At 57.4% G+C, this 202,842-nt stretch carries 216 protein-coding genes and 11 pseudogenes; 119 read left to right on the top strand and 108 right to left on the bottom strand.

Annotation, left to right across the window (positions count from 1 at the left end):
* Positions 1-82: 82 nt before the first annotated feature.
* The 3 genes from NDO75_RS25305 to NDO75_RS25295 form a co-directional block, all read right to left on the bottom strand.
* On the bottom strand, positions 83-388 hold the full coding sequence (locus NDO75_RS25305) for a hypothetical protein (RefSeq protein ID WP_310909351.1): 306 nt from the start codon (positions 386-388) through the stop codon (positions 83-85).
* Positions 389-390: 2 nt separating this feature from the next.
* Positions 391-1,335: a hypothetical protein gene (locus NDO75_RS25300; RefSeq protein WP_310909350.1), complete on the bottom strand. Its 945-nt coding sequence runs from the start codon at positions 1,333-1,335 to the stop codon at positions 391-393.
* A gap of 998 nt (positions 1,336-2,333) precedes the next feature.
* The gene (locus NDO75_RS25295; protein WP_310909349.1) at positions 2,334-3,215 is read right to left on the bottom strand and encodes a hypothetical protein; all 882 of its coding nucleotides are present in this window, start codon (positions 3,213-3,215) and stop codon (positions 2,334-2,336) included.
* A 146-nt stretch (positions 3,216-3,361) separates the two neighbouring features.
* Between NDO75_RS25295 and NDO75_RS25290 the strand changes: the two genes are divergently transcribed.
* Positions 3,362-4,048: an SOS response-associated peptidase gene (locus NDO75_RS25290; protein WP_310909348.1), complete on the top strand. Its 687-nt coding sequence runs from the start codon at positions 3,362-3,364 to the stop codon at positions 4,046-4,048.
* Between the two features lie 18 nt (positions 4,049-4,066).
* On the opposite strand, the gene NDO75_RS25285 is transcribed toward NDO75_RS25290, so the two are convergent.
* The 4 genes from NDO75_RS25285 to NDO75_RS25270 form a co-directional block, all read right to left on the bottom strand.
* Positions 4,067-5,095: an orc1/cdc6 family replication initiation protein gene (locus NDO75_RS25285; protein WP_310909347.1), complete on the bottom strand. Its 1,029-nt coding sequence runs from the start codon at positions 5,093-5,095 to the stop codon at positions 4,067-4,069.
* A gap of 159 nt (positions 5,096-5,254) precedes the next feature.
* Positions 5,255-5,614, bottom strand: a complete 360-nt coding sequence (locus tag NDO75_RS25280; RefSeq protein ID WP_310909346.1) for a hypothetical protein — start codon at positions 5,612-5,614, stop codon at positions 5,255-5,257.
* Positions 5,615-5,659: 45 nt separating this feature from the next.
* Positions 5,660-6,115 (bottom strand): hypothetical protein, encoded by a 456-nt coding sequence (locus tag NDO75_RS25275; RefSeq protein WP_310909345.1) that lies wholly within the window; start codon positions 6,113-6,115, stop codon positions 5,660-5,662.
* Between the two features lie 139 nt (positions 6,116-6,254).
* On the bottom strand, positions 6,255-7,157 hold the full coding sequence (locus tag NDO75_RS25270; protein WP_310909344.1) for a hypothetical protein: 903 nt from the start codon (positions 7,155-7,157) through the stop codon (positions 6,255-6,257).
* Positions 7,158-7,366: 209 nt separating this feature from the next.
* Here NDO75_RS25270 and NDO75_RS25265 point away from each other — a divergent pair, with 209 nt between their 5' ends.
* The 6 genes from NDO75_RS25265 (at position 7,367) to NDO75_RS25240 (ending at position 19,143) form a co-directional block, all read left to right on the top strand.
* Positions 7,367-7,594 (top strand): hypothetical protein, encoded by a 228-nt coding sequence (locus tag NDO75_RS25265; RefSeq protein ID WP_014053325.1) that lies wholly within the window; start codon positions 7,367-7,369, stop codon positions 7,592-7,594.
* The gene (locus NDO75_RS25260) at positions 7,587-10,886 is read left to right on the top strand and encodes a DUF499 domain-containing protein (protein WP_310909343.1); all 3,300 of its coding nucleotides are present in this window, start codon (positions 7,587-7,589) and stop codon (positions 10,884-10,886) included. Before NDO75_RS25265 ends, NDO75_RS25260 begins: the two co-directional genes overlap by 8 nt.
* On the top strand, positions 10,886-11,527 hold the full coding sequence (locus NDO75_RS25255) for a hypothetical protein (protein ID WP_004594464.1): 642 nt from the start codon (positions 10,886-10,888) through the stop codon (positions 11,525-11,527). The genes NDO75_RS25260 and NDO75_RS25255 overlap by 1 nt, the downstream gene beginning before the upstream one ends.
* A gap of 7 nt (positions 11,528-11,534) precedes the next feature.
* Positions 11,535-14,426: a DUF1156 domain-containing protein gene (locus NDO75_RS25250; protein WP_310909342.1), complete on the top strand. Its 2,892-nt coding sequence runs from the start codon at positions 11,535-11,537 to the stop codon at positions 14,424-14,426.
* 17 nt (positions 14,427-14,443) lie between these two features.
* Positions 14,444-18,394 carry a helicase-related protein gene (locus tag NDO75_RS25245; RefSeq protein ID WP_310909341.1) on the top strand — a complete coding sequence of 1,317 codons (3,951 nt, stop codon included), beginning with the start codon at positions 14,444-14,446 and terminating at the stop codon, positions 18,392-18,394.
* Between the two features lie 185 nt (positions 18,395-18,579).
* Entirely contained in the window at positions 18,580-19,143 is a 564-nt protein-coding gene (locus NDO75_RS25240; RefSeq protein ID WP_310909340.1) for a hypothetical protein, read from the top strand.
* A 17-nt stretch (positions 19,144-19,160) separates the two neighbouring features.
* Here NDO75_RS25240 and NDO75_RS25235 read toward each other — a convergent pair whose 3' ends face one another.
* Together NDO75_RS25235 and NDO75_RS25230 are read right to left on the bottom strand one after the other, a co-directional pair.
* Positions 19,161-20,579, bottom strand: coding sequence for a hypothetical protein (locus tag NDO75_RS25235; RefSeq protein ID WP_310909339.1), 1,419 nt, complete (start codon positions 20,577-20,579; stop codon positions 19,161-19,163).
* Complete coding sequence (locus NDO75_RS25230) at positions 20,576-22,000, bottom strand: hypothetical protein (RefSeq protein WP_310909338.1); 1,425 nt, start codon at positions 21,998-22,000, stop codon at positions 20,576-20,578. Before NDO75_RS25230 ends, NDO75_RS25235 begins: the two co-directional genes overlap by 4 nt.
* A 112-nt stretch (positions 22,001-22,112) precedes the next feature.
* On the opposite strand from NDO75_RS25230, the gene NDO75_RS25225 reads away from it, so the two are divergent.
* From NDO75_RS25225 to NDO75_RS25205, 5 genes are all read left to right on the top strand, one after another.
* Positions 22,113-22,961: a hypothetical protein gene (locus NDO75_RS25225; protein WP_310909337.1), complete on the top strand. Its 849-nt coding sequence runs from the start codon at positions 22,113-22,115 to the stop codon at positions 22,959-22,961.
* 161 nt (positions 22,962-23,122) lie between these two features.
* Positions 23,123-23,755 carry a hypothetical protein gene (locus tag NDO75_RS25220; RefSeq protein WP_310909336.1) on the top strand — a complete coding sequence of 211 codons (633 nt, stop codon included), beginning with the start codon at positions 23,123-23,125 and terminating at the stop codon, positions 23,753-23,755.
* A 91-nt stretch (positions 23,756-23,846) separates the two neighbouring features.
* Positions 23,847-24,413, top strand: coding sequence for a hypothetical protein (locus tag NDO75_RS25215; protein WP_310909335.1), 567 nt, complete (start codon positions 23,847-23,849; stop codon positions 24,411-24,413).
* 57 nt (positions 24,414-24,470) lie between these two features.
* Entirely contained in the window at positions 24,471-24,905 is a 435-nt protein-coding gene (locus tag NDO75_RS25210; protein WP_310909334.1) for a TRAM domain-containing protein, read from the top strand.
* Positions 24,906-25,062: 157 nt separating this feature from the next.
* On the top strand, positions 25,063-25,335 hold the full coding sequence (locus NDO75_RS25205) for a hypothetical protein (protein WP_310909333.1): 273 nt from the start codon (positions 25,063-25,065) through the stop codon (positions 25,333-25,335).
* A gap of 85 nt (positions 25,336-25,420) precedes the next feature.
* Here NDO75_RS25205 and NDO75_RS25200 read toward each other — a convergent pair whose 3' ends face one another.
* Complete coding sequence (locus tag NDO75_RS25200) at positions 25,421-26,116, bottom strand: nucleotidyltransferase family protein (protein ID WP_310909332.1); 696 nt, start codon at positions 26,114-26,116, stop codon at positions 25,421-25,423.
* Complete coding sequence (locus tag NDO75_RS25195; RefSeq protein WP_310909331.1) at positions 26,113-26,787, bottom strand: helix-turn-helix domain-containing protein; 675 nt, start codon at positions 26,785-26,787, stop codon at positions 26,113-26,115. Before NDO75_RS25195 ends, NDO75_RS25200 begins: the two co-directional genes overlap by 4 nt.
* A 492-nt stretch (positions 26,788-27,279) precedes the next feature.
* On the opposite strand from NDO75_RS25195, the gene NDO75_RS25190 reads away from it, so the two are divergent.
* Both NDO75_RS25190 and NDO75_RS25185 read left to right on the top strand, forming a co-directional pair.
* Positions 27,280-28,152, top strand: coding sequence for a ParA family protein (locus tag NDO75_RS25190; protein ID WP_004594451.1), 873 nt, complete (start codon positions 27,280-27,282; stop codon positions 28,150-28,152).
* Positions 28,145-28,630: a hypothetical protein gene (locus tag NDO75_RS25185; RefSeq protein ID WP_310909330.1), complete on the top strand. Its 486-nt coding sequence runs from the start codon at positions 28,145-28,147 to the stop codon at positions 28,628-28,630. The genes NDO75_RS25190 and NDO75_RS25185 overlap by 8 nt, the downstream gene beginning before the upstream one ends.
* Positions 28,631-28,915: 285 nt before the next feature.
* On the opposite strand, the gene NDO75_RS25180 is transcribed toward NDO75_RS25185, so the two are convergent.
* A complete protein-coding gene (locus NDO75_RS25180; protein ID WP_058365045.1) occupies positions 28,916-29,347 on the bottom strand; it encodes a hypothetical protein in 432 nt (143 codons plus the stop codon).
* 132 nt (positions 29,348-29,479) lie between these two features.
* Here NDO75_RS25180 and NDO75_RS25175 point away from each other — a divergent pair, with 132 nt between their 5' ends.
* Together NDO75_RS25175 and NDO75_RS25170 are read left to right on the top strand one after the other, a co-directional pair.
* Positions 29,480-30,055: a hypothetical protein gene (locus tag NDO75_RS25175; protein ID WP_058365044.1), complete on the top strand. Its 576-nt coding sequence runs from the start codon at positions 29,480-29,482 to the stop codon at positions 30,053-30,055.
* A gap of 46 nt (positions 30,056-30,101) precedes the next feature.
* Positions 30,102-30,542 carry a TRAM domain-containing protein gene (locus NDO75_RS25170; protein ID WP_058365043.1) on the top strand — a complete coding sequence of 147 codons (441 nt, stop codon included), beginning with the start codon at positions 30,102-30,104 and terminating at the stop codon, positions 30,540-30,542.
* Between the two features lie 88 nt (positions 30,543-30,630).
* Here NDO75_RS25170 and NDO75_RS25165 read toward each other — a convergent pair whose 3' ends face one another.
* From NDO75_RS25165 to NDO75_RS25150, 4 genes are all read right to left on the bottom strand, one after another.
* On the bottom strand, positions 30,631-30,843 hold the full coding sequence (locus NDO75_RS25165; protein ID WP_235853656.1) for a stress response translation initiation inhibitor YciH: 213 nt from the start codon (positions 30,841-30,843) through the stop codon (positions 30,631-30,633).
* 199 nt (positions 30,844-31,042) lie between these two features.
* Positions 31,043-31,696: a hypothetical protein gene (locus tag NDO75_RS25160; protein WP_089769851.1), complete on the bottom strand. Its 654-nt coding sequence runs from the start codon at positions 31,694-31,696 to the stop codon at positions 31,043-31,045.
* A 12-nt stretch (positions 31,697-31,708) separates the two neighbouring features.
* Positions 31,709-33,628 carry a cation-translocating P-type ATPase gene (locus NDO75_RS25155; protein ID WP_123115057.1) on the bottom strand — a complete coding sequence of 640 codons (1,920 nt, stop codon included), beginning with the start codon at positions 33,626-33,628 and terminating at the stop codon, positions 31,709-31,711.
* Positions 33,629-33,632: 4 nt separating this feature from the next.
* Positions 33,633-33,848, bottom strand: a complete 216-nt coding sequence (locus NDO75_RS25150) for a heavy-metal-associated domain-containing protein (protein ID WP_006667201.1) — start codon at positions 33,846-33,848, stop codon at positions 33,633-33,635.
* Positions 33,849-34,045: 197 nt separating this feature from the next.
* On the opposite strand from NDO75_RS25150, the gene NDO75_RS25145 reads away from it, so the two are divergent.
* Positions 34,046-34,570, top strand: coding sequence for a helix-turn-helix domain-containing protein (locus tag NDO75_RS25145; protein ID WP_123115056.1), 525 nt, complete (start codon positions 34,046-34,048; stop codon positions 34,568-34,570).
* Between the two features lie 210 nt (positions 34,571-34,780).
* On the opposite strand, the gene NDO75_RS25140 is transcribed toward NDO75_RS25145, so the two are convergent.
* The 4 genes from NDO75_RS25140 to NDO75_RS25125 all read right to left on the bottom strand — a co-directional run bounded on the left by NDO75_RS25140 (position 34,781) and on the right by NDO75_RS25125 (position 36,064).
* Positions 34,781-35,074, bottom strand: coding sequence for a hypothetical protein (locus NDO75_RS25140; RefSeq protein ID WP_058365174.1), 294 nt, complete (start codon positions 35,072-35,074; stop codon positions 34,781-34,783).
* Positions 35,075-35,083: 9 nt separating this feature from the next.
* On the bottom strand, positions 35,084-35,452 hold the full coding sequence (locus tag NDO75_RS25135; RefSeq protein ID WP_058365173.1) for an SHOCT domain-containing protein: 369 nt from the start codon (positions 35,450-35,452) through the stop codon (positions 35,084-35,086).
* A gap of 126 nt (positions 35,453-35,578) precedes the next feature.
* Positions 35,579-35,800, bottom strand: coding sequence for a hypothetical protein (locus NDO75_RS25130; RefSeq protein ID WP_058365172.1), 222 nt, complete (start codon positions 35,798-35,800; stop codon positions 35,579-35,581).
* A gap of 99 nt (positions 35,801-35,899) precedes the next feature.
* On the bottom strand, positions 35,900-36,064 hold the full coding sequence (locus tag NDO75_RS25125) for a hypothetical protein (RefSeq protein ID WP_170964505.1): 165 nt from the start codon (positions 36,062-36,064) through the stop codon (positions 35,900-35,902).
* A 238-nt stretch (positions 36,065-36,302) separates the two neighbouring features.
* Between NDO75_RS25125 and NDO75_RS25120 the strand changes: the two genes are divergently transcribed.
* The 3 genes from NDO75_RS25120 to NDO75_RS25110 are packed head-to-tail and all read left to right on the top strand — an operon-like array spanning position 36,303 to position 38,507.
* Complete coding sequence (locus NDO75_RS25120; protein ID WP_233514217.1) at positions 36,303-37,028, top strand: ABC transporter ATP-binding protein; 726 nt, start codon at positions 36,303-36,305, stop codon at positions 37,026-37,028.
* Positions 37,021-37,758, top strand: coding sequence for an ABC transporter permease (locus tag NDO75_RS25115; protein ID WP_115819539.1), 738 nt, complete (start codon positions 37,021-37,023; stop codon positions 37,756-37,758). Before NDO75_RS25120 ends, NDO75_RS25115 begins: the two co-directional genes overlap by 8 nt.
* The gene (locus NDO75_RS25110; RefSeq protein ID WP_310902078.1) at positions 37,755-38,507 is read left to right on the top strand and encodes an ABC transporter permease; all 753 of its coding nucleotides are present in this window, start codon (positions 37,755-37,757) and stop codon (positions 38,505-38,507) included. Before NDO75_RS25115 ends, NDO75_RS25110 begins: the two co-directional genes overlap by 4 nt.
* 78 nt (positions 38,508-38,585) lie before the next feature.
* Here NDO75_RS25110 and NDO75_RS25105 read toward each other — a convergent pair whose 3' ends face one another.
* The 6 genes from NDO75_RS25105 to NDO75_RS25080 form a co-directional block, all read right to left on the bottom strand.
* Positions 38,586-39,338, bottom strand: coding sequence for a plastocyanin/azurin family copper-binding protein (locus NDO75_RS25105; protein ID WP_310902079.1), 753 nt, complete (start codon positions 39,336-39,338; stop codon positions 38,586-38,588).
* A 19-nt stretch (positions 39,339-39,357) separates the two neighbouring features.
* Entirely contained in the window at positions 39,358-39,666 is a 309-nt protein-coding gene (locus tag NDO75_RS25100) for a thioredoxin family protein (RefSeq protein ID WP_310902080.1), read from the bottom strand.
* A gap of 123 nt (positions 39,667-39,789) precedes the next feature.
* The gene (locus NDO75_RS25095) at positions 39,790-40,143 is read right to left on the bottom strand and encodes an SHOCT domain-containing protein (RefSeq protein ID WP_004594615.1); all 354 of its coding nucleotides are present in this window, start codon (positions 40,141-40,143) and stop codon (positions 39,790-39,792) included.
* A gap of 3 nt (positions 40,144-40,146) precedes the next feature.
* On the bottom strand, positions 40,147-40,563 hold the full coding sequence (locus NDO75_RS25090; protein ID WP_310897849.1) for a DUF302 domain-containing protein: 417 nt from the start codon (positions 40,561-40,563) through the stop codon (positions 40,147-40,149).
* Between the two features lie 95 nt (positions 40,564-40,658).
* Positions 40,659-41,012, bottom strand: coding sequence for an SHOCT domain-containing protein (locus NDO75_RS25085; RefSeq protein ID WP_310897848.1), 354 nt, complete (start codon positions 41,010-41,012; stop codon positions 40,659-40,661).
* Between the two features lie 57 nt (positions 41,013-41,069).
* On the bottom strand, positions 41,070-41,366 hold the full coding sequence (locus NDO75_RS25080) for a hypothetical protein (RefSeq protein WP_310897847.1): 297 nt from the start codon (positions 41,364-41,366) through the stop codon (positions 41,070-41,072).
* A 325-nt stretch (positions 41,367-41,691) separates the two neighbouring features.
* Between NDO75_RS25080 and NDO75_RS25075 the strand changes: the two genes are divergently transcribed.
* Complete coding sequence (locus NDO75_RS25075; RefSeq protein WP_310897846.1) at positions 41,692-42,435, top strand: DUF4396 domain-containing protein; 744 nt, start codon at positions 41,692-41,694, stop codon at positions 42,433-42,435.
* A 75-nt stretch (positions 42,436-42,510) separates the two neighbouring features.
* On the opposite strand, the gene NDO75_RS25070 is transcribed toward NDO75_RS25075, so the two are convergent.
* Positions 42,511-43,116 carry a MarR family transcriptional regulator gene (locus tag NDO75_RS25070; protein ID WP_345784927.1) on the bottom strand — a complete coding sequence of 202 codons (606 nt, stop codon included), beginning with the start codon at positions 43,114-43,116 and terminating at the stop codon, positions 42,511-42,513.
* A 334-nt stretch (positions 43,117-43,450) separates the two neighbouring features.
* Here NDO75_RS25070 and NDO75_RS25065 point away from each other — a divergent pair, with 334 nt between their 5' ends.
* Positions 43,451-43,951, top strand: a complete 501-nt coding sequence (locus NDO75_RS25065) for a CBS domain-containing protein (RefSeq protein ID WP_310897844.1) — start codon at positions 43,451-43,453, stop codon at positions 43,949-43,951.
* Positions 43,952-43,986: 35 nt separating this feature from the next.
* On the opposite strand, the gene NDO75_RS25060 is transcribed toward NDO75_RS25065, so the two are convergent.
* Positions 43,987-45,381, bottom strand: a complete 1,395-nt coding sequence (locus NDO75_RS25060) for a permease (RefSeq protein WP_310897843.1) — start codon at positions 45,379-45,381, stop codon at positions 43,987-43,989.
* A 322-nt stretch (positions 45,382-45,703) separates the two neighbouring features.
* Between NDO75_RS25060 and NDO75_RS25055 the strand changes: the two genes are divergently transcribed.
* The 4 genes from NDO75_RS25055 to NDO75_RS25040 all read left to right on the top strand — a co-directional run bounded on the left by NDO75_RS25055 (position 45,704) and on the right by NDO75_RS25040 (position 50,894).
* Entirely contained in the window at positions 45,704-46,003 is a 300-nt protein-coding gene (locus NDO75_RS25055; protein WP_310897842.1) for a hypothetical protein, read from the top strand.
* Positions 46,004-46,019: 16 nt separating this feature from the next.
* Positions 46,020-46,925: a universal stress protein gene (locus tag NDO75_RS25050; RefSeq protein ID WP_310909328.1), complete on the top strand. Its 906-nt coding sequence runs from the start codon at positions 46,020-46,022 to the stop codon at positions 46,923-46,925.
* A gap of 62 nt (positions 46,926-46,987) precedes the next feature.
* Positions 46,988-49,768: an aconitate hydratase AcnA gene (gene acnA / locus NDO75_RS25045; protein ID WP_310909327.1), complete on the top strand. Its 2,781-nt coding sequence runs from the start codon at positions 46,988-46,990 to the stop codon at positions 49,766-49,768.
* A gap of 382 nt (positions 49,769-50,150) precedes the next feature.
* Positions 50,151-50,894: a PAC2 family protein gene (locus NDO75_RS25040; protein ID WP_310902083.1), complete on the top strand. Its 744-nt coding sequence runs from the start codon at positions 50,151-50,153 to the stop codon at positions 50,892-50,894.
* Positions 50,895-51,385: 491 nt separating this feature from the next.
* Here the strand turns inward: NDO75_RS25040 and NDO75_RS25035 are convergent, their stop codons facing one another.
* The gene (locus tag NDO75_RS25035; RefSeq protein WP_310902084.1) at positions 51,386-52,651 is read right to left on the bottom strand and encodes a hypothetical protein; all 1,266 of its coding nucleotides are present in this window, start codon (positions 52,649-52,651) and stop codon (positions 51,386-51,388) included.
* Between the two features lie 164 nt (positions 52,652-52,815).
* Here NDO75_RS25035 and NDO75_RS25030 point away from each other — a divergent pair, with 164 nt between their 5' ends.
* The 3 genes from NDO75_RS25030 (at position 52,816) to NDO75_RS25020 (ending at position 55,406) form a co-directional block, all read left to right on the top strand.
* The gene (locus NDO75_RS25030) at positions 52,816-54,069 is read left to right on the top strand and encodes an NAD(P)/FAD-dependent oxidoreductase (RefSeq protein WP_310902003.1); all 1,254 of its coding nucleotides are present in this window, start codon (positions 52,816-52,818) and stop codon (positions 54,067-54,069) included.
* Between the two features lie 95 nt (positions 54,070-54,164).
* On the top strand, positions 54,165-54,719 hold the full coding sequence (locus NDO75_RS25025; protein WP_310902004.1) for a DoxX family protein: 555 nt from the start codon (positions 54,165-54,167) through the stop codon (positions 54,717-54,719).
* A gap of 6 nt (positions 54,720-54,725) precedes the next feature.
* Positions 54,726-55,406, top strand: a complete 681-nt coding sequence (locus NDO75_RS25020; protein WP_220619855.1) for an isoprenylcysteine carboxylmethyltransferase family protein — start codon at positions 54,726-54,728, stop codon at positions 55,404-55,406.
* A gap of 170 nt (positions 55,407-55,576) precedes the next feature.
* Here NDO75_RS25020 and NDO75_RS25015 read toward each other — a convergent pair whose 3' ends face one another.
* Complete coding sequence (locus tag NDO75_RS25015; protein ID WP_310909326.1) at positions 55,577-56,911, bottom strand: permease; 1,335 nt, start codon at positions 56,909-56,911, stop codon at positions 55,577-55,579.
* Between the two features lie 477 nt (positions 56,912-57,388).
* On the opposite strand from NDO75_RS25015, the gene NDO75_RS25010 reads away from it, so the two are divergent.
* From NDO75_RS25010 to NDO75_RS25000, 3 genes are all read left to right on the top strand, one after another.
* Positions 57,389-57,688, top strand: a complete 300-nt coding sequence (locus NDO75_RS25010; protein ID WP_310909325.1) for a hypothetical protein — start codon at positions 57,389-57,391, stop codon at positions 57,686-57,688.
* A 92-nt stretch (positions 57,689-57,780) separates the two neighbouring features.
* Positions 57,781-59,079 (top strand): APC family permease, encoded by a 1,299-nt coding sequence (locus NDO75_RS25005; protein WP_310909324.1) that lies wholly within the window; start codon positions 57,781-57,783, stop codon positions 59,077-59,079.
* A 57-nt stretch (positions 59,080-59,136) separates the two neighbouring features.
* Positions 59,137-59,649, top strand: coding sequence for a metal-dependent hydrolase (locus NDO75_RS25000; RefSeq protein WP_310909323.1), 513 nt, complete (start codon positions 59,137-59,139; stop codon positions 59,647-59,649).
* 23 nt (positions 59,650-59,672) lie between these two features.
* Here the strand turns inward: NDO75_RS25000 and NDO75_RS24995 are convergent, their stop codons facing one another.
* The 10 genes and pseudogenes from NDO75_RS24995 to NDO75_RS24950 form a co-directional block, all read right to left on the bottom strand.
* Positions 59,673-59,981, bottom strand: a complete 309-nt coding sequence (locus NDO75_RS24995) for a plastocyanin/azurin family copper-binding protein (protein WP_310909322.1) — start codon at positions 59,979-59,981, stop codon at positions 59,673-59,675.
* Positions 59,982-60,094: 113 nt separating this feature from the next.
* Complete coding sequence (locus NDO75_RS24990) at positions 60,095-60,793, bottom strand: DUF1405 domain-containing protein (protein ID WP_310909321.1); 699 nt, start codon at positions 60,791-60,793, stop codon at positions 60,095-60,097.
* Positions 60,794-61,469: 676 nt separating this feature from the next.
* Entirely contained in the window at positions 61,470-61,964 is a 495-nt protein-coding gene (locus NDO75_RS24985; protein WP_310909320.1) for a halocyanin domain-containing protein, read from the bottom strand.
* 147 nt (positions 61,965-62,111) lie between these two features.
* Positions 62,112-62,570 (bottom strand): annotated as a pseudogene (locus NDO75_RS24980) (transposase); the annotation flags it as partial.
* Positions 62,568-62,900 (bottom strand): annotated as a pseudogene (locus NDO75_RS24975) (ISH3 family transposase); the annotation flags it as partial. The pseudogenes NDO75_RS24975 and NDO75_RS24980, both read right to left, overlap by 3 nt.
* A 46-nt stretch (positions 62,901-62,946) precedes the next feature.
* A pseudogene (locus NDO75_RS24970) lies at positions 62,947-63,203 on the bottom strand (TATA-box-binding protein); the annotation flags it as partial.
* 84 nt (positions 63,204-63,287) lie between these two features.
* On the bottom strand, positions 63,288-63,926 hold the full coding sequence (locus tag NDO75_RS24965) for a plastocyanin/azurin family copper-binding protein (RefSeq protein ID WP_310909319.1): 639 nt from the start codon (positions 63,924-63,926) through the stop codon (positions 63,288-63,290).
* Positions 63,923-64,909: a TFIIB-type zinc ribbon-containing protein gene (locus NDO75_RS24960; RefSeq protein ID WP_310909318.1), complete on the bottom strand. Its 987-nt coding sequence runs from the start codon at positions 64,907-64,909 to the stop codon at positions 63,923-63,925. Before NDO75_RS24960 ends, NDO75_RS24965 begins: the two co-directional genes overlap by 4 nt.
* A gap of 53 nt (positions 64,910-64,962) precedes the next feature.
* Positions 64,963-65,160 (bottom strand): heavy metal-associated domain-containing protein, encoded by a 198-nt coding sequence (locus NDO75_RS24955; protein WP_142980870.1) that lies wholly within the window; start codon positions 65,158-65,160, stop codon positions 64,963-64,965.
* 165 nt (positions 65,161-65,325) lie between these two features.
* Positions 65,326-65,652 carry a DUF63 family protein gene (locus NDO75_RS24950; protein WP_142980865.1) on the bottom strand — a complete coding sequence of 109 codons (327 nt, stop codon included), beginning with the start codon at positions 65,650-65,652 and terminating at the stop codon, positions 65,326-65,328.
* A 79-nt stretch (positions 65,653-65,731) separates the two neighbouring features.
* On the opposite strand from NDO75_RS24950, the gene NDO75_RS24945 reads away from it, so the two are divergent.
* On the top strand, positions 65,732-66,727 hold the full coding sequence (locus tag NDO75_RS24945; RefSeq protein ID WP_142980866.1) for a universal stress protein: 996 nt from the start codon (positions 65,732-65,734) through the stop codon (positions 66,725-66,727).
* Here the strand turns inward: NDO75_RS24945 and NDO75_RS24940 are convergent.
* The 4 genes from NDO75_RS24940 to NDO75_RS24925 all read right to left on the bottom strand — a co-directional run bounded on the left by NDO75_RS24940 (position 66,716) and on the right by NDO75_RS24925 (position 72,450).
* Positions 66,716-67,891, bottom strand: a complete 1,176-nt coding sequence (locus NDO75_RS24940; protein ID WP_310909317.1) for an NAD(P)-binding protein — start codon at positions 67,889-67,891, stop codon at positions 66,716-66,718. The genes NDO75_RS24945 and NDO75_RS24940 overlap by 12 nt on opposite strands.
* A gap of 28 nt (positions 67,892-67,919) precedes the next feature.
* A complete protein-coding gene (locus tag NDO75_RS24935; RefSeq protein ID WP_142980868.1) occupies positions 67,920-68,921 on the bottom strand; it encodes a DUF63 family protein in 1,002 nt (333 codons plus the stop codon).
* Between the two features lie 238 nt (positions 68,922-69,159).
* Positions 69,160-71,766: a heavy metal translocating P-type ATPase gene (locus NDO75_RS24930; protein WP_310909316.1), complete on the bottom strand. Its 2,607-nt coding sequence runs from the start codon at positions 71,764-71,766 to the stop codon at positions 69,160-69,162.
* 93 nt (positions 71,767-71,859) lie between these two features.
* The gene (locus NDO75_RS24925) at positions 71,860-72,450 is read right to left on the bottom strand and encodes an AsnC family transcriptional regulator (RefSeq protein ID WP_310909315.1); all 591 of its coding nucleotides are present in this window, start codon (positions 72,448-72,450) and stop codon (positions 71,860-71,862) included.
* 132 nt (positions 72,451-72,582) lie between these two features.
* Here NDO75_RS24925 and NDO75_RS24920 point away from each other — a divergent pair, with 132 nt between their 5' ends.
* The 4 genes from NDO75_RS24920 (at position 72,583) to NDO75_RS24905 (ending at position 76,999) form a co-directional block, all read left to right on the top strand.
* On the top strand, positions 72,583-72,780 hold the full coding sequence (locus NDO75_RS24920; RefSeq protein ID WP_058365418.1) for a heavy metal-associated domain-containing protein: 198 nt from the start codon (positions 72,583-72,585) through the stop codon (positions 72,778-72,780).
* A 531-nt stretch (positions 72,781-73,311) separates the two neighbouring features.
* Positions 73,312-75,276, top strand: coding sequence for a copper-translocating P-type ATPase (locus NDO75_RS24915; RefSeq protein WP_310909357.1), 1,965 nt, complete (start codon positions 73,312-73,314; stop codon positions 75,274-75,276).
* A 5-nt stretch (positions 75,277-75,281) separates the two neighbouring features.
* Entirely contained in the window at positions 75,282-75,902 is a 621-nt protein-coding gene (locus tag NDO75_RS24910) for an isoprenylcysteine carboxylmethyltransferase family protein (RefSeq protein WP_310909314.1), read from the top strand.
* Positions 75,899-76,999 (top strand): succinylglutamate desuccinylase/aspartoacylase family protein, encoded by a 1,101-nt coding sequence (locus NDO75_RS24905; protein ID WP_115819510.1) that lies wholly within the window; start codon positions 75,899-75,901, stop codon positions 76,997-76,999. Before NDO75_RS24910 ends, NDO75_RS24905 begins: the two co-directional genes overlap by 4 nt.
* Before the next feature lie 259 nt (positions 77,000-77,258).
* On the opposite strand, the gene NDO75_RS24900 is transcribed toward NDO75_RS24905, so the two are convergent.
* The 4 genes from NDO75_RS24900 to NDO75_RS24885 form a co-directional block, all read right to left on the bottom strand.
* Positions 77,259-77,894: an adenylate kinase gene (locus NDO75_RS24900; RefSeq protein ID WP_115819509.1), complete on the bottom strand. Its 636-nt coding sequence runs from the start codon at positions 77,892-77,894 to the stop codon at positions 77,259-77,261.
* Between the two features lie 59 nt (positions 77,895-77,953).
* Positions 77,954-78,454, bottom strand: coding sequence for a CBS domain-containing protein (locus tag NDO75_RS24895; protein ID WP_115819508.1), 501 nt, complete (start codon positions 78,452-78,454; stop codon positions 77,954-77,956).
* Positions 78,455-78,633: 179 nt separating this feature from the next.
* Positions 78,634-79,362: an SDR family oxidoreductase gene (locus tag NDO75_RS24890; RefSeq protein WP_115819507.1), complete on the bottom strand. Its 729-nt coding sequence runs from the start codon at positions 79,360-79,362 to the stop codon at positions 78,634-78,636.
* Between the two features lie 72 nt (positions 79,363-79,434).
* Positions 79,435-80,907, bottom strand: coding sequence for an AarF/ABC1/UbiB kinase family protein (locus tag NDO75_RS24885; RefSeq protein WP_310909313.1), 1,473 nt, complete (start codon positions 80,905-80,907; stop codon positions 79,435-79,437).
* Between the two features lie 210 nt (positions 80,908-81,117).
* Here NDO75_RS24885 and NDO75_RS24880 point away from each other — a divergent pair.
* The 4 genes and pseudogenes from NDO75_RS24880 to NDO75_RS24865 all read left to right on the top strand — a co-directional run.
* Positions 81,118-81,846, top strand: a pseudogene (locus NDO75_RS24880) (ISH3 family transposase); the annotation flags it as partial.
* Between the two features lie 49 nt (positions 81,847-81,895).
* Positions 81,896-82,990 carry an IS630 family transposase gene (locus NDO75_RS24875; protein WP_115819505.1) on the top strand — a complete coding sequence of 365 codons (1,095 nt, stop codon included), beginning with the start codon at positions 81,896-81,898 and terminating at the stop codon, positions 82,988-82,990.
* 11 nt (positions 82,991-83,001) lie between these two features.
* Positions 83,002-83,430: pseudogene (locus NDO75_RS24870) on the top strand (ISH3 family transposase); the annotation flags it as partial.
* Between the two features lie 432 nt (positions 83,431-83,862).
* Positions 83,863-84,183, top strand: a complete 321-nt coding sequence (locus tag NDO75_RS24865) for a YHS domain-containing protein (RefSeq protein ID WP_115819503.1) — start codon at positions 83,863-83,865, stop codon at positions 84,181-84,183.
* A gap of 4 nt (positions 84,184-84,187) precedes the next feature.
* Here the strand turns inward: NDO75_RS24865 and NDO75_RS24860 are convergent, their stop codons facing one another.
* Positions 84,188-85,120 carry an alpha/beta hydrolase gene (locus tag NDO75_RS24860; RefSeq protein WP_115819502.1) on the bottom strand — a complete coding sequence of 311 codons (933 nt, stop codon included), beginning with the start codon at positions 85,118-85,120 and terminating at the stop codon, positions 84,188-84,190.
* A 102-nt stretch (positions 85,121-85,222) separates the two neighbouring features.
* Here NDO75_RS24860 and NDO75_RS24855 point away from each other — a divergent pair.
* Positions 85,223-85,411, top strand: a pseudogene (locus NDO75_RS24855) (YHS domain-containing protein); the annotation flags it as partial.
* Positions 85,412-85,564: 153 nt separating this feature from the next.
* Complete coding sequence (locus NDO75_RS24850; RefSeq protein ID WP_115819501.1) at positions 85,565-86,014, top strand: universal stress protein; 450 nt, start codon at positions 85,565-85,567, stop codon at positions 86,012-86,014.
* 14 nt (positions 86,015-86,028) lie between these two features.
* On the opposite strand, the gene NDO75_RS24845 is transcribed toward NDO75_RS24850, so the two are convergent.
* Positions 86,029-86,424 (bottom strand): SHOCT domain-containing protein, encoded by a 396-nt coding sequence (locus NDO75_RS24845; protein ID WP_115819500.1) that lies wholly within the window; start codon positions 86,422-86,424, stop codon positions 86,029-86,031.
* Between the two features lie 28 nt (positions 86,425-86,452).
* On the bottom strand, positions 86,453-87,013 hold the full coding sequence (locus NDO75_RS24840; protein ID WP_115819499.1) for a DoxX family membrane protein: 561 nt from the start codon (positions 87,011-87,013) through the stop codon (positions 86,453-86,455).
* Positions 87,014-87,127: 114 nt separating this feature from the next.
* Between NDO75_RS24840 and NDO75_RS24835 the strand changes: the two genes are divergently transcribed.
* The 10 genes and pseudogenes from NDO75_RS24835 (at position 87,128) to phaC (ending at position 95,664) form a co-directional block, all read left to right on the top strand.
* Positions 87,128-87,478 (top strand): winged helix-turn-helix domain-containing protein, encoded by a 351-nt coding sequence (locus NDO75_RS24835; RefSeq protein ID WP_006183485.1) that lies wholly within the window; start codon positions 87,128-87,130, stop codon positions 87,476-87,478.
* Positions 87,479-87,481: 3 nt separating this feature from the next.
* Positions 87,482-87,757, top strand: coding sequence for a hypothetical protein (locus NDO75_RS24830; protein ID WP_115819498.1), 276 nt, complete (start codon positions 87,482-87,484; stop codon positions 87,755-87,757).
* A 31-nt stretch (positions 87,758-87,788) separates the two neighbouring features.
* Positions 87,789-88,142: pseudogene (locus NDO75_RS24825) on the top strand (HAD-IC family P-type ATPase); the annotation flags it as partial.
* Between the two features lie 107 nt (positions 88,143-88,249).
* Entirely contained in the window at positions 88,250-89,836 is a 1,587-nt protein-coding gene (locus NDO75_RS24820) for a transposase (protein WP_095638025.1), read from the top strand.
* Between the two features lie 501 nt (positions 89,837-90,337).
* Positions 90,338-90,919 (top strand): hypothetical protein, encoded by a 582-nt coding sequence (locus tag NDO75_RS24815; RefSeq protein WP_310909312.1) that lies wholly within the window; start codon positions 90,338-90,340, stop codon positions 90,917-90,919.
* Between the two features lie 322 nt (positions 90,920-91,241).
* Positions 91,242-91,715: a nucleotidyltransferase domain-containing protein gene (locus NDO75_RS24810; RefSeq protein WP_310909311.1), complete on the top strand. Its 474-nt coding sequence runs from the start codon at positions 91,242-91,244 to the stop codon at positions 91,713-91,715.
* Entirely contained in the window at positions 91,708-92,217 is a 510-nt protein-coding gene (locus tag NDO75_RS24805) for a DNA-binding protein (protein WP_310909310.1), read from the top strand. The genes NDO75_RS24810 and NDO75_RS24805 overlap by 8 nt, the downstream gene beginning before the upstream one ends.
* A gap of 27 nt (positions 92,218-92,244) precedes the next feature.
* Positions 92,245-93,495, top strand: a complete 1,251-nt coding sequence (locus NDO75_RS24800) for a phage integrase SAM-like domain-containing protein (RefSeq protein ID WP_310909309.1) — start codon at positions 92,245-92,247, stop codon at positions 93,493-93,495.
* Between the two features lie 141 nt (positions 93,496-93,636).
* Positions 93,637-94,275, top strand: a complete 639-nt coding sequence (locus NDO75_RS24795) for a MaoC/PaaZ C-terminal domain-containing protein (RefSeq protein WP_092893744.1) — start codon at positions 93,637-93,639, stop codon at positions 94,273-94,275.
* Positions 94,276-94,299: 24 nt separating this feature from the next.
* Positions 94,300-95,664: a class III poly(R)-hydroxyalkanoic acid synthase subunit PhaC gene (phaC, locus tag NDO75_RS24790; protein ID WP_345784925.1), complete on the top strand. Its 1,365-nt coding sequence runs from the start codon at positions 94,300-94,302 to the stop codon at positions 95,662-95,664.
* A gap of 27 nt (positions 95,665-95,691) precedes the next feature.
* Here phaC and NDO75_RS24785 read toward each other — a convergent pair whose 3' ends face one another.
* The 5 genes from NDO75_RS24785 to NDO75_RS24765 form a co-directional block, all read right to left on the bottom strand.
* Entirely contained in the window at positions 95,692-96,282 is a 591-nt protein-coding gene (locus tag NDO75_RS24785) for a hypothetical protein (RefSeq protein WP_310909308.1), read from the bottom strand.
* A gap of 9 nt (positions 96,283-96,291) precedes the next feature.
* Positions 96,292-96,660: an SHOCT domain-containing protein gene (locus NDO75_RS24780; protein WP_310909307.1), complete on the bottom strand. Its 369-nt coding sequence runs from the start codon at positions 96,658-96,660 to the stop codon at positions 96,292-96,294.
* Between the two features lie 126 nt (positions 96,661-96,786).
* Positions 96,787-97,008 carry a hypothetical protein gene (locus NDO75_RS24775; protein ID WP_310909306.1) on the bottom strand — a complete coding sequence of 74 codons (222 nt, stop codon included), beginning with the start codon at positions 97,006-97,008 and terminating at the stop codon, positions 96,787-96,789.
* A gap of 99 nt (positions 97,009-97,107) precedes the next feature.
* Entirely contained in the window at positions 97,108-97,272 is a 165-nt protein-coding gene (locus NDO75_RS24770) for a hypothetical protein (RefSeq protein WP_310909305.1), read from the bottom strand.
* Positions 97,273-97,846: 574 nt separating this feature from the next.
* A complete protein-coding gene (locus NDO75_RS24765) occupies positions 97,847-98,341 on the bottom strand; it encodes a CBS domain-containing protein (protein ID WP_310909304.1) in 495 nt (164 codons plus the stop codon).
* Positions 98,342-98,580: 239 nt separating this feature from the next.
* Between NDO75_RS24765 and NDO75_RS24760 the strand changes: the two genes are divergently transcribed.
* Entirely contained in the window at positions 98,581-99,954 is a 1,374-nt protein-coding gene (locus NDO75_RS24760) for a vitamin K epoxide reductase family protein (RefSeq protein ID WP_310909303.1), read from the top strand.
* Between the two features lie 76 nt (positions 99,955-100,030).
* Complete coding sequence (locus NDO75_RS24755) at positions 100,031-100,960, top strand: complex I NDUFA9 subunit family protein (protein ID WP_310909302.1); 930 nt, start codon at positions 100,031-100,033, stop codon at positions 100,958-100,960.
* 22 nt (positions 100,961-100,982) lie between these two features.
* Here NDO75_RS24755 and NDO75_RS24750 read toward each other — a convergent pair whose 3' ends face one another.
* The 6 genes from NDO75_RS24750 to NDO75_RS24725 form a co-directional block, all read right to left on the bottom strand.
* Positions 100,983-101,729: a plastocyanin/azurin family copper-binding protein gene (locus NDO75_RS24750; protein ID WP_310909301.1), complete on the bottom strand. Its 747-nt coding sequence runs from the start codon at positions 101,727-101,729 to the stop codon at positions 100,983-100,985.
* Positions 101,730-101,754: 25 nt separating this feature from the next.
* Positions 101,755-102,063 (bottom strand): thioredoxin family protein, encoded by a 309-nt coding sequence (locus NDO75_RS24745; RefSeq protein WP_310909300.1) that lies wholly within the window; start codon positions 102,061-102,063, stop codon positions 101,755-101,757.
* 176 nt (positions 102,064-102,239) lie between these two features.
* Entirely contained in the window at positions 102,240-102,593 is a 354-nt protein-coding gene (locus NDO75_RS24740) for an SHOCT domain-containing protein (RefSeq protein WP_255198967.1), read from the bottom strand.
* A 2-nt stretch (positions 102,594-102,595) separates the two neighbouring features.
* On the bottom strand, positions 102,596-103,015 hold the full coding sequence (locus NDO75_RS24735; RefSeq protein ID WP_310909299.1) for a DUF302 domain-containing protein: 420 nt from the start codon (positions 103,013-103,015) through the stop codon (positions 102,596-102,598).
* 531 nt (positions 103,016-103,546) lie between these two features.
* Complete coding sequence (locus NDO75_RS24730; RefSeq protein WP_310909298.1) at positions 103,547-103,873, bottom strand: SHOCT domain-containing protein; 327 nt, start codon at positions 103,871-103,873, stop codon at positions 103,547-103,549.
* Between the two features lie 61 nt (positions 103,874-103,934).
* Positions 103,935-104,231: a hypothetical protein gene (locus NDO75_RS24725; protein ID WP_310909297.1), complete on the bottom strand. Its 297-nt coding sequence runs from the start codon at positions 104,229-104,231 to the stop codon at positions 103,935-103,937.
* Between the two features lie 328 nt (positions 104,232-104,559).
* On the opposite strand from NDO75_RS24725, the gene NDO75_RS24720 reads away from it, so the two are divergent.
* A complete protein-coding gene (locus NDO75_RS24720; protein ID WP_310909296.1) occupies positions 104,560-104,820 on the top strand; it encodes a hypothetical protein in 261 nt (86 codons plus the stop codon).
* A gap of 126 nt (positions 104,821-104,946) precedes the next feature.
* Here the strand turns inward: NDO75_RS24720 and NDO75_RS24715 are convergent, their stop codons facing one another.
* The 4 genes from NDO75_RS24715 to NDO75_RS24700 form a co-directional block, all read right to left on the bottom strand.
* Positions 104,947-105,609 carry a hypothetical protein gene (locus NDO75_RS24715; protein ID WP_310909295.1) on the bottom strand — a complete coding sequence of 221 codons (663 nt, stop codon included), beginning with the start codon at positions 105,607-105,609 and terminating at the stop codon, positions 104,947-104,949.
* A gap of 123 nt (positions 105,610-105,732) precedes the next feature.
* Entirely contained in the window at positions 105,733-105,894 is a 162-nt protein-coding gene (locus tag NDO75_RS24710) for a hypothetical protein (protein ID WP_310909294.1), read from the bottom strand.
* A gap of 53 nt (positions 105,895-105,947) precedes the next feature.
* Complete coding sequence (locus NDO75_RS24705) at positions 105,948-106,550, bottom strand: MarR family transcriptional regulator (RefSeq protein WP_310909293.1); 603 nt, start codon at positions 106,548-106,550, stop codon at positions 105,948-105,950.
* Positions 106,551-106,679: 129 nt separating this feature from the next.
* Positions 106,680-108,083 (bottom strand): permease, encoded by a 1,404-nt coding sequence (locus NDO75_RS24700; RefSeq protein WP_310909292.1) that lies wholly within the window; start codon positions 108,081-108,083, stop codon positions 106,680-106,682.
* 321 nt (positions 108,084-108,404) lie between these two features.
* On the opposite strand from NDO75_RS24700, the gene NDO75_RS24695 reads away from it, so the two are divergent.
* From NDO75_RS24695 to NDO75_RS24685, 3 genes are read left to right on the top strand one after another with little or no spacing between them, the layout of a single operon-like run.
* Positions 108,405-108,704: a hypothetical protein gene (locus NDO75_RS24695; RefSeq protein WP_310909291.1), complete on the top strand. Its 300-nt coding sequence runs from the start codon at positions 108,405-108,407 to the stop codon at positions 108,702-108,704.
* A 16-nt stretch (positions 108,705-108,720) separates the two neighbouring features.
* Complete coding sequence (locus NDO75_RS24690; protein ID WP_310909290.1) at positions 108,721-109,254, top strand: SRPBCC family protein; 534 nt, start codon at positions 108,721-108,723, stop codon at positions 109,252-109,254.
* Between the two features lie 24 nt (positions 109,255-109,278).
* Positions 109,279-110,178: a universal stress protein gene (locus tag NDO75_RS24685; protein WP_310909289.1), complete on the top strand. Its 900-nt coding sequence runs from the start codon at positions 109,279-109,281 to the stop codon at positions 110,176-110,178.
* A 12-nt stretch (positions 110,179-110,190) separates the two neighbouring features.
* Here NDO75_RS24685 and NDO75_RS24680 read toward each other — a convergent pair whose 3' ends face one another.
* From NDO75_RS24680 to NDO75_RS24670, 3 genes are read right to left on the bottom strand one after another with little or no spacing between them, the layout of a single operon-like run.
* On the bottom strand, positions 110,191-110,466 hold the full coding sequence (locus NDO75_RS24680; RefSeq protein WP_310909288.1) for a hypothetical protein: 276 nt from the start codon (positions 110,464-110,466) through the stop codon (positions 110,191-110,193).
* A gap of 4 nt (positions 110,467-110,470) precedes the next feature.
* Positions 110,471-110,758: a hypothetical protein gene (locus tag NDO75_RS24675; RefSeq protein ID WP_310909287.1), complete on the bottom strand. Its 288-nt coding sequence runs from the start codon at positions 110,756-110,758 to the stop codon at positions 110,471-110,473.
* A gap of 2 nt (positions 110,759-110,760) precedes the next feature.
* The gene (locus tag NDO75_RS24670) at positions 110,761-111,111 is read right to left on the bottom strand and encodes a helix-turn-helix domain-containing protein (RefSeq protein WP_310909286.1); all 351 of its coding nucleotides are present in this window, start codon (positions 111,109-111,111) and stop codon (positions 110,761-110,763) included.
* Between the two features lie 116 nt (positions 111,112-111,227).
* Between NDO75_RS24670 and NDO75_RS24665 the strand changes: the two genes are divergently transcribed.
* The gene (locus NDO75_RS24665; protein WP_310909285.1) at positions 111,228-111,860 is read left to right on the top strand and encodes a plastocyanin/azurin family copper-binding protein; all 633 of its coding nucleotides are present in this window, start codon (positions 111,228-111,230) and stop codon (positions 111,858-111,860) included.
* A gap of 35 nt (positions 111,861-111,895) precedes the next feature.
* On the opposite strand, the gene NDO75_RS24660 is transcribed toward NDO75_RS24665, so the two are convergent.
* Complete coding sequence (locus NDO75_RS24660) at positions 111,896-112,327, bottom strand: hypothetical protein (RefSeq protein WP_310909284.1); 432 nt, start codon at positions 112,325-112,327, stop codon at positions 111,896-111,898.
* A 247-nt stretch (positions 112,328-112,574) separates the two neighbouring features.
* On the opposite strand from NDO75_RS24660, the gene NDO75_RS24655 reads away from it, so the two are divergent.
* From NDO75_RS24655 to NDO75_RS24640, 4 genes are all read left to right on the top strand, one after another.
* A complete protein-coding gene (locus tag NDO75_RS24655; protein WP_310909283.1) occupies positions 112,575-113,309 on the top strand; it encodes a hypothetical protein in 735 nt (244 codons plus the stop codon).
* A gap of 101 nt (positions 113,310-113,410) precedes the next feature.
* Positions 113,411-116,188 (top strand): aconitate hydratase AcnA, encoded by a 2,778-nt coding sequence (gene acnA, locus NDO75_RS24650; protein ID WP_310909282.1) that lies wholly within the window; start codon positions 113,411-113,413, stop codon positions 116,186-116,188.
* A gap of 160 nt (positions 116,189-116,348) precedes the next feature.
* Positions 116,349-116,903, top strand: a complete 555-nt coding sequence (locus NDO75_RS24645) for a DoxX family protein (RefSeq protein ID WP_310909281.1) — start codon at positions 116,349-116,351, stop codon at positions 116,901-116,903.
* A gap of 569 nt (positions 116,904-117,472) precedes the next feature.
* Positions 117,473-118,537: a hypothetical protein gene (locus NDO75_RS24640; RefSeq protein ID WP_310909280.1), complete on the top strand. Its 1,065-nt coding sequence runs from the start codon at positions 117,473-117,475 to the stop codon at positions 118,535-118,537.
* A gap of 1,073 nt (positions 118,538-119,610) precedes the next feature.
* Here NDO75_RS24640 and NDO75_RS24635 read toward each other — a convergent pair.
* From NDO75_RS24635 to NDO75_RS24625, 3 genes are all read right to left on the bottom strand, one after another.
* The gene (locus NDO75_RS24635) at positions 119,611-120,339 is read right to left on the bottom strand and encodes an SDR family NAD(P)-dependent oxidoreductase (RefSeq protein ID WP_310909355.1); all 729 of its coding nucleotides are present in this window, start codon (positions 120,337-120,339) and stop codon (positions 119,611-119,613) included.
* An 87-nt stretch (positions 120,340-120,426) separates the two neighbouring features.
* Positions 120,427-122,298, bottom strand: coding sequence for a glycoside hydrolase family 15 protein (locus tag NDO75_RS24630; protein ID WP_310909279.1), 1,872 nt, complete (start codon positions 122,296-122,298; stop codon positions 120,427-120,429).
* A gap of 110 nt (positions 122,299-122,408) precedes the next feature.
* The gene (locus NDO75_RS24625) at positions 122,409-122,903 is read right to left on the bottom strand and encodes a CBS domain-containing protein (RefSeq protein WP_310909278.1); all 495 of its coding nucleotides are present in this window, start codon (positions 122,901-122,903) and stop codon (positions 122,409-122,411) included.
* Positions 122,904-123,078: 175 nt separating this feature from the next.
* Here NDO75_RS24625 and NDO75_RS24620 point away from each other — a divergent pair, with 175 nt between their 5' ends.
* Positions 123,079-123,633, top strand: coding sequence for a DoxX family protein (locus tag NDO75_RS24620; protein WP_310909277.1), 555 nt, complete (start codon positions 123,079-123,081; stop codon positions 123,631-123,633).
* A gap of 33 nt (positions 123,634-123,666) precedes the next feature.
* Positions 123,667-124,365, top strand: a complete 699-nt coding sequence (locus NDO75_RS24615; protein WP_310909276.1) for an isoprenylcysteine carboxylmethyltransferase family protein — start codon at positions 123,667-123,669, stop codon at positions 124,363-124,365.
* Between the two features lie 771 nt (positions 124,366-125,136).
* Here NDO75_RS24615 and NDO75_RS24610 read toward each other — a convergent pair.
* The 5 genes from NDO75_RS24610 to NDO75_RS24590 form a co-directional block, all read right to left on the bottom strand.
* Positions 125,137-126,312: an NAD(P)/FAD-dependent oxidoreductase gene (locus NDO75_RS24610; RefSeq protein ID WP_310909275.1), complete on the bottom strand. Its 1,176-nt coding sequence runs from the start codon at positions 126,310-126,312 to the stop codon at positions 125,137-125,139.
* 204 nt (positions 126,313-126,516) lie between these two features.
* Entirely contained in the window at positions 126,517-127,518 is a 1,002-nt protein-coding gene (locus NDO75_RS24605) for a DUF63 family protein (protein ID WP_310909274.1), read from the bottom strand.
* A complete protein-coding gene (locus tag NDO75_RS24600; protein ID WP_310909273.1) occupies positions 127,515-127,715 on the bottom strand; it encodes a hypothetical protein in 201 nt (66 codons plus the stop codon). Before NDO75_RS24600 ends, NDO75_RS24605 begins: the two co-directional genes overlap by 4 nt.
* Before the next feature lie 46 nt (positions 127,716-127,761).
* Positions 127,762-130,368, bottom strand: a complete 2,607-nt coding sequence (locus NDO75_RS24595) for a heavy metal translocating P-type ATPase (protein ID WP_310909272.1) — start codon at positions 130,366-130,368, stop codon at positions 127,762-127,764.
* An 87-nt stretch (positions 130,369-130,455) separates the two neighbouring features.
* Entirely contained in the window at positions 130,456-131,037 is a 582-nt protein-coding gene (locus tag NDO75_RS24590; protein ID WP_310909354.1) for an AsnC family transcriptional regulator, read from the bottom strand.
* 128 nt (positions 131,038-131,165) lie between these two features.
* Here NDO75_RS24590 and NDO75_RS24585 point away from each other — a divergent pair, with 128 nt between their 5' ends.
* Positions 131,166-131,363, top strand: a complete 198-nt coding sequence (locus NDO75_RS24585; RefSeq protein WP_310909271.1) for a heavy metal-associated domain-containing protein — start codon at positions 131,166-131,168, stop codon at positions 131,361-131,363.
* 246 nt (positions 131,364-131,609) lie between these two features.
* Here the strand turns inward: NDO75_RS24585 and NDO75_RS24580 are convergent, their stop codons facing one another.
* A complete protein-coding gene (locus NDO75_RS24580; protein WP_310909270.1) occupies positions 131,610-131,987 on the bottom strand; it encodes a hypothetical protein in 378 nt (125 codons plus the stop codon).
* A 582-nt stretch (positions 131,988-132,569) separates the two neighbouring features.
* Here NDO75_RS24580 and NDO75_RS24575 point away from each other — a divergent pair.
* Positions 132,570-134,114, top strand: coding sequence for an FAD-dependent oxidoreductase (locus NDO75_RS24575; protein WP_310909269.1), 1,545 nt, complete (start codon positions 132,570-132,572; stop codon positions 134,112-134,114).
* Between the two features lie 36 nt (positions 134,115-134,150).
* On the top strand, positions 134,151-134,456 hold the full coding sequence (locus NDO75_RS24570) for a hypothetical protein (protein WP_310909268.1): 306 nt from the start codon (positions 134,151-134,153) through the stop codon (positions 134,454-134,456).
* Between the two features lie 530 nt (positions 134,457-134,986).
* Here the strand turns inward: NDO75_RS24570 and NDO75_RS24565 are convergent.
* The 5 genes from NDO75_RS24565 to NDO75_RS24545 all read right to left on the bottom strand — a co-directional run bounded on the left by NDO75_RS24565 (position 134,987) and on the right by NDO75_RS24545 (position 139,370).
* Positions 134,987-135,496, bottom strand: a complete 510-nt coding sequence (locus tag NDO75_RS24565) for a hypothetical protein (RefSeq protein ID WP_310909267.1) — start codon at positions 135,494-135,496, stop codon at positions 134,987-134,989.
* Positions 135,493-136,728, bottom strand: coding sequence for a cell wall-binding repeat-containing protein (locus NDO75_RS24560; protein WP_310909266.1), 1,236 nt, complete (start codon positions 136,726-136,728; stop codon positions 135,493-135,495). The genes NDO75_RS24565 and NDO75_RS24560 overlap by 4 nt, the downstream gene beginning before the upstream one ends.
* Positions 136,725-138,512, bottom strand: a complete 1,788-nt coding sequence (locus NDO75_RS24555) for a DUF4396 domain-containing protein (RefSeq protein ID WP_310909265.1) — start codon at positions 138,510-138,512, stop codon at positions 136,725-136,727. Before NDO75_RS24555 ends, NDO75_RS24560 begins: the two co-directional genes overlap by 4 nt.
* Positions 138,513-138,606: 94 nt before the next feature.
* Positions 138,607-138,927 (bottom strand): SPW repeat protein, encoded by a 321-nt coding sequence (locus NDO75_RS24550; RefSeq protein WP_310909264.1) that lies wholly within the window; start codon positions 138,925-138,927, stop codon positions 138,607-138,609.
* A gap of 95 nt (positions 138,928-139,022) precedes the next feature.
* On the bottom strand, positions 139,023-139,370 hold the full coding sequence (locus tag NDO75_RS24545) for a four-helix bundle copper-binding protein (RefSeq protein ID WP_310909263.1): 348 nt from the start codon (positions 139,368-139,370) through the stop codon (positions 139,023-139,025).
* Between the two features lie 293 nt (positions 139,371-139,663).
* Here NDO75_RS24545 and NDO75_RS24540 point away from each other — a divergent pair, with 293 nt between their 5' ends.
* On the top strand, positions 139,664-139,966 hold the full coding sequence (locus NDO75_RS24540) for a hypothetical protein (protein ID WP_310909262.1): 303 nt from the start codon (positions 139,664-139,666) through the stop codon (positions 139,964-139,966).
* On the top strand, positions 139,967-140,569 hold the full coding sequence (locus NDO75_RS24535) for an ArsR family transcriptional regulator (protein WP_310909261.1): 603 nt from the start codon (positions 139,967-139,969) through the stop codon (positions 140,567-140,569).
* A gap of 25 nt (positions 140,570-140,594) precedes the next feature.
* On the opposite strand, the gene NDO75_RS24530 is transcribed toward NDO75_RS24535, so the two are convergent.
* The 5 genes from NDO75_RS24530 to NDO75_RS24510 form a co-directional block, all read right to left on the bottom strand.
* On the bottom strand, positions 140,595-142,610 hold the full coding sequence (locus NDO75_RS24530) for a copper-translocating P-type ATPase (RefSeq protein ID WP_345784926.1): 2,016 nt from the start codon (positions 142,608-142,610) through the stop codon (positions 140,595-140,597).
* Between the two features lie 306 nt (positions 142,611-142,916).
* On the bottom strand, positions 142,917-143,918 hold the full coding sequence (locus NDO75_RS24525) for a potassium channel family protein (RefSeq protein WP_310909259.1): 1,002 nt from the start codon (positions 143,916-143,918) through the stop codon (positions 142,917-142,919).
* A gap of 176 nt (positions 143,919-144,094) precedes the next feature.
* On the bottom strand, positions 144,095-144,403 hold the full coding sequence (locus tag NDO75_RS24520) for a hypothetical protein (RefSeq protein ID WP_310909258.1): 309 nt from the start codon (positions 144,401-144,403) through the stop codon (positions 144,095-144,097).
* Between the two features lie 63 nt (positions 144,404-144,466).
* Positions 144,467-144,892, bottom strand: coding sequence for a hypothetical protein (locus tag NDO75_RS24515; protein WP_310909257.1), 426 nt, complete (start codon positions 144,890-144,892; stop codon positions 144,467-144,469).
* 442 nt (positions 144,893-145,334) lie between these two features.
* On the bottom strand, positions 145,335-146,315 hold the full coding sequence (locus NDO75_RS24510; protein WP_310909256.1) for an ATPase domain-containing protein: 981 nt from the start codon (positions 146,313-146,315) through the stop codon (positions 145,335-145,337).
* Between the two features lie 289 nt (positions 146,316-146,604).
* On the opposite strand from NDO75_RS24510, the gene NDO75_RS24505 reads away from it, so the two are divergent.
* The 3 genes from NDO75_RS24505 to NDO75_RS24495 are packed head-to-tail and all read left to right on the top strand — an operon-like array spanning position 146,605 to position 148,528.
* The gene (locus tag NDO75_RS24505) at positions 146,605-147,192 is read left to right on the top strand and encodes an isoprenylcysteine carboxylmethyltransferase family protein (protein ID WP_310909255.1); all 588 of its coding nucleotides are present in this window, start codon (positions 146,605-146,607) and stop codon (positions 147,190-147,192) included.
* The gene (locus NDO75_RS24500) at positions 147,189-148,331 is read left to right on the top strand and encodes a succinylglutamate desuccinylase/aspartoacylase family protein (protein WP_310909254.1); all 1,143 of its coding nucleotides are present in this window, start codon (positions 147,189-147,191) and stop codon (positions 148,329-148,331) included. Before NDO75_RS24505 ends, NDO75_RS24500 begins: the two co-directional genes overlap by 4 nt.
* Positions 148,328-148,528, top strand: coding sequence for a hypothetical protein (locus NDO75_RS24495; protein WP_310909253.1), 201 nt, complete (start codon positions 148,328-148,330; stop codon positions 148,526-148,528). Before NDO75_RS24500 ends, NDO75_RS24495 begins: the two co-directional genes overlap by 4 nt.
* Positions 148,529-148,722: 194 nt before the next feature.
* Here the strand turns inward: NDO75_RS24495 and NDO75_RS24490 are convergent, their stop codons facing one another.
* Both NDO75_RS24490 and NDO75_RS24485 read right to left on the bottom strand, forming a co-directional pair.
* On the bottom strand, positions 148,723-148,998 hold the full coding sequence (locus NDO75_RS24490; RefSeq protein WP_211087819.1) for a hypothetical protein: 276 nt from the start codon (positions 148,996-148,998) through the stop codon (positions 148,723-148,725).
* A gap of 3 nt (positions 148,999-149,001) precedes the next feature.
* Positions 149,002-149,352 carry a winged helix-turn-helix domain-containing protein gene (locus tag NDO75_RS24485; RefSeq protein ID WP_310909252.1) on the bottom strand — a complete coding sequence of 117 codons (351 nt, stop codon included), beginning with the start codon at positions 149,350-149,352 and terminating at the stop codon, positions 149,002-149,004.
* A 111-nt stretch (positions 149,353-149,463) separates the two neighbouring features.
* Between NDO75_RS24485 and NDO75_RS24480 the strand changes: the two genes are divergently transcribed.
* The 3 genes from NDO75_RS24480 (at position 149,464) to NDO75_RS24470 (ending at position 151,639) form a co-directional block, all read left to right on the top strand.
* Positions 149,464-150,030 carry a DoxX family protein gene (locus NDO75_RS24480; protein ID WP_310909251.1) on the top strand — a complete coding sequence of 189 codons (567 nt, stop codon included), beginning with the start codon at positions 149,464-149,466 and terminating at the stop codon, positions 150,028-150,030.
* Positions 150,031-150,060: 30 nt separating this feature from the next.
* Complete coding sequence (locus tag NDO75_RS24475; protein ID WP_310909250.1) at positions 150,061-150,450, top strand: SHOCT domain-containing protein; 390 nt, start codon at positions 150,061-150,063, stop codon at positions 150,448-150,450.
* 214 nt (positions 150,451-150,664) lie between these two features.
* On the top strand, positions 150,665-151,639 hold the full coding sequence (locus tag NDO75_RS24470; RefSeq protein ID WP_310909249.1) for a sulfite exporter TauE/SafE family protein: 975 nt from the start codon (positions 150,665-150,667) through the stop codon (positions 151,637-151,639).
* 70 nt (positions 151,640-151,709) lie between these two features.
* Here NDO75_RS24470 and NDO75_RS24465 read toward each other — a convergent pair whose 3' ends face one another.
* Positions 151,710-153,125, bottom strand: a complete 1,416-nt coding sequence (locus NDO75_RS24465; protein ID WP_310909248.1) for an AarF/ABC1/UbiB kinase family protein — start codon at positions 153,123-153,125, stop codon at positions 151,710-151,712.
* A 256-nt stretch (positions 153,126-153,381) separates the two neighbouring features.
* On the opposite strand from NDO75_RS24465, the gene NDO75_RS24460 reads away from it, so the two are divergent.
* The 3 genes and pseudogenes from NDO75_RS24460 (at position 153,382) to NDO75_RS24455 (ending at position 153,952) form a co-directional block, all read left to right on the top strand.
* Entirely contained in the window at positions 153,382-153,525 is a 144-nt protein-coding gene (locus tag NDO75_RS24460) for a YHS domain-containing protein (protein ID WP_310909247.1), read from the top strand.
* Positions 153,526-153,565: 40 nt separating this feature from the next.
* Positions 153,566-153,714, top strand: a pseudogene (locus NDO75_RS27830) (site-specific integrase); the annotation flags it as partial.
* A gap of 19 nt (positions 153,715-153,733) precedes the next feature.
* The gene (locus NDO75_RS24455; protein WP_345784924.1) at positions 153,734-153,952 is read left to right on the top strand and encodes a KTSC domain-containing protein; all 219 of its coding nucleotides are present in this window, start codon (positions 153,734-153,736) and stop codon (positions 153,950-153,952) included.
* A gap of 183 nt (positions 153,953-154,135) precedes the next feature.
* On the opposite strand, the gene NDO75_RS24450 is transcribed toward NDO75_RS24455, so the two are convergent.
* Together NDO75_RS24450 and NDO75_RS24445 are read right to left on the bottom strand one after the other, a co-directional pair.
* Positions 154,136-155,023: a hypothetical protein gene (locus NDO75_RS24450; protein WP_310909245.1), complete on the bottom strand. Its 888-nt coding sequence runs from the start codon at positions 155,021-155,023 to the stop codon at positions 154,136-154,138.
* Between the two features lie 68 nt (positions 155,024-155,091).
* Positions 155,092-155,388 carry a helix-turn-helix transcriptional regulator gene (locus NDO75_RS24445; protein ID WP_310909244.1) on the bottom strand — a complete coding sequence of 99 codons (297 nt, stop codon included), beginning with the start codon at positions 155,386-155,388 and terminating at the stop codon, positions 155,092-155,094.
* A 136-nt stretch (positions 155,389-155,524) separates the two neighbouring features.
* On the opposite strand from NDO75_RS24445, the gene NDO75_RS24440 reads away from it, so the two are divergent.
* Positions 155,525-155,692: a DNA-binding protein gene (locus NDO75_RS24440; protein WP_004048632.1), complete on the top strand. Its 168-nt coding sequence runs from the start codon at positions 155,525-155,527 to the stop codon at positions 155,690-155,692.
* Between the two features lie 208 nt (positions 155,693-155,900).
* Here NDO75_RS24440 and NDO75_RS24435 read toward each other — a convergent pair whose 3' ends face one another.
* Entirely contained in the window at positions 155,901-156,167 is a 267-nt protein-coding gene (locus NDO75_RS24435; RefSeq protein ID WP_229126501.1) for a hypothetical protein, read from the bottom strand.
* Between the two features lie 221 nt (positions 156,168-156,388).
* On the opposite strand from NDO75_RS24435, the gene NDO75_RS24430 reads away from it, so the two are divergent.
* The 17 genes and pseudogenes from NDO75_RS24430 (at position 156,389) to NDO75_RS24350 (ending at position 173,865) form a co-directional block, all read left to right on the top strand.
* A complete protein-coding gene (locus tag NDO75_RS24430; protein ID WP_310909243.1) occupies positions 156,389-156,808 on the top strand; it encodes a hypothetical protein in 420 nt (139 codons plus the stop codon).
* Between the two features lie 72 nt (positions 156,809-156,880).
* Positions 156,881-158,575 (top strand): hypothetical protein, encoded by a 1,695-nt coding sequence (locus NDO75_RS24425; RefSeq protein ID WP_345784923.1) that lies wholly within the window; start codon positions 156,881-156,883, stop codon positions 158,573-158,575.
* Entirely contained in the window at positions 158,572-159,411 is an 840-nt protein-coding gene (locus NDO75_RS24420) for a hypothetical protein (RefSeq protein WP_310909242.1), read from the top strand. The genes NDO75_RS24425 and NDO75_RS24420 overlap by 4 nt, the downstream gene beginning before the upstream one ends.
* A 2-nt stretch (positions 159,412-159,413) precedes the next feature.
* Positions 159,414-160,526 carry a hypothetical protein gene (locus NDO75_RS24415; RefSeq protein WP_310909241.1) on the top strand — a complete coding sequence of 371 codons (1,113 nt, stop codon included), beginning with the start codon at positions 159,414-159,416 and terminating at the stop codon, positions 160,524-160,526.
* The gene (locus NDO75_RS24410) at positions 160,526-161,647 is read left to right on the top strand and encodes a hypothetical protein (RefSeq protein ID WP_310909240.1); all 1,122 of its coding nucleotides are present in this window, start codon (positions 160,526-160,528) and stop codon (positions 161,645-161,647) included. Before NDO75_RS24415 ends, NDO75_RS24410 begins: the two co-directional genes overlap by 1 nt.
* Positions 161,640-163,847, top strand: coding sequence for a transferase (locus tag NDO75_RS24405; protein WP_345784922.1), 2,208 nt, complete (start codon positions 161,640-161,642; stop codon positions 163,845-163,847). Before NDO75_RS24410 ends, NDO75_RS24405 begins: the two co-directional genes overlap by 8 nt.
* The gene (locus tag NDO75_RS24400) at positions 163,840-167,685 is read left to right on the top strand and encodes an ATP-binding protein (protein WP_310909238.1); all 3,846 of its coding nucleotides are present in this window, start codon (positions 163,840-163,842) and stop codon (positions 167,683-167,685) included. Before NDO75_RS24405 ends, NDO75_RS24400 begins: the two co-directional genes overlap by 8 nt.
* On the top strand, positions 167,682-168,566 hold the full coding sequence (locus NDO75_RS24395) for a DNA primase (RefSeq protein ID WP_310909237.1): 885 nt from the start codon (positions 167,682-167,684) through the stop codon (positions 168,564-168,566). Before NDO75_RS24400 ends, NDO75_RS24395 begins: the two co-directional genes overlap by 4 nt.
* The gene (locus NDO75_RS24390) at positions 168,563-170,074 is read left to right on the top strand and encodes a primase-associated protein (RefSeq protein WP_310909236.1); all 1,512 of its coding nucleotides are present in this window, start codon (positions 168,563-168,565) and stop codon (positions 170,072-170,074) included. The genes NDO75_RS24395 and NDO75_RS24390 overlap by 4 nt, the downstream gene beginning before the upstream one ends.
* A gap of 614 nt (positions 170,075-170,688) precedes the next feature.
* Positions 170,689-171,129 (top strand): hypothetical protein, encoded by a 441-nt coding sequence (locus NDO75_RS24385; protein ID WP_345784921.1) that lies wholly within the window; start codon positions 170,689-170,691, stop codon positions 171,127-171,129.
* 158 nt (positions 171,130-171,287) lie between these two features.
* A pseudogene (locus NDO75_RS24380) lies at positions 171,288-171,560 on the top strand (sugar-specific transcriptional regulator TrmB); the annotation flags it as partial.
* 23 nt (positions 171,561-171,583) lie between these two features.
* Complete coding sequence (locus NDO75_RS24375; protein WP_310909358.1) at positions 171,584-171,775, top strand: hypothetical protein; 192 nt, start codon at positions 171,584-171,586, stop codon at positions 171,773-171,775.
* Between the two features lie 225 nt (positions 171,776-172,000).
* Positions 172,001-172,291: a hypothetical protein gene (locus tag NDO75_RS24370; RefSeq protein WP_310909233.1), complete on the top strand. Its 291-nt coding sequence runs from the start codon at positions 172,001-172,003 to the stop codon at positions 172,289-172,291.
* Complete coding sequence (locus NDO75_RS24365; RefSeq protein ID WP_310909232.1) at positions 172,291-172,617, top strand: hypothetical protein; 327 nt, start codon at positions 172,291-172,293, stop codon at positions 172,615-172,617. The genes NDO75_RS24370 and NDO75_RS24365 overlap by 1 nt, the downstream gene beginning before the upstream one ends.
* 71 nt (positions 172,618-172,688) lie before the next feature.
* A complete protein-coding gene (locus NDO75_RS24360) occupies positions 172,689-172,991 on the top strand; it encodes a hypothetical protein (protein WP_310909231.1) in 303 nt (100 codons plus the stop codon).
* Positions 172,992-173,504, top strand: a complete 513-nt coding sequence (locus tag NDO75_RS24355) for a hypothetical protein (RefSeq protein ID WP_310909230.1) — start codon at positions 172,992-172,994, stop codon at positions 173,502-173,504.
* Between the two features lie 31 nt (positions 173,505-173,535).
* A complete protein-coding gene (locus NDO75_RS24350) occupies positions 173,536-173,865 on the top strand; it encodes a hypothetical protein (protein ID WP_310909229.1) in 330 nt (109 codons plus the stop codon).
* A gap of 144 nt (positions 173,866-174,009) precedes the next feature.
* On the opposite strand, the gene prf1 is transcribed toward NDO75_RS24350, so the two are convergent.
* Entirely contained in the window at positions 174,010-175,086 is a 1,077-nt protein-coding gene (gene prf1, locus NDO75_RS24345; protein WP_310909228.1) for a peptide chain release factor aRF-1, read from the bottom strand.
* Between the two features lie 857 nt (positions 175,087-175,943).
* On the opposite strand from prf1, the gene NDO75_RS24340 reads away from it, so the two are divergent.
* Positions 175,944-176,840: a DNA-binding protein gene (locus NDO75_RS24340; RefSeq protein WP_310909227.1), complete on the top strand. Its 897-nt coding sequence runs from the start codon at positions 175,944-175,946 to the stop codon at positions 176,838-176,840.
* A 139-nt stretch (positions 176,841-176,979) separates the two neighbouring features.
* Here the strand turns inward: NDO75_RS24340 and NDO75_RS24335 are convergent, their stop codons facing one another.
* From NDO75_RS24335 to NDO75_RS24325, 3 genes are all read right to left on the bottom strand, one after another.
* Positions 176,980-177,162 carry a hypothetical protein gene (locus NDO75_RS24335; protein WP_310909226.1) on the bottom strand — a complete coding sequence of 61 codons (183 nt, stop codon included), beginning with the start codon at positions 177,160-177,162 and terminating at the stop codon, positions 176,980-176,982.
* Between the two features lie 220 nt (positions 177,163-177,382).
* Positions 177,383-178,045 carry a hypothetical protein gene (locus NDO75_RS24330; RefSeq protein WP_310909225.1) on the bottom strand — a complete coding sequence of 221 codons (663 nt, stop codon included), beginning with the start codon at positions 178,043-178,045 and terminating at the stop codon, positions 177,383-177,385.
* 49 nt (positions 178,046-178,094) lie between these two features.
* Entirely contained in the window at positions 178,095-178,859 is a 765-nt protein-coding gene (locus tag NDO75_RS24325; protein WP_310909224.1) for a hypothetical protein, read from the bottom strand.
* 178 nt (positions 178,860-179,037) lie between these two features.
* Here NDO75_RS24325 and NDO75_RS24320 point away from each other — a divergent pair, with 178 nt between their 5' ends.
* Positions 179,038-179,964 (top strand): transcription initiation factor IIB family protein, encoded by a 927-nt coding sequence (locus tag NDO75_RS24320; protein WP_310909223.1) that lies wholly within the window; start codon positions 179,038-179,040, stop codon positions 179,962-179,964.
* Here the strand turns inward: NDO75_RS24320 and NDO75_RS27825 are convergent.
* Positions 179,961-180,449: a hypothetical protein gene (locus tag NDO75_RS27825; RefSeq protein WP_345784920.1), complete on the bottom strand. Its 489-nt coding sequence runs from the start codon at positions 180,447-180,449 to the stop codon at positions 179,961-179,963. The genes NDO75_RS24320 and NDO75_RS27825 overlap by 4 nt on opposite strands.
* Positions 180,450-180,466: 17 nt before the next feature.
* A complete protein-coding gene (locus NDO75_RS24310) occupies positions 180,467-181,018 on the bottom strand; it encodes a hypothetical protein (protein ID WP_310909221.1) in 552 nt (183 codons plus the stop codon).
* 136 nt (positions 181,019-181,154) lie between these two features.
* Between NDO75_RS24310 and NDO75_RS24305 the strand changes: the two genes are divergently transcribed.
* On the top strand, positions 181,155-182,036 hold the full coding sequence (locus NDO75_RS24305; protein ID WP_310909220.1) for a hypothetical protein: 882 nt from the start codon (positions 181,155-181,157) through the stop codon (positions 182,034-182,036).
* Positions 182,037-182,160: 124 nt separating this feature from the next.
* On the opposite strand, the gene NDO75_RS24300 is transcribed toward NDO75_RS24305, so the two are convergent.
* Complete coding sequence (locus NDO75_RS24300; RefSeq protein WP_310909219.1) at positions 182,161-182,826, bottom strand: HD domain-containing protein; 666 nt, start codon at positions 182,824-182,826, stop codon at positions 182,161-182,163.
* 147 nt (positions 182,827-182,973) lie between these two features.
* Here NDO75_RS24300 and NDO75_RS24295 point away from each other — a divergent pair, with 147 nt between their 5' ends.
* The 8 genes and pseudogenes from NDO75_RS24295 to NDO75_RS24260 all read left to right on the top strand — a co-directional run bounded on the left by NDO75_RS24295 (position 182,974) and on the right by NDO75_RS24260 (position 187,665).
* On the top strand, positions 182,974-183,162 hold the full coding sequence (locus NDO75_RS24295) for a hypothetical protein (protein WP_310909352.1): 189 nt from the start codon (positions 182,974-182,976) through the stop codon (positions 183,160-183,162).
* Positions 183,163-183,253: 91 nt separating this feature from the next.
* Complete coding sequence (locus tag NDO75_RS24290; protein WP_310909218.1) at positions 183,254-183,634, top strand: hypothetical protein; 381 nt, start codon at positions 183,254-183,256, stop codon at positions 183,632-183,634.
* 67 nt (positions 183,635-183,701) lie between these two features.
* Entirely contained in the window at positions 183,702-184,364 is a 663-nt protein-coding gene (locus tag NDO75_RS24285) for a DUF6735 family protein (protein ID WP_310909217.1), read from the top strand.
* A gap of 138 nt (positions 184,365-184,502) precedes the next feature.
* Positions 184,503-185,720, top strand: a complete 1,218-nt coding sequence (locus tag NDO75_RS24280) for a hypothetical protein (protein ID WP_310909216.1) — start codon at positions 184,503-184,505, stop codon at positions 185,718-185,720.
* Positions 185,721-185,815: 95 nt separating this feature from the next.
* The gene (locus NDO75_RS24275) at positions 185,816-186,232 is read left to right on the top strand and encodes a hypothetical protein (protein ID WP_310909215.1); all 417 of its coding nucleotides are present in this window, start codon (positions 185,816-185,818) and stop codon (positions 186,230-186,232) included.
* A 103-nt stretch (positions 186,233-186,335) separates the two neighbouring features.
* Complete coding sequence (locus NDO75_RS24270; RefSeq protein WP_310909214.1) at positions 186,336-186,827, top strand: hypothetical protein; 492 nt, start codon at positions 186,336-186,338, stop codon at positions 186,825-186,827.
* Between the two features lie 3 nt (positions 186,828-186,830).
* Positions 186,831-187,196: pseudogene (locus NDO75_RS24265) on the top strand (hypothetical protein).
* Positions 187,197-187,269: 73 nt separating this feature from the next.
* Positions 187,270-187,665 carry a hypothetical protein gene (locus tag NDO75_RS24260; protein ID WP_310909213.1) on the top strand — a complete coding sequence of 132 codons (396 nt, stop codon included), beginning with the start codon at positions 187,270-187,272 and terminating at the stop codon, positions 187,663-187,665.
* Positions 187,666-187,668: 3 nt separating this feature from the next.
* Here NDO75_RS24260 and NDO75_RS24255 read toward each other — a convergent pair whose 3' ends face one another.
* From NDO75_RS24255 to NDO75_RS24245, 3 genes and pseudogenes are all read right to left on the bottom strand, one after another.
* Positions 187,669-188,907 carry a hypothetical protein gene (locus NDO75_RS24255; RefSeq protein ID WP_310909212.1) on the bottom strand — a complete coding sequence of 413 codons (1,239 nt, stop codon included), beginning with the start codon at positions 188,905-188,907 and terminating at the stop codon, positions 187,669-187,671.
* Positions 188,870-190,054, bottom strand: a complete 1,185-nt coding sequence (locus tag NDO75_RS24250; protein WP_310909211.1) for an AAA family ATPase — start codon at positions 190,052-190,054, stop codon at positions 188,870-188,872. Before NDO75_RS24250 ends, NDO75_RS24255 begins: the two co-directional genes overlap by 38 nt.
* Positions 190,055-190,142: 88 nt before the next feature.
* Positions 190,143-191,506, bottom strand: a pseudogene (locus NDO75_RS24245) (restriction endonuclease).
* Between the two features lie 123 nt (positions 191,507-191,629).
* On the opposite strand from NDO75_RS24245, the gene NDO75_RS24240 reads away from it, so the two are divergent.
* The 8 genes from NDO75_RS24240 to NDO75_RS24205 all read left to right on the top strand — a co-directional run bounded on the left by NDO75_RS24240 (position 191,630) and on the right by NDO75_RS24205 (position 197,590).
* Complete coding sequence (locus NDO75_RS24240; RefSeq protein WP_310909210.1) at positions 191,630-192,034, top strand: DUF6166 domain-containing protein; 405 nt, start codon at positions 191,630-191,632, stop codon at positions 192,032-192,034.
* A gap of 19 nt (positions 192,035-192,053) precedes the next feature.
* A complete protein-coding gene (locus NDO75_RS24235) occupies positions 192,054-192,332 on the top strand; it encodes a hypothetical protein (RefSeq protein WP_310909209.1) in 279 nt (92 codons plus the stop codon).
* A 40-nt stretch (positions 192,333-192,372) separates the two neighbouring features.
* On the top strand, positions 192,373-193,044 hold the full coding sequence (locus tag NDO75_RS24230) for an RNA polymerase subunit sigma-70 (protein ID WP_310909208.1): 672 nt from the start codon (positions 192,373-192,375) through the stop codon (positions 193,042-193,044).
* Between the two features lie 71 nt (positions 193,045-193,115).
* Complete coding sequence (locus NDO75_RS24225; RefSeq protein WP_224338311.1) at positions 193,116-193,337, top strand: hypothetical protein; 222 nt, start codon at positions 193,116-193,118, stop codon at positions 193,335-193,337.
* Positions 193,338-193,490: 153 nt separating this feature from the next.
* Entirely contained in the window at positions 193,491-194,906 is a 1,416-nt protein-coding gene (locus NDO75_RS24220) for an ATP-binding protein (protein WP_310909207.1), read from the top strand.
* Positions 194,907-194,988: 82 nt separating this feature from the next.
* The gene (locus tag NDO75_RS24215) at positions 194,989-195,408 is read left to right on the top strand and encodes a hypothetical protein (protein WP_310909206.1); all 420 of its coding nucleotides are present in this window, start codon (positions 194,989-194,991) and stop codon (positions 195,406-195,408) included.
* Between the two features lie 177 nt (positions 195,409-195,585).
* Positions 195,586-196,581: a DUF6610 family protein gene (locus NDO75_RS24210; protein ID WP_310909205.1), complete on the top strand. Its 996-nt coding sequence runs from the start codon at positions 195,586-195,588 to the stop codon at positions 196,579-196,581.
* 82 nt (positions 196,582-196,663) lie between these two features.
* A complete protein-coding gene (locus tag NDO75_RS24205) occupies positions 196,664-197,590 on the top strand; it encodes an ArdC-like ssDNA-binding domain-containing protein (RefSeq protein ID WP_310909204.1) in 927 nt (308 codons plus the stop codon).
* A 12-nt stretch (positions 197,591-197,602) separates the two neighbouring features.
* On the opposite strand, the gene NDO75_RS24200 is transcribed toward NDO75_RS24205, so the two are convergent.
* Positions 197,603-197,980, bottom strand: coding sequence for a hypothetical protein (locus tag NDO75_RS24200; RefSeq protein WP_310909203.1), 378 nt, complete (start codon positions 197,978-197,980; stop codon positions 197,603-197,605).
* Between the two features lie 375 nt (positions 197,981-198,355).
* Between NDO75_RS24200 and NDO75_RS27820 the strand changes: the two genes are divergently transcribed.
* Both NDO75_RS27820 and NDO75_RS24190 read left to right on the top strand, forming a co-directional pair.
* Positions 198,356-198,703, top strand: coding sequence for a hypothetical protein (locus tag NDO75_RS27820; RefSeq protein WP_345784919.1), 348 nt, complete (start codon positions 198,356-198,358; stop codon positions 198,701-198,703).
* Between the two features lie 51 nt (positions 198,704-198,754).
* Positions 198,755-199,078 (top strand): hypothetical protein, encoded by a 324-nt coding sequence (locus tag NDO75_RS24190; protein ID WP_310909202.1) that lies wholly within the window; start codon positions 198,755-198,757, stop codon positions 199,076-199,078.
* Positions 199,079-199,641: 563 nt separating this feature from the next.
* On the opposite strand, the gene NDO75_RS24185 is transcribed toward NDO75_RS24190, so the two are convergent.
* Together NDO75_RS24185 and NDO75_RS24180 are read right to left on the bottom strand one after the other, a co-directional pair.
* Positions 199,642-200,910 (bottom strand): orc1/cdc6 family replication initiation protein, encoded by a 1,269-nt coding sequence (locus tag NDO75_RS24185; protein ID WP_310909201.1) that lies wholly within the window; start codon positions 200,908-200,910, stop codon positions 199,642-199,644.
* 175 nt (positions 200,911-201,085) lie between these two features.
* Positions 201,086-202,842: type B DNA-directed DNA polymerase (locus NDO75_RS24180; protein ID WP_310909200.1), on the bottom strand; the 1,757-nt coding region annotated here is incomplete at its 5' end.

Raw genomic sequence — 202,842 nt, 5'->3', positions numbered from 1 at the left:
TCGGTTGCGACGGCGCCGTCGGCGGTTGCCTCCCACTCCAGGACGCGGCCGTCGTCCAGAAAGTCGATACTGAACGGCATCGTCACGGGTTCGCGTCCGGTGGAGCGCCCTCCTGGTCATCGCCTGTCGCGACCGCGGCTTCTAGTTTCTCGAGGCGTTCCTCGTGGTCGTCGAGGCGGCCCTCCTGTTCGAGATCGATGCTGAACAGCGCCGGTAATAGCGGGTTCTGGTGGTTCAACAGCCCACTCGCGTCGGCGTGCTCGCGGGCGTACTCGAACAGCCGGTCGAATCGCGGCTGGTCGCGACGCCGCAGTGCCCGGCGGAACTCCGCCCAGCGCTCTTCGATGGCCCGCAGCGCATCTCGGTACGTCGGGTTCGTACGACCCATCGCTATCGGCCTCCTGTCCCGGTCGCAGTCCACGCATCGAGCAAGGGGTCGGCGGTGGCCGCCACCGTCTCACCGTCAGCTGTGACACCTGTCCCGACACCCTCCGGGGTGGGCGTCGACGGCGCCAGCGTCGTCGGTTCCACGCCGACCTGCGTGGCGCGTGCCGCGAGCAGCTGGCGCCAGTACGCGAACGTCGTCTGGTAGTACGCGCCGTCGTCGACGGGATAGACGAGCGTCTCGAAGTCCTCGCCGACGACCCGTGGGCCCATCCGGGTCTGCTCGCACTCTAGGTGATCGTCGGCGACCGTCGCGATTGACTCGGTGAATTCGTTTCGTTCGTTTCGCGTAACGAGCACCGGGATGTCGTACCCATCGGCGTAGGTCGCCAACCGGGCGAGAGTTCGAGCCTGAAGGGTTTTCGCGTGGGTCTCGCCGAGGGTATCGTCGCCGCGGTACTGGACGTCGACGGCCGGCGCGACGATGAGGGCGGGCGTGTGGGGCGACGTGTCTTCGTCACGACCTGGCGCCACTCGACTGGACGCCCCGGCATCGACGGTGGACATCTGGATCGACTTGTTCACTGCCGTAGGGAGATCACAGACGGCGCCGTAGTGCTGGTAGGCGGTGAATCCGCGGGCGACGTGGATTCGGTTGAGTAACCGTTGACTGGGCGCGATCTGGGCGAGTGTCGTTGTCGTCGCGTGACCATTTGCGTCGACCCAGAAGGCGGGCCCGTCGTGTAGGAGGAGATGGTCGAGCACGAGCGACTGCAGGATCGGGACGCCGCGGCCTCCCTCGACATCGAGCAGCGTGATGCCGTCCTCGAGTGACGGCAACAACATCTCGTCCGTAGCCGGATCGGTTTGGTCAGCAAGGGCCTGATTGCGGTCAGCTCCCCGTGTCGGCTGGTCCACCGCCAATCGGTTCGACGTTGAATGTTCTCCCATACTCGACTAGAGGTCTACATTCCCGATAAGCCGCGGCGTGTCGCTTCCGCGTTTCAGGGAACTCGATGTGATCCCCTCCAATACCGGTACAGTCCCAAGTAGTCTCTGTTTGGATGCCGTTTCCGAGAATAGTTCCTGAATCCAGCGTTCTCCCTGTTAACCAACACTGGTGCGTATCGACGGCGGTATGTTGGTTAATCCTTCACAGCTACAGTCTCGAGCCTGACTGCTCGGTATGTTAATGCTCAACGCCACGTTGGAAGAGGTGCTCTATGAGTTACCCACAAACCCACGTCGACCACCGAAACCCCGATCACCACGAGTCAATCCACCCAACTCGAAATATCGCGAACGCCCACGTTGTTGCCGGGGAATTCCTCACTTCACGGTACCACGATGCGCTTCAAACTGTTCTCCATCCCCTCGGCGAGTCTCTGGACACCAAAGACCAACATGCGCTCAACGACCTTGGCATCGTCCATGCTACTGGTTCCTTGAACGAGCTATCTCCTATTGTTCGCACATACGTTAAACTCGACGAGTATTGGACACGCACCCATCGTACTGCGCTCAACGAATTATTCGCTGATCGACGTGCTCACGTCCTGAGTTGCTGTACACGGTTCCTTTCTGAGTTCTCTCGACATACACTCGAAGTCGAATCTGGTCGTTCCGGAACTGCGCTGGATACTACACTTGCTCCACTTCTCGAAAGCGGTTTTCTCTCACACACAGATGATGAGAAAACGCCATATTCTGTTGATGAACACCACGCGCTGTATCGACCGACTGAACCGCTCTTGGACGCACTTCTTGACCAAGCAGCTGTTCTCTGTGAGCTTCTGCCCCCGACCGAGCTCTAATCGGTCGATTCAGAGCCTTTTCGGCTCTGTAGAAAACGACTGCCTGCCGGAAGGGGTCATCATCGGCCGCACATCCACGGGAAGAACTACCGGGCTGCGGCTATCGCCGCTGGAATAACCGAGGGGAATCTAGTCTCACTCCTCAACCATCCGATCAAACAGCGACCGACATCGCTCACCGGCGTCTGTGAAGGATTGATACTCGATCTGCGTGTCGATTAGGTGAGTGTAGGAGAGCCAGCCGTCACAAATCTCGCCAACGTCGTAATACTCCTCATCCAGCCATTGCCCCATCGCAAAGCCCTGGTTGATCTGTTCCTCGCAGTATATTCCAAGAATCAGGACTGCATCCTCGGGAGCGCGATCGCGGGCCTCCTCAAACTTGCTCTTGAGTTTGCGGTCGATGGAGTTCTGCGTGGTCTTCGGAAGCCCCCACCCGAAACTGTCGGACAGAGAATCAGCAAAATCCGGCTTCGTCACCTCGATCCACACGTCTTCCTCTTCCGTCGTCAAGCGCAGATCAAAATCCTTCTCGCCAACATACGCGTTCAACGACACGCGTTCACGCCCGTAAACTGTCCGCAGGTGATACAACAGCACGAGTTCCGCAAAGACGGAATTGATGCGGTCGACATCCTCCTTCCGCAGCTCGTTGAACCAGTCCTTCGTCGCGTCCGCCTCATTGTCTACCACCGTCAGGCACTCATCGATCACCTCCAGATCGCGCCGCTTGAACTTCCCCAGAAGCCTCTCGCCCTGCACGTGGCCATCGCCAAGGAACTCGTCGATGTTCGGATAGCCTCGAGGTGACGGGTATAGCTTCGAGTGTCTGTAATCCGTAGCAAGGACACGCTCCCAGCCGAACGAGAAAAGCGTGTACGTGTAGTCGTTAACCTCGTCGGCCTCTGAAACGCTCAGGATCTCGCAACCGAAGCGATGCGTCCGCCCCTCGGAATCCCCGTCGTGACGAACATGGACTACCTCACCGGGTTCGTACGGCATCTCAGCCGGTTCCATTAATAAGCGGAACGGGTTGCTGGTTTATAACCTCTGTAACTGTACTTACCGACCATCCCCAAATCTACCATTAAACGAGGGAGCAACAGAACCAGCCCTTCACATTTCCAGATACGTTGAAGACTCTCCCGGTCGGATCCAGATGTATGTGTGGCCGGAACTCGCTCTTCATCGACCAGGCTGACCTCGAGGCTCGCTTCGACGCCGAGGTCGTCGCAGACGGCGGGTATACACCCCGATACAACATCGCGCCTGGCGAGGATCTCTACATCATCACGAACGTGGCCTCCGACGAGATCGACGCCTATCACTGGGGATTGATTCCGTTCTGGGCGGACGAGCCCGAGGAGGGCATCATCAACGCTCGTTCCGAGACGGCCGACGAGAAACGTGTCTTCGAGCGGGCGTGGGAAACCCGTCCCTGTTTGGTCCTCTCGTCAGGGTTCTACGAGTGGAAATCCCCGAACGGCGGTTCGAAACAGCCCTACCGGATTCACCGCGAGGACGACCCCGCGTTCGCGATGGCCGGGCTCTGGGACGTCTGGGAGGGCGACGACGAGACTATTTCGTGCGTCACGATTCTCACGACGGAGCCGAACGACCTGATGAACTCAATCCACGATCGGATGCCGGTCGTCCTCCCGAGGGACGCCGAATCCGACTGGCTCGCGGCAGATCCGGACACCTGCAAGGAACTGTGCCAGCCGTATCCGAAAGAGGATCTAGACGCGTACGAGATTTCGACGCGAGTCAACAACCCTGGCAACGACGATCCACAGGTCATCGAGCCGCTGGACCACGAGCAATCGGGCCTCGGCGAGTTCAGTTCGTGATAGGTGGCGGCGTCACGGTCACTGCATCGGCGACGCCGCTGCCGAATCGACGAGCGAGTACTCTCGGTCCCGACTCGTCCCTTCCGCCTGGAGGAGGTTGTACTGCTCCATCTTCGAGAGGTACGTGCGGATAGTCCGTTTCGTCCGCGGATCATCGACGTCCTCGGAATAGCGTTCGTGGATCTCGCTCGGTCCGACGGGGCCGTGCTCGCGAACGATGTCGTAGACGACGCGCTGGTGCGGCGTGAGCGAGTCGAGGCTCTTCTGCTTGATTTGGGCCCGAGCATCCTCGGCGGCGTCCAGGAGAATGTCGTCGGTGATGCGCTCGTGGTTCTCGCGATCGGCCTTGCCGGCGGCCGTTCGGAGGATGCCGATTGCGAGGCGGGCGTCGCCGGCGGCCGCGTCGGCGATCCGGTAGAGTTGGTCGTCGGTGATGACGTCCTCGTCGAGTCCCCACTTCGCCCGCGCACTCAGGATATCGTACAGCTGCTCGTCGTGGTACTTGTCCATCCGGACGTGTTCGCTGGAGCGCAGCCGGCTCACGAGACGGTCGTCGACGCGGCTGAACAGCTCTTCTTCCTTGTTTGCGATGCAGATGATCGCGAACTGCGGGAGGCTGTGGAGGTCGTAGATAACGCTGGGGTCTTCGAGCTGGTCGACCTCATCGAGGATGACGACGGTTCGCGGGCCGTCGTGTTGTTGGAGCCGGTCGACGAGTTCGTCGTGGGGCGTCGACTGCCGGTGGATGTCGATGGTCGCGCCGAGGTCGTCGAGAATCTGGTAGAGCGTCCGAAATCGGGTGTAGTTACGCCAGCAGTTGACGTAGGTGGCCTCGACGTCGAGCACCTCCTCACGTAGGCGCTCGGTGACGAATTGCGAGATGCACGTCTTGCCGGCGCCGCTAGGTCCGGTGACGATAGCCGTGTCGGCGGGTTCACCGTTCGTGATGGGCTCAAGGACACTAGAGAGGTGGTTGACTTCGGCGTCGCGATGCTCAACTTCCCGAGGGATGAACCCGGCCCGGAGAACGCGAGCATCGCGGATCATCTTTGCTTGATAGACTGGTTTTCTGGCTAGTACTAAAAACGTGACCGGGTTGCTTCCGGAAACACCCCATTTACCCCTCTCGAAACTAACTAAATCCTCGCGCAGTAAGGCGATTCCTGTTCGTGGAAATTCAAGGCTTCCGGGATTTCCGGAATTAGGTCACGGGCGGGAACTCGTCACACCGGGATTTTGCCAGTCGTCGGCTTCGTGTTCACTCCAGGGGATGAGGTATACTCCGTTGTCAGCGCGACTTTGACAGTCCAACTCATCCATCAGGTTATTCCACCGTTCTTCGATCGTATTGCCGGACTGCTCGAGGAGTGACTTATCGAGTTCGTCGATCAGCTGCTCTTGGAGTTTCTGGTTTCGTTCACTTCCGTACTCGCCAAAGACATCCTCATATCCTTCTCCTCGGAGTAGTCGAACGAGTGTCGTGATACGGAGGGCCCGGTCCTCGCTTATATCAAACTCCTCTTCTAGCCGCATACACATCCTGCCAGCCCAATCAGATGCGCCCATACTCCCCCTCTTGTCGTCAGTATAATAGATGTTCGTGGGCCCAGACTAGAAGCAGTCAGGACATTCCCATGCATACCCTAGACTCTTGCGCCGGTCGCTTTTTGGCATTTGAAGGGACTCACAGAGGCCGCAGGTCTTGAATTCAGACTCAGGAATTAGTTCTATGAGCTCCTCCTTCCAGATCCGAATTTCAGCCGTCTTGATGTTGTTTCGTTCGTTCTCTACTGTGGAACTGTTCCTGTTGAATTCCCACTCTCGATTTTCGTTACGGCGCCATTCAGCCAATATTCGGAGAACCTCGTCTTGTTCGTCCACGCCATCAAGATCCTCCTGGCAATCCTCCACGACATCGCGCCGAATTTTCGGTTCCACCTTGTCCCAAACCGCGGGTGTGCTTCCATCTCCTTCGTGCCGCTCTTCCTGGCGTTTTTGCTCCTCTTCCAGCTCCTCGATTCTGGCATCAAGAGACTCTCGTATCGGGGTGAGATCGGGGATGCTCATACAAAATACCACGACTGGAACGTCATAATATTCTGGTGCTGTACCGCTTCTGTCTGGTTTAAACAGGTGTTCCGGACCGCCTGATTCTATCGTGTTCCGCTATTCACGATCAGCGATTCAGCTCGAATTGACACTATTCTCAGGGAATCAGGTGTCGTTTGACTTCTCTGGAACAATGGTTGCAGAGTGCCGCTGGTATCGGGAGCGTATCTGGGGAGAATTGCCGGGTGTCGCCTGAACGGGCTTCATGACCACAGACGGTCGTCCCAGTTTCATTCCGTACGAGGTGGTACTTCGCCTTCCCAGATTGGCGGAGCGAGAACGCAGATTCGTCTTCTGTGGGATAATCGTCGTCTACAATATCTTCGACCGTTGCCGAGGTAATCCAGTATCTGCTGAGATCCGTCCACCAGGTGTTTGAGCATCGAATCTGCTGGCGGAAGAGCTGCCGGTAATCAACCGTGAACCGTTGCGAATCCTGCTGAATGAGGTCATCGGTATGGAACTCGAGCGTCCGTGGGGATCGCTCTCCCCTGTTTGATTCAGGCTCCAACTCGATGGTCCACTCCGTTTTGACGTACGCCCCACCGGTGTATTCGACAGTGTCTGCGCTTACAGACTTGGTACGGTCACGAAGCCAACGAACGGTCGGTGGACGGAGCTTCTCAGTGAGTTGCTCTGAGAAGATGTCGTGAAGTAGTTCATCCGTGGCGAGAGCGTCTTGGAGGGCGGTTCCGAGCTCCTGAGGTGCCGTCTGGTTCGTATAGTTCTCTGCCTGTGCGATGAGTGTCTCTCGAGCTTCGGCAATCCCATCGACGGTCAACCAGAATCCGTACGGTTCGTGACCATCCGTGAGCACTTCGCCATCGGTGAGCCGAACCAGCATCGGCCGGATATGGTCAGGTGCCGGAAACAGATGTAACTGGTATTGGTTGGTGACCGGGACTACTGGATAGGGGAACTCTTCTCTAGAGGGTAATTCCCCCTCTTTACGGGGAATGGAGAAGTCTTTGAGGTCTGCTAGCGGGACGTGCCTCGGCATACAATCCGGGATACGATTCCAGTACGTTCCATATCGGTGGTCGCGAGGACCGCGATTAATTTGCATTGTGGGTAGACCGATTAGCCCCAGTCACTTAGTATTCAGGGGGTAGTGGGGGGAGGGCATATAGAAGGAGTAACACACTCCAAATCGGGAACTTAGACTAAGTAAAGGTTATAACATTCCCGCTAAGTGATGTGACTATCCAGATGACTCAGAAGACAATTGGACAGAACACCGGTCAATCGGGCCGGGTGAATTTGTCGGGACCTGAACTCGACCAATTCGATGCGGAGGTTGGGGACGCCATCAAGGTCGATGTCGCCGAATCGAAGGGAATCGCCAAGGCGATTATCGAGAACAGCACGGAGAGTGAGTTCGTGATCGTGTCCAAACCAGCAGCTGATTCATCACCCACGGAGGAAATCGATGAGTAGCAAGTACCCCTCTCTATTCGAGAGCTGTCAGCCACGAGACGATGTCTTAGACGGCTCGCTCCAAGAGGAACAGTTCGCTGCGAAACTCTCGACTGTCGTCCACAACCCTGAGAAGGCAGCACCCGTCTATCGAGACCCTCACTCGTTCTACGATATGACCTACCCCACGGAGGGGCTCCGTACGCTGCTCTCCAATCTCACGGGCCGTTTCTTGGCAACGACAGAGTACGATCCGGGAACATACACCTCAAGTATTCTCTGTCTCGATACGCGATTCGGTGGTGGGAAAACGCACGACCTCATCGCTTCGTACCATCTTGCTGAGAACCCCGTAGATATTGACGACCTCTCGCACTACCTGCTGGACGGCGACGAGGAGCTTGCGGCCGACTATCAAGATGCGGTAGCAGAGGGCCTCGATATTGCGACGGGAGTCTTCATCGGAACGAAGGCTGATAGCAAGGATGCCCGCCATGCCGACGACGATCCGGATGCCCCGAATACTCGGACGATGTGGGGTGAACTCGCGTACCAGCTCTATGGGCTTGAGGGCTACGAGTACCTCAAGGACTACGACCAAGACCGGGACGCCCCCGGTGAGGGGACGCTCTCGAAACTCTTCGCCCAGCATGACCAGCCGGCTCTCATTCTGATCGACGAAATCGCCGACTACATGAACAAAGCCGCGGGCACGCCTGTCGGTGACAAGACGCTCGCCGATCAGACGCTTTCGTTCGTGATGGCGCTCCTCGAAGCGGCTGCCGAATCCGAGCACGTCACGGTTGTCTACTCTATCGCGGATACGGCATTCGGTGAACAGGCTGACCGGGTTCGTGATGGCGTCCGTGACCATATCGAGGAGGTCAATGAGATTGGCCGGCGGCAGCACAAGACGGTCACACCGACCGACGAAAACGAGATCGGACAAGTCCTTCAGCACCGACTCTTCTCGGAAGTTCCAGAAAACGCCGCGCGCGAAGCCGCCGACTCATACTTCCAATTCTATGACCAGGAAGACCGGCAGTATCCACAGGAAGCCACCGACGCTGGCTACGTGGATGTCCTCGCTCGCGAATACCCCTTCCATCCCTCCTTAATCGACGCTCTCACGGACAAGATCGATACGATACCTCGATTCCAGCGCACGCGTGATGCCCTCCGCTTGCTTGCTCGAGCCGTCTACTACCTCTGGAATCACCAGCCCGACAGTTACGACCGTCACTGGATTCGTATCTACGACCTCACAGTCGCTGATGACGATCCTGGTGGTGGGATTCAGACTATCCTTCGTGAGCGCCTATTCGACTTCGTCGATCTGGGTCCCGCAGTGACCGCCGACATCTACGACGACGATGGTACCGCGCACGCCCAGCTTGAGGATCGGAAATGGACCGAAAACGGTCTCCCGCCCCTCGGAACCCATCTGACAACGACAGTTCTCTGGCACAGCCTCGCATATGGTGAACAGGCCGCTGGCCTAACCCACGCCGATTTGAACCTCGCCATCGGTCATCCCGATCTGAACTTCGACGACTACGATGCCGCCCTATCGGCACTCCGGGGCGACGATATGGATGTCGCGTGTTACTTCCTCTACGAGGAAGAGCGCCTCCGATTCAAGCAAGAACCAAACCTGATCCGGATCATCGACCAGCGGATCGAGTCTACCCCCGAAGCGAGCGCTCATTCGCGTTTCCAGAACCGTCTCACCTCGAAGGAAACCGGCGATGGTGGCTTCCAGCCGGTGGAATTCCCTGAATCGCCGGCGGACTTACCGGATACCCCGGATACGCCGAAGCTCGCGGTGATGCATCCGGACACCGCTGCTGTCGAAGACGGCGGCGATACGCCGCCGAACCGGGTGACTCAGCTCTACGAGCAGCAAGCCGCAAAACACGAGGGAGAGACTGAGACGCGAATCTACAAGAACTACGCTCTGTTCCTCGCCCCTGACGCTGATCGGATGGATGCTGCAATCGACGAGGCTCGGCGTCTCGAGGCTATCGAGGCCCTGCTTGATAGCCCTGAACAGAAAGCCGACCTCTCCTCGGAACAAATCGAGGAGCTTCGAGAACGGAGCGACGAGGCACAGCTGATGCTCGGAGAGCTCGTTCGGAACGTCTACCGGCACCTCTACTACCCTGACCGGGACGGGCTTACCCACGTCACCATCGGTGCGACCGAATCCAACGGCGGGACGACACTGGTCGACGCTGTCCAGACAACGCTCGAGGATAAGATCGTGAAACGCGACGCCGGCGCTCGTGGGTCCGCTCACGTCCAACAGAAACTCTGGCAGCAGACCCAGGACGCTATGTCCACCGAAGCGCTGGTCAACCAATACGCGAAGAAGCCGGGGCTGGACTACCTCTTCAGCACAAAACCGATTCGAGAGACTGTCTCCTCCCTCGTTAGTGACCACGGGTACGCATACTGGGATGGCGAGTCTGGGACAGCGTACTGGGTCGGGACAACGGAGCCTGAAACGTGGCCGCATCCGGAACCGTTCGCGAAATCTCCCGATGTCGAGACCTCGATTCGGGACAGCGATGTCCAAATCGGGAGTGCCTTCGTCGTTTATCGAGATATTGACGCGCTCGTCGACGACCACCTCGACGAAATCAACCGGCCAGAACAGACGGTTGCTACCTGTGTCGAGTGTGGGGCGGAGGTTGAAAACCCAGAAGGAAGCGAACCCTACTACTGTGAGGAACACCAGTCCGATACGACCTGTAGCTCCTGCGGAAAAGAGGTCGCTAGCGAGCAGCTGCTGGACGCACGCGGACGCTGCGAGGAATGCCAGCCAGACGAATCCTGGGAGGCGAGCAAGAAGATGATGTCCGCTTCGCGGGCGTTCTCAGAGGTTCGTCGCGATGCGGAATCGAAGGCCGGAACTGACCGGACGCCGCTGCTTGAAGAGGTGACCATCCAGGTCGGTGGGGACGAACCTTTCCAAGCGGCCAAGTTCATCAGTCAGCGCCCCGGATTCAAAGCCCGCGAAGACTCGGTGACGGTTCGAATGCAGTACGAAACCCGGACTGACGACGGGACGTACAGCGCGGAATTCACGGGGTCACCGAGCCGATTCCGGGACGTGATCGACCAGCCCGGCTCGTTCGGCGATGATCGAGAGACCATCCAGTTCCGCTTCCAGTTTGACGAGCCCGAACCGATCACAAACGAGGGCGACGACCTCCTCGCTGCCCTCGATAATGACCTCGATTCGGGCAACATCGACGTCCGGGTCGAAGGGCGTGGCCCGATCCGGTCGAGTTCGGAGGTGACGGTCTGATGGCGAGTCGCGGTTCGGAATTTGAGACCTCACCCGCCGAGGGAACAGAGGAGGATCGGCTGGTTCGCTACGGGACGAGTATGTTCGGTGGACGCCCAACGTTCACGCTCGTCCGACGAGAGACAGACGGTGGCGGAGAGTGGACGCTCCACGAACTACTCCCTCGCGAACAGGCTGAAGCCCGCCGTGATCGCCTGGAGCGGGATGGTCGTTCGCTGAGTATCACACCAGTCGAGGATCTCGTCTCGGACATCGCTGGGGACGACCTCCTTTCCAAGCTCGATGGCTGGACGTGGGATGAGTGGGCCGGCGCAAAGGTCGCACGACTTGACCCGACCCGCGTCCGTGCGCTCCAGGACGTCGTCAGGGAGGCGATTGAGGGCACGCCAGGAGATTCATCAGAAGTTCTCACTGGGGGGGCTGGATTCGTGTTCCTACCCGAGACGGCAGGCGTCCGGCTTGCTGTTGCCTTCCGTGGCGTGAAGCCGATCCAGCGTATCGACCGGATGCGGTCGCTGGCTCGAGGCGTTGCACGGATGAGCGATGAGGAGTGTTACTACTGGTACGCAAAGTGTCGGTCTCCGTCGAGTCCGAACGGCGAAAAGGCCCTTCGAGTGTTGCTGACAGACCATATTGAGTGATCTAACTATGAGCCAAAATCCCGAAAACCAGGATAGTGATTCGGAGATGAAGCGTGTCGCAATTGAGGGGACACTTCCCCTGAAAGCGGTTGGTATTGAGAATCTCAAGGAAGCAAACCCGAACCGGATGCCTCCTCATCGTTATCTCCATCCATGGTTTGCTCGTCGTCCTACCCCTGTATCTAGATTGGCAACACTCTCGTCAGTTTTACCTCCAGATATTGACGCCAATACTATCCTTGATTGGATGCAAATCGGCCCTCGTGACGATATTGATGTCGATATTGAAGAGTACGTGGCCGAGCGAAAGAGGACTGAGGGAGAGCGTACTGGAACTCTAGACGATCATTATGGCTATCCCCGTCCGTATTCTCAGACTCCCACTTCTTCTGAAATGGGTGAGATTCATTCCCTTCTTAGAGATCATTGGGATGGTGAACTTCCGACGGTTTTGGATCCTACAGCTGGTGGAGGAGTAATCCCTCTAGAGTCCGCTAGATACGGACTTCCCACTGTAGCAAATGAACTCAATCCAGTTCCAACTGTAATCCTGAAAGTCATCTTAGAATATGCACGGGAGGTTGGTTCCATCTCAAACGAATTGAATCGGTGGGGTGAGCAAATTAACGAACGTGCTGGTGAGCGTGTTGATTCGTATTTCCCCGGAGAGAAAGATCACCAGACACCATCTCATTACGTTAGTACGTATACTGTCGATTGTCCCGAATGTGGCTGTGATATCCCGTTAGCAAAGAAGTGGTGGCTTAGGAAAAAATCAGCTTCTGAAGGAGTAGCGGCCCGCCCGATTGTATCAGAGGATGCTTCGGAGATTAACTACGAAGTTGTCAATCTTCCGGATGATGTTTCAAAGTCTGAATTCAATCCTCAACAAGGGCCTCACACACGTAGTGGTGCTGAATGCCTGAATTGTGGGATTGTTATGGAATCCGAAGAGATTCGAATTCGCCTCCGTGATGGTGACTTTGACTATGAGCCATATGGGGTGAAATATGTTAAGGCAGGTGGGAAGACAGGATGGCGAGCCCCAAACTCTGACGACTATGAGGCCCAGGAGAAAGCTCGAGAACGGATTAATTCTGATTTTGAACTCAGTACGCTCCTTGACGTTCAGCGATATATTGGTGATGAAGATCGAGCGGGCCCATACGGTGTTACAAAATGGCGGGATGCGTTCACCCCTCGCCAGCTAGTCACCCAGTACGAATATCTTCGGACCTTCAAGGAATTTGAAGATGAAATTCTATCAGATGAGGGCGAGAACGAAGGGGAGGCAGTACTGACCGCATTGTCATTAGTAGCAAGTAAAATCGTAGACCGAAATTCCCGTTTCTCTCCACTAGATACGAGACTTGGAAACTTGGGTAATGCTCTTGGTGGAAAACATTTCACTCTTCAGTGGACCTTCGTCGAGAATAATCCTGCATTAGGATTTCAGGACTATAACGACCATCTCAATCGCGTACGAGACTCCTATGAAGAAATTGTATCGTACTATAACGATGAAGCCGCCGATGATGTCCGTGTTTCTCAAAGTGACGCAGCAAATCTGGAAATAGATTCGAATTCTGTTCAGGCCGTTATCATCGATCCACCATATTATGATAGTATAATTTACTCCGAGATGGCTGACATGTGCTATGTTTGGCTAAAAGAATATCTCTCCAGCATCTTCCCCGACATCTTCCGGGATGATCTGACTGACAAAGATAGTGAAGCGGTTGCCAACGTAGCCGAATACGAGGATGTGGCCTCATCCTCCGATTCAAAGTCGGATCTAGCTGCTGAGGATTATGAAAACAAAATGAAGGACATATTCCAAGAGCTCTATAGAGTCCTTCAACCAGGGGGCGTTATGACTGTGATGTTCACACATAAGGAATCTAGCGCTTGGGATACGCTCACAAATTCCCTAATTCGTTCTGGGTTTACGATAACATCCACCCATCCAATCACCAGCGAAATGCCTCATCGGACAGACACACAGGGGGGTGGATCTGCAGACAGCACACTTCTTCTGACTGGTCGTAAACCACATTCTAAAGATGAGCATAGAGACAATCAGAGTCCGACTCTTTGGAGCGATGTCCGGGCGGATACAAGAGCGGTCGCTAAGGATGCCGCTCGTGATCTCCTCGACTCAGGTCTCTCTCTCACCAAGACTGATGTGATCATATCCGCATTCGGACCGACACTCAAGGTCTACGCTGACGCCTATCCGGTTGTTGATGACCAGGATCAAGAAATCCCCCCTCGCCGTGCTTTAGAGGAGGCCCGGGAGGCTGTAACACGCGTTCTTGTCGACGAATATCTGGACGGAGAACGTCTCGGTGATTTAGACGATATTACAGAGTGGTACATCCTTTCTTGGCTAGTCCACGAATCGGACACATTCGATTACGATGATGGCCATCAGTTAGGACTCGGTCTCGGGGTTGATATCGATGATATCAAACGGTCTACAAAACTCTGGGGGAAGAAGCGTGGTGATATTCAACTGAAGACCCATGAGGATCGCGTCCAAGATATCACACTGCCCCCCGAAGAGAGATCTAACCGGACGCCCGTCGACCCTGAAGCGCTGTCCTACACGATCGCCCTCGATGCGGTTCACGCCGCAATGCTCGTTTACGAGAAGCAGGGAGAGGATGTCGCGATCGATTGGCTCAAAGAACGCAACTTCGATACAGATGCGAGCTTCAAGGCGACACTGAAAGCCCTCCTGCAAGTTCTTCCTCAGAGGAGTTCGGAATGGGAAGCCGCTCGCGACCTCGCCTTAGGTCGGACCCACGACGCGCTCGGTCTCGAATTCACCCCTACTGATTTCACTGACGTCTCAGAAGACAGGCTCGAACAGAGCGAACTTGGTGACCACGCCTAACTCGAAACTCCTCTAGTATGACTAATCTACGTGATCGCGAGTGGCAGTCCATCTACGAGAGCAAGCCCGAGCAGGGACGCGCCCATCTCGTCAAGGACTTCTACGAGCCCGCATTGGAACGCAGTCAGCAATACGACCGGATTGCGGGCTACTTCTCCAGTACGGCACTCGCGGCTGCTGCCAACGGCATTCACGCCCTCGTCGAGAACGATGGTGAAATGCGTCTCATCGTCGGCACCGAACTCTACGAGTCAGACCGTCCAGTTCTAGAGACGCTCACCGACCGTCTCGAGGAAAACCTCGAGGACCTCGATGACGAACGCCTGGATGCGAACCTCCGTATACTCGCGCGTCTCCTCCGCGAGGGCCGGATCCACATCAAGGTCGCCTATCCACGCTCTCCCTCTCACGATTGGGAGATCTTCCATCCGAAAGTTGGACTCTTCCACGATAGCGACGGAAACACAATTTCGTTCGAGGGCAGCGTCAACGAGACGGTCGGCGGCTGGGCTCGCAACTACGAGCGGTTCAAAGTTCATCGGTCGTGGGTTCCTGAACAGGCGGACTACGTCGCCGGCGACGAGGAGACCTTCGAGCGACTGTGGAGTGATGAACACCCCTTCGTCGAAGTGTATGACCTCCCCGAGGCGATCGAAGAGGACATCATCGACTGGAAAGCCCCAGACACCGAGAGCGATCTCCAGGAAGCGATTCAGATCGCGAACGGTACAGCTCCGCCGACGGAGCGCGACAAAGCGAACATCATTCAGGATGGACCGCTCTCGCCCGGTGGGCTCGCACTGGCCGAGGAAGCGAGCACGATCACGCCATGGCCGCATCAACGAGTTGTCTCGGACACACTCGTCAATACGTATCCACAGAGCTTCTTGCTGTGTGACGAGGTGGGGCTCGGGAAGACGATCGAGGCCGGTCTTACACTCTCCCGGCTTGGACTCACCGGGGAGCTTGAAACCGGGCTGTTGCTGGTTCCGGCGAGTCTGCAGCGGCAGTGGCAGGAAGAGCTCTGGGAGAAGTTCAACATCAACGCCGTCCGATTCGACCGGGACACAGCAGGCGATCACGTATTCCGGGATGTCCGCGGTCGCGACCACTATCCACCATCGGCAACGGACCTCGACCTCACTGGGGAGCCCGAATGGTCGGACAGCCCCATCTGGCGATTCCTCTACGAACAGCAGTCGACTGATACCGACGCATCGTCGCCGCTGGATGGGCCGACGGTCGTCATTATGTCCTGGCACACGGCTCGTCTCGACGACCGGTGGGATCAGGTCGCTCCCTTAGACCGGGTATCCGACCGGTCTCGGAACGTCATCCCGGCAAGCTGTCGCGGACGCGACCACGATACGGAAGAACGGATGGGCGTGTGGGACGCCGTCATCGTCGACGAGGCGCACAACGCCCGGCGTGGCAGTAATTTCTACGCTCTTCTCGAACAGCTTCGCGATTATACGCACGCCTACTACCTCTTGACGGCTACCCCGATGCAATTGCACTCTGGCGAACTCTACGATTTGATGCAGTTGCTGGATCTTCCGGGTGGTTGGGATAACCGGGATACCTTCATGGAGTTCTTCGAAACCCGAGACGGGCTGTCGCGGGCCCTCAACGAGGTTCTCGACAACCCTAGTTCAGAGTCCGACGAAGCGGAGGCTTCCTGGGACACGCAAGCCACGCTCGATGGACTGGAACACCAAGACCGGCTCCCGACGGACCGACCGTTCTCCTCAAAAGTCTTCCAGCACCTTGCAGACGAACTCGAGATCAATGAGGACGGACAGGAACGTGCCATTGCCAAAGAGCGTGTGCTGACCGCGTGCCGGCTCGCACGAGCCTATGGAGACGCCTACGACGGCTATCTCGACCATGTCGACGACGCGATGGCAGATTATGACATCGATCGCTTCGAGGCGAGCGAGGATACGAAACTCAAACGGCTCCTCTATCCTGAAGACGCCGACGAGTGGTTGATGGCGTCCCGCAGCGACCGACAGGACGCACTTGACGAACTTTCCCCGGGCGGTTGGCGAGTCATCCGCGATGTTCTCGCAGAGTCCACGCCCGTCGACGCGCTCATTCACCGGAATACACGGGATACACTCCGAAAGTACGAGGCGGTCGGTCTCCTCGATACGACCGTTCCGAACCGAAATCCCGAACAACGGAAAATCGAACTCACCGAAGAGACTCGGGCGGTCTACGACCAGATCGACGAGTACACACGTGAATTCTACAAGCGAGCCCAACAGACTGACGAAGCCCAAACACGCGCCATCGGGTTCGTGATGACCACGTACCGACAGCGACTCACGTCGAGTGTCTATGCGATCAGTCAGAGCCTGAAACACCGGCTTGAGACACTCCGGGCGCAACGAACCGTGCTTGCCGGTCGGGAGCGTGCTCGTGACCGAGACTATGGTGATGCGGAGCAGGTCGTCCTCGAAACGCTACAAAACGCGAACCTCGACGACGGGGACGTTCTGGATGAACTCGACGCTAGTAGCGACGACTTGGACCTCTCTGAACTCATCCCGAGCGTGACTGAAGAGGGGAAACAGCTTATCGAGGAAGAAATCGAGGCCCTGGAAGCGTTCGTCAACGACTTAGACTTGGTTGATACAGACCCGAAGATTCAGCAGCTGTACAACGACCTCGACGAGCTGGACCGGGCTGGTCACAACCGGGTGATTGTCTTCACGCAGTACGCGGACACAATGGACTTCATCCGGGACAGTCTCGCGGACCTTCTAGGAGCAACAATCGCGACGTACTCCGGTCGTGGCGGCGAGCTGTACGACCCCGATTCTGAAACGTGGGAGCACGTCGGGAAAGAGCGAGTGAAGCGTGAATTCTCACGTGATGATGGGCAGGTCGATATCCTCGTCTGTACCGACTCCGCGAGTGAGGGGCTAAACCTCCAGGAGTGCGGGGCGCTCATCAACTACGACCTGCCGTGGAACCCGATGCGAGTTGAACAGCGTATCGGTCGGATTGACCGTATCGGCCAACGATTCGACGAGATTCGTATTCTCAACTACAGCTACGAGGATACGGTTGAGACGGACATCTACGATCGCCTTGACGACCGGATTGGCCTCTTCGAAAACGTCGTCGGTGAGATGCAACCCATACTCTCCGGCGTCAGCCAACAGATTCGGGATGCGACCTTGAACGCCGACAGCGCTGACGACCAGTCTGCGGTCGAATCAGCTGACCGCGAGTTCTCTGAAGAACTCGAAGAACGCGATCAGGGCGACCGCGTCGATGTCGGAGAGTCACTTGAGGACGTCGACGACCTCGTCGCTCAGGACGTCGTCGACGAAGCAAAACTTGATGCGTGGCAGTCCTACAGTCACCCGGATCTCGTCGATGTCGGCGAGGAGGAATACGAGTATCAACCTCCGTTCGAGACACCAAGCCTCCAGTCAGTGTTGGTCGATAATGAGGCTCTTGCCGAGGCCGGTGTCGAATTCACTCCGGTTCACGAGATTGACTTCGAGTACGATGACGGGGACTTCGACTTTGCGGACAGTACATATCGTCTTTCAGTAGGTGATGCACCGATTGAGGTCCCAGCCGGGGATGGAGAACAGACGATTGCACAGGCTATTGCGACTGCTGCTGATGAAGTGGCGGTGACGTTCTCGGCTGTGTGTGCTGACGAGTTCCCATCGGTTCAGCATCTTGCACCAGGTCATCCACTTCTAGGACAGCTCCTCACAGTACTGCAGAATGTGAGTGAGGAGCCGTCGCGACTCCAACAGCGAATCGTGACTCGGCCCGACCAAGACCAAGAGCCAGTCGTGTGTGCGTGGGGGCGGGACGGCGTGTTTACCCGGATTGCAGGCGATGGGACTGTGACTGAAAACGGTCCGATGGATTCCCTTCCAACGTGGTGTGATCAATTCCTCGACAACCGAGAGAAGTCAACAAAACAGCCACAGTAGCTGGGTAGTTTTGTAAGCGATACTGGAACAGTTAGCTGTTGACTTGCTTGGTCGAGAAGGATACGATGTCGATCCAACCGGCGTGAGGGTCCGGATGTCGGGAGAGATGCACTTTTTGAACGCTCGGGAAAATCTGGCGTGCTCCATTAGCTATCTCTTTGTGGCTCCAATTAGACCCGGACAATATGTCGAAGCCGGATATTGAAGTCCTCGACGACGGCGACGCCTATCCATATTCGTCGCATATCAGCGTAGCAGGTACAGAACTCCAGCTGGGCGATCTTCTCCTCGTGTTTGATTCTCCCGACGACAATGGTGTCAGCTTCTTCGAGCGTGTCTATGGGTTTACTTGGCCGGGAATTATCACTCACGTCGTCGATGGGCCGGTTCCTGCTGAGTTCCACAATTTCGAGGATTTTGCTGCGGATCTCGACAGCGGGAAGTTCGCGGTCGCCAGCAAACGCGAACAAACGAGCTTCTTCGTCGACGAAGACACCGTCCGCACTATCACCCTCTACCGATACCAGTACCAGGGCAGGTGGCAGCCGATCGTGATTGATGAGCGACGAGATCCACTGGAGAACACCCTCTTCAATGAATCAATTACTCTCTGTGAAGATGGAGAGCAGGTAATTGAAGAACTACTCGGGACGAGTTCCCCTGAGGAGAAGCAGGAGGTTGAGCATATCTGCGAATTTCTGCGGTCTGCTGGTTATCAGCTAGATCCAATCTCTGATTCAGACGAATAAGCCTCTCACTCACCGATTCACATATAGTAGAAATACTGTGGCCGAACCTCTGAAATGGACTCCGTATCTACCTCGGAGAGGATTGTACCGACACGCTTTGCAACACTCACGGTTGCGGGCATCCGAATTGCGTAGTCCGATGTATTCCAGTCGAGTTTTGTGAAAAAGAGAATCTCCTTACAGATCTCTAACGAAGGTGTCTCACAAATCTCGTCAGGTCGGATCTCAATCGGTGATGGTACTCCACTCCCCTGATAGGTCGTCTCTTCCGGGACATATCCGGATGTGTAGAGATAGTGGACGTCGTCATCAGGGACGCTCAGGAGGGTTCCCCGCATGGCGGGATAATCCGTAGGCGGGAACAACCTGACCTTTGGCCGCCTACGAACCCAGACTAGATCTAAATCGCGAACACCGTCTGTGGCATCAAGCAACCCTTCACGTTCTTCTTCCCAGAAGACAGATGGCTTATGAAGGACGAACCGGCTGGGACGTGTCCCTTTCTGAGCTTCGTAGTATTCCAGAATCTGCTCACCTACCTGGCTAGCCGCCTCATATGAGAGGTGGGGAGATCCATTCTCGTCCTCGGTGATATCCGGGAGTGGATCACTCTGGAGGATAATATGGTCCCGTCCGTGAAAGACGTGAGCAAGAGCAGCTCGAATTACATCATCTCCTTCGTCTCGCTCTCTGTAGAACGAGAGTCCTGCGTAGCAGTGCCCATCTTCGATCTGCCGAGTTTTCCAGGGATGCCCTCGTTGAGACTTGTATAGAAGTCCAACTGTAAGATTCCAGGCCCGAGATGCTCGCTGTCGGTCAGTACGGATTGCAAGTGTGGATGGCTTAATCAGCTGTGTGGGGATTCGAGCCTCCATCCCGATCAGCTTGATTCGATTTCGCAGGTCAGAACCTTCCGACTGGATTCGTGCATGGTCCTGGTTCTCAGGAGTACACGCGTCCATCACTTCTTGCGGAATACAGACGATGATTGCGTTCGGCTGAACCGAATCCCGTTCGATTATCTCTATGTCTTTCCGCACTAGCTTCAGGAATCGCTCCATCCGATCTCTGGGGGTCGATTTACTCGTAACAGATTGGATGTCTCGTCGGCGAATTTGGCGTCTCCAACCCTTCTTTGCATTGATGGAGAGATTGAGCGGGGAACTCTTACCAAGGCCGGGATACGGAACCTGCCACGGATTATCACTCGTTCCTGGATGGATCCCGACCTCCATATCGTGAAGTAGTTCGGTCAACCGGCGGATTGAATCTCGATCGCCGATAATCCCGAGTTTGATTGTATGGTGTCCTTCTTCATAGAGGCGTGGACCATATCTGATAAGGCCTCGTTTGGGAGAGGTTTCAGTACCTCCTTCAAACTGAATCTCTGGCTCCTCGAGGTGACGAAGCGTGAACGGGGAATCTTCAGGCGTCATTGTTCAATTCCACCTGCGTTTTCGAGATCAGAAGCTGACTCGATGAGCTCATCACGTTCGTCTCCATCTTTGGGCGGGCGGACATTGAGGGACAGCGAGTCAACTCTGGTCACTTCGAGTTCCTTTACGACGGGTATCTTTTCATCCATAAATCGATCAAGCTGGGTCTGATCCGACATCAGCAACTCTTCCCAGACACGCAGCTGGCGGTCGTACTTACTATTCTGGGCGTGGAAACGATTTGGCGAGAAGTCGTTTTGGAGCCGCGATTTACGCTCGCCTGTTACAGGTCGACGACCGTCAGAAGTGAAGACTTGTGTGGGTAGCAGAACGTAGTAGTACTCTTCCGCATAGCGCCGCACTCGTACTTTGACACCGCGGTGGATGACATCGGGGTAGGAGTCTAACTCCTTTGCAACCCATGATCGACCTAGTTTTCGTTCGGTACCGTGCTGTCTGCGATCCAGTTCCGGGTATACGGTTGTTCCTTTCTCACGGTTGATGAGACAATCGTTGTCTCTTGCAACGAGAGTGAAAATCCCCCTGAGAAGGGATCTTACGATGTTTTCACGCTCCTCTTCTTGAGCCCGCGTTCGGAGGAACTCCTCGAACTCTCGCGTTTCGAAATGGTCCTCGTGTATGTAATGACGAGTAGACCCCGGAAGATGGTCCGGATGAACGAGCGAATATAATTTCCGCTCGTGAAGCTTGATGGGGAACGCTTCGTTGTTGTAATTATAGACGCGAGCAGATTCGGCTTCCTCTATCGTCTCTATGATGTACAGTGTCTCTGGGTAGCGGGTTACCTGAAACAGATTCGTCGCATATTCTGTTTCCTGAGAAACCGGTTCATACGAATGAAGATATGGTTCGTACTGGAACCGTTCTGTTTTCTCGAGTTGATGAGCTTGTTGACGGAGATCATCGTATGTACCTACGAAAACATGGGTATCGATAGCAAAATCTCGGAACTCATCTACATCAGTATCATCTAGCCGATCTACGACCTCATCGTTGACGCCGTCTTTGAGTTTATCGTAGAAGTCAACCAGTTTCTGATTATCGGTGACATCTCGATCGAATAGGGCTTTCCAGAGCTGGTCATTAGAGAGTGTCTCCGTAAAAATATAGAAATCAAAACGGTGGGGTTGGGGCTGTTTGATATATTCGAGGAAATACCGGGCGAGTTCGTCTCTAAAATCGTTCGGGCTGAGGCCTGTGGAATACGCTTTCGCCTCGGCTACCACTTTATCGCCCGTAGCTTTGTTCACAAACTGAATATCGTCAAGCGTAGAGTGGAAGGCTGAATCCCGCTCAACCATGTAATTCAGCCCTTCCATGTACTCAATGACAACTTCCTTATAGTCCTCCCCGCGTCGCGCCGTCCCTTCCCGCTCTTTATATAGATTGTAGATGGGCACGTTGTATCTCGTTACAAGGAAGTCTCGTGTGAATTACTTTTCCCTCAGTCGTTGGATAGTCTACTGGGATCCGACGGTACTTCTATAAAACGAGCGGTATATATTGGAGATAATGAACCGCGAGGACTTGGGAACGACTCTGCGCCTCCTCAATCGCGAACGTGGGGCCGCGGATGCGTTACCGAAAAAGTCGCTTCACAAGCTCCTCTACCGTATTGACGTCAAATCTGCCGAGCGAAATCTGGATATCTCGATCCCGTATTACTGGTATCTCTTTGGTACCGTCTCTCCAGCCACGCCCTCGACTGTCCCCTCAGCCAGTATTAACGAGCCCGGACTTGAAGATCGCCTACGTTCTGTTGTCTCAGAGGCTCTCTCTGAATATTACGAACATGGATTAGAATGGCTCACAGACCGAATGTATGATGATGCGCCGTATCAGGTTCAGCGGGATTTTCGGGAGTTAGATAAGAAAATACGAACGTTACATACGGAGTACCACGATTTCTTTGAGGTTGACCCAAGCAGAGAATCAGTACTCAGCTCCGTCCACGACACTTTTGAATCATTTCCAAACGACCGATTTCCGGAGTACGATCGACCACTAATCAAGTGGTATAACGCGGTCACTCGAGAACTCCATTCGCATTCTCCTGATCCCTCCAGATTGATGACGGTAAATGTAACGTTCTGGCGCATCTTTGCACTCGAGCTTGCTCAACGGCATGCCCAGGGAATGTCTCCGGAAGAGGTCCGTGGGAACCTCGGTATAACCTCGTTTGAGGAGGCTCAGAGTTCTGCGATCCAGAAACTTGACGAATTCGAAGAGGAAGACCTTGATGCGAAATTTTCTGGATTAGCGACTGAACTCGAATCTGAACGGAGTGCAGCTGACGAACTTGTTGCTCCGATTCTTGAACGCCGGGGAATTGCGCACGAGGATCTCCATCCGGGCCAATGACTCGATACTTCGTAGACACTAACGTCCTCATTGGACTCACGTTTTCTCACGACCGGTGGGCCGTAGAAGCAGAGCGTATCCTAGACGGTCATAACACGCTCTTCACGAGTGAGTTTGTGATCTACGAGTATTGCAGCCGTCCACAAGGAGCGCCTCGAGTTGTGTCCGACCCCGATCGGCTACAGGTTGACCCTGACGATACCGATGGCGTGTTCGGGACCGTTCTTGAAGACTTTCAAGAGAATGTCGAGGATAATATCCCAATGTACAATCGAGAAATCGATTTACAGCGCTACGATGGGCTTTCCTTTGAGAGGATCTTAGAGATTTTCTTCGATAATATTGAGGTTCGAAGTCAGGCCAAGCCACACTTTGTTCGACACTTCCAGAACTACTTCTCCTCGCGTGAAATCACCCCACGGAATGCGAAACGGTGTGTCGAAGATCTTCGAGATCGTGTTCTCCACGACGCAAAGGAGCGGAAAGACGCACTAATGGATGCTGTCCACGTCATGTCGTCAACTTATGACGATCAGGAGCGCGCTCGCGGTCTAGTCAAGGAGCACATCGGAATTCGAGAGTCCCGGATTCCTCCAGTAGACTCTCAGTGGCTTCTTGACGCAATAGGGCTTGCAGAACGCGATGTGCTTCACCGTGTTGTGACCGGAGATAAGAAAGACATCGTCCGATATCAGCAACAACTGACGTCATTATTTGATGTTTCAATCCTCTATATTTTGGATGAGTTTCATACTCGTTCCCAAGTCGGTCAGGATTCACACGAAATCTTCTGATTACGCAACGACTGGTTAGAAGGTACACTGTCGCCGGAGCTGAGGTCCACTCTGACAGGAAGTACTTATGGGTGCCGTCCGGACGAAGCGTATGGGACTCTTTGAGACCTTATTTAGCTCATCCACCGGGGATACTGTCCCTCAGGCACAGCGACCGAGTCAGCACGAAATCTTCCCCGAGGATAAGTACAATGTCGCATACGCTGTAGCCGCTCGGCGTGAAGAAATTCGGGCGTTAGAACACCTTCTAGAAGCGGATCAGACCTCACCTACCGCCTTGGAGGCTGAGCCTTTCCTTCAGGATATAATCGAAGATATGGAGCGGGATCGGGAATACTCCCTCCGCCTTCGCACCTCCGGGGAGGAGCTCGTCGACGATATCCGCGAACTCACAGAGCATTGGGACAATCAGGTAGATGAGCAGATAGGGACGATTTGGTGGCCTATCGGAGCAGATACGACGTTCAAGTTGTACCTCCATTATCTGGAACTCCGTGCTGACGCGGAGGATGACCAATTTTCGTTCCCGGAGTCTGCTGGACAGGTTCACACTCTCGTCCAACGTGGTCTTAGTACAATGGAAGATGATGACGACTCGAAGCTCGCTGTAGTCCACAAGCGAGACATTCCTTGGGAAGAACCAGCTGAGGACAGCTGATACAGTTCGCTCCTTCTCAAAGAGACCGATTAATTGTATCCAGTATCAAACCCAGTTATGGTAGAAATCTCAGACTCCCTGTGTTCGCTGTTCACTGCCAAAATTAAGGAGAAGGATGGCACATTCGTCATCGAGATACCTCCGAGTGAGATCAAGCATGGGGCGCTGACTGTTGATGAAACGTACCGCATCGCTCTTCTTGATTCATCCTCCGAAGCTGAATCAACATCTCCACAGAGCCCACGGCATCCCGCCTCTCAGGAAAGCACGAGCCATGATTCATCTGGTCCTCCTGTTGATGAGGGAGAAGTGCGCGACGTGACAATCGAAACCGTCGGTGATCAAGGAGACGGTATTGCGAAAGTCGAACGGGGGTACGTCGTGATCGTTCCTGGCGCTCAGCCCGGCGACGAGCCAACAGTCGAAATCGAACAAGTTCAGGAGAACGTCGCGTTTGCGAGCATCGTCGATAGCGATCCGCGAGCACTCTAACCCATTGTCCCTTCTGTGGATCGATCTTCTTCTCGATAAACCATCGGTGTGAGAAGGCTCCGTTCGCGTTTGTCTGATGGAGGTGGTTCTGAAAGTCACGTCACGTTTTCTTCACGCGTTCGCGATGGCACAACCCTCCAAAGCCGAAATACAATCTATGACAAAGGAACCGATTGAGGTACTCGACGACCTGGCCAACCAGGTCGCCGATGAGTTCGAGGCGTATAGACAGCCGGACGAACTCAAGGATGTCTCGCTCGTGATCGAGAACAGCGACGAGGAGCGTCCGACGCTAATCGTCCACGTCGATAGGGAGGATGCGGAGTCCCTTGCCGACCGTATTGATGAGTTCCTCCGCGAGCACGGTGCTCGTACTGAACGGGAACGACACTCAGCTACGGATGTCCGTGTGTTAGCGACGGTCGACTGACAACCACCCCTCCAATTTTTTGACTGACTGCAAGCACCGCTGAAGGGCCTTATCTTTACTTCTGGTCAAGGGAGTCCCGACCGATTCAGCTCAGATGGTCAATCTGTGCAGACAGATACTCTTGGAGAGCGGTGACCGTTTCTTCTGAGACAACTGAGGCCCCGAAGTCACTCCGAAATCCGTGCTTGAGTTCGTCGCTCTCCAAGATATCCAGTCCACGCTCAAGTTGCTCCCGTAGGGCATTGTCGTCCCCTCGCCGCAGATGGGGCGTGACAGCGTTGAGGTCGATCTCTTCAGCCACTGCCAGGACGTCTCGGAGGTCCGTTTCTCGGCCACTGTGGAGCTTTGCCGCCACGAGGACGGCCCCATCGATGACTCTGGCCGTCGTCCTCACTGTGCCCCCGCTCACCTCCTGTTGGTGGCTGTGGTCGTACAGGTAGTCGAACGACCACTGTGCCTCCGTCTGGCGACACCCGAGTCCGTTTACCAGGAGATCGAAGCCGATCGGCTGCTGCGGCGTGAGCCGCTTCTCGTACTCGATTACTTCGGTGTCGTAGAACCATTTCTTGGCGTGACTGTCCGTTTCCTCGAATCCCTGCTGTTCGAGGAACTCGACGAAGTCAGCCTTGGAGTCCGGCGCGACGACGATATCGAGGTCCGTGGAGAAGCGAGCATTGAACGCTGAGACAGCGTAGCCGCCAACAAGAACGTACTCGTGACCCTGTTGGGTGAGCTCCTCGAGCAGTTCGATGAGCGCGTCACTTCGGTTGTTGAAGCTCATGGCTGTGCCCGTTCGGTCTCTCGATACGTGACGCCGAGGTCGAGGTCCTCGTACATCCGGTCGAGCATCGCCAGCCCCGACTGGAACTGGGCGTAGTTCTCGCGCATGTACTCGATTGTCTCTGCTCTCGGGATCACCGGGTACCCTTCGACGTGCTCGATATCGAGTGACGCGTGTGGCTCGAGGACGATCTGCAGCGGTCCGTCCAACTCGTCTCGGGGCTGTCGTTCGAATGCGGTCGGGAGGTCGAACGACTCGAAAAACGCTTCCCAGGCGTCGACGTCCCGCTCACGGACGGCCAGGAACAGCGGATAGTCATCCGGATTCCGCCCAACTTGGTAGCCGCCCTGGGTCCACACGTAGACGGCGTCGATCCGTGTGAATGCGAACGGCCAGTCACCGAACTGCGGGATGACGTAGGCCTCCTCGATGGATGGTGGACTGACGCCGGCGCTGGCAGCGACGAGCTCTCGTGCTGCGTCCCTCACGCGCTCGTCGACGACAGTGAGGCCGTCGTCATAGGTGACGTAGCCTGCGTCTTCCAGCCGATTAACGGCCTGTCTTACCGTCTCATACGGCGTGTGGAGGTGTTGGGCGACACGACGGATGGAGTCACCACTCTCGATAGCGAGGATGATCTGCGCCGCCGTGTCGTCGAGCACCTCATACATCTGCTGATTACCAATAATCCGGTAACAGTTAAAACTCTTACTAGAGGATGGATCGAGCGGCTCTGGCTGAGTTCTATCACTCAGGACCCTCGTATTGAATGGCTGGAGAATGTAGATCTCATAGCCAATCTGCATAATGTGAATAATGTAGATAATCTAAATTGGGTGTCTTTAATTGGTTGGTGTGGATGGTAAGGATCGCGATGTATACGTATGAAATGCTGATAATCTAAATTATGTAGATTGCGTAGAGTCGACGGTGATCATGCCAATTGAGGTTGTGCCAACAATCTGCGAAATGTACAAAATGTAGATTGTGTAAATGGTGTACGCAATCTGTCTGACGCAGAATTAAGGTGGACGAGCTTCATTGACCGCATATGACCAGAGCGAAACTTACATTATCGACAAAACTCGCGCAACCTTCAACATCTACCCAATGTACATTACCTACAAAATGTACAAAATCCGCTCCTTACGGGGTGCTGAGCTATGAGTGCTGACGAGTTTGAAGGGCTCCCCGGAGCAGCTGTCTCGTTGCTCAAGGGAGGGGTAGGGAAATCCACGATCGCGCTCAACATCGCTGATCGACTCGCTGCTCGTGGCCATGAGACGGTACTATTGGATCTGGATAAGGACGGACACATGACGACCCAGTTGGGATACGACGATGCGTACGACCGAGATGCGAACCTCGGTGACGCCCTTATCGATGGCGAGGACCCCGAAGACCTGCTTATCGAGACGGACTTCGGCGTTCACCTCCTCCCGTCGAGTAACGAGCTCGAGAATGTTGAGACGAGGCTGAAGGACGAACGGTTCGCAGACGTGAAGCTTCGGCGGAACGTTGTCGATCCGCTCATTCAAAACGGATACGACTACGTGATAATTGATGCCGCAGGCGGCCGTGGGAAACTCTCCGACAACGCCCTCATCGCCGTCCAGCGCGTCATAATCCCGCTCATCCCGCGTGCTGGCTCGATCAACGGCCTCAATAAGATGATTGAACGCCAGATCTCCCCAATCCGGCAGAATATCGGGTTGGATATCCTCGCAGTCACTCCGAATATGATTCGCGAAACAATGGGACAACGCAACGAGCATCGGACTCTCGTTGAAAATCTCAACCGGGAGTTCGGTTCATTCGTCCCCGAGTACGCTCGTGTGGACCCGGAGATCTTCGATGCCCTCGATGATTCGGGACGCACCATCGATAGTATTCCGAAGCCAGGGATTCGCGAACGGACCGCGATTTCTCGCGCGTTCAAGCAAGGAATGCCGGTCTCGGAGTTCGACGAAGATTGCGACCAGATCCCGAATTTCGACCACTTAGCGGACCTCGTGGAGGAACACAGCCATGCCTAATGAGGACGACCGTTTCGGGGACGTCGCTGAACAGCTCAAACAAACGGAGGACGGAGCTGAATCGGACGACGACGAACGTACTGACACTCAGGATGAACCGCAACCGGATGAAGAGATAACTACTGAGGACACAGAGTCGGAGACTGAGTCCATTCCTGGGCATGATGAGGAGGATGTGGACGAATCCACCGGTGGACCGGCCTTCTCCTTTGATGAGACCGATATGCACGGCTTCTATGTCCGGGAGGACACGTGGGATGGCGTCACCCGGATGCGATCATCGGTAACTGCTGCGTGCTCTATGTTTGATGTTCCCGAATTTGAGGGGAGAGAGTTTCAAGATGCCTGTCTCCGGGTAATTGCGGACCACGGTGATGAGGTCGCCCTCCAGATCCTCCGGGAGCGTGGTATCGAAGCCGATGAGGAACGTGTTCAGGAAGTTGTGGAGATGCTGAGCGAGCAAGCTACGAACGACTAACATTGGATTTGGGTGATTTCCCCCATCATCCAGATTTCGTGCGCATTGTACATTATGCAGATTGTGTAGCAAGCCATCTGCTTGCAGTCTCGCGATTATTCTCGGAACCGGGTCCGAACGCACAGCCTCGGAGGATGGAATTGATGCGTGCCTTCTGTTACGATTCATCTGTTCTGAATCGAAATCGAGACTGATCTCCATTGTGGGCTTTGCGCTGGTTACATTTCCAGAATATCTCGAATGTCGAGCTCTCCGTTCAGCAAAACGCACGCTCCGCGGTCTATTTCAGTTCCGTTCATCTGGACGGTCGACGTCTTCGGCGGTCTTGATTTCGTCCGTTTTCTCGACTTCGGCGAATAGCTCTCGGTACGCATCGGGCTCGAAGAGGTTGTTCCGGTCGAACAGCTCGCGGGCGGCATTGGTGAGCTGAAAGAACCGGTATGGCTGGCCCCGCTCGAGCCCCTCACGATCTCGCTCGATGGCCTTGATCAGCCCCACCTCCTCCAGCCGAATGAGGTGGTCGGTGAGCGTCGACGCGGCGACGCTCGGGTTGTAGTATTCGAGTTCTTTCTTCGAGGGCGCGCCTTTCGGATGACCGACAATCGTCCCGATGATATTCGCGCGGGTCGTGTCGTCGAGGGCACTCAACGCTGCGATCGGATCGAGGCCGGCCGCGTTCTCGGCTGGCGTGAGCGGGGTGGCGTCAGGCCGGGACATTGTGTCTCAGTGTTTGTCCCCTGGTCAGATAACCATTTCGGTGAAACTCGAAGTGGTACCCAGAGTGCCGGGGCATTCCACTTCCGGTCGTATTTCCGTACCGTTAGGTGGCGGTAGTGAATCCTACCCAGTATGACCAACGACGACGCTACCCGTCCCGTCATCGACAAATTGGGTGACCAGCCGGGCGAGACGCTCACACCCGAACGGGTCGAGGCGATCCAGACCGCGATGCACGAGGACCTCGGACGATTCATCAACAACACGTCCTACTTCGTTCTCGGTTCCTACGGTGAGGAGGAGCGACCACGATTGGAGGCTGTTCGCGACCAACTTGCGAGCGATGCCGCAGCCTCAAACTCCGATGATGGTGTCGACGCATTCCTGATGGACGATATTCTGGACATCTCGGAGTTCTTCACGTCGAAATTCAAGCTGTTGGTCAGCTACGCGGATCATATCGTCGGGGTGTACGAACACTCCCAGGGCGGACACGCGTGGGAAGCGGGCTACATCGATCAGCCGACCTATCGGGAGCGAACGCGAGCCTTCTATCGAACGTACGAGACTGAGGAGGAACAGTACGCGGCCTACGACGGGATGTTCGCACACTATCTCCTCTCGATGGAGCGGGTGGATCGTGCGTACACGTGGACGACGCCCGATGACCTTCGTGACTATATTGAGGATGCTTACGCGCCGGACTGACGGCGTGAGGAACGACTATTTGCGTCGGATACTGAATCTTCTCGTGATGGTCGACATCCCTGATACACTTCGCTCGGTATTTACTGCGACTATTGAGTCCGAGGACGGAAGCTGCACATTCGAGGTTCCAGCGAGTGAGGTACGTCACGACGCTATTCAACCCGGTGAAACGTATCGAATCGCTGTTCTCGAAACCGGGCATACAACGGCGCTATCCGATACACCGTCCGCGGACAGATCGTCTGAGACCTCCCCGACCACTCAGGAGCAGGGACCCCCCGAGCCGCCTGTTGAAGAGGGTGAGATTCGGGAGGTGACGATTGAGACGATTGGTGACCAGGGCGACGGCATCGCGAAGGTTGACCGCGGTTACGTCGTGATCGTTCCGGAGGGGCAGCCCGGTGACGAACCGACCGTTGAGATCGAACAGGTGCAACAGAACGTCGCCTTTGCTACGATCGTTGAGCCGGACCCCCGAACGCTGTGAGTGCTCCTCTACCAAATCGTTTAGTTGATGCTGTCGGTAACGACGGAACCAGTGGAGTGTTCTACAGGATATGAAGAATCGTACTGTTTTATCTGACGGAGTATCCGTTTGCTTTGAGAAGTTCGCGGACGCGTTCCTCGTGATCGCCCTGGAGTTCGATGTGCCCTTCTTTGACGGTGCCACCAGTTCCAAGTGTAGATTTCAGTTCTGAGGCGAGTGAGTCGAGATCGGTGCCACCTTCGAACCCCTCGACGACGACCATTTTCTTTCCATACCGGCGTTCTTCCGTTCGGACAGTCACCTGTTCTGTCGCCCGATCGAGATCAGCGAGCGGATTGCCCCATCGAATCAGTAGCGTAGATAATTTCGATGAGATGGTGCGAGAGCGGTATTCTCATATCAGGCTGGAGAGTTAGGAGACGTTGCTATCGAGGCGCTCGAAGATATCGACAGTATACCGCAGTGAATTCATATAGCGTACGAGGGCTGCACTGTCGTGTTCACACCGCTTCGACGGTGAACAGCGAATCGTCGTTGAGGACGACCTGCACGCGCCGGTGCCAGGCCTCGGCGAATGCCGCCCGCTGCTCCTCGCTCGCGGACCCCTCTAGAATCCGCTGGAGATTCCCGATTGCGGGGCCGCCGTCGGGAACGTCGCTGACGTGGTAGGTCACTTCAACAGTCTCGTCCGTATCGGTTCGCCGGAACCGGAACGTCGGTTCGTGCGTGCCCGGGTCGAACGCGTCGAAGACGAGGAGATCACGACGGCTCCCGTGACCACCGGCGAGCCCGCTGAATCCGTCGTCGTCGGTCGCGCCAGTCACGTACGAAATGATGCGCCCCATCACGCCGTACGCAGCATCGTCTCGCGGGCCGGCTGCCTGGACTTCGATTTCGCTTCGGATTGGATAGTCATCGGGATACAGGGCATCGAGCCCGAGCTGGACGATCCGGTAGGCGCCCGAGGCAGTCGGACAGGAGTGACCGGCCTCTTTCACCGCGTCCGTGTAGGTGACGACGAACGGATCGCCTGATGTGAGGACGCCGAGGGCCTCCGCGACGGGGTCGCGGATTTCGATCGGGTCGGCGTCGTAGTCGACCTGCCAGTCGGTGCTAGTGTGCGTCGCGTCAGTCGCAGGTGAATTTGTTGTCATTGGTTGTGGAGATTAGTGTCGGAGCAGTCGCATCCCGTTGAGGATGACGAGGAGAACGCTGGCTTCGTGGACGAGCATCCCGGCGGCGAGCGTGACGTAACTGGTGAGCACGCCAGCGAGCAGGACGGTCACGGTCAGCACCGCGAGCCCGACGTTCTCGAGGACGTTCCAGCGCGTCGCTTTACTGAGTGTGACCGCGTACGGGATGCGTTCGAGGTCGTCGGCCATCAGCGCCATGTCCGCCGTCTCGATGGCGGTGTCCGTGCCGGCAGCGCCCATCGCGATACCGACGTCGGCGGTCGCCAGCGATGGCGCGTCGTTGATGCCATCGCCGACCATCGCAACGACGTGGCCGTCGGCCTGGTATTCTTCGATGACGGTCTGTTTGTCCTCGGGGAGGAGTTCGGCGCGGTACTCGTCGATGCCCACTTCCCCTGCGACGGCACTTGCCGTCCGCTCGTTGTCGCCGGTGAGCATCACCGTCTCGATGCCGGCATCCTGAAGCGCCGCTACGACGCCAGGAGCGGCCTCTCGAAGTTCGTCGCGCATCGCGATCACGCCGATGATGCTGCCGTCTCGCACGACGTGGACGACCGTCTCACCGCGTTCCTCGCGGCCACGGACGTACTCGGCGATGTAATCCGGGATGTCGATGCTGCGGTCGTCGAGCAGCGCTCGGTTCCCAACGACGACCTCGTGGCCGTCCGTATGGGCGACGACACCCTTGCCGGCGACCACGTCGAAGTCATCCGGATCCGGAACCGACCGGTGTTCGGCGCTCGCGGCATCGGAATGGGCGACCGCAGTTCCGCCATCGGTTGCGGCGGTCGGACGGTCGCGTGCTGCGTCGACGATGGCGTCGGCGAGGTGGTGTTCGCTTTTCTTCTCGGCAGTCGCCGCGAGCGAGATTACCTCGTCGTCGTCGACGCCAAACCCCTCGACGTCGGCGACGGTGGTCTCGCCCTTCGTGAGGGTGCCGGTCTTGTCGAAGGCAACGAGGTCGATCTTGCCGGCACGTTCGAGGTGTTCGCCACCCTTCATCAGGACTCCCGACCGGGCGGCGTTCCCGATGGCCGAGACGATGCTGACCGGCGGTCCGATGACCAGCGCGCCCGGACAGCCGATGACCAGCAAGGTGAGCGACAGGATCGCGTTCTGCGTGACTGCGTACGCGCCGATTGCGAGCACGATGACGGCTGGGGTGTAGTACTTCGCGAACCGGTCGATGAGACTCTCCGTGGGCGACTGGGCCTCCTGGGCCTCCTCGACGCGGCGGATGATGCGCTCGAGCGTCGTATCCGAGCCCGCACCCGTCGTCTGGACCTCCAGTGCGCCTTCCTGGTTGACCGTCCCCGCGTAGACTTCGTCACCGTCGGTCTTGTGAACGGGCGCGCTCTCGCCGGTGACCGGGGCCTGATTGACGGCACTCTCGCCGTCGACGACGCTCCCGTCGACCGGGATCTTTCCGCCCGGTTTCACGATGACAACTTCACCCTCCTCGACGTCGCGGGCAGGTACTTCTTGGAGGTCTCCGTCGCGACGGACGGTCGCCGTGTCGGGCGTCATCTCCAGAAGTTCCTGGAGGGCCGTCCGGGTCTTCCGCATCGTCCGGCCTTCTAGGTAGCTGCCGAGGCTGAACAGGAAGACGACGGCGGCAGCTTCCCAGTATTCGCCGATGACGATGGCACCAATGGCCGCCAAGGTCACGAGCGTCTTGATGCCGAGCGTTCGGTTGGTGACCTCGTAGTAGGCGGTTTTGGCGATGTCGTAGCCGCCGATGATCGCCGCGAGGATGAGAATACCGGCACTCGCTGTATCGAAGCCGGTGAAGTGGCCGAGGCTCCAGCCGCCACCGTAGAGGAGGCCGCTGGACGCCGTGACGATGGCTTTCCGGTTCTTCCGGTAGTACTGTGTGATCGTTTGTGCGTTCATTGGTCTAGGCGGGCTGGGGCGTGTAGCCCTGGTTTTCGATGGCCTGTGCGAAGGCGTCGGGGTCAGCGACGTCGTCGTCGTACTCGATCTCGACTCGGCCGGTCGTGTAGTGGACTTTCACATTCTGGACGCCGTCGACGTTCGAGAGGGCGCGTTCAACGGTGCTCGCGCAGGTCGGGCAGTCGAAGTCCATCACACGGAGTTGGGTCGTTTCGTTCATCACAGTTCTACGTAGCACCCGGACCGCCATATACATTTTTTAGATGATATGTTTGAATAGAGATATAGGTCGTTGGAACAGTCCAATAGGTCGTCTAGGGCTTCGACTCGATCCGACCGCAGGCCAGTCGTCCGGTCGAAGTGCTCGACAGCAGTGTTCGCCGCTACCTTTTCCCGCACGTGTCTCACAGTCCCATTATGAGCAGTTCCGGTGCCGACCACCATCTCGACGACATCGCGATCAGGGATACCCGCGTTTCGGACGCCATCGACGAACCAATGCGAGCGATGATCCTCGACATACTGGCCGATGAGGCACGGACGGCAGGCGAGGTTCACGACCGACTCACCGATCGAGGGATCGAGCGGACCGAAAACACCGTTCGGCACCACATCAACGAACTCCGCGATTCCGGACTCGTAGACGTCGTCCGCTTTGAGGAGGGGCGTGGCGGCACGACGAAGTACTACCACGCGAACACGATCGTCCTCTCGTACTCACTACCGGGTTCGGCTGATGCCGCCGTGGAGGAGATGACGGATGCTATCCAGCCGCAGGTCACGGAGGCACTGAACCATCTCACGGAGGAGTACGAGGAATCTATCGAGGAGATCACAACGGAGATGCAGCCGTGTGACCACTGTCGGAACCAGAAGTACGAGACGTACGTCCTGCTGACCGTCCTGCGGCGAGCGTTCGTCCGCGCTCAGCGGGAATCGTAAGCGACGCCAGTGACTCATAACGATATTTACTGACTCGGTCCATGGTGAGAGACTCCGTTGTTGTTGGATCTTCTGGTCACCCCATTCAGGACCCGTGTTCCCCGTGTCGCGCACGATCACCCGGGTGAAACGAATTGGCAGATGAAATCGCACGCCGTGAAGAGAACGTTAACAGCGTCGATATCGTCGAAACACGAGTGATTGGGGGCGTTAATCGTTGTCGAGTTCGGAACCCGCGTCTCCTTCGGCGAAGATTCGCCGGGAGATGATCGTTCCGTCAGAGATGGAATCAGGTTCGTCACGGCGGACGAAGCGTTTCTTGAGAACGTCGTAGGCGAACAGACTCGCACCGATGATAACGAAGCCCCAGTGGTAGCCTCCGACGTAGATCGTCCTGTCGACGCCGTCGCCACTGCCCGGGAGATTTCCAACGCATCCGGAGAGACCTGCGATGCCGGCTCCGAGCGCAGTGAGAAACTCGCGTCGCTGTACTGTCGAGGACATGATTGCAGACTACTGCGACTCCTCGCGGGTGAGTTTCGCACGCCGTTCCTCGAACTCCTCGTCGGAGAGGTCGCCACGAGCGTACGCCACTCGGAGTTCCTCGAGTGCTCTATCGCTGGTCAGCGACGACCCGACACCACCGACGAGGCCGCGATAGAGGAGGTAGCCGATGCCGACGAGGACAACGAGCCAGACGAGCATCATTCCGATACCCCACAGCGGTGAGAGGCCGCCGGCCATGCCACCACCCCACCACCAGCCCATCATGCCCATCATCGGCATCGCGAACACCATCATCAACAGCGGGAACAGGACGATCACCGCGAGGACGATCAGGACGATGCGGAGCAGGCCGTCGGACGTGCGCTCTTTTGACATAGTGAACCACTACGGACTTCGTTGGCTGCATTCATAAAGTTGGACGGCCAGTACTGCTCCGTTGGTGGTTCCTAGGTTGGGTGGCGGCTAATACGTCGCTCTGTGTCTTGCTTGGGGCGAATCCACTCAGCAGCAGTCGGGGTCGTCGGGCGACCACTCACACGCGTTGCCAGTCGTCAAGTTGTTTTCGTCAACGTAGGTCGAGAGACACGCGTAGTTGCAGAAGTAGGTCGGCGACCCGCAGTCGTCGGTACAGTCGCGCACACAGATCGGGTCGTGGTCGAAGATACGCGACCTGCAGTAGGCGCACGTCTCATCAACGTTGGGGAGTTCGACGGTCGTAGACATACCTGTGCTACGGGCACGAGTCAAAAACGCATTTCGCCAGCTGACCATCGATATACTCCGCCTCCGGGCTGAAGGCGGTGTGTGAGTGACAAGGAACGACTAGAACTCGATCGCTCCGATCATCGGCTCGCCGACACACTTCGGGCAGACATCGGTGTCGTATTCCGCCATACAGTGTCGGTGGCAGGAGATCCCGCAGTGCTCGCAGACGAACACCTCATCGTCGCGAGCGCATTCCGAGTCACAGATGTAGCACTGAACCATGGATACTCGAACCTTGACTTGAAAACCGCATCAACACTATGTTCGGGGCCTGATAGATGTCTGATTTTCATGACGGCTACCGACCAAGTCTACTCCTGTTTGGAGACAAAAGGAATGCCAAATCGTTGGCTATCCATTGCTCTCTTCGTGATACAACCCGATCTCAGGGTAATTTGACGGGGTTAACTTTCGATTCTTAACAACAATTCGATTGAATGAGTAGAACGTCTTTCCACGTATGGAAATGACCACGGCGCCCACGGAGACGGTCGATGGTAGCAAGACGCTCGTTCGAGGCAACGTTCTCGAGAAAACCTACGGGTCACGACTTCCGTTGGGACGGTCGACGCCCGTTCTCACCGGTGCGGATATCGAGGTCCGTGCCGGCGAGATCGTCGGCATCGTCGGCGAGAATGGGTCGGGCAAGTCCACGCTGATGAAGATTCTCGTCGGGGTTCTCGACCACGACGCGGGCACGGTCGAACGGTATGGAACCGTCGGATGGTGTCCGCAGGAACCCCTGCTCTACGATCGGTTGACCGTCTCTGAAACCTTCCGGCTCTTCGGCGCCGGGTACGGGATGAGTCGCGAGGAGATCGACGCGGCGAAGCAAAGACTGGCGGACGAACTCGACTTCGAGCAGTACCTTGACTACCGGGTCGACCAGCTTAGCGGTGGGAACCGACAGAAGGTCAACCTCAGCATCGCGTTGATGCACGACCCGGACGTTCTCATGCTCGACGAACCCTACACCGGGTTCGACTGGGAGACTTACCTGCGATTCTGGGACATGGCACAGGACCTCGCGGACGACGGCACTGCCGTCGTCATGATCTCTCACCTCATCGAGGAACGGAGTCGCCTCGACCGCGTCTTCGAGGTGCGGAACGGACTGGTTCACGACGTGACCGACGACGAAACTGAGAGCGAACTCCGAAGCGACCGGGAGGGAGACGATGAATAGGTTCGCCGTGGGCATTCGATCAAACGTTAGGACGTTCCTCAGGACGCCCCTGAACGTGGTCCTCGCGCTGGTGCTGCCGCTCGTGGTCATCGAGGGGTGGGGACAGGCGATGGCGGGGCTACCGCCGATGCCGACCGTCGAGGCGATTCCGCTCGATCTCGGGCGCGTCCTCGGCGCAATCTTCGGCGTCGCCATCATCGCTGGGCTGATGGGTCTGGTCCAGATGATCAGTGCCCGGGAGGCCGACCGACGGCTCGTCCAGACCGGGTACTCGCCGAGGACGTTACTTGCGACGCGGCTGGCGACTCTCGCGGGTGTCACGATTGTCGTCGCGGGGGTGAACTTCGGGGTCCTCTGGCTGACCGTCGAACCCGAGGCACCGCTGCTCGTGTTCGCGTTCCTCGCGCTCGCGGGCGTCGTCTACGCCTTCCTCGGTGCGCTCGTCGGCGCAGTGCTTCCGCGGCTGTTCGAGGGGTCGCTCGTCGTCGTGTTCCTCGCGATGATGGACGCGTTCCTCAGTGGCGACAGCCCGCTCGCCGCGGATGTCCCCGACTTCGTCCAGTACTTCCCGCTGTATCATCCGAAAGAACTTCTCCAGTCGGCCGTCTTCGACGGCACGTTCGCGGCGGGCGACCTCGCCTTCGTTGGCGGATACGTTCTCGTGTTGCTCGTCCTCGTGACTGCCGTATTCGGTGCGACGATGCGCACGTCTGGGGGGTGGTCAGCGTGAATCGAACGGCCACGGCGTTCGGTATCGGGCTCCGGGAACACGCCCGTAACTACGTCCTCGTGGCGCTCCTGGTGATTCTCCCAGTGTCGTTCATCACGCTCGCCTTTGCGGTCACCCAGGACGTCCAAATGCCGGTCCGGACGCTCGTCGACGGCGAGACGACGACCGTGATGCGAGGGATGCCCGAGGTCCATGGCGTGATCATGACACCGATCACGAGCTCGTTTATCGCTGGCTTGGCCGGCCTGTTCCTGATGCGCGAGGCGAGAGATACGGACGGCCGCCTCGCGGTTGTCGGCTATCGCGCCCGCGAGGTTATCGCCGCACGGTTCGGCGTCCTCGCCGTGATCACGCTTGTCGTTGTCGGCGTTTCCGTGGGCGTGATGCTCGTTGACTTCCAGCCCGAACAGCTGTGGTGGTTCGTCGCCGCGATGGTCATCCTTTCAGTTACCTACGGACTTATTGGGATGCTCGTCGGCGCCGTCTTCAACCGTCTGGCCGGCCTGTGGATCATGTTGATCCTCCCGATGATCGACATCGGTCTCTTCCAGGACCCGCTGTTCGTCCAGTCGGAACCCGAGTGGTGGATGAAACTCTTCCCAGGGTATCATCCTGTCCGGGTGATGGTCGATACCGGACTCACGACGGACCTCGATACTGCTATGTCGCTCGGTTGGGGATTCGGCTACCTCCTCGTCGTCGGACTCCTCGCTATTTGGGTGTACTACCGAGGAACTCGAGCGACGTGACGACGCAATCGAAAGAGGGCAACCTCCGCAGACGGACGAATTTACAGACGTCTCCCCGAAGGGGTTTGTTGACTCCCCTCACAGGGAACGGTCGTCTTGCCTGTCCTCCAACCGTTCACGACGCTGCTGGAACTCTTCTTCGTCGATCTCACCTCGTGCGTAACGGCGTTGGAGGGTTTCCATCGCAGACGTATCACTCCGGGAAGGAGCGTCACCTCGACCCAGTGCCCAGTAGAGGAGTCCACCGATCAGTCCCAGCATTCCGAGTGCCCCGCCGACGAACGGGACGCCGCCCCATCCGCCCCTCGAGCCACCCATCATGCCCCCTCCGCCGGGCCCCATCATGCCGCTATCGGTGCTCCCGCTTCCGTCGACGTCCGAGCCGATGGCCACGGCGCCGTTCTGAACAATCGTCTCGCTGTCGGGGACCTCGCCGTCCGGTATCGGGCTGTCTTCAGCTGGACCGCCAGGGCTACCAACGACGATGCGACCGACCATGCCGACCGTCTTGTGCGGGATGCAGTAGTAGTCGTACGTGCCTGGCTCTTCGAACGTGTGCTCGAAGCTCCCCTGCGAGATGGTCCCGCTGTCGAATGCGCTGGCGTCGGATGGAATCCGGTCCTCGTAGGCGGTCGCCGAGTGGGCTCCGGCCGCTAGCTCGAAGCGAACGGTCGTGCCGGGTTCGACGTGGAGTCCGATCGGGTCGAAGTAGTTGTTGCCCATCTTCACGACGGACGTCTCCTGTGCGGCGACTGGTTGGGTGAATCCCGCACTCGCGACTGTGCCAGCACCGAGCGCTCCCAGGAACTGGCGTCTACTGTAGTCTGTCATTGTAGCTGGTTGGCTTCTGTTATCCACGGATGATGCTGGCGAGCCGGTTCGCGAGTCCGGGCGATTGCTGGCCGGCGCTCTCGATGGCAGCCTCCAATTCGTCCCGGTCGACGATGCCGATGAACTCGGCCGTCTGTTCCCCGTTCGCATACACGAGCGTCGTTGGCGTCTTTCGGACACCGTACTCTTCGGCCGTCTCCAGATCGGTCTGAATGTCGACCTCCCGGAACTTGACACCCGGATACGCATCTTCGAGGCCCTCGTTTTTCTCTCGTTGCGTTGCGCACGCTCCACAGGTCTCCTGCGTGAACAGGATAACTTCCGTCATAGTAGCTAGTATGGTCTTGTGCCTTTAGCACATTTCTATTTACATCCGAAAGCTGTGAGGGTCACAGATTCCGGATTCCAAGGGGGCGGACGTGAGTAACGCCGGAGGTTGGTGGTCGGACCGTCACTCCGAGCGTTCGAGCTTGTTCCGACGCGCCTCGAACTCTTCCTCGGTGAGATCTCCGCGGGCGTATGCCATACGCAGCTCCTCCATTGCGGGATTCCGCGACGACTGCGATGCCGTCACGCGACGGAAGACGAGATATCCGCCACCAAGCAGGAGGAGGAGGAAGACCAGCTGGACGAGCATCCCGACGAGTGGCCACCAGCCACTGGTCGTCCCGTATCCACCCATCATTCCACCGTATCCCATCATCCCGCCGAATCCCATCCCCATCGTGAGCAAGGGGAGGACAATGATCGCCCCGAGGATGAGGAGGACGATGGTTGTGGTGTCGAGTTGGTTTGATGATGTCATGGTTCAGATTTCCGTCGATGATTCGAGTTCGTCCGCGACACTGACGAGAACGCGTTCGAACCGGTCGTGGACCTCGTTCGCGATCGAGTCGAGTGCCTCGTTGTCGGCGATGCCGACGAGCTGTTGTGGGTCGACGGCACTCACCATGACCTCGCCGTCGTCGGTTTCGTAGACGATGACGTTACACGGGAGGAGTGCGCCGAGTTCGATCTCTTCGTTCAGGCCCTCGTGTGCCAGCCCCGGGTTGCACGCACCGAGGATGCGGTACTGTCGAAACTCCTCGCCGAGTTTCTCCTCGAGCGTCGCTTGGACGTCGATGTCACAGAGGACGCCGAATCCTTCGTCTTTGAGCGCCGCAATCGTCGTGTCGACGACGTCGTCGAACTCACCGGTGACTGAAGTCTGTATTGTGTATTCCATGAAGTATCATACCCCGTCTACGGGGTTAACGGTTGGGTGCCGCAACGGCGAGCGTTGGAAGTGTGGTGCACCGGTTGGAACAGCAGCGGTTCCGGTCATCCGGTACGTTCGAGCTGTTTTCGCTGTCGATCGAATTCGTCGTCCGAGAGCTCCCCGCGGGCGTAGCGCTCACGGAGTACCGACAGCGACTGCTCTTCGGTCCCACCGGATCCTCGGTTGAGGAGCGCATAGACGAGGTAGAGCGGGACGGCGATGAGGAGCCCCATCCAGAGGAGACCCCAGAGCCCCATCGCTCCGCCGAAGAGGCCCCAGTCACCCCCCATCATGCCGCCGCCGTAGCTCCCGCCGCCGTGGGCAGCAGCTGTTCCAGTCGCTGCGACCAGCAGTGGGACGGCGAGTAGCGCGAATCGACGAGCAGTGCGTCCGATGTGTGTAGTGAGTTGCGTCATTATCTTGCGTTGGTGAATCGTGGTATTCGGTCGAAGCGATCGAAACGGTCAGGGCCGTCAGCAGTGGCCCTGTCCGTACATCCCGCCGTTGTAGTCGTCGTCAGCCATGTCCTGGGCCATCTCGTCGACGGTCACACCCATGTGCGACTCCATCCACTCGACGCTACCCGGGCCCATGTGCTCAGTCATCTGCGCCTCCATCCAGGCCGCCCAGTCATCGGCGGTAGCATTGTCAGTGGGTGCACCGTCTGTGGTCGTGTCGGTGCCGTGTGCGCTGACCACGGGAGCGGCGAACGCGAGTCCGACGATCGCGAGCGCCACGAGCAGCCAGCCGCCGAGTTTGAAGTTGGTCATTGTCTTTCTCCTCGGTTAGTCGTAGAACCGCTCGGGAGTTATCTACGTGGGTGTGAATTCGCGTAGGAGAACGTTCGAGAACGTGTATAGGGCGTTCTAATCGTTTTTCAGGATGTGGAACGTTCATCCCCATCGAATTCACCGGACCTGGGCGGCCGCCTCGAATGTCTCCAGTTCGCGGCGGGGCCGACTCTGACGGTGGGGCTTGCTTTGGAATGTTAACCACAACTCCCGAAAGTATTCCTCCCCTATCAGTGCCTGTACCGGGCCATCGATTGGCTGACGGGAGTATCCTGCTCCGTACCGCGCACCACTTCCAGTGACCATGCCACTCAACGGACTCCTCACACAAATCGAACACGCGCTCGCACCGGTTCGTCACGTCATGAAACCGATTTTGTCGGACCCGCTCGTGATGGGTGTCTGGGCACTGTTCGTCGTCGCGTCCGTGGGCACCCTCTGGTGGGACATCCGCGAGCGGAATCAGGCGCTGCCATCGCTGATGAAAGGTGTCTGGACGCTGGTCGTCCTCTACTCCGGCCCGTTCGGCCTGGCCATCTACTGGTACTCTGGACGCAGCCAGATTAGTCACGACTCGCTCTGGCGGCGCGGGTTCCGCTCGACCGCTCACTGTTATTCGGGCTGTGGGGCTGGCGAAGTACTCGGGTTCGCGCTCCTCGCGGGCCTGCTCGCACTCCAGAGTACGCTCCTCGTCGCTGCAGGAACGTTCGCGCTCGCGTACCTGTTCGGGTACGCGCTCACCGTCGGGCCGTTGATGCAGGAGGGCGTCGGCTTCGGCGAGGCGATGCTCGACGCTCTCTACAGCGAGACGCCGAGCATCACCATCATGGAGATCGCGGCTATCGGAACAGACCTGCTGATCGCCAGTCAGGCCCACATCTCTGATCTCCTGTTCTGGGGAGCGCTGGCGTTTTCGCTATCAGTCGGGTTCGTCTTTGCGTACCCGGTCAACGCCATCCTCGTCTACTTCGGCGTGAAGGAGGGGATGAAGAACCCCGCCGAGATGGGGCAAAGTCAGTCGACGGGGCAGGTACAGGCTGCCGATTAAACACGCGATCCAGTCGCAGACTGCGAGACGGCAGCGTTGGCTGGCGAACCCACTGCTGTCTGAGTGCGATACCGGCTAGGATTCGTGGGTCTGACGCAGATCTTCGCTCGGGTAGATTCGATACGTCCGCCCCTGACGTTCGCGGTATAGCAAGCCACGCTTCTCGAGTGCGCTGACCGTCTGGCTCACCTTGCTCTTCGAGAAATCCGACCGATCCCGGAGTTCGATTTGCGTGATGCCCGGCGAGGAGAGAACTGGTTCGAGGATGCGGCGTTCGTCGTCCGGCAACAGGTCCAGTATGCGGGCCCGAGGCTGAGTTTCTGGATTGATGCCGTTACCTGGTTGAGCGGTCTGGGTCGACGGTTCGGATTCGAAATCAGAGCGTTCCTGGTCGATTTGATCCGAGACATCGCTCCCTTGTCGATCGACCGCCTCCGTGCTGGTGACGTCGTCGCGAACCATCAGATATCCTCCGCCGATGACGACCGAGACGAGGATGGTTCCGAGGACGTACCAGAGCGGATTCGTGCCGTGAACTGCTCCCATCGAGGTTCCCATCATCGACCCCATCTGCTCGAACGCTTGCTGTTGCTGGTACGCTTGCCAGCTGAGCACACCGCCGATGATGAGGACAGCAGCGACCAGGCCACCGACTACCGTATCGGCTCGCCGTCGATTCATCCATCCCGCCTCGGTGTGTCGTGGCATCCGTTCATGAGTGACAGTTGGCGAGACATTGCTGTAGCAGTTGTGATTGGTGTTGGCGGACTTATTGAGAGACACTCTTCAACTGGCACAGATAATTATTTTACAAGTCGGTTTCGTAGTGACACTGGTTGTCGCGGCCGGTATGCTTCCCGTACTGTACACGCTTCGGTGGGCCGTAGTTCGTCCCTGTTCCTTATGTGTACAGGGATGACAGAGCTATCAACTGGCGGATAGCGACCGGACGTGAGGCATCCACGGTGACCTGCCATTACTAAGATATTTCCCGGTATGAATCGTACCGGCTAGTATGGGAACTAGGCCCACGGACCTCCGGATGGATATCGGGCGAATCGCAGATGAGTCGGTTGCCCGTGTCGCCCCCGATGCCACGGTCGCCGAGATCGCGCACACGATGATCTCTCAATCGCGGTGTGCGAGGTATGTAGTGGTGGAAGAGGCCGATCAGCTCGCCGGGATCATCACTGATCGGGACCTGATCGCTGACCTACTCACCGAGGAGAGTGAGTTCAGTGTGCTCGCTGCCGAGACGAGCGGAGACAACATACGAGCCAATGACATTATGACGCGTGACCCTCTCACCGTATCAGCAGATGCTGAGATCCCAAAAGTGCTCAGAGAGATGGACGATGCTGGTGCTCGACACGTCCCGGTCATTGAAGACGAGAGCGTCGTCGGTATGATCACCTTGGATGATCTAATTACGCACGTCGCAGGCGAGAGCGCACATGTTTCAGCACAGATGGATAACGTAGCGGGTATCATCCGCACGGAGTCCACGCACGATTGAAACACACATTTGGTGTCTCAGAGCGCCTAGTGATGCTAATGGCTCTGGGAATCTCCAGATTCTGAGACTTGCGGGTGCTGATGTGCAAATTCGGATGGGTGCTTCTCGAATGATCGCTTGCAGGCGTTCGAGCAGAAGTAGTAGGTCTCACCGTCGTAAGAAACGCTCGGGCCGTCCTCGTCCGTCCGCATCCCGCAGACCGGGTCGCGATATTGCCCCGGCGCACCGAGGCCGCGACGGTAGACGTACAGCAGGAATCCCGAGAGGGCGAACGCGATCAAGTTGAGGTAGAACGTGTAATCAAGCTTGAAATAGGTTTGATCGGAGGCGGTCTGCGCGCCGGCTAGGTTCGGCACGATGTCGAGCGCGTCGAAGAGCAGTTCCATCAGGAACCCTGAGAACGCCATCGTGACGAAAAAGACGCCGAGGATGTAGGCCATCACCTTCCAGCCGTAGTACTTGCGGTAGACGTTGAGGACGGGGATAGTGATGAGGTCGGCGTAGACGAACGCGATGACCCCGGCGAAGCTCACCCCGCCGCCCCAGAGCGCCACCGCGAACGGGACGTTGCCGATGCTCCCGACGAAGCTGATGACGGCGATGGCCACACCCATCAGGGCGTTCTCCGCGCTGAAGAGCAGCCCATCTCCCTGGAGGAAGAGCGTGTTCCAGACCCACTGGGGGACGAAGACGATGACGAAGCCCGAGATGAGAAAGCCCGCGATGACGTCCTTCCAGATCATCGACCACTCTTTGCGGTACTGGTTGCCGATTTTGTACCAGCCACCCCACGAGAGCAACTCGTCGCGCCAGCCGCCGCTGCTCGCCATTTCCTGTTCATAGGTCTCCAGACAGCCCGCCGAGCAGAACTTCAGCGTCTCGCCGCCGTCGGTCACGAGCGAGAACTCATCCTTACCTTCCATGCCACAGGTCGGGTCCTCGGTGACGCCAGCCGCGCTATCTCGTTCGTTCAACTCCTCCCGGACGCGATCGAAGAGGTTCTCGGGAAGCGTCAAATGGACGATGACCGCCATCACAGCGATGAGGATCAGCCCGCCGAGCAGCTCGGCGACGAGGAACTCCCAGCCAAGCAGGATGAGGATCATCAGCCCGAGCTCGACGATGAGGTTCGTCGAGGCGAACATGAATGCGAGGAAATTCACCGTGTGCGCTCCCTTCTTGAACAGCCCCTTCCCGATGGCGACCGCACCGAAGCTACACCCACTGCTCGCAGCGCCGAACACTGTTGCCTTCGTGAGACCACTCAGGTTTCCCTCTCCGAGCACCTGTGCCATTCGCTCTTTGGAGACGTAGACCTGGACGAGACTCGTGATGACGAGCCCCATGATGATGGCCCAAGCTGCTGTCCAGAGGAAGCCGACGCCGATTCGTAGCGACTCGAGAATTCCGTCGACGAGGGCGGCTTGCATATATAGACTATCACAGCCATCTACTTTGTTAATTGCGCTTAGGAAACGGTGGTGTTTCGACGGAGTAATTCTTGGATTCAAAAGTACCTATGGCTATTAGCTGTGGTCAACCCCGCGAGAACTGCGTTCGCGCTCAATAGTGGCTGCGCGTCACTGATTCGGTTCGCTGGCTGTTGTTCGTTCTTTTGACATAGAAGTCTGACCAAGATGAGCGTTGTACTGCTGTTTCTCCCACTATATTCCCGTGCCATGTCTCCAGAGTGACTCTCCCTTTCGAATTGTAAGAGAAACCCGATTGAATGAGGGGAGCGTATCTCTAGTTATGAGCACGACGACCACTCATCAGGACACGTACGATCCGGAATCCACGACCAGTGTGATGCGCCTCAATGCGCTGGCCCTGGCGGGCGCAGCAGCAGTCGTCTCTGCCATCGTGATGCTCCTCCTCGGTGTCTTCGGAGCGATCGGCGTCTACGAGGGAGCTGTCGAGGCGATGGAGCAGTGGCACCTGTTCTTCGAGCCGACCGTCGTCGGAACGGTAGCTGGCATGGTCGAAGCAGCGGTGATCAGCTTCGCCCTTGCGTATGCTCTCGCCTGGCTGTACAATACCCTCGCACGGTAACTCGGAGAATCAAACCATGTACACAGATATTCTCATCCCAACCGATGGCAGCGATAACGTCGAGCCGGCAATCCAGTACGGACTTGATCTCGCTCGTCGATACGATGCAACCGTCCACGCGCTCCACGTCGTCGATAGTTCGCCGATCGAGCGAAAGCTGGATCTGACCGCGCTGGAAACCGATCTGGAGACACTCCCGGACACATGGTATGAGGCTGGCGATGCCGCCACCCAGCAGATCGCAACTCGAGCTGCAGAACATGGCCTCGATGCGATAACTGAGGTTCGCCGTGGCATTCCAGCACGCGAGATCGCGTCCTACATCACTGATACCGGGATCGACCTCGTCTGTATGGGAACCCGAGGACACACTGGTCTCGACCGAGTCCTGCTCGGCAGTGTGACGACCCGAATCGTACGTACTGTCGATATCCCCGTCCTCAGTGTCAAATCGAAGCTGACGGAGGCGCTATCAGAATCCGAGATTCAGGGAGGCTTTGAGAATATTCTCGTCCCAACTGACGGGAGTAAGCCCGCACGAGAGGCAGTCACGCACGCTCTTGATTTGGCTCGGACGTACGATGCGACGCTCCATGCCCTCTACGTTGTGGATAGAGGTGCCTACGCGTCTCGTCCGGGATGGACGTGGGACGAACTGCAACAAGTACTGGAGCAAAACGGAGAGACTGTCGTCGAAGATGTCCAGTCCCGGGCAGCTGCCGACGGTATTTCAGTCGCTGCTGAGATCACACACGGCGTTCCTCATCAGGCAATAGAGGAATACTGCAATCAACATGGGATCGATATCGTCGTGATGGGCACACATGGACGGTCTGGCCTTACACGACAGCTCATCGGGAGCGTAACTGAACGAGTTCTCCGAAGCTCGGACGTGCCGGTTCTTACCATTCGGGGTGTATAGAGCGTATGCACCTACCTCCTGACGGGACCACGATTAAGCCATCCCTCACCATATCATAATCCATGTCAAACCCTAACCCATTTGACGCTGTTCGTCAATTCGAGTTCGGTGGGTCGTCTTATCGGATGGCGGACCTCACCGCTCTCGAGGAAGCGGGCCTTTGCGAACTGGATCGGCTTCCAGTCAGCATCCGAGTGCTCCTTGAATCTGTCCTCCGGAACGTCGACGGTGACACCATCACCGCCGACGACGTTCGGCACGTCGCGTCGTGGCAGCCCGACGTCCCGGACGTCGAACTCCCGTTCACTCCCTCACGAGTCGTCCTCCAGGACCTCACTGGTGTCCCTGCCGTCGTCGACCTCGCAGCGCTCCGATCAGCGGTTGACCGGAAAGGCAAGGATCCCGCGATCGTCGAGCCAGAGATTCCAATTGACCTCGTGATCGACCACAGCGTCCAGGTCGACTATTTCGGCTCCGAGGACGCCTACGAGAAGAACGTCGAACTGGAGTACGAGCGCAACGGCGAGCGGTATCGAGCGCTGAAATGGGCGCAGCAGGCCTTCGACGACTTCCGCGTCGTCCCACCGGGAACGGGAATCGTCCACCAGGTCAATCTCGAATACCTCGGACAGGTCGTTCACGCCCGCGAACAAGGTGGGGACGACTGGCTGCTCCCGGATACGCTCGTCGGCACGGACAGTCACACGCCGATGATCGGCGGCATCGGCGTCGTCGGCTGGGGCGTCGGCGGCATCGAAGCCGAAGCCGCCATGCTCGGCCAGCCCATCACGATGAAACTGCCCGAGGTCGTCGGCGTCCGCCTCACCGGCGAACTCCCCGAAGGGGCGACTGCGACCGACCTCGTACTTCACGTCACTGAACAGCTTCGCGAGGTCGGTGTCGTCGATCGGTTCGTCGAGTTCTTCGGCCCGGGCGTGTCGAACCTGACTGTTCCGGATCGGGCGACCATCGCGAACATGGCACCCGAACAGGGCTCGACCATCAGTATGTTCCCCGTCGACGAGGCGACACTCGACTACCTCGAACTCACGGGCCGTGACGAGGAGCACATCGACCTCGTTCGTGAATATCTCGACGCACAGGGACTGTTCGGTGAACAGAACCCCGAGTACACGGAGACGGTCGAGCTCGACCTCTCGAGGATTACGCCGAGTCTCGCAGGACCGAAGCGGCCCCAGGATCGCGTCCCGATGGACGACATGAAGACGCACTTCAGGGGGCTGGTCCACGGCGAATTCGAGGACGAACTCGACGACGTCGACGAGGACGCACTCACCCGATGGCTCGGTGAAAGCAGTGCGCCCGACACCGATCGACCTGACCCCGACCTTCCGGAGCCGGATGTCGGTGACCTCAACAAACGAGTCGAAGTCGATGTGAACGGTGAGACGACCGAAATCGGCCACGGAAGCGTCGTGGTGAGCGCCATCACCAGTTGTACGAACACCTCGAATCCGTCCGTGATGCTCGCGGCGGGCCTCCTCGCTCGCAACGCTGTTGAGCGTGGGCTCGACGTCCCTGCGTACGTCAAGACGAGTCTGGCCCCGGGCAGTCGCGTGGTCACCGAATATCTCGAAGCGTCGGGACTGCTCCCGCACCTCGAGGACCTCGGCTACAACGTCGTCGGCTACGGCTGTACGACCTGTATCGGCAACGCCGGGCCGCTCCCCGAGCCCATCGAGCGCGCAATCGATGCCGAGGACCTCTGGACGACGAGCGTCCTCTCGGGCAACCGCAACTTCGAGGCACGCATCCATCCGAAAGTGCGAGCGAACTACCTCGCCAGTCCGCCGCTCGTGGTCGCCTACGGCCTTGCTGGTCGCATGGATATCGACCTCGAACGTGACCCGCTCGGAACAGATGACAACGGCAATCCGGTGTATCTCTCGGATATCTGGCCTGACGCCGACGAGATCCACGCGGCGGTTCACGACAGCGTCGACTCGTCGATGTTCGAGGAGAAGTACGCGGAGGTGTTCGAGGGGGACGAGCGCTGGGAAGCGCTCGATGCACCCACCGGTGATGTCTACGGGTGGGACGATTCTTCGACGTACATCCGCGAACCGCCCTTTTTCAAGGATTTCCCGCTGGAGCAACCGGGCGTCGCGGATATCGAGGACGCTCGGACGCTCATGTTGCTCGGTGACACGGTTACGACCGACCACATCAGTCCAGCGGGACCGTTTTCTCGCGAGCAGCCGGCCGGGGAGTGGCTCGTCGAACAGGGCGTCGAACCCCACGAGTTCAACACGTACGGCGCTCGCCGGGGCAACCACGAGGTAATGATGCGCGGCACCTTCGCCAACGTCCGTATCGAGAACGAGATGCTCGACAACGTCGAGGGTGGTTACACGATTCACCAGCCAACGGAAGAACAGACGACCGTCTTCGAAGCGAGCCGCCGCTATCGCGAGGACGACACGCCGCTGGTCGTGTTCGCCGGCGAGGAACTCGGCACCGGGTCGAGCCGCGACTGGGCCGCAAAGGGGACTGACCTCCTGGGCGTTCGAGCGACCATCGCCGAGAGCTACGAGCGTATCTTCCGTGACAACCTCGTCGGCATGGGTGTCCTCCCACTCCAGTTCGCCGACGGTGACTCGTGGGAATCCCTCGGTCTCGACGGCTCGGAGCGGATTGAGATTCGTGGCCTGGACGACGGCCTGAACATGAACGACGAGTTGACCGTCGTCGCAGAGCGGGACGACGGCTCGACAGTCGAGTTCCCGGTCACGGCACAAGTTGGGACGCCTGCGGCCGTTCGATACGTCAAAAACGACGGAATCCTGCATCTGGTGCTCCGTCGACTACTCACAGAGGAGTAGCCGACGCACTGCGAACCAAATCAAGCAGTTTGCTCCTTTAAATCAAAAGCTCTGGACTCATCGAAGGCTAAGGTACTACGAAGCTGAGCTTCGAGAGAAAGCTGTTTGTAGCTACTGTTTGGGCGCGACTCGCTTCAGATACTTTGAGATCGAGAAACTAGGAGGGTAGTGATTCTGGCCATAGAAAGAAGAGGAAAGAAAACTGTGTCATGCCTACGTCCGCTCGAGTTCCACTCGATCTGGGTCCAAGTCAACACCTACCTCGAAAATCCAGACTACCAGTCGATAGGCCGCACTCTCGGCTTGATTCACCCCTGAACGTATTTCGGAGGAGTACCGTGTTAAGGAGACGATTAAGGGCGTTTTGGGCGTAGATGTCGGTATGGCAGCCCAACCACCTCACCAAACAACCGTAAACGTAACGACGACAGAGGCACCTGCCGAAACGATTATCGCTGGATTCTCGGCATACGGCCTGGCCGGCCTGACTGCTGCCGATTACCTCGTCACTCAGCTCGGTCTCGAGGAAACAGGATACGTCACGATAAACGCGCTGCCGACAATCACGCCGTTCGCCGATGGCTCCCCACGCCACCACACTCGATTATATTCCCGATCCGATCTCGACGTGACGGTCCTCGTCAACGAACTACTCGTTCCTAGATGGGCGGCAGATCCGTTCGCATCGGCTGTCATCGAGTGGTTGCACGAATACCGCGTCGACGAAATCAGTCTTTTATTCGGGATACCTGTCGTTCACCAACCGGGGGAACACGACGTATTCTTCGTCGCGACTGACGACTATCGAACACACCGCCTGGTAGAGACAGACCTCGCTCCGATGGGTCGTGGCTTCCTTGAGGGCATCAATGCGAGCCTCATCGAACATGGGATGGATACGTCGTTACGAGTCGGGCTACTCAGTACGCCCGTTCACGAGGAGGTCCCGGACGTCGAAGCGGCGATCCGTCTCGTTGAGGCCGTTGACACCCTCTACGAGCTAAACGTCGACACGAGTGAACTCGAAGCGTTTGCCGTCAAGATAGAAGAGTACTATCAGGAACTATCCGAGCGCGTCAAAGCGGACGAAACAACGCAATCACCGGCTGATGGGATGTTTATGTAAGAGTCGACACGAGCCGTTCCATTGATTTCACTCGACAGTGAGCATTCCGGCATACCACTCCGCGTGGTCGAAACCACAATGTGGGCACACAAACCCCGAGTGATCTTCGTCTTCGTCCGTGGCCTCGAAGTGGTGTGAACAATCCTGGTTCTGGCAATCTCCGGTGTATTCCCGTTTGAATCGCTGCTCTAGTTCAGTGTGGTGATGTTCGAGTAGATGCTGACGTCCCTGTTCGTTTCGTTCATCCTCGGTTTCTGTCTCGATTACCGTATCACAGTACATACACTGCCAATTCATATTGAAGCGTACGCCGACCCGTCTCAAAGATGTTGTGTGGGCGGCTCGTCTGGCTTTGATTCGGGACAGACAACCACCTGAATCCTCAGTAAACTCGGGAACACGATAGCGATTGACGCACCAGCGGAGTCGCCAGAGCCGTGATCATTACGTGATACCTCTTCACCGACTAACGCGGATATATAGAGTCTTCGTCAACTTCGTTCGTTCAACCAAGAAGTGAGTTCCGAGACTGTCCCCGTCAAATAAGCCGTTCCCCATATCGCAACGACGAGCCCGCCGACGGTATCGAAGACAAGATCGAGCATCGTGTCGGTCAACCCATACTGAATGAGTACATCTTCGCTTCCGATGACGACTGCCAGTTGCCCTGCGAGGAATTCGAGCACCTCCCAGAACACACCTGCAGCCAGTACGAACAGCAAGATGAACACGAACATCAGCCGAGAGGGAATCCACACATCAGGAGTGTACTCACTGACCGCACGTACGGTCGTGTAGCCGACTGCTGCGACGACGGAGGAAGAAAGCGTGTGGGCAAGTTTATCCCACAACCAAATCGACTGGTACGGTCCTAGGGCACCAACAGCGTGAACGACGACGGCTGCGGTAATCCAGAGCACGAGCCCCGAGTCCATGGGAAGACCGTAGTCCCGTTTGAGTAACGCGGGAAGCTGCGTCACGCCAAAGCCCAGTGCACTGTTGACGATAACGCTCGTGTCTCCTCGAACGCTTCCAACGACGAGTATGCCAAGAAGAATCATCTGCAGGAACCGGACGATTAGTCGTTCATGAGATTCAGATATCCCCAGTCGGTCACGAAATCGGACGAGAGATCGAGTTGGCTCAGCTCTCGTGTACGGAGGTCGGATGCCGGGGCAACACCGCTGATATAGAATGGTAATGCGACGAAAATACAACGTGAACAGGAGGGCACTTCCGATCCCGGCGACCGTCGCACCAGTGAAGTGGAGCATGAGCGTCTGTAAATTCGGAATGAAAAACGTCCCGAAGAGCTCGTCAGCTACCCACTGGATGACCGCCCACAGACCCGCCGTAGCTAATGTGATAATGACGACGAACGAGACCGCGAACCACTCGTTCATTCGAACGGCTGTAAACACGTGGAGTTCGACAGCGATGAGAAGGGCGAGTGCTGCGACCGAAAGATGTGACGTGAATAACTGAGCTGAGCCCCCCGAGATCACTAATCGCCCTACGAGGGGTAGCGTGACTAGCAACAGTACCTCCCACGGTAGCATGACGCTGGTTCGTCGAAAGAACAGCGGTGGAACAGCTGCGATTCCCAGAATCAGCATCGCAAATCCTGTCCAGAGGAAATCGCCTGATACGAGACTGTTGCCGGCGAAGATACCGACGCCGAATAATAGGCTCCACGAGAGTGCTGCATTCGTGCGTGCACTCCGTAGTAACGCACCTATTTTCCCGGTCTGATCCATGCACTGTTGTTCATCTATCAGGACCATTTGTCTTTTCACCCCTAACCAAGTGGGGAACGAGCATCCATTCGCGGAGATCTATGTCGACGGGGCCCTCCGTATCCTCTCCCGGGCTAGCGGATTCAAGGGAAATCTGTTTGAACTGGTCGCCCGTCCTATACCTCATGTCAGAGAACGTCTCGTCGCGATTCGGGAGCCAAGACACATATTCACAACAAATGTCGGAACGGTCTCCGCAAATACACAGCGTCGCAGTGATCGGCGGAGCCGTCGGCGGCCTCGCCGCTGCTGAAGGCTTTTCCAAGCGAGGGTTCGAGGTAGACCTTTTTGAACGCCAGTCGTACGATGACAAACGAGTCAACTGCGGGGAAGCGATGACGGCCGTCTCTAAGATTCCACTTAGTTCGACGCCAACGAATGGGTTCGTCAATGCTCTTCCGGAGTTACGTGTAGAGATCTACGACGGAACGGCATCCCGAAGACAGCTCACCGGAGAGGGAACGTTCCCGGCCTCCGATACGTACATCACTGACAGAAACGTCGTCGAACGGCGATGGGCCGAACGCCTCGCTGAAAAGGGCGTTTCGATTCACGAGAACCACCAGATCACGAAGGCGAAGTTCCGGACGTTGGCCGACGAATACGACCTCTTGGTTGACGCGACTGGCCAACCGTCGATCACCAGCAAGATTCGAGGGAGAACGGACGAGTACGCGGGTCGGATGATCGCCATTAACGCTGACGTGGAGGGCGACTTTTCGGATCTCTACCCGAATAGCCAGATCATTCTTGAGGGCTATACCGGGTACGCGTGGGCGTTCTCGAAATCGCCCGAGCGGGCAAACGTCGGCATCGGGTGGACTGAGAGCGAACGCCCAGCCGATTACATGGCCGAATTTGTGGCGGCATGCGAACGAAACGGCTGGCCGATGCCATCTCGGAGTCAGACGAATATTGCTATTATTCCCGAAGGACCGAGTCTCGATCCTGCGCTGACCTATCTACCTGAGTGGCCCGTCGTTCGTGTCGGGGATGCGGCTGGACTCGCGAATCGGCTGACCGGGAAGGGGATCTCGCAAGCAATTCAGTCGTCGTATCTCGCAGCCAAGTTGACGGCGGAGGGAAGTCTACAGGAGTATCCAGACCGACTCTATCGGATGATGAAAGGGGAGTACCTGCTCGCCCGGATTATGCGGCACCTCGTCGAGACGCGTCAGATGACCGTTCTCGGTGATGCCGTCCAAGTGGTGTCTGGAATCGACATTGAAGACATCGATCGATCCCCACGGGCGGTTCTTCGTCGCTTCTTGGGGCATCCACGGGTGGCTGCTCGGATCTTCTCCAACCCGGCTGTAATCAAGCAGACGTATGCCGCCGTCACAGACGCCTGGGAATACGATACTATTCAGCCAGTATGACGGTATCGGAGAGATCACCCCGAAAAGGGCGCTCTATTCCGGTATGGCGAGATCCCACCGCGATTTTATAACACCTTCCCGGGAATTAGCACGATATGGCATCTCAAGAAGTTCAATTAGAAAGTACGATCGGGGGGTTCACCGCAAGCGGTCGACTACACACGTTGAGTGTCTGGTTTATCTTCGCGCTTCGGTTGATGATGGGACTGGCGTTCTTCCAGAGTGGTCTCGACAAGGTCCTCTCGGGGAGTTTTAGTGCCGGTGGATATCTCACCGGGGCCGTTCCGAATAGCGGGAGTCCACTCGCTGATCTGTTCGTCGCGATGGGGAACACGCCGTGGTTTGTTGACTTCGTGAACGTTGCAGTACCGTGGGGAGAGCTGCTTATCGGCCTCGGGTTGTTGTTCGGTGCCCTCACTCGGCTCGCTGCGTTCTGGGGGGCATTTATGATGCTCATGTTCTATTTCGGCAACTGGGATGTCACACATGGCTACATCAACGGTGATTTCGCGTACATGCTCGTGTTCCTCTCAGTCGCCGCGTTCGGTGCGGGACGGATACTCGGCCTTGACGCGTACATTGAACAGTACGAGGTTGGTGGAGTGCCGCTTGTCGAACGGCATCCCTGGACTCAGTATCTACTCGGGTAAGTAAGCGTGTCATCAATAGATACCACTATTACGAATCCCGGTGCTTGGGGCCTCGCGATTATCTTCATTGTCGTCGTTTCTTGGTTCTTCTATCGGTACTTCGCTCCTGACAGCTGGCGGGAGTGGGTCGGCGCAGGAGTGGTACAGGCGTTCATCATCGCATTATATGCGGAGATGTACGGGTTTCCACTGACGATCTATCTGCTGGTCCGGTTTTTCGGTCTGGACCGCGAGTACGTCAGTACCAATCTCTGGTCTACACTGATCGGGTTTGGCGAAACGGGTATGTTCGTATCAATGCTCCTCGGCTACGCTGTGGCGTTTGTCGGCATCGGCCTGTTTGCTCAGGGATGGCGACAAGTCTATCGTGCCCGACAGGACGACCGACTGGTCACAGACGGGCTTTACAGGTACGTCCGCCATCCACAATACACCGGTCTGTTCATCGCTCTGTTTGGCGAGGGCATCATTCACTGGCCGACAATCTTCTCTGTCGCTCTATTTCCGCTCGTCGTTGTGATTTTTACGTGGCTTGCACGGAGAGAAGAGCGTGATATGATCGATACATTCGGTGAGGACTACCGCACTTATCAGCGCAAAGTGCCGATGTTTATCCCCCGCTGGGAGCAGTGGCGCGATCTCGTGGCTGAGTCTCGTAGCAGCAGTGACGATCTCAAAGACCCATGACTTCGACGAGACCGCTCTGGAATGAATGGTATTCGTATCGAAACTGTGGTTGGGCAGTGGAAGGGAGTCAGGGATTAATTGCCCGACACCGTGGATGTTCCTTGTCTGTGTCGTCGAATTATTGATAGACGAAATTCATATTGTGAACTACGTGAGCAGGTAGATACCCGTCAGTCCGTCATCGCCGCATGCCCTTCCTCACCGCGTTCCCCGCCAGCCACCGAATCCTGTTTGTGCAGCCAGTAGAGGAACGCGAAGAACGCCGTCGCGAGGACGTTCAACACGAGCTTGTAGTTGAGTTCGATGGACACTTCGGCGATCTGCGCGGAGGCTCGTGAGGGGATGAGGCCCAGGCCCAGGAACAGGAAGTGGACCACGAACCCGGCGATAACGGCGGTGACGAAGATCATCAGGGACAGCACCGCCGCGAACGTCGTCCCGTAGTACTCGTCGTAAGCCTTCATGATCGGCGGAACGATGAGGTCCGCGAAGATGTACGACAGCACCGACCCGAAGGGGAGCCCGCGCGTCCAGAGGACGGTCCCGAACGGGACGTTCCCGACCGAACAGACGAAGGTGACGACGCCGATGATCGCACCCAGCGCGGCCGTCCAGAGGACGTACACCGGCAAACCGAACACGGCCCCGGAGAAGACGCTCGTCCAGACGGCTTCGGGGATGAACCCGGCAATGAGGCCGGCGAAGATGAACCCGATGGCGATCTCGTCCCACAGCATCGCCCACTCCTTCCACTGTTTGTCCGCGAGCGATTTCCACCCCGACCACGAGGTCGCTTTCTCCGGAATCGACGTGTTCGCTTCCTCAGGGTCGAAGGAGTCCTTGCAGGACTGCGAGCAGAAGTAATACGTCTGCCCACCATGCTCGATAGAGTAGTCGGTCTCCTCGGGATCGACCTCCATTCCACAGACCGGGTCTTGGACAGTGATGCCCTCATCGTCGGTGACGTTCTCGCGGGCTTCATCGAGAATCTTGTCGGGGACGACGTAGACGAAGCCGACCGACATCAGGCCGATGAGGAGCAGCCCACCGACCACGTCGGCCAGCAGGAACTCCCAGCCCAGCAACAACCAGATGACGATGCCGATCTCGATGACGAGATTCGTCGAGGCGAACTGGAACGCCGCCAGCGCCGCCGCAGCCGACGCCCCCTTCTTGTAGAGGTTCTTCGCCGTGGCGATCGCCGAGTACGAACACGACGAGGAGACGAACCCAAAGAACGTCGCGAGGCCGATGGAGCGAGGCCCGTGTCCCTCGAGCAGCTCCGAAATCTGCTGGGTCGAGACCCACGCCTCGACGCCGCCGGCGATGGCGAACCCGATCACGAGCGCCCACCAGGTGATCCACGCCATCGCGGCGGTGGTCGTCGCGGCCTGCCTCGTGCTCTCCACGAAAAACGTTCCGAGCGGTTTCGTCGTCGTGACGATGCCGATGGCAACGGTGATTACAGCGATGACCGAGAGGATCGCGTAATCTGATCTGTCCATTATCGTGGTGGCCTACATCTAGGGGCTCCTCTCCTAATGCGGTTGTGGCTACATCTCTGGGATATTTCGTTTGTGATCCTTTGGATACCGGCATCACAACCCTAGTGGAATTTGGAATCAAGGGGTACGCCACTTCGGGTGCGGAGTAATTGACTTGTGGCTGGCTGGGGAGGATAGTCGTATGCTCACGTCCTTTAGCGAACTTCTCGTGACGGGTATCATTCTCGCGAGCACCGTGTACACGGTGAGTAAAACGCCCGCTATCTGGCACCAGTACGAGGGAATATATGGGCACCTACTCGTTGGCGTACCGCTCGTTGGGTTACTGTTCGGGATCGCCCATCTCGGGATGCTCACACCGCTTCCGCATGGCCCGCTCGCTGCAGTGGAAACCGGTGCTCTCCTTAGTCTCGTGGCCGTACTCGGCGCACTCGGGTACATTCACCCGCGACTTGGGTATTCTAGGGGAGAATCCCGATGATGGCGCTCCTCTTCTCGTTACTCTCGGCAGTCATCGCTGGTGGGCTTGCGTTCCTTTGTTACATCCTGCTCTACGGGGACACCGTGCTGGTGATTCAGCGGCCGTTCTTTTTTAGAATCGGCGTTGGAGCCCTCTGTGCTGCCGTCCTCGGAGCGGGTGCAGTCGTGGTCGGGTGGGTTCCGACACATCTCGTTCACGCTATCTTCGCCGTGTCAGTCGCTGCGGCGGTCCAAGCGGTTCATAACGGTCTCCATCCAGATACTGAAGCGTGGTTCTACTCGCTTTTCGGAACCTGAGCATCGAAGTAGACGATTTCTACTCCCCAGGCTGAGGTGGTTTGGATTCTAAACAACAAGAAGTCTAAAGATGGCGCCCCAACGGAGAGACGATGAGCGAGAAGCTGGGCCGTCTCGGTGCAGTCTCGATTGCGCTCGGTGGTATGATCGGAGGTGGGATCTTCGCCGTACTTGGCGTCGTTGCGGAAATGTCGGGGCCTGCGGCGTGGCTCGCCTTTACCGGCGGCGGTGTCGTCGCGTTCTGCGCTGGCTACTCGTACGTTCGTCTCCAGCGGCTTGGCGACGTGTCCGGCGGCTCGGTCAGTTTCTTACAGGAGTTCGGTGAGTCGACGACGGTCGCTGGGATGGTCGGGTGGACGCTTCTGTTTGGCTATATCGGGTCGATGGGGATGTACGCGTTCGCATTCGGTAGTTTCGCGACGAAACTTCTCGGCGTCGAAACAGCCCTCGGGGTTCCACTCCGCCCCGTCGTGTCGGTTCTCAGCGTCCTGGGGTTTGTACTGCTGAACGTCCTCGGCGCCCGGGCGAGTGGCGTGACCGAGGTGCTCCTCGTCGCGGCAAAGGTCGGGATTCTCCTCATTTTCGGTGTGTGGGGGTTCTATTTTGGAGCGCGGACAGGACAGCTGACGACCGGGTTCTCCTCCGTCGCGACGGGCGGGTTGCTCATGTCCGCTGCCCTCTCGTTCGTCGCCTTTCAGGGTTGGCAGCTACTCTTTTACGACGAGGGAAGTCTTCGGAACGCCCGGACGACCATCCCGCAGGCGATCTATCTCTCAATTCCCGCGTCTCTCGGGCTGTACGTCCTCGTGGCAGTCGTCACGACGAGTCTGCTTCGGCCCGAAACGATCGCCGCGAACCCCGAGGTGTCACTCGCCATCGCGGCCGAACCGTTCATGGGGCAGATGGGGTTCATCCTCATTTCCGTGGCGGCACTGTTCTCGACTGGGAGCGCGATCAACGCCACGCTGTTCTCGGCGGCCCACTTTGCGACGGGAATGCTTGAAGACGACCTACTTCCTGACCGGATCGGAGATGCCGATGCCGACGGTGCTCCTACGCGAACACTTCTCATCTTGGGCCTGATAACGGCCGCGTTCACCGCCTACGGTAGTCTTCAGGGAATCACGTCGTTCGCGTCGCTTGCCTTCATCACTGTCTTTGGGTCGATGAGTTTCCTCGCGTTCAGGCATCGAGCGGGGCTTCGAACAGGTATCCTCCCCGCCGTCGGCGTGGTGGGTGCAGTACTGTTCTTCCCGTCGTTAGTGTACCACCTCGCCGTGATGGAACCCGCCGTCTTTAGTGTGGTTCTCGTTGTGACGGTCGTCCTCCTGGGACTGGAAATCATCTACTTCGAGCGCGAGACTATTCGCTCCGAAATCGATGGCGTGTGATGCTGACGGGGCAGCAGTGCGTGAACGGTTTACGTAACCTGGATAGTATTGTCGAGTGTGCTCTTTTGGGTCCACGCTGCAGTCGCGTATCTCGTTTACCGAGGCATTTCTGGTGGCGCTACTGACCGATGTGACGATGTCCCGATCATCGCCCTGTTCGGAGGCGCGTTGCTCCCGGATCTCGTCGACAAACCACTCGCGTTTGTACTTCCATCGCTCCCGAGTCGGTCGGTCGCGCACTCAGTGTTCGCCGCGGCACTCGTCGTCCTGATTGTCTTCTACGTCACGAAACACAGAGACCGGTGGGAGGTCGGCGCGGCGTACGCGCTCGGATATGGATCACACCTCGCTGCGGACCTCGTGGATTACCTGTTCGTCCCCGGGGAGACGCTACTGTTTCTGTTCTGGCCGGTCGTAACTGATTATCACCATGTCGAGACGATCGGAGACCTGCTCGCGCTGGTGTCTCCGACCCCGTATGTACTCGGACAAACCGTCGTCACGATACTGGGGCTCTGGCTATGGATGGCCGATGGAATGCCGGGATACCCATCGATCCACCGTCAGTGATCGAGTGAGGTCGAGTCTCGTGGTCATTCGACGATGACACGTCCGACCATCCCGCTTTCCTCGTGTGGCAGGCAGAAATACTGGTACGTCCCCGTGACGTCGAACGTGTAACTGTAGGTTTCGCCTCGTTCGAGAAACCCTCTCGCTGACGTACTCTGCCGGACGGCCTGCTCGGACTCGTAGCCGCCGCTTGCGAAGTACGACGCCTCGTTGGGAATCGCTTCTTCGTATGCCGATGCGGTATGGGGGACTCCACTCTCGTTCACCCAGGTGACCTGCTGACCGGGGTCGATTGTGACTTCGGCCGGATCGAATCGGAGGTCGCCCGTCATCGTGACCGTCGGACCCGACGGGCCGCTACCTCCGAGACAGCCAGCAATCGCGGTTGCCCCGACTGCTAGCACACTCCGGCTCCGGCGAAGTACCGACCGTCGTGAATAGCCGTTCATCGGCGCACCCCTCGTGCGGAGGACTCCTCAGTTGTTTCGAGCTTCTTCACCCGTGTCGCTAGTGCGAGAAACGTCGCGGCGAGCGTCAGCGTCACGGCCGCGGCCGCTGCGAGGTCGTGCGCTCGCACCGAGTGATCGAGTGCGCCGTTGACGAGTTCGGCCCGCAGGAACGTGTGGTGGAACTCCCCGACGAGCGGCGCGAAGTAGTCCACGATGTCGTTGAGGCCGTACCAGACGGTGGTGACGGCGACCGCACCGACCGTGAACTCGGCGTAGCGATAGATCAGGAACGACTGGAGGCTCATCGCGAGATGGCTTACGATGAGGAACCAGTAGAGCCAGGGTTCGATACCGCCCGGTCCGTTGAGAACCAGCTGGACGAACGGCGTCCAGAGACCGAGTTTGATGTTGCCGAAGAAGGCGAGCATATGGAGCCACTCGACGTCGTAATCCAGTTTCCACGCGGCGAGACTGAGCGCGACGAACAGCGTCGCGGCGGGGCTGTCGGGGACGAACGGCCACATCACTATCGGGGTTTGGGCCAGCTGGAAGCGGTAGTACCAGAACCCGAACGCAGTCCCGGCCAGATTAATCGCGACGATGACCCACGCGTACCGAAGTGCGAGGTCCTCGACGCGCTCTGGTAGCGGTGCGAGATAGCTAGGTAGGCGGCTTGAACGTGTTGTCGTGGTCATTCTCGAAACAGGTCACACATTCCGGATTCAGCACCGTGCCGGTTCGTCATGATGATGCCACTGATCAGCATCAGCACCGCGAGGGCGACCATTCCAAGATCCCATCCCGGCGGTTATATTTGATCCCATGCTACTGGCCATTCCGTCATCCATACCGGTCCCCATCCCGCCACCCATTCCCCAGTTCATGCTGGCATTCCTGGTAATACAACCCCGATTATTGCTGGTCGTTCGATTGCCAATTTTTCGATCGCTTCTACTGGGAGATGTCCCTCCAACGCGTAGCCCTCAGTAGTAATCGTGTGGCATGCCCACAGTTCGCGTGGGATGCCTGCGCACTGCTTCGGTTCGGCGTAGTTCTTTTGCTCCACGATATCGAGCCTGTCTACGCCGCGTTCGGTCAAGATATCCGCGTATTCGTGACAGCACGGGCACGACGGAGACGTTACGAGCGTGCCACCGTTTAGCAGGGTAATTGCTGCCTGATTGAGGTTGGGTGAGTTGGTGTCGGTACCAGATGACCCGAGACAACCGGCTACACCGAAAATTCCGATAGCCCCTCCTACTTGGAGAGCATGGCGACGAGTCCATTGTGACGACATGAATAGTTCCGTTTGGACCCATGTACACACGATAGTGTTATTAATTCTCATCGGGCGGGAAACAGAGAGAGTCGCTATTCCACGACGATTGCTCCTTTCTGCTCGAGTGCTCGGTGTGCTATACAATAGTACAAGTAGGTACCTGGCTCATCGAAGGTGTACGCCCAGGTTTCCCCTTCACCTGAAATGAGGCTGCTGTCGAACGTCTCGTCTTCGGCCGTGACGCTGTGGCTGTTACTATCGACCCACTCCCAGGTCACGTCCGTGCCGAGGGAAACACGGATCGCCGCCGGATCAAAGACGAACTGTTGGCCGGCACCGTCGACAGCACCATTCCTGACGGTCACTGATCCCTCGTCGGTACGGTCGTTGATTCCGTCGTAGTTCGCAATCTCCGAGAGGTAGTCGGCGACTTCCTGATTCCCGCTGTTGTTGCCGTCGGTTTCTTCGTCAGTGGGCGTGTCCCCACCGTTTCCATCGCTCCCGGTAGCGTCGTCGCCGCCGAGACAGCCAGCGATCGAACCGATCAGCGCCACGCCACTTCCTGCCAGTATTTGCCGCCGTGACATCTCCATAGGACGAAGGTTGTGTGCTACGTATCTTAAGCGAGTCGTCAATTTGCTGGGCCAGCAAATTGACTCCTCCGATTATGTGTGCTAGCAGTAGAGATACACGTGGTAGTACCATCAACGCTCATGTGTAGCACGTTGTTGATTTCAGAGAGTGGCTGGAACAGCGTGTTTGAGAGCGTCTCGTCCCGGTATACGAAGAGATCTCGTCGGAGCTGTAATGCTCTGAGATACTGTGTTAGCTTGTCCTTTGAGACACCTCGAGGCGGCGAGAGCCACCGTCGCATCAGCGACGCGTGGCTCCCGCAAGTGTTGACGTGGATCTCTTCATCAGCGTACTCGCCGTCGCCGTGGACGACGTATTCGCGGTCGAATTCGTCGTCCCCCTCAAGCGGTTCGTACGCTCGAAAGCCGTCGGTATAGACGGTGAGCGACTCCTGCTGGCGGTCGGCCAGCAGGAGTCGATTCGTCTGCGGCTTTCGCCGGGATCACGTACCGCTGCTTGGTGCCCCGATCGACCGGAATGAACACGGGTGGTTTGTCGTCTTCGTACGTTCCTCGTCCGCGCGTGGACAGGCCACGCGAGCGCGACTCGCGGTCGTGCTCCGAAACGACCTCCACCTGCTGGGGAAGGACGTCGAGAACGTCTTTCTGAAGGAGCGCGGTTCCGACTTGTTCGAGCGTCTCAAGGTCGAACTTGGTGCGGAGATGGTAGAGAACCGAGTTTTCGTGGGGTGCATCTTCACTTCTCTCACAGGGCGTTGAGACCGAGGTCCCGTCAGCGCGTGCGCCGACGAGGACCTCGTAGATGTCTTCAGCATCGAGTTCAGCGTTTTCAGCGAGTGTGAGAGCAACTTCCTCGTCAAGAGAGTTGACGAGGAAGTTAAGAAGCTGGTCCTCGTGGATTTCACCGTCTGCTTGCTTGGTATTAGACACACCTTCAGCAAGCAGACGTCTCAACTAACCGGCTTTGTGATGTACTGAGTTCGTTGAACACGAATTCTAACGCGTTATTAATGTCTTGAACACTTTTTGCGCCAGTACAGACCGCTTTCCCAGAGCGGAAAATAAGTGTGTCAGCTTTCGAGATTGGGTGCGAAAGACAAGTCCTGGGAAGGATTCCGGCTGATACTCTGTAGTGGGGAGGTCGTCGGCTAACGGCTTCAGATTCAGTTCCTGACCCAATTCGGTTGAAGCGACCACGTTCTGGATTTCGAGGGTGTCCTTTGACTCGGGCATGGTTTTCAAAGGGCCACGATAGTCTTACTACTCTCGCTCATAACCGCTGATCGTGAAGGAATCTCGCAGAAGCCTTCTACTGTTCTACTCGACACCATAATCACCACCGTACTTCATGAAGACGTAAGTCAACCCGAGCGTGCTCACCATCGCGGCGAACGCTAAGATACCTAGGGTTTTTGCACTGTCCGGCACCTGTGGTGCTGGTTGTCCACCACCACTCTCGCCACTGCCACCACTCGCGGTGCCAGTAAACGGGTACGCAATCGACCCTTGATCGACGATCGTTTGGCTATCTGGCATCTGTCCGCTCGGAGGGTTGGTCGGGATAGAGCTCTCTGTTGCCGGTCCACCGGGACTTCCGACGACGATTCGCCCGACCTGTCCCAATGATACGTGAGCGGTGCAGTTGTAATCATATGTCCCCTCGACCTCGAACGTATGTTCGAACGTCTCTCCTTCTTGCAGTAACCCGCTGTTCCAGGGATCTGCATCGCTTGGGATGCGGTCTTCATAGGCGGTTGAGGAGTGTGGGGCCGCCGCTCCCATCTCGAAGATTACGGTCTTACCCGGTTCGACGAACAGGCCTACTGGGTCGATGAAGAAGTCTCCCCCCTCCATGGTAATCTGGACTGTCTTGGCTTCCTGTGCGGCTGTCGGCTGTGCGAGAGTACTCGCCGCTGCGAGTCCTCCCGCCGTTTGCAGAAACGTTCGTCTTTTCATGACTCTAGTTCGTTTGGATCCGCATCATCGGCAATTTCGAGCAGCTCTTGATAGCGATTTCTGATTGTGACTTTGCTCACATTGGTCACCTCGCTCGCGTCGGCCTGGGTGAGACTGTCCTCCGTACGTCTCGTCGCTGCATAGATCGCGGCTGCCGCAAGCCCAACCGGACTTTTCCCACTCAATGCGTCCTGCTCTGCCGCCACTTCAAGGAGGTGTCGGGCACGAGTTTCGGTTTCGACCGAAACCTCACAGTCGGATGCAAATCGTGGGAGGTAGTCGGTTGGATCGTCCGGCGCAATCCCCAACGCGAGTTCGCGAGCGACGTATCGATAGGTTCGCGCAAGTTTGCTCTTACCGATGCGGCTGACTGCAGCCACCTCATCGAGACTCCTGGGCGTGTTCGCTTGCCGAGCTGCGGCATACAATGCACTAGCACCAACCCCTTCGATCGATCGTCCTCGAAGTAGGTCTTTCTCAAGGGCACGGCGGTAGATCACGCTCGCAGTCTCACGAATCGGGGTGGGTAGATCGAGTGCGGATGCCATTCGGTCGATCTCGCCGAGCGCCTGCTTGAGATTCCGTTCCTTGCTATCCCGCGTGCGAAAGCGTTCGTCCCAGGTTCGGAGTCGCTGGAATTTCTGCTGTTGGCGTTTGCTCAACGCATTTCCGTACGTATCTTCGTTACGCCAGCCGATCATCGTCGAGAGTCCCTTGTCGTGGAGGGTGTGCGTTATGGGAGCACCGACACGGGACTTCTGCGAAGTCTCGCGTTCAGTGAACGCTCGCCATTCGGGCCCTCTGTCGATGTTCGACTCTTCGAGTACCAACCCGCATGCGTCACAATGGTACTCCCCTTTATCCTCGGAATAGATGACCGTTCCATCACACTCGACACATGTGGAGCGGTGCGTAGGGGATGTTTCTGCTTCGGATTCCGGTTGACGCCGGATGGATGTGGATGCTGTGTTTGGGGGTATCATTGGCGGATATCGTGTCTGGATCGGAGACTCGGCGGGCGCTCGCTATCGACTGTTTAGCCGACAGCGGAGTAGCCAGCGTCTTCCACGGCCTGCCGAAGGTTCTCGAGATCGGTATCACCGTCAATCGTTGCGGTATCAGTCGCTCGGTCGGCCGTCGCACGTTCGACTCCTGATACGCCTTCGAGTGCTTCTCGAACGGTCTGTTCGCATCCGTCGCAGGTCATTCCTTTGACAGTGATCTGGAGACTCATCGTCGTCATATCATACACCTTCCTCTTTCACGTGAGTTTCTATTATAATACGACAGAATTGGGCGGTGTGTTCTTTGAAGAATGCTGCTTTACTACCGTGTGATTCGTTGAATCGAATGTCCGACTGCAGGGATAGAAACTACGGCAGTCGCATCCATCTCTTTGTCAGACTCCGAGCATCATCCGAATCGATCCACGAACACCCATCGGAAGGCCGACGGCCATCGCGACGAACGCGATAAGCCACCACCACGTGTAGTCCATCTCTCCCTCGCCGTCTGCGAGGATCCATACGACAACCGTCACGGCAATCAGCTTCAGGACGAACGTCGAGCCAGCGAAGCCGGTGATATTCTCGCGAAAATATGATTCATACTGCTCGCAGCAGCTACATTCTGATGAGCTAAGACACGTCAGTCCTACACTCTCGCCCCCTGTTTTCTTTCGAAACGGGAGTGATCCAGCAAGGGCTACGCGCGGTGACCCTCTCAAATCACTATCCCAGAGACCATTTGGCCGGTTTCGATTCTTAACAGAAAGCGCGGTAAATCATCGTTACGTATAGATATGTATGAGCTCCCCACGCCGTCTAGAAGTTCGAGAAGGTCCGGACATCAACCAGTACAACCAGATCCTCATTCCACTCTACGGAGTTGATGTAGTGGATTCAGTGGTCCAATATGGTCTATCACTTGCGGAAATGTATGATGCGGCTCTCCACGTATTATCTATTCAAGATGAGGAACGCACGGAGGTGGAATCCGACCAAGTCACTAAACAAGAGGAGTGGGACGCAGCAGCGGTAATTGAACCCGTGGTGGATCAGGCCCACTCGCTCGGGCTCAATGTGATACCAGCAGTGGATTGTGGGCACTCTCCAGGTGTTATTCGGGAGTACGCTGAAGAGAATGATATTGATTTGCTTGTTCACCAGAAACCTAAACAGACTAGATTAGCACGAATTCTCCGGAGAGATGTCTCCAGCCAGATCATTCAAAATATCTCTCTTCCTGTCTTGACGATACCTGATAGGGATCCACCTGATCCGGTTGGAGAGTTATCTACTAGCCAGTTCACAGACATTCTCGTGCCCACGGATGGATATGATGAGGCATCTGTGGCTTTCAAACATGGGCTACAAATTGCTAAACGGTATGATGCGACCCTACATGGACTTCTTGTTATTTCCGAACAGTCCTATTCGAGTCGGCCTGGATTCACGTGGGAGGAAGTTACTGACTCTTGGGAACAGCGGGGAACTCGGCTCTTGGAGGACATTACGGAGAAGGCAGCGACCTTAGACGTTCCTGTCCGAACTACGTTGAGTTATGGTCAAGCTCAACAGGAGATTCTCAAATATACTGAGGTGAATGGCATCGACCTTGTTACAATGGGGACACGAGGATTGACTGGTATTCGCCGACTGTTACAGGGAAGTGTCGCAGCTCAAGTGATCGAGGAAGCAGATTACCCCGTTCTGACGATTAACCGCAGGACAGCTGAATTGAAAAAGCACCCGTATACTTTTTGTCGGAAGTCCAAACAGAACAGGAAGTCAATCAATTAATTCCCACTGGTTGGTCATTCCTCCATAGACACGGTTTAAAACTCGTCGTCTCGAGAAAATACGGGCAAATAAAACAGGGTGGCGGAGGAGACGCAGTAGAACTGTACTCGGAGACCGGTCAACGTCTTCAATATCGATCCCGGCAGCGGCACGAATTGCTGCTCCCAGAACCTTGGGATTACGAGTTTCAAGAAAGTATCTCACAACTGTGGCGAAAATGTACTCCGTTTTCATCCTCTGATATAATCTGTCAGGATAACTGTGTAATTGGCCTCTGTTAGCCAGCTCTGCGGCCAAGAATCCGGATTCAACGGCCTGTGAGATCCCCTTTCCGGTGAGTCGGTTTGCTATACCTGCAGCATCACCCACTCGTACGACGGAATGCTCCGGTAGATGGGTTCTGTCGGGATCAAGGCTTGGTCCCTCGGGAATGATTGCGACGTTCGTCCGTTCCTGCGACGGGACTGCCCACCCATTCCGCTTACAGGCTTCCCTCAATGCCTTCATATAATCACTAGGCCGGTCACTGACCGTCCAGCCGATACCAACGTTGGCTCGTTGCGATGTCTTCGGGAATGCCCACGAGTACCCTGTATAGTTCTCCAGAATTATCCGGCTGTTCGGGTACAACTCGGTGAAGTCCCCTTCGACATCACTGTTAAGCGCTACCATATATCCTGAATACTCGTTGGTTGTTCCGAGCGCTTTACTAGAGAGTGATGGCTGATCGGTTGCATCAACGACGAGATCATACTCATCGGTGAACTCGTGGAAATCTGTCCGTGTGATAGACTGGTTTTCGTGGATGTCAACACCCTTCTCTGAGAGTTGTTCTGCCCAGGACTGCTCAACGACATTTCGGTCCGTTATATATGTATCCGCAGCAGGAAAGGTGCCGGCTCCAGTGCGGTGGCGATCGGCGTCGATTCCGTCATACACCTCCACTTCCATCGCTGGCAGCGGATTGAGAAAGCCGTTCTCTACAGTCGGCTCGAGTGGGATCTTCGATACCGCTGTCATCGCTTCTCCGCAATTAACGCGTTTGCTATCGTAGGACTGCCGCTCATATAGTTCGACGTCGAACCCAGCGTCGTCAAATCCAGCAGCTGCTGCAAGCCCGGCCATCCCTCCACCTATTATCGCAATTCTGCATGTTCGAGTCATCGGTTTGTACCAATCTTTGAGACCATCGTTAAGCTCCCAACAGCATCCGAAGTGATCCCCGAACGCCCATCGGAAGTCCGATCGCTCCGATGAAGAACGTCATAAGCCACCACCACGTGTGATTCATCTCCTCTTTCGCATCAGCGAGATACCACACGATGCCGACAGTCACGACAAGTTTCAGCACGAACGTCGATCCGGAGAATCCAGTCGCCTGGTACACGAGATTCGTGACGAACAACTTGGGGGAGTAGCCGATGAACGTCACACCGATGAGGTTCTGCGCAGCGTCCCACAGCTGGCCAAAGACGGCCAGCAGAATTAGCGGGTGTCGAAGGTGTGTGACGTTGACGAAACTCGCGCCCCAGTAGTAGAGCGCGGTCACTCCGAGAGCTATTCCCGTCGTCGCGACAGGAACCCATAGGCGAAGTGGGGTCGACGTCGAGAGGCCGTGCCAAACTGCCCACCCGACGGCACTGACAGCCCACACCGACCCGACAAGCCCGACTGTTAGCGGGATAGAACCGATATTTTGGTCACGCACGAGTGCACCGACGCCGAGCGCGAGGACGGTGATAGCGGTGACGACGAAGTAGATCGACGGCGTAATGAACCACACCGCGTAGTCTCCCAGCAGGCCGATGTCCTCAAGCGCTCGCATCGCGCCGCCGGCGATAATGATCGGAGCGAATCCGTAAGCCAGGCGTGCGTCGAACGTGACATCGAGCTGGTCGAGATACGCCCGCAGTCCGGGGAGGCTGTACACGACCGCCGCGAGGTAGGTTACCGTGTTCACCGCATTGTAGCCCCGGACAGCACGAATCCCCTCGTGCGTGACTGGCTGACTAACGGCGTCGGCGACGACTGGCCCCCAGAGGTACTGCCAGATGAACCGGTCGTAGACCAGCGTCGGGAACACAAGGAGGCCCGCACCGACGAGGACGAGCGGGGCGAGCAGGTACAGCGCCCACCACTCGCGTGAGCCGGTCTCCGGAAGGACGGTTTCGACGCGTCGGGTGACAGTACTCACGACTCGTTCACCTCCAATCGCCACGTCGTACTCTTCGAGCGCCCCCACTGTTCGAGTGAGACGTTTGAGAGGTCGTCCTGAAGTTGGCTGAGGTACTGTGCAACGGCCTTCGGCGATCCGTCAAGGTCGCCGGCGATCTCGCGAGCCCGGAGGTATGTCGGTTCGCTACTGGCTGTCTCGACGAGGTACCTCCGAACCGTTTGGCGGGAAATATTTGACATTGATATAGAGGTGACGTTCAGCGGAGGCGACCGAAGAGCTTGTAGTCGTGATCGGGGGTGTACCGCCGGAACAACAGGCTGTTCGTCAGCACCGACACGCTGGAGAACGCCATTGCTGCTGCAGCGAGTACGGGCTGGAGCAGGCCGAGCGATGCTAACGGGATCATCGCCGTGTTGTAGCCGAGCGCCCACACGAGGTTCTGCTTGATCTTCTTGAGTGTCGCGTCCGAGATCCGGATCGCCTTCACCACGTCGAGCGGATCATCGCGCATCAGCGTAAGGTCCGCAGCCTCAATGGCGACGTCCGTGCCGGAGCCGATGGCTGTCCCGACGTGTGCGACCGCGAGCGCCGGCGCGTCGTTGACGCCGTCACCGACCATCATCGCCTGCCGACCCTCGTCCTGAATACTGTCGACGGCGTTGGACTTGTCCTCGGGAAGGACCTCTGCTCGGACATTCTCCGGATCGATACCGACCTGTTTGGCGACCGCACGAGCAGTTCGTTCGTTGTCACCCGTAATCATCATCACGTCAACGCCCCGTTGTTGTAGGGCCGTAACGGCCTGCTTGGAGCTCTCTTTGATTGTGTCGGCGTCAGCCACTACACCAACCAGTTCGCCCTCGAAAGCGACGAGCATCGCCGTCTTCCCCTCGTTTTCGAGGCGTTCCATCGTCTCTTCGGCGGGAGACGGGTCGATGTCGTTGTCTCGCAGCAACTTGCGGTTGCCGACCAGCACCTCGCTGTCACCAATGACTGCTTTGATCCCGTGGCCCGGAACGTTCTCGAAGTCGTCAGGCTCAGTCACGTCCAGACCGCGTTCTTCGGCCCCTTCGACGATTGCCCGCGCGAGGGGGTGTTCGCTTCCGCTTTCTGCGATCGCCGCCAGCCGCAGCACGTCGTCCTCTGAGAGGCGGTCACGAGTGCTGAGCTGTCCACCATCTGGTGTCGGCTCGCCCCCGTCAGTCACCGCATTTCCATCGCCATCGAAGACGACCACGTCGGTCAGTTCCATTTCACCCTTCGTGAGGGTGCCCGTCTTGTCGAAGACGACCGTGTCGACGTCTTTCGCGCGTTCGAGGATGTCACCGCCCTTGAACAGGACGCCGTTCTGGGCCCCAATGGTCGTCCCGACCATCGTCGCCGCGGGCGTCGCCAGCCCCAGCGCACAGGGGCAGGCAATGAGGATCGAGGACGCGAAGACGATGATTGCGAACTCGAAGACGGTGACCGTGCCGCCCGCCGCTGCCGGGCCGCCCGCCACCTGCCCCCATAGCGGGAGCCAGTCAACGAAGCCAGCCAGCACCTCCGGGAACAGGAACCAAATAACGCTCCAGAGGATAGCGTTCGCGATAACTGCCGGCACGAAATACGCCGAGATGCGGTCTGCTAGATTCTGGATATCTGGCTGGCGCGATTGTGCTTCCTTGACGGTCTGAACGATTTGCTGGAGGGCAGTATCTTCGCCGACGTTAGTGGCCTCCACGAGAAGAACGCCGTTCTCGTTAATCGTCGAGCCGACGACCTCATCTCCCTCCTCTTTTTCTACAGGGACAGACTCACCGGTAACCATCGACTCGTCGACGGCGGACTGCCCGTCAACGACGACCCCGTCGGTTGGGATCTTCTCACCGGGGCGGACTTTCATCTGGTCACCCGTTGTGACCTCTTCAAGTGGAATCTCTTCCTCACTACCATCCTCACGGACAATGGTCGCCGTTTCGGCTTCCATTTCGAGGAGCTTCCGGAGGGCCTCGCCCGCTTGACCCTTTGAACGAGCTTCGAGATAGTTACCGAGCGTAATGAACACGAGGATGAGGGCTGCCGTGTCGAAGTAGAGCCCACCCGCGATGAGTTCAGCAAGGACTGCCACAGAGTATAGATAGGCCGTTGTCGACCCGATCGCGATCAGCACGTCCATGTTGGCGCGGCCATTCTTCACGATCGCCTTGTACGAGTTCTTATAGAACGGCCAGCCGAGGATCGCCTGTACCGGCGTGGCGAGCAGGAACTCGACCCAGCCGAGTTCCACGCCGAAAACGGTTTCAGGGACGAACACGCCACCGAGAAGATAGCTGTCGATGAGGAAGAAGAGCAGTGGAACTGATAATACTGCCCCAAAGAGGGTTAGCCTGAGCTGTTTCCGTATCTCAGCCTGGCGGGCGGCATCACGCGCATCCTGCCCCGAGCCCTCATCGCCACTGTCTTCGCGAACTGGCGAATAGCCGGCGTCTTCGATGGCATCGTACAGCGCATCGAGAGACACCTCTGCCGGATTGTAGGTCACCTGCGCCTCGTCAGTCGCGTAGTTTACCTCCGCGGTAATGACTCCGAGTGTACTTTCGAGAGCAGTTTCGTTAGTTTCGGCGCAGTTGGCACACGTCATATCGGAGATGGCGATGGTCACCGTCTCCGAGACTGCACCGTAGCCCGCCTCGTCGATTGCGTCGTAGATTTCGTGAAGCGATACTGTCTCGGGATCGTAGGTAACAGACCCCTCATCGGTGGCGAAGTTCGCATCCGCCTCCGATACCCCCTCAAGTGATTCGAGAGTGTCCTGAATCGTCGCCGAGCAGTTGGCGCAGGACATTCCCGTAATGTCGAGATGTATTGTTTGGCTTGTCATGCTCGTATTACTATACGGGGTCTATATTTACGCGATTTACTGTTTCGAGAGGGTGGTTATTGGACCCGCGAAAGTTTGAAATCTAAAAGGATACTACGCCCCTTCTTCGAGTCGCTGATAGCGGTCTTCGAAGCGTGCGAGACAAGATGGACAACAAAAGTGGTAAACCTCGCCGTCAATCCGTGTTGTCTCTCCTTCAGTATCGACGGTATTGTTACATTCAGCACAAGTAAGGGCAAACTCGGCACCATCAACGGATGGCGTCCATTCCATTGCGTCGATTAGCGTGACCGTATAATCTGCTATATTGATCTCATCGAAGAGTCCATTCATCCACTGACGAACGTTATGAGCTTCGACACGTGCGTAAAACCAGAGATCCCCCTCAGAGGTCATGAAGACGTGTTCGACACCATCTGACTCTCGGGCCTGCTTGCGGGCTGGTTCCAGCGACTCAGATCCAATCTCAGCCTGAATGAATACCGGAACACCAGCTCGCAGTTGTGCGCGATTCACGTCGATGGTGAAGCCGTTGATGATATTGGCCTCCTCTAACCGTTTCACGCGGTCTGATACGGCTGGCCCCGAGAGATCCACCTCCTCACCGATGCTGCTGAACGGGCGTCGCGCGTCCTCTGCTAGTAGCGAGAGGATCTCCATGTCTGTCTCGTCTAAATCACGCATATCTCCCCATTGAACCCCCGAACCACAATATTGTTTCCCAACTCCAAGCTTTGAATGCCATTTCACGTCCAAGATAGACTTTGGATTCGAAGCAGAAACTGACAAAGATTCCCCTCCCGTATGTACCAGTGTATGACGCAGACCATCACTGTCGAAGGAATGACCTGCGGTCACTGTGAACAGACAGTCGAAGACGCGCTTCGAGAGGTGAGTGGCGTGACCGACGCGACCGCCGACCGCGAGGCCGAACAGGCGAGCGTCGATGGCGATGCTGACATCAAAGCACTCGTCAAAGCCGTCGAAGACGCTGGCTACACCGCCTCCGCCTGAGAAACGACAAAACGCACGCCAACGAACGCCCCGCCGTTCTCGTTCGATTCTGGCCCTCTCGATTGCGCCGCGCAGTATCAGGGTTTGGACAGCATAATAAGGGACGGCACCAATACCCACGCCATGAGCAACAATCCAGACCACGAGACATCCGAAAATCCCTCTAAAGAGGGGCACCCCTCGCATCAATCCGAAGGACCCGTCTACTGTTGTCGAATTTGCCGATTGAAAGCAGAGTCGGAACCACGAGCATCAGCCCACGCGTCATCCGAGCCGGAGTCCAAACTCCCGAAGGACGACACTCACACTGCGGCAGACGCCACCACGGAGTCCGAATCCACGGACGAACACGCACATAACGACCACGAAGCCGAACACGCGCACCGCCACGCTGCGGCCGAGCACGCTCACTCTACAGAAGCAGAGCACGTACACGACGAGCACGACCATGGTGGTAACGCCCACGAGAAGGGACACGGGGGTGGAAACGGGGATCACAGCGATCACACGGATCACTCGGGCCACGAGGCGATGTTTCGGCGGCGGTTCTGGGTGTCGCTCGTCCTCTCGATTCCGGTCATCGTCTTCAGCGAATTCATTCAGGACGTCTTCGGCTATACGGCCCCTACGTTCCCCGGGAGTACGTGGATAACGCCGGTACTTGCGGTCGTGATCTTCGCGTACGGTGGCGTGCCCTTCCTCTCGATGGCCCGGACGGAACTGAAAAACCGCGAGCCGGGGATGATGATGCTCATCTCGCTGGCGATATCGGTGGCGTTCGTCTACTCGATCGCGAGTCTGTTTCTCGAAGGGACGACACCGTTTTTCTGGGAACTCGTCACGCTGATCGACATCATGCTGCTGGGCCACTGGGTGGAGATGCGGTCGGTCCGGGCGGCCTCGGGGGCGCTGGACGAACTCGCGAAGCTCATGCCCGATACCGCCGAGCGTATCACCGAGAGTGGAGATACCGAGGAAGTGCCCGTCTCCGAACTCGGCGAGGACGATGTCGTGCTCGTTCGCCCGGGCGCGAGCGTGCCTGCCGACGGCGAAGTCGTCGAGGGCGAGTCGTCCGTTGACGAGTCGATGATTACCGGCGAATCCAGACCAGTTGGGAAGGAGCCCGGATCAGAGGTGGTCGCCGGGACGGTCAACCAGGACGGGAGTCTCCGCGTCAAAATCACGAAGACCGGCGACGAGACGACGCTGGCGGGCATCATGCGACTGGTCGACGAGGCCCAGCAGTCCAAATCTCGAACCCAGTTGCTCGCCGACAAGGCAGCTGGCTGGCTGTTCTATATTGCACTCGGCGTCGCGGCGATTACTGCCGTCGCGTGGGTCGTCGCGGTCGGGTACAACATCACCGTCCTCGAGCGCGTCGTGACGGTCCTGGTCATCGCGTGTCCCCACGCACTTGGACTTGCCGTCCCGCTCGTGGTCGCGATCAACACTTCCACGGCTGCCCAAAACGGGATGCTCATCCGCGACCGCATCGCCATGGAGGAATCTCGAAATCTGGACACGGTGATGTTTGACAAGACCGGGACCCTCACGAAGGGCGAACAGGGCGTCGTCGGTGTTGAGACGGCAGGCGACTGGACTGAAGAGCGAGCATTCGAAGTCGCCGCTGGTGTCGAGGGTGACTCCGAGCATATGATCGCTCGCGCCATCCGAGACGCCGCCGAGGAACGGGATATCCAGCGAGCGAAGGTTTCGAACTTTGAGAATTTCCGCGGTCTCGGCGTCAGAGCCACTGTGGACGGCGAGACGGTTCATATCGGTGGACCGAACCTGATTGAGAAATTCGGTATCGAGCGGTCCAACGAAATCGCTGCCTTCGCGGAGGAAGCTGGCTCGAACGCAGAGACGGTTATCTACCTGGTTCACGACGAATCCGAAGTTGTCGCAGCATTCGCGCTGGCGGACGTTATTCGGGAAGAAAGCCGGCAGGCCCTCGAGGCGCTACACGCGATGGATATCGAGGTGGCGATGCTGACCGGTGACTCGGAGGACGTCGCACGGGCTGTCTCGGAGGAACTCGGCATCGACCAGTACTTCGCGGAGGTACTCCCCGACGAAAAGGACACGAAAGTCGAAGCGCTCCAGTCCGAGGGGAAACTGGTCGCGATGGTCGGCGACGGCGTCAACGACGCGCCGGCGCTCACGCGAGCAGATGTCGGTATTGCCATCGGTTCAGGGACCGACGTCGCCATCGAGTCGGGCGATATCATCCTCGTCGACAACAATCCCCTGGATGTCGTCCGTCTCATCAAGCTCTCGAAGGCGAGCTACCGGAAGATGCAGGAGAATCTGGTCTGGGCGACCGGCTACAACGTCTTCGCGCTCCCACTCGCTGCCGGAGTCCTCGCGCCTATCGGTATCCTGCTGTCGCCGGCGATCGGCGCGGTGTTCATGTCTCTCTCGACAATCATCGTCGCTATCAACGCCCGTCGTCTCCGCAGCGCCGATATTTCCGTGCCCGACATTGGTGCGTGATCCCTATGGCACTCCAGGCGACACAGACATTGTTCAGCGTCAGTCTCCTATCCGGGGGACTCCTACTGGGTGGCCTCCTTGCTACCATCGTCAGTCCAACATTCCAGTTCTGGCCGCACGGAACGCGGAACTGGACATTCTGGGTGAGCTGGAGTGCGTGGATGCTATACGGTGTTGGTCTGGTCGGCGTTGCACACCTCGACTGGTGGCACTGGTACGAACCACCGGTGGTGGTGCAACTCGTCTGTGTGCTTGTTTTCGTAGCAGGCACAGCGCTGTCCATCTGGGCGATGTGGACACTCGGATTCTGGGAGAGCAGTGGTCTCGAAGGCCACCTTCAAACTGAGGGACCGTATCGCTTCTCTCGCAATCCACAGTACGTGGGGTTCATCGCCATGCTCGCCAGCGGAGGCCTCCTCGCAGGTTCGATTCAAACGGTCATTCTCGCCATCGGTGGAATCGTGTGGTTCCTGCTCGCACCACTCGCCGAAGAGCCGTGGCTCCGCGAGCAGTACGGCGACGCCTACGAGGAATATCTCAGATCGGTGCCGCGGTTCCTCGGCCGAACGCACCGCGAACCACCGCAGCAGGAACAGACCGACCGAACGAAGGGAGGGAACCAATGACCAGTGATTCACCACACCAGATCGAAGTCGGGGGTAGGACGATTCCATCCGGTGAGAAGTCTCAGTTCCGGTATGCCGTCGCGACAACGTTTCACGACGACGCGATTGAACTGCCAGTCACTGTCGTCAATGGTGACCAAGCTGGACCGACAGTCTGCTTGACAGCCGCAGTTCACGGCGACGAACTCAACGGGGTCAAGATCATCCAAGAGGTCGCAGCCGAGTACGAACCGAGTGATCTTCACGGGACGCTTGTCTGCCTCCACGTACTGAATGTCCCAGGATTTCTGGCCCAGCAACGGTACATCCCGATCTATGACGAAGATCTCAACCGCTCGTTCCCTGGCAGTGCTCGAAGTACGCTAGCAAAACGGCTCGCAAACACGATTTACGAGGAGTTCATCTCGAAGTGTGACATCGGGCTTGACTTCCACACGTCGACGCGCAACCGCACGACGATGTACCACGTCCGCGCAGATATGCGCGACCCGGCTGTGGAACGACTCGCCCGCGCGTTCGGCACGAGCGTCATCCTCGACGGCGAGGGTTCACGAGGGACACTCCGACGCGTGGCCTGTCAGGACGGTATCCCCACGGTCACGGTTGAGATGGGGCGCGCCCATCGATTCCAGACCGCGCACCTCGACCGAGCGCTCCACTGTGTCGCGAGCGTCCTCGCCGAACACGAGGTCCTTCCCAACCAACCGGTGTCCTGGCCCGGGTGGACGCGCGTGGTCGCCCGCGACGGCGAGAAAACGTGGCTCCGTGCCGAAACTGGAGGGCTCGTCGAGATGGAGTGGGGCCCGCACCCTCTCGTTGAGGAAGACGATCCGCTGTTCACGATTTCCGACCACTTCAAGAACGACATCGAGACGATTCGCGCTCCATCGACCGGCATCGTTGTCGGTGTCCTCGAAAATGCAGTGGCGTACCCGGGCCACCCGCTGTGTCACTTCGTGAGCGTCGACGAGGGAACCGCCGACATCATTCGCGACGACATTGAGCGGGGTGAGTTCGATGTCTACCGTGAGGGTGGTTTCCAGCGGCCGGAATATGGTGAGAGCGGTGAGTATGAAGGACGAGATCCGCTCTCTTGACGGGGCAGCGTCTGCTGACAGGCTCTTCATCGGTTCGGAGAGCCCCCCATAATTGCCTACTGGATCGTTCTTCGGCCAATAACCGTTCCAAGTTCTAATTCGTACGGTATGATGGTCGGCTTTTATCGAACATCGCCGAGATCACCTCAGCAAGATCGCGCCCTCTCAACTACAGACTCGCCGGGTACGAGTGTGTAAACTGTACAGATCTACTAGGTGATGCCCGGTATAGTAACGCTCACCCCAACTTTTTCGCGATCTATTGCGCGTTTTCAATCACTTTCCTTACGTCAACCCAGACTTCATCAGGAGACTGTTTTCCGTCGACACGTTCCAGTTGACCTCGTTCTTCGTAGTATTCAATAACTGGTTCAGTAGTCTCACGAAATACACGTAGACGTTCACGGACTGTCTCCTCGGTATCGTCATCCCGATGCTCAAGTCGTTTTTCAACTTCAGGATCTTCAGGTGGACTGTATTTTATATGATAAGTGTCCCCTGTTTTTGGGTCTATACGGCGACCCGTGAGTCGTTGAACAAGTTCCTCCTCGTCTACGTCAAGATATAGAATAACGTCAACATCGGTCATATTATTGAGTTCCTCAGCCTGTTCTACGTTGCGGGGATACCCATCCAGAACAAAGCCATTGACTTGCGATAGAGCCTCTTTAACGAGCAGAGTGACAACCTCGTCCGGAACAAGCTCACCTTGATCCATATATGTGCGCGGGACATCATACTCTGATTCAAATTCTGAAATATCCCTGTCCTTATTTGCCCGAAGGAGCTCCCCGGTAGTGATATGCTTTACATTAAACTCCTCAGAGGCCTTTCTACTCTGCGTCCCCTTTCCTGCGCCTGGTCCACCGAGGATTAGAATCCGTGGTTCGGCCATGTCTCTCTTTTGATGTCAGTCACGAAAAAGACACGTATCGAGAGTCTCAGATGCGGAGGTTACTTTCTCTGGGACTCTGACCGGATGATCCCGGAGAGATTGTCCATCTGTGCGGAGACATGGGCAGCTTCTCCCGCGAGGTGAGTGATGAGATCGTCAAGGGTGACGATCCCCACAACTGAGCCATCTTCGACAACGGGAACATGGCGGGCAGCCGCCTCGTTCATTTGTCGCAGTACCCTCGGTACCTCCGCCTCAGGCGTTACGGTGAGGGGGTCGGAGGTCATCACATCTCCGGCGGTTATGTTGGATTCGCTCTGATCCGTTGCGAGAACGTTGAACTCACTCTCTGGCGTGAGGAGCGCGCCAATTAAATCTCGATCTGTAATGATGCCCACGAGCTGGTCGTTTTCTTCCACAACGACGTAGCGGGCACATTTGGTTTGCTCGACCATCGTTTGGGCGACCTCTGCTACCGACGTATCCGGAGTAACGCGACCAACTGACTCGTCGGCGATACTCCCAACACGTAGTGTGAGATCGGATCGATTCTGTTCCATACTGGGGGATTGGTTAGAGAGACTAAATAATATGGCGGCAGTTCCTCACTTCATAGAAGCATCTCAGGGAGTTACGGTGCTTGCCTTCGGTAGATAGTAGCACGTTTTGCGCTGCTACTATCCGACTGGTCTCCCACGTAATGTTGGAACCAAGTGTGGTGAATGTGCGACCGTAGTTACTAGTGGGCAGTCCAGCCTCCGTCGACAGGAATGTTTGTGCCTGTGATGTACGTCGCCTCATCAGAGGCGAGAAACATCGCAATGCCGCCGATCTCCTCGGGTTCAGCCACTCGCTGCATGGGTGTCTCGTCTCGGACGAACTCGTAGAACTGTTCCTGGTTGAGGTAGTCGTCTGTCATCGGCGTTTCAACGAATCCAGGGCAGATACTATTGACACGTACCCCTTCTGTGGCGTAGTCAATGGCGAGCTCTCGTGTGAAATTCACGACACCACCTTTTGCTGCCGAATAGGCAGGTGACCCAGGACCACCAACGAGGCCATAAATCGACGCGACGTTAATGATACACCCCTCACTGTCTTTGAGATACGGGATCGCCGCCCGCGAGCCGTACATAACCCCCGTGAGATTAATTTGAATGACCGTATCCCACTCTTCGATCGACATTTCTTCGATGGACCCTACTTGGCCAATTCCAGCGTTGTTTACGATTGCGTCAAGCTGTCCGTATTCGTCAACCGTACTGTTGACGAGGGTCTCTACCTGGTCATACTCCGTGACATCACATTGATGGAATTCACAGTCGAGATCTTCGGCAGTCTCTCGGCCGGTTTCTTCCGTGCGACCTGCGATAACGACTTCGGCTCCGTAATCAATGTACTTCGAAGCAATTGCTTTGCCGATCCCAGTTGCACCACCAGTGATGATCGCAACTTTATCTTTGAGCATATCAGGTACTTCGCATAGACGCCATAAAATAGTTTGAGGCGTCGTGAAGGTACCCCATATTCGAGATACCAGTTATCGGCGCTGTTGCCTTGATGAATGAATGAATAAAATGGTGAAGCCGAGTGCGACGACGATCCCAACAGTAGCAGAGATCTGACTTACGGATAATGCGAGACCACTCGCTACAAATGTTCCTCCTGCGAGGATGGCGTACCCGATCGAACGAGTCTGCCGTCGTTGGCTCTGTGCGATCTCCTGAGGTATCACTGTGCGTTCCTGTTCTCGTGCGTCCAGTTCACGATCCAATTTCGTGGGTAGCCGGAGAAGGGCCCAGAGGGAGGTTTCGATGTCGGACTGAGCTTCGGCGAGTTTTATCCGGGCTGCTCGCTGGAGGAAGCCGTGATCACGGAGGAACGCCTGCGCAGCTGCGAGGATATTGAACTCAGGATCGAGCTGTCTGAGAACACCTTCACCGATCGATCCCACCCGAATGACTAACATCACGTCTGGCGGGATACGAAACGGAAACTCTCGGAGCATTCCGACGACCACGTCGATTATCTGCTGCCAGTTCACATCACCACCTCCTTCGAGGTCATCGATAACTAACTCGAGAACGTGGCCGACGGCGGCCCTGTCGGCGTCGGGATCGAGTGCACCAAGGGCGACAAGTTCGTCGATGATGGATCCGACATCCCGATTGACAGCGGCCAGATAGAGGTTGATCACGCTCGCTTGCATCGCTGGCGTGAACCGACCGCTCATCCCGAAGTCATAGAAGACGATGCGGCCATCATCGTCGACAGCGAGATTTCCAGGATGGGGATCGCCGTGGTACACACCGTGATCGAGTCCCATCGTGAAGTAGGCATTCGCCACTCGTCGAGCGACGTTCTCCGGATCGTAGCCCTTCGCTTCGAGTTCCTCGAGGTCAGTAACCTTCGTTCCCTCGGCGTACTCCATGGTGAGGACACGTTCGGAGCAGACGTCACGAAACACGCGTGGGATCGTAACGGTCTCATTCTCGTCGGCAGCGAAATTTTCCCGAATCTCCTCCATCATCTGGGCCTCTCGCTCGAAGTCCAGTTCCTCCAGAATGATGCGCTCAAAGTCGTCCGCCATGTTCTGGAGTGAGAAACTGAACCGATCAGGTGCGAGAAACAGTGCAAGGGGAACGAGGCGACGAATAATGCGCAGATCGGTCTCGATGAGGTCCTTGATTCCGGGGCGTCTTACTTTTACGACCACCTGTTCTCCCTGATAGGTCGCCCGATAGACCTGTGCTAGCGATCCGCCGGCGATGGGTTCGGGATCGAAGTCGTCGTACGAGTGATACCCGACGTCTTCGGCGAGAGCCGGAATCATCTCGCGATACGGACCCGCCGGGATCGCATCTTGGAGCACTGCGAACTCCTCCGCGTACACTTGCGGAACGAGATCTGGGCGCGTCGAGAGAACTTGGCCGATCTTTACGAACGTCGGCCCAAGGTTGAGCATCGCCTCCCGTAGACGGCGGGCACGCTGCTCGTGCTGGTCCCGTGGCACAGTGCGTGACCCACCGACGATCAGAAACCGATGCCGGTCACGGAGAAAGTGTAGGATGAACGGGGTGAACGTCCCGAGAATGCGAATTAGACGGAGAAGAAATCGAACCATGGGCGTTGTCATAGAGTTCTTCTGACGGCCCTTAATACGTGTCCGTCAGTCTCAGTCCCTCACAAAGCCGGTTAGTTAGAACGTCTGCTTGCTGATGGTGTGTTCAAGACCAAGCAAGCAGACAGTGAAATCCACGAAGACCAGCTCCTTAACTTTCTCGTCAACACGCTCAACGATGAAATCGTTCTTGACCTCGGCGCTAATGCTGAAATCGAAGTTGAGGACATCTACGAGGTCCTCGTCGGCGCGTGCGCCGACGGGACCTCGGTCTCTACACTGTGCAACTCCAGTGAAGAATCACCATCGGCGAACACGATCCTCTACCATCTGCGGACGAAGTTCGAGCCGGACCGGCTCGAACGAGTCGCTAACACGCTTCTCCAGCGAGATATCGTCGAACTCCTCCCCGAGCAGGTGGAGGTCTGCGCAGACCTCCACCTGCGACCCTACTACGGTGACGAAGACGAGACAGACGGCCTCTACCACTCCGAGGCCAAGCGCGGAACCACCGCGTTCCACGCCTACGCCACACTCTACGCGCGTGTGAAGAACAAACGACACACGCTGGCGGTGCGCCGTCTCGAAGACGGCGACACCGCCAGCAGCGTCCTCGCCGAGTTTCTTGGACTGCTCGACGGCCTTGACACCGAAGTCAAGGCCGTCTACCTCGATCGTGGATTCTACGACAGCAAGTGTCTCACGCTGTTGCAGGCGCACAACTACGCCTACGTGATGCCAATCATCAGATGGGGTGAGACGATTCAGCAGGAACTCTCAGAAGGCTGGAGTCGCGTCATCCAACACGACTTGACAGGGAAACTCGACGGTCCAATAATGAGCGCGAAAACCTTTGTTGGTCGCGTTGGATCAGAACGTAATGAGCGAAGGTCGTCGAAAGGAGATCACGTATCATCTTCCAGAGGAGAAGATCGACGAATTACTTCGTGAAGCCAAAGACGATCGTCGACAAGAGCGGTTGGGCTTTCTGAAGAACCTCTATTGCGGCGATTCGGTCGCGGAAGCTGCCGACCGCGAGGGACGGTCGGCAGCGACCGGCGGGCGCTGGGCTGATGCCTGGAACGAAGGTGGACTCGAAGCATTGATGCCGAGTTTCGGGGGCGGTCGGCCCCCGAAACTCGACGAAGACGAACAAGAACAGTTGGTCGAGATGCTTCGAGAAGGCCAGCCGTGGAAGTCACAAGAGATTCAGCATCTTCTCAAGGAAGAATTCGACGTTGAATTTCATCCGGATTATCTCGGGAAATTCCTCCGTGAGCTGGGCTTGTCCTATGCAAAACCCCGTCCGAAGCGTCCATATCGCCCGGAGAATCCTGAAGAGATTCTCGACGAACGCGTCGCCGACGCGCTCGACGAGGATGACAGTCCACACAACAAACGCGAAGGAGACGACGAAGAAGGATGGATTGTTGACGACGATATTTGTACAGATGGTGGAACTGTCCTCGGGTTTTTCGATGCTTCCCAACCGCAACCGTACGATAATTCACGTCGTGTCTGGTACGTAGACGACCCACACGTGGAACGGCCGTTAGTCAAGACAGAAGACTCGGCGGTTGGATTCTACGCATTGAACGGAGAGAGTACGGTTCGCTGGAAAGAAACCGAGGAGAAAGAGCGGATTTGCGAAGTGTTAGAAGCAGTGCGCGAGCAGAATCCCGGCAAGCGGATTCTGCTCGTCTTGGATAAGCACGGATCACACATCTGTGAATACACGCGCAAGCGCGCACATCAGCTTGGTATCGATCTCGTGTTCCTTCCCTCAGGATCACCCCATCTCAATCCGATCGAGCAGGTCTGGAAATACCTCAAGTGGACGATGGCACCGATTATCGTTGAGGACGAAGACGAGTTCCACGAACTCGTCAAGGACGTGTTTACTCAAGTGACACAACGAATCAGTTTTGCAAGAGACTGGTGCCAGAAGTTCCTCGATTTTCAAAAGTTTCCTTGATCATTACTGTGACCGTCGAGTTTCCTGTCTACATCGACTGTACGTACCTGAATGGACGGTATGACGAGAACGGTGTGGCGCGTCACGGCTACGCCGCTGACGCGCCGTTCATCGAGACACCACGCGACGCTCGATACCACTACAGCAAACGCTTCGGTATCGAGTCGAGCTATCGCTTGTCTGAGCAAGCGATAGCGACGACAACAACGCGAGACGCAACAGTGAGACTACTGTACGTCGTGGTGAGTCTCCTCTTGCAGAACGCGTGGCGGTATCTCCACTACGAATACGTGGCGACGCCCCGCCGAGGCGGGCGTCGCCTCTGGTGGTGGCCGTACAAGGAGTTCGTCAATATGGTTCGACGTGCCGCGTGGACGGCCCTCGCAGTGCGTCGGGCCGTCCCCGCCAACCGGCCACCGGACGACCGGTTCCACCGGTAGTCACTGACCGAGCAAGCGTCTTCGCAAGTGGCAACGCTGTCGCGTCGGCGGCAGACCGCCGCCGACAGCGACAGCTCCGTCCCCGATCAGCGCTGCTCGACAGGTATCGATGACTCATCACAACAGAATAGGTGGCTCAGGTCAGGCTAACTGGCGATGCTTTGTGAGGTACTGAGTCTCACTTCGAAATACCCAATCGGCTTGGAGACGGACATACGTACAGAATGCCCAGGGATCCCGTCTGTGGTATGCAACTCAGGGCTGACGAAGCGGTAGCTTCAGTCCGGCACGACGAGGTGACGTACTATCTCTGTAGCGAAGAATGTCGACAGCGCTTCGAGAAGCAACCTGCGGTATACACCGAATAGTGAGCCGACGCGTAGTAGCAATTGACCGACCGACGTTTATGAAAGGGCGAGGCGTACTGCCGGTATGTCAGTTGATCCTGTTTGTGGGATGGAACCGATCGAGTCTGACGAACTCACTGCCGAGTTCGAGGGGACGACGTACTACTTCTGTTCGATCGACTGCCGCGATTTCTTCGGGGAACACCCAAAGCGATTCGTCGACGAGCCACGACCCCACCTCTGTGATGCGAGTGGCGTAATGATACCGCGCTTGCACTACGGCCGCGCCGTCGGTGAGTTCGACCTGACGGTCGCCGGCCCGGAATCGCTGAGCGTCGGTCTCGAGGATGTTACCGACCTTCAGTTCGATCTCGAACGGGCACTTAAAGCTGCAGAATGGCAGTAATTCCTTAGCGAACGTCGGATACTTCGCCATCGTTTTCGTCGACCGATTCTCGAATCGTCGTTTCCAGATCCCGGTCCTCTCGAACCGTCTTGACAAGCGCTTCAAGCAGACTGTTATACGCATTCGGGCGCTCTATCATCGCGACGTGACCGGTACGCTGTAGCCTGCAGAATACGCTCTCGGGAATCCGCCTCGCGGTTCCGCGTGCCACCTCGATGGGAACGATGCCGTCGGCTGGTCCGTGGATGACGAGCGTTGGGGCGTCGACTCGCTCGATATCGGGGCGACCGTCGTACCCCCAGAAGGCCTCGGTGACAGTCGTCCACGCTGAGCGACGGTGGGGAAGTGGGTTTGATTGCAGGAAGTCTTCGACAACGGCCCGTGACGTCCCTTCATGGAAGCCGACGCTGTATGCTAACTGCCGTATGAGCGCGTCGTTCGCGGAGATTTTGTAGAGTTGGAGTGCGAGAAACAGTCGTAAGAGCGGTTTCTCCCACATGGGTGTTAGGTCGTGGTCACCCCCAGCATGTAAAACGAGCCCAGCCGTCGGGTTGCGCTTCGCGTACTCGATTGCGAGGGAGGTACCATAACTGTGGCCGTGGACGATAGGGCACTCGATGTCGAGTTCATCGAGGAGATTCGCGAGATCGGAAACATGTCCCGAAAGGGTCTGCTCTTGGCGTGTGGTCGATTGTCCGTTACCGGCGAGCGCGTACGTGACTAGTTTGTGACTCCCTTTAAAAGCGTCAAGCTGTGGGTACGGGTTCCAAAGTGACCCGAGACCACCGTGGACAAATACGATTGCTGGGTCTGGACCAGGAAGATGCAGTGTCTCCAGTGTGACTGATTCTGACACCTGAATGGGTGTCGATTCTGGGAGCAACTCTCGAACATCGTCGAACTTGACGTATCCCAGAGGGAAGTCAGATGAAGACATACTAAAACACTTTGCCGAGTGGGATATTCAGGGATTCGGCGCATAGAGCGCATACAGGATGGAAAGCATCCCCGCTGCCGCGACTAGTGCAGCCACGAGACAGGCCTCGGCGCGCCCGGTCCGTACCGCGACCCCGTCTGTGGCATGCGGACTGACGACAGCAAGCCATCGGCGACGCACGACGGCGAGACGTACTACTTCTGCTCGCAGACCTGCAAGGAGACCTTCGGGGAGAACTCGGACGAAAACGCCACCGGGCATCCGATGGTGATGGAGGGGCACGACCACTGACGGACAGCTCGTTGATGGTTCACAGTATCGAGTGAGTCCGTCCGTCGTGCTTGGACACATCCGCTGACGCGGCCATACTGAACCCGCTACCGTGACTCTTGAGCGGAGAGAATTGGAAGTCAATTTATGATACCGCCTTCGAATTCCGACTGAATGTACGACCGAATTCTCCTGTCGACCGATGGAACTGTCGCGTCTGAAGATGCTGAAACGCACGCGATCGAGCTCGCAGCCGCTCACAACGCGGTCCTTCACGTGCTCTACGTCGTTGACGAGGATGTCGTGACTGCCTACAGCGGGGACGAGTACGTCGACGAGGCCGAAGGTCCCGAACACGGGCTCGAAGAACACGGCGAGGAGACGCTTTCGGAACTCCGACGTCGAGCCGCAGAGACCGATGTCGATGTCGAGACGACGATGCAACATGGCCGCCCCGCTGAGACCATCGTGAATCACGCAGACGACTGTGACGCCGATCTCCTCGTGCTCGGTACCAAACGCCGGCCGGACGAATATCGGGCGTTACTCGGAAGTGTCACCAACCGTGTTCTCCGATTGACGACTCGTCCGGCAACCGTCGTGAAAACCGAAGTCATCGAGTAGGGAACGACCGGCCGCTACCGTCCATCATCTGGTCTGAGACGGGCGCGACGGCGGTCGAACTCCTCGTCGCCGATCTCGCCACGGGCGTACCGCTCTTGGAGGACGGCGAGTGCGCTATCCTCGGCGGGGCCGTTCGATTGCGACCGCGTCCCCAGCCAGTAGATGAAACCGAGGGGGACGGCGACGAGGAGTGCCATCCACAGGAGACCGAACAGCATCATCCCCCAGCCCCAGCTACCCCATCCGGCCATGTGGCCGTCGTTCCACATGCCGTCGTGCCAGCCCCACATCATTGCATCTGGGACAGTCGCGTGTGTTAGCGCCATTCCGGCGACGACGGCCAGAGCCAGCGCTCCGACGACGATGAGTCCCAGAGAACGAATTCCGCGTGCTTGAATTGGATTTTGCATTATTGTACTCCCAAAGGTCTCGGCGTGGTTAGCCGAGGATGTATTCGAGGGCGGGGTAGCGCTCGACGAGCGTCTCGCCGCCGACGTCGTAGTTCTCGATGTACTGGTCGAGGCCCAGGATGCGGCCCGCGGCGAACGCGGCGACCGCGAGGAACACGAGCATGTATGCGAAGTCCCCGTTGATGAACCCGTGACCCATGTCCCAGTTCCCGAAGTAGAACATGAGCATCATGAGCGCGCCGAAGAACGCCGCGAGGCGGACGAACGCACCAACGAGCAGCCCAAGACCGATTAACAACTCGCCCCACGGGACGGCGACGTTGGCGAACTCGACGAACCACGGCGTCGACCCCATCCACGCGAACAGGCCCGCAAGCGGGTTGCCGTTCGTCGCGGCAACGTTCGACAGGTAGCCGCCGGCCGCGAACTCGCCGGTGATCTTGGTGAACCCGGAGTACGCGAACGCGTAGCCCATCATGAGACGGAGCGCGAGCACGAACCACGCGCTGAGGCTGTGGACTTTCCCGCCGACGGTCAGGCCGCCGACTTTGCTCTCGAGCTGGTTCATGCCGGAGTCGAGTGGGGACATAATTATTGCACCTTCAACTATCAGTAGGCGGGTAGAGACGATATAATAGCGAGCTGGCGTGCTGAGTCAGAAAACCGGGGGGCTATATTACCCTCCTGTGGAGATTAGAGGAGTGTGACTGAGGAGGCCGACCCGTCGGAGGTCTTCGCGACACTCGACGACGAGTACGCCCGCGACATCCTCGTGGCGACGAAGACCGACCGACTCTCCGCGAAGGAACTCAGCGAGGAATGCGACATGTCACGCCCGACCGTCTCGCGGCGTGTCACCCGCCTCGTTGAACAGGGCCTCCTCGAGGAGTACACGCATGTCGACCCCGGCGGACGGCACTACAGCGAGTACGAAGCGCGACTCGAGCGTGTCGAAGTCCTCCTGCAGGCGGAGGGCTTCGACGTGCAGATCGACGTCCGGCCGGACCCCGCCGACCGGATTACGTCAATCTTCGAGGAAATGCGGGGAGACTGACTCATGGAACACACGTTATTCGTCATCGGCAAGCTGTTCACGACCGTATTGGCCCTCGTCATCGCCTATCAGGCCTATCGCGGATACCAGCGCCATCGCACGCAGTTGCTTCTGTACGTCGCCGCCGGCTTCGCGCTGGTCGGGCTGGGCGGCCTTCTCGAAGGTGTTCTCTTCGAACTCCTCCAAGTGTCGATCTTCGAAGCAGGATTCGTCGCAGCACTCGTCACCGCCGCCGGGATGCTATCGATCCTCTACGCCCTGTATGCCCCGAACCCCTGAAGATTCGGGGCGTTCATTCGAGAAGCGGCCCGTCGACGGAAACGAGGTGTACGTCGGCGGGCCGAACCTGTTGACCCAGCTCGATAGCGAGATCCCCGACCATCTCCAGCGCTTCGCTGAAGAGGCTGGCCAGAACGCCCAGACTGTGGTGTATCTCGTTCGTGACGGCGAGCTGATCGCTGCTTTCGCGATGGCCGACGTGATCCGCGAGGAGAGTTTCCGCGTCGTCGACGCACTCCACGATCTGGGCATCGAGGTGGCGATGCTGACCGGCGACTCCCAGGACGTCGCCAATGCTGTCGCCGACGAACTGGGCATCGACACGGTGTTCGCGGAGGTCCTCCCCGAAGACAAGGACGAGAAAGTCCAGGAACTCCAGGACCAGGAGACTTACAGAGTACTTGTTTGTGCTGACCGATTCAACAGCAGCGGTTCCTGCGCAAAGAGGATGGGATCGCGCCGCTTGTGTGACTGGCTGATGGGATAGCTCACATGACTTCTCAGGAGCACCGATTGACCGACGCCTACCTTGTCGGGTTGACACTCACAGAGGCACTCAAAGCCGATCAGTCCCTCTGCACGGCTCTTCGAACTCTGGAGGGGCCGTTCGATTCGCTCAATGACGGCTACCCAGAGTGGCATCCAGCACCGCACTCGTTCGAGGGGATGGTACGCTTGTTACTCTACCGCGAACTCACTGGCGAAAGCTACCGTTCGCTCGCCCAGTATCCCGAACTCGCAGTTGTCTTCGACTTGGAGAAAATCCCCGACGAATCGGTGCTCTCGCGGACCTGGCGTAACCGGTTCGACGAGGCGACCCGGGAGTTCGTCACCACAGCCGCCCACTACGTCATCAAGGAAGTCCACGATCGCGACATCTCAGCGCCGGAGGTGCGGCCTAAGGCAGAGATCGTCGACGATGAGCAAGAAGCCGCAGATCCAGTAGAAGACAAATCCTTCTCACAGGAGGAGATCATCCAGACAACGCGCCTCGCGCGTGATCACGCCTTCGGTCACTTCGACTCTGGTCGGGCGTCGAACGCCTCGTACGAGGACACACAATTCTTTGAGCTACAGACGTTCATGGGGATGGTCCACTGTGGAACTGCGCAGGGAGCGACTCGCTTCCAATATCGCCATGGCGAAGAGTACAGCCCCCATGGTGATACCCACCTCCGCGCCGTCAAGCAGTTCGATCCCGAAGAACTCGTGAACGGATTCAACGAGACAACGGATCGCTTGCTCTCCGTGATCGCCTCAGAAGCATCCTTTCGAAGGCCGGTCACCGCGGCAATCGATATCACGACTATTCCCTACTACGGAGAGGTCGAAGGAATGCCGATGGTCAGCGGGACCAAGGACAGAGACGGTCGAGCATTCAAATTCGCAACCCTCTCGATCATCGGGCAGAACATCCCGCTCGTTCTGGCGGTTGAGCCGGTCCGTGAGAGTTCCGAGTGGGATGAGAACCCGTCGAATCAGATCCATCGTACTGTGCGACGGCTCGTTCGACGAGCGAAAGAACAAGTTCCGATCGAGACGGTGCTGTGTGATCGAGAGTTTGACTCGATACAAGTGTTCCAGACACTCTCAAACCTCGATGTGAACTACCTCATTCCGAAGCGAGTCTCAAGCTCCGAACGGGATGTGCTCGAACAAATGGAGGGAGACGACCAAGAGGTGGCTGTTGAGTCGGCTTCTATCCATGTAGAATCTGGATCGCATCCAATGCGGCTCCTGTACGTGCCGTCGACGAGTGGGGAGGGAACGGCCGTCTTCGCGACGAATCTACGAGTCGGTCCTGAGGAAGCCGAGACATTCTGTCAGCGCTACAGCCGCCGGTGGCAGATCGAGAGTGAGTACAAATCGATCAAAGGTGATTTTCTCGCGAAGACCTCCTCGAAAGACTACCGCATTCGTTTGTTCTACTTCGTTTTCGCGGTCCTCTTGTACAATATCTGGCGGCTCACCGACTTCCTGCTGAAAGCGAGTGTGGGAGGTGAGATGGACTACGCACCTGTGATTACTGCGGGTGAGTGTGTTGAGCTCGTTGCCTCGTCGTTGATTCCACACGACTAACCGGCTGATCCCCCTGAGTCCGCCGTTTGGGAGTGACAACCCTAATCAGGAGCGGCAGAATCTACGCAATTTCGCACGTCCGCCCAGTAGATGCGATCGGTAAGGATCCAAATCAGGACTGGTCGGTGAGAAGAACCACGAAGTGATGTTAATTCGATCTGAAACTGGGCTATCCTCCGAAACTGTGTCCGAACGGCGGTCGCGGCTTTGGTATAGCGGCATATGATTCATACCGTTGGACAAACCCGAATTTCGGGGGATAGAACCCTTCTATCATAGGAAAAATGGTTATGAGACTTCTGTCACCGGTGGTCCTGATTACGCCGGTAATCACGACCACTTTGAAGTACCCCGACGCCGTCGGTGAAGCACGGATGCTGCAATCGGCTCAGAAAGACGCTTCCCCCGGGGTAGACCCGCCAAGAACGGGTTTCGAGATTTCTCTGGGTCGCCTCAGCCAAGTCCGCGGAGATAGCGAGGGCAGTCCTCGTGATAGACTAAATGCCTGTGACCTATTTTATGACACAGCACGAACGGGGTTGTATGACTGGAGGTGAATCGATTTCCGAGGGTCCGATGGAACGCCAACCCACGGGTGAAGACCGGGTGCGGATGGTCGCCCGACAGGTTTCAGAGCCGCGGACAGCAAACTGGATCGCCTCCGAAGCAGACTGGTCACACGGGCCGACCAAGCGCGTCCTCGAACATCTCGTCGACGACGACATCCTCCACCGTGACGACACCGAGGGCCACACGACATACTTCCCCGATTATCGTCGTCAAGCACTCACGGAGGCCATACGCCTTCGGGACAGCGACCACACCGTCGAAGACCTCACCGAACGGCTCACCGAGATGAACGCTCAGATCCGAGGATGGAAGGACGAGTTTGATGTCGAGTCACCGAACCAACTTCGCGGGACGATCGCTGACCAGGTACTCGACGTCACCGAAGAGGATCGTCGCCGAGAGATCGCGCGCGAGTGGGAACAGCTCCAACGGCGAATCGAAATTGTGGGTTTTGCCATCCGAGAGTGGGACTTTCTAGCCCCAGCGACCGAACGTGGTGGGGCCCGGAGGTGACGGACCTCGTTCTCCGCACGTCCATTGCTGGCAGATGAATATTTAGGCTGATCCCGACTCACGTATAATGTTTATATAGTAGTGGTCCGTGATACGTCATATGGACCGCGAGACGGATAGTACGAATTCGTCTGGGGCAGCTATTTCTCTTTCAATACCCCCTTCAGATCCGACTTTATTCAAACATAAGGCGACGAGCGACGTCCTTCTCTTTTTAACAAACCACCGATTCAGTGACTTCTCACTGCGAGAACTCGCGACACAGATCGGTCACTCACACCAGTCCGTCCGACGGGCAGTAAACGTTCTCAGCGCGAACGACTTGGTCATCGAATCGGCCGAAAGCAACCAGCGACTCGTCCAGATCAACAGACAGCGCCTGTCGATTCCAGACGATCCGATCCTCCGGATCCCCCAACCAGAGTATCATCAACCCGTCAAAGCTGCGGTTACGGAGCTCTGTGAGAACATCAACGACGTCGTCGGCATCATCCTCTATGGGAGTGTAGCTCGGGGCGAGGCTGACCGACGGAGCGATATCGATCTCTGGGTGCTAACCCGGTCTGGGCGGGCCGAAAGCCAACGAGAAGCGAACGCCATTGCCCGTGACCTCGAAGATACGGAGTTCGATGGTGACCGATACGCCTACGATATCGATGTCGAGGCCGTCCAGGCGATCCCGGCGTACACCGAAGACATCCGAGAGATCGTCGTTTCAGGGATTCCGGTCTACAAGACGAATGACTTCGAAACCGTCGAGAACCTCCTCTTGGAGGAAGGAGCCACTGATGAGTAACGGCTCGGACCCGACCGCTGTGCTCACAGCACTCGACCGTGCACAGGATGCCTTCGAGATGGTCGGACGCGGTCGTACAGCGTTCGAGGACGGGATTAGTGCCGACGAAGACTGGAAGACACAGCTGACGAAAGCGTGCCGCCTCCTTGAGGTCGTTGGCACTCTCCAGTCACAGGTTGGGTACTACACGGCCGTCATCGAGGTCTGTTTCGGCGCGATCGAACGGTCGATCGAGGCGTACGCGCTCGCGATGACGAACGATACGCTTCAGGACTTTCAAGACCACCAGTTCAGCTACGAGCGTGCCCACCAGATCGGGCTGTTTGAGCGGGAGACTGCAGAGGCGATGAAGGACCTCTACAGCGAGAACCGGACAGAGAGTTATTACGGCGGGGGGCGTCCAACCGAAGAGCAGGCGGAAGCAATGACTGACCTCGCCGGCGCTGTCCATCAGTTCGCAGTGAGCCAGATCCGGGAAGGCGGCGTCTGTCTGTGTGACTGACTACGTTCAACAGTTCAGGAGAGCACTATGGACCGGAATACACCGACGGAACGGACGCCATTGACCTCACTCTCCGAGTCGTTCGAGCGCTACCTCCAGGACAAGGGGAAAGGCCGTGGAGGCGACGGTGGGAATTATCGACGCAACGCCGCCCGTGAACTCGAACGGTTTGCTGAGTGGGCCGCCGGCGACCGCGGGGGCGACGACTGGACCGGGATCGTCCCCGATGACGTCGACTGCGACCCCACCTTCGAGGACCTCGACGAACGCGTGTTCCGGGAGTACGCCCGACATCTTGCCGGCGATCGAGGACTCAAACAGAACACTGTACAAACCTATTACCGCTATATCTCTGCGTGGTGTGGCTGGTGCGTCAACGAGGGATATCTCGAAGCGCATTACGCGCAGCGGGCGAGTGCGATGGCGCCGCTTCCAGAAGACGACGGCCGCAAGCCCGGTGACCAGCAGGCTTGGACGTCCGAACAGCGCCACACCCTCACCCGCTACGTCGACGAACGGGCCCGCGACGCCGTCGAGGCGTACACGACACTCCCACAGGATACTGACCCCCTCGACAAACAACGAGCGCGCTACGCGGCGCTGAAGGCGGCTCGTGACCGGGCCCTTGTGTTCGTCCTCGCGTACACCGCCGTCCGTGTCGGGGAACTTCTCCGGGACCCGAACGATCCGCGTCGACGTGGCGTCCGCTGGGAGGACCTCTCAATTGAGGACGGGAGTATGGACGTCTACCGGAAGAAACAGCAATGGGACGCCGCCAGCCTTCCCGATCCGGTGATCTCGCCGCTGCGAAGTTACCGCCAGCTGATGGACCCGGCGACGGAGCGCTGGCCGGTGTTTCCAACGTTCGACCAACGGACGCTTGCAGGGCTCGTCCAGGATGAGCTCGCCGAACGAGGGGAACGCCCAGAAACAATTACTGAACGCCGTGAAGAATACGCTCGCGATCTCCTGCTGGCGCTCGATGGGGACATTCGGCCGCCGTCGATCACGACCGATGGTGCACGGTCGATTCTCCAACGACTCTCCAAGGAGGGGGAGGTCGACATCGTCCACCCGAAACACGACTACCTCGCTCCTCACGGCGGTCGACGGGGCATGGGAGAGGTCCTCGTCAGAGCATTCGGCTACACGGTCGCAGCTCGATATCTCGACAACTCGGAGGAGATGGTTCGAGAGCGCTATTCCCACATCGAGGCAGGCGAACTTGGAGACGTGGCGACTGAAGCTCTCGACGAGGTTGACCATCTTGGGAAGTGATCGCCCTCTACAGTTGTTCTCGGTTGATGATGCGAGCGACACGTACGTTGATAGTGAGTGACTACGTTAATCACTAGCAGACCGACTGAACGATCCTGATCCCGAACCCATCCGTGAACCAGCCCTCAATTCAGCGTACCCATGCCAGTTGACCCCGTGTGTGGGATGGAAATCCCACTCGAATCTGCCGAAGCGACTACCGAGTACGAAGGTGAGTCGTTCCACTTCTGCTCGAACGACTGCCAAGCGTTGTTTGATAGCGCTCCCGAGAAGTACGTCGAGACGCCGCACCCCCATCTCATCGAGACAAGCGGTGCTATCATCCCTCGTCTGCCATACGGCCGTGCGAAAGGTGAATTCGACATCGATATCGCAGATCCCACGTCGCTGCAGGAGGGCGACAGCGTCAATTTCTCGAAGGAGATTACGGACGACGACGTCCGGAAGTTCGCCGAAGCGACCAGCGACACGAACGCCCTCCACCTCAACGACGCGTTCGCGGAGAAGACACGGTTCGGCCACCGAATCGTCCACGGGACACTCGTCTCGGGACTGATTAGCGCGGCACTGGCGTGCTTTCCCGGGCTGACCATCTACATCTCGCAGAACCTGGAGTTCCAACAGCCCGTGGACATCGGCGAGACACTGACGGCTCGATGTAAAATCGTCGACGAACTCGACGGTGCCCGGTATCGCCTCACAACTCGAATCGAGAACGACGCCAACGAAATCGTGTTGGATGGAACGGCGACGGTTCTGATCGATCCTATCCCGGAGTGATCACCAGCACGTTCGACACCAGTGATGACAATGCACCCATTTACAGCGCCTCTCGAATTGCAGCGTCGAACGCTCGAACGAGGCGCAGATGCCGTCGAGACGATGCGTCTCCTTCCGGAGCGAATCGACGACCTCGCCTCAGTCGAGGTCGGCCAGACGCCAAGTGAGGTCATCCATTCGGAGAATAAACTCGACCTCCTGCACTACGAGGCCCTGACCGACGACCGACACGACGCGCCCCTGCTCGTCGTCTACGCGTTGATCAACCGACCATATATCCTCGACCTCCAGCCGGACAAGAGCGTCGTACGACGGTTTCTTGAGGACGGCTTCGACGTCTATCTCATCGACTGGGGGGAACCGTCCCGACTCGACGCGTCGCTGACGCTGGGAGACTACGTGAATCGATACATCGACAACTGCGTCGATATCGTCCGCAATCGAACTGAAACTGACGAAATCAATGTCCTCGGTTACTGCATGGGCGGGACGCTGAGCACGATGTACGCGGCGCTTCATCCGGAGAAAGTACGTAATCTCGGCCTCATGGCCACGGGGCTGTGTTTCGACGACACGGGTGGCGTCCTCGAACAGTGGGGGAGCGAGGAGTACTTCGACCCGGGAGCGATCACCGACACCTACGGGAATGTCCCAGCGGAATTTCTCGCTGCAGGGTTCGCCCAGATGAATCCCGTCGATACGTACCTCGGCAAGTACACGATTCTCCTCGACAACCTCGACAACCTCGACGACAAGACGGCCGTCGAGAACTTTGGTAGGATGGAACGCTGGGTGCGTGACGGGGTCGATGTCGCGGGCGAGGCCTACCGCCAGTTCATCGAGGACATCTATCAGGAGAACGCACTCTACCGGAACGAACTCGTGTTGGACGTCGATTCCGTCGACATCGAGAATCTCACGATGCCGGTGTTACAGATTATCGGCTCGTTCGATCATCTCATCCCGCCGGAGGCGAGCAAGCCCTTCACCGAGGTTATTCCGAGTGGGGACACTGATATCTACGAGTTCCCGACCGGCCACGTTGGGATGGCCGTCTCGGGGAAGGCCCATGCGGAGCTGTGGCCTCGTGTCGCGACGTGGTTCCGTGAGCGGTCGGTAGCACAGGATGAGGAGTCGGCCATAGTGGACCAGGGTGGAGATGAAGTGGAGACTGATCCGGATCGCTCGCTGCAGACGCTCGACGGGATCGGTCCGACGTACGCGGAGCGTCTCCACGACGCGGGGATCACGACGGTGACGGAACTCGCAGCCGCAGACCCAGCCCCGTTCGCTGACCGACTCGGTCTCAGTGAATCACGAGTGACGTCCTGGATCGAGCAAGCGAGGCAGTACACGGAGTCGTCCGACGAGAGTGCTGGGAGCAGCTGACGTCGGTTCGTGGCAGGTAACGAACGCTCACGTGACGACGATGCCGCCGTCGATCTCCATGTAGGCGTGGCCGTAGCCACAGTAGGTCAGGCAACTCAGCGTGTAATCGCCCCGTCGCGTCGCACTTAGTTGTCGAACGAGGGGTCTAGTGGCATTTTGCGGAAGTGCAACTGGGTGCATCATCATTCCGCCGTCCATGTGAACCTGTCCGGAGGGTATGATTGCGAGACTGTGATCAGGGTACTGCTCGTTCGCCTCCTCTAGCAGTTCGTGGAAGTCACCGCTAGATGGGGGCGGGATGCGCTCCTCGTTTCGCTCTTCGAGCGCTTCGTGGTCAGGAAGCGCGTCTCGGACCGAGGCTGGAAGGGCTTGCACAGCTTGATTCGCGCCGGTATTGAATGCGACGACACGGAGGACATCACCCCGTTGCAAGTTGACACGCTCTTGCTCCTCACCGCCGGCGTCGAGCATAACGAAGCCCCAGTGGTAGCCTCCGACGTAGATTGTCCTGTCGATGTCGTCGCCACTGCCAGGAAGATTCCCGACGCATCCGGAGAGACCCGTGATGCCGGCGCCGAGGGCCGTGAGCAACTCGCGCCGCTGTACTGTCGGGGACATGATTGCAGACTATTGCGACTCCTCGCGGTCGAGTTTCGCACGCCGTTCCTCGAACTCCTCGTCGGAGAGATCGCCGCGAGCGTACGCCACTCGAAGTTCCTCGAGTGCTCTATCGCTGGTCAGCGACGATCCGACACCACCAACGAGGCCGCGATAGAGGAGGTAGCCGATGCCGACGAGAACGACGAGCCAGACGAGCATCATCCCGATGCCCCACAGTGGCGAGAGGCCGCCTGCCATTCCACCGCCCCACCACCAGCCCATCATCCCCATCATCGGCATCGCGAACACCATCATCAGCAGCGGGAACAGGACGATAACCGCGAGGACGATCAGGACGATGCGAAGCAAGCCATCGGACGTGCGCTCTGTCGACATAGTTAACCACTACGGACTTTGTCGACTGCACCCATAAAGTTGGACGGCGAGTACTGCTCCGTTGGTGGTTCCTAGGTTGGGTGGCGGCTAATACGTCGCTCTGTGTCTTGATTGGGGTGAGTCCACTCAGCAGCAGTCGGGGTCGTCGGGCGACCACTCGCACGCGTTGCCAGTCGTCAAGTCGTTTTCGTCAACGTAGGGCGAGAGACACGCATAGTTGCAGAAGTACGTCGGCGACCCGCAGTCGTCGATACAGTCGCGCACACAGATCGGGTCGTGGTCGAAGATACGCGACCCACAGTACGCACAGGCTTCGTCGGCGTCGGGGAGTTCGACGATCGTAGACATACCTTCGCTACGAGCACGAGTCAAAAACGCATTTCGCTAGTCGAATATCCATATACTTCGACTCCGGGCTGTCCGCGGTGTAGGCGTGAGACGGAGCTACTAGAACTCGATCGCTCCGATCATCGGCTCGCCGACACACTTCGGGCAGACATCGGTGTCGTATTCCTCCATACAGTGCCGGTGGCAGGAGATCCCGCAGTGCTCGCAGACGAACACCTCGTCGTCGCTGACACACTGTGAATTACAGATGTAACACCGGACCATGGTTCATACACCTACGGTGGCGACCGGTATAAATCGCTGCACTCGGAATCTGGCACTCAGTTTCCCGCAGAGCGAGGTACCTATGCGACGTGCTCCCCGTGGTGCTTACACATCGTTTCCGCGCTATGGTGGTGGTCTGGATGATGTGAGGGATGCTCGTCCATGCGGATATCATCCCCGTGGTTCGAGTGGCTGTTCTCCCATCCCTGCTCGGAAACTGTAATCAATTGCGCATTGCTGGGGTTCCCTGCAGGAACGTGGCAAACCTCGATGTTCTCTGTATCCCCACTCTGATGTTCTGCGCCTGCAACGGCTCCAATCATACCCGAAGTGAGCGTCGTTGCCACCGTGATGACGATTGCGAAGCGGATAACGGTCCATGTCACTGTGTTCTTCCTCATCGTATTACGTGGTTTATCGGTCAATTTCGCACCTCAAACTGTGGTATCTGATCAGCCGGTACTGTTTCGTTATCTGTGGTCAGGAGATGGCTGTCCGGCCTAGAGGACATTCTACGGCATCAGCTAACAAAGTAATAGGGGCTAAGCTATCGTCGTCGAGAGGGGGTAACTGTTCAGTTGGACGTTGGTGATTCGGCGTGAATGACATCGGCGAGGCTTTCGAGTTGCGCGGCTACGTGTGCACTCTCGCCCGCCAGATGAACGACGAGGTCGTCGAACGTGATAATCCCAACAACGTTCCCCTCATCCACGACGGGAATTCGTCGGACGCTCGCCTGATTCATGTGGTGGAGTAACCGTGGGACGCGTGCCTGCGACTCGATCGTCAGGGGGTCCTCGGTCATTACATCACCAGCGGTAAGGTCCGCTCCTGACTCCCCGCTGAGGATGTTCGTCCCGTGTTCGTCCGTCAGAAGGTGGATTGTGAGATCACGATCGGTGACGATTCCGACGACCTCGTCATCGTCGATGACGATTACGTCCCCCACGTTTTTGTCAGCCATTGTTTGCGCGACATCACCCACGGTCGTATCACTGGTTACGCTGATCACGTCCTTTCGCGCTATTCGTCCCACTCGGAGATCGACGTCAGAGCGCTCGTTGGACATCACTTGTCAGTACGGTAGCGACATCGAAAAGTGTAGGGCCCAATCCGTGGTAATCTCGTTGAGCACCGTCGACATCCGGTTAAGCCACCCGATACGCGAGACTTAGACTTTGCCGGGTAGTAGCCTTGCTGCAGGAGGAACAGTTGGTCTCGAGGCTTCCGAGACCGTCTTTGCCAGTCCGCGGATGCCGGAGATACTTTGGCCTGTGCAGCCGAAGAGACACTACCGGTCGAGACCTTATGAGTGAACACCACGGCGCTTCGTCCGGCGGGATGGCCGATCACGGGCACGAGTCCCAAGAGCCGGGGACCATGATGCTCGAGCACCCGACGATGGAGCTGTGGCCGCAGTATCCCATCGTCATTCTCGGCCTCTGGCTCATTGCGAGCCCGTTCACCTTCGGGTACGAGAGCGTCATTATGACCGTTAGCGACATCGCCAGCGGGACGCTCCTGATCGTCCTCGCCGCCACTGTACTCGTTCTTCGGAACGGGTGGGCGAACTACGCCAACGGATTCGTCGGCCTCTGGTTACTGTTCGCACCGCTGATCCTCTGGGCACCGACGAGTGCCGCCTACCTGAACAACACGCTCGTCGGCGTCTTCGTCATCACGTTCTCGGTACTCGTTGTGATGCGAATGGAGATGTCCGGTCCCGGCGTCCCGCGTGGCTGGACGTACAATCCCTCGACAGCGGCCCAGCGGGCGCCGATCATCGTCGCCGGACTCATCGGATTCTTCTTCTCGACACACATGGCGGCTTTCCAGCTCGGCTACACCGACTTTGTCTTCGAGCCATTCTTCGGTCAGGGAACGGTGAACGTGCTCACCTCCGATGTCTCGAAGATGTTCCCGATCTCGGACGCCGGTCTCGGAGCCGTTGCCTACGCGGTCGAGGTCCTCATGGGGTTCATGGGCGACAAGCGCCGGTGGCGGACGATGCCGTGGATGGTCACGTTCTTCGGCATCGTCGTCATCCCGCTGGGCTTCGTGAGTATCATGCTCATCATCCTTCAGCCACTGGCCGTCGGCTCGTGGTGTACGCTCTGTCTCCTCTCAGCGCTGGCTATGCTGTTCATGATCGCGTTCACTGTCGACGAGGTCGTAGCGATGGGACAGTTCCTTTACCGGCGAACTCAGGAAGGCGAGTCGCTGTGGCGCGCCTTTTGGATGGGCGGGACGTTCCCCGAGTCGGAAGCGGGCGTGGACGGGGAGACGAGGTCCGACGCCGCCTCGTTCTGGTCGATGTTCTGGGGGATGTCGATTCCGTGGTATCTCATTGTCGCCACGGGACTCGGGCTCTGGTTAATGGCGTCACCTGCGATTTTCGGGACCACCGGTGGGGCCGCAAACAGCAGTCAGCTCGTCGGCGCACTCGTCGTGACGTTCTCCGTGATTGCGATGGGAGAACCAGCCCGCGTCGTCCGCTTCGTCAACGTCCCCCTCGGCATCTGGATCGTCGTAGCACCGTGGATTCTCGCCGGTGCCCCAACGCTAGCCACATGGAACGGCGTTGCTGTCGGTACCATCCTCGTTATCGTCAGCATCCCGCGTGGTTCGATACGTGATCGATACGGGACCTGGGACGATATCGCCGAATACACGTTTATCTAACCCCACGGTCTCTATTGGTCGCAGTCATCCTGGACGGTACTGTGGATTTACAGGCACTCGTGGCGTAGTCCGTGGTATGGAAACACTGGTAGTAGGCGGTGATGGGTTCGTCGGGCGCTACCTGTGTGCAGAACTCGTCAAGCGCGGGCACGCAGTGACCTCGCTCTCGCGCTCACCCGATCCCGAGGTATTGCCCGAGGAGGTCAAAACGACGACCGGCGACGTGACCGACTACGATTCGATTGAGGAGGCGTTCGAAGGGAAAGACGCCGCCGTGAACCTCGCGGCGCTCCCGCCGCTTCACCAGCCACGTCCAGGGACGTTCCACGATACCGTCTGTATTGGCGGAGCGATGAATGCCGCGCATGCCGCGAGCGAACACGGTCTCGACCGCTACGTCGAGATGAGTTCGCTGGGCGCAGATATGGATAGTCCAGTCGCCTACTGGCGAACGCAAGGGATAGGTGACATGGTCGTCCAGTACTCCGATCTCGACTGGGTGGTCCTCCGCCCATCGTTCATCTTCGGTGAGGGCAGCGAGACATTCGCGTTCATCAAGAACTACACCACTCCCTACGTGACGGTCCTCCCCGACGGTGGCAGATACCCAACGTTCCAGCCAATCTGGGTCGAGGATATGGCTCGAATCACCGCGGACGCACTCGAAGACGACGAGCACGTCGGCAAGACCTACGACCTCGGTGGGCCAGAGGTCCTGACGTTCGGCGAGGTCACACAAATGCTCTATCGCGCAGAAGGAAAGTCGGTCAGGATACTCTCCGTGCCGATGCGACTCGCAGAGATCGGTCTGTATGCGCTTGACCCAATTCCCTCGATTCCATTCGGGATCGACCAGGCGAAAGCGCTGGAGATGTCCAACGTGGCGGACCACAACGATCTCGACGCGTTTGGCCTGGAACCGTCGGACTTGCTGTCAGTAGAGGAGTACCTTGGCGTAGGAATAGGCTCTCAACAGGCTCCCGAGCGAGTGACCCAACACCCGTAGAAATGTCCGACGACACTGCGCCTTACTGGGACGCGTCTTCTTCCCCAGTCTCCAACCGCTCACGACGCTTCTGGAACTCTTCTTCGTCGATCTCGCCTCGTGCGTAACGGCGTTGGAGGGTTTCCATCGCGGAACCGTCACTCTCGTGAGGTACATCACCTCGTCCGAGTGCCCAGTAGAGGAGTCCGCCGACCAGGCCCAGCATTCCGAGTGCTCCGCCGACGAACGGGACGCCGCCCCACCCGCCCCTCGAGCCACCCATCATGCCGCCGGGCCCCATCATGCCGCCATCGGCACTCCCGCTTCCCTCGACGTCCGAGCCGATGGCTACGGCGCCGTTCTGGACGATCGTCTCGCTATCGGGGACCTCGCCGTTGGGGATTGAGCTCTCTTCGGCCGGACCGCCGGGGCTGCCAACGACGATGCGGCCGACCATCCCGACCGACTTGTGCGGGATGCAGTAGTAGTCGTATGTGCCTGGCTCTTCGAACGTGTACTCGAAGCTTCCCGACGAGATGGTTCCACTGTCGAATGCGCTGGCGTCGGATGGAATCCGATTCTCGTAGGCGGTCGCCGAGTGGGCTCCGGCCGCAAGCTCGAAGCGAACGGTCGTGCCGGGTTCGACGTGGAGTCCGATCGGGTCGAAGTAGTTGTTGCCCATCTTCACGACGGGCGTCTCCTGTGCGCTCGCTGGCTGAGAGATCCCTACACCGGCGACTGCGCCGGAACCGAGTACTCCCAGGAACTGACGTCGGTTATAGTTCGTCATGTGGTTTGAATCGGTCTGTTGGTCGTTATTTTCGCACCACATCGACGAGGCGCTGGACGAATCCAGACGATTGCTGGGTCGCGCGCTCGATGGCTGACTCGAGGTCGTTCCGGTCGACGATGCCGATGAACTCGGCGGTTTGCTCTCCGTTCGCGTAGACGAGTGTCGTCGGCGTCTTTCGGACGCCGTATTCTTCGGCTGTTTCGAGGTCCGTCTGAATGTCGACCTCTTTGAATTCCACGTCCGGATACTTGTCCTTGAGGCCGTCGTTTTTCTCCCTCTGTGTTGCGCATGCTCCGCACGTCTCTTGGGTGAAGAGGATTACTTCGGTCACATTGTATACTACGGTATTGTAACTTAACCACATTACTATTCAGAACCGTAAGCTGAGAGCCCCCCATTTCTTTGATTCGAAGACACGCTCGCACAGGTGTGATAGGACGGAGCCTGAGGAACAAAATCGAGTACACGGGCTTGTGGTATCCGAATCGCGGTGTGTACTCGTTGGGTTTACCCCGACCGTTCGAGTTTCTCGCGGCGGGATTCGAACTCTTCGTCGGTGAGGTCGCCGCGAGCGTACGCCGTGCGGAGTTCTTCCATCGCGGGGTTTCGAGACGTCTGGCTTTCATTCGCACGTCGGAAGACGAGGTAGCCACCGCCAAGGAGGATGAGGAGGAAGATGAGTGGGACGAGCATCCCGACGAACGGCCACCACCCACTGGTGGTCCCGCCGTAGCCCATCATCCCGCCGTAGCCCATCATGCCACCGAACCCCATCCCCATGGTGAGCAACGGGAGGACGATGATCGCCCCGAGGATCAGGAGCACGATAGTCGTGGTGTCGAGTTGATTCGACGAAGACATCGTCACTCCTCCTCCGGCACCGTTCCCAACTCGTCTGAGATCGTTGCGATGACACGCTCGAATCGTTCGTGGACGTCGACCGCGATCTCGTCGAGGTCTGGATTCTCCGTGATGCCGACCAGTTGCTGGGGGTCGACGGCGCTCACGACGACGTCACCGGCATCCGTCTCGTAGACGATGACGTTACACGGGAGCAGGGCCCCCAATTCCGGCTCTTCGGCGAGGCCTTCGTGGGCGAGTGGAGGGTTACACGCCCCGAGAATCCGGTATTGGTCTACGTCGACATCGAGCTTTTCCTTCAGGGTCGTTTTGACGTTGATGTCACAGAGGATGCCGAAGCCTTCGTCCTGTAGTGCGGTCGTGACTGCGGTTACGACATCGTCGAACTGTGCATCAATCGTTGTGGTGATGGTATACGTCATTGGTCTATTGGGTGTTTTTGCGTTCCAAGCTCGCGATGAGCTTCGTTGCTTCCGCTTCGGTCAATCCAGCACCGCCAGATGCTTCTGAGGCGGTGAATGCGCGGAGTCGTCGGCGTTCGGCAGCCTGTCTGCGTTGCTCTCGTGAGTCGATTTGGATATTGTGTTGTGAGTCGTTCATTGTGGTGGTTGGTTTTGTCGTGACGCGCGTTTCGAGTCAGTCCGTGACTGGAGTCGACGCACGCCGAGTTCTGTTCAGATCGCTTGAGTCGTCCCCGACGGAGTCGGAGAGTTCTTGTCGTCAGGTTAGCTCAGTTGCGTTTTCAACATTTTGTGTGCTCGTTCCTTCTCTCCACAATACTATGGACGATTGCACGATGCATAACCGGCCAGGTCCGTTTGCTGACCCAGCAAATCGCCCCGTCATTCGGGTCCACTCTCTCGTGGTCGCTGTAGCACCCCCGAAGGTGCCAGCCGGCAATACGAATGTATGTGGACGACGTGGAAGGGTACATGAACGGAGGGTGTTGATACTCACTGGGTGAGCGAGGATCGTCGGTTCTCGAACTCCTCGTCCGAGAGTTCACCCCGCGCGTAGCGCTCGCGGAGTTCGGCGAGTGCAGTATCCGGCCCAGAGGCCGATTCCTCGCGGTTAGTCCCGTACATGAGGAGCAGGACGAGTCCGATCAGGAGCAACGGCCAGAGGAACATTCCGCCTCCGAGCATCCCGAAGCCGCCGAGTCCGCCCATCATGCCGCCGCCGTGGGCAGCAGCTGTTCCAGTCGCTGCGACCAGCAGTGGGACGGAGAGTAGCGCGAGTCGACGAGCAGTGCGTCCGAGGTGAGTGGTGGGTTTCGTCATGATTGTGAATTGGTGGTGAGTTTCGGTATTCGGTCGAAGCGATCGAAACGGTCAGGGCCTATCAGCAGTGGCCCTGCCCGTACATCCCGCCGTTGTAGTCGTCGTTAGCCATGTCCTGAGCCATCTCGTCGACGGTCACACCCATGTGCGATTCCATCCACTCGACGCTACCAGGGCCCATGTGCTCGGTTATCTGCGCCTCCATCCAGGCCGCCCAGTCATCAGCGGTAGCGTTGTCAGTGGGCGCGTCGTCAGCAGCCGTGTCGGTGCCGTGTGCGCTGACTACGGGGGCGGCGAACGCGAGTCCGATGATCGCGAGCGCCACGAGCAGCCAGCCGCCGAGTTTGAAGTTGGTCATTGTCTTTCTCCTCGGTTACTCGTAGGACCGCTCGGGAGTTATCTCGATGGGTGTGAATCCACGCAGGAGAACGTCCGAGAACGTGTATAGGGCGCTCTAATCGTTTCCCAGAAATAGAACCGTTCATCTCTACCGAATTCGTCCGGGGAGTGGATTGGCACGCTCCGAACTGCTGCAACCGATGAGTGCCGAGATCGGTGATCCGACCAACTTTGGAATGTTAACCACAACTGCAGAAAGTTATCTTCCCCAACTAGATCATGTAGCGATCCGTCGAGGAGCAGACGATACCGCATAGCCTCGAATTAGTTCAGCTATTCCGTAGACTATGCAACTCCAAGGACTCCTCACACAGATCGAACACGCGCTCGCACCGGTTCGCCACGTCATGAAACCGATTCTTTCGGACCCGCTCGCAATGGGCGTCTGGGCGCTATTTGTCGTCGCGTCCGTGGGCACCCTCTGGTGGGAAATCCGCGAGCGGAATCAGGAGTTGCCATCGCTGATGAAAGGCGTCTGGACGCTGGTCGTCGGTCGGGTTCGTCTTCGCGTTCCCGGTCAACGCCGCGCTGGTCCACGTAGGCGTTAAGGAGGGAATGAAGAACCCCGATGAGATGGGGCAGAGCCAGTCAAGCGGACAGGCACAGGCCGCTGATTAGCGACGTTGTCTGGACGGGCCGCATCGACATCGAAACCCGGCCCCGGGTCACTCGTCTCAGACACGTGCGTGACGCCGATAGGCGTCGTACACGGCGGGGAGGCCCAGCGGGAACGCGAGAATCCCGAACGTCGCGAGCGCGTGCTTCGCGTACGACGACTCCCGATAGGCGAGGTAGGTGCCACCCGCACCAAAGATGGCGACAGCGTAGGCGAGATTACTCCAGATCGGGTCGTATGTCGAGCAGTAGCCCCAGCAGACGAGCGTGTACGAGGGGGCGTTCCACGTCGGCGGCTGGAGCTTGGGCCAGAAGAACCGGCAGTAGGTGGTGAACGCGAGCATCACCGTCACGGGCAGTGCTGCGAGCCACGTACTCGGTCGAAACAAGAACCGTGACCCGTAGCGGTGGTAAGCGTTCATCAACCCGAGCGGAAGCGTGAAGACGACGAGCCACAGGCCGACGGTGTAGGTGACCGGCCAGTGCTCGATCCGCGGCTGGGTGTAGGCGACTCTGAACGACTCGGGGAGCGTCGCCCACGGGAAGGAGGGATCTGGAACCGGATTCGTGAGAAAGGACAGACCCATGAGGAGGACGCCAGCGACGAGTGCGTACACACCTATCGCCGTCATTTGTGCGATCGAGGAGGGCAACGGCTGGTAGCGCGATTCATCTCCGCCACTGTCGTCGAACCCATCAGGATGGAGGGCATCCGCTCCCATACAACGAGTTAGGCTGGCCTGATTGATTGCAGTTATTCTTTCTAATCAGAAGTCGTCGGCTTCAAACGGGTAGAACCCTATCCCAGTCTTCGAGACAGCGAGTGAGATCGACTTGGCCAGTGATTACCGAGCGAGGCGGCTTCTGAGAGTTACCAGCAATCCGGACTGATTCCCTGTCGTCTGTTCCGCATCGCGAGACTCGGACCTGTTGGTCTCCTCCTCGTCTTCGTCGAGCCTCGCCGCCTCGTAGTCCGCAATCATGTGAGCGACGTGGCGGTTACACATGCGAGAGGATACGATATCCAGCTACAAAACGGTTCGACAGGCGCTAGCAGATGCTAGCTCTGCGTCTGCTTCAGGTCGTCACTCGGATAGATCCGGTATGTCCGCCCCTGACGTTCGCGGTATAGCAGGCCACGCTTTTCGAGTGCACTGACCGTCTGGCTCACCTTGCTCTTCGAGAAGTCCGACCGATCCCGGAGTTCGATTTGCGTGATGCCCGGCGAGGAGAGGACCGGTTCGAGGATGCGGCGTTCGTCGTCCGGCAACAGGTCCAGTACGCGGGCCCGAGGCTGTGTTTCTGGATTGATGCCGTCACTTGGTTGAGCGGTGTTGGTCGACGGTTGGGATTCGAATTCAGAGCGTTCCTGGTCGATTTGATCCGAGACATCGCTCCCTTGCCGATCGACCGCTTCCGTGCTGGTGACGTCGTCGCGAATCATCAGATACCCTCCGCCGATGACAACCGAGACGAGGATGGTTCCGAGGACGTACCAAAGTGGGTTCGTTCCGTGAACTGCTCCCATTGAGGTCCCCATCATCGATCCCATCTGCTCGAACGCCTGCTGTTGCTGGTACGCTTGCCAGCTGAGTGCTCCACCGATGATAACGACGGCAGTGACGATGAGACCGACGATTGCATCGGCTCGCCGTCGATTCATCCATCCCACCTCGAGTTGCTCTGATATTCGTTCATGCATGTGAATTGGCCAGACATCGCTGTACCAGTTGTGATTGGGCTTGCAGGACCCTAGACGCCGCGCACGCTCTTCGGAGTCGAGACGCGGTGCTCAGTGATGCTCATGGCTCTGTGAAGACTCTGCCCCTGCAACCCCTGGGTGATGCTGTGCGAACTCGTTGGGATGGTTCTCGAACGAGCGTTTGCACCGCTTCGAGCAGAAGTAGTACGTCTCGCCGTCATGGGTGAGACTTGGCCCGCTATCGTCGGTCCGCATTCCACAGACCGGGTCGCGGTACTGGCCCGGGGCACCAAGGCCACGTCGGTAGACGTACAGGAGGAATCCCGAGAGCGCGAACGCGATGATGTTGAGGTAGAAGGTGTAGTTGACCTCGAAGTACTTCTGTTCGGACGCCGTCTGACCCCCAGCGAGATTCGGGATAATGTCGAGCGCCGCGAACAGTTGCTCCATGAGGAAGCCGGTGAAGGCCATCGTCACGAAGAAGACGCCGAGGATGTACAACATGACCTTCCAGCCGTAGTACTTCCGGTAGACGTTCAGGACCGGAATCGTGATGAGATCGGCGTAGACGAACGCGATGACACCGGCGAAGCTGACACCGCCGCCCCACAACGCGACGGCGAACGGGACGTTGCCGATGCTCCCGACGAAGCTTATGACGGCAATTGCCACACCCATGATGGCGTTCTCGGCGCTGACGAGTAGTCCGTCTCCCTGGATGAACAGGGTGTTCCACACCCGCTGGGGGACGAAGACGATGACGAACCCTGAAATGAGAAAGCCCGCGATGACGTCCTTCCAGATCATCGACCACTCCTTGCGATACTGATTCCCGATTTTGTACCACCCGCCCCACGAGAGCAGTTCGTCGCGCCACCCGCCACTACTGGCGACTTCCTGCTGGTATGTCTCCATACAGCCCCTCGAGCAGAACTTCAGCGTCTCGCCCCCGTCAGTCACCAGCGAGTACTCGTCTTTGCCTTCCATTCCGCAGGTCGGGTCCTCAGTGATCCCTTGGTCGCGGTCGCGTTGATTCAGTTCCTGCCGGACTTGCTCAAACAGGTTCTCGGGGAGCGTCAGATGGACGAGCATTGCCATCACGGCGATGAGAATGACGCCGCCAAGGAGTTCGGCAACCAAAAACTCCCACCCGAGGAGGATGAGGATCATCAGCCCAAGTTCGACGATCAGGTTCGTCGAGGCGAACATGAATGCCAGAAAGTTCACCGCGTGGGCCCCCTTCTTGAACAGGCCCTTACTGATGGCGACGGCGCCGAAGCTACAGCCACTACTCGCGGCGCCGAACACTGTTGCCTTCGTGAGGCCCCTCAGGTCTCCCTCTCCGAGTACTTTGGCCATTCGCTCTTTCGAGACGTAGACTTGGACGAGGCTCGTGATGACGAGCCCCATGATGATCGCCCAAGTTGCCATCCAGAGGAACCCGACGCCGATCCGTAGCGACTCGAGAATTCCGTCGACGAGGGCGGCTTGCATATCTAAACCATCACAGTCATCTGTTTTGTTAGTTGCTCTTAAGAAACGGTGGTAGTCCGGTGGGGTAATTCTTGGATTCGAAGGTACTCCGTGTTATTAGCTGTGGTTAACCGTTCGAGGACTGCGTTCGCGCTCAACAGTTACTGTGCGCCACTGATCCGGTTCGCTGATTGTTGCTTGTTCTTTCGTAGAGAGGTCTCACAGAAGTGAGCGTAGTACCGCTGTTTCTCGCGCCATAGTCCCGTGCAGTGTTGACAGAGCGACTCTCCCTTTCGAATTGTAAGAGGAACCCGCTTGAATGAGAGGAGCGTATCTCTAGTCATGAGCACGACGACCACTCATCAGGACACGTACGAACCTGAATCCACGACCAGTGTGACGCACCTCGATGCGCTGGCACTGGCGGGCGCAGCAGCAGTCGTCTCTGCCATCGTGATGCTCCTCCTCGGTGTCTTCGGAGCGGTCGGCGTCTACGAGGGGGCAGTCGAGGCGATGGAACAGTGGCACCTGTTCTTCGAGCCGACCGTCGTCGGGACGGTGGCTGGCATGGTCGAAGCAGCGGTGATCAGCTTCGTCGTGATGTACGCATTCGCATGGCTGTACAACGCCTTTGCGCGCTGAATCGAGGAATCAAGCCATGTACGTCACCGACAAAGCGGAAATCGTCATCGACGCCTCGCCCAAAGAAATCTGGGAGTACGTAACAGACCCCGTCCACTGGACGGCATCGAACCCCGAAGAACACTACGGACTCGAGTACGACACACCTGATAATCGTCCGCGCGAGGGTGCGACATTTCACCAAGCGGAAGAAGTCGCTGGGATGTACGCCGACCTGCACGGCCGCTTCCAGTACATCGATCATCCACACGTGGCGGTCTGGACTGGGACAGCGTACTATCCGGTTCTTCGTGGGCTTGTCACCGTTCGAATCCCCGAAGGTGGTACGATTCGGCTCGAAGAGACCGAGGATGGAACCCGGATGTCACACGCCGTCTGGATGGACTTCCCGAACAACCATCGGGGCCGGTTGCTAAAACGGCTCTTCACCACCGTTCTCGACGGGAAGGCCAAGCTCTACGATCACACCAACAAGGAGCTCGTCTTCTTCAAGGAACGCATCGAGTCGACAGCACATGAGCCGCCAAAACCGAGGGGCGAGAGTCCGTAGCAACATCAACGCACACATCCAACTATGTACACCGATATCCTCATCCCGACCGATGGAAGCGATAACGTCGAGCCTTCAATCCAGTGTGGACTTGACCTCGCTCGCCGATACGACGCAACCGTCCACGCCCTCCACGTCGTCGACAGTTCGCCGATCGAACGGAGGCTGGAACTGACCGCGTTGGAACCCGACCTGGAGACGCTACCGGACACGTGGTATGACGCTGGCGATGCCGCCACCCAGCAGATCGCAACTCGAGCCGCAGAACGTGGCCTCGAAGCGGTAACTGAGGTTCGCCGTGGCATTCCTGCGCGAGAAATTCGCTCCTACATCACCGACACCGGGATCGACCTGATTTGTATGGGGACACGGGGAAATACTGGCCTCGACCGAGTCCTGCTCGGCAGTGTAACGACCCGAATCGTCCGTACTGTCGATATCCCCGTGCTCAGTGTCAAAGCGAAGCAGGAGCTATCAGAATCCGAGATCCAGGGAGGCTTTGAGAATATTCTCGTCCCGACTGACGGGAGTAAGCCCGCACGAGAGGCAGTCACGCACGCTCTTGATTTGGCTCGGACGTACGATGCAACACTTCATGCTCTCTACGTTGTGGATAGAGGTGCCTACGCGTCTCGTCCGGGATGGACGTGGGACGAACTGCAACAAGTACTGGAGCAAAACGGAGAGGCTGTCGTAGAAGATGTCCAGTCCCGGGCAGCTGCCGACGGTATTTCAGTTGCTGCTGAGATCACCCACGGCGTTCCTCATCAGGCAATAGGGGAATACTGCGATCAACACGAGACCGATCTCATCGTGATGGGAACACATGGACGATCCGGTCTTTCGCGACGCCTCATCGGGAGTGTGACCGAACGGGTTCTCTGGAACTCGGATGAGCCGGTTTTGACTATTCGAGGAGTATAGACGCGACTTGAGCTACCGGCGAAGCGAGATGAGGAGGACCACGAATCCGAGACCGATGGCGACCGATTCGATGATGTGGACAAGAGCGAGATCGAGCCCCCCGAACTCGAACAGTACTCCTTCGATGAACACACCGAGTGTGATGATTCCAAAGCCAATTGCAGCGTTTCGCATATAGTACGTCCCCGTTCGTCGATACGCCTCGAAACTGTAGTACGTGATCAGAATACCGAGTGCGAGTACGAGCGTGCGGACGACTAGGAGAATAGCTGTTGTCGTATCCACCATTCACTTACTCCTCCAATTTCTTCGAGTCGCGTCCGTACAGAGCGTACAGGATCGTGAGCATACCAATCGCGACGATGGCCGTTGCCACTGTTCCCGCATCACGGAAGGTCAGGCCAACCACGTCGAACAAGATTCCTTCGACGATCGCGCCGAAGCTGATGGTGGCGAAACCAACCGCAAGGTACAGCATAGATTGGCTGTTACTACGCCGATATCCTCGATAGGCCTGATAGGCGATCAGGAATCCCAGAACCATTGTAACGAGCTTTGCGACGATGAGTCCAGGGTGCATAGTTATTCGTTCCTCATTGTGTCCCAGATACGCGTAAAGCGGTCGGCGGCGTCTTCACGGAGTTCGATGCGAACGTCGAAGCCAGTCTCGAGGAGTTGGATGTCGACGCGTTTGAGTCGGGCCTCATATTCGCTGTAGTGGTGACCGTCTGGATCGACATGTGTTCGCTCGATAAGCAGGTCATACTCCAGTAATGTGTTGACCCGTCTGGAAACCGTCGAGACAGACATATCGCACACTTCGCTGAGTTCCTTCGCAGACATCTGTTTTCGGCGAGTCGCCTCGAGGATGGCGCGTGCGTAGTCGTCGTCAAGGATTTCGAGGACCCCCGAGATGTCTCGCTCCTCACTCACAGTCCGTGTTGTTGTGAACGGGTATATAAAGAAACGCCGATTTGCTGACCCAGCAAATCTGCTTTCCGAACTATATCCCCCGAGTGTGTATGTTCAAATGTAAGGTGGCCGATGTCATGACCGACTCACTCACGCGTCGACGGATGCTCCAGCTGACTGGCGGTGCGGCAGTCGTTGGCCTCGCCGGTTGCACCGGGACACAGAACAACGACGACGGGGCGGCAAACGGATCACCGACTGAGAGTGGCCACGACGAGACCTCTACGGAATCTGGTCACAGTGACGACGAGGATAGTCACGACGAAGCGGTCGGGGCGCCATCCGATACGGCCGAGGTGAATATGCTCACCCAAGACGGGGGCTACCACTTCGAGCCTCACGTCGTGCGGGTGAACGTCGGTGGGACCGTGACCTGGCACAACGAGAGCGGGAGTCACTCGACGACCGCGTACCACTCCGACAACGACCAGCCCCAGCTCGTTCCCGACGGAGCGGCGTCTTGGGACAGTGGCATCGTCTCTGAACAGGGGGCAACGTTCGAACACACGTTCGAAACCGAGGGGGTCTACCACTACTACTGCACGCCCCACGAGAGCCTCGGGATGATCGGGAGTGTCATCGTCGGTGAACCGGATCCTCACGAGCAGGTCGCCCTCGAGGATCCGCCGGCCGACAAGCCCGATCGGGTCCGCGAGAAGCTCGAAGAACTGAACGGGATGAGTCGGACAGCCCTCGGCGACGACCACTAATCACTCCTGGAAGTTTTTCAGCAGCGCGTCTCCTCCTACCGTACGAGTAGGTTGTACCCGATATGGAGTACCGCGAGGCCGAGATATCCAAGAATGAGTACCGCTAGAGTTCGTCGCGAGAGCGACGGGAAGCCGATCTCGTCGGTACCGTGAATCCGCTCGCCGAGCGCGTACGCGAACCGTCCGGCAAGGAGTGCGAACGGCAGGTGAACGAACAGCAGCGGGAGCACGAGCGAGTCGAACTGGGCTGTCGCCTCGAGACGTGACAGGTATTCGAGTTTGAGCAACAGTTCGAGGAAGGCGACCGTCAGACCGGAGGCCACGGTTGCGAGTAGTCCCTCGGTTTTCGAGAGGAGTTGGCCTTGCCAGTAGCTCCAGCCGTAGAAAACGAGTATAAGGGGGATGAGACGGACGAACGCCTCCTCGATGAGCCCGACCAGAAGTGTCCACGTGGCCGCGGTCGTCATCTGAAGTAGGGCGAGTTCGAACTGAGAGGCACTCCACACTCCGATACCGGTCACGACGCTACTTACGACAGTCAATCCCACCAGTGACCGGTAGTGTGACGGCATGGGTGACAACGACCGTTTCATACGTGAGAGTGCAGTCAAAATAGGCGTACCCGTTCGAAGCCCGCACTGCAAAGAGCTTTTATTACCCTCCACATGTTACTCACTCACACGAATACTAACCGTAGCCGCTCACCATACTGCTATGCCACCCGACGAACCTGCTTCCGTCTCTCGGTCGGCTGATAGGGAGCACGACGTAATCGGCCGGATTGAAGAGAGAGTTCTGTCGCGTCGGGCGTTTCTTGCCGGACTCGGCCTGGGGAGCGTTGGGGGTGCCGGTGCGGTTTTCGGTCTCACGCGAGCGGGGGAGGGATTTCAGTCGCTGGCGACACTCGCTGGTGGGGCCACACTTCCCGAAACAACACGGTACTATCTCCCAGCAGTCGACGGCTCCGATAGCGGCCTCATGGTCCCGGTGACATTCGAGTTCACGGACGGAGAGGGCGAGTTGTTCGTGAACCTGAATGGGATCGAAGTCCGCCACGATCTCCAGCTCGCGCTCCGTGAAGCGATTGCGACGGCCACGCGGCTCACCGACAGCTCGCTTGCCGGAACGGCGACGCACGTCACGTTCGATTCTCCCACGGACAGTGTGCTCGCGCTTCGCGGGAAGAGTTGGGAAGCAGGACTCACGGTCACCCTCGTCGCCAGCCTCCGCCAGCAGTCACTCACACCGGAGACGCTCATCACGGGAATCGTCGACGACGAGGGAGCGTTGCTTCCCGTTGGGGAGATCGAGACGAAAGCCCGTGCAGCACGAGCACTCGATGCACAGGTGCTGGTCATCCCGGCAGACGAACCGACAGAAGTAGCTGTTTCGGGGCTCCATATCGTCAGAGTCCACTCGATATCGGAGGCACTTAACCGGATTCTGTGATCGAAGCCCTCCGCGACACCTGGATGAAGTGTGTGCAGTGACTGGCTCTTCCGATTGTTCGGAGCCAACAATTCAAGGGCTGGGTGAGCGTAGCTCACATCATGGACGATACTGATCCTTTCGACGCGATACGTGAATTCGAGTTCGACGGGGACGCCTATCAAATGGCGGATCTCACCGCTCTCGAAGAGGCCGGCCTCTGCGAACTGGACCGCCTTCCGGTCAGCATCCGGGTCCTCCTCGAATCCGTCCTTCGGAACGTCGACGATGACACCATTACGGCCGAGGACGTTCGAAACGTCGCTTCGTGGCAGCCTGACGTGCCGGATGTCGAACTTCCGTTCACGCCGTCGCGGGTCGTCCTCCAGGACCTCACTGGTGTCCCCGCTGTCGTCGACCTTGCGGCACTCCGCTCGGCGGTTGAGCGCAAGGGCGAGGATCCAACCCTCGTCGAGCCGGAGATCCCGTGCGATCTCGTCATCGACCACAGCGTTCAGGTCGACTACTTCGGCTCTGAGGACGCGTACGAGAAGAACGTCGAACTGGAGTACGAGCGCAACGGCGAACGCTATCGAGCGCTCAAGTGGGCCCAACAGGCCTTCGACGACTTCCGCGTCGTGCCGCCGGGAACGGGGATCGTCCACCAGGTAAACCTTGAGTATCTCGGTCAGGTCGTCCACGCCCGCGAACATGATGGCGAGCAGTGGCTGCTCCCCGACACCCTCGTCGGAACTGATAGCCACACGCCGATGATCGGTGGTATCGGCGTCGTCGGCTGGGGCGTTGGCGGCATCGAGGCGGAAGCCGCGATGCTCGGCCAGCCCATCACGATGAAGCTCCCCGAGGTCGTCGGCGTCCGACTCACGGGCGACCTCCCCGAGGGCGCGACCGCGACCGACCTCGTGCTCCACGTCACGGAGCAGCTCCGCGAGGTCGGGGTTGTCGACCGCTTCGTTGAGTTCTTCGGACCGGGCGTGTCGAACCTCACTGTTCCGGACCGGGCGACCATCGCGAACATGGCGCCCGAACAGGGTTCGACCATCTCGATGTTCGGGGTGGACGAGGCGACTCTCGATTATCTCGAGCTTACGGGACGCGACGAGAAGCACATCGAACTGGTCCGTGAATATCTCGACGCTCAAGGGTTGTTCGGCGAGCAGAGTCCCGAATACACCGAAACGGTCGAACTCGATCTCTCGACGATTACGCCCAGTCTCGCCGGGCCGAAGCGGCCTCAGGACCGCGTCCCGATGGACGACATGAAGACGCACTTCCGTGGATTGGTCCACGGTGAACTCGAAAACGAATTGGACGAAATCGACGAGGATGCGCTCACCCGATGGCTTGGCGAAAGCAGCGCTGCCGATGACCGACCGGACCCCGACCTTCCGGAGACGGACGTCGGCGACCTCGACAAACTGGTCGAAGTCGACGTACACGGCGAAACGACTGAAATCGGCCACGGGAGCGTCGTAGTTAGCGCCATCACCAGCTGTACGAACACGTCGAACCCTTCGGTGATGCTCGCGGCGGGTCTACTCGCTCGCAACGCTGTCGAGCATGGGCTTGACGTCCCCGCGTACGTTAAGACGAGTCTCGCTCCGGGAAGTCGCGTTGTCACCCAATATCTCGAGGAATCGGGCCTCCTTCCGTATCTCGAAGATCTCGGCTACAACGTTGTCGGCTACGGCTGTACGACCTGTATCGGGAATGCCGGACCACTGCCCGAGCCGATCGAACGCGCGATCGACGCCGAAGACCTCTGGACGACGAGTGTCCTCTCGGGCAATCGCAACTTCGAGGCGCGAATCCACCCGAAGATCCGGGCGAACTACCTCGCCAGTCCGCCGCTCGTGGTCGCCTACGGCCTCGCCGGCCGCATGGACATTGACCTCGAACACGACCCGCTCGGAACGGACGCTGACGGCGACCCGGTCTATCTCGCAGACATTTGGCCTACCCCCGAGGAGATTCATACGGCGGTTCACGATAGCGTTGACTCGTCGATGTTCGAGGAGAAGTACGCCGAGGTGTTCGAGGGGGACGAACACTGGGAGGCGCTTGATGCGCCGACCGGTGACGTCTACGAGTGGGATAATTCTTCGACGTATATCCGAGAGCCGCCGTTTTTCAAGGACTTCCCGCTGGAGAAACCTGACGTGGCGGACGTTGAAGACGCCCGCACGCTCCTGTTGCTCGGTGACACGGTCACCACGGACCACATCAGTCCTGCCGGACCGTTCAGTCGCGAGCAACCGGCTGGGGAATGGCTCGTCGAGCGCGGTGTCGAACCGCACGAGTTCAACACGTACGGTGCTCGGCGAGGGAATCACGAGGTGATGATGCGCGGGACGTTTGCGAACGTCCGTATCGAGAATCAGATGCTCGACGACGTCGAAGGTGGCTACACGATTCACAACCCCACGGACGAACAGACGACGGTCTTCGAGGCCAGTCGTCGCTACCGCGAGAACGACACGCCGCTTGTCGTGTTCGCTGGCGAGGAACTCGGAACGGGATCGAGTCGTGACTGGGCCGCGAAGGGGACGGATCTGTTGGGAGTCCGTGCTACCATCGCCGAAAGTTACGAACGAATCTTTCGCGACAACCTCGTCGGTATGGGTGTCCTCCCGCTGCAGTTCCAAGAGGGAGACTCGTGGGAGTCACTCGGCCTCGACGGCTCGGAGATCATCGCGATCCGTGGCCTTGACGACGGGTTGGACGTGAACGACGAGCTTACCGTCCTCGCAGAACGGGCTGATGGATCGACCGTCGAATTCCCGGTTACTGCCCAGGTCGGTACGCCTGCAGCCGTTCGATACGTCGAGAACGGGGGCATCCTCCACCTCGTCCTTCGACGGCTACTCTCGCAAAAATAGGGGCACTTCCCCGTTTCTCCGCTCGAACTCGAGACAGCTCGAGGATTGCCGGATGTGATACACTACGACGCCGGCTCCTACTCCAAAAACAATGGCACATCCTCACGTGAATCGGCGGGGAGACGCATCTTTATATAATTCCCACAAATCAGTCTACAGTATGTCATCACAAGAAGTCCAACTACAAAGCTCAATTGGCGGATTTACGGCGAGCGGGAAGCTTCACACCCTGAGCGTCTGGTTCATCCTTGCACTACGACTGATGATGGGGATCGCGTTCTTCCAGAGTGGTGTAGATAAAGTTCTCTCTGGCGAGTTCAGCGCTGGAGGCTATCTAACGGGGGCTGTCCCGAACAATGGGAGTCCACTCGCAGATCTGTTCGTCGCGATGGGGAACACGCCGTGGTTCGTTGAGTTCGTGAATATTGCAGTGCCGTGGGGTGAGGTGTTAATCGGCCTTGGGCTGTTATTCGGCGCTCTCACCCGATTCGCCGCGTTCTGGGGAGCGTTCATGATGCTCTTATTTTACTTCGGGAACTGGGACATCGCGCACGGCTACATTAACGGCGATTTCGCGTATATGCTTGTCTTCCTTTCAGTTGCAGCGTTCGGTGCAGGTCGGATACTTGGCCTTGACGCGTATATCGAACAGTACGAGGTAGGGGGCGTTCCACTTGTAGAACGGTATCCCTGGGCCCGTTACCTTCTCGGATAAGTTATTGTATCCGGTGGAGAAATCTATAGACTGACTCGGAATATTGGTAGGGCGTCGGCGGTCGATTTGTCTATTACCGACCCTACAGCCGGGGGATGGGCGCTAATCGTTATTGTCGTTATTTATTGGTTAATTTATCTATATTTCTCCCCTGATAGCTGGCGCGAGTGGGTCGGGGCAGGTGTGGTGCAAGCGTTTATCATCGCGTTGTATGCGGAGATGTACGGATTTTCGCTCACGATCTATCTGCTAGTCCGATTTTTCGGACTCAATCAGCTAGGTCCACACTGCTTCTCGGTGAACGCGCATAGAGGCGAAGTTCTACAGGCCAGATAGAAGGGACTCCCGAGCGTACAGCAAATACGACACATATGGATCTAACCGGGGGATTAGGTAGTTTTCTCCGAAGCGCTCGCGCAAATGCGACAGTCGCTTGGTTACTGTTGTTCGGTGTTGGGTCTATTGCTGCGGTTTCCGTAGTGGTTGGAGATCTCTTGTGGGCAGGGTTTGCGCTAGCGATCATTGCCATTGCCTTGGTCCCCCCAGCCACGTTTCGAGCCGGGCGTGTTATGCTGCCGTGGGAAGTACTCGCCCTCGTAACGTTTCCGCTTGCCGGCCGAGTTCTCGCCTCAGGAGGAATGACACAGCTGCTCGCATCCCATGTTGCGATTGCGGCACTTGCACTTATCGTCGCTGTGGAGTTACATGTATTCACGCCAGTCCGGATGACTGACTGGTTCGCCGTCGCATTCGTAATCGTCACCACGCTCGCGACGGCTGGGCTCTGGGCGGTCGTTCAGTGGGTATCTGACGTAATTCTCGGAACGCAGCTCATCCCGAACCTCCGGATACTCATGATTCACTTTACCGGGGCGACGATTGCAGGTTTCGGCGCTGGAATCCTATTCACGTACTACTTCCGCCGAACCAGTACCGTCCATCACCGGTGTTGCCCAGGATTTGATCTTCGAGACCAGCCAGTCGCGCCAGCTTATCCTTCCGTAAAGTTCCGAGACCGTATTGGCATCTCCAAGCAGCGTGAACATCAAGTCGTCCGCATCCTCCAGTTATCACTCGCCGGGTTCTTCGTGATTGGGCTCAGCCAGGGTGATCTGAGTGTTATTGTCAACAGCAGCCTTGCATTTTTTGTGACGCAGTTACCGGCGGTTCTTGAACGTGACTATCACCTGTCGATGGACTCGGGTTTAGTACTCTGGATTACAGCTGCAGTCTTTGTCCACGCCGTTGGAGCACTCGGACCGTATCAGACGGTCTGGTGGTGGGACAACGTCGCGCACGCACTCTCTGCGTCGGTCGTCGCAGCTGTCGGATACACAACGGTACGGGCTGTCAGTATCTATTCAAGCGAAGTCTCAATCCCACCGCGGCTACTTGCCATCTTTGTTCTCCTGTTTGTCGTTGCTGCCGGTGTGTTCTGGGAGGTGATTGAGTTTCTCGCAGGTCATTTAGCCATACTCGTCGGATTTGACGGTGTTCTCATCCAATACGGGGTCACAGACACCGTACTCGACATCGTCTTCGACATCATCGGTGGTCTGATAGTTGCGACGTGGGGGGCAGCCTATCTGTCGGTCCCAATTCGTGACTTAACGGATTGGCTTGACCGCCAATAATAACGTCAGATCGTCGGGTCTACTACCTACTATTACCTAGGAGACAAGAAAGGACATCAGGGTGTACGCCTAGTATTACAGCATGAAGCTCTCGAGACAAACGATGGCCTCAAACCCGCTCGATCAGCGCTGCAACCACTGTGGCCTTCCGTTCCCCATGCCCCCGATTATCGAAGAGGTCGACGGGACAACGCATGCCTTTTGTTCGAGGATGTGCCGCGATGCCTATCTCGATCATCAGTCTAGTGAGCCAGTTTATCACGGATTGGAACGAGTAAAAACAGGAGTCGCCGGACTCGATACCCAGCTACCGGAATCGCTCCCCCGAAACGCATGCGTTTTAGTCACGAATGCGCCCGGATCTCGGTGGGAGGCACTTGCTGCGGAACTCATCTGGCGAACGCTTAGACGGGACGAGCCAGCTATCGTTGTGACGTTCCAGGAACCTCCAATTTCTGTCGTTCAACAGTTACTCACTCTCGAGTGGAACGTAATCCCGTATCTCGAAGCCGGTCTCCTCCGTATCGTTGATTGCTTCACGTACCGAGTCTCTGCATACGACCGGACTGTGAGCCGGTTCACGGACTGGAATAGCTACCTGTACAAGGTTGTCAATAGTACGACGACACGTCTATCAGACCTCAACACTATGGAGGGGGTGCACTCACGGATTGACTCCATCGCCGAAGATTTAGAAATGCGAGGACAGGGTATCGTACTGATTGATTCACTCTATGAGCTCGGAACTCTCACGCAATCCGTTCACGCACACACGTTCGTGAAGGATATTCGCGCCGACCTCTCAAAAGGGCGGTTCGTCCCCGTGTTCGGTGGTGCGTCTACAACCGTCGACGATGAGTTTCCCCACAGTATGGCGTATCTCTTCGATGGTCTCATCGAACTATCTCTCTGGCAAACCCCCTCATCTCCCCATTTCCAAAAGCAGGTCTGCATCCCACAGATGCAAGGTGCAATGACCTCCCCTCAATGGATCCCATTTGAATATGAACCCCAACGTGGGATGGTCTTACTCAACCCAAACGATGAAATGACTCCGTCGATCCCATCCCCCATTAGTGAGCCGTCCATCCACCGTCGACAGGAATTGCAGCGCCCGTAATGTAAGATGCTTCATCAGACGCGAGAAACGCGGCGATACCACCGATTTCATCGGGTTGGGCGACTCGCCCTATCGGCGTTTCACCCCGAACAAAATCGTAGAACTGCTCCTGACCGAGATACTCCTCAACCATCGCGGTCTCGACGAATCCTGGACAGATTACATTGGCCCGGACACCGTCACTCGCATAGTCGATAGCAATGGTTCGAGTCAGGTTCACAACACCGCCTTTCGCAGCAGAATAGGCTGGTGCGCCGGGCCCTCCGACCAGGCCGAAGATGGATGCGACGTTCACAATCGACCCGTCTGACTCAACGAGATGCGGCAACGCTGCCTTCGATCCGTACATGACGCCATCGAGGTTGACTTGTAGTACCTGTTGCCAATCGTCGACAGACATTTCACCGAGAGGGGCGGCCTGACCGATACCAGCGTTGTTGACGATGACGTCAAGACTACCGTAGTTATCGACAGTGGATTCCACGAGATCGTCCACCTGTTCGTAGTTAGCGACATCACACTGGAAGAACGTACAGCCAAGATCCGTTGCAGTTTCTTGTCCGACGTCTTCCCGGCGACCTGCGATAACCACGTTTGCGCCCCAATCGAGATACTTCTCTGCGATAGCGCGCCCAATCCCACTCGTTCCGCCGGTGACTATTGCAGTCTTGCTGTCGAGCATCACACGAGCCAGTTCAACCGGTGTATCCAAAAAATGACTGGCGCTAACACGATACACGCCTCTGTTTCAAACCCGTTCTTGCTACCATTACGAATCGCTAGGTTCTCTATCTAACTCAAGCTTATCACTCGGTCTAGTACGACCTGGGGGTTTCGGCGTCGCAGTAGTAGACTCCGTCGCCCTCGCAATGGAGAGTGCGCTAGTAACAAGGCCGATGTGACTGAACGCCTGCGGGAAATTTCCGCGTTGCTCCCCAGTGGCTGGATCGATTTCTTCAGCGAACAGGCCTAGAGGGCCCGCATACGCGAGGACGTTTCGGTAGATACGAGTTGCCTCCTCAATGCGGCCGGAGAGGGCCAGCGCATCAACGAGCCAGAATGAACACAGAACGAACGCGCCTTCATCGCCGGGAACCCCGTCTGGACCATCATACCGGTAGACGAGTCCGTCGTCAGTCGTCAGCCGATCGATAATTGCATCTATGGTCCCCTGTACCCGTGAATCAGTAGCAGGGAGAAATCCGACAACGGGGATCAGCAGACTTGTCGCATCAAGGGCATCGTCAGCTTCAAACGAACGAACGAAACAACCTAGGTCCTGATCGTATCCCCGATCCAGAACAGCCTCCCTTATGTCCTCACGACGCGCTCGCCACCGCTGGACTGGACCCGCTACGTCCGTCTTCTCGACGATGTCGATACCCCTGTCGAGAGCCGCCCAGCACATCACTTTCGAGTAGACGAAGTGGCGCGGCTCACTTCGCACTTCCCAGATACCGAAGTCAGGTTCAGACCAGCCGTCGCAGACGTAGTTCAACAGCTTGCGAATGAACTCCCAATCTGTCGACGCCATCTCGTCACTCTGGACGATGGTTTCGTAGAACCCGAGCACTAGTTCACCGTACACGTCAAGTTGATGCTGATGGCGAGCAGCGTTTCCGACACGGACGGGTGTAGATTGCCGGTATCCATCCAAGTGATCGAGAGTCTCCTCCAGTGGCACGCTACCTCCGTGTAAGCCATATACTGGTGGGATTGTCGCGGGATCGTGTCTGCGACAGTGGTCAAGACAAAGCTGGAAGTACTTCTCTGCTTCTGCAGCATGCCCCATCTCGGATAGTGCTTGCACAGCGAATACTGCGTCCCGTATCCAATTGTATCGGTAGTCCCAGTTACGGACACCGCCGATTTCTTCTGGAAGCGAGGTTGTTGGGGCAGCACAGATGGCGCCAGTGTCTCTATGTGTGAGCAGTTTCAGCGTTAGTGTTGACCGGATTACAAGGTCGTGCCACTCGTTGTGAACGGGCGTACTCGACTGATCTTCGGCTTGATGGGTCCATTGCTTCCAGTAGCGGACGACTTCCTCTAGAACCTGCTGTGGGTTCTTCGGTTGCCACTTTTGGTCTACTCCGTACCCGAGAACGAACCATTCCGGATCGTCGACACCTATTGTCGCATTGACGTTCGCAGATGTCGATGATAACGGTAGTGGAATTGAACTCGAAAGTACGAGTTGGTCGACATTGGCCGTCGCAACGACCCCGTGATCTATTGTATCGATCGTCGGCTGGAGGCGGGCATAGTCAAACTGGGGTTTGAACTCAATGTCTAGTTCGACCGGACCGCTGTCACATGTAACCCGTCGGAAGATAGTTGAAGGCAGTACACCGTCGACGTCCGGGACAGGCATGAAGTCAGTCACTGTCACCTGCCCGGAATCGGTCCGAAACTCGGTCTGAAGAACGTTGGTGTCCTTGATGTACCCCTGCGTGGATTCGAACGATTCAGAGGGCGAGACTGAGAAGTGACCACCCTGCTCGCTATCGAGAAGTCGGGCGAATACACTCGGTGACTCGACGTGTGGGAAACAACACCAGTCGATCGCCCCATTGTTCCCAACCAACGCGACCGTCTCTAGGTTACCAATGGCGCCGTATGCTTCGAGTGGGGTGTAGTCCATAGTCCCAGATTGCGTCTACGTATAGAGCTGGTAGTACGATCCCCGGGCTAATTAAGCCAGATGCCCCGGAGGGATAGGCTATCGTGCCCGAGACCGTGTGCGCCTCTAGTTCACTTCGACATCGGTGATTCAGCGTGAACGACATCGGCGAGGCTCTCAAGTTGCGCAGCTACGTGCGTACTTTCACCCGCTAAGTGAACGACCAAGTCGTCAAACGTAATAATCCCGGCAAGCTCCCCGTCGTCTACTACCGGGACTCGTCGTATGTTCGCCTGGTTCATATGGTGGAGTAGACGCGGGACGCGTGCTTGCGACTCTATCGTCATAGGGTCCTTTGTCATCACATCGCTAACAGTGAGGTCTGCTCCTAATTCTCCTCCAAGGACGTTCGTCCCATGATCGTCTGTTAGAAGATGTATCGTGAGATCACGGTCAGTAATTATTCCAACGATCTCATTGTCCTCAGTAACGACGACATCACCTACGTTTTCATCGGCCATCATCTGAGCGGCTTTGCCTACTGCTGCATCGCTGGAGATACTTACTGCGTCTTTACGTGCAATTCGTCCCACTCGGAGGTCAACGTCAGAGCGCTCGGATGACATCGCTTCTACAGTACGGCACCCAGGTCGAAAAGTGTGGGGACCGTCCTCATATCTCCCTCGTCGGTTAGCATCAACGACCGGCTAAGCCCTCTAATATGCAAGGGAAATACTCCTGACCTCCGACACCGCTTCCCCGGGACGACTTTTATTAGTTACTCGCATGTTCTCTTTTACTATGTCGTCACAGGAAGTGGAACTGAAAAGTACGGTTGGCGGCTTCACTGCGAGCGGGAAACTTCACACACTGAGTGTCTGGTTCATCCTCGCCCTTCGGCTTATGATGGGGATCGCGTTCTTCCAGAGCGGGCTTGACAAGATCCTCTCCGGAGAATTTAGCGCTGGTGGTTACCTGACTGGAGCTGTCCCAAGCAACGGGAGTCCACTCGCCGATCTGTTCGTCATAATGGGGAACACGCCGTGGTTTGTTGATTTCGTGAATGTTGCAGTGCCGTGGGGTGAGGTACTCATTGGGCTCGGACTAATTGTCGGCGCGTTCACCCGTCTGGCTGCCTTTTGGGGAGCGTTCATGATGCTCCTCTTCTACTTCGGGAACTGGGACATCGCACACGGCTACATCAACGGGGACTTCGCGTACATGCTCGTTTTCCTCTCTGTCGCCGCTTTCGGCGCAGGACGTATCCTCGGTCTCGATGCGTATATTGAACAGTACAGGGTTGATGGTGTACCACTCGTGGAACGGTATCCCTGGACCCGATACATTCTCGGATGAGTTATTTACTCTGGTAGAGAATTGACCCATAGAATGTCTCTGAACGTCTTGATGGTTTCAACAATCGATTTTTCCGTTACTAACCCCGCAGCCTGGGGGCTCGCACTAATCGTTATCGTCGTGGTTTCCTGGTTCTTCTATCGGTATTTTGCTCCAGATAGCTGGCGAGAGTGGGTTGGCGCTGGGGTAGTACAGGCGTTCATCATTGCGTTGTACGCGGAGATGTACGGGTTTCCGCTCACGATCTACCTGTTAGTTCGATTTTTCGGGTTCGATCGCGAGTCCGCCAGCACGAATCTCTGGTCGACACTCGTCGGCTTCGGCGAGACTGGGATGCTGGTTTCGATGCTACTCGGCTATGCCGTGGCTCTCGTCGGCATCGGACTGTTTGCTCAAGGATGGCGGCAGGTCTATCGGGCTCGGCAGAATGATCGACTTGTCACGGACGGGCTGTACGGCTACGTACGTCATCCGCAGTACACCGGTTTGTTCATCGCCTTGTTCGGCGAAGGAATTATTCACTGGCCAACAGTGTTCTCTGTCGGTTTGTTCCCGTTTGTCGTCGTGGTCTTCACGTGGCTTGCGCGGAAGGAAGAGCGCGACATGGTCGACAAGTTCGGCGAGGACTACCAACTGTATCAGCAGAATGTCCCGATGTTCCTCCCGGATTGGGGTAAATGGCGAGAAGTTGTGGCCGAGTCCCGTAGCCACGATGGCCCCGACGGTCCGTAATGAGAGTTGTTCAAACAAGTTCGGGCTGATGGGAGCGTCTCTGCACGTGGATAACGGACTTCTTGTTGGGTGACGTAGACTCTCCATGGTTCCAATTGTTCCAAACATCCTCCTGACCGGTATCATCGTCGTGAGTACCGGATACACAGCCGCGAAAACGCTCGGAATCTGGCACCAGTATGAGGGAACGTACGGTCGATTACTTTTCGGAGTTCCGCTCGTAAGTTTACTGTTCGGGCTCGCTCATCTTGGAACACTTACACCGGTTCCGCACGATCTTCTCGTAACTGTCGAAACAGGTGCTATACTCGGTGTGACGGCTCTGATCGCTGGGTTGGGGTACATCCACCCTCGGCTGGGGTACTCGGGCGGTGACTTGCAATGAGTTCGGTGCTGCTCCTACTGATCCCGACACTCATCACTAGTGGTCTCGCAGTTCTTTGTTACGTGCTTCTCTATCAGGACACGGTTCTGGTAATTCAGCGTGCCTTCTTTTTTAGAGTCGGCGTCGGCGCCTCTATCTCTGCGGTGATCGGTGTGGGTGCATTGCTAACCGAGTCAGTCCCGACGCATCTACTCCACGCCGTCTTTGCAGTATCAGTAGCTATGGCGGTTCATGCGGTAAGCGATGGCCTTCATCCAGATACCGAACCGTGGTTTTACTCGCTCTTCCGACCCTAACTGCTGATTCACGCAACTCCCACTGTCGTACTCTGTCGATACCGAAGACGATGGGTGAGAAGCTGCATCACCGATACAACTCTCATCATACTAGAAAGAGGAATCGGAGATCGGACTCTCACCGTTCGGTATCGAAGTATACTCCCACTGATCGGTCGCTGCTTGATAGACGCGCTGGAGTACCTTCCGTTTCCCGAAGATTTGAACGAATAACCGTGGATGTCGTGCGAGCTGTATCAATACGTCCCGCGGCGAGCGATCGACAGCTTCGATGTCCATTCCAGAGCCGGCTTGAATTGCTTTACCGAGGATCTGTGGCTGCCGTGTCTCGGTGAAGTATCGAATAACCGTTGCCAGCAGGTATTCAGGTTTCATTTCCCGATACAGCTGTTCCGGATATGCTTCCAATCGATCCTCAGCCGCCAGTTCCGCTGCGAGATACGACGATTGAATAGCCTGTGAGATTCCTTTTCCCGTAAGCCGGTTTGCAATCCCGGCAGCATCACCGACACGCACAATAGAGTGGTCGGGGTGATAGGTTCGCTGGGGATCGAGACTTGGGCCTTCCGGGATAATCGCGACGTTTGTCCGTTCCTGTGTCGGCGTGGGCCATCCATTGCGCTCACAGGCGCGTTTGAACGCTGCCATGTAGTCGTCCGGGCGGTCACTGACAGCCCATCCGATTCCAACGTTGGCGCGATTCGGTGTTTTCGTGAACGCCCACGTGTATCCGGTGTAGTTTTCGAGTATAATCCGGCTGTTGGGGTATACGTCGCTGAAGTCCCCCACGACATCGGCGTTGAGTGCGACGAGGTATCCGGAGTATTCGCCGGTCGATCGGAGTGCCTTGCTGGTAAGCGAGGGTTGGCCAGTGGCGTCGACGACAACATCGTACCCGTCTGCGAACTCGAATAACTCAGCCGGTGTGATCGACTGATTCTCGTTGACGTCTACCCCTCTCTGTGCGAGGCGGTCTGCCCACGATTGTTCGACGACGTTACGATCGGTGATGTAGGCGTCCGATGCAGTGAACCTCCCGCGTCCAGTGCACTGACGACCCGGCTGGACGCCATCGTACACCTCGACTTCCATCTCTGGAAGCGGATTAATGAACCCGTTTTCTGCGGTCTTCTCGAGGGGGATTGCAGAGGCGGCGGTCATCGCTTCGCCACAGTTGACGCGTTTCTCGTTGTACGTCTGACGTTCGTAGAGCTCGACATCAAATCCAGCGCTATGAAGCCCCTCTGCAGCCGCTAATCCGGCCATTGCGCCACCCAGTACCGCAACTGTCGGTGTCTGATTCATCGTATCGGCAGTCGTAGGAACGTCCGGTGATCGAGGGACCAGCTATTGCATTGTCTCAGAGGTACACTATCAGCGATCATAGCGACGGCTGGGTACTGCTCTGAGGCGGAGGCGACTACTGTGGTGTATTGGTTTGAAATCATCCGTTTTCCTATCATCCTGATATTAGACTCCGAGCATCATCCGTAGCGTCCCACGGACACCCATCGGAAGCCCAATCGCTCCGATGAAAAACGTCATGAGCCACCACCAGGTATGATTCATCTCGTCTTTCGCGTCCGCAAGGTACCAGACGATTCCGCCGGTCACGAGGAGTTTCAGGACGAACGTCGACCCAGAGAAGCCAGTCACCTGATACACGAAGTTCGTGATGACCAGCTTCGGCGAGTAGCCGAGGAATGTGACGCCGATGAGGTTCTGTGCGGCGTCCCACGTCTGTCCGAAGACGGCCAGCAGGAAGAGTGGGTGTCGGAGCTGTGTGCCGTCGACGAAGTTCGTCCCCCAGTAGTAGAGAGCAGCCACGCCGAGGGCGATCCCCGTCGTTGCGACGGGAACCCACAGGCGGAGCGGGGCCGCCGTCGAGAGTCCGTGCCAGAGCGCCCGTCCGACGGCGCCGACTGCCCAGACTGTCCCGATGACTCCGACCGTCGCCGGAATGGACCCGATGCCCCTATCGCGCACGAGTGCGCCAGCGCCGAGCGCGAAGACGGTGACGCCTGTGACGACGAAATAGATCGACGGGGTGATGAACCAAACTGCGTAGTCACCGAGCAGTCCGATGTCCTCGAGCGCACGCATCGCCCCGCCGGCGACGATTATCGGTGCGAATCCGTATGCGAGTCGCGCGTCGAACGTGACATCGAGGTGGTCGAGATACGCTCGGAGGCCGGGAAGGCTGTACACGACCGCAGCGAGATAGGTCGCCGTGTTCACGGCAGTATACCCCCGGACGGCCCGTATCCCCTCGTGCGCGACAGGCTGGCCAGCGGCGTCTGCGACGACCGGCCCCCAGAGATACTGCCAGACGAACCGATCGTAGACGAGCGTCGGGAATGCGAGGAGCGCTGCACCGACGAGGACGACCGGGGCAAGCAGATACAGCGCCCACCATTCGCGAGTCCCCGTGTCGGGGAGTACGGTTTCGACGCGCTGCGTGACGGTGCTCACGACTCGTTCACCTCGACTCGCCACGTTGTGCTCTTCGAGCGACCCCACTGTTCGAGCGAGACGTCGGTGAGGTCGTCCTGAAGTTGGCTCAGATACTGTGCGACGGCTTTCGGCGATCCGTCGAGGTCGCTGGCGATGTCACGAGCCCGAAGGTAGGTGGGCTCAGTATCGGCCTTCTCGACGAGGTACGCGTGCACCGTACGACGGGAAACGTTGGACATGATGGAATGGACCGATGCGTGATTAGCGGAGCCAGCCGAGCAGTTTGTAGTCGTGGTCCGGGGTGTACTGCCGGAATAGCAGACTGTTCGACAGCACCGAGACACTGGAAAAGGCCATCGCAGCAGCCGCGAGCACGGGCTGGAGCAGACCGAGTGACGCCAGCGGAATCATCGCCGTGTTGTACCCAAGCGCCCAGACGAGGTTCTGCTTGATTTTCTGGAGCGTCGCGTCGGAGATGCGAATGGCCTTCACGACGTCTAACGGGTCGTCACGCATTAGCGTCACGTCAGCGGCCTCGATGGCGACGTCCGTCCCGCTCCCAATCGCGGTGCCGACGTGTGCGACGGCGAGCGCGGGCGCGTCGTTGACGCCGTCGCCGACCATCATCGCCTGCCGGCCCTCGTCCTGGATGGACTCGACGGCTTCTGACTTGTCCTCAGGGAGGACCTCGGCCCGGACGTTCTCCGGGTCGATGCCGACCTGTTCGGCGACCGCGCGGGCGGTCCGCTCGTTGTCACCGGTGATCATCATGACGTCGACGCCGCGCTCCCGAAGCGCAGCGACGGCCTCTTTCGCACTTTCCTTGACCGTGTCGGCGTCGGCGACAACACCGACCAATTCGTCCTCGTACGCGACGAGCATCGCCGTCTTGCCTTCGTTTTCGAGCCGCTCCATCGTCTCCTCAGCGGGCGACGGGTCGATTCCTTCGTCGCGCAGGAGCTTCCGGTTCCCGACGAGCACCTCGCTTCCCCCGACGGTCGCTCGGATGCCGTGTCCCGGCACGTTCTCGAAGTCATCCGGCTCAGTAACGTCAATGCCGCGCTCCTTAGCGCCCTCGACGATGGCCTGAGCAAGCGGATGTTCACTTCCGCTCTCGGCAGTGGCGGCGAGCCGCAACACATCGTCCTCGTCGAGACGATCGCGTGCGGTTAGCGCTCCACCGTCGGGTGCTGGGCCGCCACCGTCAGTGACGGGTTGGCCCTCGACATCGAAGATGACGACGTCGGTCAGTTCCATCTCGCCTTCCGTCAGGGTCCCCGTCTTGTCGAAGACGACGGTGTCGACGTCCTTCGCGCGTTCAAGGATGTCACCGCCCTTGAACAGGACGCCATTCTGCGCACCGATCGTCGTGCCGACCATTGTCGCCGCGGGCGTCGCCAGCCCCAGCGCACAGGGACAGGCAATGAGGACCGCGGAAGCGAACACGACGACGGTAAACTCGAAGACCGTGACCGTGCCGCCTGCCACTTCAGGACCACCGGCGACGGGGCTCCAGAGCGGCAGCCACTCGACGAACCCCGCGAGGGCCTCGGGGAAGAGGAACCACAGGGCACCCCACAGGAGTGCGTTCCCGATGACAGCGGGGACGAAGTACGCCGAGATGCGGTCGGCGAGATTCTGGATGTCGGGTTGGCGCGACTGAGCTTCCTTGACGGTCTCGACGATCTGCTGGAGGGCGGTGTCCTCACCGACCTTCGTCGCCTCGACAGTGAGGACGCCGTTTTCGTTGACGGTCGAACCGACGACCTCGTCGCCTTCGCCCTTCTCGACGGGGACTGACTCACCCGTAACCATCGACTCGTCGACGGCAGATTGGCCGTCGACCACGACGCCGTCCGTGGGGATCCTCTCACCGGGTCGAACTTTCATCCGGTCGCCGACCTCAACATCTTCGAGGGGGACATCGCGCTCGTTCCCGTCCTCGTCAACGAGGGTCGCCGTCTCTGCCTCCATCTCGAGGAGCTTCCGGAGCGCCTCACCAGCCTGGCCTTTCGACCTGGCTTCGAGGTAGTTCCCGAGCGTGATGAACACCAGGATGAGCGCGGCCGTGTCGAAGTACAGACCACCGGCGATGAGGCCAAGTAGGACGACCACACTGTAGAGATACGCAGTGGACGACCCGAGTGCGATGAGGACGTCCATGTTGGCCCGCTTGTTCTTCACGAGGGCCTTGTAGGAGTTCTTGTAGAACTGCCAGCCGAGGACGAACTGGACGGGCGTCGCGAGCAGGAACTCGACCCAGCCGAACTCGACGCCGAAGATGGTCTCTGGAACGATGCCGCCGCCGAGAAGGAACTTCTCGACGAGGAAAAACAGCAGCGGCACGGATAGCACTGCACCGAATAGAGTCAGGCGGAGCTGCTTTCGAATCTCAGCCTGTCGGGCAGCGTCCCGCCGCTCCTGATCTGACGCTTCGTCGCTGTCATCGTCACGAACGGGCGTGTAGCCGGCGTTTTCGATCGCGTCGTAAAGGGCATCCCGGGAGACGTCCGCCGGATTGTAGTCGACCTGCGCATCGTCGGTCGCGTAGTTCGCACCGGCGCTGATAACGCCCGGGACACATTCGAGCGCGTCCTGGTTCGTCTCAGCGCAGTTGGCACAGGTCATGTCCGAGATGCCAATCGAGATCGTGGACCGTTGGGGCTCGTAGCCGGCGCTCTCGATGGCATCGTAGATCTCGGCGAGCGACACCTCGTCCGGATCGTACTCGACGGAACCCTCGTCGGTAGCGAAGTTGATGTTCGCCTCCGTGACCCCGTCGAGATCCTCCAATGCCTCTGTTATGGTCTGTGAGCAGTTCGCACAGCTCATGCCCTGGATCTCCAGGTGGGTGGTTCGCCGACTCATTAGTGTAGAATAGGGGATCATCACTTACCCCTCTTTCTGGGAGCATTCCAAAGAATTGCCGCGCCCGCTCTTTCGAATCCTAAGCGTTCAGGCGCCCTCTTCGAGGCGATTGTACCGTTCCTCGAAGCGGCTCTGGCACGATGGACAACAAAAGTGATACACTTGTCCATCAAGGCGAGTCGATCGCCCCTCGCTATCGACCGTGTTGTTACACTCTGCACAGGTAAGTGCGAACTCGGTTCCGTCCAGCGATGGGCGCCACTCGACGTCGTCCATTAGCGTCACCGAATAGTCGACGTCTTCATCGAGAAGCCCATCGAGCCATCTACGGACGTTCTGGACCTGTGCACGAGCATAGAACCAAATGGCACCGTCGGCAGAGACGAAGAGGTGTTCGACCGCGTCAGCGTCACCGATGCGAGCTCTGAGTTCGTCGACATCGTCCACGCCGGTCACCTGGATGAACACCGGTATCCCGGCGTGGAGCTGCGACCGGTCCACGTCGACCGTAAATCGATTGATGATACCGGCTTCCTGAAGACGGGTGACACGGTCAGAAACCGCAGGGCCTGAGAGGCCGACTTCCTCGGCGATTGCACTAAACGGGCGTCGAGCATCCTCACCTAGAAGCGTGAGGATCTCCAGGTCTGTCTCGTCCAGTTCTCGCATATGCGAATGTCGGTCTCCACTGCCAAGAATCCAATGGACCTCACTTAGCCCTGCAATGATGGACACATAGTAGACTTTGGAATCAAAGCAGAAAACGACAAAGAACAGGGTCCCGTATCTCTAGGTGTATGAGCGAGACAATCACCGTAGAGGGTATGACCTGCGGGCACTGCGAGCAAACCGTCGAAGAAGCGCTCGAAGACGTCGATGGTGTCACGAGCGCAAGTGCTGACCGAGAGACCGAATCAGTGACTGTCGAAGGGAATGCGGATACTACTGAACTCATTAGCGCCGTTGACGAAGCCGGGTATGAAGCCTCCGCGTAGGGGCAACTGCTACCTGCTCTGGTAATGGAATAATCGAGGACCAGTCTGTCATCTTAACGACGACCCTCCTTCATACCGAGGCTGTGATAGTTCATCCGAGTGATGACCCTCTTAGCCATCTCTACTCGATGGCTCGTCGCACGGATGTCTTAATTCTTCGTCCACCTTGTAATCGGGAAGCCCTCACTTCGGGCGAGCCGTGAACCACTACGTCAAGCCCTTATGCGGACGTTCGAAAGCTGGGCTCTAGGTGCTGGCGGAGGTACGGATTACACTATGTATGTTATGCAGTGATATATATACTATAAGTATTCCACTGATAATATCATTCCAGAACATCTGTCTCGAGACTTCATAATAGAACGGATAGACGGTAAGAGAGAGCCCAAGGACGAGACTCAATCCTACAGCACCTCCATGAGTTGGCTCCTTGGCCAACAGGCGCCCATAGTTAAATCCTGCAACAATAACGAGGCCTGCGCCGATAACGACATCTATTCGAAGAAGCTCTAATGAAGAACCAAGCAAGGAAGGAGCCGCCATAACCCACGTTCCCACGGCAGCAAGAAACTTCTCTGACCATTGGCCACTTATCTTCGTCCGTATCCTCCTCTTGCCTTCCATATCTATTCTATACTTTTACCCCCTTTATATACGCCAGAACGACATACACGACATATTTGTTGGTATCAATCATCATTGGCTGTCTTCACTATCCTCTCCTGTTTCCATTCGCATCTGGATTTGACGGACGAGATTGAGAAGATGGAGGTGCAAAGTAATTCCGAGAAGCAGGAATCCAATCCCAACGAAAATTGAGGGTAACAGAACTGCGTTTACTGCCGTTGCTACACTGTTTAGGTTGCTTAGGAGAACACCGATAGTTGCGCTGAGAAGGGCAATGAGGATGATCGCAAACCAAATTTTCGCGAGATACGAATACCATTCTCACCCCTCTATCCGTTCTGCGATTTCTTCAGGTGCTTCTTGCTCAAGTTCTTCCTTGGACATAGAGCCTTACACGCCAAATATGGCGTCACACGGTCTATATCTTCGGCCTATATTTCCCAGCTGAGGCCTGCACAATACTCCATTGCGATTCGAAACTTGGTCAAAGCGAACTGTGAACTGTCCCTGCCTCAGGCTTATTGACGTCGCGGCCGTGCTATAAAATCCCACACGGCGTTGATTTGGGAGGGACACAAAATGACCTCAAACGACGATAGCACGCACCCGCCACTCCAGGGCAAACACGAATCGCTATGGATGGAGACAACATCAGAAACGGCTTACGACGCTCTCGATGACGACCTTGAGGTCGACGTTGCCGTCATCGGAGGTGGCATCGCAGGGATCACGACTGCCGCCGAACTAAAGGCCGCGGGTAAATCAGTAGCAGTTGTCGAACGCGACCGCATTCTCGAAGGGGTGACCGGTCACACTACGGCGAAACTGACGGCTCTACACGGCCTCATCTACGACCATCTCATCGAGTACTTCGGTGAGCAACAGGCCCGACAGTATGCTGAAGCGAACTCGGCCGCCATCGACCACGTCGAATCAACGGTGAAAGACCGAGACCTCGATTGCAATTTCGAACGGACGCCTGCATATACCTATACGGACTCCTCTAACGAGCGTCAGAAGATCGAAGACGAGGTCGATGCCGCTCAGCAACTCGATCTCCCAGCCTCGCTCCAAGAGTCTACGGACCTGACATTCGAAATCGAAGCGGCAATTCGCCTCGACGATCAGGCGCAATTTCATCCCCGAAAGTACCTCCTTGCGTTGGCCGAGGAGATTTCGGGAGAGGAGGGCTATGTCTTCGAGGGGACGACAGCGACGGATGTTGAGGACGGGAATCCCTGTGAGGTCTCGACCGACCGCGGGTCGATTACTGCGGATGCTGTCGTCGTTGCCACTCACTTCCCAGTGTTCGACCGCGCCCGCTACTACGAGCGACTGTATCCCAAACGCTCCTACGTCCTAGCAGTACGCTTACAGGGTGACCCGCCCACAGGAATGTACTACAAGCCAGACGATCCGTACTTCTCCGTTCGTCCATACCCTGCTGGCGAGGAATCGATGGTTCTCGCCGGGGGGCAGAATCATCGAACTGGCCACAGCGATAGTACGGTCGACCGGTACCGAAACCTCGAACAGGAGACGTTCGACCGCCTGAACGTCGACGAAATTGTATATCGCTGGTCGACACAAGATTTCGTCTCTATCGATCGCGTCCCCTTCATCGGTCCGCTCGGTCCTCAGTCCGAAAACGTGTACACGGCAACGGGATTTGGCGGTTGGGGGATGACGAATGGTGTCGTTGCGGGAATGTTGCTTTCAGAGCTCATCGTCGACGGCCAGAGCGAGTGGGAATACATCTATCGACCGATGCGGTTCAACGAAACGGCGTCAGCAGACGCCTTTCTGGACCACAATCAACACGACGTGAAACACTACCTCGACGATTACACGGAGCATCCGCAGTCAGGTGGTGTCGAGTCAGTCGAGCAGGGTAGTGGGGCTGTTCTCGACCTCGACGAGGGACTGACAGCGGTCCACCGTGACGAGGATGGTGAGACGCAGTCAGTGTCAGCAATCTGCTCGCATATGGGCTGTCTCGTCTACTGGAACGACGGTGAGCGGTCCTGGGATTGTCCCTGCCACGGGTCTCGATTCGACTGTGACGGCTCAGTGCTCAACGGGCCTGCTAATAACCCCCTTTCGGAACGCGAACTCGATGAGTAGCCAAACATCCAAAGGCGGCAGGACCCTAGAGAGAATATGGCTTCTGAAACACTCGAAGGGTACGTTATTGACGTCGGATGTATCCGGAAGAACGCTCGTGACGAACTCCTTGGAAAGGCCCGGACGCACACGCAGGAATGTGCGCTGATGGGCCACTGCGTCGAAAGTGGCTACGGTCTCGTGACCGAAGACGATCGATTGACCATTCTCGATTCTGAAGCGACTCCGAAAATAGTGCACACCGTGGAGGAAAGCGGTACGGAGGAAGGAATACGACTCCGTGTCAAGAGGGAAGAGCGGGACGGGTCGATGGAGACGGACAGCGTCGAGGAAATTAGCTAGGTAAGAAGAGACCCGGACTGGTCCGTGACCGAACTCGGACTGTCTCGTCCTCTAAAAGACGATGGACTCAGGCTTAGTTTCAATTCGGGATAAGGTTGGCCAGATCGGTGTGCAAGCGACTTGCAAGAGCGCTCAATCGTTTCTCTGGCACCGTGTTGACGAGGGAACGTACGAAAGGCCCCCTGCATCTGGCAGGGACAACTGGTACTATACAGTTGCTAACGATGACCTCATCTCTGTACGATAACAGTCTGATGAGTTGGAGTGGCGGGCAACAACAGATGGGGCTACCGTTCTTCATCACCGACTCAGACTTGACGACGACCTCGACGAGTTCTTTGCCAGCTTCCCCGAGGATCCTACGCTGGAAAAAGCTAGACGTCAATACTTAGGGCTTCGAGTAGTTCGTGATCCCTTCTTCTTCCTTATCTCGTTTATCTGTTCGGCACGAACACCCGTCAAACGGATTCACGCCATTCAGAATTCATAGGGCGATCGGGCCCTAACGGTCTGAAAAATATACTATAAGGCTAGTCAGAAGACGTACTGGACTCTGTCACCTTCGACTGCTGTGGGTGTTCGTGATGCGTTACGGCACCCTCAACCGTCGTTGCTCCGTGAGAGCGGAGAAGCGACTCTACCTCACCAGTTCGGTGATCTGGAACAGTAACAGCAACTCGTGGCTTATCCAGCTCAGGAGTCCGTCGAACTACCCCAATCACTCCGCCGACAAATCCACCAATCGCTGCACCAAGACCAAATCCAAGAACGATGAGTTCGTATCGTCCAGCGGTCATAATTGGGCTCAGACGGGGGATCGAGAAGATATGCTCATTCCAGGCGAACAGGAGTATAGCACCAATCAGGCCACCGATAAGCCCGCCCCATAGAAGCCCTCGCCCTTCGGGCATCTTCGTCGACGGATCGAAGAAGGGATTGTCGATACTCGGTTCTCTTGATTCCAGATCTTCCTCGCGGAGAGCCTGTCTGGCCTCCCCAGCATCATCTCCGTTCTCGAAGGCCGCGACGATCCGTTTCATTGTCCACCTACGGGTTCTTGGAGCATTGCGTGGAGTTGTGCCTGGACGCGCTGACTGATCTGTTCGGTGTCGCCAACGATCCAGCCGTGGTTGTACTTCCGGTCGTACGGTGCGGCCTCGTGTGGTCGCGTGAGATTGGTTAGATAGTTCCCGACCGTTTCCGGGATTGTGTCTTGCCGGACGTGGAGCATCGGGCCGTGTTTCCCTCGGTGGCTTTCGACGCTTGCTGGGAGTGCTGTCTGCCAGTTCTCGGGGTTCGTGAAGATGAAGTTGTGGCCGGATTCGGCGATGCCCCAGCCGAGGTTCCGGGGCCACTCGCCGAAAATCCAACCCTGATTTCGACCGATGTCCTTGTAGCCGGCAAAGCCGACACTGACCTTGTACGGATTGGAGCCCTGCGGGATCCGCTGAACGTGTCCGAACCGTGCGAGTTCGCGGGCTACTCGAGAACTGATCTTACTCTCGTCACCGAAGAGGTACATGTACGCTTCGTCGAACCGAGCCTCAAGCTGGCGCTGCGTGACTTCAGGGATGCGATCGCCGTCGACGTAGAGGAAGCCGTCACCGCCGTGAGCGTTCCAGGATTGGGCTGGGATTGCTGTTTGGGCGTTTTCAATGTCTGCAATGAAGGCAGTGTCTCGGTGATTCGCGTGGATCGTACTCAGGTACTGGTCAACGTTCGCCGCAACCTCTGCGGGTGAATCTCCGCCGATCCGGCTCGTCTTCAGGCCCATCTGTTTGACCGTTTCCTCGACATCGCGGCTGATGTACCGTTCACCGCCCACGATGTATACCTGGACGTCGCCATCGACGTGGACGCCTTCGGGGTGGAGTCGTTCGATCTCCTCTCGTGTCGCATCAGGTAGTGAGTCCTGCGCTGTCAGGAGGACAGCACCATCTATCGGGTGGTGGATAACGGCCACGCCCGGGAGCGCTGCGGCGAGGTCGCTGTCATTGATGAGGATCGCAGCTCCTGGTCGAGTGTGGTCGTTGATAGCCTGGTAGACGTTCTGTGTGAACGCCGTCGCCGTCTCGTAGTCGTTCGCGCCGGCGAGTCTGGTCGTCATGGTCGTAACAGTTTCGTCGTCGAAGTCGGCAGACTCTGGCCCGCGCTGCTCTCCCTGGCTGGACGAGCTCACCTCTCGGTAGGTTAGCGCGGCACCGCCGAGGGTCGCCCCGGCCGGCAGTGCAGCGAGGTCGCGCAGGAACTTCCGGCGACTACGGTCGCTCATAGTGCACCACCTGGTTTGAGGTTCTTTCGGACGAGTAGGCCGTTCACCGGCCAGGCGATGACGAACCCGACGAGGGTGGCGAACGTCATCACGCCGAACCAGAGGATGTTATCGTCCCCTGGCATCATCGGGAGGTTGAGCATCATCAGTACCCACATGCCACCCATCATGCCGACGGAAACGCTGGTCATACTCACTGCAACGATCTTTGCGCCTTTCTTCGCTGCCGCACTCGTGTCGAGGTCTTGTGTGTCCTTGAGCATGGGTATGTGGAAGACGAGCCACGAGACGAGGAACGCGACGACGTACACGATGGTGATGAGGACCGTCATCGCGTTGCCGAGCCAGAATAGCGGGCCATCAAGGACGAACATCGGGATTCCGAAGTAATTTAGCAGGAACCCGGTCGCGATCATGGTACTGCCTGCAAATCCGATGCCAATTGCGGTCGCCGTCGCCGCTCGTAGCCAGTACGGTCGTAAGACGCGTGGGCCTTGCTCTGTGCTGACGATCTGACGTCCCCGATAGGAGAGCCAGTACAGCGCCAATCCGAACGGGCCCAGTACCAGGGTAAAGAGTGACCAGGCCATCGTCGTCCAGTCGTTCATCTCCGGGAGTCGCTGGCGGGCATGAGCAAAGACGAATGACGCGCCGAGAAGACTGAACGCGACCCAAATAGCCGCGAGGGACTCTAAGGGGCTCAGTCCGGCACCTTGGTGACGATACTGCGTGATCTCGACGGCATAGTCGAGTCGTCCCTGGGATACCCAGGACACGTCGTCCGTTGGCCCCATCGCGAAGAGGTGATTGAATGGCCCTTCCATCGGCGACGAGAACCACGCCGGCTGGCTCTGCCAGGCATAGTCCTCCGTAACCGCTGGCAGGCTTCCGTCCTCGTGCACGAGCAGGATTGGCCCTGCCTTCCCCCACTGGAGGTTCGTCGTTGCGACTGCGTCTTGGGGTTGGCTCGGATTCACGAGCATAAAGTTGTAGTACCCGACCTTGTCGCGCTCGTGAATCCCCCAGCCGAAGTCACGCGACTCGTCGCGGAACTCCGCCACTTCGACTGCGTGGGCCTGTGGCGTATCTCCCGACACACGCGTCGACTCGATGTTCAGTTCAGAGAGTGCGCTGTCGCTCACGAGATCAGGGGGTGCGAGGACGTACGCGTGAGAGGCATTCAGGTCCTCGATCGCTTGCTGTGTGGCGTCCGGGATACCGTCTTCGTTCGCGTACAGGATCGGATCGCCCGAATAGGCACTCCACGCAGCGGCTGGGAGCGCCCACTGGGGTTCCTCAGCACTCACGATAATGACGTTGTTCGGGCTCGTTTGGTCGGAACCGTTCTGGCGGGTAGCGATGGACGCAGCCGTCTCGGCGGGATTACCGCCGGAGACATTCATTGTCGACACATTGGCAGGGGTCGTCGTATTCGAGCTATTCGGGCGGCTTGCATTTCCGAAGAGCAACACTGCATCCTCACTCTCCCGAAGGGACGACGCTGCGAGTGCAGCCTGCCAGTCGTTCTCAGGAACCCGGACGACTGTCGAATAGTTCAGGCCGGACTGTGGTGGCCGCGCGGCGCTCGCAGTGAGCTCGCTCTGGCGGACGGGATCGTCGGCGGGGAACCGGCTGACATCTTTCGTCTGCATAGTCGAGTACGATTGACTTGGGACCTCACCGTAGTCGAAGATAGTGAGCCCAAGGACGTACACGGGTTGCGTCGCGACGAGGATGGCCATGATGGCGGCGACGCCGATCGCGACGGCCTTCCAGACATCCATGCAACTATTCCCCCCATGACCGTCGTCCGATACTACTGAACTTCTCGGAACTCTGCTGGTGAATCGTATTGGTACGTTGGTTCATTGTTGTAAGTCAGTTTTCATCTATTGAGGTATGGTGCATCGTCTGTTTAATGAGCTGCGCGGCATACACGCTGTACCCAGCAAACGCCGTCACTAGTACGGCGACGACGACGTCGTTCCATCGGAGGAGACCGGAGACTCCGAGAAGAAACGGGGCAAAGAACAGCCACGCTCCGAGTACGATGAGAACGCCGGCGATCCACTGACTCGGTTTACCCTGCTCTCGTTCGCTGGCGTAATTATGGCCGGCGAGAAGTGAAAGCGCGCCACCGACGATCACGTCGTTCCACGTATCGAGAGCGGGAGCTCCGAGTATGAACGGCGCTGCCATGAGCCAGATGCCGAGCCCCCCGAGGGCAACAGTGACCCAACGGGTTGGGGATACCATATGAAGAATGGGGTAATCGGTTCGACGGTCAGTACTGTCTACGAAGCCATCTCGCGACAGGTCTCGGCGCAGTCACGAAGTACTTCGGCGCAGACCTGACAGTGTTCGGCATCGTGGCGTTCGCACTCCTCGGCACACTCCTCACACGCCCCTGCGCAGGCCTGGGCGAGTTGGGGACTGTAGTTCGAGTTCCGGGCCATGAACCGTGCGTGCATCGCCGTTAGGTCGGCGACATCCCGGCAAAGCCGGGCGCACTCCTCCATATCCGAGTCGCCAAGACACTCGTCCGCACACCACTCGCAGGCCTGAACGGCTGCGAGGCAGTTGTCGATACACTCGGCCATCAGCTCGTTCTCGCTTACGTGGTCGATTTGGGTTAGCGCCATCAATATCGACCACGTGGGCATCGGACTTTGTTATCCACTCACCCAGTCGGGACTGGAAACTAGTGAGACGGTTCAACAGCTGTGCCGTCTCGCACTTCTAATAGGTGAGATGGGGTGTAACGGTGGGTTTCATTAAAGGAGGGACTACTGATTTTAGAGGAGCCAGGTAGCCACAGGTCAGTTCAGCACGTAATCATTGCTTACATGACTATTATAGGTACGACCAATAATTCTCATAAGATGGTCTGTAGCTCTGCAAATGGACTAAAGAGGGTCAAGGCCGTGCTCTCTGTATGGTCAATACATCCGCCCATACCCTAAGTACACTGTTTGCAGTCATCACTGCAACAGGGGCTGGGTTTCTCTCCATCCTCTACTGGCAGACGCTCCGTGAATCACCGTTTGGGATAGTTATTGCGTTGCTCACCCTCACGATGTCGGCCATGATCGTCTACCACATCGTGCTTTTTCTCGTCAAACCGGATACGCTGTTCCTCAATACACTCCGTAGCGCACTCTATACCGTTGTCGCGATCTTCCTCTGGCTGGTGGTCGCAACCCACCGCCGAATCAAAAACAGTGCAGCAGAGGGGTGAATGACTGTGTTCAACGCTTCACTCTTCGTATATTATAATCTCACAATTGGGCTCGTGACTGGAATTGGTATCTGTTATTTCCTCTTTTTCAAGCAGTCTGTCGTAGATTACCAACGATACCTTCTGCTCACAGTCGCAGGTCTGCTGTTGTTCCTCATTGGCGGCCCGATTACGGAATTACTCTTTCCCGACCTCGTTCACTGGACACACGGCCTTGCCGCGCTCTTCGTCATTCTCGGACTCTATGATCCCCTAGAAAACGACCTGCGTCGTGATGCGTGGGCGGACATCCTCCTTGAGGAGCCGGTCCAAGTGAGGCAACAAGCAGACTGGATGTTGCCGATTGATGATGCAATCCTCGAACTCTTCCACTCGAAAGAGCTGATTCTGACGCCGACGATTATCGCTTACAACATCGAGTACAGCCGTGAGGAGGTGAACCGTCGCTTAAGCGTTCTGGAGGATCATGGCTTCGTCACGAAGGTAGAGCGGGGAAAATACAGGATAACGGCTATCGGACGCCAATACGTCACAGGAGTTGTTTCTCATGGCGTTATCGCCCGTCTGTGGCATTTCTGGAGAGAATATCGGAGGACACGATAGCCGACTATGTTGACTGTGTCCAAACTTAATCTGCTGGCTCTGGCCGACCCGACGGAGAGAGCCCCGGGAGGTTCGGTACTGAGAGATCAACTCGCCGGAGTAGCTGAGCGTTGATCGCCACGATGACCGTACTGAGTGACATGAGCAAGGCACCGATAGCTGGCGAAAGAAGAATCCCGATAGGAGCGAGAACCCCGGCAGCCAGTGGAATGGCGAAGACGTTGTAGCCAGCGGCCCAGATGATGTTCTCCTGCATCTTCCGATAGCTTGCCTTACTCAATTTCACGAGTCGAACCACGTCCATTGGATTGTTCTGGACGAGGATGACGTCCGCCGACTGGACGGCGACATCCGTGCCGCTCCCGATGGCGATCCCGACATCTGCGCGGGTGAGCGCGGGTGCATCATTGACGCCGTCGCCGACCATCCCGACGAGTTTGCCCTGATCCTGGAGTTCTTGGACTTTCTCATCCTTGTCTTCAGGGAGTACTTCGGCAAACACTGTGTCGATCCCCAGCTCGTCTGCGACGGCGTTCGCAACGTCACGCGAATCACCGGTGAGCATCGCGACCTCGATGTCGAGCTCGTGGAGTGCATCGACGACGGCATAGCTCTCCTCGCGGATCACGTCCGCCATAGCAAAGGCCCCGATGAGTTCTCCTTCCCGGACGAGATAGACAACCGTCTGTGCATTTTCACCGGCCTCGTCGGCGAAGGCCAACAGCTCGGGCGGGACGTCGGCGTCGATGTAGCTGAGGAGGTTCGGACCGCCGACATAGATCTCTTCACCCTCGACAGTAGCCCGAACACCGCGACCTTTCATCGCCTCGAAGCCGGAGGCGTCCGGCGCATCAATTCCACGTTCATCGGCCACCTCCCGAATCGCCCGCGCGATCATGTGTTCGGAGTCAGACTCGACTGCGGCAGCCAATCGGATGGCCTCCTCCTCGGTAACATCGGCAACAGTAGCTGTCCCGACGACGCCGTGTTCGCCTTCGGTGAGCGTCCCGGTCTTGTCGAAGATGATCGAGTCGAGATTCCGTGCCTCTTCCATCGCGATGCGATCACGGATGAGCATACCGTTCTGAGCGGCCAGTGACGTATTGATCGCGACCACAAGTGGAATAGCGAGACCGAGTGCGTGTGGACACGCGATGACGAGCACGGTGACGACACGTTCGATTACTTCGGCATTGAACGAGACGGCGACCGTCCAAGCAATCGCCGTGACGACAGCAGCTGCGACGGCAACGTAGAAGAGCCACCCGGCCGCACGGTCGGCGAGCACCTGGGTTCGGGATTTACTGCTCTGTGCCTCTTCGACAAGGCGCATGATGCCGGCAAGGGTGGTATCGTCACCGAGTGCATCGACACGAACGCGGAGACTGCCATCGCCGTTGACTGTCCCGCCGATTACCTCGTCGCCTGGCTCCTTGGAGACCGGCCGCGATTCGCCGGTGATCATCGACTCGTTAACGTCGGAGTCGCCTTCCTCGACGACGCCGTCTGCTGGGACACTCGCACCGGGTCTGACGAGAAGAAGGTCGCCCTCGGAGAGGTCACTGACTGGGACTTTCTCCGTGTCACCTGACTCCGTGATTCGCTCGGCGGTGTCAGGCATGAGCTTGGCCAGTTCGTCGAGGGCGCTGGAAGCCCGCCGGACCGACCGCATCTCGATCCAGTGGCCGAGCAACATGATGTCGATCAGCGTCACGAGTTCCCAGAAGAACGCCGACGTCGTCGGAAAGAGGACGCTTGCGAGACTGTAGATGAACGCGACACTGATCGCCATCGAGATGAGCGTCATCATCCCCGGTGAGCGATCTTTGAGCTCCGGAACGGCCATCTCGAGGAACGGCACACCGCCGTACCCGAAGACGATAACTGCGAAAACGGGATTTATCCACTCACTTCCGGGGAACGCAGGCACCGAGAATCCGAGCGTTTGCTGGAGAAATGGGCTGTAAAGAAGCACGGGGATCGACAGGAGCGTTGAGACGAAGAACCGTCGACGGAACATCTGCTCGTGTCCCTCGTGCATACCACCGTGGCCGTCGTGTCCCTCGCCGTGCTCGTGACCACCTTCCCCATGGTCTATGTGGTGGTCGTGTTTATCCTCGATCTCCTGTTCAGCGTCACTGGCATCTTCGGCTTCCTCCTCAAGCATCGACTGCTCGACTCGTGGTTCGTCGGTCCCATTGGCGGACTCACCACTTCCCTCACTGTGGTGCTCGTGATGGGAGTGGTCGTCAGATGGCCCTGTGCCACGGGAGGAGTGGTCGTGATCGTCCATTGTATTCAGTAAGTGGAAGTATGGGACCCTGAGTGATGGATGTGTGGGTACTTTTTATTGATCGTCGGTGTTAGGCCAGCGTCGTGCGTCTGATTCGACCAGACCTAAGAGATGTCGACGCCGGTCATCTATTTCCTCAAGCGAGGTGGTAAAGTCATCGTCTGAGACCAGGGGAATCCCGTCGTCGCGTAAGCGTTCGAGACTTGGGGCAGACGGGGGTTGCGACGCCGGATCGACGAACGCACTTCCGATCGTATCTAGGTAGTTCTGGACGCTCGACCGGGCCTGACGAATGGAGGGCTCACTCGGACGGTGCTGTGTATTGACACCGAACTTGAGGATTGTGAGCGCCTCGTCGAAAACAGCGATATTCGTCGTTGGTGCCTGTGACGTCTGGGGAGAGAAGAAGTAGTGGAGGATCGGGTACGCTTTGTGATTCGACGTGAGCGTATTGAGTTGATTTGCTATCGTGTTTAGCGGCAGTTCCAGTCCTTGGAATGCATCACCATCCCAGCTTGTTTCGAGGATCTCGGTACTCTGTGCCCCGAGTCCGTTGATACTGCTCGCGAGCGAGCGCTTTTGGGTGACAGCACTGAGGACGTTGAGGATATAGGTAACGCTGAGCGTGACGAAGAGCATACCACTGGCCGTCATGAGAGCAGTCGCGATCTGCCATATCCCGTCGTTCGGCGTGAAATCACCGTTCCCTAGTGTGAATACGGTGTATCCAACGAAGTACAACCGCTCGGTCCAAGAGATTGGACCAGTATCTCTGGTATCAATTAAACTCCCCTCACCGCCTGCGAACAGAAACGTCCATCCGGCCCAGAGGAGTGCGATCCACATAGTAAGTCCAAGCACGAGGATCAGTGGGCCGGACAAAGAGAGTACGCGGGGACGCTTTCCAGACACTGTCTTGAGCGTCTTCCAAGTGCTGGACATCAATCTGGAGGTAAGTGGACCGGCCCCACCCTCGACCCACAGCGTCGTCCAGAGGATGTCAATGACAGCCAACAGGAGGAAGAACGAGCCGAGAGCAAGATAGATCGGATTCATACTACCGGTCTGTAGGTGCTACAGCTAGTGTGGTGGTCGATACTTTCTCCAGCAGTACTACAGGGGAGACTGTGTAGGCCGGGTGCGCGAGGAACCTTACTACTCACGCCTTCACATTAGTGTCCGAGACGGAAAATCCTCTTTGGTCAGTCCCTTGATTGACCTCTTTAGGCTTCTCACTCACAGGGAAGTGATTCTGAGAGTGAGACATCACCGACGAGGATGACGCCACACATCTCTTCCCCCTGAAGTCCGCAGTAGTACTCGTAAATTCCGTCGGAATCGAACGAATAGACGGCACTATCGCCCGAGCGAAGTGTTTGCGTACGGAATTGCCATTTGTCGGCAGTATTATGGAACTGTACGCTGTCTACAACATGGGAAGCATCACCAACGGTTTCCCAGACAACAGTAGTGCCCGATGGAACTGATTTCCGAACGGGAACAAAGGATTCGTCCTCTATCTCGACGGTTGTACGTCCCATATCAGATTTACGTTTCCTAGGTTTATGTCGATATGGTCGTTTCGAGAACTCATAATAATCCCCTCAAAGGTTCCTATCAGATGTTGAGGTACTCTCTGAATCGTTATGGCGCCTCCTGAATCTTTTCGAAGCTAAAATGGCGTAAATTGCGCCGATAGCTCGAACCTCCGCAGTAAAGGACTGATTCCATTCAACCGCATCCGGTTTCTCATAGAGGAACGCAGTAGCAAATTTACGATACAGATTGGGGAACAAGAATACGACTGTGCCGAACGCTCCGGTGAGGTTCATCAGCCACGCATACAGCTGTCCTCCGAAGAGAGAGATCGCGGCTATCAGAATTCCCTCTGCCCGTACTGCCGGCTGTATCCACGCTCTCACGGGTTCTTTGCCGGGGTTCGCAATTGCGAGTTTTTCGAAGATCACAATGACCCTTTCCGGAGCCAGTGCTGTAACGGCGCCGATGACACCTGTAAGTACCCGAATCATGTGCTCACGTACGACTCGTATGGAGTTAACGGTCGTTGCAAACTGCCACAGTCGAGATGGTGAGCAATAACAGCGCTTTGAATTTGGGCTGAGCAAAGTTTACGGAATTCGCTGCTCCTTGACAGCATTGTATTTCTCATGTGGACGGGGTCACGCCAGAGGAGTCTCAGTGGTCGACGATGACGGTACACTCGTGGGTATTCTCGCGTTGGACGACGTGGTAGTCCACTTGGCCGGCAAGAGTACTCACGTTTCAGCACAACTCAACAACTTCGCCAGTATCATCTACTCCGAGTCCTCAAGCAGTAAGTGAGAGCCGCAGTTTCCGAGATGTCCCATCTCGGGGTTAGCTGTCACAAGTGTAAATATTAGGTCTCGCAGGCAGGAACGGAAAAGACGCTACTGACGCCGTGGAGCAGGACCCTGGTACTTGAGGGGATAGCTATGGTGCGTTCTGGGTCATAGGATCGAGAACTATCATCCCGTGCTCCGACTCGTATTCGAACTGGATCCACTGGGGATGCGTCGTAACGCCCTGAACCTGTGGGACGCGGACGTGTTTCTGAAAGCCTGGAAGTGAGCCGTTCTGCCATAGGGTGAGTTCGACAAGCCCATCAACGAGGTACGTCATATTGTGGGGAAACTGGGACTCGTCGACAGTCGTAGATGCTCCGCCGAATACAGGGACGAATCGTCCCTTTGAGAGATCGGCGCGGACGTCTTTGACGAACTTGTGCGCGTGAACGGGTTGAGTGAGCGTTCCGAGCTCGTATAGCGAATCGATCAGAATGACCCCTTTGCCTCTCATCCCGAGGCGTTCTGCGACGTTATCAATTTGAGAGTGGACCCCCTCCATGGTGTCGAGATCTGACAGTCGAGTCGTTGCGCCATCTGTCACGTCGTACAGATAGGTGTTCCAGTCGGTAAACCGGCTGACTACGCGATCGTAGGAAGAGACCCGATACGTGAAGCAATCGATGATGTGTATCTGATCGTCTTCGAGATAAGGAATGACATTCCACTCAAACGTCAGTAACTGCTGGACGATTGATACCGGCGACTCCTGAAACGTGACTATGATTACGGGCTCGTTCCGGCCGAGCGTTCGCCAGACGAGTTCCGCGGAGAGTGCCTCCCACCGAGCTCCCGGCGAATTTGTGACCAGAACGAACGCGTTTCGAGGGAGTCCCTCTGGAAGCTGGGCATCAAGTCCAGAAACCCCCGTCTGTACGCGATCAAGACCGTGGTAGACAGGCGACTCTGGATGATGATCAAGGTACGCGTCACGGCACATCCTCGAGCAGAAGACTCGTTTGGTGTCGTCTACCGTCTCGGTGACTGGTGGCTTCGGAAACGGAAGGCCACAGTGTTCACAGCGTGAATCGGGCGGACTCGGTCTAGATACTGGCTGTGTCGCTCGCATAATTGGATATACGGCTCCTCACCTGATGTCACTTCCCGGTGTGAGAAGCTGTCCAGTAGAACCTTCCGAGGTAGATAGGAGCTCCCAATTGTGGAATCGTGGTATCGTCCGGCACCCGCGCGAAGTAACTAAACGGACACGGCGTCACTGTAACAGTATGGTCAGACTGACCGAGAAGAGTTACATCGACCACGAGCCGCCGTTCCGGCAGTGTGTTCTGGTCGTAACAGAACGGGTGTGACCGACCATGGCCGCAACGACTTCGGGAGTGACAGCGCTTCTCTTCGGCGTGGGACTACTTGCCGGTGTGACCCTCGTCGTGGCGCTCTTCGTCAGCATTCGCAGTCCGACGCGACGTTTCTGGGCGCATGGCGAGCGTGACTGGACGTTCTGGGTCAGTTGGACGGCCTGGTTGGTCTACTTCGGGAGTCTCCTCGGCGTATCCTATCTGGACTGGTGGAGCTGGTACCTGCCATCGACCCTCATCCAGGGGATCAGTCTCATGCTAGTGCTCGCTGGAGCCGTGTTCGCCACCTGGGCCGTGTGGCGGCTCGGGTTTTGGGAAAGTAGCGGTCTCGAGGGGCACCTGAACACTGAGGGGCCGTACCGGTATTCACGCAACCCACAATACGTCGGATACGTCGCCATGCTCGGAGGGGGCGCTGCTCTCGCCGGATCGTTGATGACATCTGTCCTCGCTCTCGTCGGCATCGTTTGGTTTCTGCTCGCCCCACTCGCCGAAGAACCGTGGCTCCGCGAACAGTACGGCGACGCCTACGAGGAGTATCGCAAATTGGTGCCGCGGTTCCTCGGCCGAACGCACCGCGAATCGTCGCGGCAGGGAAAGACCGACCGATCGAAGGGAGAGGACTCATGACCAGTGATTCACCACGACCAATCGAAGTAGGTGGGAGGACCGTTCGACCCGGTGAGAAGTCTCAGTTCCGGTACGCCGTCGCGACTTCGTTTCACGACGACGCGATCGAACTGCCAGTCACCGTCGTCAACGGTGAGGGGGCGGGGCCGGCAGTCTTCTTGACTGCAGCGGTTCACGGCGACGAACTCAACGGGGTCAAGATCGTCCAGGAGGTCGCAGCCGAGTACGAACCGAGCGATCTCCACGGAACACTCATCTGTCTCCATGTACTGAACGTCCCAGGGTTTCTAGCCCAGCAACGGTATATCCCAATCTACGACGAAGACGTCAATCGGTCGTTCCCTGGTAACCCCCGAACCACGATGGCCAAGCGGCTCGCGAATACGATTTACGAGGAGTTCCTCTCGAAGTGCGATCTCGGGCTTGACTTCCACACGTCGACGCGCAACCGCACGACTATGTACCACGTCCGCGCAGATATGCGCGACCCAGCTGTGGAACGACTCGCCCGCGCGTTCGGCACGAGCGTCATCCTCGACGGCGAGGGTTCAGGAGGGACACTCCGCCGCGTGGCCTGTCAGGACGGTATCCCCACGGTCACGGTCGAGATGGGGCGCGCCCATCGATTCCAGACCGCGCACCTCGACCGAGCGCTCCACTGCGTCGCGAGCGTCCTCGCCGAACACGAGGTGCTTCCCAATCAACCGGTTTCCTGGCCCGGCTGGACACGCGTCATCGCCCGTGATGGTGAGAAGACGTGGCTCCGCGCCGACACTGGTGGGCTCGTCGAGATGAAGTGGGGCCCGCATCCCCTCGTCAAGGATGGCGAACCGCTGTTCACGATTTCTGATCACTTCAAAGACGAAGTCGAAGTCGTTCGTGCGCCGTCGACTGGCCTCGTCGTGGGGGTCCTTGAAAATGCAGTCGCATATCCGGGCCACCCGCTGTGTCACTTCGTGAGTGTCGACGAGACGACCGCTGACATCATACGAGACGACATCGAGCGGGGCGTTTTCGATGTCTACCGTGAAGGCGGTTTCCAGTGGCCCGAGTCGCAGTGGTACGCAACACATGGACATGGCACTAAGTCAAAACATGCAAGAAATATCTCAGAAACTGAACGGGAGGAAAACAGATGACTGAACCATCTCATCCGATATTCGCAAGACTGTACGATCCGGTGATGAAGCCGGCGGAGCTATCGGTACTTGCCGACCATCGACGCTACCTCGTGGACGAGCTCGCCGGAAGGGTCCTGGACCTCGGTACGGGGACGGGCGCGATGTTTCCGTACTTCGCAGAAGCCGCTACTGATGGTGACGATCTCACGCGCTGACGTTGCGGACTTTCTCCTTGAGGTCGTTCAGACGGATGCCTATCTCCGTGACGTGCCAATCGTAACGACGAACCAGAGCGTTGACGCCGAATTCCTCTGGGAGCAGGTCACGGCCGTCGCGCAACGTCTACGAGGATAAGTGAACGACCGTATCACTAATCCACGATTCCAAGATACTTTGCTGAATCGGGAGTTCAGGGGTTCGGCGCATAGAGCGCGTACAGGATAGAAAGCATTCCCGCTGCCGCGACCAGTGCAGCCACGAGACCTGCCTGGAAGATTGATACCTGGAGCAGTTCGAATAGAACTCCTTCGAGGAGTCCACCGAGGCCAATTAGTGCGAACCCAAGGGCGACGTAGAGCATCAGCTGTGTTCCGTGGCGTTGGTAGCCGCGATAGGCTTGGTACGCGATAACCAGAGCCAACGCGGTCATGAACAACTTGGCGATGACGAATAATGTGTGTTCCATAGATCACTCTCCTCGCATGTTTTCGAAGATGGATGTAATCCGGTCAGCGGGATCCGGCCGGACATCGATCTGGATGTCAAACCCCTCGTCTTGGAGGAGGACTTCGATACGTTCGAGACGTGCCTCATACTCCCGATAGTGCCGACCGGCGGGATCGACGTGCGTGTACTCTTCGAGAAGTCCTTGCTCGACGAGTGTGTTGACGCGACGAGAGACGGTTGGGCGTGACATATCGCATTCCTCGCTGAGTTCTTTTGCAGAGAGACGGTCCGTCTTCGTCGCCACGAGAATATCGCGAGCGTACTCGTCGTCGAGTGTGGCAAAGACGGCTGGTGGGCTCAACTCCTCAGTCACACTCGCATACTCGTCGTAGTGGGGTAAAATAGCCGCCCGGTTTTCTGACTCAGAACACTGGCTCACCGGTATATCGTCACTCCCTGCGTACACTCACTCGGTGAAGTAACAATGTCTACGATTCCCTCTGGCGTCAACCAACTCGAGAGCAAGGTCGGCGGACTGACCGTCGGTGGACGTGTCCACAGCCTGAGCGCGTGGTTCGTGCTCGCGCTGCGTCTCATGATGGGCTACGCGTTCGCGTACTCGGGGTTCACGAAGATCGTGGCCGCCGAGCCGTTCTCGGCGGGTGGCTATCTGGCGAACGTTGCGGCGACCAACGGCAACCCCCTCGCAGGACTGTTCGCGTGGATGGGTTCGACCCCGTGGTTCGTCGAGTTCGCGAACGTAGCTGTCCCGTGGGGCGAGCTGTTCATCGGTCTCGGACTGCTCGTCGGTGCTGTCGTCCGCCTCGCGGCGTTCTTCGGCGCGCTCATGATGGTCATGTTCTACTTCGGGAACTGGGACATCGCCCACGGCGTCATCAACGGCGACTTCGCGTACATGCTCGTGTTCCTCGCGGTTGCGGCGTTCGGTGCGGGCCGCATCCTCGGGCTCGACCAGTACATCGAACAGTACGAGGTCGGCGGCGAGGCGCTCGTCGAGCGCTACCCCGTCCTCGAGTACATCCTCGGCTAACCACGCCGAACCATTTCAGGAGAAATGTACATGACAAAATCAATTCAATCACGCGGTACTCGGTCCCTCGGACTGATCGTCGTCGGTGCGCTGACGGTCGCGGTTATCGGGGGTATGGCCCTGACGCACGCAACCGTCCCGGACGCGGTGATGTGGGACTGGCACTACGGAATGTGGGACGACGGTCACATGACCAGCTGGGGACTATGGGGATGGGGAATGATGCTGTTCGGCCTCCTCTGGATGGCCCTCATCATCGGTCTGCCCATCTACCTCGTCTATTGGCTGGCAACCCGATCTCAGACTGACGGACCCGCCGAGGATAGAGCCCTCATGGCTCTCCGTGAGCAGTACGCCCGCGGTGAGATCGACGACGAAGAATTCGAACGCCGCCGTGGCCACCTCATGAAAAACCACTGACGTATGTCGCGTCGGACCTTCCAGCGAGCGTCCGAAAGTGTAGAGAGCGTCCACCGCCGAAGAATTGGGCACACCGCAGCCTTTTGCACACACATACTGTACTCAAAGCAACGATGGTGGACTTCTCTCTGTTGCGCTGTCGTAGCCTTCTGCATACGTGCGGAATCCCGGTCACGAACTCCCCCTCAAATCAGATGGAGGCTGGTTAAAAGCGATGTCACCCGTAGAAACAGAGGCACTGTTCTTCGTGGGATTCGGGTTCCTAGTGGGGATTCTCTTCGGCTTCTTTGGACTGGGTGGGAGCTTCTTTGTCACCCCGGCGCTCCTCGTGCTCGGCCATCCCGCCGAAGCCGCTGTGGGCTCCGGTCTTGTGTTCGTCTTTGGGACGTCACTCGCTGCAGCCGTCACCCACCGGTCTGCTGGACACATCGATTACAAGCTCGGTGGCCTCCTTGTCCTCGGGATGGCAGTTGGCATCGAGGCCGGCAGGCGGATACTCTTCTGGCTCGTCGGGAGAGGACTTGCAGATACCGTCATCAGCATCGCCTACGTCGTATTGCTGGCAGTGGTCGGTGTGATCATTCTCCGTCGAGTTCGCAATGAACGACTCGTCGACTCCATCGAACAACGTGCTCCCCCGGTGTTCGAGCAATATGCTTTCAGCCGATTTCCACCGCTAGTCGAGCTCCGGTCTACCGTGCAGGTCTCCGTGTGGCTCGTCCTCGTCGTCGCCATCGCTATCGGAACGCTCTCCGGCTTTCTCGGGGTCGGCGGTGGATTTCTCATGGTTCCGAGCCTCGTCTACGGTATGGGTATCTCGAAATCGATAGCGGTTGGTACGGATATCTTTCAAATCGCGGGATCGAGCGCGTTCGGGTCTGTTCGCTACCTCCAGCAAGGAGCTGTCCATTTCTCAGTCGTGCTTCCACTGCTCGGAGGGAGTGTCTTCGGGTCCTATGTCGGATCCCGACTGACAGATGTCGTCGACGAGAGCGCACTGATGAGCTACTTTGCGGTGATGCTACTCCTCGATAGCGTCGCAGTAGCGAGCAAGACTATTAGTCACACGTACGATATTCGAATCCTCCACGACCTCAGTCTCACGCTCCTCTTTGGAACCGCCCTCGGCGTTGCTACGCTCATCGTCTACCGAGGTGGACGAACTGCCTACCGCGACTCGGTCGGATGATTGTGGGTTCGAACGCCCTCGTATAAGTATAGAATCGTCTGGGTCTACAGGCGTGAGGATAGCCGACTAATCATCGTCTGCCATCGTCTGGTGATCGGACGAACAAAAAGAGAAAGACGAGTACCACGATCATTCCCAGTAGCGAGTACGTTATGTCCACTGGGACAAGCAGGGCACTACCGATGAGCGACGCCGCTGCTAGAATCGCATACCCGAGTGAACGTGATCCCTGTTGCTGAGTCCTGGCAACAGCTTGCATTCGCTCTTCTTGACGGGCGTCAAGCTCTTGCTCGAATTTCGCTGGGAGTCGGAGGAGTGCCCAGAGTGAGGTTTCCAGTTCGCCTCGCATCTCCGCGAGTTTCATCCGAGCTGCCCGTTCCATGAACCCGTGCTCGCGGAGGAACGCCTGTGCGGCAGCGAGGAAGTCGAACTCCGGATCGAGCTGTCTGAGAACCCCCTCGCTGATCGAGCCCACCCGGAGGACGAGCATGATGTCAGGCGGGATGCGAAACGGGAACTCGTGGAGCATTCCGGTCACTTCGCTGATGATCTGCTGCCAGTTCACGGTCTCGCTCCCCTCCAGGTCGTCGATGACTAACTCGAGGACGTGCCCGACGGCGGCTCGATCAGCATCGGGGTCGAGGGCTCCAAGAGCGATGAGTTCGTCGATGATTCCATCCACGTTCCGATTGACAGCAGCGAGATAGAGATTCACGACGCTGTTCTGCATCGCCGGCGTGAATCGGTCACTCATCCCGAAATCGTAGAAGACGATACGTCCGTCGTCATCGACGGCGAGGTTGCCGGGATGGGGATCCCCGTGATACACCCCGTGTTCGAGCCCCATCGTGAAGTACGCGTTCGCGACATTCCTCGCAACCCGTTCCGGGTCGTGGCCCTTCGACTCGAGTTCGTCAACGTTGGTGACCTTCGTCCCCTCAACGTAGGCCATGGTGAGGACACGCTCCGAGGACACGTCGGGATAGACGCGAGGGATAACGACCGACTCGTTCTCGTCGCCTTCGAAGTTCGAGCGAATCTCCGCCATCATTCGGGCTTCCCGCTCGAAGTCGAGTTCCTCCAGAATGATGCGCTCGAAGTCGTCAGCCATGTTTCGGAGCGAAAACTGGAGGCGCTCCGGGGCAAGCAACATGACGAGCGGGATGAGTCGGCGGATGATGCGAAGGTCGGTCTCGATGAGGTCTTTTATACCAGGTCGTCGAACCTTCACGACGACGTGATCGCCCTGATACGTCGCTCGATAGACCTGCGCCAGTGACCCACCCGCAATCGGTTCCGGTTCGAAGTCGTTGTAGGAGTGATAGCCAACATCATCTGCAAGCGCGGGGATCATCTCGCGATACGGCCCCGTCGGAACCGCGTCCTGCAGCGTGACGAACTCCTCGGCGTACACTGGTGGAACGACGTCGGGGCGAGTCGAGAGGACCTGCCCGATCTTCACGAACGTCGGCCCGAGATCGAGCATTACGTCGCGAAGGCGGCGGGCACGCTGTGCGTGCGTCTCGCGAGAGATCGAACGGGAACGTCCAAAGAGCAAAAACCGACGCCGGTCGCGAAGAAAGAGTATCACAAACGGGACGAGTTTGCCCAGAATCCGGAGGAGTCGGAGAGAAAATCGAATCATTAGAGTTACCGTCGAATTCGCCCGTCGTTCCCTAATAGATACGTGTTGGAGGCGTTCCGAAATCACCATTCGGGTGGGCGCCGAAGCGTTCTGATGAATGCCTACCGATCCGGTCTGTGGGATGCAACTCTCCTCTGGCGACGCCGCCGCAACGGTTCAGTACGGCGGGAAGACGTACTATTTCTGTAGCGACGAATGTCGACAGCAATTCCAGGTCCAGCCGGCGGTATATACCGAGTAATCTTGGGGCTACCCACACTTGTGGTCGGGCAGAGTACACTCTCGTACAGGCGTTCGGGGAGCCCGTTGCAGCCCGCTATCTCGACAACTCTGAGGAGATGGTCCATGAACGGTATTCACATATCAGGACTGGGGGTTTAGAGACGTTGCTACAGAAGCTCTCGAAGAGGTCGACTCGTCCGACCGCTAACGATACTAATCACGTTTCGATGAGGTGTCTAAACGCAGAGAGTGTATTTTCCCCTTCCTCAGTAAGATCCACGTCCGTCCGTCGCCCAATCTTCTTTGTCGAATTCCACGGTGGTCGAGTCTATCAATACTACAACGTCCCGAAGAGGATCTATCAAGGACTGATGGCGGCGTCCTCTCACGGGAAGTACCACCATCGCCGAATCAAAGACAGCTATCGATATTCTCGGATTCGGTAGATGTGAGATTGATCACAACCAGCCTGTGCTGAAGCGTTCAGCACTAGGTTTATACCGCTTGCCCGGCTTTCTTCCAATATGAGCCTCGAAGAGACGGTTGACTACCTCGCCGAGGAACTTGACCTCGAGCGAAGTGAACACGTCCGTGAGGTCGGTCAGTCGGTCGCCGAGCTTCGCGACTGATCAGAACATATCTCTGAAGTCCCGTTCGATGAGTCCGTCCTCCAGATACGTGATGAACTCTTGTTTCGTTGGTCCTTGACAGTCGAGCAGATCGTCCCGCTCTGCACGTTTGAGGACTGCCTCCGCGAAGTCCGTACAGTGGGATTCATGCTGCTCAGCGTACTTCGACAGGGCTTCTCGCCAGTGCATATCCAACTCGAACTCGGCTAATCGGATTTGGATCCCGTCTTTCCGTTCGACGAGGTCGACGTCTAACTCTTCGAGTTGCTTGAAACGGAGGTTGTTCCGGCGGACCGTGATGAGCCGCTTGGAATCAATGATGTAGGGATCGACCCACTCTCGCCAGGTGTCGTCGTCGACGTGCGTTCGTGGCATCTCAAAATTCGGGTCCACACTCTCAATACAGAACTGAAGCATCGCGATACCAGTTCGATGATTCGCATTCGGGAGGGAATGTCGGAGAATCAAATTCGACATCACTTCTCCAGCGACGTTCGGAAGTGGAGCTCCCCAGGATACGTGATCGAGTGCCTGCTGGATCTTTTGTGGTTCGAACTCCTTGTAGAGCCGAAACTCATCCTCATCTCGAACATCGACAGCAGCTTCGAGCAATTCCACTAACCGGAAGGCGATAACCTGCCCAGGACGGGGGAGGTCACGAATACGGTCGCTCAGCCATTCTTGATCGAAGTCAATATCTTGAGCTGATTCGATCTCTGAATCGCCTTCATAGAGCACATAGACCGGAGCTTCGAAGGGGTACCCGATGAGCTTTGTCGACTCGTCGGATTGCTCTCGCTGAGACCGGATCTCTGCTACCGATGCCGAGCTATATTTGAGTGAGAAATTCTCGGCCTGTGGGTGATGATAGAAGACGAGCCGAGCCATCTCAATGCGTATTCGTGGGAAGTGGGTAAAGCAGTCCCGCTTTTATATTGAGTTCTACTCGCCTGGTTCTACAACGTAGTGGGTGCGTTCATGTCCTCTAAATACTGGCTTTCCCACTCACGTCGCGCCTCGATCTCCCGCACTCCGCGTTGTGTGACCGTGTACACGTTCGTCCGTTTGTCGAGTTCACCTTTCTCCAGGAGGCCTTTGCCGACGAGGTCGTCGAGGTTTGGATAAAGCCGCCCATGATTGATCTCTTGTTCGTAGTAGTCGTCGAGTGCGGCCTTTACTGCGAGCCCGTGTGGTTCCTCGTGCCCGGCGATCACGTACAAGATATCTCGCTGGAACCCAGTTAGATCGTGCATCCGTCTGTTCCCTATTTTTGAGAGGTGGCATATGTTCTCTCTGGTGCTCAAAGGCGAATATCCGATACGACAGGGTGGAAATCCCACCTATGAACTTCGAACATTTATATAGCGGACAAGAGAAGTCCGCGATGGAATGTCTGACCTAATCGTCAAAGCAGCCGTGAAGGACGCACTCTCGGACCACAACGTCTCGGCAGATTTCTACGACGCCCTCAACGAAGAGGTCGCCGAACTGCTCGACGACGCCGCAGAGCGTGCCGAAGCGAATGACCGGAAGACGGTCCAGCCCCGCGATCTGTAGCACCGAATTTCGCGAGTCCACTCGTTACTCGAACGTAGCTTTTTGAGGCACCTATTCAGAATTTCTCAGATCTGAAGGACGGCACTAGACAGTTTAACCAACAAAATCCGTGGTACAACTCTGTTGTTGGTTAAACGTCTATGGGCGAGAACCTTCTACAGTCTCAACTACGATCAGAAATCACGCCAATCTACCCGTTAGGAACGACTCAGCCCTCAGTTTCGTTGAGCTCTTCGTACTCTGCTTCACCGTTGAGGATCTGCTCGCCGAACTCAGTGAGGCGGTATGCGGGCTCCTCTTCATGACGCTCGGCAAGTTCATGATCAACAAATACTGGACAGCGCTGAGAGATCCATTGGCGACTGAAGTCCGTATTGATCTCGAGATTCTTTGCCGTGTGCCAGCCATCGTACTCGCCTAGTTCTTCGAGAATGTATGGGTCGGCAGGTACTGCCCAATTAACTTCCCGATACATGTGGATACCTGCACTGTCGTCCGAAAAGATGTATATATCCCCCGATGCGTTTCTTACCTATCCTATCAGATGCTAGAAGATACATAGCGTTTCTTAAGAATACGTTCGGATGTTCAGATTCATATACCCGGTCTGTTTGTGATAGAACTGAACGCTGATTCCACGCATCCGCTACGAGGTCGTGATCTATCGGACGATGGAACAGCTAACCATAGACACGCATGCAAGGATCAGATACCGATTCCCCACAAGAAAAGCCGAAAACCACTGCACGGAGTACTGTTGGACTGAAGCTCCCCCTCACCATCGCAGCCCTCTCCCTCATCGCAGTTGAACCAGCACTTGCTCAACAAACGTCACAGAGCGCGGTATGCAGTGCTGACAATCTCCCCGGAATGATTGAGGGCTTCTTTCAGCTAACCACTGGGCTGGGCATTGTCGGTCTCGCTGTCGTCTGGCAAGCTGACTCCCTCATCGAGATGTTCACGCTCAACCCAGACCAGAAGAAGGGACTCAAGCGCCACAAGCGCTCGGCAATGAAGTCCGCTGTGGTTCTCGTTATCCTCGGCCCGCTGTACACCGTCGCCGGATCGATGATGGGCCTCCCACTGGCGCAGTGTGTTGATCTCGTCCCCTGGTAAGCCATTCACTCCCCTCTCATCGTGAGACCCCTACAACAACGCGAACTAACCGTACTCATCGCAGCCCTCTGCGTGACTAGCCTAGTCACGGGTATCGTCTCGGCGAATCCGCCGCGACCGGGTACGGAAGATAACGGACTCACTGAGAACGAGTCAGCGACACTCTGGTCTCGCGATGCGGACAATTACATCAGTCAGGAGGAGTACCGCCAGCGCTACGGTGACGAGCGGACGTCGATCCACCAGCTTGCGAACGGGACGGATATCACGTTCAAACGCCCGCCCGAGACGGCCGCGACGTGGACTCGAAACGATTTCACAGACCTCGAAGCCGGTGGGTCGGATACGTCCGTCCATCCACCCCACGCGTCCCTTGAGGACGGTGTATTCATCGAGGACGCTCACGCAACAGTGTTCGCGGTTCAGCCGTCGACTCGGGGCCATCTCGAATCCGGTGAAACACCACTGTACATCGCCCCGAATGGCACGATGCGTGGGTTCATCGATTACCGCGTTCGTATCCCAAACGGGAGCTCTTCGGGTAACAGCACCATCCAGTGGTCGCTTACGGATCACGAGATCGAGGAAGTTCGGCTGCAAAAGGACGGGGAGACCATCGCGAAGAGTGATGGATCACACACGCCGGCTATCGACTACCAGATCGACGACGACTGGAGCGCAACCCTCACCCTCGAAGCAGAGATCCACGTCCGACTGAAGAAGACGACCCGGACCGACGTTGTCAATGGAACCAACGTTGATGTCGTCTACCGTGAGGAGACGCGAAACGTCTCGGACTCAATCGACGTTGAGATCTACGACCTCTCCGCGTACCCCTATTACGCCGAATATCCGAACGGAGATTCCGGCGTTGCCATCTTCCAGTCCCGTCCCTGGCAGGGTTACACGCTTACTGAGGACGGTGACACGAGAGTTCGTGGTGTCTGGCGATTCTACACTGCCCGAGACACCAGCTGGGATGCACTCGTGCGGTCCAACCGTACCGCTAGTACCGAAGTAGAGTCCGATGCGATCCCTGTGTTCGTCCACGCGTATCCCTCCCGGATTGGACCGCGTGCAGAGCCTGTTCGGGACGGCCCGGAGATTGTCGACACGTGGGGGACTGACCGGCCCTCTCCGGCGGGAACCATCGGTGAGAACGTCAACATCGAGGTCGTAAATCAGTCCTACACGACGACGTACGGTGTCGCCGTTCGAGCCGAGGCTATCGATCGGGACGCCCTCCACGTTGCAGGTATCGTTCGAGGAGTCAACGCGTCCATCGTCGAGCCTGGCGCGGGCTCTGAACGACAACTACGTCGTAGTAACCTTACAGCGGAGGTTCTGCAACAGAACCAGTCACAGGCCACGGTCCGAATTGAACTCCGTGACAACGAAACTGGCGCACCGATCATCCTCGACGACAGCAGTCGCTGGTATCCGATTGGGGGAACCACCCGTAACGGATACATCACCATCGCCGGACAGCAGGTCGAGACCAATGCGTCCGGGGTAGCCATTGTAACCGTCGACGATCCAGGGATCTACACAGCTCGATATCACCCAGGCTCGTGGCTTGGGCATAATCCAGCCTACGTGAGTGATACGGCGACTGCCCGTTGGCATCCACTCGGAACCATCGACGGCTGGTTCGCGTTCCTATTCGAGATCTTCTGGCAGTTCATTCCGTTCTTCGTAATGTTCTACGCTGGACATCGTCTCCTCCAAATGCTCGGTCCAGAAGACCTCTTCCAACGAGATCCATGATACGAAACAACCCAACCATCAGCAGACGAAACGTCCTCCGAACGGCCGCAGGTGCCGCACTTGTAAGCGTTGCAGGCTGCCTGAACACCAATGGAGACTCTGGTACGCCCGGTGACGGAACTGGTTCTCCAAACGGTCAAGGCCCGCTGCAACGAGTCGCTGTCGAAGGGACCACGCTCGTTGTCGAACTTTCGCCTGACGCTGATGTCGATCAGGTCAACCTCATTCAGCCGAACGGAGAGCTCTTCGGAACCCGTGACGTGGCCGCAGGGGTCCAACAGGTCACGTTCGAGATTGGAACCGCATATGAGCCTGGTGAGTATCGCGTAGTCGTACTGAAAGGCGAGGAGACGGTCACAGAGAGTACGACGGATATCGTACCGGAGATTCAGATTCAGGACGTTGGACTCTACCGGAATAATCCTGACAAGCCGTGGGACGAGGTCTACGGTGAGAGCCCAACTGATTCGAAAAAGAACGGAGAGGCCTTTGTTACTGTTCAGAACTCCGGAAGCGGACCGGATACGGTCGTCGAGATGCGATTTACTGGAGACGTCCCTAACCCGATCGAAGATCCCCGTGGAAGTGGAATCTATGAGAAAGAGAGCGTCGTAGTTTCGGCAGGTGAAACAGTCGACCTCTTCAGCGATTCGTTCCCGTTTGGTTCAGAAATCGGGGACGAGGGAATGGGCTGTTCGACTGACGGGAATAGCGGACAGTTCACTATCATACTGGAGACCCGAGTTGCAGATCAGCAAGTCACGAAGACGTACAACGTAGAATACACCGGCGCTGACCAGATGCAAAACTGCGAAATCACGATCAGTGAGGCTTGACCATGGTTGATCTCATCGACGTTGTCTTGGAGGGGTTCAAAGACGTCGTTGACTGGGTTGTCGGCCTCTTCATGGATGGTCTAACAACAGGATACAATACTCTCACCGAGGAGATGTTCGGGACTCCTACCCCTCAGACAAACGGACCATTCGTTTTCGGGGAGCCGACGAATGCACCCTGGTCAGCGATTCAAGATGCACTCGTCGGTGGCGAGATAATGCTCATCGCGTTGCTTCTACTCGTAATGAGCGTACAAGGACGCCACACCATTCGAATATTCAACATCGGCAGCGCATACGAGGCGAGGAAGACCAAGAAAACCGCGTGGGTTGGTGCGTTTCTGATAATCGTCTGGTATTGGGTCGGTGTCCTTTCGCTCTACATTGTCGATGGTTTCTCAATTGCCCTGATGCCCGGTATGGCATCGCTTCGAAATGCTATGCTGGGGTTCCTCAGTGTAACACTGACCAACCCGGGGTTATCGCTGTTATTTGCGCTAATCGGAGGTATCTCGATGTGGGCATTGGAGGCTCTGTTTTACATCCGCGAGATTCTCCTCTACGTATATCTCTACGGAATGCCGATTGCGATTGCTATTGGATATGGGAATATCCCCGTTGTGTCTGATATTGCGATGGGATTCTGTAGGCGGTTTGTCCCCCTTGCCGTCTTGCCGCTGCCAGCCGCGATAGTATTCAAGGGATATGATCTGATATACAGCGGCGGAACCCTCACACCACAGACTGCATTCCTCAAGTTCCTCGTCGCTGCCTCACTCCCTCTAGTTGCGCTATACATCACTTGGAAGACGTTCAAGTACGCGACTCCACTGACAGCCAGGGTTGTCGGAGGTGCGACGAAAGGAGCCGCTCTCATCGGCGGTGTCGCGGCTGGTGCCTACGTTGGCGGAGCGGGTGTCGCGACGACAGCAGCACGGTGGGGACCGAAAGCAGCAGCTGGCCAGGCCATCGCACAGAAAGCTGCTGCTCGAGGCGGGCACGGAACTGAGGACGGAGCCCCATCGTACCGTCGAACCGAGAATGACCCCGGTGGGGCCACTGCAGACGCATCGAGTGACAAACGCGGAATGGAGTACGATCGAGGTATTCACTAATGTCTACAGATCCAGACGCGGCAGCGCGGCGTATCATGAACCAGTTTGGCGAGGAGAGTCGCATCCCCTACCTCAACATCGAGGAGGGGGACGTCGGCGTGCTCATCGCCTTCCCCATCATCGGGCTCTTCATCGCGAGTCTCACTGGCGTCGAATCGCTCGCTCTCCCGTTCGTAGCCGGTGGACTCGGGTTCGGTGTTGCTGTCATCTACGTCTCTCCCGATCACCTGAACGCGTGGACGTGGACGAAGGACGTCTATCGATACGCCAAGCGCCCACGAGTCACTTTCAGTGCCCCAGAATCAGCCGATAGTACCACGAACGAGACCGAACGAAACGAGGGCGGGCTCGCAAACTACACACCGTTCAAACCAGACGAGCGAACGCAGGATCTCACGAACATCAAGCGGGCGTGGCCCGGTGCTGGGGCGATCCAACGGACGGACGGCACGATGGAGGCCTTTATCGAGATCGACCCGGGGAACATGGACTTCGCGATGTCCAACGACTGGGCCCAGCTCCAGAACGCGGGCGAAGACTTCGCCAACAAGGAACTCGACTCGAAGCTCAAATTCCACGCGACGACCCGTTCATTCCCGGTCGAGCAAATCACAGAGACCATCGAGGAACGGCTTACCGACGAAGACGTCACGGAGAATCCGATCTTCCGGGAACTCCTCGAGGAATATCGAGAAACACGCCCCAGAGAGATGCGTGACCGTGGTATTCAGCAGATGCGATACTACCTTGGCGTCGAGGTCACACCGCTCGAAGTCTACGACCGCTTCCGAGACGAGGGGACGCCCGCCGAGAAACTGACCAAGTTCCCCGTCATCGGGTTCCTGTTCAATCCCTTCGTGACGCGACGTGAGGACCTCACCGATGTCGAACGTCGCGCCCAGATGTTCGAGAAGCTCGACAGTCGCGTCAACGACGTTCGCGCCGAGTTCATTCAGCAAGCGTCTGGCTGGTCTGCTCGCCGGCTCAGTACGGTCGAACTGTTCGTTCTGAACATGGACTTCTGGAACGGACGAGAGCACGACTACGACGAAGCAGACCGCGTCATTCGCGAGCAACCGATCATCGGCCACTCACGCCGGGAGGATGAGACCAATGCGTAGTGTCACTCTCCAAGCGAGCGGCGGGCCTCTCGCCCAGCTCACAGAGTGGCTACTGAACCCAACATCACCCGAAGGTGTGGCAGTTTACCTCCTATTGGTTGTGGCCTTCGGGGTCGTCGGTAAACTCCTCTGGAACCGGCATACCGCCGACGACGAACCCGAAGTCGACTTTTCGGATGTCCTTGACGAGGAGACGCTTGAGGAGGGTCATGCAGAAGGCCAACTCCTCGACGACATCTCCGAATCTCACAAGACGGTGACTGCGCCAGCAGCCATCGAGTGGGAGACACGAGCCGCACGCGTTGGCGAGCAGTGGACGACGACGCTCTACATCGCTGACTACGCCGACTACCCGAACGACGGCTATCTGAGCGACCTCTTCGAGCTGACCGACGTCGAATTCGACCTCACAGCTCACATCACGCCGAAGAACCAGCAGCGAGCGCGGAACGAACTGCAGGACATCGCTGACGACCTCCAGGTTGACGCCGATCTGGAACAGAGCGTCCGCAGTGCGTATCTTCAGGAGCGAGCAAACGAAGCCGCTGCGACCTACAAGGCCGTTGAGAGCGGAGCGAACGTCTTCGACCAGGGGATGTTCGTCACGGTCCGCGCCGCCGACAAGGACGACCTCAGGGACTCAGTCCAGAAGGTCAAGAGCGCCCTTCGCGACGACCCGGCGAACCTCACGCCGAAGACCGCAATCTGTCGGCAGGACCTCGCGCTGCAGTCGGCAGCCCCCATCGGAGACAACGTATTCGGGCGAGAATCTATCGCCCTTGGTGGAGCCGTTGGCGCACTGCTCTCGTCACCGCATAATGCGACGATCCTCGAGGAGGGTGGCGTTGAGTTCGGGATTCACAAGGACAACCAGAGTCCAGTCGTCATCGACCCGTTCGCCCGTGACAACGGGTATGCGATGTTCACCGTTGGCGATACTGGGTCTGGGAAGTCGTTCGGCTCGAAACAGAACTTCATCCGCTCGATCGAGCAGAGTAAGGACCGCATCGGAATCATCCTCGAACCGCTCAACAACTGGGCGGGCGTCTCCGAAGCACTCGGTGCAAAACGCATCACCGTCGGTGGGACGCTCGGTCTGAATCCTCTGGAGATCCGCCAGACACCCGACCACGTCCAGCGGGCGATGGGTGAGGACGCGAGCCCGTTCAACGAGAAGCTCGACGACGCAATGAGCTTCCTGACGAACTTCTTCGCACTGCGTGGTATCTCGCTCGGCGACCGGAGGACGACGCTCGAACTCGGTCTCAAGCGCGCCTACAAGCGCAACGACATCACCGACGATATTTCGACGCACGGCAACCCCAGCCCGACCATCCGGGACATGATGGACGTCTTCGAGGACATGGTCGACGACCCCGAGGAGTTCGTCGTTCGTTCCGACGAGGAGGCCGGGAAGATTCGCGAGGACGCGACGTGGCTGCTGGACCAGCTTCGGCCCTTCGAGGGGGAAGGTCGCCACGCCAATCTCGGGAAATCCTCGGAGTTCGATATTCGTAACGAGAAGGTCATCTACCTCGATCTCGCCCAGCAGGAAGGCAGCGTCGATAGCAGTACGGCGCTGACGATGCAGTTGCTCATCTCTCTCGTGTACGAGCGGGCGAAAGAGACGGACAAGGAGGTCGTGTTCGTCATCGACGAGGCACGCTACATAATGCAGGACGCCGCGAGTCTGGCATTCTTAGAGACGGTGTTCCGACATCACCGTCACCACGATCTCTCGATTCGTCTCGTTACTCAGACCGTCGACGAGTTCTTCGAGCACGCCGAGTCCGAAGCCATTCTCGACCAGTGTGCCGTCAAGCAGTTCCACCGACTGGATGGAATGGACGACCAATGGGCCGACGAGTTCGGGTTGAACTACGCACAGATGCGCTACGTACAGGACGCGGTCCCCGGCAACGAGGACGCTGGCTTCTCCGAGGCGCTCGTCGGCGTCGACGGTGAGTGGCGCGGCATCAAGGTTGAGGCGATGCCTAAGGAGAAGCAAGTCATTGACTTCGACCCGACCGAGCAGCGGCGTTCTTCGCTCCCCGGTGCGGGTGAAGGTGCAGTTGATACGGATGTGCAGGAGTTCCAGGAGAAGCTGGAAGAGCAAACGACTGACGGACAGTCGAGTGACGCGGAATCCATCTCCGCCAAGCCTGACGGCGGTTCGATGGAGGGGGAAGACAATGCGTGAGTATCTCCGAGTCACGCCAACATCAGAAGGCCTGGATCCCGAGGGAATCCCTCGAGTCCTCGAAAGCCTGCACAAACTGACAACGGCGGGGTCAACTGGACTCGCGCAGAAGCTGAACCCACTCCACAGTAAGACACCGCCCAAGTTCGAGTTTCTCGCACTATCTGAGGGAGCGGACGACCCTGTTGAGTTCTTCTACGGCGCCGACGAGCATCTCGACACACTCGAAAAACGCCTTCGTTCGATCTATCCCGAGACATTCGACATCGAACGCGTCGACGTCGACGTCGCTTCACGGCTCATTCAGCCAGTCGAATTCACACCAGCAGAGTTCGTTAAACACTACGAAGCAGGGCAGCTACAGTACGAATTTAGTACCGACGAGCAGCACGAACTTGACAGCGAGAAGCGTGACCAAGACCAGACACCAACGACCGAAGCATCCTCCCTTGCAGATGGTGGTGCCACAGTCGATTCGTCCCATGGCCACTTCGTCGAGATTGGGGAGACGGCGCTTGAGCTTGGATCTCCAAATGCAGTTCCGGACGAGGGGCCACTGACGACACTCGAAAAGCCAACCGAGACGGCCGAGGGAACGATACTCGCTCGGCCCACCGTCAACGCCGTCTCGCCAGTCGGCGTACGCTGGTCTGGTTCAGCCACCCGAAAGAAAGACTGGATGACGTCGTTGACGCCCTTCGCATCCGGGGACGAAGACGACGGATTGGCTGCTATCGACCAGCCCGGTGCGACTCTCGCGTCACTCGTCGACCACCTGATGGAGGCGGCGTCACCAGTAGCGTTTCAGGTTGTGTTCCAGCGACGGACAAGCTGGCAGTCCGACGCCGAGATCAGAAAAGAAGATCTCGTCGACGGACGGGACACCTTCTTCCAGGAGATCGTTGGTTCCTTCCTTGAGGTCGAAGATCAGCGGAGCAATCACGACGAGAAACAGCTCAGCGAGTCAGTCGCCAAGCGCATCGAGTATATCGACGCGAAGAATCCCAAGCGGTCGTTCACTGCTAACATCAGAGCAGTCGGCGTTCCGACCGATGACGAAGCCCGCGACGACCTCGCGGCCCAGATGAACGCGCTTCGTCCTGTGTTCGACCCAATCGACGGCCCCTATTACGAAGTCGAAGGAGAACGACTCCGTACTGGCGGCTTTCGAGAAAAGACAAAGGAGAAGAACGCTCAGACAGCCCTCCAGCAGTTGCTTGACCGAGAGATTACGGCGGGTCGGGGCAAGACCCGACCGGATTTCGTCCTCAGCGGGGCGGAACTCGCGAACTTCGTTCTTGTCCCATCGTCTGAGCAGCTCACAGTTGAGGGAACACGCGGTACTCGCGCTGAACAGCAAAGCCGGAACCCGCTTCCGTGGCCCAATCCTGACCTGGTTCAACAGTTCCAAAAGGGAATGGCGATCGGGTATGCACTCGATGAGAACGGATCTCCCCAACCGGACCCGATTCGGATTCCACCGAATCTCCTGACGACGCACTACGGTCGGTTCGCCTCGACCGGTGGCGGGAAATCGAAGGCGATCATCAATGACGCGTTGTCCCTCCGGGAGACGACTGGCGGACCCGTCGTGATCGTCGATCCGAAAGGCGACGGAATGTGCGCGAATTACCTTCGCTGCCACTACGAGCGCTTCAACGGGGTGGACGACGTCTACCAGTTCCGCGTCCCAGAGACAGTTCCTGCGTTCTCCTTCTTCGACATCCGGCCTGCGCTCAAGGCCGGACGGAACCGTGAAGACGCGATTCAGGATAAGGTTGACCACTTCCACGACATCATGCGGATGGTCATGGGCCGCGAACAGTATGGACAAGCGTTTGTCGCGAACGAGATCCTCAGCTACCTCATCAAAGCGCTCTTCGATGAGGAATACGGTAGTGACGCCTTCGGCCTCGATGACCTCTTTGCGGCTGCACTCCATATGCAACGCGAGCGGACAGTCCCTCCGGTCGCTGCTGAGAACCAAAATGTCGAGGAGTCGCTGACGCGCCACTTCGAGAAGGATGACCGTCGGTTCCAGGTGTCGATGGACGCCGTCGGAAACCGTCTCGACAAACTCAGAGAAGACGCGCACCTGCGACGTATCTTCAGTCACGTTCCGGAACAGGGCGATGACGGCGAATACGTCGACAACCGATTCGACTTCCGCGAGTTCCTCGACGAAGATGCCACGATCCTGTTCGACCTGGGTGACCTCCGTCCAGAGGCACAGCGAGCAATCACACTTCTCCTGTTGAGTAACCTCTGGGACGCGGTGCAGGTGCGTCGGCGTGATGGCAAGACAAACTACGAGAAGCTCACCAACCTCATCATTGAGGAAGCAGCTCCCGTCGCCTCAACGAAACTCGTTTCCGAGCAGCTGCTTCCCCAAGGTCGGTCCTTTGGCCTGAGCATGGGACTGGTGATGCAGTTCCCCGAGCAAGTCAGGAATCGAAGCGAACGCGCCTACAACGAGGTCCTCAACAACATCAAGACGAAGCTCATCGGGAACATCTCCATCGAGCGCGACCTCGCCGAGTCACTGGCCCACGAAGACTTGAGTCCTACTGATCTCCGAAACCGGATCAACACGCTCCCCAGTGGGGAATGGATCGCGCAACTTCCGAGCCCCTCATTCGGGGAGACGGGTCCAGCCCCATTCTCGGTGAAGCCGCTCCCGATAGCAGCCGGCCACCCAGAAAGCGACGAGCCGCTTTCTATCGAACAGGAGGACCACTTCGAGACCGTGGCCCTCCCCCGACTGTCCGAGCGGACACAGACCCAGTACGGGCTTGCTGAGGCCACTAGCGAATCAGAGGCCGGAGACAACGAGGGATGGGGAAGTAGACCGACGGATGAACGGTCGACATCCACAGAATCGGCTAGTCCTGTGGACACGACGCAGTCGTCGTTCATCGGACAGGCAACCAGTGGTTCAGCAGCCGACGAAGAGAACGAAGGAAACGAACGAAACGAAGGGAACGAAGGGGAAGACAGGAACACCACCAACCCGCTCTTTGGAGATCCTGAGTCAACTGAGTCAGAAGAGCTAGTCGGTGAAGAAGAGGAGACAGTTGTCGACGAGAACGGATCGTCACCAGTACAGGCTGGTGGTGTAACCGTCCCGGATGACGAGCTGCGACGGCGCGGGCTTACTCACGACGACATCCGCTTCCTGACCCGCATCCTTGACGTGATGAATGGCGATGCACCGAATCATGGACTCTTGGATTCAATGAGTGCGTTCAAGAACGACTTTGACAACCTCGACGTGCAACGGCTCGTCGATCAAGACCTGCTGGAGGAAGGACGAGCGTGCGGTCGGAAGTACTACACCATACTCCCGGCAGGGCGAGAACTGCTCGGCCAGAAATTCAAGGTCGGCCCTGGTCAGGGAGATGTCGGGGAAAAGACGCCGCACAAGGTCGGTGTGAAGCTGCTCGAACTGTGGTTAGACTCCCACGAAGACGTCGCACAGGTCGAATCCTACTATGAGTACGATGAGGAGACGGTATTCGATGTTGCCGGTCTCGATGCTGACGGAGAACTCGTGTGGGTCGGTGAAGCTGAACTCGCGAGTAACAACAAACACGCGCCGGTCGACGACTACGACAAGCAGAGTGCAGTGGATGCGAACGCTGTCTGGGCGTTCAACAGACGCGAGACAGCCATCGAGGTGCTGGACTGTCTCTCAGAGGCTGATCGAATTGAGAGCAGTGTGAGCGGGCGTGCAGCCCGGTCGTTTTCGGACATTCGAGAGGCCGTTGAATCGTTCGACGCAGCTGGGCTGACGACGATTCGGAGCTTCAACAAACTAGACCAGGAGTTCAATTCATGAGTTGGCGACAAGCGACTCGCGAGGAGATCTACAGGTACTACGCCGAGGAGTTCCCCTCATACCGTGACGAACTCCCGTCGTTCATCACAGCGAAGGGACCGAGACAGTACGCACTCGCGTTTCGGGAACCCCACCCAGTACGGAAAGACGGAGTCCCAAACAAGGACTTCATTCGGCGAGATACATGGCAGACGAACACCTCCGGGGAGCGGACCACCGCAGCGTTTCAGGAGTTCGACGACGTCCTCGAATTCATCCGGCATCCAGCACGGAATGATCCACTCGGTCGGAGTAACTTCGCGCTCGCAGATCCCGACCTGCTTGACAAACCAGACCCGTGTCCAGATGCAGTCTATTACGCGCTGGATCACTGGGAGCGACCCTGGGTCCTCCTCGTCGACATCGACGCGAAAGATATCGCCAAGAACCGAGCAGCGGATACGGTCTCGGAAGACGTCGACGACCGGGACGATGATACGCTTCTCAACGCCGCAGGAATCCTCGACGCCGCTCCCAAGGGGTATCCGTATGCCTTTGAGGATATCGAACGGGCCATCGAGTACGGCTTCGAGGTGCGAGATATCTTCGAGGACGACTTCAACGCCGAGGAGACGGTGGTGGTGTACAGCGGCCAGGGCGTCCACGTCTACCTCCTCGACAGTGATCCATCCCATCGGTACGACGCCAAGAGTCGGGAAGTGCTGAACGACCTTCTGCAAGACACCTACGAGATTCCCATCGACCCAGTGGTCACCGCCGACCGTCGTCGAGTCGCCCGACTGCCCTACTCGTTGCACGCTGACGTCTGCAGTATCGTCACGCCGATAGAGAGCCCGAACTTCGACGTTCAGTCTGCGACACCGGAGATGCTCAAGGGATGACCCGGTCGACGCCTGTCAAGGACGAGCACACCGCCTATCGCGTTGCGACGCTCCCACTCGAATACGGCACGACCCGCATCAACCAGCTGTTCACGCGGGGCTACAATCGCTACATCGTCGACGGCGAAGACCAACCAGACGATCTGTTAAACGACCTCGAGCGGTTCGGGACAGCGGCGTTCAAAGAAGACGTCAGGGCCAATGCCGCAGAGGAACCGTTCGTCGACGATCCCGGAACGCTCGCCGTCCTCGCGACGTTGAGTGCGATCTGCGTCAAAGCACATCCGAAGTTCGAGCACGCCCCACCACGAAAGGTGCAGGTCCTCTACGATATTCGCGAGCTCTATGTCAACAATCTCGCGTCCCTCCTTCGAGAATTCGGTGACGGGAGTCTTCAACAGGATATCGCAGAGGTACTGTACGCGAAAGATCCCGGAGAGGACGGTCCGCACCCCGGCCGCGTTTGTACAGGGATCAAGGAGATGCCCGAATTCGGTGAGGGATTGTATCTCGAAATCCCAATGGCTGCAGCATCGAGGAAGTGCCTCGTCCACGCCGACACCAAGACAGGAGAGGCCGGAGAACTGCTCACTCACGTTAAGGACAACTGTCTCTACGTGCCGGTCGGCGATTTCGATACGAAGTATCGCGAGTACGCCAGACGGGCGTTCAAGAAGCTCCTGCGAGTTCAGGAGGAGAACCTCTCCGAAGACCAGCTCACGTGGCTAACGACGAATGAGTCGGCCATCACAGAGCGCATCGACCGCTTCATCGAGACAGGACACCACGAACGAATCTGGCGAGACTGGAACCCTGGGGAGCGGACCATCCGTGTGCTCCGGGACGCGATTCGAGACGCTCCAGACGAGGTCGTCTCACTGGGGGAGTTCCACTCGGCGAAGGAGCTGTTTGAAGCAGTAGAGGCGTACGACCCAGAAGCGGACTGGAAGCGAGACGTGTGTAATCGTATCTCCAGTCCTCGGAGTCTTGGGAATCTCCTTGCATCTCAACGCGACCACCGGAATCTCACTATCCGACAGCACGGAAATACGAACCACTATCGGATTCAGGAGTCTTCGCGTGGCGTCCAGCCTCTTGACGTCGAGTCGATCGAAGATCTGTTCGAACTCCCCTGTATGGCGAACATGGCCGAACGCCTCTACGAAAAGAAGCCAGTCCGGAAAGATCTGTACAGCTTTGCTCGGATGGTGATGTGGCTGCCCCAGTACCAGGACAGTGACCTCGAGACAATTGTCGCAGACCTCAAGGACATCTTCTCACGGTGGCCGTGGTACGACGAACAGGTCACCGACTACCAGATTCGCTACGAGTTCTCGAATACGATTGGTGGCGACACCCCACTTCCGATGAACTGCGACAACGACGATATGCAGCGGTACTGCATCGGCCAGGACCAGTGTCCATACTCGATTTGGGGGAGCCTTCCCTTCCCGGACGAGATGTACGACCAATTGAATGAGACCGAATCTGCCGGCGAAGAGTTCTAGCTCTGCTGGGAACCAATTGGATGTGATCAAAGCGACCCTGATGGAAGTCTTAATCGCTGATGGTACGTTGAGTTTCAATGGGCGAATGAACCACATATATAATTTTTATGAGAGGTGGGGTTTGAAGAGGTTAGAATCCTCGTCGTGCACTTTTCAGGCACTGTACCATCTGTTTTCAGCCGAATAGAGTTATTTCTGTACGAGTCGCAACGAACCTCCGTCAACTGCTGTAATTCGCGGTTGTCGAATCTTGCCCAGAATTTGATACCGTTCTCTCGAATTCGAGGTTCTCACCACCTCGTCAAGTACAATTACTTCGGATAGCCGTGTTTGAAGTTCGTCGAGGACATCAATAGCGCCTTAGAACAGCCCGACGAGCCTATCGTCAAATCTAAGCGGTTTTTGGTTCTCACTGTACCTCCAGTATCATCCAAAGGAAGGCTAGGGTACACCGGTGCAAACGCCGCTGGCTCTCTCCGGCCGAGGGGCCAGCAAACGAGAGTGTCTATAGCAAACATATCAGAAGACACTCATTGAATGGTGACGCGATTCGCGGTGAATTTTCTCACCCCCCAAGAGGGGTGAGGGGCGCAGTGAGCGCCCACTGAACTACTATGTCTTCAGAACACGAGCGACAGCAATCGCGGCTACGTAGCGAACAGATAGAACAATCAAGCGATGCGCCGTGGGCGGATCTCGAACTGACGGTTCCCAACGAGAGAAGTCAGCTCTCAATCGTCTCATTCGTCGAGTGTGTCCTCGTGGAGCTTACCCACGAAGAGGTTGGTGCGGAGTACGTCTCTACGAACGTATGGGGAGCGAAGCGAACGCAGTTCATCCCCGTCGACGACAACGGGGAGATGTTCCGGAAACGGCACTACGATGAACGACTTGGGTGGCACGAGTCGACGGTCAGTCGGCGGGCTGTTCGTGAGGATCTCATCAGCCGGCTCACTCGGTCGTCGTCCCAGGCAACTGATCGCAGTCACGACGTGCCAGTCAACAATCCAGATACGTTCAGCGTCAAACCGGCTCGAAAGCTCCAGATGCGCTGACCGAACCTGAGTTAACCAACAACCTCCTGGGATCGGGTCTAGTGTTGGTTAATATCGTGCTCCATTCGAAGCCAACCAGGCGGCACCCAGTACGCCTCACTTGCCGGAGAACTCTTCCTCGAAGTAAGAACGATATTCGTAGCCCCGCAAGAGCACGTATGCCCGACACAGCGTCCACGGACGGTCCCCCTTCTTTCGAGGACCCATTTAGCGAGGACGACGTCGAACAACGCATCTACGGCACCATCCTGCAGACCCGGGAGCCGACGACGGCAAGCGCGATCGCCGAACAAGCAGAGTGTGACCCGAAGACAGCCCGGAAATACCTCAGCTGGTTCGGAGAACTCGGCATCGTCATACGCCATGACGGCCATCCGGCCACCTACGAGCGCAACAACGCGTACTTCGAGTGGCGACGCATCAACCAGCTCGTCGCCACTAATAAAGGGACACAATGAGTACGTTCGATACAGAGATGGCGTCCAGCACCGATTCCTCGGCGACGGTCGACGAAGAAGTCCGCCGACTGTACGAGCGGTATCAGGCGGCCGAGAGCGACGCTGAACGCCACCAGATCGCCCTCGAGATGGGAAAACTTGACGGACGCCGCCATGCGGAGATCTACGCAACGCTCGAAGACGGGTGAGTCAACAGGCTCTCAGCGGCTCCGTAGCTATTGACGACCGCTTTGCTATCCAGTGACGACGCCTCGTGGTTAACCGACCATCACGACGTGCTAACGCTTGTTGTCGGTGGAATCGAAGACCGGATCACGGCCCTCTGGAGCGAGTAAGGGCCGCGGTCTCGCGTGGAGTGTTTATCCGCGCCAGAAGGCGTGCAGCGCGCGACAACGTGCGCAGCGTGATTCACCATGGATGATCCCGATCCACATGACGACACGAGTGCCGACTATGAACAGTTCGAGACTGAGCTCCTCGCACAGGACCGCGACGTCAACGGCGTCAACACGGCGGACATCGACGACACGACGGCCAAGAGCCAGATCAACGAGCTCCTCGACGCGGACGTCGTCACTCCAGTTCCCGAGGACCGCGTTCTCGTTCACGAACCGAGTGGTACTGCGTTCGACTCACCGACGCAGCTAGCCGTCTTCCACCGTGGCTGGACGGTCGCCTGCGATGCCGACGAGGAGGCCGAGTAATGCAGCAGACGCTCACGGGGTGTGCATTCTGCGACACTCCGCCCGGCGCCGAGGCTGGCGAGGCGCATACGTGGGGTCAGGATGATCGGGTTACTCACCCCATCTGCGTCGACTGTGCGATCCAGTCGGGGCCGGATCCCGACGAGCGCGATCACTACGCCTGCGACGGGTGTGGACTCGTCGTCGACGCGCTTGCAGCGCTGACGCGGTTCCGCGTGGAACTGGGGCATCTCGAGGGGGCGTTGCAACTGTGCGAGCACTGTAGTCCAGGGGGGCTCGCAACGTACTGGACACGTGATCTCAAGGAGCATCTCGTGGCCGAGTGACGGTCGGCCGAGTGAGGCTCACATCGTACACACGAAAACGGCTAAGTGCGTTGGCTCACAATGTACACATCATGAGCACCGATAAGAAGCGCGTGCAGTTTCGGGCCCCCAATCGGCTCATCGACCGCGCCGACGCACTGGCCGCAGTCCTCGGGGAAGACCGAACAGACATCCTCGTGACTGCGCTTCGGGAGTACCTCCAAGACGCCGCTCACGACGACGCACTCACCCAGGAGATCGCTGCCGCCTATTACGACGATGAGATTACCTTCGAGCAGCTCAAAGCGCTCGTCGGCGCCGAGGAGGCGGCAAACCTCCGGGTGTTGAAACAACAGTTGGACGAGGACTTCATCGACGAGGTCGCCGACGCATAGATGTCGCGGCTTATCGCAGACGCCTCCGCCCTCGTGAGTCTCGGGATCGTTACTGACGACGACCCCGATCCACTCGCACTCTGTCTCTCCCGGTACGAAGTCGTCGTCCCAACAGCGGTCATCGATGAACTCCAAGAGATCGCCTCCTACGATGACGTCCATGGACACGCCGCGTCCGCCGTACTCGACCAAGCAGAGTCATTCACGACACAGTCAGTCGATCTCGACGCCGAGTTTCCACTCGATGACGGTGAAAACGCGGCGATCACGCTCGCGAACGATCTCGATGCTGCGCTCTTCCTCTGTGACGAGTTCAACCAACTTGGCTTGATCCACGCCTCACTCGCTGATACCCGACTCGTCACGACACCGACGCTGCTCTCGGTTCTCGTTCGAACTGAACACCTATCAGCTGCCGATGCGCGGCTGCTCCTCGATGCGATTAGCGACGCCCGTAGCTGGGGCGCGAACAGTTACGTGCAGCGAGCTCGCTCATTGCTCAAGGAGCCCTGACACCGTGGAGAATACTTCGAAGTGAACAGGAATGCCCGATAACGACGCTCTCTACGACGTTCGTGAACGAACCAAGAATCCCGAGCACGCATCAGTTGACGATGTAGTCGAACTCGTGCTCGAACGCGCACAGCATCCCCGGACGGAGCACCGGGACGGGCATCTCGACGAGATGATGGCTACTGTCGTCGACAGGTACGGGACCGACTCCGTCAAAACCGTTATCCATCGTATCCTCGTCGACCACTACCCCTTTCGGACTGCCACGCACGACCTCGAGATGCGCAACGTAGATGGCATTCGTATCGGGACGGCAGCCGGCCAGTTCCTGACAGAATTGAACGCACAGGACGACGGTTGAGACCGGTGTGACGATTCGTGTCTCCAAGAGCGACACCGCACCCGCCCGGTTTACACCGATCGAGCTTGTTCATGCGACCGATGACTGCCTCCAGACCCGTACACTGGGACGCTAGAACAGCTATGGCGTCCAAAACAACTCGGCTTAGTTAATACGGAACCGGAGGAGCGCTCCAAGGCCTCCGAATGCAGTATCGAACTGGGCACCTCGATCGGTGTCAGTCGACACAACGAGACACTCACCGCCTTGGTCGGTCGTCGTTTCCTCGAGCTCACGAATCTCCGCTGGTGGCCGTGCGTCGGAAACGAGAAGGACGTCGACTGCTCCATAGTCGAGGGCGGTTTGCGTTTCATCAGCTCCGTAGGCGACATCTCCACCCTGTCCCAGCGCCGTGAAGAACCGATCGAGAGCTTCCCGTTCCCGTCGGCGCTCAGCATCAGACAGTACGTCCTCGGCACGCTCAACGAGCTGCGAGAGTCCCTGCTTGGTTGCGTACTCAATCGGATAGACGCCTAGTATGTGGTCCCGCAACTCGTGGTGGAGATAGTCACCCTGCTGGAACTCGTCGACGGTGATCGTCGTCCCGCCGAGGATGACGCCATCGACGGTGGGCTCATCGAGGAACGTCTGTTCGGCAGCGTCGGCGACCTGCTCGAAGAACTCGTGTTTCTGTCGGTCGCGCTCGCGTTCGAATCGCTGCGCACTCTGGCCGCCAGCACGGGATTTTCCCATCACTTGGCTCTCGAAGGTCCGGCTGGAAACGATGCGTTCGCCGGCGAGGCGACCGAGGGCGGCACGGCCCCGTTCGAGGACGACCAGACCGTACACCTCTGACGGGGTGAGCGCCTGCTCGACGGGGGCGGTCTCGAATTCAGCCGCACAGCGATACAGCGAGACGTCGACGTGGATGTTGAGATCGTCGAAGACGGCGTCCTGCAACTCACCGTCGACGACACCAGCGTAGATGACGAGGCCGCTTGGTGGTGTCTCTTCGTACGCTTGGAGGAGGCGTCGGATGCGTCCGAGAGCGTCCTGGACGTGAGTTCGTGTCTGATCGGATTTGATGTTCGCAGCCTGTGCATATTCTCGGTCAATACGCTCACGAACCGCATGGAGTGATTTGTCTGGCGGGACGGCCACGGTGATGAGCTCGGTGCCCTCGCCACGGTAGTTTGTGAGCTGGTCGATTCGATCGCGGAGTTCGTACTCGGTAGTCTGCATTTGTCTCGGTGAAAGCGGCGTCGCTGCTCGATGAGAAGGCGATACACCCGCCGGCGCTGCTACTAACTACGAAAGAACAGAGCAAGCGCTCATCGTCCGCACGTTCACCCGTTGCACCGGCGGTGTGTGGTGCATACTATGTAGTTCGTGACGGTGCAGGATAATGCTTCCGTCGAGACGGCAGGGGGTGGCCGAGAACGAATAGAAAGCCCTCGGCCGCTCGGCATCCCGCGACCCACACTGCGCTCCTCGTGCCTGTGGTGCTTGCGGGGTCGGGGGACGACCGAGACGACCTCGCCCTTTCTGAGTCCACCAGGATATCGGCTGTGTCACTGAGCGTCGAGTCCGGTTGAACAGGTTCTTTGTTACGGCACGCCCCGCTCGCCGCTTCCGCCCTCCGCGTCGCTCGCGACCGACCATTCCGGGCGTGCGGGCGCTCTCCGCACCGCGAGCGCCCGTTCCGGGCTAAAATGAATCTGGTCTCGACGCCAGCGGGTATCCCCGTCGGTTGCGCCCCTTGCGGGCTTTCGCGTTCCAGGGCTTTGTGCCGCTGCGCTGTCGCGCGCCACACGGCGGCGCGCGTTCTCGACGACAGTCGCCCTGGACACGGTCCCGCACATCGGGCCGGACACGAACGGGCATATCCCGCTGGACGCTTGCTCCGGGCGGGTCGGCGCGCGGTGCTGGTTGGGTGACCTTCCTTTGGCGCTCTCGCTCGCGCCCCAGGGGGCGCTCACGAAGGCGCGAGCGAGAGCGCGCAGATGGTTGAGTTGGTCGTTGTGGTCAGCCACGGCTGGAGAGTCGTGGTGTCGGAAGAAGACGCCGAGTGAGCGCCTTCGGAATTGTGGAGAATTCCAATGTCAAGTAAGAACGTTCCCAGTGAAGTAGTTTCGGTCGATGAACAGGCATTCGAAAAATCAGACGAAGCGGCAGTCGATGAAGACGGCTTCGAGGTCGTCGATGAGACGCCGGAGTTCCAGGCGACGGTGCAGATGGAGGTACAGGCAAAGGTCGATGCAAATCACCCGGACGGGATGGTCGACACCAGTGAAGAGCGGATCTACGGTGCGACTCTCGAACAAGAAGAGCGCATTCGGGCGCGAGAGGCTGAACTGGAGCGCATCAGTGCCAAGGCAGAGATGGGGACGCAAGAAGGTCGGGAAAAGCGGATGCGAGACATAGCAGCGAAGCGGAGCGCTGAGCGGCGTGCAGAGTTCCAGAAGCGGGCGGCGAGCGTGGATCCGTGGGCGGACCCAGAGCGGGACGATCCTCGTGCAGAACTCAGGCAGGAGCAGTTGGCGGCGGTGAACAAGCAGTCGATGCGGCTGGCGGAGAAGCTGGATGGCTGGTCGCGAGCAGCGATTGGTCGGCGGCTGGGTGAAGCCGTAGTCAGTGGAAAAGACTTGACGAGTGCAGTCGTCGGGGTGTTCAAGGAGTTGCAGACGGCGCCGGGACAGGTAGTTCCCATCGGGATGCTCGAGGACGTCAATCGCAAAGAGGTGAGCATCGAAGGTACTGTGACGCAGTTGTGGGAGCCGTCAAGTTCAGCCATTTCCCAAGTGGGACTTATCGAAGACGAAAGTGGACGGACAAAGTTCACCAGCTGGGTTGCGAGCGACCAACCCTGGATTGAGGAGGGAGAGCACGTTCGTATTCGTGGAGCGGCGAAGAACTGGTACAACGGGCGTGTCTCGGTGGCGCTGACCGGCTGGACCACGGTGAATTTCCCCGAGCGCGGTCGGTGGTGGGAGTAGCCGGTCGTCGCACCCTTCTTTTTTGCTACGTGCCGGACCGACCCAGGCCCCTCCTCCCCACCCACCGCTACGTGCTCACTTCGTTGCGCGCGCAGCCACAACCTCGGGGACAAGATGGGGTCTGCTCGAGAGACAGTCGTTACTTGAACTCGACCTCAGAGCGGTTGTCAAACAGCATAGGCTCAGCATCGAGAGCACTTGCGACTCCACCAATCAGACAATCGAAACAGTACATCGCTGTGAGCGTCTCCCCGTGGACACCTTCCTCAAAGAACCCGCCTTCTTGAGCAGCCTGCTGCTCAGCCCACTGCCCTTCAGTCATAGTCTCGAAATCCGGTTCATAAACCCGATTGTGGGTGCCGACTAAGACAAACGGCTCTGAGCAATTAGGGCATTCCCACTTAGACGTCTCAGAGTACCCATCCTGGACGAGAGACATGGCCTTCGATTTGAGGTCAGCGAATTCTTCGCCTTCTTGGATCGCGACCTCTCGGTTGAATAGGACATCGTTCACCCCATTTGCGACGGCAGTCCAGAGGTTCTCATGTATCGCGGAAAGGTACTCGCGGCTCGTCGAGTCGATCTCCCCCGGCTCGTTTCTGGACTTCCCACACCGTTGGGATTCCCTTCGTATATTCCCAGTAGACTGCCGAGAGGAGACTCATGACGAATGCCTCCTTGACAGACTTGAGCTCTCTAACGCGATTGTACCACTGCTCGAATGTCGGCTCCTCGAGCTCAGAACGATCATAGTCAGCTGCAATGATGACCGGGATGTCGAACTCCTCTTTTCGATCGTCATTGTCGGTGACAGCAAAGACGAGGTCAATACTCCCCGGTGCATCCCATCCAACCGCCCCTTCGGTTTCGTGCCCGTGTTCGAAGAAGTTCTTCAGGTCTTTCTCAACTTCCAGCACCATATCCTGCTCCTCATAGATGACTCGATAGTCGCCGCGCCTGCCTCTCATTTCCTTGTCGAGGTCCCCCGCAATTTCAAAGCCGTAAGCCTCGCTATGTCCCTCAAGATAGTACCGGACCCAGTACTCTTTGTCCAATGCAAACTCAGCTTCGGCTTCTGATTTCGCAACCGTTTCGCGAAGGCCATTCAACACTCGCTGCCCCCGTTCCTCTGACGTTTCTATTCGGAATGGGCCTGGAGAGCCAGTCAGAAGACCGTCAATTGTCTTGTTGCGTGTCAGTTCCATTGATTTGAACCATTCTTGTGGAGGGGTATTTATACTGGCGTCGGGACAATCACGGACGGTTCGATATCCAGAATTTAGTCGTGGTTAGTGATCCACTCCGAATGGAGCGGCTGAGCGTACAGAATATGGGTATCTCCCGAATTAGCTCTGAGCCAATCACACATAGCATCACCAACTCGTGTGTATCTCTTCTCCTCGTCTCAGACGTATCAAGTACTGGTCCTTGATAGAGGTAGTTGTAGTTTGAGAAGATGACAAGGAACGTCTCAGTGTGATCGGGAAGTGCAGCGAGTTCCTCCAAATCAGACTCAATACTGTTGGAGTCTGTTTTCAATGATTCCACAAGGTCGTCGACGCCAGAGTGCGTCGGGAAGTAGTTCTTGTTCTTGATGTACTTCAGCTCTATCGCAGTTTCGAAGTCCTCTGGATCGAACCGATTCGACCCATCATTCCACTCAATCGCGTTCTCCAGCGGGTTGCGAAATACCACGACGTCGATCTGTTCCCGCCATCCGTCCGCAGCGGTGAGATGATCCTGAACAGCTACCTCCGTATGTACTCGAGATATTGGGTTTTCAATCCCTTCCGCCGTCTGCTGAATCTCCTTTGGATACGGGAGTTTGTAGTTCGCCATGTTATTGCTGCTATACGTGAGTGATGCATCAGCGAAGTCAGCATAGAGGGAATCCCGATTCCGAAGTTCGTGTCGGAGAGCCTCTGCCACGCGGGTCTGGAGATCTTGTTCGAGCAAAAAATCCAATGGCCTCTCGATGAACGCCTCCGCAATCTCATCTAAAATCCGCTGATAGTCCATATATCGCCATCCAGAGAGACGTATGTAGAAGTTCTGGTGAAAGAGAGATTCGAGATAGGCCAGTCGAGAGGGTTCAAAGTTCCGGAGAAAGTGCCTATCTGATTCGCCGGAGTTTATTTTCCCCTCAATGGGTGAGGGGTTCGCCGTATGGGCGAATCTCGATAATTGGTGAGAAAACATGGCGACTAGAGATATCTACGAAACAAGCTTCGACGAGGACGTCCAGACAAACTCCAGCACGAACCCATGTCCGGAGTGCGATGGTCGGGTCACTACCAACTCGGTCGAAACTATCTGTGAAGACTGTGGACTCGTTATTGACGAACAACGAATCGACCACGGTCCTGAATGGAGAACTCACGATCAGGACCAGCGAAAGCGGACGGGCGCTCCACTGACTGCGGCACGGCATGACCGAGGGCTGTCGACCGAGATCGGTCGCGGGAAAGATGCGAACGGGAATGAACTCTCTGGACGAAAGCGCCAGCGGCTATCCCGAATGCGGCGTGAACAGACTCGTGGTCGGTTCCAGTCGAAAGCCGAGCGAAATCTCGCACATGGCCTGGGTGAAGTTCGAAGAATCGCGAGCGCCCTCGAGCTCTCAGGTTCGGTCCGTGATCAGGCGTGTCAACTGTTCCGGAGCGCTCAAACCGAAGATCTGCTTCGAGGCCGATCAATCGAGGCGATAGCGGCAGCAAGCATCTACGGAGCCTGTCGCTGTAACGGTCACTCGCGGTTACTCGACGATGTCGTCGACGCAGCACGCGTCGAACAATCGAGAGTCGCAAATGCGTACAAGACGCTGAATACAGAACTCGGACTGCCGACCCAGCCTGTTCGACCGAGCGAATTCATCCCCCGTCTCGCGTCGGAACTCGATATTCCAGCGTACATCCGACAGCGAGCTCGGAGGCTGGCCGAACAGTCAGAATCGACAGGAGTAGCGTCGGGCGTCAACCCATCAGGATTCGCAGCTGCCTGTCTGTACAAGGCGGGTCGCGAAGAGGGACGATGGCTGACACAGGCGGAAGTCGCTGCGGCGGCGAGCGTCACAGCGACGACTATACGGTCGCATCGAGACACGCTGAACGAATTGGCGGGTTAGACTGGCCAGGTAGGGAGTGAGGGAGTGTCACCGTCCCACCGGATCGAATTGACTGCCGATGGGAGCTGTTGAAGGCGATCATCGAGGAGAGCGAGTGGGTGCGCATCGAGAAACGTCACCCCATGCCGATCGACGGGCGTGTCTTCGTGATTGAGTTGGATGTGGCAGGGTCCAAGGTCCGGATGGTCGGCATCCTGATGGAAGCCGAGCATCAGGTTCCGATCCGGTTCGACCCAGTTGATGCGGTAGTATTCGTGATCGGTGCCAGCGGGATACCAGAAGCGAATCTCCAGGCGTGCAGTCTCCGTGTCGTAGGAGTCACTCAGGAACGTTGTCGGATCGACATCCGTGATAACGTACCGAGGTCGTCGTCGAGACGGGCGATAGCGCACATTCTCACAACCGGCCTGATTCGTCAATCGGTCGTGAACATCCCGGAGGAGGGTCCGCTGTGTATATCGGTCGCGACCAGCAAGAAAAATCATACTGTGAGAGAGGAGGATTAGCTAGTGGCGCGGTCAGCTACGTCGGTCATTTGTTCGCGGGCGGCTTCGACATCCGAGTAGAGTTCTAGTGCGTGCTTGATGAGGCGGCGATCTTCCTCGCTTTCGCGCCAGAACGCGATGATGTCGCGCCGTTCGCGGATCTCCGCACTTGCGAGGTCGCCGTTGGCGAGCGACTGTTCAAGCTCCTCCCACGTCTCGACGTCGTAGGTGGCCTGCCACCCCTCGATCTCCTCAGTGATCGCAGCCAATTCGTTCCGCAACTCCTCGCGCGTGTTCTCCTCGATGAGCGTTCGGATTTCCTCGAAGAGCAGTCGCGTGTAGTCCGGCTGGTAGCGCGTGGTCTCGCCGGCCTCGACGCGGCGCAGCTGGCCCTGGTCGACGAGATCCTGGAGTTCCTCGTTGGTCGTGCTCCAGGCAGCGTCGGCCTGTTCGCTAATCCAGTTGACCGACCGCGGTTCGCGAAGCGTCTCGGCGACCGCTCGAATACGGTCGCGGGCACTCATCGACTCAGTCCACGACTGGGCCCCATCTCGTGAGGATTCGGACATGCTTGGCACCTCTTGCGACAGTGTTAGCGCTGAACTCCCATATATGTTTGTACCCTCTCGTATAATCAAGAGGACATTACGAACGAGGGGGTCCTGACGTTGAAATACGAAGCCGACTGAAACTATGAGCCAACCGATGCACAACCGATATACTGACTTTGCAGAACTGCGGCCGACCGGCGAGGCGTCCCACATTCCGGACACGAGGCTGGACGACGGGTGTGAAGGTGACCCCCGTCGACAACGCGTCGCGACGAGCTCTGGTGGCTACCCTGATGCGCCGACGGTAACCGACGGCGAGTGCCGGTCCTGTGGGGCGTCAGTCCCAGACGGCCAGACGAAATGCCGGTTCTGTCTCACCAACCATCTCGGAAGTGACGCCACTAGCACGGACGAGACAGCGTCGACGACGTTCCTCGGCATCGTCCACCTGGTCGTCGAGTCGACGACGTTCTACGGCGCCGTGGCGAAGGGCGGCGCCGCGGCGAACCTCCTCTCTGCCAACGAGGCGGAGCCGGCCGTCGACGACTACACGCTCATCTACGATCTCGACGAGGCGCCGGCGCGCCAGCTGGCCGAGCAATGGCCCTCACTCCCCGACGCGGTACAGGTGTCGTCAGAGGAGGGAGATCGGCTTCTGAGTGCTGCCCGTGACCGGGCTGGGTGGCACGGGCAGGAAGCGTCGAAGCGCCAGGAGCAGGCTCCGACGCGGCTCTACGACCAGCGTGGGGAGGGTATCCGCGACGCGTCGCGTCTCGACGCGGTCCTCGACGACGCCGACGACGCGGTGTGGCTGGTTCCAGCGATGGCGCTGACCGAATCTACTGGCGAAGCTGCGGCTGATCGCCAGGCGTCGTCGGTACCGACGACGCAGGAACTCGAGTGTAAAAACTGTGGACGGGCGACCGACCATCGGTTCAAGACCCACGAGTCGGTCCCGGATGAGGCGTGGACGGGGCAACCGATCTGGGAGTGCCGGGTGTGTGGCTCGGCTCGCTACGGACCCAGTCTCGAGTAGCGCCAGTGCTGGGCGTCGATTAACCAACATAGACGAGTGGATCCAAGTATTGTTGGTTAACAGCTGTTCGCAATGGGGCTTCTTCATTCAGTCTGAAGCGAAAAATGCCATTCTGTACAGCAAATCACTCTTCCGTTCCGGTGCCAGTTTCACTAGCGAACTGGGCGAAGAAGCTCTGCATAAAGTCCCACCGCGACTCTCCAAGGCGTCGACCCTGGTCAGTATACAACGCATCAAGCCGCTCGCGTGCCCATTCACGCAAAATATCGATGTCCGGTTCCTCGGCCTGCTCTACACTGAGCGTGGATGCATCATCGATAACGGCATACTGATCGCCAGTACGTCCCGAGCGCTCACCAACGATACAGGCGAGTCGAATGAGTCCGACTGCGCCAGTCGCATCGAGCTTATCAGCATCAAAGAGCAGCTTCGCCTCGATCGTCTCTGGGTCGGGAGAGCTCGCCCGGATGCTGTGTGCTCGGAGACAGTGTTCGATGGCTGTGATCCGGTCAGTCGCCACGTCTTCAGCCTCGAGAAGGGCTGTGGCCTCGTTGGCCGCCCATTTATCGTGGTCATCAATCACCCCGACGCGTTCGAGTGGCCGCCCAATATCGTGAAACCACGCTGCTGCAGCCAGTACGTCTCGGTCAACACTGTCGGGACGCTGATTCGCAAGCCGGAGTGAGACATCACGTACTCGTTTGGCATGGAAAATATCGTGCGCGGGGAAGGCATCGGCATAGTACGGAATCGAAAGCTCTCGAGAAAGGGGGCCTAATCTGGAGGGCATTACTACCAGATAGTCACCACAGGGCGCTTAGTGATTATGAAAGACACACTCCAGCTTACCGTTCCAGCGGTTCCAGATACAGATATTGGAAACATGGTGGTCACGGTGGGGAGTCTATCCGCGCCGGCGAGCGGTGAGGCGCTTCCGATGGAGCAAGAGTTCAAACAGGGCTACCGGATGCATCGTGTACTCAGCAATCTCAACCGACTTGACGTCGACCGATTGGACGCCGCGGATCGAGAGCGAGTTGAGACCGCGAGAGACCTCCTGAAGGAGGTGAGCCTTCTCACGCGGCCGGGCGACGGAGCCGGGGCGGACGCCCACTCAGACTCCTAACTGAAGTCGCCGGCCACGCCTCGGGAGGCACCTCTCACGTCGGTTTATCGCCCCCGACAGGGGTGCGGGGGCGACCCCGTGAAGTCCAGACATGGCGACACTGCAAGCTGCGACGACATCGACCGGCGCGATCGTATCGGATCCGCAGGCAGTCCGCGAGCTCTGTGAGAGCTACTGCTTCGGGACGCTCAACTGGGAGGTGACCGAAGACGGAGAGCTCACCATCTGGGGGTACGATGATTTCGAGGTGTACGAGGCGCGGGAGAACGGCCTCCCGGACTACGAGGGCGGGATCGTGACCCACGCATTCCTGCGAGAACTCGCCAACCACCTCGAAGCCGACGAAGAACTCGATATCCAGACAGCGGGGTTCACCAAGTGCCGCTTCCCCGTGCTGGCGAAGCGGTACGTCGTTCGCGACGGCGAAGTCCTCCACGCGGACCTCAGTTCTCCCGACTCGATCGACGAGTAGAGTTGTTCGTCCCCCGGGAGGGGTGCGGGGCGATCCAGTCGCGGTCACCCCGTGAGGTGATTGCTCGATGGGACAACGCGCACTCGTTGCGTACGAACGCATTGACGGACAGTACACGCTCCACTACAGCCACTGGGGCGCAGCGAACCTGAAGCTCAAGCACCGAATCTCGGCTGAGTCGCCGTTCGGTGGAGACGACACTGACTCCAAGTGGGCGAAACAACTGCTGGCGGAACTGGCCGATGGCCTCGAGGCAGATGCGGTCGACGGTTATCTCGCCGGCGAGGATCGACCATCGACGGTCGTCGAGCCGAAGCCCCGCGCCACCGGACTCACCCTCGACGAGATCGTCGCGGACCATCTCGACTATCTCCACCACGAGGCGTTCTTCGTGGTGTCGACGACGTTCGAGGTGACTGCCTATCGGACGCTGTGGTTCGGGGTCCAGTACGACTCGGAGACGGTCGAACAGGGAGAGACGGTCGGGAACGGCGCGCTCGCGACGGTGCGCTGGTACGACTGCGAGCCGGTCGGCGACGGCAACCTGCAGGGCCAGTTCGCGGCTCTCAAAGACGTCGGCGGCGACATGATCGGCAAGGGCGTCTTCACGCCGTCGACGGCGAGGCAGTACCTGAAACGGAAGCTGGCCGAGCGGGTCGGAAATCAACAGGAGCTGCTCATTCCGACCGGAGAATCACCCTTCGAGAAGGCGAGTCTGAACCGCCCCTAGTTGTCTCTGTTTAAATTATCAGACACTGATGGTTTTTGAAGCCGTGCTGAATACACGAAGTGACTAATCAGCGGTATCGGTCAGCAGTTCATAGGGTGGGGAAAGTACCAATATGTTGGACCAGTGAATTTCTCGGTAATGGCAAGGAATCGAAGTGCTCTATTCTGTGATTACAATTTCCTCGACCTGAAAAGAGAGAAGCAGGAAGAAATGAAGAACGAGATCTCATCGCTCACCTCGGAAGAGTTAGATGAGAACAGTACGGACTCACTTGCGATAATTTTCTCTTCAAAATATACCCCTTCTCAGATCGAACTTCACGATGTTATCAAAAAGGACGGAGGACAGGTTGAGAAAGAAGTTCAAAACCGAGCTGGGATTCCAACCCCCGGTCGAGGCACACCGACTAGGAAATACGAGAGGCTGAAGGTAAAGTTCCAGTTTGACGGGGAGAAGAAACTATTCCGTTACAAGCCTAGCAGCTACAATTTCAGCCCTCCATTGTACGACAAGCTCAGAAAGAGTGAGGTTGTGAGATACTTTGATTTCCGGACGCAGAACCGGGATGCTGAAGAGGTGAAAGAGGAACTCCACTCTGATATCGAGGATTGGAAGGATGATGTCCGGTTGTGGGTTGAGAACCTCAATTCCGACATCAGGCAGATGCGGGAGAAATTTGAAAACAAAGCTCGTTCGGCGATTGAAAGGCGTCGGGGCGAGGTTGAAACCAAGACAAAGGTTATGGAGGATCTCGGTGTCGATACAGGTGGTTCTGGAAGTCAGGGGTTCGTAGTCCCTGAGAAGAAGCGGAGTATTGAGCTTCCGAAGCTTGAGGACAGCAGTTCGCCGGATATTGTCCCAGACAATCATTATTTGGAGATTCTCGGGATTATCGATGATCTGGGAGTGAATATCGAACGATCTGCTGAAAGGGTTCGAGATCTGGATGAGGAGTCCCTCCGTGATATTTTTCTCGCAGGGATCAACTCTCACTACGCAGGGATTGCACAGGGCGAGTCTTTCAACCGAAGTGGAAAGACTGATATTCTGCTTCCGTACGAAAACCGGAATTTGTTCGTTGCAGAGTGCAAGTTCTGGTCTGGACAGGCTCAGTTCGTAGACGCTATGGACCAGCTCTTGGGGAATCTAACGATCCGGGATTCACATGCGTGTTTGATGATGTTCTCTAGGAGAGCGAGGTTCGACGAGATACGTGGGAAAGCGGAGAAGGCGACGAAGAGTCACAAGCAATTTGAGACAAAGTTACCGGGTTACGATAATCACGACGTGTACCGATTCAACATCGACTCAGGTACACCAGTCAGGGTCGCTGTCAAAGTATTCAACCTGAAATAATCGAGTGGGGCGACAGCCTAGTTCAAGCTACTTCGTGGCAGCTGCTGTTTTTCAGGGGTCGGAATGGGTGAGCCCCGCCGTAGGCTCGTGATTCGATGACCTCAGACGACGACCCGTTTCACGACTGCGAGTTGGATCCCGAGGCGATCCTCGGGACACACACCTTCGAAGACGTCATGTTTACCGACGAGACGGAAACCCCGGTGAACGTGCTGACCGGCGAGACACCGGCACATTCGCGAGCGACAGTCGAGGAAGCGAAGGAGTTCGCTGCGAGTATCGCCACGGAGACGCCCCAGATCGCGCTCCCCGCATCCGTCGAGTCGCAGATAGAAACACAGAGCAAGCCCTACACGCCGGCCGCATTCTTCCACTTCAAGGCGACAGGCTCGCTCGAACGGCACCGCGCCTACCACGCCGCCTACGAGGCGGACGCGTTCGCCGTCGACTTCGAGGCCGACTACGAATCGGGCGACCTGACCATCACTGTCGAACGAGCGGACGAATCCTGAGTATTCACCGTCACGAGCAGGTTTTTCGAGCGCCGGCGATGGGTGCCGGCGCAGCTGGAGCGAGCAACGACACCCGGTGCGTCGGCGTTTCGAGGTGTTCGAGATGCATATGGTGATTTACGCACTCGTAGAGGCATCGACGCACGACGACGCGCTGGCCACCGGAAAGTCGGTGTTCGACCGCCTGGTCGGCACGGACCCACACGCCGGCGCCGTCTTCGATTACTACGTGACCTTTGACGAGGAGGACACGTTCGTTGCAGGGAAGGCACGATGGGGAGAGTTGCCGACTGCAGCCCCCGTCGCCTCTGATGACGGCCAGGACCTCCTCGAGCATGGTTGGGAGGCGACGAAAGAAGAGTTCGAGCGCAACCTTGATCGGGTGAAAGAGGCACTCGACGAACTCTCCGACGAGGAGATCATGCGCGACGAGGACCTCGCCCGGCACGCCTTCCACCAGGTCGGTGCGTACGACGGCCCGACGATCTTCCTGTACACCGAACACGGAACTGGCATTCGCCACCGTGGACAGCTGGATCGACTCCTCGATGAGAGTGAGGAACTCTGGATCGTGCCCGCTGACGTCCACTTCTGAATAATGCCTCCCATCACCAATTGGCGACGGGAGAGCCGCTCGCCGACAATCGCGTATCGGAACACCGAGACCGGTGCGCGAGCCGTCCTGCATCGAGCGCCGGACTCCTACCGGTACAAATGACGTGGGGCAATCCTCGTCAACGGCTACCCGGTCTGGTCGCGGGGATACGAGACGAAGGACGCGACATCGTTCCGGGACGAGCTCCGGGAGCGGCCCGCACCGGACCTCAGCTGCCCGGAGTGTCCGAACGACGACGTTCGCGTCGGCGAGAAGTCAGCAGACGGGGCGAAAGTCCAGCGGTGGTACGACTGCCCCGACTGTGGATACGAAGCCCCCTCACGCATCGTCTACGGCGCCGAACGGTGAGTGAGTGAGCGCTGGGCGCTGTTTTTCGGCCGGGCACGAGGTGGTGGCCCGGTACGGTCGGGTTAGTCAACCAATGACCCTTGAAGTACTTGATCGACACAGTGAGGCACTGTTCGAGTTCCTCTGGTGTCCCGTCTGCGGGCAGGAGGTCTTCACACACATCCCCTTCGAGGGGGTGTTCTGCAAGAACTGCAACACCCAAGTCGAACTCCAAGAATCCCGAGAGACACGCGGCTACGAGGAGGCCGTGCTCGCCTGCTTTGATATAAGCACGACCTGGAATCTCCACGTCGACGAGAAACTGCGTCGCGACCTTCCTGATGGGTCGGCGCGAGTGAAGATCCTCGGCGCACCGGGCGCCTACAAGGTCGACTGGTGGAGTCCGGAGCTCGGTGAGGACTGGGAGCCTGTCGAGCGTGGGGAGTTCGACGACGTTGAGGAGTCAGACGAGGTGGCGCATCTCGCGTAGTATCTACCAATAGATCCCAATTGGTTTGATTTCAAGCTCCACATCCTCGTCATTCTGGACATGGTCTTCCTCTCCCGTTATAGTCTCCCAGAGCAATTCGGCTTTATCGTCACTATCTACATCGGCATCAAGTTCCTCTAATACATGTTCTACCTCATCACGAGCCTCAGTATAGTCCTCAAACTCGCTATCAGCTGTAACGTCATCCGAAGCGAATGTTGTAAGGTCAGAATCCTCAAGTGAATATCCTCGGGTTTCGAGACCCGATTGCAGATCAGATAATAGCTCTTCGAGATTCTTCTCAACATCAATTGACACCTCGGATTTTCCGCCCTCTTTTTCTAAGTTCAGCAGGGCAGTTTTTAATGCCATATTTACCTGTCTTGCTTGATCAGGAAAATGGTCCTCAAGAACCCGCGTGAGTCTAAGAGGGGTCCAATCCACCTCATTTGAGATCACGCGCCCATATATTGTAAACTCCGTATTGTCGGAAAACACTGTTAATGGGTCGTCCCAAAGGGAGTCGCGATTGAGATACGCTACGATAGAAATTGGCTTACCTTCTTCAGCAGAGTCGAGATTATGTATATGTTGAATATGGCCCTCTACTATCCTGTAGTTGGCGGCATCAATCTTTACTGGGACCTGATTACCAAATAGTGAAGAGAGGAACCCCGAAACAGCGTCAAGCTCCTCACGTGGAATATCCTCAATAGACTCTTGCAGTTCCTCAATATCCTCAAACGTATTAGTCAGATATTCAAGTATTTTGAAGACTCTATACGACTCAGCTACATTTACATAGCCATCCAATTCGATGATTTCACTTCTCGTAACTTCCTCAACCTCCAGTCCTTCCTCGGAAGGGAGAAGAAGCTGATTTTGTCGTGATTCATAGAGTTCATCAAATCGGGATTGAATTACGGACCTCTGGATAGTTTCAGAGCCACTCCTCTCCAGAGTTTCCGACTCATTAATTCGATTATAGCCGGTCCCTTTGTACGAGAGGCCTTTATTACTCTTCCCGAGCTCTCGGTTTACGGACTCTGAACGAGTGATTAGGCTCTCGGTGATCTCGCCCTCCAAAGAGGCCAGTAAACTCACAACGCTTGTTTCATCAAGATATATGAATTCGCGAAGTGGTTCAGGGTCATCATCACTCTCCTCAGAAAATCTCGATTTAATCCAATCTATCACTCCCATATCATTCACCTGTTGCTTCAACAGCCCGAAGGAGATCATCTTGAGTTACAAGATCCCCTTCTCGCCTAATCGATATTGTGACGGCACGGCTAAAGACCCCTGATAAGTCTGCTCCAGTCCATCCTTCTGTAGATTGGGCAAGTAATTCTAAGTCAACAGATTCGCTGAAATCGACATCCTTAGTGATTTTTTCGATGATCTCTTTTCTCTCAGGTTGTGCCGGTTTCGAGAATTCGATTTTCCGGTCAAATCGCCCTGGTCGAATGATTGCAGGATCAACCTCATCAAGGGCATTGGTTGCACCAATTACGACAACATCATTCAGTGGTTCGAATCCATCCAGTTCTGTGAGAAGTTGGGCAACTATTTTGCGCTGAAATTGTTTTGTATCTCCTCGATCTGGAGCAATACTATCTACTTCGTCCATAAAGATGATAGCACGTTCTTGTTCTTTGGCATGTGAAAATATTTCTCGTATAATATCTTCTGTTTCCCCATACCATTTGTTGATGATCTCCGGTCCATTGACGAGATAGATACTAGATTCTGTTTCTTTAGCTACAGCCTTAGCAAGCAAGGTCTTTCCCGTCCCTGGAGGTCCGTGGAAAAGTATTCCTGTATCCGGTTTGACCCCGTGCTTCTCAAACCTATTTATATCATTATCAGACTCTCGCAGTGGTATCTCGACGACGTCCTTTACCTCCTCTATAGTCTCTGTTAATCCCCCTACATCATCATACCCTGAATCAACCTCACTAATCTCCCCAGGTTCTTTTAAATATGATTCTGCTCTGCTCTTCTCCTCAAACCGGTCTTCTATTCCCTTTGGCGCGATCGCTTCACTCGAGATTGTTGAGGTTATCATACCTCCATAGATCTTAACCGTCTCACCCCTCTCTGGATTTTCAGAGTCAAGAGAGTCACATATTTCTACACGACTATTTCGCTCAACGAGGTACTCGTTTTCGCTGACACGCTCTCGAATAATGCCGACAGAAGGGGATGCCCGCCCAATTGCGTCAGCCGCCGCTCTTCGGTCTTGAGTAATCCAAACTTCAACTAGGTCACCAACCGATCTATCACCTTCGGTATTATCTTCAACAACAACTTCCTGTCCCCCAATCTGTACCTTTAGCGTATCCTCAGTAGGACTCGTCGATCTAACGGGGGCAAAATGGATATCCATACTCAGCTTCTTGGGTTTGATTATGATTTAGAGGGCTGTTTGAAGTAGTTTAGCCCTCTGTATCTATCCGCGTGAGAACGCAACCGGTCTAAATGATGCCGCCGATGACGATGAGGCCGACGACGAGCAGCAGCGTCGCAACCACGCTTCCCCCGGCGAGTAACTTGTTCTCCATCGCTTTCTCGTGGACGGACATGTTGGCGTACTCCTCGCGGAACGCCTCGAGGTTCTGATCGTCGTAGAAGTACTTCGTCTTCAGCGCGAACCGTTCCGTCACCGCACAGCCCGCACAAATCGGCTCGCCTTCCAGCCGCTCCGTTTTGATGTGGCTGGAGCAGGCAATGGCCCCGCAGTTCGGACAGTAGGTGTACGTCTCGTCGCCGCCGCTCGTGTCACAGTGGACGCACTGATGGATGCCGTCCTCGGCGGTTACTCGTGACGGGCCTGCCGCGTAGTACTCGTAGGGGTAGGTGTACTCCTGGATGTCAGTGGTGTGCCGAACCTCGGGGAGGTACATTGGTTCGATCGACTGGACAGAGATGTCCGAGCGGTTCGGCTCGCAGGTCTTGTTGTACGTGACGTTGTTGTCGCCGGTGTAGGTGACCGTCGTCGTGTGATGCTGCTGGAGCCGCTCGACGGCCCACTCCTTATACTCGGTTTGGGTCTGCCCGAACCGGCCTCCTCGACGTCATCGAACACCTCCGCGAACTGCTCGGTATCGAGGTCGACCGTCGCGTGAAGGTTCTCGGTGACCAGCGTTGCGACGTCCTCGTCCGCGACCTGTGGCTGCCCGCGCTCGGCGTGGGCGACGAATCGCGATCGGTCGTTGATCCGGTGGATAACGCCCACCGACGTCTCGAAGACTGCGTTCGTGTCCGCGGTGACCGCGACCACCGGGCTGAACGTCACCGATGAGTGTGGTTCTGGGAGGTCAGCGGCCTCGATGTTCTCGATGTCGCGGAACACCTCCGCGACGGGCGCATCGACGTCGGCGGCCGGGTCGTACGGGCGTAGGGTATCGTCGCAGAGAATCTCGATGCGGCCGTTGTAGAGGTCGAGACCGATCTCGTCGGCGATCTCCCGGAGGTCCTCGCCATCAAGCAACTCGATGGGATGGGGATCGTCATTTTGCTGGAGCCGCTGGGCGTACTCTTGAGCAGGGTTCGTGAACCGGCCGGTCGTGACGACCATCCCGCGTTTCGGGCCGTCGAAGTCGAACGTCGCGATTCCCGAGTGGAGCTTCTGGACGACCGGTCGCCCGACCGTCCCCGTATGCTTGCACTCGACGATGATCGCGCGCCGGGTGCCGTCGACGACCTCCTCCATGATGACGTCGCGACCCTCGTCGGCGGTTCGCTCGGCCTGACGGACGTTCTCGTAGCCGAGATTTCGGAAGACGTCCTCTATCACGTCCTCGAACTCGAACCCTGAGAGATCGTCCAGTACAGCCATCCCGATATACCTGGACAGTACGTTGCAACTGTCAAATACGTTGCCGAACGCAGCTACGTCCTGTTTTTTGAACCCCCGAGAGGGGTGCGGGGGTGATCGAACGAGCCCCCCGCGAACCAACCTATGAGTGGAATCAGCGACCCACGCTCACACGTACAGTCACGGACTTCGGCTGATCCCGACGTCATCTACGTCGGTTACCGTCGTCGAGGCCGCGCCATCGTCGAGAAGCAATCGGACCAAGAACAGCTCACGCCAGAGCGGAGTCTCGAGCTGGCGAATCACAGTCCTTCGGGCTTCGAATGGGGATATGGTGGCAGCGGGCCGGCGCAACTCGCACTCGCCCTCCTGCTCGATTACACTGACAATGAGGAGGTGGCGCTTGCGGAGTACAAGACGTTCAAGACCGAAGTAGTGAGCCAGCTAGAGTGTACAGGACCCGACGGCTGCTGGCGACTCACCGGACGCGAGATAGATGCAGTCCTTCGTGAGATAGTCGACGATCCAGTCGCACCGTCCGTCAACTAACGATCACAGAGAGCGATCAATGTCAGAACACACCCAGCAACCTCGTACGGGCGCAGAATCGCCGCAGAACCGTGAGCGTCAGGCACCAACCGAGTACGTCGAGCGAAGCGATGTCGGCGTCTCACTCACGATCAAACTCACTCGCGGTACTGGCACCCGCGATCAAGACAAGATCACGGCCAAAGTGAAGGGCAAGACGCTCGAAGACGCCCGCGAGGATATGGAAACTCTCCGCGAGTATATCCACGACCTCGCTGAGGACACTCGCCAGATCCAGCCAGCAGACCCACACGAATAGTACTTCTTTTGACTATTGCACAGAATTGTGTAACATAGGGATGTACGAGGTGTGCGGTGAAAAGGGACTCAAGGTCATCCTCGCACTCGACCCAGGAGATTCCATCTCCGGCGTCGCGCGGAAGATCGACGAGAACCGGGAGACGATCCGTCGCGTCGTGCATCGCCTCGAAGAGGCGGGATACGTCGCGTACGACGATGGGCTCCATCTCGTCGATCAGACAATCCGAGACGGCGGTCTCGAGTTCCTGACGGCCGCAGCAGACATCTCGCCGCCGTCGATCTCGGAGGCGTACGTCCTCCCGCAGTTCGCGGGTATGGAGTATGCATTCACTGCCATCGATGCGGTCTACGTCTGGACCCGCGGTGGCTACCAGGTCGCTCGCGACCCAGAGGACTATCCGCTGTTCATCGCCGTCCACGAATCCGAACTCGACTCCTGGGCGGAGTTCTTCGATCGATTCGGAATCCCGACTGCAGAGCAGCGCCAGCCCGCTGACGACCTCAATAGTGCGATTCAGGTGGTGCTCAAGCCGCGGCCAAAGATCGAGGCTGAGATGGTCGACGGACGGCCCGTTATCTCCCTCCAAGAAACCGTAGCGTTCGCAAACGAGCACTACGCGCACTTCCAGTCAGCACTCGACATGCTCGGCCGCATGTACGACAGCGTCGACACTGACGCGAACTACCGTCCAACTAACGTAGAGTTCTGACAAGGAATTTCTTCGACCGGGAGTGGCCTAGCAGCTGTTTTTGTCGCCTTGAGAGAGCGGAGGCGAACAAAATGAGCGACTCATCGAATCTATCCGTCGAATCAGACGGTCTCACACCGGAACAGCGTCTCGAACCACCAAACACCCGACTCATCAACGCTGGTATCGCGACTATTCATAACATGGAGACACTCCGAGCCTGCGTCGCCTACGAGAACGCGAATCAGCAGCGCATCCAGATCCTCCGCCGTCTTGAACAGCGGGCCAGCGAAATCCGCTCACAGGACGACTAACGGAACATTCGGGGATGTCTGTCGGAGCCTTAGTAGAAGAAGGATCGAATGATTGACCCACCGTATTAGGGATTAGAATATTATAGCTCAGACTATTATAGTCTGGTTCCTAACTTCGGAGCACATATGTATCTCCCGCCACGACCGGGAGGTATGGACCAGTTCGTCAATCGTATCGATGAACTCGATCGGTTGCAGACCCTCTATGAGAGTGGCACTGCAGAACTCGCAATCATCTATGGGCGCCGCCAGATCGGCAAGAGCGAACTCGTCCGCCAATCGATTGCCGACCGCGACGATGCCGTGTACTATCAGGCAGTCCAAGGGACAGCGACGACACAGCTCAGGCGATTCGTCGAGGCAGCAGCGCCGACCTATCCCGACATCACGGCCGTCAAAGAGGAGTGGGAACCGCTCTTAACGTATCTCACCGACAGAGACGCCATCATCGTTATCGACGAATTCCCGTACCTCATCGAATCGAACGAGGGACTTCCCTCTGTCATTCAACATCTGTGGGATACAGCTGTCGACGAGAGTCAGGCGACGCTCGTACTCACAGGCTCTGCAATCGGCATGATCCATACCCACGTCCTCGACGGCGGTGCGCCACTCTACGGACGGGTGTCCCAGACACCAAATGGCCGCCTCGAACTCACCCAGCTGCCGTTTCGCTCCATCCAAGAGTTCGTGCCGACGTACGATCCCGAAGAACGGGTGTTCGTCTATGGCGTCTTCGGCGGCACACCCCGATATCTCAGCCCGCTCGATCCATCACAGAGCCTCGGAGAGAACATCACGCGGCTGCTGTGCGACCCGGATGGCCCACTCCACGACGAGCCCGAAACCGTCCTCCAGATGGAGCTCAACGAGGTGAACACGTATTTCTCCGTGCTGGAATCGATGGCCAGCGGGAACCGCAGTCGAAACGAGATCGCCCAAGGAGCCGGCATCGAGAGCACCAACACGTCGTACTACTTCGACCGGCTGGAAACCCTCCAGATCATCGAGAAACATCATCCGGCACTCGCCGATCCGGCGCGCAGCAAGCGGACGCGATACCAGATTCGAGATCCCGTATTCCGGTTTTACTTCCGGTATCTCTACGGCCGCGAGGGACAGTACGAACTCTACGGCGAGAACGCCTACGCGGATCTCATCGAACCGGAATTGCCCGACTTCGTCAGCGAAACGTTCGAATCGCTCTGTCACCAGGCAGTGCCGGCGCTCTATGCAGACTACCAGCTCACACAGGTGCCAAGCCAGTGGTGGTACAAGGGCCAGGAAGTAGATGTCGTCGCACCAACTGACGAGTCAACGCTGATCGCTGGCGAAGCGAAATTTACCAACACCCCCCTCGGCTATGACGTGCTCGCGGACCTCGAAGACGACGTGGAGCAAATCGATTGGACACCCACCGGAGGTGGTGAGCCGACGTATGAATTCGCCTTGTTCAGCCGCTCTGGGTTCAAACGCTCCGTCGAGGAAGCTGCAGACGAGCGTGATGATCTCCGACTATTCGATCTCTCCGATATCGTTGCCATTCTCGAGAGTGGAACCACCCATTAACGCCGGAGGGTAACAGCTGGGGATAGTTTTTCTCCCCCAAAGGGGTGCAGGGGAATCAAACGTACCCCCAGAGGCGAACCAAATGAAAGAAACCAACGAGACGACAGCGTATCGAATAACGATCACTCTCGATAGCGCCGAGCTTCCCGTCGACGAGCAAGTCCGCAACGCGCTTCTCACCGAGTTCCGTTCACGAGTCGGCCATCTTGTCGAAGGGCTTCGTGGCATCGACGCTGAGCAAGATGACATCGACATCAGTACTGGCTACCGATATGCGCAAGTTCCGGCAACGTGCCCACTCTGTAGCGAGCGACTCGATCTCCAGAGCGTCCATCTCGATACAGAGAACGGAGCCCTGGCTAGCGCGGTGTGTTCGAGCGATGGGTGTGACTGGAGCGGTGATGCAGTTTATCGAATCATCGACCTCGAGGGCAGCGAAAGCGACGCCTTCGAGAGTAGTGTACTGACCGGGGATATCGCGCCGGACTACCTCCCTTACTGAACTGAGATCTGCGAGGTATCTCTGCTGAGCCGACAACGTAGCAGCCCCCACAGGGAACCAGCCCGATTAACCAACAGGAACCGTACAACAGCAACCGATGTTGGTTAACGGCTAGCCGCCGGTAGCAGTTTTTCTCCCCCAGGAGGGGGCGCGGGGCGAGTTCCGCGTTGATTCATTATGGCACTCACAGCGAAGACAACCAGCAACGCAGCCAGTGAAATTGCAGCTGCTCGGCAGGCCGATCAAATAGCGTTCCTCCATCGAGTTCCGTTCGCATTAGATGCATTCAGCCTCGGTTTTCTCACTGGATTTCGCGAGGACTGTACCTACCAACAGCAGCAGTTCAAAGCGTTAGAGTTGCCTGTCGGGATGCTCGATAACGATTTTCGAAATCCAGACCTTGATCGGTACGTCGAGCGCTTTTTTGAGCACGAACCCCAGGTCGGGGTGATTGGTGATGCCTACGAAGTCGAGGAGGTGGACCGATACGTCGCTGCTGCTCGCGAGATCAAAGGAAGCTACCCAGAATCGGATCTCGTCATCGTCCCCAAATGCCGTGGCGCGATTCACGCGATCCCTGATGACCTCGTCGTCGGGTACTCCCGGGGATACGCCGACCGACTTGCTCACGAGTTCTCAGAGCCGAGTGATTGGCGTGGTCGTCGTGTCCACATCCTCGGTGGAAGTCCGTCGAAACAATTGGACGTCATTAAGCAGCTCACCCGTCCCACACTGACGGAGGATCCACCCGCAGATATCGTCGGCCTTGACTGGAATGGTCTTCACCGTGGCGCACAGTTCGGCGAGTTCTGGACAGCTAATGGGTGGGACGACAGTGGTCGCGACGCCGAGCACATGACGATCCGAAAAACCGTCCGGTGCAGTCTCGCGAAGGTTCGAGAATTCTGGCGGGCACGAGGCGTTTGGCCTGAATCGACAACTCGGAAAGACAGCGTCGAGTATCGCGGCCCGTCACTGAGTGATATCGAGAGTCCAGCGTGTACTGAGTGCGATGTGAACGTTTGGACGACTGAACGAGGTCCCTTCGTAGCAGAGTACGATACGGGAGAGATCTGTGGGTACTGTAGCTACGACTGCTACTTCACGCATCGGCATCAGAACCAGCTCGAAGAGCTAGCCGGCGAACAAAGCGTCTACTTCCCGCCAGCCTGAGCAGCGATCTGTTTTTTGCGCCCCGAAGGGGTGCGGCGCGATCTGAATCGGCGCAGTTGCGATAATTCAAATCCTGAAAACCATGGCTACGAGTAGTGATTCGTCGGTCTCGTTCGAGAAGACCGACACCCGACACGACGAGATGCACAGTACCATCGAAGAGTGGATCGACGACCTCGTCGACCGCGTCGACGATGCACAAGCAAGTGAGGAGTTCCAGGAGTGGTTAGACGTCCAAAGTCGCTTCCACGACTATTCGCACCGAAATACGCTCCTGATCAAGTTCCAGTATCCAGAGGCAACGAAAGTCGCGGGCTACAACACGTGGCGGAACGACTTCGATCGGCACGTCCAGGAAGGCGAGCAGGCCATCTGGATCTGGGCTCCGATCATCACCAAGCGATGTCCCGAGTGTGAGAATTCGCCCAGCTACCACGAGAAAATCGGCTGTGAGTACAACGAGACGTCGGCGGATGAGTGGTCGAAAGGCCTCGTCGCGTTCAAACCAGCATCAGTCTTCGACGTCTCCCAGACGGAAGGTGAACCACTTCCCGAACTGGAGACGGCAGCGATGGGCGATGCCGACGACCTGGTGCCAGCGCTCAAAGGAGCAGCTGATGAACTTGGTGTGTCGGTACACATCGTCGATGCTGACGACTGGGAGCATGGCGACGCGAAGGGAGTCTGTAAGCACCGGAGCCTATACGACCTCAAGCCAGTTGTCGAAGCGAAAGCCCGGGCGAACCAAGCAGACCTTGTAGTCACGTTGATTCACGAGTACGCCCACGCGCTACTCCACTTCGACGTCAACGACAGTACCGAACAATCGAAACGCGAAGTCGAAGCCGAGGCCGTCGCCTACGTTGTCGGTCGGTATTTCGGACTCGACACAAGCGGATCTGCGTTCTACCTAGCAGCGTGGCAGTCGGACGATCCCGAGGCCGTTCGCGAGCGTCTCGGTCGGATCAGTCGGACGGCAGAGAAACTCATCGATAGTCTCCAAGACTAACACTCTCGACCCTCACTTGCGGAACAGTCCGGCGATTAGCATCAGACCACCAACTCCGACCGCGAAGATTGTTTGGACAGCAGAGAACCCTCCGCGAAGCGCCATTCGAGTATAATTCGGGTTTGAGTGGTAGAGGTCGCTCACAATCCCAATTATCGCATCAACTAACGGAGCTAATACATCGAAAACAAGTGCCTTTCCGAAATTTACCCCAGCCTGACCCAGACGGTACACGATAGTCACCAGGAGATTCGCCTTCCCTGTCAGGAAATGGCGGTTTGAAGGAGTGACGTACTGCCCCTTACCGTTGGTTGGGTTAAATGGCCATTTTGCGATTTTCACGGCCTCAGCGAACATTGATGCTACAAACGCGATGAGTCCTCGGAGCATCTTGTATATGAGATAGTAACTATTATCCCATTAAATTTCGCCCTCATGACTCGTTTCTCTGTAGCCATCGACGGTTCCACAGTTCTGAACAAAGAAAATGGGCTAACAGCCACGGGAAGTTTATTCTGCGCCCGCCGAGGGGCGGAGGCGCATTCTAACCTCCGTTGTATCATGACCGAACGAACTGACGACGTCGAGACACGGAACGAAGATGAAACAGAACACGAAGAGCGGGTGTACTCTCCTGATGGTGGAGTTGTAGCATCGACTCCTGCAGCTTCGCCACCTACTGAAGCGATCCAACAACCCACCATTGGCGAAGACCCGTCTCAGGAGGAACTCGAGCCTCGCACAAAGCGAGCTCGAAACGAAGAGATGGACGTCTCGCTACTCCAGAAGGGAGGAATCTACGAGGTGCGATCGGCGTCCGGGAACATCTACGAGGTCGACGTCGCGAGTGAGACGTGTACGTGTCCAGATTTCAAGAAGCGGAATCCAAGTGGTGGGTGTAAGCATCTACGGCGAGCCGATCTCGAAATTCGGGGAGGGAACGCCCCTCGTCCAGATGGCCGTCTCCCGGAAACGACGGACGTGGTCGAACAACTTGCAACGGAGATTCGCGAGCTGAATCAAGAGATCGAAGAACGCGAGGACCGTCGGCAGAAACTCGAAGCCACGGTGGCGGTTATCGAGGAAGTCTCGTTGAGTAGACGAGAAAATTAACCAACAATTCTAAGATATTGCCCAACAACGTTGGTTAACAGAACCTGTCCAATGTCCTATTCTCCACCAAACCCACCTCGAGAAGTCCCAGCAGACATCGCTTCAAAACTCGATGAGCAATCCCCGGAGGTACTCCGACAAGTCGCTCGATTCGCAGAGGAGCTTGCTGAGCATCGCGAGCGGGAGGCACGACTAGCTGAGAACGAGGAGGATAAGGAGGTCGAAGAGCGACCAGAGGATCTTCCTGATGACGTTCCGGCGAAGGCGACGATCACAATCAAGGAGATCAACGACAACCGCTACTACTACTGGCAGTGGCGGGAAGGAGATTCGGTGACGTCGAAGTACAAAGGGCCGGTGAATCCCGACGAGTAGACGAGATTGAATGTAGCCTGAAGTTTGTTACAGCACGATTCCTAGCGTAGCAGATGACACCCCCCAGAGTGTGAATGGGATCGGTTCACCCACACCCCTCGGTGTGAATGGGCTATCAACCGCCACTCTCTAACGAGACTTCACGCCGAGAGAAGGCAGAGCAACACGTGGATAGATTACGCCTCGTTTACCCCCACACCCCTCAGTGTGAATGGTCCACCACCCAGGGTACCGCGATTAAGAAGTCCTTAACAACAGAAGCCCTCACGCCGTAGGGAGAGTTCTCGCCTCAGTATCGAAGCTTCGGCTTCGGCACGAGGCCTCGCCTCTTAGAATATACTCACTTGGTGGACTGTTTAGACTACTGTATAATAAAGATAACTACAGCTGCGGTGCGGTGCAGTAGCGGATCGGGTCAGCTACCGTGGCAGAACGTGTAAGCCGCTCTCCGTGCCGTAATAGGTTCTTCAGACGAACGAGACAGCTTCTACAGCTCGAGTCCAGCTCTGTCTCTACAACCGTCGTAGCCTATGGGGGACCATTCACACCGAGGGGTGGGGGTGTCACCATTCCATCAACGTCTGGAGTTCCGGTGTTGAGTTAATCAGTCCAGTTCGTGTACTCTCGACGTCTCCTTGGAGCGAATACGACCTGAACTTACCCTGATCTCCGCCTTCCTTCTTTTTGGATTCGAGAACTCCAGTCGTCACGTGCTTGTTCAGAAGTTCGAGCGCACGATTGTACCCCTTGGGCTCTACTTCGACATCCCGTGCTACTGTTTGGTAGACCTCGTGAATCTCTGACGTCCGGAACCATTCTTTCTCCGGGTTATTCCGGTCAAGACGTGTGAGAGCAAACAGGAGTAATTTCCCGGACAACGGAGTTCCTTTCACCATCTCCATAAAGAGCTCAACTTCAACGAGTTCGTCAGCTTCGAAAACGTGCTCCGCTGTCACGACGTCGTCGCCTTCTTCATCAGCGATCTCGCCTGCATTCCGGAACAATCGGACTGCGCGTCGAGCGTCACCGTGTTCTTCAGCTGCGAGTTCAGCTGTTGTTGGAATCACCTCGTCATCGAGGACACCGTCGTAAAATGCGTCTCGTCGATTTTCGAGTATTGCGATAAGCTGATCTTCTTCGTACGGCGTGAACGTTCGGTGTTCTGGCTGGAGAGTCGATTGAACCCGTGACTCGATTTCTCCTTTGAATTCGATATCGTTCGAAATTCCGATTGTAACGACTGGGAAGTCAACGTCGTCTTTTGACTGTGCCCGTGAAAGCGTGTAGAGTACTTCGTTGACTTCCCCATGCTTGTCGATCTCATCGATAATGACGACGAGACCGCCAGAGAACTCCCTCTGAACAACGGGCCACAACTTCTGATCCCGATAATGTTCTGCCGAGAGGCCCTGATAGGGGACGTCGAGCGGGTTCTCTGCTTTCGCGTTCACCTGCTCTGCGATCTTTCGGAAGGTGGAGGTATACGTGGAGATGGGATCCGGATTAATGTACGCAGTAACGATCGGGGACTCCGTCCCCTCAGTTGCTGCCTCGAGTCGCTCACAGACGTGTCTGGCAACTAGCGTCTTCCCCGTCCCGGTTTCACCCCACTCCAGGACGTTATCCGGGACGCTATTTGTCCGCATTTTCCGGAGATTCTTCGCCAAGAACGTGATGTGACCGTCCCGACCGACGATCCGATTGGCGTCAGGAACGTTATCGATCTCGAGCAACCAGGGTTTCTCAAAAATGTCCGATCCGTCTTCGCTATTTCCTTCATCGACATTTAAGATCTCGTCGACGGTTGTTTGCGTGGAATCGTTGTTTGTCATGGACGGACCAATTCGCCCCATTCACATATAGGTTATCCACCCTCGGTGTGATTGATTCCACCCATTCACACTCCGGGGGGTCTTGCTGAAACGGAGCACCCCCCCGGAGTGTGAATGGGATTGACCCTGTCGCCCACTTCTGTTTTTGCTCACCTCAGATGATATCTGGACCTACTCATTTGTTCCGGGCCGCTGTGAACTCCGTCAGCTCCACCTCCCGTGTCTCCGCGAGTCTCCGTCGAATATCTGTACGATCCCATCCCAGCGGCAACAGCACGCTCTCAATCGCTCGAACCAGCTGCGTCTCGTAGTACGAGGCGTCGTAGGTCTCGATCTCCTCGTGGGCGAGGGCGACACGATCTCGCGAGGATTTCTCGTCGTCGACGACCACGTACTCGATATCCTGGCCCGGGTGGACTGCCAGTTCCTGCTCGCGGGCTCGCTTCAAGGCGGCCACGTTCTGGGTATTCTGTGAGTAGCCTTCCAGCGGCTTGGAGACGCGATTCCGCTCGACGAGCCGCTCCACTGCTACGTTGCCCGCCTGCAGTTCGTCGATTGCTCGTTCGAGCCGTCCGAGCACCGCGTCCGGTGACCGCGTGGCATCGAGCCGGTCGAGACAGTCCCGCTGGACGTCCTCGATGAACGGCGGGGTTGAGCGCTGCCGGGCTTCGATACCTCTGATCTTGAATTCGTCGTCACCGGCGACCTTCCCGAAGTACTTCGTCAGCGCGCCGGCGTCGCTCTCGCGCTGTGGCACGAACGCCACCCAGTCGTAGTGGGCTTCGTGTTCGAGCCGAATCTCGACGCGTTTCGTGATCTCCGTCGCGAGCGTCTCGAGGGTCTCGCGGTCATCGTCGTCGACGTCGGGGTCCGGAGTCACCCAGATGGAGTCGACGATGCCGTGGACGACGCGCCAGCCGCCAGCTTCCAGCCGTTGTTTCGCCGTCAGCAGAATCTCCCGAGCGAACGCGTTGATTGCCTCGTGGCACTCGATGCGGCCGAACTTCGCGTTGCTGAACCCTTGATAGCCGAAGCAGGCGACGAGGATCCACTTCAGCGCTCCCGACCGTCCCTCGAGTTCTGCCAGACGGTCCTCGTCGGGGTCGTCTCGTTCCTTCTCGCGACGGATGGCCGCCTTGATCTCGTCGCGAGCGTCGATGATCGGCTGTAGCACGTCGACGAGGTAGCCCTGGTCGTCGCAGATCGAGTATCCGAGGCCGGGGACGTCGTCGCGATCGCTGTGGCAGTCACACCGGATGACGTCCGGCGAGACGTTCCGGGTACAGATGATGTTCGGGTACAACGAAGAGAAGTCGAGTTCGTGGACGTTCTCGTGGAGGCCGACCTTGGGTGCGAAGATGAAGCCGCCGCGGTCGGCATCGTGGAGCGTCCCCATCGGCTTGTAGAACTCGTGGCGCCAGGAGTTCCACGGGACGAGGACGCCGCGGTGGTGGGCCTCGCAGATCTGGATCGCCGTGAGCACGTTCCCGATCGACGCCCACGCGAGCTCCTGGACGGGCTTTTTCGAGCGCGACACGAGGTCGAGGACGCCCTCGAGGTTCGTCTCCCCGTAGAAGAACGTGTTCGACTGGTCGATGATCGCCCGGCCGGGCACGTTGTACCGCGCCGGCGAGTGACCGACGCGGCCGTAGCTCGAGTACGTCGACCGGCTCGCGAGCTGCTGGTAATCGACGTCCGGCCACCGACTCAGCGAGAAGTCGTCGACGCCGGCGTCCGTCGCCATCTCGTACAGGGTCGGGACGATCTCGCTCGTCGAGCAGACCAGGATGTCCGGATCGTGTGCGTCGAGCGCCCCCTGGACGGCGGTCAGGATATCCGTCGGCGAGCCGGTGACGGTGTCGCCGGCGACAGACAGTTCCCCATAGACGTCGTTGCTCGTTTCGGTCACTGGGACGCTGAGCCGAAGCGTCG

Source organism: Natrinema sp. 1APR25-10V2 (genome assembly GCF_031626495.1).
GTDB lineage: Archaea > Halobacteriota > Halobacteria > Halobacteriales > Natrialbaceae > Natrinema.
This window is presented reverse-complemented; position numbering and strand designations above follow the sequence as displayed.

Excerpts from the sequence above, each read along its gene's own strand:
- NDO75_RS25065 (WP_310897844.1), top strand. The coding sequence starts at position 43,451 with ATGGGAACTAGGCCCACGGACCTCCGGATGGATATCGGGCGAATCGCA.
- NDO75_RS24920 (WP_058365418.1), top strand. The coding sequence starts at position 72,583 with ATGACGCAGACCATCACTGTCGAAGGAATGACCTGCGGTCACTGTGAA.
- NDO75_RS24415 (WP_310909241.1), top strand. The coding sequence starts at position 159,414 with ATGGTTGATCTCATCGACGTTGTCTTGGAGGGGTTCAAAGACGTCGTT.
- NDO75_RS24895 (WP_115819508.1), bottom strand. The coding sequence starts at position 78,454 with ATGGAACAGAATCGATCCGATCTCACACTACGTGTTGGGAGTATCGCC.
- NDO75_RS24705 (WP_310909293.1), bottom strand. The coding sequence starts at position 106,550 with ATGAATCGACGGCGAGCCGATGCAATCGTCGGTCTCATCGTCACTGCC.
- NDO75_RS25140 (WP_058365174.1), bottom strand. The coding sequence starts at position 35,074 with ATGTCCTCGACAGTACAGCGACGCGAGTTTCTCACTGCGCTCGGAGCC.
- NDO75_RS25125 (WP_170964505.1), bottom strand. The coding sequence starts at position 36,064 with ATGGTTCAGTGCTACATCTGTGACTCGGAATGCGCTCGCGACGATGAG.
- NDO75_RS25105 (WP_310902079.1), bottom strand. The coding sequence starts at position 39,338 with ATGACAGACTACAGTAGACGCCAGTTCCTGGGAGCGCTCGGTGCTGGC.
- NDO75_RS25080 (WP_310897847.1), bottom strand. The coding sequence starts at position 41,366 with ATGACCAACTTCAAACTCGGCGGCTGGCTGCTCGTGGCGCTCGCGATC.
- NDO75_RS24865 (WP_115819503.1), top strand. The coding sequence starts at position 83,863 with ATGTCAGTTGATCCTGTTTGTGGGATGGAACCGATCGAGTCTGACGAA.
- NDO75_RS24685 (WP_310909289.1), top strand. The coding sequence starts at position 109,279 with ATGTACACCGATATCCTCATCCCGACCGATGGAAGCGATAACGTCGAG.
- NDO75_RS24595 (WP_310909272.1), bottom strand. The coding sequence starts at position 130,368 with ATGAGTCGGCGAACCACCCACCTGGAGATCCAGGGCATGAGCTGTGCG.
- NDO75_RS24405 (WP_345784922.1), top strand. The coding sequence starts at position 161,640 with ATGCGTAGTGTCACTCTCCAAGCGAGCGGCGGGCCTCTCGCCCAGCTC.
- NDO75_RS24365 (WP_310909232.1), top strand. The coding sequence starts at position 172,291 with ATGCAGCAGACGCTCACGGGGTGTGCATTCTGCGACACTCCGCCCGGC.
- NDO75_RS24590 (WP_310909354.1), bottom strand. The coding sequence starts at position 131,037 with ATGCGAGAACTGGACGAGACAGACCTGGAGATCCTCACGCTTCTAGGT.
- NDO75_RS24510 (WP_310909256.1), bottom strand. The coding sequence starts at position 146,315 with ATGCGAGCGACACAGCCAGTATCTAGACCGAGTCCGCCCGATTCACGC.
- NDO75_RS24540 (WP_310909262.1), top strand. The coding sequence starts at position 139,664 with ATGGTCAATACATCCGCCCATACCCTAAGTACACTGTTTGCAGTCATC.
- NDO75_RS24570 (WP_310909268.1), top strand. The coding sequence starts at position 134,151 with ATGGCTTCTGAAACACTCGAAGGGTACGTTATTGACGTCGGATGTATC.
- NDO75_RS25100 (WP_310902080.1), bottom strand. The coding sequence starts at position 39,666 with ATGACGGAAGTTATCCTGTTCACGCAGGAGACCTGTGGAGCGTGCGCA.
- NDO75_RS24960 (WP_310909318.1), bottom strand. The coding sequence starts at position 64,909 with ATGATACCCCCAAACACAGCATCCACATCCATCCGGCGTCAACCGGAA.
- NDO75_RS24550 (WP_310909264.1), bottom strand. The coding sequence starts at position 138,927 with ATGGCAGCGCCGTTCATACTCGGAGCTCCCGCTCTCGATACGTGGAAC.
- NDO75_RS24335 (WP_310909226.1), bottom strand. The coding sequence starts at position 177,162 with ATGACTGAAGGGCAGTGGGCTGAGCAGCAGGCTGCTCAAGAAGGCGGG.
- NDO75_RS25090 (WP_310897849.1), bottom strand. The coding sequence starts at position 40,563 with ATGGAATACACAATACAGACTTCAGTCACCGGTGAGTTCGACGACGTC.
- NDO75_RS24845 (WP_115819500.1), bottom strand. The coding sequence starts at position 86,424 with ATGCAAAATCCAATTCAAGCACGCGGAATTCGTTCTCTGGGACTCATC.
- NDO75_RS24525 (WP_310909259.1), bottom strand. The coding sequence starts at position 143,918 with ATGAATCCGATCTATCTTGCTCTCGGCTCGTTCTTCCTCCTGTTGGCT.
- NDO75_RS24800 (WP_310909309.1), top strand. The coding sequence starts at position 92,245 with ATGGACCGGAATACACCGACGGAACGGACGCCATTGACCTCACTCTCC.
- NDO75_RS24470 (WP_310909249.1), top strand. The coding sequence starts at position 150,665 with ATGTCACCCGTAGAAACAGAGGCACTGTTCTTCGTGGGATTCGGGTTC.
- NDO75_RS24560 (WP_310909266.1), bottom strand. The coding sequence starts at position 136,728 with ATGAGCGACCGTAGTCGCCGGAAGTTCCTGCGCGACCTCGCTGCACTG.
- NDO75_RS24925 (WP_310909315.1), bottom strand. The coding sequence starts at position 72,450 with ATGCGTGATTTAGACGAGACAGACATGGAGATCCTCTCGCTACTAGCA.
- NDO75_RS24905 (WP_115819510.1), top strand. The coding sequence starts at position 75,899 with ATGACCAGTGATTCACCACACCAGATCGAAGTCGGGGGTAGGACGATT.
- NDO75_RS25245 (WP_310909341.1), top strand. The coding sequence starts at position 14,444 with ATGACTAATCTACGTGATCGCGAGTGGCAGTCCATCTACGAGAGCAAG.
- NDO75_RS24240 (WP_310909210.1), top strand. The coding sequence starts at position 191,630 with ATGAGTGGAATCAGCGACCCACGCTCACACGTACAGTCACGGACTTCG.
- NDO75_RS25035 (WP_310902084.1), bottom strand. The coding sequence starts at position 52,651 with ATGGATCAGACCGGGAAAATAGGTGCGTTACTACGGAGTGCACGCACG.
- NDO75_RS24635 (WP_310909355.1), bottom strand. The coding sequence starts at position 120,339 with ATGCTCGACAGCAAGACTGCAATAGTCACCGGCGGAACGAGTGGGATT.
- NDO75_RS25275 (WP_310909345.1), bottom strand. The coding sequence starts at position 6,115 with ATGAGCATCCCCGATCTCACCCCGATACGAGAGTCTCTTGATGCCAGA.
- NDO75_RS25225 (WP_310909337.1), top strand. The coding sequence starts at position 22,113 with ATGAACCGCGAGGACTTGGGAACGACTCTGCGCCTCCTCAATCGCGAA.
- NDO75_RS24585 (WP_310909271.1), top strand. The coding sequence starts at position 131,166 with ATGAGCGAGACAATCACCGTAGAGGGTATGACCTGCGGGCACTGCGAG.
- NDO75_RS24890 (WP_115819507.1), bottom strand. The coding sequence starts at position 79,362 with ATGCTCAAAGATAAAGTTGCGATCATCACTGGTGGTGCAACTGGGATC.
- NDO75_RS24875 (WP_115819505.1), top strand. The coding sequence starts at position 81,896 with ATGAGCGAAGGTCGTCGAAAGGAGATCACGTATCATCTTCCAGAGGAG.
- NDO75_RS24640 (WP_310909280.1), top strand. The coding sequence starts at position 117,473 with ATGCTGCCGTGGGAAGTACTCGCCCTCGTAACGTTTCCGCTTGCCGGC.
- NDO75_RS25180 (WP_058365045.1), bottom strand. The coding sequence starts at position 29,347 with ATGTCCCGGCCTGACGCCACCCCGCTCACGCCAGCCGAGAACGCGGCC.
- NDO75_RS25135 (WP_058365173.1), bottom strand. The coding sequence starts at position 35,452 with ATGTCAAAAGAGCGCACGTCCGACGGCCTGCTCCGCATCGTCCTGATC.
- NDO75_RS24625 (WP_310909278.1), bottom strand. The coding sequence starts at position 122,903 with ATGTCATCCGAGCGCTCTGACGTTGACCTCCGAGTGGGACGAATTGCA.
- NDO75_RS24230 (WP_310909208.1), top strand. The coding sequence starts at position 192,373 with ATGTACGAGGTGTGCGGTGAAAAGGGACTCAAGGTCATCCTCGCACTC.
- NDO75_RS24695 (WP_310909291.1), top strand. The coding sequence starts at position 108,405 with ATGAGCACGACGACCACTCATCAGGACACGTACGAACCTGAATCCACG.
- NDO75_RS24430 (WP_310909243.1), top strand. The coding sequence starts at position 156,389 with ATGCAAGGATCAGATACCGATTCCCCACAAGAAAAGCCGAAAACCACT.
- NDO75_RS25285 (WP_310909347.1), bottom strand. The coding sequence starts at position 5,095 with ATGATCCGCGATGCTCGCGTTCTCCGGGCCGGGTTCATCCCTCGGGAA.
- NDO75_RS24730 (WP_310909298.1), bottom strand. The coding sequence starts at position 103,873 with ATGACGAAACCCACCACTCACCTCGGACGCACTGCTCGTCGACTCGCG.
- NDO75_RS24235 (WP_310909209.1), top strand. The coding sequence starts at position 192,054 with ATGTCAGAACACACCCAGCAACCTCGTACGGGCGCAGAATCGCCGCAG.
- NDO75_RS24910 (WP_310909314.1), top strand. The coding sequence starts at position 75,282 with ATGGCACTCCAGGCGACACAGACATTGTTCAGCGTCAGTCTCCTATCC.
- NDO75_RS24940 (WP_310909317.1), bottom strand. The coding sequence starts at position 67,891 with ATGACTCGAACATGCAGAATTGCGATAATAGGTGGAGGGATGGCCGGG.
- NDO75_RS24555 (WP_310909265.1), bottom strand. The coding sequence starts at position 138,512 with ATGGATGTCTGGAAGGCCGTCGCGATCGGCGTCGCCGCCATCATGGCC.
- NDO75_RS24645 (WP_310909281.1), top strand. The coding sequence starts at position 116,349 with ATGTCATCACAAGAAGTCCAACTACAAAGCTCAATTGGCGGATTTACG.
- NDO75_RS25055 (WP_310897842.1), top strand. The coding sequence starts at position 45,704 with ATGAGCACGACGACCACTCATCAGGACACGTACGATCCGGAATCCACG.
- NDO75_RS24720 (WP_310909296.1), top strand. The coding sequence starts at position 104,560 with ATGCAACTCCAAGGACTCCTCACACAGATCGAACACGCGCTCGCACCG.
- NDO75_RS27820 (WP_345784919.1), top strand. The coding sequence starts at position 198,356 with ATGGACGTCTCGCTACTCCAGAAGGGAGGAATCTACGAGGTGCGATCG.
- NDO75_RS24955 (WP_142980870.1), bottom strand. The coding sequence starts at position 65,160 with ATGAGTCTCCAGATCACTGTCAAAGGAATGACCTGCGACGGATGCGAA.
- NDO75_RS24820 (WP_095638025.1), top strand. The coding sequence starts at position 88,250 with ATGACTTCTCAGGAGCACCGATTGACCGACGCCTACCTTGTCGGGTTG.
- NDO75_RS24480 (WP_310909251.1), top strand. The coding sequence starts at position 149,464 with ATGTCTACGATTCCCTCTGGCGTCAACCAACTCGAGAGCAAGGTCGGC.
- NDO75_RS24775 (WP_310909306.1), bottom strand. The coding sequence starts at position 97,008 with ATGTCTACGATCGTCGAACTCCCCGACGCCGACGAAGCCTGTGCGTAC.
- NDO75_RS25300 (WP_310909350.1), bottom strand. The coding sequence starts at position 1,335 with ATGGGAGAACATTCAACGTCGAACCGATTGGCGGTGGACCAGCCGACA.
- NDO75_RS24455 (WP_345784924.1), top strand. The coding sequence starts at position 153,734 with ATGAGGTGTCTAAACGCAGAGAGTGTATTTTCCCCTTCCTCAGTAAGA.
- NDO75_RS25120 (WP_233514217.1), top strand. The coding sequence starts at position 36,303 with ATGGAAATGACCACGGCGCCCACGGAGACGGTCGATGGTAGCAAGACG.
- NDO75_RS24530 (WP_345784926.1), bottom strand. The coding sequence starts at position 142,610 with ATGCACGAGGGACACGAGCAGATGTTCCGTCGACGGTTCTTCGTCTCA.
- NDO75_RS24215 (WP_310909206.1), top strand. The coding sequence starts at position 194,989 with ATGAAAGAAACCAACGAGACGACAGCGTATCGAATAACGATCACTCTC.
- NDO75_RS24795 (WP_092893744.1), top strand. The coding sequence starts at position 93,637 with ATGCCAGTTGACCCCGTGTGTGGGATGGAAATCCCACTCGAATCTGCC.
- NDO75_RS25305 (WP_310909351.1), bottom strand. The coding sequence starts at position 388 with ATGGGTCGTACGAACCCGACGTACCGAGATGCGCTGCGGGCCATCGAA.
- NDO75_RS24290 (WP_310909218.1), top strand. The coding sequence starts at position 183,254 with ATGGCGACACTGCAAGCTGCGACGACATCGACCGGCGCGATCGTATCG.
- NDO75_RS24400 (WP_310909238.1), top strand. The coding sequence starts at position 163,840 with ATGCGTGAGTATCTCCGAGTCACGCCAACATCAGAAGGCCTGGATCCC.
- NDO75_RS24270 (WP_310909214.1), top strand. The coding sequence starts at position 186,336 with ATGCATATGGTGATTTACGCACTCGTAGAGGCATCGACGCACGACGAC.
- NDO75_RS25040 (WP_310902083.1), top strand. The coding sequence starts at position 50,151 with ATGGCAGCCCAACCACCTCACCAAACAACCGTAAACGTAACGACGACA.
- NDO75_RS24725 (WP_310909297.1), bottom strand. The coding sequence starts at position 104,231 with ATGACCAACTTCAAACTCGGCGGCTGGCTGCTCGTGGCGCTCGCGATC.
- NDO75_RS25205 (WP_310909333.1), top strand. The coding sequence starts at position 25,063 with ATGACAAAGGAACCGATTGAGGTACTCGACGACCTGGCCAACCAGGTC.
- NDO75_RS24995 (WP_310909322.1), bottom strand. The coding sequence starts at position 59,981 with ATGACGGGCGACCTCCGATTCGATCCGGCCGAAGTCACAATCGACCCC.
- NDO75_RS24945 (WP_142980866.1), top strand. The coding sequence starts at position 65,732 with ATGAGCTCCCCACGCCGTCTAGAAGTTCGAGAAGGTCCGGACATCAAC.
- NDO75_RS24840 (WP_115819499.1), bottom strand. The coding sequence starts at position 87,013 with ATGTCCCCACTCGACTCCGGCATGAACCAGCTCGAGAGCAAAGTCGGC.
- acnA (WP_310909327.1), top strand. The coding sequence starts at position 46,988 with ATGTCAAACCCTAACCCATTTGACGCTGTTCGTCAATTCGAGTTCGGT.
- NDO75_RS24260 (WP_310909213.1), top strand. The coding sequence starts at position 187,270 with ATGACCCTTGAAGTACTTGATCGACACAGTGAGGCACTGTTCGAGTTC.
- NDO75_RS25190 (WP_004594451.1), top strand. The coding sequence starts at position 27,280 with ATGAGTGCTGACGAGTTTGAAGGGCTCCCCGGAGCAGCTGTCTCGTTG.
- NDO75_RS24385 (WP_345784921.1), top strand. The coding sequence starts at position 170,689 with ATGTCTTCAGAACACGAGCGACAGCAATCGCGGCTACGTAGCGAACAG.
- NDO75_RS24390 (WP_310909236.1), top strand. The coding sequence starts at position 168,563 with ATGACCCGGTCGACGCCTGTCAAGGACGAGCACACCGCCTATCGCGTT.
- NDO75_RS24930 (WP_310909316.1), bottom strand. The coding sequence starts at position 71,766 with ATGACAAGCCAAACAATACATCTCGACATTACGGGAATGTCCTGCGCC.
- NDO75_RS24805 (WP_310909310.1), top strand. The coding sequence starts at position 91,708 with ATGAGTAACGGCTCGGACCCGACCGCTGTGCTCACAGCACTCGACCGT.
- NDO75_RS25295 (WP_310909349.1), bottom strand. The coding sequence starts at position 3,215 with ATGGAACCGGCTGAGATGCCGTACGAACCCGGTGAGGTAGTCCATGTT.
- NDO75_RS24715 (WP_310909295.1), bottom strand. The coding sequence starts at position 105,609 with ATGGGAGCGGATGCCCTCCATCCTGATGGGTTCGACGACAGTGGCGGA.
- NDO75_RS24740 (WP_255198967.1), bottom strand. The coding sequence starts at position 102,593 with ATGTCTTCGTCGAATCAACTCGACACCACGACTATCGTGCTCCTGATC.
- NDO75_RS25170 (WP_058365043.1), top strand. The coding sequence starts at position 30,102 with ATGGTCGACATCCCTGATACACTTCGCTCGGTATTTACTGCGACTATT.
- NDO75_RS27825 (WP_345784920.1), bottom strand. The coding sequence starts at position 180,449 with ATGATTTTTCTTGCTGGTCGCGACCGATATACACAGCGGACCCTCCTC.
- NDO75_RS24420 (WP_310909242.1), top strand. The coding sequence starts at position 158,572 with ATGATACGAAACAACCCAACCATCAGCAGACGAAACGTCCTCCGAACG.
- NDO75_RS24450 (WP_310909245.1), bottom strand. The coding sequence starts at position 155,023 with ATGGCTCGGCTCGTCTTCTATCATCACCCACAGGCCGAGAATTTCTCA.
- NDO75_RS25085 (WP_310897848.1), bottom strand. The coding sequence starts at position 41,012 with ATGACGCAACTCACTACACACATCGGACGCACTGCTCGTCGATTCGCG.
- NDO75_RS24370 (WP_310909233.1), top strand. The coding sequence starts at position 172,001 with ATGGATGATCCCGATCCACATGACGACACGAGTGCCGACTATGAACAG.
- NDO75_RS25215 (WP_310909335.1), top strand. The coding sequence starts at position 23,847 with ATGGGACTCTTTGAGACCTTATTTAGCTCATCCACCGGGGATACTGTC.
- NDO75_RS25270 (WP_310909344.1), bottom strand. The coding sequence starts at position 7,157 with ATGCCGAGGCACGTCCCGCTAGCAGACCTCAAAGACTTCTCCATTCCC.
- NDO75_RS24310 (WP_310909221.1), bottom strand. The coding sequence starts at position 181,018 with ATGTCCGAATCCTCACGAGATGGGGCCCAGTCGTGGACTGAGTCGATG.
- NDO75_RS25240 (WP_310909340.1), top strand. The coding sequence starts at position 18,580 with ATGTCGAAGCCGGATATTGAAGTCCTCGACGACGGCGACGCCTATCCA.
- NDO75_RS24330 (WP_310909225.1), bottom strand. The coding sequence starts at position 178,045 with ATGGAACTGACACGCAACAAGACAATTGACGGTCTTCTGACTGGCTCT.
- NDO75_RS25095 (WP_004594615.1), bottom strand. The coding sequence starts at position 40,143 with ATGACATCATCAAACCAACTCGACACCACAACCATCGTCCTCCTCATC.
- NDO75_RS24465 (WP_310909248.1), bottom strand. The coding sequence starts at position 153,125 with ATGCTCGATCTCGGGCCGACGTTCGTGAAGATCGGGCAGGTCCTCTCG.
- NDO75_RS24750 (WP_310909301.1), bottom strand. The coding sequence starts at position 101,729 with ATGACGAACTATAACCGACGTCAGTTCCTGGGAGTACTCGGTTCCGGC.
- NDO75_RS24305 (WP_310909220.1), top strand. The coding sequence starts at position 181,155 with ATGCACAACCGATATACTGACTTTGCAGAACTGCGGCCGACCGGCGAG.
- NDO75_RS25185 (WP_310909330.1), top strand. The coding sequence starts at position 28,145 with ATGCCTAATGAGGACGACCGTTTCGGGGACGTCGCTGAACAGCTCAAA.
- NDO75_RS25155 (WP_123115057.1), bottom strand. The coding sequence starts at position 33,628 with ATGAACGCACAAACGATCACACAGTACTACCGGAAGAACCGGAAAGCC.
- NDO75_RS25005 (WP_310909324.1), top strand. The coding sequence starts at position 57,781 with ATGAGCGAGAAGCTGGGCCGTCTCGGTGCAGTCTCGATTGCGCTCGGT.
- NDO75_RS25175 (WP_058365044.1), top strand. The coding sequence starts at position 29,480 with ATGACCAACGACGACGCTACCCGTCCCGTCATCGACAAATTGGGTGAC.
- NDO75_RS25075 (WP_310897846.1), top strand. The coding sequence starts at position 41,692 with ATGCCACTCAACGGACTCCTCACACAAATCGAACACGCGCTCGCACCG.
- NDO75_RS25060 (WP_310897843.1), bottom strand. The coding sequence starts at position 45,381 with ATGCAAGCCGCCCTCGTCGACGGAATTCTCGAGTCGCTACGAATCGGC.
- phaC (WP_345784925.1), top strand. The coding sequence starts at position 94,300 with ATGACAATGCACCCATTTACAGCGCCTCTCGAATTGCAGCGTCGAACG.
- NDO75_RS24620 (WP_310909277.1), top strand. The coding sequence starts at position 123,079 with ATGTCGTCACAGGAAGTGGAACTGAAAAGTACGGTTGGCGGCTTCACT.
- NDO75_RS24375 (WP_310909358.1), top strand. The coding sequence starts at position 171,584 with ATGAGTACGTTCGATACAGAGATGGCGTCCAGCACCGATTCCTCGGCG.
- NDO75_RS24765 (WP_310909304.1), bottom strand. The coding sequence starts at position 98,341 with ATGTCCAACGAGCGCTCTGACGTCGATCTCCGAGTGGGACGAATAGCG.
- NDO75_RS24395 (WP_310909237.1), top strand. The coding sequence starts at position 167,682 with ATGAGTTGGCGACAAGCGACTCGCGAGGAGATCTACAGGTACTACGCC.
- NDO75_RS24900 (WP_115819509.1), bottom strand. The coding sequence starts at position 77,894 with ATGGCCGAACCACGGATTCTAATCCTCGGTGGACCAGGCGCAGGAAAG.
- NDO75_RS24675 (WP_310909287.1), bottom strand. The coding sequence starts at position 110,758 with ATGCACCCTGGACTCATCGTCGCAAAGCTCGTTACAATGGTTCTGGGA.
- NDO75_RS24220 (WP_310909207.1), top strand. The coding sequence starts at position 193,491 with ATGGACCAGTTCGTCAATCGTATCGATGAACTCGATCGGTTGCAGACC.
- NDO75_RS24320 (WP_310909223.1), top strand. The coding sequence starts at position 179,038 with ATGGCGACTAGAGATATCTACGAAACAAGCTTCGACGAGGACGTCCAG.
- NDO75_RS24580 (WP_310909270.1), bottom strand. The coding sequence starts at position 131,987 with ATGGAAGGCAAGAGGAGGATACGGACGAAGATAAGTGGCCAATGGTCA.
- NDO75_RS24190 (WP_310909202.1), top strand. The coding sequence starts at position 198,755 with ATGTCCTATTCTCCACCAAACCCACCTCGAGAAGTCCCAGCAGACATC.
- NDO75_RS24760 (WP_310909303.1), top strand. The coding sequence starts at position 98,581 with ATGAGTGAACACCACGGCGCTTCGTCCGGCGGGATGGCCGATCACGGG.
- NDO75_RS24495 (WP_310909253.1), top strand. The coding sequence starts at position 148,328 with ATGACTGAACCATCTCATCCGATATTCGCAAGACTGTACGATCCGGTG.
- NDO75_RS24780 (WP_310909307.1), bottom strand. The coding sequence starts at position 96,660 with ATGTCGACAGAGCGCACGTCCGATGGCTTGCTTCGCATCGTCCTGATC.
- NDO75_RS24565 (WP_310909267.1), bottom strand. The coding sequence starts at position 135,496 with ATGAAACGGATCGTCGCGGCCTTCGAGAACGGAGATGATGCTGGGGAG.
- NDO75_RS24500 (WP_310909254.1), top strand. The coding sequence starts at position 147,189 with ATGACCAGTGATTCACCACGACCAATCGAAGTAGGTGGGAGGACCGTT.
- NDO75_RS24630 (WP_310909279.1), bottom strand. The coding sequence starts at position 122,298 with ATGGACTACACCCCACTCGAAGCATACGGCGCCATTGGTAACCTAGAG.
- NDO75_RS25150 (WP_006667201.1), bottom strand. The coding sequence starts at position 33,848 with ATGAACGAAACGACCCAACTCCGTGTGATGGACTTCGACTGCCCGACC.
- NDO75_RS25015 (WP_310909326.1), bottom strand. The coding sequence starts at position 56,911 with ATGGACAGATCAGATTACGCGATCCTCTCGGTCATCGCTGTAATCACC.
- NDO75_RS24545 (WP_310909263.1), bottom strand. The coding sequence starts at position 139,370 with ATGGCGCTAACCCAAATCGACCACGTAAGCGAGAACGAGCTGATGGCC.
- NDO75_RS25235 (WP_310909339.1), bottom strand. The coding sequence starts at position 20,579 with ATGACGCCTGAAGATTCCCCGTTCACGCTTCGTCACCTCGAGGAGCCA.
- NDO75_RS24520 (WP_310909258.1), bottom strand. The coding sequence starts at position 144,403 with ATGGGACGTACAACCGTCGAGATAGAGGACGAATCCTTTGTTCCCGTT.
- NDO75_RS24850 (WP_115819501.1), top strand. The coding sequence starts at position 85,565 with ATGTACGACCGAATTCTCCTGTCGACCGATGGAACTGTCGCGTCTGAA.
- NDO75_RS25210 (WP_310909334.1), top strand. The coding sequence starts at position 24,471 with ATGGTAGAAATCTCAGACTCCCTGTGTTCGCTGTTCACTGCCAAAATT.
- NDO75_RS24225 (WP_224338311.1), top strand. The coding sequence starts at position 193,116 with ATGAGCGACTCATCGAATCTATCCGTCGAATCAGACGGTCTCACACCG.
- NDO75_RS24435 (WP_229126501.1), bottom strand. The coding sequence starts at position 156,167 with ATGTATCGGGAAGTTAATTGGGCAGTACCTGCCGACCCATACATTCTC.
- NDO75_RS24985 (WP_310909320.1), bottom strand. The coding sequence starts at position 61,964 with ATGTCACGGCGGCAAATACTGGCAGGAAGTGGCGTGGCGCTGATCGGT.
- NDO75_RS25260 (WP_310909343.1), top strand. The coding sequence starts at position 7,587 with ATGAGTAGCAAGTACCCCTCTCTATTCGAGAGCTGTCAGCCACGAGAC.
- NDO75_RS24340 (WP_310909227.1), top strand. The coding sequence starts at position 175,944 with ATGTCAAGTAAGAACGTTCCCAGTGAAGTAGTTTCGGTCGATGAACAG.
- NDO75_RS25145 (WP_123115056.1), top strand. The coding sequence starts at position 34,046 with ATGAGCAGTTCCGGTGCCGACCACCATCTCGACGACATCGCGATCAGG.
- NDO75_RS25025 (WP_310902004.1), top strand. The coding sequence starts at position 54,165 with ATGGCATCTCAAGAAGTTCAATTAGAAAGTACGATCGGGGGGTTCACC.
- NDO75_RS25255 (WP_004594464.1), top strand. The coding sequence starts at position 10,886 with ATGGCGAGTCGCGGTTCGGAATTTGAGACCTCACCCGCCGAGGGAACA.
- NDO75_RS24350 (WP_310909229.1), top strand. The coding sequence starts at position 173,536 with ATGCCCGATAACGACGCTCTCTACGACGTTCGTGAACGAACCAAGAAT.
- NDO75_RS25050 (WP_310909328.1), top strand. The coding sequence starts at position 46,020 with ATGTACACAGATATTCTCATCCCAACCGATGGCAGCGATAACGTCGAG.
- NDO75_RS24460 (WP_310909247.1), top strand. The coding sequence starts at position 153,382 with ATGCCTACCGATCCGGTCTGTGGGATGCAACTCTCCTCTGGCGACGCC.
- NDO75_RS24965 (WP_310909319.1), bottom strand. The coding sequence starts at position 63,926 with ATGAAAAGACGAACGTTTCTGCAAACGGCGGGAGGACTCGCAGCGGCG.
- NDO75_RS24445 (WP_310909244.1), bottom strand. The coding sequence starts at position 155,388 with ATGCACGATCTAACTGGGTTCCAGCGAGATATCTTGTACGTGATCGCC.
- NDO75_RS24915 (WP_310909357.1), top strand. The coding sequence starts at position 73,312 with ATGTTTCGGCGGCGGTTCTGGGTGTCGCTCGTCCTCTCGATTCCGGTC.
- NDO75_RS25010 (WP_310909325.1), top strand. The coding sequence starts at position 57,389 with ATGATGGCGCTCCTCTTCTCGTTACTCTCGGCAGTCATCGCTGGTGGG.
- NDO75_RS25160 (WP_089769851.1), bottom strand. The coding sequence starts at position 31,696 with ATGACAACAAATTCACCTGCGACTGACGCGACGCACACTAGCACCGAC.
- NDO75_RS24755 (WP_310909302.1), top strand. The coding sequence starts at position 100,031 with ATGGAAACACTGGTAGTAGGCGGTGATGGGTTCGTCGGGCGCTACCTG.
- NDO75_RS24815 (WP_310909312.1), top strand. The coding sequence starts at position 90,338 with ATGCCTGTGACCTATTTTATGACACAGCACGAACGGGGTTGTATGACT.
- NDO75_RS24355 (WP_310909230.1), top strand. The coding sequence starts at position 172,992 with ATGTCGCGGCTTATCGCAGACGCCTCCGCCCTCGTGAGTCTCGGGATC.
- NDO75_RS24860 (WP_115819502.1), bottom strand. The coding sequence starts at position 85,120 with ATGTCTTCATCTGACTTCCCTCTGGGATACGTCAAGTTCGACGATGTT.
- NDO75_RS25200 (WP_310909332.1), bottom strand. The coding sequence starts at position 26,116 with ATGAGCTTCAACAACCGAAGTGACGCGCTCATCGAACTGCTCGAGGAG.
- NDO75_RS24490 (WP_211087819.1), bottom strand. The coding sequence starts at position 148,998 with ATGGAACACACATTATTCGTCATCGCCAAGTTGTTCATGACCGCGTTG.
- NDO75_RS24275 (WP_310909215.1), top strand. The coding sequence starts at position 185,816 with ATGACCTCAGACGACGACCCGTTTCACGACTGCGAGTTGGATCCCGAG.
- NDO75_RS25130 (WP_058365172.1), bottom strand. The coding sequence starts at position 35,800 with ATGTCTACGACCGTCGAACTCCCCAACGTTGATGAGACGTGCGCCTAC.
- NDO75_RS25195 (WP_310909331.1), bottom strand. The coding sequence starts at position 26,787 with ATGTATGAGGTGCTCGACGACACGGCGGCGCAGATCATCCTCGCTATC.
- NDO75_RS25250 (WP_310909342.1), top strand. The coding sequence starts at position 11,535 with ATGAGCCAAAATCCCGAAAACCAGGATAGTGATTCGGAGATGAAGCGT.
- NDO75_RS24710 (WP_310909294.1), bottom strand. The coding sequence starts at position 105,894 with ATGTGTAACCGCCACGTCGCTCACATGATTGCGGACTACGAGGCGGCG.
- acnA (WP_310909282.1), top strand. The coding sequence starts at position 113,411 with ATGGACGATACTGATCCTTTCGACGCGATACGTGAATTCGAGTTCGAC.
- NDO75_RS25280 (WP_310909346.1), bottom strand. The coding sequence starts at position 5,614 with ATGGGCGCATCTGATTGGGCTGGCAGGATGTGTATGCGGCTAGAAGAG.
- NDO75_RS24210 (WP_310909205.1), top strand. The coding sequence starts at position 195,586 with ATGGCACTCACAGCGAAGACAACCAGCAACGCAGCCAGTGAAATTGCA.
- NDO75_RS24610 (WP_310909275.1), bottom strand. The coding sequence starts at position 126,312 with ATGGCCGGATTAGCGGCTGCAGAGGGGCTTCATAGCGCTGGATTTGAT.
- NDO75_RS24325 (WP_310909224.1), bottom strand. The coding sequence starts at position 178,859 with ATGGACTATCAGCGGATTTTAGATGAGATTGCGGAGGCGTTCATCGAG.
- prf1 (WP_310909228.1), bottom strand. The coding sequence starts at position 175,086 with ATGCAGACTACCGAGTACGAACTCCGCGATCGAATCGACCAGCTCACA.
- NDO75_RS24735 (WP_310909299.1), bottom strand. The coding sequence starts at position 103,015 with ATGACGTATACCATCACCACAACGATTGATGCACAGTTCGACGATGTC.
- NDO75_RS24700 (WP_310909292.1), bottom strand. The coding sequence starts at position 108,083 with ATGCAAGCCGCCCTCGTCGACGGAATTCTCGAGTCGCTACGGATCGGC.
- NDO75_RS24360 (WP_310909231.1), top strand. The coding sequence starts at position 172,689 with ATGAGCACCGATAAGAAGCGCGTGCAGTTTCGGGCCCCCAATCGGCTC.
- NDO75_RS24185 (WP_310909201.1), bottom strand. The coding sequence starts at position 200,910 with ATGACAAACAACGATTCCACGCAAACAACCGTCGACGAGATCTTAAAT.
- NDO75_RS24410 (WP_310909240.1), top strand. The coding sequence starts at position 160,526 with ATGTCTACAGATCCAGACGCGGCAGCGCGGCGTATCATGAACCAGTTT.
- NDO75_RS25030 (WP_310902003.1), top strand. The coding sequence starts at position 52,816 with ATGTCAGAGAACGTCTCGTCGCGATTCGGGAGCCAAGACACATATTCA.
- NDO75_RS24475 (WP_310909250.1), top strand. The coding sequence starts at position 150,061 with ATGACAAAATCAATTCAATCACGCGGTACTCGGTCCCTCGGACTGATC.
- NDO75_RS24440 (WP_004048632.1), top strand. The coding sequence starts at position 155,525 with ATGTCTGACCTAATCGTCAAAGCAGCCGTGAAGGACGCACTCTCGGAC.
- NDO75_RS24295 (WP_310909352.1), top strand. The coding sequence starts at position 182,974 with ATGGAGCAAGAGTTCAAACAGGGCTACCGGATGCATCGTGTACTCAGC.
- NDO75_RS24200 (WP_310909203.1), bottom strand. The coding sequence starts at position 197,980 with ATGCTCCGAGGACTCATCGCGTTTGTAGCATCAATGTTCGCTGAGGCC.
- NDO75_RS24660 (WP_310909284.1), bottom strand. The coding sequence starts at position 112,327 with ATGACGACCGCGGCCACGTGGACACTTCTGGTCGGGCTCATCGAGGAG.
- NDO75_RS24830 (WP_115819498.1), top strand. The coding sequence starts at position 87,482 with ATGGAACACACGTTATTCGTCATCGGCAAGCTGTTCACGACCGTATTG.
- NDO75_RS24990 (WP_310909321.1), bottom strand. The coding sequence starts at position 60,793 with ATGACCACGACAACACGTTCAAGCCGCCTACCTAGCTATCTCGCACCG.
- NDO75_RS24250 (WP_310909211.1), bottom strand. The coding sequence starts at position 190,054 with ATGGATATCCATTTTGCCCCCGTTAGATCGACGAGTCCTACTGAGGAT.
- NDO75_RS24680 (WP_310909288.1), bottom strand. The coding sequence starts at position 110,466 with ATGGTGGATACGACAACAGCTATTCTCCTAGTCGTCCGCACGCTCGTA.
- NDO75_RS24535 (WP_310909261.1), top strand. The coding sequence starts at position 139,967 with ATGACTGTGTTCAACGCTTCACTCTTCGTATATTATAATCTCACAATT.
- NDO75_RS24205 (WP_310909204.1), top strand. The coding sequence starts at position 196,664 with ATGGCTACGAGTAGTGATTCGTCGGTCTCGTTCGAGAAGACCGACACC.
- NDO75_RS24515 (WP_310909257.1), bottom strand. The coding sequence starts at position 144,892 with ATGATTCGGGTACTTACAGGTGTCATCGGCGCCGTTACAGCACTGGCT.
- NDO75_RS24615 (WP_310909276.1), top strand. The coding sequence starts at position 123,667 with ATGTCTCTGAACGTCTTGATGGTTTCAACAATCGATTTTTCCGTTACT.
- NDO75_RS24300 (WP_310909219.1), bottom strand. The coding sequence starts at position 182,826 with ATGCCCTCCAGATTAGGCCCCCTTTCTCGAGAGCTTTCGATTCCGTAC.
- NDO75_RS25290 (WP_310909348.1), top strand. The coding sequence starts at position 3,362 with ATGTGTGGCCGGAACTCGCTCTTCATCGACCAGGCTGACCTCGAGGCT.
- NDO75_RS25265 (WP_014053325.1), top strand. The coding sequence starts at position 7,367 with ATGACTCAGAAGACAATTGGACAGAACACCGGTCAATCGGGCCGGGTG.
- NDO75_RS24255 (WP_310909212.1), bottom strand. The coding sequence starts at position 188,907 with ATGATCTCCTTCGGGCTGTTGAAGCAACAGGTGAATGATATGGGAGTG.
- NDO75_RS24690 (WP_310909290.1), top strand. The coding sequence starts at position 108,721 with ATGTACGTCACCGACAAAGCGGAAATCGTCATCGACGCCTCGCCCAAA.
- NDO75_RS24785 (WP_310909308.1), bottom strand. The coding sequence starts at position 96,282 with ATGTCCCCGACAGTACAGCGGCGCGAGTTGCTCACGGCCCTCGGCGCC.
- NDO75_RS24770 (WP_310909305.1), bottom strand. The coding sequence starts at position 97,272 with ATGGTCCGGTGTTACATCTGTAATTCACAGTGTGTCAGCGACGACGAG.
- NDO75_RS25115 (WP_115819539.1), top strand. The coding sequence starts at position 37,021 with ATGAATAGGTTCGCCGTGGGCATTCGATCAAACGTTAGGACGTTCCTC.
- NDO75_RS25070 (WP_345784927.1), bottom strand. The coding sequence starts at position 43,116 with ATGAATCGACGGCGAGCCGATACGGTAGTCGGTGGCCTGGTCGCTGCT.
- NDO75_RS24280 (WP_310909216.1), top strand. The coding sequence starts at position 184,503 with ATGGCAAGGAATCGAAGTGCTCTATTCTGTGATTACAATTTCCTCGAC.
- NDO75_RS24655 (WP_310909283.1), top strand. The coding sequence starts at position 112,575 with ATGCCACCCGACGAACCTGCTTCCGTCTCTCGGTCGGCTGATAGGGAG.
- NDO75_RS24665 (WP_310909285.1), top strand. The coding sequence starts at position 111,228 with ATGACCGACTCACTCACGCGTCGACGGATGCTCCAGCTGACTGGCGGT.
- NDO75_RS24575 (WP_310909269.1), top strand. The coding sequence starts at position 132,570 with ATGACCTCAAACGACGATAGCACGCACCCGCCACTCCAGGGCAAACAC.
- NDO75_RS24285 (WP_310909217.1), top strand. The coding sequence starts at position 183,702 with ATGGGACAACGCGCACTCGTTGCGTACGAACGCATTGACGGACAGTAC.